This is a genomic window from Gemella haemolysans, from assembly GCF_012273215.1.
Lineage (GTDB): Bacteria > Bacillota > Bacilli > Staphylococcales > Gemellaceae > Gemella > Gemella haemolysans_A.
On the sequence record NZ_CP050965.1, the window covers coordinates 1,610,907 to 1,772,500 of the forward strand.

The following is a 161,594-nucleotide window of genomic DNA, read 5'->3' on the forward strand; positions in this document are numbered from 1 at the left end:
AAGTAACAGCATCAACTTTTACAGATTGAATGAATAAGAATGCTTCGATTAATACTGGAATAGTGTGACCGATATTTAACGTCCCTGGTAATAATCTGTCATTTTTAATAAATCCTGTTACTTTTGCTAATAATGTTGTTGGTGCAAAACTACCAATACCTAATGTATCCATGAAGTCTGTAACGAAACCAATTACAAATCCAACGATTGGATTAGAATCTTCGCCTACTTCACCTTTATTTTTAATAATATCTAACGCCCACATCACTACGAAATATAGTGCTGACAGCCCTAGTAATGTTAATAATATCGTTACTAAGTTCATATAATTTTCTCTCCTATCCTAATAAGAATCCGTATGTAAGTGAATCATCTGGATCATAAACATAGTTACTGAATCCTAAGATGTAACCAGAACCTGTAATTTCTGGGATAATAGCATCGAAGTCTGCTAATTTACGTTCTTCAACAATTCTACCTTTGAATAATGTACCTAAAATACTTTCGTAAACAAAAGGTTCACCTGGTTTTAATTCACCTTTTGCATATAATGTAGCTAATTTAGCTGAAGTACCAGTTCCACAAGGTGAACGGTCAATATTTCCATCACCAAATACTACAACATTTTTGAATGTAGCTTCTGGGTGAGATGGTTTATCATAAATTTCAACTAAGTCTACAGTTTTAATGTGAGCTAATGTTGGGTGTTGAATTTCAATATTCGCATTAATTGCATCACGAATTTTTAATCCAGCATCTTTTAGTTTAGAAGCATTTTCTGGTTTAACTTCTAAACCAAGTTGGTCTGCAGAAATAATACAGAAGAAACTTCCACCAAATGAGATATCAAATTTAACGTGTCCTACTCCTTCTACATCAAGTTCTACATCACGTTTGTATAAGAATGACTCAACGTTTCTAAATGAAACTTCTTTTACTTTAGTTCCATTGTCTTTTAATTTAGCAGTTGCATAAATTAATCCAGCAGGTGTTTCTACAACAACTTCTTTTTCAGTAGCACCTTCTTCAACATCTACCATACCTGTTTCTACAGCTGCTGTAACAGCTGCGATAGTGTTGTGTCCACACATGTTTAAGTAACCACCAGTATCCATGAATACTAGTCCAAAATCAGCTTCTTCTTTTGTTGGTGGTAATAAGAATGCCCCAAACATATCTTGGTGTCCACGCGGTTCAAACATTACTGATTTTCTTACGTCATCAAGATGTTCGATGAAATATTGTTTTTTCTCAACCATATCTTTACCAGGAATTTTTGGAATTCCTGCTGTAACTAAACGAGCAGCTTCTCCTGCTGTATGTGTATCGATAACTGAAATCATTTTATTTAGTTTCATAATAATTCACTCCTTAATTATTGCCTTTTGTTATTTGTTATTTGCATCTTGTCTCATTTTAAGTTTTAATAATGCCAATGCCTTTCTAGCATCAGTATAATCAATATTATTTTGACAAACTATTTCTGTTTCTACACCTTCTTCAGATTTATTAAAATCTAAAACGAACTTCGTGTATTGATTTTCAACTACAAATTTATGTTTACCCATAAATTTTAGTCCTACGATAGAAATTCCACGCTCTCCTATTTCAAACATAGTATTAGCATAGTCAACATCACTATTTCCCCAACCATCCGCTGAGATAATAGCTCCATCAGTTCTCATTGCTTCTAACCATGTTGCAGCTCGCCATCCAACTAAATGTTTTAATCGATTATCCTGCGGCGTTCCTACTACAATTACCCCTTGAAAGTCGATATCAGGATCTTCCGCTAGTACATCTAATAATGGATCTCTAAAGTGGTGTAAGCTTGTTTCTTTTGTAGATGGTCCAATACCCATAATAACACCTCTTTCTATACCATTGCTCTTATAGCGCCATCACGATATTCGTTAGCTGTTAGTAGCACTGGCATATTGTTCATATCTATAATAGAAATACCTTTATCTATTCCACTAGGTTCTATTGGGAATAACTGATTATCATACATCATCCCTTGTCCTGCAACTTCCTTAACTAAAGCTACTTTAGGTTTTCCAGGATTTTTTGGATTATAAAATTCGTGAACTTCATCAGCATCACGTCCGCTAAGAACTTTCATCACTTCTCGTATATTTTGTAAATATACATCTGATAATTCAAAAATAGAAAATGCTAAAGCTCTATCAAAATCCACGTCTGATTTAATAATAACATCAATATGTATTAAATAATCACTGTCAGCTGGTGATCCCGCTTTATTTAGCACAAGTTGTTCTTTAAGAATACCTTCTGAAGAACCAAATTCATGCATTTGTTCACCTTTAGTATTCGCACCTGTTAACAACATATATACCCCTGTTAAAGTATGCGTAATCCCTTCACCAAGTCTTCCTAAAACCTTTGTAGATATAGGAACTATATCCATTATAGTATTCACATAAAAATCATGTTCACGAGGTTTAATTATTTTCACCTCTACACTTTCAAAAATATTTTTATCATATTCAATCTCTGTTGGAATAATAAGTTCATTGTTTTCAATTTTCACTTTTTTCCCTAAAACAACATTTTTCATATGAAATGCTTTTATTTGCAATCTCTCTTTTGACATAACTATCAATCCCTTACTATTTTATTTTCTGTATTAATACAGTATGTAAGTTGTTTACTAGTACAGATATTTCATCAAAAAAGAAGAGGGACACCCGTCCCTCTTCTGATATTTCTCCTACACGTGAGCAATATACTCAAATGGAAGAGGAACTATTTTACCTGAACTTGGTATTTTAATTAGTTGCTCTAATGTTGCTTTTAGAATTTGTGTTTGTTGCTCAACGTTTCCTGGTTCCCCAGCGTTAGCACCCATTGGTACAAGTGGTGCAACGGCTCTAGGAGTACCGTTTTGACGCACTACTGGAGGTAGTGCTGCTATTAAGATTGTTGGAATACCTGCTTCCTCAATTGCTCTCTGCACGATCACGGCAGTTCTGTGACAAGTACCTCAACCAGCAGTTAAAATAACTGCATCAACATTTTCTTCTTTTAATTTTTTAGCAATCGCTGGTCCTGTAGAGTTTGTGAAAGCCTCTTGGTCTCCACCACCACCCATGAAACCATAGTGGAATTCTGCTACACTACCGATGAATCCTTCTTTTGCAAGTTCGTGTAATCTATCGATTGGGAACATACAGTTGATGTCTTTGTTAGCATCAGCGTTATCATATCCACCGTGTGATACCATAAGATCTGTACTGTGAGCAGTATCTGGGATTTCACGGAATGTAGTATCCCCTGCTAAGTTAAATCTTTTATCTGTTTTTAAGTGAACTCCTGCTGCTGTAGCTAATGCTACTTTCATATCTTTTAACTCTTTAGTTACTGGAGCCCAAACTGGTTTTGGTGTAATAGGTACAAAAATTTCTGATTGTAGACCTTCAAATATCGTTAATGACATTCTAATTTCTCCTTCCTACTATTCTTCATTTAGTCTGTTTTTTACTTCTTCTTGTAATTTTTTTGTGTTTAATATTGCATTTACATAATGTTCGTCAGGTTCTTCGTTTATAACTTCTGGATAACTTAGTAAAAATGCTACCTCTTGGCCAATTTTTACTGGATAATCAGAAATTAACATTCTCATAGGAATTTTAAATTGCCCTAAGCGTCCTTTAATGTCTATCGTAACGCTGGCGTCGTTATGATCAACTATAATCCCTTCGAACACTCTTTCTGTAGATGCATATTTTAATTTTTCAATCATAACTTATTTCCTATCCTCTTTAAAAATTAATCTTCTTTTTCGTAGATTTCTTGACGTTTTTTAGATTTTGGTAATACTTGTTCGTTATCAAGTAATTCTACTTTTTGTCCTGTAGTTTTTTCAATAACTTCTATGTTATTTAATTTAACGTTAGGATTCCATTTTCTTTCAGCTTTTTTAATTGTTCCGCCACCCATTTGTGTTTTAAGCATTGCTAAAGCACGGATAGCATCTTCTTTACATAATGTATTGTTTGAAAGAATTTCGTTTTCAATACCTTGTTTAGATTTGTTGTTATCAACCATAGCTTTCATGTATTCGTTACCTACTACAAGGGCACCTTGTACTGCTGAGTAAGTCATACCAACTACTGATACTCCACGTTTACCGATTTCTTCAATGTGAGAAGCGAAGTCGATGTGGTTGTTACCAAATCCTTCAGTTGTTACGATAGCACCATCGATGTCCATTGCTTCGATAGTCATACCTACACGTTTAGATACATAGAATTTTTCTGAGTTAGCTTGAGGTGATCCAACTAATAATACCCCTACTAAGTCGATTTCTTCATCAGCCATTGCTTCAAGTACTAATGGTTCACGGTAATAGTGACGAGAAGTTTCTTTAGAAGCTGGTCCAATACAAGTTAATGCGTGGATACCACCGTCTAAGATTTCTGTTGGTGCAAGCATTACTGGTAGGTTACCAAGGTCTACGTTTGGTTTAGCACCAAGTGTTCCAACTGGTTCTACCGGTAAAATTAAGTTATCGTGCATAGCACCTTGTCCCATGATTTCTTTAACGATTAATACTTTTTTGTTTCCTGGATGACGATATTGTTCAATATTGATGTTTCCAACTACTAGGCTTTCATCGTCTAATTCTTTAAGAGCTTTACGAATTTCTTCTGTAATGTGGTCGAATGCTTTGTGAGCTGCTAATGGTCCTGGACGTTCCATGTTAGCTCCTGCTTTAATTGTAACTTGACCTTTAATGAAGATTTCACCTTTATCTGGAGCTCCTGGACGACCCCACATAATGTTACGTTCTAATTCACCTTCAGAAGAACCGAATTCCCCGATTTGAACTCCGTTAGCATCAGTTCCTGTAAGAACCATTACTACACCTTTTAGTTCACGAGTAACCCCGTGTCCGATTTCTCCTTCTTCTTTAACAGCGATTGGTTGAACGTCCATGATTGTTTCACTGTAAGTGTCATATTGTTCAGGAGTGATAATTTCTAATTTAACACTTTCTACTAAAGCTTCTGATTCAGCAGCTTCTTTACATAAATCTTCTGCTGTTCTTAAAACTAAAGTAGTTCCTTTAATTTCTGTTTTTTCACCAAATTCTACTTTATCAATTTTGTAGTGTTTAGTGTGTAGAGAACGAATAAATTTAGGTTCTCCTTCGTGTTTTTCTTCCACTTTTGCTGCTACTGCTTCTGCTTTTGCTGCTTCAACAGCTTTAGCTTCCACTGCTTGAACTGGAGCTTGTGCTACTGGAGCTGCTTGTCCACCGATAGCTGCTAATGGAATTTCAAGGTTAATGTTTTCACCTTTTCCGATTTGTAGTTTTAATACTCCTGCTGGAGCTTGTACTTGAGCTACCGGCGTAACCGGAGCAACAGGCGCAACTGGTGCGCTAACTTCAGCTACTGGAGCCTCTACTACTTCTTCTTTTTCTTCTGCTTTTTCTTCTCCACCTTGTACGGCATCAATGATACCTGGTGTAATAGGTATTAGAGCGTCTGTTGTTTTTAATAATTTAGCTCCTAATACTTGTCCGATTGTTAATGCATCATCTGGGAATGATAATAATCCTGAATCTACTAGATCATCGAATAATCCTGGATCTTCTAAGTTTTCTGGACTAATTACGATACCTTCCTCAGCTCTGCAACAAAATACCGCTTTATCATTTAAGTGCTCTTTTGCAGTTTCTACTGTAATTGACATTACTTCTAACCTCCAACTAATTATTTATTATTATGTAATTCTAAGCTTTTATAGCTTCTGTATAAATGATGGTCAGTGGCACGAAGCACATGATCGGTACTATGATAAACTTTTACTCCTAACCTAGGAGCTACACCTGTCACGGTGTTAGTTCAATCTTGACAAGTACCAGTGATAACTGCTTTCGCACCATCTTTTTTCATTTTCAATACTTTTTCCGCTTGTCCTGGACAAATACCAGGTAATTCGCAACGTAGTCTTCCATTTTTATCAGGTTTCATACGTTTACACATTTGAACAGATACTACTTCTGCACCCATGCCATCAGCTATTTGTCTCAAGCGTTCTTCTTGTGCTCCACATTCACAAATAAGTATTCCTACTTTTTCTTTTTCTTGTGGATATGGCATTGCTACAAGTAACCCACCTGTTGTTTTGTTGATTGGGTCTGTTTCTAATGCAGGACGTCCTGTGAATGGACCACCGCGCACTATTTCTCCGTGTGGATTAATATAACCACCAGCTTTTTCTATAAATACGCTTATTGGTAATCCAATTGGTACATCTAAGAAAATACCAGGATTTTGAACACGACCACCAACAGTAATATCTTTATCAATAAGTGGTTTGTCTTCTTCAATCGCTTCTACTATACGTTTGATAGTTTCTACATTTGAAATGATTGCATTTGCTTCTAGTGGCAATTGACCTGGTTTTAAGATTACACCAAGAGTTTCTCTTACGATAACTCTTTCGTCACCAGCAGGATACATATTAGGCAAAATTTTAATACTAATATTAGGCTCATTTTTACATACTTTACCTAATGCTAGTAGTGCTTTACGATATTTTGTTTTAATAGCAATGTATCCTTCTTTCGCACCAGTTAATTCAACTATGTATTTTAAACCTCTAACTAAAACTTCTGGATGATCTTCCATGAATTTTACGTTGTGACCTAAAATTGGTTCACATTCTGCTGCATTGGCAATAACATATCCTCCAGGGATTTGTGCAGATAACTTAATTCCAGTTGGGAATCCAGCTCCACCAACTCCAACGATACCAGCATCTTTAATTTTTTGAAGTTTATCATCAGTTTTCTCTAATCTAACATAGTCATCAGTTTGTTCTTTATCTAATTTAACAACAATTTCCATGTCATTAACTTCTTCTACTACACCTGATAAACTAGTGTGAATATTTGCCCCTAGCCCATTGGGAGTTGCAACTAGTTGACCACGTTTAACATGATCACCAACATTTACAATTGGTTGACAAGGGCCACCAACGTGTTGTTTAAGGGGGATATTGATTTTTTCAACATTAAACTCTAACATTCCATTTTTCCTCCTTTCTTTAAAATTTGTTTACAAGCAGTAGTTCCAAACTTCTACTACATTTATTGTATAACAGTATACAACTTTTTGTAAAGATTTATTTTATTAAAAAAACAATATATATTTAAATTTTTTTATATAAATACTACGTTTTTCATACAGAATGTTAGTAAAAAAGGATTTTCATTCTAATTTTTTTTAGACTTTTTATTTATTCAAATTATGTACAATTGAAAATAGTTATCAATTTACATAATCTCATAAACTATAACAATGTATACATTTACACATATAACAACATTTTATTAATTATATAAAAAATATCTATTAAGTATAGATGTTTCTGTCATACTTATGTACTAAAATCGTATAAAACAAGTATTTAAAACACTTTTTTATATACTTTAAATAATTACATGTTATACTACCAATACCAAATTTCTCTATATATCTGTATTATAGAAGATGTATAGAGAAGTTTATTTTTTAATTACAAAAATACCGACCCCGTAATAGTTAGATTTTTTCTCTAACTTTCAAAGTCGGTATAACATTTTATAATATTTTCCAAGATTTATATTCTATTTTTTCTAATATATTACTATCATTCAGTATTTCCTGTTTTAATTTTAGAAGAAGCGGTGAAGCATTATCAATATTTATTTTATTAATCTCCAACCAACATATTCCATCTGAATCATTTATTTCATCATCTAAAATTGTTTGTATCTCTTCCAACTGATGACTTTCTATTTCTACATCATAAAAGACCATCATATGATGGGAGTGGCTCAAAAATCGTGATTTCGAAGAAATGATATGTACCCCTTTTACTGGACAAACCAGTGAAAGGGGTATTTTTATGCGTTATAGTTTTGAATTTAAAGTAAAATGTGTTGAGATGTATGAAAGAGGGGAATATCCAGATACACCTAACGGAATAACCACTAGAAAATTTAAAGATACTATTAGAAAATGGAAAAGAATGGTTGATTCGTTAGAAGTAAGTGTCTTGCGACATAAAACAAAAAATAAGAAGTGGAATCCAGAAGAAAAACTAGTATTAGTTTCTAAAATTTTAGCTGGTTATTCATATAATTCCGTTGCACTAGACAATGGAATTAACTATAGGACACTGTATAAATGGGTTCAAAAATATAAGGAAAAAGGTTATAATGGACTTGTAGATGAGAAGAAAGAAAGACCAAGAAAGGTACCTATCATGAAAGAAAACAGTAGTCCTAAACCATTAAAAGAATCAGAAAGAGAAGAATTAATTAGATTACGTGCAGAAAATAAATTTATAAAAACGGAAATCGAAAATATTAAAGCGGAAAAAGAAATAATAAAAAAATTAATAGCCTTGAGGCGAGAAAAATGGGCTGCGCAACTCAAGGCGAAAAAGCAGCAATCATCAAAGAACTTAGAAAAAAAGGATATCAATTAAAATGCCTTTTACAAGAAATAGGAATGGCAAAATCAACGTATTATTATTTAGTAAATAAGGAAGAAGTAGATGTTGAGGCTATTCGTAATGAACCAGTGTTAAAAGAAATTAAAATTATTTTTACCGAAAATAAAGGACTATATGGTGTCCGTAGAGTTCACAATGAACTAATTAATAGAGGTTTTAAAGTAAATCATAAACGAGTACAAAGTCTTATGCATAAAGAAGGATTGAAAGGGAAAACTCCTAAAGAAAGATACCATTCATATAAGGGAACAGTAGGAAAAGTCGCTAATAATATAATAAATCGAGATTTTAGTACGACTGCTCCTTTACAGAAATGGACTACAGATGTATCACAATTCAATTTTTCATGGGGAAAGTGCTATTTTTCAGCGATTCTAGATATGCATACAAATGAAATAATATCATATGATTTATCTTTACATCCAAATTTAGATCAGATAAAAAGGATGTTAGAACAAGCATTTAATAAATTTCCAAATACAGAAGGATTAATTATGCATTCTGATCAAGGGTGGCAGTATCAACATTCACACTATAGAAGTGAGTTAAAAAAACATGGAATCATTCAATCGATGTCTAGAAAGGGAAATTGTTATGATAATAGTATCATGGAATCACTTTTTGGAAGAATGAAGACGGAGATATATTATGGTTATGAAAAGGTTTATATGTCATTTGAAGAGTTTAGTAAAGCTGTATCTGAATATATAAATTATTACAACAACAAGAGAATTCAATCAAAAACAAAATGGATGCCTCCTGTACAATACAGGATAACATCCACTTGTCTAAATTAAATATATATGTGTCCAGAATTTTGGGTACACATCAAAATCGATTTTGTCGAGTCACCCCCGCAAAGTTTATTAGATATCTAAAAAGCTTTCACAAAGCGAATTTAGATATCAATAAACCACTGCGTCTATGAGTTCTCATATGAACTTTGTTAAGTTTTAGGTCTTTTGGGTAAGCTTCTTCCTCTTCTACAAATACATCATAAGCTCTACAATTATCGTAGGAGATTACTTTATACCCTGTTTCTTCTAGAAATTCTCTAACTAAAGTTTCCGTAAATCCCTCACTAGTTTTTTGACTACCTCCTGGTAAATCATATCTATTCTTATAAGGTCCCCTTGCCTTTTTTATACACAATACTTTATTTTCTTTTATACACATACCATAGATACCTAAATAATCAATAATCATATTACCTCCTGAAATATAATAAAAATGATGCAAACCTTGTTTAAATCTGCATCATTTCTTGTTTATTATTCTAATTCTGCTAATTTTTGTTTTAGATACGGTACTAACTCATCTTTAAGATCACTCTTAAGGGCAAAGTCAATTGTTGTCTTAACAAATCCAATAGTTTCACCTACATCGTAACGTTTACCTTGGAAATCATACGCATAAACATTTTCTTCTTCATTTAACATTTGAATAGCATCAGTTAATTGAACTTCTCCACCAACACCTACTTGCTTCTTAGCTAAGTGTTTGAAAATCCCTGGGTTAAGAACGTATCTTCCCATGATGGCTTGGTTAGACGGTGCAGTTCCTGGTGCTGGTTTTTCTACGAATGTTTCAACTTCGTACAAGTGACCATCTTGTCCTTTAGGTGCAATTACACCATATCTATGAGTTTGATCTTCTGGAACAGTTTGAACCCCGATTACAGAACATCCAGTTTCCTCAGCTTTATCAATAAGTTGTTTAATTGCTGGATACTCGTCGTTAATTACTACGTCATCTCCTAGTAATACCGCAAATGGTTCGTCTCCAATGAAACTACGTGCTGTTAAGATCGCATCTCCTAGACCAGCCATTTCTTTTTGACGTACGTAGTGAATATTAGCAAGTTGAGTTGGGTATTTCACCTTTTCCAACATCGCTAACTTACCTTTATTCTCTAATTCTACTTCTAGTTCAACATTTCTATCAAAGTGGTCCTCGATAGCTCTTTTTTGTTTTCCTGTAACAATAATTATATCTTCAATTCCAGCTTTTACCGCTTCTTCCACTATATATTGAATAGTAGGAGTATCGATAATAGGTAGCATTTCTTTTGGTAATGCTTTAGTTGCAGGTAGGAATCGTGTACCGTATCCCGCAGCTGGAATAATCGCTTTTCTTACTTTTTTCATGTATTCACCTATATTCTTTTCTTTTAATTTTACAAACTAATAATAACATATTTTCATTATTTTAGCAAATTTTTCTTCACTTTTCAAACTATATACATAACATTTTTTATTTCAGCATCCCTATATATCTCTAATTCAAAACACTGATATTATGTTATTTTAAAACTTCCATAATAAAAATAACGTTATCTTTCGAACATTTTACAAACAAGTATTTAATAGAACTTGAAACAGAGAATTCTATTCCAAGTTCTAATTATTTTATCTTGTATTTAACGCTTGAACTACAACACTTGTTGTATTTTCTTTACCATTTCTATAGTAAGTTACTTTAACAGTATCACCTATTTTTGTTTTTTCAAATAGATATTTTCTGACTGCAGCAACATCCTTAACATCTTCACCATTTAATTTTGTGATGATATCATATTTTTCTATCCCTGCTTGTGCAGCTGGTGTACCATTCTCAACAAATCTAACTACGACACCTTGCTTACCTTCGAAGTTCAATTGTGATTTCAACGTATCGCTATCAACTGTATTTACAGATACTAATTGAACACCTAGAGCTGGACGAATTACTTTACCCGCTTGTTCTAATTGTTCAGTTATTATTTTAACCTCATTAGATGGTATTCCAAAACCTATTCCTTCGGCACTTACATTCTCTGTTGCTTTTGCTATTTTCGATTCATTAATTCCGATAAGTTTACCTTCATTATTAATCAGCGCTCCACCAGAGTTACCTGGGTTAATAGCCGCATCAGTCTGAATTACAGTTTGATTCCAGTCATTTTTACCATCACCGTCAACATCCATAGGAATTTGTCTATTTACGGCAGATACTATACCTTTTGTAACAGTATTAGATAAGTTAACATCAAGAGGAGATCCGATAGCAAACGCTGTTTCTCCTACTGCAATTTTATCACTATCAGCAAAATCCATTGTAGTTGTCACATTATCACCTTTAATTTTTAGTACAGCTAAGTCTGTCCATACATCAGTTCCAACAACTTCTGCATTCACATTAGTTCCATCACTTAAAATTACCGATAATTTTTTAGCTCCGTTTACCACGTGATTGTTAGTTACAACATAAGCAGTATTCCCTGATTTTTTATAAATAACACCACTTCCACTAGAAGCTGGTTTTAGTTCACTAGAATTACTAGAATCACTTCCTGATTTCCTTGAATTTCCACCTAAGATTGACTCAAGATTATTGTTAGAGTTACTTTGGTAGTTTACGATTGAAACTACAGCATCTTTAGCTTTTGAAATCGCATTTACCGTAATTTGTTGATTATCTTTATCTTCTTTCGTAGCAGTCACTGAAGAATTCAACGCTTTTCCAGTTCCCATTACAGCTTGCGCTCCAAAAACACTAGTAGCTCCAAGAGCAAACGCAGCAAAAACAGTTAAGAATAATTTTCCATAATTATTCTTTTGCGGTGCAGCTACCTGCTCATTATTCATTCCCTGTAAATTTTCAAAATTATTATATTGAGAATTATCAACATTATCATAATTTTGATAACCTTGATAATTGTTTTGTTCGTTATAATTTTCTTGATTATTAAAATCCTGTAAATTTCTATTATTTTGATTGTTATTTCTATTTTGCATAAAAATCCTCCTTTTTGATTTTTATTTTCCGTTGTGTTTCACAACTTATTATATAAAAAATCTTTAATTTACGTTTCTCATAGTTTTATCTTACCAACATCAACTTAAACAAAGTTTAAAGAAAAGTTTAAATGTACTTAATATTTTTTTACACCTATAATTATCTCGATTCTATTTCTCTACTCTATGATTTAATGTTAAAAATTGTAAAAATCTTATTAAATTAAATAGCCCAAAAAACATAACTAGATAATAATAGATAAAAACTTTATCAGAATTATTATTTAAAATAAAATATATCGATAAACCAATAAATAGTGTATTTAAAATAAAGCTAAATAAATATTTTCGCGTGCGAATTAACAGTAGCAATTGAATTATTAAAAATACTACAAAAATTGCTATCAACAACTTTACATTTGTATCTGTAAAATACTTCGGAAACTTATATACATTTCTAAACAGTATATGCCTTATCATCCCCATCTTTCTTTCCGAAAAATAATACCAACCAGAAATCATCACTAATAATATGATTTCTAAAAATGCAAATAAACAATATAATTTTTTACACTTTATACTCTTCATTATTTATCTCCTTGTTTATAATTTATCTTAATGTTATAATTCTATATATAAATTATATGAAAAAAATAAAAAGGATGCAACATTTGTTGCTTGGTAAGAGAGATATATGAAAACTAAAAGATATATTACATTAGCTTGCATACTTGCTCTAATTTTCACTTTTCTATACACATTTAATATTAACTTTGATCTCAATAAACAGTTAAACCTCGCTAATTTAGCAATTATACTAGTTGTTTTAATTTTATGGGGATTATCCGGTTATATGTTGTTAATTAAAGATATTTTTAAAATCACAGAAAATGAACGAAATGGAATCACCTTAGTCTTGGTATTATTAGCAATTATATTTTTCTACTATAATCCATTTCCAAATCCAGAAAGTTTTTACATTACTTTACCAAGAATAATATATTTTATTCTAACAATAATAATATTTTTCCTACTTATTATTGCATTTTGGAAAGAAAATCTTACTCCTCTAATATCAGCAATCTTTATTCCATTCGGTGTTCAAAGCTACTTAGTAAATATTAGAGGAATTACACAATACACAAGCTACACTCTTTATGTAATAATTTTCTTTATTGCTATAGCTTACACATTAAATTATTTTAGAGGAAAATAAAATTAGAGTTATAAATTTTGTGCATGAAATAGATTCATTAACATGAAATAGATTCATTAAATAGAAAACAAAAATCTTCAAACATACAGTTCAAAATATGTTTGAAGATCTTTTTTATACTAATACTATATATTTTTTACAAATATCCGCAAAGAAACTCTGAACATCACCTGCTTTTAACATAGCTTCTTGTTCTTCATCTACAATATAATTTTCACTAGCTTCCATAACCGCAAGAAGTCGTTTGAATGTATCAGCGAATAACGCTTCATCCTCATTTAATAGATAATTAAAATTCTGCTCAGCAAAAAATGGAACGAACACTTCTCTAAACGCACCTTGACGTATTCTACCAATAAGTTTTTCTCCACTAGCAGTAACGAATAAATCACCTTGTTTCTCCACGAATTCTTTCGCCTTTATATGACTAGAAAAAATTTGGAATCCTTCAGCTTCTTTATACTCTCTAAAAACTGGAATTTTTAATCCTTGTTCTTCATAAAGAACTTTATCTATTATTACGAAAACCTCTTCTAAATCCCAAAATTCTTTCGCTATATAATAAAATGCTACACGCCATCTACTATCACTCTTCGGCAATCTCTTAAATGTAGCTACTTGTTCAACTAATTTAATATCTTTTTCCAATATTATTTCCTCTATTCTATATGAATTTAATCTATTTGAATTATCGTTCCAATACGTTTTGGAGTAGCATTATCTAATCTATATGAGAAGAATTTATCATTATCTCTAACCGTACAGAAATCAACAATTTTGATGTTATCTTCTAGTATACCACATTTTTTCAACAATTCTTTATTCAATTGCCATAAATTTAAATAATATTTATCATCTTTTTCTTTATAATAATTCGGCACTTCTAAAGCAGCGAATTTCTCTATAAGATCATAAGAAACTTCATAGTTATCAACACTAACCGACGGTCCTATAATAGTCTTAATATTTTCTACTTTACAACCATATTTACCTGTCATAATATTCACCATTTTCCCGGCAATATTACCATATGTTCCTCGCCATCCTGCATGAGCTAAAGCAGCAACACTTTGCTTTTTATCATAGAAAACGACAGGTACACAATCAGCAGTAAAAATCAATAACGGTGTCGCAACCAAATTAGTAATTAACCCATCAGCTTCCTTCCCATTTTCATTAATATCAGAATCCGATTCGACAATACGCACATTCGCACCGTGAACTTGTGTGTTAAAGACTATATTTTTATGATTAAAACCATATTCATCAGAGAATCTTTTCATATCCTCACTATTTTTCGCATCAACCTTTCTATTGGTAAATGCTATTTTTATATTGTCATCATTAATTAAATATCCATCAACTATCTCTATCATAATAACCTCCTAAATTAACGCTAATATTATTATACACAAAATATAAGTCTATGTCCCATTTCTCTACTCTATAAAACGGTTATTATCTGTACCTTCTCCATGTCCTTAATTCAAAATTCAACTAAAAAATAGGAATCTGAAAGATATCTATCTTTCAGACTCCTACTTAACATTTATCTTATTCTTCTACTAAATCTAAGTAAACTTTTTTACTAAATGTTGTTGAATTTAATACAGTACGAATTGCGTTAATCACTGTACCTTTTTTCCCTATTATACGCCCACAATCTTCTGGGTGAACTGTTAAAATGTAGTGTTCGCGTGCATTTTTAACAAATTTTTCGATTTTGATTTCATCTTTATGCTCAACGATTTCACTAACAATACTATAAATTAATTCTTCCATGTGTCTCTCCTTATTTAGCTACGATATTAACTAATCTTCCAGGAACAACGATTACTTTCATAACTTGTTTTCCTTCGATTAATTCTTTTACTTCTTCATTAGCTAGAACGATTTGCTCTAATTCAGCTGGTGTTAAATCTTTCTTAACGTCTAATTTTGCCTTAACTTTACCCATAAGTTGAACTACGATTTCTACAGTATCACTTACAAGTTTACTTTCATCAAATGTTGGCCATGGTACGTATGAGATTGATTCAGTGTTACCATAAACTTCCCACATTTCTTCAGCAAGGTGAGGTGCAAATGGAGCAAGAAGTTGGATAAATCCTAACGCATATTTACGAGGAATATATTCAGCTTTGTAACAGTCATTTACAAATACCATAAGTTGAGAAATAGCTGTATTAAATCCTAGAATTTCGATATCTTCAGATACTTTCTTAACAGTGTAGTTATAGCTTACTTCTAATTCTGCATTATCTTTATCTTGAACTTTGTCATTTACTTTACCAGTTTCTTCATCTACGAATAGACGGTATACTCTATCTAGGAAACGACGAGATCCATCTAGACCATTTTCACTCCATGCGATCGAAGCATCTAATGGCCCCATGAACATTTCATACACACGTAATGTATCAGCACCGTGAGATACGATAATATCATCAGGGTTAACTACATTACCTTTAGATTTAGACATTTTTTCTGGACGACCATCTTTACCTTCAGCAAGAATCATACCTTGGTTAAATAGTTTTTGGAATGGCTCACGACTTGGTACTAAACCTAGATCGTAAAGTACTTTGTGCCAGAAACGAGCATATAGTAAGTGAAGTACCGCATGCTCTGCTCCGCCGATATAAACATCTACAGGTAACCAGTATTTTAATTTCTCTGGATCAGCAAACATTTCATCATTGTGTGGATCAATGTAACGTAAGTAGTACCAACAAGAACCAGCCCATTGAGGCATTGTGTTAGTTTCACGTTTACCTTTTTTACCAGTTTCAGGATCTACTACATTTAACCACTCTTCGATATTCGCAAGTGGAGATTCCCCAGTTCCTGATGGTTTAATGTTGTCAGTTTCTGGAAGTAATAATGGAAGTTCACTATCAGGTACAGTAGTCATAGTACCATCTTCCCAGTGGATGATTGGAATTGGTTCTCCCCAGTAACGTTGTCTTGAGAATAACCAGTCACGTAGTTTGTAGGTAACTTTACTACGTCCAACTTTATTTCCTTCTAAGAATTCAATAACTTTTGCGATAGCTTCTTCGTTATTTAATCCATTGATAAAATCAGAGTTGATGTGTTTACCATCACCGTAGAATGGTACAACAACTTCTCCATTATCTTCGATAACAGCTTTGATCGGTAGGTTGAACTTAGTCGCAAACTCATAATCACGCTCATCATGCGCAGGAACAGCCATAACAGCTCCAGTTCCGTAGCTTGCTAGGACGTAGTCCGCAATCCAAAGTTCTACTTTTTCACCATTTACAGGGTTAATCGCATAAGCTCCTGTGAATACTCCTGTTTTATCTTTGTTAAGGTCTGTTCTTTCAAGGTCAGACTTACGTTTAACGATATCAAGGTACTCCTCAACAGCAGCTCTTTGTCCTTCTGTAACGATTTCTTCAACAAGTTTGTGTTCAGGTGCAAGTACACAGTAAGATACACCGAATACAGTATCAGCACGTGTAGTGAATACTGTGAATGCTTTGTCAGTTCCTTCAATTTTGAAATCAATCTCAGCACCAACAGATTTACCAATCCAATTACGTTGCATAGCTTTAAGACTTTCTGGCCAATCAAGAATATCTAAATCAGCAAGAAGTTTTTCAGCGTAATCAGTAATTTTAAGTACCCACTGACGCATAGGACGACGCTCTACAGGGTGTCCTCCACGCTCAGATTTACCATCAATAACCTCTTCATTAGAAAGAACTGTTCCTAATGCTGGACACCAGTTTACAGGTACTTCATCAACATAAGCAAGTCCTTTTTCATAAAGTTTTTTGAAGATCCATTGAGTCCATTTGTAATACTTAGGATCTGTTGTATTTACTTCACGATCCCAATCATAAGAAAATCCTAATTCTTTTATTTGGCGACGGAACGTGTCGATATTAGTTTTTGTAAAGTCTCTTGGGTCATTACCAGTATCTAATGCATATTGCTCAGCTGGTAATCCGAATGCATCCCATCCCATTGGATGTAGTACATTGTATCCATTAGCTCTTTTATATCTACTTAAGATATCAGTAGCCGTATATCCTTCTGGGTGACCTACGTGAAGTCCAGCTCCTGATGGATAAGGGAACATATCTAATGCATAAAATTTCTCTTTTGTATGATCATCTAATGTTTTGAATGTTTTATTTTCATCCCAATATTTTTGCCATTTTTTTTCTATAACTCGGTGGTTATATACCATAATTTAAGCACACTCCTTCGCTTTCAAGTTCTCTAAGTTATAGTATACCAATTTTAAAGACTTTTAGCAACAACTGAAAGAATTTAATATGAAATTATTGGTATTATTTAATACATAAAAATAAGGATACCTCATAGAAAATGATTTTTACAAATCAAAATTTTTGAGATACCCTTTTTATAATTATTTACACCTTACTAACCAATCTGTACAAATGCTCCACCAATGCTAGTATCATATGGGTCTGTACTTCTTTGATTCCAAATAGTATTAACATCATACCATCTTCCAGTAGTGTTAACATTATCTGGATCCATCGCTTTTGTTTTACCATTACTATATCCACTTAAAACAATAGCATGAGTCAATCCACCTCTTGCAAAAATTCCATTTCCTACAGCAGCGAATACAGGTTTTCCACTTTGAAGTGCAGCTATAAGTTGTTCTTTACTAGTAATAACTGAATAACTATATCCATAAGCATTGATAGCATATACTACCCCTTTACCTGATGTTCCTAACTCTCTAACGTTCATTTCATTTGTGTGATTATAAATCGTTTCAGCAACTGAAGTTGGTAGTACTTTTTGCCCTAATCCACTAAATACCATTGCTAATGATGTAGGTGCACATCCACTTTGTGCCATCGTTCCAATACCAAATCTTTTATTACGCCAACGGTAGTCTCCTTGATAGTATTGCGGCATATTTAAAGCTGCCGTAGTTTTATTGTCACCTTTAGAATAATTAGGAATCCATGCTCCATTACTTCCTACATAATAACGACCATTATCTACCCAGCTGTTTGTCGCCATTTTTCCATCAGCTCCTAGCCAGTAGTTTCCTGCCCATTTATTTCGTGCTAGTGTTCCATCTGTGTTGTAGTAGTACCATACGTTGGATTCTTTTACCCAACCTGTTTTCTTCTCTTCTTGGCGTTTAGCATCTTTTACCCATGCTCCATCATTTCCTACATAGTAACGATTGTTATCTACCCATCTGTTTGTTGCCATTCTTCCATCGGCTCCTAGCCAGTAGTTTCCTGCCCATTTGTTTCTCGCTAATGTTCCATCTGTGTTGTAGTAGTACCATGTGTTCGCTTCTTTTACCCAACCTTGTTTCTTCTCTTCTGGGCGCTTAGCATCTTTTACCCATGCTCCATTTGCTCCTACGTAGTAACGACCATTATCTACCCAAGCATTTGTCACCATTCTTCCATCGGCTCCTAGCCAGTAGTTTCCTACCCATTTATTTACTACTAGACTTCGGTTATTGTAGTAATACCAAGCATTTCCTGACTGCACCCATCCTTGTTTTGTTGCTTTCGATGTCACTTGGTTTTGAGTTGCTGTAGCTTGATTTTGAGATCCTTTTACCCACGCTCCGTTTGCTCCTACGTAGTAACGACCATTGTCTACCCACGCATTTGTCGCCATTTTTCCATCAGCACCTAGCCAGTAACTTCCTGCCCATGAATTTCTTACCAGTGCTCCTTTTTGGTTATAGAAATACCATGCATTTCCAGTTTTCACCCAACCTTGTGCAGCTTGAGCGTCATTGCTAACTACTGCATTGACAGCAATTGGTGTAGCTAATACAGTCAATAAACTTAATCCTAATTTCATTTTATTTTTCGTCATAATACACTCTTCCTTAGCTATTTATTTTAAAAATTTCATTACTAATTTTACAATAAATTAATAAGTTACTCAAGTAAAATCTTAACATTTTATAAGAAATAAAGACTTTCTGAAATCAAATATAATTTCAAAAAGTCAATTTTAACAATGTTATTTTCCTATAGCAGTAAACAAACCACCTAGCATTGTATCACTAGCAGCATCGCTTCTTTGGTTCCAAATCTCATTTATATCATACCATTTTCCAGTTGCATTCGTATTATATGGATCCATAGCTTTTACTTTCCCATTATCATATCCTGATAAGACAATAGCATGCGTAGCATATGCACTTCTTATTCTACCTTTACTTGTAGTATTCTACGATTCCATCTACAATTCCATCAGCTAGTTTTTCTTGATATTCATTAGTTTTGATTTTGCTTACTTCCTCTTGATTGTCAATAAATCCTAATTCAACTAAGATAGAAGGAATAGATGTTTCACGAAGGACAGCAAATGTTTCTCTTTTTACACCTCTATCGTATGCTCCTGTTTTACTTACTAGACTTTGTTGTATTTTTTGCGCTAATTTTCTACTCTTTTCTAATCTTTCCGGATCATTATGTTTATCCTTATTTATAGCAGGAGTATACTCTGGACGATCCTTATAATAATATGTTTCTATACCATAAGAAGCTCCTCTACCTCCAGCATTAAAATGAATACTTAAAAACATGTCCGCATTAGATTTATTAGCTTGATCAGCACGACTTACTAAACCTACATCTTTATCAGTATTTCTACTTGTTAATACTGAATAACCTAAAGAGGCAAGACGGCTACTCACTTTATTATATACACTAAGGGTTAAATCTTTTTCTCTTACACCATTAGCGACTGCACCTGAATCACTTCCACCATGCCCAGGATCTAAGAAAATAGCACGTTTAGTGTTTTTATCTCTTGATGCATCTTTTACCCATGCTCCATTTGATCCAACATAATAACGACCATTATCTACCCAGCTGTTTGTTGCCATTTTTCCATCAACTCCTAGCCAGTAGTTTCCTGCCCATTTATTTCGTGCTAATGTTCCATCAGTATTGTAGTAGTACCATGTGTTTGCTTCTTTTACCCAACCTGTTTTCTTCTCTTCTTGGCGTTTAGCATCTTTTACCCATGCTCCATCATTTCCTACATAGTAACGATTATTATCTACCCAACTGTTTGTTGCCATTCTTCCATCGGCTCCTAGCCAGTAGTTTCCTGCCCATTTGTTTCTCGCTAATGTTCCATCTATGTTGTAGTAGAACCATGTGTTCGCTTCTTTTACCCAACCTTGTTTCTTCTCTTCTGGGCGCTTAGCATCTTTTACCCATGCTCCGTCAGTCCCTACATAGTAACGATTGTTATCTACCCAGCTGTTTGTTGCCATTCTTCCATCAGCTCCTAGCCAGTAGTTTCCTACCCATTTATTTACTACTAGACTTCCGTTATTGTAGTAATACCAAGCATTTCCTGATTGTACCCAACCTTGTTTTGTTGCGTTCGATGTCACTTGGTTTTGAGTTACTGTAGCTTGATTTTGAGCTCCTTTTACCCACGCTCCGTTTGCTCCTACGTAGTAACGACCATTATCTACCCACGCATTTGTCGCCATTTTTCCATCAGCTCCTAGCCAGTAACTTCCTGCCCATGCATTTCTTACAAGTGTTCCTTTTTGATTATAAAAATACCATGCATTTCCAGTTTTCACCCAACCTTGTGCAGCTTGAGCGTCACTACTAGCTACAGCATTAACCGCAATTGGTGTAGCTAATACTGTTAATAAACTTAATCCTAATTTAACCTTATTTTTTCTCATAAAATATTCCTTTAACTCCTACTCTAAAAATAAATATATTCCATATATTGTATTATATTTTCAACTATTTTTCAAAGAAATATAATAAATGTAACAGATTCTTAATATTACTCTCATTTTTATTGACACTTACTCTTACTTTTTATAAAATTAATATATAAAATTATAGGAAGGACTCGCTTTGCGAGAGAATTATACTATGACTAAAAAAATACTTGTTACAGGTGGAGCAGGATTTATCGGATCACACACTTGTATAGAATTATTAAACAATGGAAATGAAGTAGTTGTCGTTGATAACTTATATAACGCAAATAAAAAAAGCTTAGAAGTTGTAGAAAGAGTAACTGGTAAAAAAGTAACTTTCTATGAAGTTGATATTCGTGATGAAGCTAAATTAGATGAAGTATTTGAAAAAGAAGGAAATATCTACGGAGTTATTCACTTCGCTGGATTAAAAGCAGTTGGTGAATCTTGCCAACTACCTTTAAAATACTATGATAACAATGTTGCTGGAACTACAACTTTATGTCGTGTTATGGAAAAACATAACTGTAAGAATATAATCTTCAGTTCATCAGCTACAGTATACGGAGATCCTCATGCATTACCAATTAAAGAAGATTTCCCATTATCTGTAACTAATCCATATGGACGTACTAAACTAATCTTAGAAGAAATCTTAGGAGATGTTTACGCAGCCGATAACGAATGGAACGTAGTACTACTTCGTTACTTCAATCCTATCGGGGCACATGAATGTGGGGATATTGGAGAAGATCCAACAGGAATTCCAAACAACCTACTTCCATACGTTATGCAAGTAGCTGTAGGAAAATTAGAAAAAGTTAATGTCTTCGGTAACGACTTCGATACACATGATGGTACTGGAGTACGTGACTATATCCACGTAGTAGACCTAGCTCGTGGTCACGTGGCAGCCCTTAAAAAATTAGAGAAAGGTAACGGACTATCTAAATATAACCTAGGAACAGGAATCGGATATTCTGTACTAGATATCATTAAGAGTGCTTCAGCAGCTGTTGGACGCGACTTACCTTACGTTATCGCACCACGTCGTGCTGGTGATATCGCAGCATGTTACGCTGATGCTACAAAAGCAAAAGAAGAACTTGGATGGGAAGCTCAGTACGATGTAAAACGTATGTGTGAGGACTCTTGGAGATGGCAAAGTAAACATCCAAACGGTTTTGCTGAATAATATAATTTAATAAATGAATTAATATAAAATGAGTGTCTAATTAATACTTAGACACTCATTTCTTTTATTTAGATATCACCATAAATGGTCCACCTACAGAATTGTCTTCTGGTGCCATACTACGCTGACTCCAAATATCATCAATATTGTACCACTTATTAGTTTTTTCTGGATTATCTGGATCTACCGCATGAGTCTTACCATTTTGATACCCACTTAGAATAATTGCATGCGTAGAATATCCTTTTACAAAAATACCATGACCAACAGAACCAAACACAATATTTCCATTTTTTAACGCTGCTTTTAAATCATCTTTAGAATTAATCACACGATAATTACATCCCCAGTGCTCAATTGCTGCAGCTGCTCCATCACTAGAAGTTCCTACAAACATAGTATTCATTTCTGTAGACGTATTATAAATATAATCAGCAACCTGCACAGGTGTAACCTCTTCTTTCAATACTGATAACACCATAGATAAAGATGTAGGAACACATCCTGATATTTTCATATTAGATATACCATATCTCTTAGATCCCCACCTAGCATCCGCTTGATAATATTGAGGAAGTTTCACAGGTTTCACAGATTCTTTACCTGTAGCATCATTCATTATGCTATCTTCTGAAGTAAAAGACTCCACTTTGTCCCTTTGTTCTTTTAGTAAATCTGCTTTAACATCACTAAAACTAGTCAACAATAAACTACCTACAAGAATCATACTTATTCTTCTCTTCATAAACCTGTCACCTCCTACATTTCGTCTAAATTTATTTACAATTATACTATTTTTAACTAACAAAAACAAATAGGAGTACCTCAAAACTGATAATTTTTTGAACTTAATCAGCTCGAAGCACTCCTATATATTTTATTCCATATTATTTAGACATCAACTTCCTATAAAACTCCTCTATTGACTCTTACTATGATAATCTTTCTTCCAACTAAATCCTTTTACTAGCCCTACTAAAGTTCCCCATCCATAGCTAAAATGAACTAAGAATAGTAAAAACGGAATTAATAATAAAGTTGCATTAAACTTGTTATTAATTATAGTCATAATTGTAACAAGAACTGTAAATAATCCATAGGAAACTCCAAGAAGTATTGCGAATATCTTCGTTAATGGTAACATCAACAAACTAAAGATTATACCTAAAACAAAGACTAAAGGTACAAAGTGGAAAATTGAGAAAGCCTTAGGGTATACATGACTCACTTTACCAATCCAATACCCATTAGAATACTTTTGTTTTAACATTCTTTTTACAGTAGGTCTAGTGTATTGATATGATAATATATCATTACTATATCGAATTTTATAACCATTTTTTCTAATTCTGTAATGCAATTCATTATCTTCTACACGTCCAACTTGTTCGTCTAATAAACCTATCTTATCAAAAATTTCTTTTCGATACATTCCTTGGAATACAGAACTTACATATTTTTTAGAAGTTTCTTTTCGATAATTAGCTATACCACTACCAAACATATTTTCTTCAACTAGCAACAGCGTTTTACTTAAAGCATCCTCATTTTCTATAATATTAGGTCGTGGTCCACCACAAACATCTTCTCCACTTTCTATAACTTTAACATTATTTTCTATAAAATTCTCCGTTATATGTGAGTGACAATCTACCTTAAGTATACATTCTCCCCTCGCAGCTCGAATCCCAACATTCATACCCGCTGACAAAATAACCTTAGGATTTTTCAGTAAAACTACATTAAAGAAATCATGATTACTCTCTTTAAATTCTTGTAAAATAGCCCAGCTATTATCCTTCGACATTCCATCAATAAAGATAAGTTCGATATTCTCATGATTATATGTTTGATTTTTAAAATCTTCAATTAATCTTGGTAAAAATTTTTCTTCATTTAAAAGTCCGATTACAACCGAAACTAACATAATTTTCTCCTTACCAAAAAGGAAGCTAGATTAAAATAACCTAGCCACATCCTTTTTTTATCTATCTTTTCTTCCTAATTTTTCATTAGCACTGAACATTATACTTGCAATAGATTCTCCCCAATACGGAGCTGTTGCATAGTTAACATTCATTCCTCGTGCTTTATTTCCTAAGTATGCACCATTTGCTGGATATCCTGTGTTACTTAAGTAGTTACGGTCAATCCAACGTGCTGCACCTAGAATACCGCTATCTACATCATCAAATTTTGTCGCAGAAGTATAAGGTGTGCTATCGTAAGCAGCAATTCCAAAGAAATTATTTTTATCTTTAGCTATTTTACTTCTTCCCCATGCACTCTCAAGGGCACTATGAGCAACTAAATAAAGTGCATTAACTCCATATCTTTGTTCAGCAGCCTTAAATGTAGCACCTTTTCCAGCAAGCTTACTATCATTAGCTCCCATCAAACTATACAATCTGTTGATATCAGCAGCAGTATAGTTAGATCTTGATTTTAAATTAGAAAATTGGAAAGGATGATCTAATTTAAATGATCCAAAGTTAATTCCATCAGCAGAATAATAAGATTTTCCTACTTGCATATTTGGATTGTGGTAAGCTACCATTACCCTGTTGTACGCTGAATATCTGTGATATACATATTTACCATCACTTACATAGTCAGGGATGAATGTTGTACTAGAGTTAACAGCTGCAACTTGTCCTGAATTTACATAACCTGTAATTCCAGCTACTTGTACAGGGATTCTTCCATTCGCAGTAGCTCTGTTATCTCTAAATAAGATTGTATCTTTTGAAACGTGAGATAAGATTCTACCATTAGCATCATATACAGGAATATATAGTGAAGTTACTTTGTAGTATCCAGAATAAGAAGTGTTAGTCGCATTCTCAGATTTAGAAGCTGTTCTGTCTTCTCCTTTTACCCATGCTCCATTGTTTCCTACATAATAGCGATTGTTATCCACCCAACTATTTGTTGCCATTCTTCCATCGGCTCCTAACCAGTAGTTTCCTGCCCATGCATTTCTCACTACTGATCCATTTTTATAGTAGTACCAAGAACCACTCTCTTTTTGCCATCCTGACTTGTTTGAATAGTTTTTAATCCATACTCCATCAGTTCCTACATAGTAACGATTGTTATCTACCCAGCTGTTTGTTGCCATTCTTCCATCGGCTCCTAGCCAGTAGTTTCCTGCCCATGCATTTCTCACTACTGATCCATTTTTATAGTAATACCAAGAACCACTCTCTTTTTGCCATCCTGACTTGTTTGAATAGTATTTAATCCATGCTCCATCATTTCCTACATAGTAACGATTATTGTCTACCCAGCTATTTGTTGCCATTCTTCCATCGGCTCCTAGCCAGTAGTTTCCTGCCCATGCATTTCTCACTACTGATCCATTTTTATAGTAGTACCATGTATAGCCTTCTTTCACCCAACCACTTTTCACTGTTGTAGTATGTTGAGCTCCTTTCACCCATGCTCCGTCAGTTCCTACATAGTAACGACCTCCATCTACCCAAGCATTTGTCGCCATTCTTCCATCGGCTCCTAGCCAGTAGTTTCCTATCCAAGCATTCGCTACGACCTTCCCATGGTTATAGAAGTACCAAGCATTACCAACTTTTGTCCAACCTTGTTTAGTTTCACTCGCTGTTGTTTGGTGTTGAGCTCCTTTTACCCACACTCCGTTACTTCCTACATAGTAACGACCTCCGTCTACCCAAGCGTTTGTCGCCATTCTTCCGTCGGCTCCTAGCCAGTAGTTTCCTGCCCATGCGTTTCTTACTAATGTTCCATTTTGATTATAAAGATACCAGGCATTACCACTTCTTACCCAGCCTTGTGCTGCTTGAGCGTCATTACTTGCTACTGTATTAACTGCGATCGGTGTAGCTAGTACTGTTAACACTCCTAATCCTAATTTAAGTTTATTTCTTCTCATTCTTAATATTCCTCTGTACTCATATTTATGCACTAATAATTATACCATATTCCCAGTATATTTAAGGTTACAAATCGGTTATTTTTTATTACATATATATTACAAAATAGCAAGAAATATTATTACTTAATCTCCATAATAAAAAAGAATGGAGATTATTTCTCACATTCTTCTTTTAGTATTTCTTCTAATTTTTTATAGTCTTTAACACTATCAATTTCATAGATACTATTAGGTTCTAATTCTTCTACATAAACATCTAATTTTTCGATATTATCTTTAACCATGTTATCCCAGTATAAGTTCATAAATTCATTACTCTCATAAGCTTTATCAATAAAACTTACAATCTTCTCTGCAGTTTTCTCATCCCAGAAAGATACTCCACTTAAGATTCTTCCAGCTTTGCTATCTACGATAATATCTTGAACTTTATAATCATCTCCATAGATTAAGAACCACTCGTTTTCACAATCTTCACGATACACGCTGAAATATGTTGAACGATCGATATCCGCTCTAAACATATTTTTAAACAAATAGTTATCCGCATCGATTACATAACTATCTGCCAAGTACTCTTTTACTAAATATAGCGAATAAAAATTATTGTACTCAGAATATTTTTCATTGAATACAAGATTAACATTGTACTTCTCTTTTAAATAATCGAATTGCTCATGTAGATAACCGACAACTACGATTATGTCATCTATTCCTTTTTCTTTTAAAAATTCTATTTGATACTCCACAAGAGGCTTATCTTTAACTTTTATCAAAGCCTTTGGAGTATTATCCGTCATAGGTCTAAGACGCGTGCCTAACCCTGCGGCTAATATAATTGCTCTCACTATTTTGTTACTCCTCTCTCACAATAACATACACCCCTAATATTATAATAAGTGATGTTACTACTAATTGCACATTTACTGCTAATCCTACAAAAATCATAGAAAAGATTATTGTCCAAACAACATAACTAACATTTAGCCCAGTTGCTTTCGCTGGTTCTAATCTATTAATAGCCATGTAATATAAAATATAAGATACCATATTACTCACAACGAAGAAAACAATAAGTCCTCCGAACTTAACATCAAGACTAGTTTCAATTCCTAATCCGTTAAATAAAATTATTACTAAATATGCTAAAAATGATGTCACCTGACGAATTAATAACGTCTCAAGCTCATTTAAATTATTTTTCATCGCATATGAACTTAGAACACTCTCACTACCCCATGCAATAGCACAGATTAACGCAAACATGAATCCAAGGTAGAATGATTCAACCTGTTCACTCTTATAACTTTGGATAAAAATACCAACAATAATTAGTGCTATACCAATAATAGTTTTTGATGAAACTTTATTTTTTAAAAATATCACAGCTAGTATTACCGACACCGCTGGATAGATAGCTGTTATCGAAGAAGTAAGACCACTTCCTATATACTTCACCGCATATAAGTTACACTGCATTCCAATAGGCCCGGCAAGAAGCGCACCTATAATAACACTAATGCTTTTTATATTCGTAAAAATTTTAAAATTGATTCGTTTATACTTAACTAATATAATCGCCAAAAGGACAAAAATACTAATAAAATCATGGATTACCGCGACTGCAAAAGGCGAAACATTATACAATGAAAATATATACGCACTTATTGCAAGACCTAATCCCCAAAACAACCCTGATAATAAACCTGCTGATACACCTATTTTATTTTTCATAACTTTCTACATACTCTTTCAAATTTTTTAATGCTCTTAAATATCTGTCTTTTCCATAAGTTCCAAAGTCTGCACCTTGTTCTTCTTTATAAATCGTCCACAGACTCCATAAGAAGTCTTGAAGTATTTTATAAACCATAATCTTCGCTACGCTAACAGGAGTATTTTCACTAAAATAATATTTGAAAAACTCACCTTCTTCAGCCTTTCTGAAATTAGATTCTAAAAATAACGCAGCTAAATCCCACATTGGATCATTCATTGAAGAATACTCCCAATCAATAAGATACACTCGACCATTTTCATCTTCGATAAAATTCTCAGGAACAAGATCAATATGACATGATTTCTTGTCCACACCAATTTCTTCTAGGTGTTTCTGTAAAGAGAATATTTTCTCCCTTATCTTGTCATAATAAGGATAATTAATATTACCTTCTATCAAGTCCTCATATTTTCTAATCTCATCAAAAATTTTAAATTCACCTTCAAGAATTTTTCCAGAACTGTGCACTTTTTTAAGAATATTAGCAACATCCTCTTTTTTTGATTTTAAATAATGCGCATCAAAAGTAGTCGCATTTTCAATATATTCATTTACTTTGATTCCAGATTCAATATCAAAAATATAATTTTTAACATCTAGTTCTAAATCCGCAAGATTTGCAAGATTATTTTTCTCCGCAATCCTGTTGATTAACTTATCCGTCCCTTTACCAAAGAATTTAACTATATATTTATTATTTGTTGTTTCTACTAGGTAATTACTATTAGTCATACCTCCTAGTTGCTCTACTTTTACTATTTCTTCTGATTCAGTAAGTAATTTTTTTATCTTACTTTTTATTAATTGTTTCAATGTAAAACCTCTTTTCAACATTACAATATTACTTATCATTATAACATAAAATATGATAACTCATAGTCTTTTTACTATATTTTTTCAATATAATAAAATTAGGATAAAATAAACATTCTATCCTAAACTCAATTTCTAAAATATATTAAACAGCTTTTATAAGCTTCTTTTCAATAACAATTATTAATTGTTTTATAAGATACGCAAAAATAATGCTAACTAATAATACAACAACCGTATAGATTACATCATTAACTGGCGATGAAATAAAAAACTTACCAAGATAATGCATAACTAAACCATGTAACATATATATTTCAAATGATATATTTCCTAAAAAATCCAGATATTTATTCGAAAAGTTAAATTTATTTGTTAACAATAAAAAATACACTACGAAAACCATTGTACACAGATTCCCAACTATTCCGTAATAAACATACTTATTTGTAATTCCAATATTTTTCATAATAGCTTCATAATGATGAAATGCGTACATCAGTATACTAAATGTAACTAGAAAAACAAATTAATTTTTCTCAATAAATTTATCTATAGAAACCCTATTTTTCATCCAAAATACACCTAATAAGAACGCCATATACTAACATATTCCCAATCCCCATGATTCTGATACGCTTTCCAAAAAATATAAAGTAATGTCAAAACTGTTGGCATATAAAACGAACTTTTTGAATCTTTCATTTTAAAAGAAACATAGAAAATAACATATAGAACTATTATACTATTGACAAACCAACCATTATAAATTATATTGCTGTGGTCTTTCCAAAAAGATAAGAAAAAAATCTACATTAACAACTTCTCCTAATGTCGCTCTATAAAATACATAAATAACTATAAAAACAGTAAACGGTATAAATATTCTAGCCAATCTTTTTCTTAAAAAGTTTTCCTTATAATTTACATTGTTACTATACTGAAAATACAGTCCATAACCAGATAGAAAGAAAAACAAAGCAACAATATATCTTCCCATATATTCAAAATTCGAAAAATTTTCACCAGTAGTAATTTTTTGAGAGAGATGATGAAAAATTATAAATAAAGCTAAAAGACCTTTTAGGGATTTCGTTGATTTATTACTTAAATAATCAACATCTGTTTTCGGTATAAGATAAACAAATAATGAAATTAATAATAATATAAAAATATCCACTATGTTCTCCTTTTTAAAATCTTAAAAATATCATTTGAATTAAAATTTATATGGGAGTGACTCAAAAATCGTGATTTCGTAGAAATGATGTGTACCCAGAATTCTGGACACATATATATTTAGTTTAGACAAGTGGATGTTATCCTGTATTGTACAGGAGGCATCCATTTTGTTTTTGATTGAATTCTCTTGTTGTTGTAATAATTTATATATTCAGATACAGCTTTACTAAACTCTTCAAATGACATATAAACCTTTTCATAACCATAATATATCTCCGTCTTCATTCTTCCAAAAAGTGATTCCATGATACTATTATCATAACAATTTCCCTTTCTAGACATCGATTGAATGATTCCATGTTTTTTTAACTCACTTCTATAGTGTGAATGTTGATACTGCCACCCTTGATCAGAATGCATAATTAATCCTTCTGTATTTGGAAATTTATTAAATGCTTGTTCTAACATCCTTTTTATCTGATCTAAATTTGGATGTAAAGATAAATCATATGATATTATTTCATTTGTATGCATATCTAGAATCGCTGAAAAATAGCACTTTCCCCATGAAAAATTGAATTGTGATACATCTGTAGTCCATTTCTGTAAAGGAGCAGTCGTACTAAAATCTCGATTTATTATATTATTAGCGACTTTTCCTACTGTTCCCTTATATGAATGGTATCTTTCTTTAGGAGTTTTCCCTTTCAATCCTTCTTTATGCATAAGACTTTGTACTCGTTTATGATTTACTTTAAAACCTCTATTAATTAGTTCATTGTGAACTCTACGGACACCATATAGTCCTTTATTTTCGGTAAAAATAATTTTAATTTCTTTTAACACTGGTTCATTACGAATAGCCTCAACATCTACTTCTTCCTTATTTACTAAATAATAATACGTTGATTTTGCCATTCCTATTTCTTGTAAAAGACATTTTAATTGATATCCTTTTTTTCTAAGTTCTTTGATGATTGCTGCTTTTTCGCCTTGAGTTGCGCAGCCCATTTTTCTCGCCTCAAGGCTATTAATTTTTTTATTATTTCTTTTTCCGCTTTAATATTTTCGATTTCCGTTTTTATAAATTTATTTTCTGCACGTAATCTAATTAATTCTTCTCTTTCTGATTCTTTTAATGGTTTAGGACTACTGTTTTCTTTCATGATAGGTACCTTTCTTGGTCTTTCTTTCTTTTCATCTACAAGTCCATTATAACCTTTTTCCTTATATTTTTGAACCCATTTATACAGTGTCCTATAGTTAATTCCATTGTCTAGTGCAACGGAATTATATGAATAACCAGCTAAAATTTTAGAAACTAATACTAGTTTTTCTTCTGGATTCCACTTCTTATTTTTTGTTTTATGTCGCAAGACACTTACTCCTAACGAATCAACCATTCTTTTCCATTTTCTAATAGTATCTTTAAATTTTCTAGTGGTTATTCCGTTCGGTGTTTCTGGATATTCCCCTCTTTCATACATCTCAACACATTTTACTTTAAATTCAAAACTATAACGCATAAAAATACCCCTTTCACTGGTTTGTCCAGTAAAAGGGGTATATATCAAAATCGATTTTTTTAGAGTCACCCCCGCACAGTTTATTAGATATCTAAAAAGCTTTTATAAAGCGATTTTAGATATCAATAAACCACTGCGTCTATGAGTTTTCATGTAAACTTTTTTTAAAAATCTAGTCTTTTGGGTCATTCCCAATATTTTTCAATTCTTCAGCACTTACCATTGTGACATAAAATTCAATAATTCAAAGTAATAATATCACTTAATCTAAACATCACAATATTTAAAGGTGACTGATAAATCTTTCTTAGTAGTTTTCATGAATCACCCTATTAATTTTATTCTATTATTTTAGTTGATTGATAGCAGAAATAGTCTTTTCTATATCTCCCACTTAAACACCGTTTTAAAGGCTGTATTCAAATCCGTTGCGAACACCCTATGAATGTCTTTAATATTTCTCACAGGTTGTTCAAGTTCAATAATATTCTTGAATCTTCTTTCAAATTTCTTGTTACTAAGCATCTCGATAGCTTTCTCAAAGTCGATTCTACCTGAACGTGATGAACCTATTAGTGTTAGTCCTTTTTCTAAGATGTCACGTGTGTTGATATTTACTTTGTATTCACTAACTCCCATTAGTACTAAGCTTCCTTGTGGTTTGATGTATTTGATTATGTCGTTTATCGCATAACCACTACCATCTCCACCGCAGCATTCTACACCATGATCGAAAGTCAAGTCTTCAGGAATATCATCTGTAATGTATCTTTCTTTTGCGAAACTGAATAGTTCTAATTTCTCCCAGTGTCGACCTATTACGATTATCTCACACTCTGGAAGAGTGTAGTTTATTATGTTCGCCATAACATAAGCTAGACTTCCATCACCAATTATCGCTATTCTATCTTTTTTACTATGTGAATTCTTTAAGAATCTATCCATAGCGTGCATACCTACACTTATGAACTCTGTAATAGCCGCAACAGAATCTTCCACATCGTTATAAGCTACTACTCTATCTTTAGGTAAAGCTACAAATTCTCTCATAAATCCATCAAATCCACTTGATAGGAAGTGTGTTCCTGGCATGTAGTTTTCATAAAACTCTTCATCACTTTGTCTTGGTGGTTGGTTAGGTATCATTACTACCTTTTGTCCCACTTTATACGTTCCTGTTGGATCTGCGATTACTATCCCTGCGCATTCGTGAATAAGTGCCATAGGTAGTTTTTTAGCTAGTACCTTAGGATCTCTTTTCCCTTGGTAGTATCTTTGGTCTGCGTGACATAGTGCCATATAGTTTGGACGGATGATGATTTTATCACCATCGTTTATATTCTCTTCGTTGTACTTTACATTAATAAACTTCGGTTTAATTAATTGATATATTTGATTTATCATATTACTCGTCCTCTATCATACTCTTAGCTATCTTAAGGTCAGTTACTGTAGTTATTTTAATATTAGAGTATTCTCCCTTAGCTAGTGCTACTTTTTTCCCTTTTATAACGAATATCTTACATGCATCGGTAAGTATTTGTTTTTCTTCTTTATCTAATGAGTTATATAGGTTTAGGAAATCTAAACATTTGAAACTTTGAGGTGTTTGACCTTGGTAGTAGTGAGCTCTATTAGGAATACTAGAGATATATTCTCCATTTGTACTTTCAACGATTGTGTCTACTGCCTCTACTACTGTATCTACCGCATCACTTTCTTTAGCTAGGCGTATGTTGTCTTTAATAATTCTTAGTGTGATGAATGGGCGAACTGAATCATGAGTGACGATAATATCCTCATCAGTTAAAGGTTTATATTCATTAATTCTATTTATAATGTTTTCAATAGTTGTATTTCTATCAACACCACCAGGTGTAATAATGATTCTATCAGCAAACGCTGAAACATATTGTTCTACTAAGTCTTCAGCATGAGATACCCAATCTTCATGAACACCGACTACGATTCTTTCGATTTCAGGTTCTAATAAGAACTTCTCAATTGTGTGAATAAGTATTGGTTTTTTACCTAATTCTAGGAATTGTTTTGGCATATTGCTTATTCCCATTCTAGTTCCTGTTCCACCAGCTAATATTCCTGCGTATATCATTTTATTCTCCTTTAAAATCTATTTTTTAATATTCTATCTATTTTATTATATCATAGAAAAACTATAAACATCAAAAATCTTCTATCTAGTCTGATTATTATAAGCCAATAAATTGAAAATATGTTATAATGTTAAATAGAATTTTAGAAAGGATTTCTTTTTATGAAAAACATAAAAGTTAATGCATTAGCAAGCTTAATGGTTAATGTACTAAACATAGTATTTCCATTAATCACTAATCCTTACTTAACTAGAATACTTAGCAAATCAAACTATAGCTATTTCAACACAGCAAATACCTGGGCTAGTTTTGTAATACCTCTTGCAGCCTTCGGTATATATAACTATGGTATTAGATCGATAAGTAAAGTTAAAGATGATAAAAACAAAATTAACTACGTATTTTCAAAATTATTCTATATATCGGTAATTACTTCGATAACTATAACAGCCTTATATTTCATATTTATTAGTGTAGGAACTCATGAAACTGAAAATCTAAAAATATTATATTATATACTTGGAATTCAAGCACTATTTCAATTTTTAAATATTGAATGGATGAATGAAGCGTACGAAAACTACACATTTATTCTATATAAAACACTATTTATTAGAATAGCTATGTTAGTATCAATATTCGCATTTGTAAAAACAGAAGATGATATTATACCGTATGCAATTATAATGAGTGCTACTACTATCTTAAACTATCTACTAAGTTTCTTATGGATAAAAAGAGAAGTTTCATTTGTAAAAATCAAAATAAAAGACTTATTAACATCTACAAAAGCACTAACTACCATGCTATTATTAGCAAATGCTAATATGCTTTATACATTGCTTGATAGGATGTTTATTACAAAAGCTCCGAATGAAAACTATATTTCATACTACACTATAGCATCAAGTATAGTGATGCTTATAGCAGGGGTACTTAGCGGCGCATTAAATGTCAGCCTTCCTAGATTAGGTTATTACTTAGGAAAAAAAGACCACGACTCGTATGAATATCTAATTAGGCAAGGATCTTCCCTATTCTTCTTCCTAATGATACCTACAAGTATTGGTATAATGATTCTAGGAACATATGCAACTGTTATTTATTCATCAGACAAATACTTAGAAGCAGGAATCGTAACGAGTATCTTCGCCATTAGAACTATTATTTGGGCTATTGAGATGATACTAGGAAAACAAATTATATTTATCAATGACTTCGAAAGTAAACTAACTTCATTTTACTTCATCGGTGGTGGGTTGAACGTAATATTAAATTCTACATTATATTTCTGCAACATTTTCAAACCTGAATATTATATCGGAACAACAATTTTCGCTGAAGGACTAGTAGTATTATTAGAAATACAGTTTATTAAAAAACATAAGTTGATCAACTTATCTTCAGTATTTTCTTCGCTGTATAAATACCTTGTAGTATCACTTGGATTTATTCCAATTTACTTCATTTCTAAATTTACTTTCCGTGTTCATTCTTATGAAATAACACTAAGCATGCTGCTTATGGTTTGTACGGTTATAGCAATCTGTGGAATTTATTATTTAGTTGCTCTAATAATATTAAAAGATTCGACAATAAACTATGCCATAAATATGGTTAAAGGGAAAATTAAAAAGAATTAATAAAGGAGTATTTATGAAACTTTTAAAAACACTAATTATAACAACACTATTATTTATAACTTTTCTACCATCATCATATGCTAAAGCTAATGATAAATTACATATTATTACCGTAGCTGAATGGTCAGATGCTATGATACTAGAAAGTAATGGTCATTACGCTATGATTGATACAGGGGAGGATTTCTCGTATCCAGATGGTTCAGACCCTAGATACCCTGACAGAGAAGGAATAACAAAAGATAAAAAGAAAATTACCCAAGATAGGTTATTCGCTCATATAAAACAGTTGGGAATTAAAAAGTTTGATTTCATTATTATAACCCACTCACATTCAGATCATGTTGGTTCGGCACATGACGTACTAAAATCTATCCCAACAGAAAAACTATATATTAAAAAATATAGTGATGATAGAATTTCCGATAAAACTAGACTTTGGGATAATTTATACGGATACGAAAGAGCATTAAAGGCAGCAAAAGAAACTAATACTGAAATCATTCAAGATATCTCAGAAAAAGATTCACATCTAACTCTTGGAGATATTAAAATCGATCTACTGAATTATGAAAATGAATACGAAAGTGATGGTTCTTTAAAAAAAGTATATGATGACAATTTGAATTCTATCTTGGCAATAGTAAACATTAATAATACTAGAATTTTCCTAGGTGGAGATTTAGAAAATACTGAAAGACACCTTGAAGAAAAATATGGACCATTAATCGGTCAAGTAGATGTTATGAAATTTAATCATCATGTAGAAACAACAAAATCAAATACAAAAGAATTTGTGGATAAACTTAATCCTAAAAAAATTATTAAAACAGGTATTAGACCTGTAGAAGAAAAATATGCTGAATATCTAAAACAAAAAAATATCAGCATTATAAATGCTGGTCAACTAGATAGAGCAGCAATTTCTTTAGAGTTTAATAATGGAGACGTAAAAGATATTTCTAATGATTATCCTCACTATGGATTTTATAATGAAAATAATATATTAAAATTTAAAAATTGGAAAAATGAAGCCCCTGAAGATGGCTGGACACAGCACAACGACAATTGGTACTATTTCTTCGATTCAGGTACTGTTGCTGTAGGTTGGAAATATCTTGATAACAAGTGGTTCTACTTTAACAATGATGGCTCTATAAAAACAGGAATAGTTAAAGATAACAATAACTTCTACTACATAGATAAAAATAACGGAATGTTAACAGATTCTTGGAAAGAAATTGATTCAACTTCAAAATATTATTTCAAAAAAGATGGAAGTGCAGCAAAAAATGAATGGGAAAACTTCTATCATTTTGAAGCTGATGGAACTTTAAGTAAAAATAAATGGATTGGTTTCCTTCATGTGAATAACGAAGGAAAAATAAGTTTCTCTGATTATAAAAACTATCCATTATTCATAATATCATTATTAATAATTTGTTATTTAGGATATAGCATTAAAAACAAAAAGCATCGTGATTCTTAAAATCACGATGCTTTTTTACTTGAAAATACTTGATTTCTTATTTGTTTTATCGGGAAATTAAATATATTTTGGGATAATATTATACTTAAAATAACCGCAATTACAAGAAAAGCTATTTTACCTTTTACACCATAATGGAATATATTAGAAATTCCAAATAACTTATTCAACGTATAATATATGTGCATATGCCAAAAATACACATTTATAGAATTTTTTCCCATATCTGTGATCAAGCCAAGTCTTTTATTAGGCATAAGCATAATAAGAGAGAAACCTATACTAAAAGATATGATATAGCTCGCTAGTCTCACTAATGGAGCGTAACTCATTATCTTTGGGAAAAATGGATTTCTCCCTGTAAACAGATATCTTAACCCATATATTCTATCTACTTCATAAATACATAATCCTAACCAAACTAAAACTATAACTCCTGCTAAGAATTTATATTTAGAATTTTTATCTTTAAAACTTACTATATCGAAGTTTTGTAATAATACCCCACTCAAAAAGAATGGGAAAAATATTATTATCCTTGATAAGTATAAGAAATCTCCTATTCCTGGATCATACCCTACAAAACAAGCCAATACGATCGAAAACACTAAAATATATTCCTTGTTCTGTTTCTCAATTATTTTTAAAATTACCATATATGCCGCCAAGGCAAACATAAACCATGAAAGCCCACCATCCCATAACAGGAAAAATTCAACTTTCACCGTACCTAGTAATCTTTCCACTATTGCTGAAACTATTTTATACGCAAAACCAATACTTATAAAAAATATAGCTTTGGCTGTAATATTCTTATTCTTGAACATCAATCCAGCTATAAAAATAAACAGCGGAATATGAAACGAATAAATAAATAAAAATATACTATCATAAATATTAGATAAACCAGTAAATTGATCTACAAAATGGCCTATCACAACACATGTTACAAGGAAAAACTTCAGATTATCCCATAATGCTATTCTATTTCCCATAAAATTATCCTCTAACTTACTTTCCTTTATGTAAAATAACCTCAGCTAACTCTGCAGCTCCCAGCTTATAAATTGGATTCTCTTTCCAATTATAATTAGTATTTGGTGTTTCAAAATCTTCTCCATATAAAGTTCTTAGATACTCCTGTGTATTATCAGGAACCTTTACTTTCATACCTTTGAAATCACATTCTTTTAGACCTAAAAATGGAATTTCATAGTGATACACCTCATAACGAGTAGGATTTCCTAATGCATTTGTCATGAAAAATATTGTATCAGAAGATACTTTATCATTTTCCTTCTTATAGATGATGAAATCTACATTGAGTCCTTTATAACTATAAGATAATTCAACTAAATTTTTATTAAAATAGAATTCTTTTGTTCTGTTAAAACCATTATTAATAAGATGTTTTTCTATCACTTCAAATTCTTCAAAACTTGAAACTTGAACTCCAAAATCCATATCTAAATCATGACTTATAAAATCATTTTCTCGGTAGTAACCTAATAATGTTCCAAAGTCTAACCAAATATTATAATCCTTCAAATCAGAACCATAAACTACATTCAGAATTTCCTCAAAGTTTTCTTTTAACAAATTACTTCTTTTAGAATCTAATTCAATATTAGCTTTCTCATTTAATTTTTTTATTAAAGGGAGATTTTTAACCACATCTTTTTTATCACCTAAAAAACTGGCTAAACTTCTCTTGAGCCATTGCAACATATTACTTCTCCTTTTTTATATACGCTACAAAATCATCATGTTGTATTCTTTTTTCTACTGGTGGTATTTCCATATAATCATCACCGTAAATTGTAGTAAGAATATGATCATATTCTTTTGGAATATTATACATTCTATCTTCAAATTTACATTCAACTACTTCATCTAAAGCCTTAGCATCTATCTTTGTGCTGTATTTTTTAGATTCCATCAGGTAATCGATAAATTCACTTTTACTATCAATTGTAGAATAAGCGTTAAGTTTTCTATTCCAACTTTTTACACTAGTTAATCTAAATACTACTAATAATACATAGCGAATGATATTCTTAATACCCACTTCTTTGTTTCTTATACCATACAAAGTATATACAGAAAGTCGGCGATACATATCTAATTTAGTAACTTCTTTGTTTATATCTTTATAGTTATCAAAAGGAAATACATCCACACAGATTCCTAATTCTATATCATTTTGTATATAATTATTCTCATAGACAGTTCTACTATCATATACTCTATAAAACGGATAAGGATATCTAGAATCATTTTCCCATGAAACAACTTTATAAACACTATCATTATCCTCTAATATTGCTTGGTATAAACTATCATACTCATCTCTCTTTAATGCAATATCAACATCGTCGTCCCAAGGAATAAACCCTTTGTGTCTTACTGCACCTAGTAAACTTCCATAAGCTAAAGAATAATTGATCCCTTTTTTCTGACAGATATTATGAATATAGTCCATAACACCTAATTCTACCTCTTTAATTTCATTCGCATCTAATTTTTTGAAATTACTCCTGTCAGTACTCACTATAGAATAGTTATATCCTGCCATTAAGAATAGAATAATACCTAATAATGAAATACCATAAAATGTAGAACTTAAGAATAAATTAGATACTAAAATTACCACCAATATCATAATCATTGATAATAAATCTTTATTAACTAAGTCTTCTTTTTTATCTTTAATTAGTCGTTTTACCATTGATGTGAAAAATGATAATACAAATATTCCCATCGAGATAAATCCTGCAATTCCATTGTAAAATAAAATTTCTAAATATCCATTATGAGTAAGATAGTGTTCTCTTATTATATACTCATCTGGATTAGTCTTTTTACCTATTTCATACCAGTTCCCACCTGAGTAACCAAAAATAGGTTTTTTAGGTACGAAAGATGCTGTAGATTTCCAAATTGCGAACCTGTTATTAGAAATATTCTCTTCGCTTGTATCAGTTCTTTCTAAAGAAAGATTGTTATCTTTATTTACTAACTTTTTATCTTGGGCTTCTAACCTTTCTTTGTTGTATTTTAAATATTGCTCACTAGTGAAATTAACAGCTTTATAACTGAATAATACAACTACAATTGCCATAACTACTTTTAACAGTGATTTAGCATTTCCTTTTCGATAAAACATTACTATTGAATAAATAACTGATGCTAAGAACATGCAGATAAATGCTGTTCTTGAACCAGATAAAACAATATAAATAAAATTCAATACAATAGTTGATGAAGCTATATATCTATAACTTTTCTTGAAATCACATATTTTTGACACTAAAAATATAATTACAATTAAAGAAACTAATGATAAAAAGTTTGGACTTGCTAAAATACCAAATAATCTAGACTCTACAAATCCTTGTCTAATATACAACCCTTTGTAGTCATGTACTCTGTAACCTTTCAATAATACAAATTGAATTAATGAAACTAATACTCCAAAAGTATTAAGTACAGTAACTGTATAGAAAAAGTAATTATATAATTTTTTACTCTCTTCTCTAGTGATTCCTGTAAATATAGGGAATACTGTTAAGAAATAAATATAAAATATTAACGTATTTTTAATATTTGTAGAATATCCATACGATATCACTAGAATGCTAGTAATTATATTAAAAGCAAAAAATAGTAATAAGTATTCTATTGTTTTTATTTTCAGATACACTTTTTTTATGAATAAATTATACGTCGCTAAAAGAATTCCAAGTAACGTCATTCCTCCCGCAACAATTTTATTTGCTGATATAAATTGTAATGGTACTATTAGACCACACATACAATAAACAGCAACTATTAAAATAAATGCCAGATTTATTTTAAAATAATTTTTTTCTATTAGTTTTAACATACTCTAATTAATATCCTCTCTTCTCTATTATTTTTCTATATAGATTCCTATTCAATAATAAGGCAACAAATCCAATTTTTCTACCTTTTGTAAATAATGAATTTTTTAGTATATCCCTACTATGATTTTTTAAATACGATATTAACTTGTTTTCTAATTTTTTATCGTTGTATTCCTTATCTAACAATAATCTATCCAACACATAGAAATATGCCCAATTCATTCTCATCTGAGCCACATCTTGTAATTCTGGATACTTTTCTAAAATAATCTTTCTATTTTGTTCATAAGCTTCTATTACATTTAAAAACTTAGTTGAAAATTTCTGAGTAGTAATACTATTTTCTCTATGAACATAGTAATATTTTTTCTCATTTGTTGCTACTACTACATTACATTTATCAAGAAGTTTTATCATAATAAATGCATCTTCAGCAATTTTACCAATTTCAAATTTCAAATCTGAAAATAAACTCTTTTTATATAATTTATTAACAGCTGTAACTGATAATATCTTTGCTTCCATAACCATTTTAATGGCATCTTTAGAACTAAGTTCCCATATTTTCTTATCAGCAACTTGTGCTTCAGGAACATTATTATAAACATCGTAGTGTCCACACATAGATAAATCAGCGTTTGCATCTTTTAGATTATTCATCAATACTTCATACATATCTTCATCTATGTAATCATCACTATCTATAAAACCGATTAAATCAGATTTTGCTTCATTTATACCGACATTCCTCGCGTCAGATAAACCACCATTTTCCTTATGAATTACCCTTATTCTAGAATCTTTCTTAGCAAGTTCATCACAAAGTTGTCCACTGTTATCAGTAGATCCATCATTGACTAAAATAATTTCTAAGTTTTTATATGTTTGATTGATTATTGAGTCAACACAGCGCTCTAAGTATTGTTCTACATTGTATACCGGTACTATTACACTAATTCTTTCGTCCATAATATTCCCCTTTATACTTAAGATAACTATTTTCCATATCCGCTATTACCGAATCATGATGTGGAACTTGCTTTTCTTTCGGTGGCGGTGTCATATAATCACCAAATGCTGTTTTCAGATAAATATCATATCCCACAGGTATTGGCATTTTAGTATTCTCAAAATCTATAAAAATATTATCTTCAAATGCTTCAATCGGATATTTTTTCTTCATATATCCAGGACCTGTACAAAGTTCTGTTATTCCATCACTCTCTTCTAGAGTGTATTTCGTCATTTCTTTTTCAGCTTTTTTCCAAATTTTATAACGTAATTTTCCAGGTGTTAAACCTAACAGTATAGTACTACCCCATTTCATAATTGCTCCATGTTTTTCCGGGATAGTTTGAGCACAGAATAGTGAATAAATCAATGCCCAACGAACTTGTTTTTTTCTATCCGCTTCATTTTTAGGATAATAATCCAAAGGAATAACATCTAACGCTAAACCATGTGGCATATCTAAATCTTGCTGATATGGTTTTATACATGTTGTTTCTCTATCACGAATCGTAATAAATAAATTTCTATCGACAAAGTTACTATCACTTTTTGATAAGAAATATTGTTCTTTGGCATACTTTCTCCAAAGTTCTGGAAGTTTTTCATAATCTTTTCTAGGCATGAAAAAATCTAAATCATCATCCCAAGGGATAAATCCTTTATTCCTTAGACCACCGATAGCTCCACCACCACAAAGATAACAAAGTAAGTTATGTTCTTTACAAAATTCTACAAAATATTCAGCCATCTCTAAGCTTTTATTCTGTATTTCTTTTAAACTACTCACCTACTACCTCCTCGACTATTTCTTTGAAGTTTTCAATAATAACAGCTACATCTTCATCACTAAGTCTAGTGTGTAGAGGTAATGTTATTTCTTTTACATAGTAATTATACGCATTAGGATAGTTTTCAATATCAAATCCTAAGTTTTTATACGCAGTTAATAACGGTAGTGGTTTATAGTGAACATTACAACTAATTCCTCGCTCTGCCATTTTTACAATTATTTCACCACGTTGTTCAAATGTAGCACCTTCAACATGAGTTATATACAGGTGTCCACAAGATTTATAATCTTCTGAATTGTGACTTAGAGCTGTAATTCTTGTCCCTTCGAATCCTTTATTGTACTGACTAATAATATTCTCACGACGTTCTAAAAGTTTAGGATAACGATCTAATTGAACTACTCCAATAGATGCCGCAATATCAGTTAAGTTACATTTATATCCAGGGATAACAATATCATATTCCCATGACCCTGCTTTGGTTTTAGCTAACGCGTCTTTAGTTTGCCCATGAAGAGAATATATTTGATATTCTCTATATAATTCTTCATTATCAAAGTTTTCATTTTCTTTCCAAGTCACGCTTCCACCTTCAGCAGTAGTGAAGTTTTTCACAGCGTGGAATGAAAATGTAGTAAAGTCAGCTACAGAACCAATTTTCTTACCTTTATAAGTACTTCCTAAAGCATGCGCTCCATCGGCTACAACAGCTACTCTACCAAGTTTTTCTTGATATTCGCTATTAGCTTTGAATAAGTGTTTCTTGCTTTCAACAACTTCGAAAATTTTGTCATAATCACATGGAATACCTGCTAAATCAACAGGAATAATAGCTTTAGTATTCTCAGTAATAGCATCAGCTAAAACATCATAATCCATTTCGTGACTATCTTCAGCGATATCAACAATAACAGCCTTCGCTCCAACGTGATAAATCACACTACAAGAAGCTGTGTAAGTCATCGCAGGAACGATAACCTCATCACCTTCACCAATACCCAGAACACGTAATGTTAATTCTAACGCTGCAGTTGCAGAATTTAGACAAACAGTTTTCGGTGTATCCGTAAATTCTGATAGTCTTCTTTCTAATTCTTTTGTCTTAGGTCCTGTTGTAATCCAACCTGATTTTAAAGTATCTATTACTTCATTTATTTCTTCTTCACTAATATCTGGTGGAGAAAATGGTATATTATATTTTTTCATCTCAAACTCCTAATTATTTTTAATTACTCTCAATTAATACTTCAATTCTATTTAATTACCGCTAAAGCAGTTCTTATCATTATTTTAATATCATTTATAACACTGAATTCTTCAATATACTTTAAGTTATATTTCATCTTATCCGGAAGAATTTCCTCCACATAGATTTCATCTACACTTCGTCCGCTTCCTTTGAATTTCTCGATAACTTCATCTTCGTCTTTGTATTCAATACTCGCTGGAGAAGTTATACCTGCAGGAAGTAGCAATGTTGCATTCATTTCATCAGTGTATTTATTTACATATTTCGCAACTTCAGGTCTTACTCCAACAAAACTCATATCACCTACAAGTACGTTGATAAGTTGCGGAAGTTCGTCAAGACGCAGTTTACGAAGCTTGTGTCCTACCTTACTTATACGAGGATCATTTTGCTGAGTAACAGCTGTCCCAAGCTTATCAGCATCTTTAACCATAGTTCTGAACTTAAAGATTCTAAAAGTTCTGCCATATGTAGTTATACGTTCCTGTCTATAAAATACAGGCCCTTCACTATCAAGTTTTATCCAGATAGCTATTCCTAAAATTATCGGTGATAAAGGAATAAGCAAAATTAATGCCAGCACCTTATCAAAAAGTAATTTTAGAAACAAAGATATCTTCTTCTTTTCTATCGAAGCTCTATACTTTTTTACCGCTTCCGTTTCAAATCTATTATCAATGTTCATCTTTCACCTTACTTATTTAACTGAATATTTATAAACAGTTTTCAAATTTATTTCATCCCTTTATTATAACATATTTCTAGATATAACAGAAGAAAACCCAGTAAAAAAAGACAACCAAATTAGGTTGTCTTAAATGATTTTCCAATAAGAAACGGAAAATTTTTATTAATTATACGTGCTATTAATTCACATAGTATTATAGCTAAGAGTAATTCGACAATAGCTATAATATAGTTACTGAAAAATATTCCTGTATATTTACTAGATACTTGCTCCATAATTATATCAAGAATAAATAATACTATCGGAGAATGGTATGCGTAATAAATTAATGTATTCCCTCCAATTTTCTCTAGAATATATAAACTAGGTATATTTACAAAAAATATTAAACTTGCCCATATACCAAAGAAAGCAGCAACAAAATACAAGAAAGTTGAATTAATCTGTTGATAATATAAATCTACTCTTGTATTATACACACCACACACTACGCTAACTGCTAGCACCGGTATGAAATATAGTTTCTTAAAATAGTTCTGTACACTAGACAGATTTTTTCTCAATATATAACCAGATAAAATAAATATTGATGCATACGGTACAAGATCAAAACTCCAGATTAACCAAAATTCCATCGCGTATAATTTCTGTCCTAAACTACCACACAGAATAAGAACAATAAATACAATTGCATATTTATACAATTTATCACTATATTTTATCGCAAAATAACAAATTAGTTCCGCTAAAAATAACACATTTAAAAACCATAGTTGATAATACATATGCATTCTATCAGCTAAAATTAATGCTTTTATGAAATATAAGATATCTATCTTTAATATAAGTTGCGGTTGTAAAATAACGGATTTAATAAAAAATATAGAAATATTCATTAGAAAACACGGAATAACTATCGCCTTAAATTTTTTAGAAAAAAATTGAACGATAGAATCATACTTTTCAACATTTAATGTCATTCCAGATAAAAAGAAGAATAAAGGTATATGAAAAACATACAATAATAATTTTACTTTTGCAGGAGTGTATCCCATATGTCCTGCAATTACTAATATTATACAGAACGCCTTCAACATATCTATATATTTGATTCTCTTATTACTCACTATTTATCACTCCTTAATAAATATATATTCATATCATTTGTAATATCACTTTCTTTTACAAAGTAAACATCTCTATTATAATTTTCCTTAAACAATACTCTGATTTTATCAAAAACACTAGAATCACTAGATAAAATAAATTTAATATTATTGCTATTAACCGCACTAGAAAGTATATTATTCGTATCTTTTACACCGAATCTATTTAGTTTATTATGATATCCTGGCGAAAAAGTTTGCCATGTTCCAAAAGTAATTATATTATTCGTTAACTTATTTTTTTCAATAAAAACCTTACTAACATTCGGTTGTGAGCTAACTAAGTTTCCATACCCTGAAATAATATACAAATTGTCTTTATTATTAATTAGTACATCATTATAATCCTTATTAAAATCGTATGAATTATAATTAAACCAATATAATTCATTCTTCCCATAAGTTCCTATAGTATTCATCAATAATATGCATGAAATTGTAAAAATAACATTTTCTAAACCACTTAATAATTTATTGCTTCTTTTTATAAATAAATCATTACCATATACAATAAAAATAAATATGGACAGAATAATAATAGGTATATAAACTCGCTCTACTATCCTCTGCCTTACTATTAGTGCTATTAATAAAGCTATAGGACTTAAAAATAACAAATATCCATAAAAACTTTTTGACTTATAAAATATAAAAACAAGAAGTGCAAAGAATGTAAACAACTTATAAAACTCATTAGAGAAATACTTAATTATTATCTTTTTAATCGAAAAATTATATTTTTCTGATACTGATCTTACTTTATCAAGATTATCTAACAACTCATTACTAAAGACTCGCTTTTCTGAGAGTATCCAAGAATTATGACTTGCTAATGTGTTTTCAGTAACACCCATTCTATCAAGACTTTCTTTTTTTGCAGAATAATCAATAGCAGGATAGTCTCTAATCAATGTACTTTTTTCGTTCCATTCTATATACGATTTCTCAATATCATTACTTTGTATGAATAACCAATTCGTTAAGCTTACAATAAAAATTATACCAATTAGTATACCAGTTTGTTTTACCTTTTTATTTTTTATTAATTCAAATATAATTACAGCTAGGCATAATATCAAAAGACTAGATATTATTTGAACTCTTAGAGAAATTCCTATAAATATAAGTATAGTTGGAACAACAATATTATTTTCTTTATATAATAAAAATATTCCAGATATAGCTAACAAGTAGGCAACCATAGAATATGTAAAATATTTTATCAAAGCAAATTCAATAACTAAAACAATTATCCATAGTACTATTTTATATTTTTTATCTCTAAGCAGATAAAGTAAACCTGAGAAACTTATACTATACATTAATACTAAGAATACAAAAAATATATTAATACTAGGAAATATACTTTGTAATATTGTTAGTGACTTTGTTAATATTATCCCCAAATATGGTAGTAAAGTATATTCCTTATTTAATATTGAATAATTAATTGTAACATCATCGACAGCGTGATAAATATAGCCATATAAATATCTATATAAAAATACTATTAATAATGTGATAACAAATAAAATTATTAGAGATATACCCTTCTTTACCACTTACTTTACCTCCTTTCACCTTAGATAGAGTATTTGAATTTAATATCACTAGTATAATACTATAATTAGGTATTTATTTCAACTGCGACTGGCAACCACAAAAAGCTTTAGCTCACCTAACCTGTGAACTAAAGCTTTTATTGTTATATTAATTCTTTTTATAATATTTGACTATTCATCTTTCAAATCGCTTATAGGTGGAAGCGATGGAACCCATGCTCCATCATTTCCTACATAATAACGGCCACCATCCACATATCTATTAGTTACCATTCTTCCATCTGATCCTAGCCAGTAATTTCCTGCCCATGCATTTCTTACTGCTGATCCATTTTTATAGAAATACCAAGATCCGCCTTCTTTTTGCCATCCTGATTTATTTCCGTAACCTTTTATCCATGCTCCGTCATTTCCTACGTAGTAACGATTGTTATCTACCCAGCTATTTGTTACCATTCTTCCGTCTGATCCTAACCAGTAGTTTCCTGCCCATGCGTTTCTTACTGCTGAGTTATTTTTATAGAAATACCAAGATCCTCCTTCTTTTTGCCATCCTGATTTATTTCCGTAGCCTTTTATCCATGCTCCGTCATTTCCTACGTAGTAACGATTGTTATCTACCCAGCTATTTGTTACCATTCTTCCGTCTGATCCCAGCCAGTAGTTTCCTGCCCACGCATTTCTTACTGCCGAGTTATTTTTATAGAAATACCAAGATCCTCCTTCTTTTTGCCATCCTGATTTATTTCCGTAGCCTTTTATCCATGCTCCGTCACTTCCTACGTAGTAACGATTGTTGTCAACCCAGCTGTTTGTTACCATTCTTCCGTCTAATCCTAACCAGTAGTTCCCTGCCCATGCGTTTCTTACTGCTGATCCATTTTTATAGTAGTACCAAGCACCACCGCTTTTTACCCAACCATTTTGAGCATGTTGAGCGTGTTGAGCACGTGGTTTATATTGTCCATTTGATTTACTGATTTCACATGCTATTCCATCACCATCTCTATCTAGATGTCTTGAATAACCATCTTCTCCTACTCGAATATCTCCATATCCTTGATTCCACGCTTCTTTACAACTATGGAATGTAACTGCTTGTGCTTGCGGGCTTGCTACTTCTCCTATACCTGCTACTAATGACGCAACCGCCACAATACTTAATAATCTTCTTTTTTTATTCATTAATATGCTCTCCTTTATTATATTATACTGATATAATACTATATATTGTATCCATTTTCAAATATAATCATAAAGGAAATCTCAAGTAAGAAATATCTATTCCCCAAAACCTACGTTATCTATATAATAGAACTCGAATCCAGGTTCCCCAGACTCGAGTTTTATTGGCTCTTTGTCAAATTCGGGGCATGGAGAAAAATAGGAAATGAAATCTAGGCAGCATTTTGCTGCTTAGATTTTTTCTTGTTTTCTTTAAGTTTGACATTATTTTTATACTCAGAAACAAATAATCTAGACATAATTAAAATGCGTAATCTGAAATTACTAAAGCTAGAATATCCATAAGATACTCTCTTTAGTAGTTTTATTTTATTATTAAATCCTTCTAATGGACCATTAGAATACTTATATTTAACAGCATTAAGCATATACTCTTTGTGCTTTTTCATAGTATTTATAGCTTTAGATACACCTTTAGATAATCCTCTAGTATCCATATCTATATACTTCTCTAATTCTACAGAATCTTTAGCCTTAATAGCTTCTCTTATCTCATGCACTCTCTCATAGCTAGGTGTAAATTCATCATCTATAGCTAATATATAATCTAATACTTCTTTTCTAGTTACATAGCGTTTAAAGCTTCTAGAATAGAATGTTTTTGTTGAATTTACTTTATCTCTATCTTCTAATATTACTTTCCAGAAGTTCTTTAAAATAGTGTAAGTAGAACTTTTTTTATTCTTATATTGGTTCATTAGTTTTATTCTAGCTTTATTTAATTCTCTATTAATATTTTGTACCATATGGAATCTATCTATAATTATTTTAGCGTTAGGAAACATCTCTCTAATCATATTCATATAAGGAGGGTAAATATCTATACAGATTGTTTTTACTTTCTTTCTTACTTTCCTTGGATATCTCATAAAGTACTGTTTTAATATATGTTGAGTTCTTCCATCTACAATATCTATAAAATCATGTGTTTTAGCATCTAAGAATACGAAGCTCATTCCATTTTTACTGTCTTTAGTTGACTTTATCTCATCAAAACATAGGTGTTCTGGTAGGTTTGAATGAGTCTTAATTTCTACGGCTTCTCTACATGATTTCATTACTCTTACTACTGTAGATACTGATACATTACTTAATTCAGCTATATCTTTAAATGATATTGTCTTAGAAAGATTCTTCATAATGTGAAATATAAGATTTTTAGATATACTGCAGTGTTTTTGTACAAATAATGTTTCAGCACAAAACTTAGAATTACATTCTTTACATTTAAAGCGTTGTTTCTTTAATCGTAGATATGTAGGGCATTCTGATATCTTTAATAAAGCTACTTTTAATGGATCTGTGAATCCATTTTTAACTATATTATTTCCTTCTTTTATACAACCACAGTTTGTACAACACTTTGGATTGTATGATAAAGTCCCATGAAATACGAATGTATCTTGACCGTCTACATTAATTAAATCAAGTTTATCATCCATAGTTATATTTTGGTCTTTTATTAATAGTAAATTTGTGATAAAATTAGACATGACAAATATCCTTTCTTAGTTAATTATTTTTCTACACTTTAATTATATTGGGTATTTGTCTTTTTGTATATAAAAATTGAAATCCGGGGCTGGAATTTTTCCATGCCCCGGATTTAGTATACAACCGTTTTATTGTTATTTAGTTTACATATTCAAAAGAGCTGACCTAAAAGTTCTAAATATTAACAAAGTATATATGATAAAACATAGACGCAGTGGTTTATTGATATCTAAATACGCTTTATAAAAGCTTTTTAGATATCTAATAAACTTTGCGGGGGTGACTCAACAAAATCAATTTTTACGAAATCACGATTTTTGAGTCACTCCCATCATAATCAACTCAGCATCTTTTGACCTGCTCTACTTAATATTAAAGTTTTTCAGTACAATACTAAATGTAGTTAAATTATGCAGTAATGCTAGTAAGTTAGATGGCAATACGTTTATTAGTCCTAGGAATATTAGTGAACTATTGATCGATACCGTACTTTTAACGTTATTACTCATTTGCGCACGTAATTTTTTAGAAACATCCGATAATAGTAATAACGAATTAAGTGAATCTGATTTTAGAACGACATCACTGATTTGTTTCGAAAGATCAGCACTTTCGCTCATAACGATACTTACATCACTTTCTGATAATGCTGCCGAATCATTTAGACCGTCTCCTATCATAAGTACACGACGTCCTTTTTCTTTTTCACTCTTAATGTACTCAAATTTCGTAACTGGAGTCATACTTGTATATACTTCGTCAAAAGTAACATCATTTAAGATTTTCTTCGTTCTTACTTCGTTATCCCCTGTTAATAAGACAACTTTTTTACCGTTATTTCTAAGTTCAGTTAATACCTCATTCGCTTCATCTCTTAGCGGTATATCTACACAGAAAATTGAAATCAATTGTCCTTTATACCCTAAGAATAATAAGTTATACTGTTCTTGTTTTTCAGCAATTATTTGTTTTTGTTCGTCTGTAACAACTACATTTTCATCTTTTAGTAATTGTCTACTTCCAATAACAACTTTTTCTCCATCAATATGAGAAACTATACCTTTTGATGCGATGTGATATAACTCTGTATGCATTTCTTCATGCTCAATTCCATCTTCTTCAGCCTTACTCACAACAGCACTAGCAATCGGATGATAGATATGTTCTTCTAAGCACGCTCCGATTTTTAATACTTCTTCATAAGAATATCCATAAAATGGTAGCACTTCTTGAATATATGGTTTAGACACCGTTATAGTTCCTGTTTTATCAAAAACAAATGTATCGATATCCTCATATTTATCAAGAGTTACAGAGTTCTTAACTACAATTTTTTTATCGATTAAGTTCTTAATAGTAGTTAGATACGCCACAGGTGTTGATAGTTTCAATGCACATGAATAATCAACTAATAGGAATGAAATTGCCTTAGCAAATGATCTAGTAAATAAATACGTTAGTCCCATCGCTAAGAAGTTATATTTTACAATACTATCCGCTAATTTTATATATTTGTAGTGATATGTATCTTCTCTACTTTCAGAATCTTTCATCAATTGGATAAGGTGATGAATACGACCATTAACCTGTGGGTTTTCGACTCTAATCTTAACTTCACCGTTAACAACTATCGTATTAGAATAAACTTTATCACCGATATTTTTGACAATTGGGAAACTTTCTCCTGTTAATGAACTTTCATCAACACTAGCGCCCTCAGTCATCACAATACCATCGAATAGAATCTCATTTCCTTCTGAAACTAGTATTACATCATCTTTCCTAACTTCTGAACAAGTTACTTTTCTATTTCCTTCTTCTTCAACAAGCCATACTTCTTTATCCATAGAAGTCAAACTTTGTTCAAGAACTTTTACAGATTTTTTCTCAGACCAATTGTTAAGTGATTCTCCTAGTTCTAAAATAAACATAATAGAACTTGCCGTTTCACGAGCCCCCGTCGCTAATGATACAAGAATTGCCGCGGAGTCAAGTGTTTCCATAGTAACTTGCTTACGTGCTAGTAGTTTTAATGTGTCTTTCAAATATCCTGAAGCTTTCCACCATGTATGAATCGCTCTTAGTGGAAGTGGTACGAATAATTTCGACATTGCACGCCAAAACATAGCATCCATTATTATCGAATAAGGACTTTCCTCAGCTTTAGCTACTGGATTCTCATAACAGTTTTTTACTTTTTCTTTATCAATTAATTTAAAGAATTCTTGTAAACAACTGTTACTTCCTTCTTTAAAAATAACAACAAAAGTGTACTCGTCTTGATAAAAGTCCACTTTTTGTATGTTTTCGATTTTGGCTGCTCGTTTTTTTAAATATACTTTCACATCTGGTGTTAAGCGAAAATCAGCTCTAACCCTAGCTCTGACACTTGATAGATGTAGTATTTTAAAATCCATCTTATTTTGCCTCTAATTCTTGAAGATTGCTTTCTCTTTTTTCTTTTTCGTATAAGTCTTTAGCATCTGCCACTACATCATCAGCATGTTGCTTGATGTTTGAAACAGTTCCTTCTACTCCATCTTTTGCTTTATATAATTTTGATAAAACAACTGAGTAACCTTTCTTAGCATCTTTGCTTGATAAAAGTTTAAGACCGAAAGTTCCGAATGCTACTCCTCCTGCAAATACCCCTGGTGTTTTAAGTGCTGCTTTAGCAACTTTTAACGCTTTTATTGACATATTCAATTCCTCCTTATAAATATATTATTATAATTCAATTATATCACTTTGCTAATTATATGTAAATCTAAACATATCAAGCTTTCACCTCTTATTTTTAATATTTTAAAAATCTTTTAACTCGAAAATATTTTCACTTTCCCTTATTCTTGTATAGTCAAAAATTTAATGTTTTATTTTCTCGCTGATAATTTTATAACCCTTGTTTTTACAGTATTTAGATACATATTAATCTTTTTCTTTATAACAATTTAACTCTAAAATTATCTATTTTCTAACATTTCCTCAAGCAACTTTGCTCACCACGGGAATTTTTCTTCTCTATACTGTAGTAAACATAGTTGTTTATCAATGTAAAACATATAATTAATATTTATATTTTCTATCTTTTTTCAACATTAAAAGTTCAGTTCTCTCTTCTTATTTTATGTTAGAAATGTTTTTAATCAATCGATAGGCTATTTATGTTATAATAACTATGTTAAAGAATGAGGGTAATTAGGCAAAATCAATCTCTCAGAAATCACGATTTTCTAACCACACCCTCTTTAAGATTAGAAAAATAGACTATACCTATAATAAGGAGAAATTTATGATTTATATTATTGGACTTGGACCGAATGATAGTTCAAATATTAAAGAAAATATTAAACAACTTTTACTAAATAACACGAATGCGAAGGTTATCGCACGTACTAAAGAGCATCCTGCGATTTCTTTCTTAGATGAAAACAACATCACATTTGAAACATGCGATAGATTTTATACAGAAAGTGAAAATTTCGAGAATACTTATAACGGTATTGCAAACTACATTCTTGAAGCTGCTGAAAATAATGATGTGATGTATCTTGTTCCAGGGCATCCAATGGTTGCCGAGTTAACTACTCAACTTCTAATAAATAGCGGAAAAGATGTTAAAATTGTTGGTGGAGAGAGCTTTCTAGATTCTTGCTTCAATGCAGCACAATTCGATCCTGTAGAAGGATTTTCTCTTGTAGATGCTACTGCATTAGAAACATTAAAACAGGTTAATCCTCTACAACATCTACTTATAACACAATGTTATGATGATTTGACTGCAGCGAATGTATCGGATGAGCTTATGTCTTTCTATCCTTACGACCATGAAGTTAAAGTTATCGAGCAAGCTGGTGCTGTAGATGAAAAAATTTATACTGCACCTCTACATGAACTTTCAGCTGCGGTTGGAGAAGAAGTGAATAACTTACGTGCTTTATACATTTCACCATTAAAAGATGGTCTTAGCTTTAATATTAAAGACTACACTAAAGATTTCGATGAATATGATGATATTACAGAGGCTGATTTAGTAGATAAATTAGAAAAACTTGTGGCTGGTCTTAAAGCAAACTTAGACAGAGAAGAAGACTATACAAGTGATAATTCAAAACTATTAGCCGGGATTATCCATACATCACTAGATTTTACAATCGCAAGCGACAACTACTACGAACTTAGCGACATCCTTTCAGAAATGAAGGCAGATAGAGAAAAATAATTTTATAATAAGGATAATAATATGGATAAAGTATTAGCTTTTAGCAAAAAATTATTAAAAGAAGTTATAGATAAAAATTCAATCGTTGTTGACGCTACTGCTGGAAATGGAAATGATACATTGTTTCTCGCGAAAACTTCAGCGAAAAAAGTTTATGCATTTGATATCCAACAATTGGCAATAGAAAATACAACAAACCTTATTAAAGAAGCAGAACTAGCTGATAAATGTGAGATTATTCTTGATTCTCATTTTGAATTTGACAAATACATAAACGAAAAAATCCGTGCTGTTGTCTTTAATCTAGGATACCTACCCAATGCTGATCACGAGATTACAACATTAGCTGAGACAACACTTGCGACTATTAAGAAATTTTTACTACATCTAGAAGTTGGTGGTAGAATCATCATCGTCGTCTACTGGGGGCATGAGAATGGTAAGGTTGAAAAAGAAGCATTGTTAACCGAACTTCAAAACCTCGACCAAAAAGAAGCTGAAGTGCTAATTTATCAATTCATAAATCAGAAAAACAATGCGCCATTTATTATTGCGATTGAAAAAAGAAAGGAAATCTCATGCGAGAAATAGAAATAGAATTTAAAAACTTACTGACAAAAGATCAATACTACGTACTATACGAAAATTACGACCTGAATAATTCTGAAGAAATAATTAACAAAAATTTCTACTATGATGATGCAGACGAAAGTTTCAAAAAAATTGGAGCTGCACTAAGAATCCGATATACTAACAAAAAAACGGAGATGACTCTGAAGATAAAAGGTGAAACTCAAAATGTTGAAATAAATGTACCGCTTGATGAAAGATATCCAAAAGAACCAACGGTACTACCGATTTTACCAAATGAGATTATCGTAGAACTAGAGCGAATGAACGTGAAGATTAAAACTCCGATGCTAATACAAAAAATAGAAACATTAAGACATGAAGTAACTTTAGAAGAGGGCTTACTAGTTCTTGACAAAACAACATTTATTAACGATATTGTCGATTATGAACTAGAATTCGAGACTAAAGATTACGAATCAGGACTAGCTGCATTTGAGAAACTATTAGAAGAAAATAATATAGATAAAAATCCAGCAAAACCAAAAATAGCAAGAGCTGTTGAGTATTCGAAACGTTAATAAAAAAATTAATAGAATCAATCATAATTTAAGTTATAATCAAAGCACTATGAATATTTTTATCTTACTATACTATTAAATTAAAGAATTATAATATTCAACACAACCTCCATTACGAAAATTATTCAAAATAACATCTTTTGAGTAAATTCATACGGGAGGTTTTTATTATAACTTATTTTGGGAGTGAGGGGGGGACTTACACCTTGATTTCAAAATAGAAATTTTGACCATTTTTTCCATTTTGGATTGATTTTATGACCTCAAAATGGAAATTTTGACTGTTTTTTCCATTTTGGATTGATTTTATGACCTCAAAATGGAAATTTTGACTGTTTTTTCCATTTTGAATTACTTTTCTGATCTCAAAATGGAAATTTTTACTATTTTTTCCATTTTGAATTACTTTTCTGGTCTCAAAATAGAAATTTTGACTGTTTTTTCCATTTTGAATTGGATTTTTGACCTCAAAATGGAAATTTTACCTGTTTTTTCCATTTTGAATATGTTATAATTATTAAAAATATATTAAAGTAGGTGATTTATATGAATAAGTATTATCCTCTAGAGAAATTATTTCATATGAATTTAGATATAGAAAATGAATATAACAATAGAATCCATTCTCCTTCTAGTTCTGTTACTTCGCTTAAAATCAATCCCTTTATTAAGGGGATAAGAAAACCAGAAGAGTATCCATTATTTATATATAACTCTGCAGAATTGATCTTAATTCTAGAGAAAATTCATACAAATAGTGCTGAGATTATTGCGAAACAAAGTATGCTTCCAGAAGCTGCACAAGAAAAGTTCTTTAATTTGTTGCTTATCAACGAACTTCAAAGCACTAATGAAATCGAAAGTATTCATAGTTCTAAAAAAGAGATTAGCGAAGCACTTTCTAAAAAAGATAGCACTTCTCCTAACTTTAGACGTTTTGCTGGTATGGCTTCATTATATTCTTACCTCGACAAAGAAGTACAAATACTTGAACCTAAAGATTTCAGAAAAATTTATGATGTTCTCGTTGGGGATGAGGTTTCAACAGAAAATATTTTAGATGGAGAAGTTTTTAGAAAAGGAAGCGTAAGTATCTATGCTGGGAATGATATCATTCACCATGGTTTAGCAACTGAAGATGATATCAACAACGGACTGGCTGATTTAATTAGGTTTATGAATTATGACAACTTACCAAAACTATATAAAATTTTTATTGGACACTATTATTTTGAATACATTCATCCATTTTATGATGGAAATGGTCGTGTAGGTAGATACTTACTCGCCAAATCTCTTACGAGTGTAGTAGATATATTTACGGCAATTACTCTTTCATACAGTATTAATAGAAATAAAAATAAATACTATAAGAGTTTTGAGAAAACATCACACCCTTTAAACAAAGGTGATATGACTCTATTTGTTAAAGAGAACTTAGAGCTTTTAGTTTCAGGTCAAGAACATATATTATCTTTCCTAACCGAAAATATCGAAAAAATGTTCACAGCAAGAAACTATATTAATGATAATATCGCTGACGATACACTTAAAAATATACTATTCTTACTTCTACAAAGTCATTTATTTAGTGCTAAAGATGCTTTAATAAGTCATACAGAAGTTTCTAATATTTTAGAAATTTCTACAAAAACTCTAAATAAATATTTAGAAGATAATGAAGACAAGATTACAGTAATTAAGAAGAAACCAAAAATATATACGCTTAGTGATGACTTTTTAGCTAAGATATTTGAATAACAAAAAAATCTGGGAAACTACGAATCACTTTAGATTCACTTCCCAGATTTTTTATTTTTATATGTACAAGTACCCCTGCACTGAATTTTTGTTTTTGTATAACGATCCAGCCAACGAGTTATTGTTTAGCGTGTATATACATGATATCGAAGACAAGTTATTTTTCTTCCTACAAAAACCTCTAGTCTTTTTTAAACTTAACTCCGTTATTTTTTAGATTTTGGATAACTGTAGCACCTATACCACCTAGCTTTTTCAGTTCTTTTTCTGTATAAGATTCAATAATTTCTTTATTATACAATTCAGCACCAATAAACTTGTTTAATTGTCTTTCCATACCAGCGAAAATTGGATCTTCTTTCATCATTTCCTTGGAAATATTCAGACGACCTTCCACTATCAGAATTACTCTTTTTTCAATTTCTTCTTTATAGAATTTTTCTAACAATTCATAATGGTATTTACTAATAAGGTAATCTTTAGCTATATTAGCTACGAAATGCATTTCGAATACTTCGGGTTTTTGCAAATCTTTTTCATCTTGCAGAGTTCCCTCTATAAAGCTTTCAACTTTCTCAAAACCACCTTTAAAGATTATACCAACATATTTATTAAGTTCTTTAAGCTTCGTCATATAATAATGAGCTTCATCAAATTTACCTTGATTTATACTAAAGATACTTAAAAGCAACAACGTAGGTTCTGATTCTAGATAATCGAAACGTTTAATATGATTTCTCATCAAGTCATCTCTATTTAGGCGAACATAAACATGTGTCAGTTCATCTGTAACCTCAGAAAAATCAGACGGACTAGCCTTTAATAAAAGTTCATACAATTTCGCAGCTTCTTCGTACATACCTGCTTTGACATAATACCCTGCAAGAGCATCCGCTAATATCATCTCTTCAGTATCTTCATCACTTTCTGAATATAAAATATCCTCTCCAAGCTCAATAGCCATCTCTATACCACTGTGATTTTCCTCATGTAGTTCTAGTAAAGCATTAACCTTGTCAAAAACACTCATATCACTATCATCAATAGCATCGACAATATCACCAAGAGGACCATCTACATCATAACCATCTTTTACCATATTATAAATATGTTCAAAAACCTCGATAGCATCTTCTCTATTAGGAAAATTCTTCCCTTCAGTTTCTAAAAATTCTTTAAGCAATAATTCAAATTTTTTATCACGTTTTACCATAAGTCATCCTCCATTAGCTCCATCTGGATATCAAACTCACTATCATCAGCAAACATTACACCATTCATATGTAAGTTCCTGATTGTTCCCTTACCTAAACCTTTTATTTTCAAAAACTCAGCCTTAGTAATTTCTAAGAAATCTTCTTTTGTTAGTAAAAAGTTCTCGTGCATAATTTTTAATTCAGTATCTCGGATAGCCATAAACGATCTATCTCGTTTCATATCAGCAACTGTTATTTCCTTACGATCCGCATATTTATCCAAATCATCGCCAATAACATATTCACTTTCCCTAACATGCATAAGAAAGTCAAAATAGTACTCTTTACTTAAGAAATAATCGAACTTCATAACAGTATTAAGAGCCTCTAAATACTTACAATCATCATCCGTACTAAACTTAATTAACTTAGGATTAGTTATTCTATCTAAAACATCAGAAATATATTTATTAACTTTAATCAATTTACTGAAAAATGCAACAGCTTCTTTCTCTTCTCCTTGCATCAAATGGTAAAAAACTTTCGATAACAAAATAACCTCATCATCATTTTTGCCATGTTTATTCGCTAGTTTATAGTAACGATTAACCTCTGTAAAATCATTCAATATAAGACTAGCAACAACAAAATTGTGATACATCGGCATTATAACCTCATTGTCCATATCTAAAGCGAAATAAAACGGCTGATATGCATTCTGAACTTTATTATATAACTTATTTCCTAAATAAAATTCCGCAAGGTGATGACAGACTCTCAAATGAAGATAGTTAATCGGAAGTAGTTTACCATCAACAAAACCGTCTTCGAAAGTGTATACTTCTTCTTTTAGTCGTATTAATTCTTGTTCAATTTCATATTCCGTACAATCTTTACTAACTATTTCCCAAACCCTAGCATCTACGTTGTACTTAGATAAATCTATAGAATTTTTTACATTAGATGCATATTTAGGATCTTCGAAATTCTCAATAAATTCCGCAAAAAGTTTCATCGATTCATTAAAATCAGACTCAATCTCTTTAGAAGAGAACTGTATTTCACCATAACCTTGATTGAGATTAAAATCTCTATATTTACGACTTCTTATTCCTGTGTATCCTTTTCTATCAACAGGAAATTTTATAATTTTTTTACTATTCATGCCTGTTCCCTCCCTTTGCTGTTTTGAGTAATTCTATAAAGTTTACAGCGATTTCAACAATCGTCTTTTGTAAGAAAATCTTTATAAAATTCACTACCTCTCCAACTTTATTCTACATCAAAACACAATATAATACAAACATAACAGTTAAGAAATAATTAAATTAATAAATATAAAATAATTTATTACAATTAACATAAAAAGAATCTCATCTCATATTTAACAAGATAAAATTCTTTATGACTTTACGTAATAACCTAAAAATAGATACAACCCTTAGGATACCACGCACACTCTTTACTCTATTTCGTTCAACAATACACCTTTTCTTGTTATGAATTAATTCGAAGAGATATTCCTCTAATTCTCTATCCATTTACATAATCTTAAAAATGCAATTTTAATCTCAACATAAATAAGAAAACCTTTTCTAAGATGATTTATGGTGATATAATAAAAGTAGGCTACTAGCTCCAAAAGGAGGTGGTTGCATGTACGATATAATCGTCCAAATTCTTGTTGGACTATTTGTGGGAATTGTTCTCCTATTTATAGAATATTTTTATTTCCTAAATGATAAAAACAACAAGAGGAGGTAGCCCTATTTAGGCACGACGTACATGTTATTCACTCATGTATGAATATTTATTCTCATACAAAGTGGTATGTTAATACATATAAAAAAGCAACTGAACGGCATTTCAGTTGCTTTTCGTGGTCTCATGTGAATATAATCGTCCAATTCACTTATTTATATTCTAACATACACCTTTTCTAGTTGTCAATTAATCCGAAAAGATATTCCTCTAATTCTCTATCCATTTACATAATCTTAAAAAGATAATTTTCCTTATAATTATAAATAGAGATCCTTTTCTGATATGACTTCTAGTGCTATAATAATAAAGATAGGCTACTAGCTCATAAAGTAGCCTTTTACAAAGTAAACAAAATTAAATTTAGACGCAGTGGCTTATTGATATCTAAATTCGCTTTGCAAAAGCTCTTTAGACATCTAATAACCTGTGCGGGGGCAACTCGACAAAATCGATTTCTTCGAAATCACGATTTTTGAGTTGCTCCCAAGAAAAAGTAGCCCTATTTAGGCACGATGTACATGTTATTCACTCATGTATAAATATTTATTCTCATACAAAGTGGTATGTTAATACATATAAAAAAGCAACTGAATCGCCTTTCAGTTGCTTTTCGTGGTTGCATGTGAATATAATCGTCCAATTCACTTTCCTATATTTTACCACATACCTTTTCTTATTGTCAATTAATTCAAAGGTCAGATATAGTGATATATTTCATAAAGGATAAATTCCTCTAAACTATGAATCGCTACACTCATAGGAAGGAATTACTTATATAAACATTACAACTTAAATTTTTTCAAAAAACGAGAGACTCATAAATCGTGATTTTGATTATCGAATCATCACCACAAAATTCATCATATATCTAGAAATCTCTTATGAAGAAAATTTAGTTATCAATAAACCACTTCACCTACGCATTTTCATAAACGTCTAGGATTTTTTGAATACACCTAAAAACATATTACAATTAGACTTCCCCATACTTAAAATCATTGTCCTTTTCAAATTCCTTGAATGTAGGAAGTTTTTTATCTTTTTCTGAAATAATAGCTTTTGATAAATCGATCTGCCAATCAATTCCTAGCACTTCATCATCGAATGCAATTCCTGCATCTGCTTCTACATTATAATAATTATCACACTTATACATGAAGTTAACATTTGGTGTTAATGTCGCAAAACCATGAGCAAATCCTCTAGGAACTAAAAGTTGCCTTTTGTTATGACCTGAGAGAATAAAACTCTCCCACTGTCCATATGTTGGACTACCTTTTCTCTACTTAAAACATTATCACTTTTCATTCACAAAAGTCATAAACTATAGTTATAATACTTGACATCTAAGAATTAAAGATATACAATTTGATTATAAGATTAGGTCAGGAAGCATACGGTGTCCTGACCATTTTTTTTGGAGAATAAATTATGAAAGATTATAAAACACTTAACCAACAATTAAAAATACTAAAAAAAAGGGGGGCTCGTTGTCCCCACAAATGGACAACCAAAGAAATTTTTAGAACAAGAAGACTATTATAATGTATTAAACGATTACAAAGGTCTGTTTCTAGAAAAAGGTGCAGATGATACTCCTCAAATTCCAAAAAAATATTTACCTAATACTCATTTTAATGAATTGCAATCATTATTTTTATTTGATAGAGAACTAAGAATACTGTTCTTAAAATATATTCTAATTTTTGAAAATTCATTTAAGACTGTACTATCACATGAGTTTTCAAAAAATATCCAAAACCAAATTCATATTTAGAAATACAAAATTACAACATTAATAGTCCAAAAAAAGTATTACAACAAATATCAATCCTAACAAAAACAATTCATGATAAGGTTGATAAGAACGGCACAGTAAAACATTATATAGAAGATTATGGTTATGTTCCTTTATTCTTTATTACATTTATTTTTAAAAAAATCTGTCGTGGATAAGTTGTTAATAATTTCTATTTATTCGACTGCCTACGGAAAAATAAATTGACTCTACAGCTTTATTATAAACTTTTATTCGACCACCCATTCGAACGCATTGTAGCTCTTTATTACTTTTTCTTTTAAAACTTTTAACAATCAGCTATTTATTTCAATCAATTATCTAACCCTGTAAACAACTATAATTATTAAATAGTCAACTTTATTTAAAACACTAGATTATGTTTACACAAAAATCTCGATACTGCAAAAAGCTATACTACTTAATATAGCATAGCTTCCTCCTAATTTTCAAAATCAATCGAATTTGATACAGAGCCTAAAAAATTAGTCTCAAGTTAAATTCAAGTTTTCTATTTGAATCGGAATTACTTTAGGAATTTACGGATAAATAAAATATACATCTTTATTTTGAATTTTTTTTAACATATTTCGATTGACTTTTACATTTCGAATATGAACTAGCTTATTATAATAAATTCTATACTATTATTTATCATTCACCATTGAGAAATTTATTTTCTTTAATTTTTTTCAATAAATTAGGAATTTCTGAAAAATTATCTATCCAAATAATATTTAACCCTAATTCTGCAAAAAAAGATTCTTGCAGTACTTCATATATTCTTTCAAATTTAACTATTTTATCATCTCTTACAAAATTTTTATCATCATTAAACTCAGTTCTTTTTAGTATAACATAATGTTTCAATCTTTCTTCTATATCTAAACTCTTTTGAGCTGCGATTTCCAATAATCTTCTTAAGTTTGGATCTGTCATTGATAGTCCTATAAATATACATGTATTATTAATCAAATAATTAAGTTGAATCATATTGGCCCAATTATAGGGTTCTAAAAATAATTTATGATACCCTTCCTCAGAAAATACTAATAAAGACTTCTCCAAATCCTTATAGTTTTGTTTATCCTTAGGTAAAAATCCATGTACATGATAAATTCCAACCTCTTCATTATCAGGAATCATTCCTTCTGCATAAATTGAACGATACTTAACCCTTAACTCTTCTAAATTCCTCTCAATTAAATCATCAAAATTATAGTTAATAACTGCTTGAACTCCAACTTTTCCACGTTTTGAAATGCACAATTGACAGATTTCATTTATTAAACTAGAGGTAGAATGAGAATTTTCATATAAAATATCACTGACTGTATCAGTAAACCTATTTCCAAATCCACTTCTTATCAATCTTGTCTGAAATAATTGTGAACTACTATTCTTCTCCATTAGTTTCTCTACTATTTTGTCTTTCTTATCAGAAGGAATATCAACATTATTTTCTCTGAGTTTCCTTTCAATTAATGTCACAAATAATTCAGAAATAAGGTTATTCCATTTAGGCATACCGGCATCATCTGATACTCCTGCCCCAAGAAATAACACAATATTATCCCTACTGTATTCTTGACTAAGTTGATTAACATATTCATCTCTCTTTTGCTTATTATTAGCACTATCCCTATACAATCCAGTTTTTACAGTATCATTAAGTAACAAATTATTTATATTAGTATATGTTTCAAAAAAGAAGTCTTCATTTTTTCCGCACATATCAACAACATCATCAATGTCCCAAATTATTATTCTAAAATTTAAATGTTCTGTTTGGCTATAGATTTTTTGTTTGATTTTATCGGGAATTTCATTAACCATCACCAATAATAACGTGCTTATATTATCTTCATTTACTACTATCCGTCCTATAATATTGTATAATTCTCTAATTATCAGACCTGTATTTCTATGTATTTTTAATTCCACATCTACTTTTCCACTGACAGTATCAAATCCCTCCGGCAGTACTGCATCAAAAGTTATTCTTTGATAACTGTCTCTTGAGAGTATCATTTCTTTATTCTGTCTTTTTAAGTAGTGTTGAAATACTGTAAGTATTAACTTCTCTATTGCCATATTCGAATATCTAATATTATATTCAGGTTTTAATAATTCTAATATACTTTTCTTTATATCCATACTTTAATCTCCATAATAAATTATTAATATTTTAACTTTAAATCGAAACCGCTTTCTATATTTCTTTTATAAATTTTCTTTTTTTACATGTAATCATATAACTATATTTTTACGTTTTTTAATCTATAATATATTTACTTTATTATACTACTTATCAATTTATTTCATAATCTCCAACATTTAACATATTTCACAAAATACCCTGATCTAATAGCAAATTCAATCACTATCCTTCCTGAAAATTAACTAGAATTATTATTAGAACACTAGAATAAACATAAGTTATCGACAAAAAATTAAATCATTTATCTATCCTTAGAAAAAAGTAATTAGAAATTATTTCATTGTCATTACTAGAAGTGGGAGTCCCCCTTCAAATATCATTTGCCAGAACAATCTTCAGTATTTAGCGATGAAGCAACCTATTCAATATCTGATAGGGTGTTTCATCACATCTATATCCTTATTTTGAGGTAATTCTTATTATAGGTTTTTAATAAACTATTCATTTTTATATTAATATTTGACATTAAATTTTTAGTATTTTTTCTTACAGCAACTTTTCTAATTCTTCATTTATTTCTTTTGCCAAATAGTACACCTTCTCATCCATAATCATATCTTGACCATGAACTAAATAATTCCTATATCTTCTAAGAACATTTATTTTTTCAAACAATTTTGCATCTATTTTCCCTTCGTATCGTAATATTTTTAAGTTTTGATACATATTTGCATATTTGCCATCTATTTTTACTGAAGAACTTACAAGGTTCGATATACTACTTTCTATACTATTATAAGTTTTCAAAAAATCTTCTAGACTTACTTTGTCACTATTATTTTGTTCAGAAAAACTATCCGTTTTCTCTTCTAGTTTTTCCTCTAACTGTCTCTTCCCAATATAACTTTCTTTTTGAATTTTTTCAGGATCAATAATTTTTTTTACAAACAAAATTATCTCCACTATTGAAAAGAAAGTAATAACGAGACTGTTGTCAAAAACAAAAATTGAAATAAAGTTATTTGCACTCAAACACATATTTATTATGCATAGGAAGATACTCACACAGGTTAAACTCCCAGTAAAAAGAATTTTTAATTTATAGTTAGCTTTCAAATCAGCTACTATATCAATTAATGATTCGTCTTCTTCAACATCATTTTTTAATTTTCCATCAAGAAAAATATATCCAGTAATAGATAAGCCAAATAAAGTAGCTACCACTTGAGATAAAGTAGAGGAAACATATAATACTCTGTTTTCATTAAGTATTATTAACGAATTAACACTAAAACAACTAATAAGACCTTCGATAATTACAAAAAATATAATGAATATACGAATATTTTTATTCTTTAATATTGAAAATAAATTACTTCTACTCAAAATATCACCACTCATATTATTCCCCCAAAACAAAACTATAATCGACATTAGTTATATTATCTTTTATTATCATAATAATTTTATTTTTTATCATATATTAATCGCCCCTTCATTGCAGTTACTTTATTTACCTATATTTAATAATTATAGCAAAATAGTTTTTAATCTACAATAAATTCATTAAATAATTATGATCTATTAAGGTTAAATTCAAATTATTAGGTTGTATACTAAATTCAGGGCATGGAAAAAATTCCAGTCCCGGATTTAGTATACAACCTTTAATTATGTCTAGATTATTTGTTTCTGAATATAAAAATAATATCAAACTTGAAGAAAGTAAGAAAAAATCTAAGCAACAAAATGCTACCTAGATTTCTAGAGTGATTTTTTCCTATGACCCGAACTTGACAAAGAGCCAGAAAAGATAACCTTTCTATAACTCTTTCTACATTAAAACCTCTATTCTTCACTTTTATTAGATTTATCTTCTTTAATTTGCTTACTATTTGCCCAAGCTTTTTGTTACGAAATAACACTTGAAAAAAATGGTATATTATCAGACACTTTTTTGGATTTAATTATTATCTTAATTAATAGATAGATAATAATTACTACTATAAACGTTAATAGTAAAGTAGCTATGGTTATATTAATTTTATCATACGATAAAATTTTATAAATACAACTTTTAATATATGTAGAAATATTTTCTCGTATTGCTACGGTAATATTAATTGCTATTACTATAAATAAAACTTCAGATTTTTTATTTTCCCAAAATAATTCCATTTCAGGATCAACATCAAATTTTACCGGTTCGTCTTCCTCCAGAGGCTTTGACATTTTATAAAAATAATACAAACTTTTCTTTGATGCCAACCAATCTATAAGCTTGTATCCAAGATACGAAATAATCACCGACCATAGTTTCAAATAACTAAAACTAAAGATAATTAAATAGAGAATCATTGTTTCTATCAATCCGATATTTCTTTTAAAAGCAAAACTTAGAAGACATTTTACTAATAATACTAGCACAGCTAATATCAAGACTATTTTCAATTCATTCCAAGAAGCATTTAACCAAATTTTGCATATTAAAAACATTACAGGACTAACTTTCATTAATCCCCATAAAAAAACAAGTATGCCTTTAATTAACGAATAACATTCTTCTCTATTATGAAATTTACTACTTTCTTTATTAACTTGGATTAAAACAATATTTAAAAGTAAAAAAATAAAACCTACCCAAATTTTTTCGATATATATACGCATATATAGTACTTCTGTAAATGATGTGAAACAAAAAAGTTAAAAATAAATACCTGATATGATAGAGACACAGAGAAGCTAGCTTCTCTGTATCTCTTACCTTTCCTCAACAGGGGTTATCCATCCTAAGGTCCGCATAGGAAGTCGATTAGAATGATATAGGTATTTCTTAATTTGATTAATAAGATCTGATATAGCCAAACTCTACTACCTACTTCAGCATTGCCTTCATCTCTTTGATGTTAACTGTTTTCAGTAAGAATAACATACCTAAGTAACTAATTCCACCGACTGCAAGGTAAATTACAAGACCTACAATTCCATCAAATCCTAGTGTCATTTTACAGAACATTACAGCTCCGAACATTACAAGGGATGACAATATGATTTTTGCTAAATCTTTGTTGAACAATAAGTTCTTGTTAATAATATTACGGCTATAATACCATTGGATGGCGAATACTAAAATTTCAACAAGTACAGATGTTATACTCGCTCCGATATATCCGAAAAATGGAATAACAGCAATATTAACAGCCACACTGACAAAGGCAGGAATCGTTGTCGATAGCATAAATTCCTTGTTTTTATTTCTTACTACTAGTACTTGATATCCAAGGATATTCGTCCAACCTATAAACATAAGATTAAATACAATAATATACAATACATACTTAACATCCTGAAAGTTTTTTCCTAAGAATAATTTAACAAATACTTCATTCACCGCAATAAGTCCAAAAATCATCGGGAAAATTATAAGGTTGTACAGAATGAATGAGAATTTCACCATATTTTGCGCTTCTTCTTCTCTTCTTTCAGAAAGAAGATTCGCAACCCTCGGCAACATTACAACTCCTAATGAAGTAACCACTGTAATAAGAATACTTGTTAACTTTTGTCCTTGTTCATAAATCCCAACATCTGAATATGATCCTAGTAGTCCAAGTAAAGTTCGATCTAATACAACATAAAGTGACATTGCGACCTGTGGTAAAAACAGAAGTACAATAGGATGTAGGTTTTTCTTCATTATTTTCGTATTAAATGAAGGGCGTTTTATGAATTTTTTCGCCGGAACCCACATTACAAGTTGCCCAAAAAAATTGATAGTGACGATTAAAAAAATATAAAGATATAGACCATCACTACTTTTAATAAAGGTAAAAATACATATTACTCCAACTAACCTTACTACTGTATTTCGTAAAGTTATTTTCTTAAAGTTTTCTTTTCCTGAAAATAACCACGAGATATCAAACATTCTTTCAAACAATACAACACCTACCATTAATGGTATTACTCCTCCCATCTGTGGGATACTGAATATCGCAATTAAATATACAGAAATTGCTAATGCACTTGAGATAAGCTGAATCACATAAATATTTCAAAACGTACTACTCACGTCATTTGCAGCGGCTATTTGCTTAGTACCATATATTCCAATCCCTAACATTGAAAATAAAGCAAAATAACTTACTATAGAATTATAAAATACATAATTTCCTAAAGCTTCACTCGTAAAAATTCTCGTAACATACGGAACTGTTATTATCGGTAATATTATCGTTAATATTTGATACGAAAGATTATATAAATAATTTTTTATTACTTTCATTATATTTCCTCATCACATATGAGAAACTCCTAAAAATAGGAGATTTCTAAATTTTTATTACTAGTATAAGTATACGTAATTTATAGCTATATTCAACTATTTTTGTATTAATATTAGTTATCGATATTTTTTGAAATTCTAATCTTTCATGCTATAATTATTAATGATTAGTAACAAATTTTACAATATTTTAAAGGAGAAGAAAATGATATACGCAGGAATATTAGCTGGTGGTACAGGAACTAGAATGGGAATAAGCAATATGCCAAAACAATTCTTGGAATTAGGTAAAAAACCAATACTTATTCACACAATTGAGAAGTTCTTATTAGAACCTGAAATCGAAAAAATCGTAGTCGGTGTTCATGAAGATTGGGTATCTCATGCTGAAGACTTAGTTGAACAATATGTTTCAGCGTTTGCTGATAAAATCATTATTACACCTGGTGGTGTTGATAGAAATACAACGATTGAAAATATCATAAATAGAATTAATGAATACAAACCGTTAACTGATGAAGATATTATCGTAACTCATGATTCAGTTCGCCCATTCATTACACTTAGAATTATTAAAGACAACATACGTCTAGCTAAAGAAAGTGATGCAGTAGACACAGTAGTAGAAGCAGTAGATACAATCGTAGAAAGCACTAACGGAGAATATATTTCAAACATTCCAAACAGAGCTCACTACTACCAAGGTCAAACACCTCAAAGTTTCAAATGTTTAGATTTCCTAAACCTATATAACTCATTAGACAAAGAAGAAAAACAAATACTTACAGACGCATGTAAGATATTCGTTATAAAAGGGAAAAAAGTAGCACTAGCTAAGGGAGAATACTCTAATATTAAAATAACTACAGTAACTGACCTTAAGATAGCTAAGAGTATGCTAGAGGACGAGTAATATGATAAATCAAATATATCAATTAATTAAACCGAAATTCATTAATGTAAAATACAACGAAGAGAATATAAATGATGGTGATAAAATCATCATCCGTCCAAACTATATGGCACTTTGTCACGCAGACCAAAGATACTATCAAGGGAAAAGAGATCCAAAGGTACTGGCTAAAAAACTACCAATGGCACTTATCCATGAATGTGCAGGGATAGTAATCGCAGATCCTACAGGAATGTATAAAGTAGGACAAAAGGTAGTAATGATACCTAACCAACCACCAAGACAAAGTGACGAAGAATACTATGAAAACTACATGCCAGGAACACACTTTCTTTCAAGTGGATTTGATGGATTCATGAGAGAGTTCGTAGCTTTACCTAAAGATAGAGTGGTAGCTTATGATGGTGTGGAAGATTCTGTTGCGGCTATTACAGAGTTCATAAGCGTAGGTATGCACGCAATGGATAGATTCTTGAAAAACTCACATAGTAAAAAAGAAAGAATAGCGATAATCGGTGATGGTAGTCTTGCTTATGTTATGGCGAACATAATAAACTACACTCTACCAGAGTGCGAGATAATCGTAATAGGTCGCCACTGGGAGAAGTTAGAACTATTCAGTTTCGCAAAAGAAAAATATATTACTGATGATATTCCTAAAGACTTAACTTTCGACCACGGTGTAGAATGCTGTGGTGGAGATGGTAGTGGATATGCGATAAATGACATAATCAAATACATCAAACCACAAGGAAGCCTAGTATTAATGGGAGTTAGTGAATACAAAGTAAATATCAATACACGTGATATATTAGAAAAAGGACTAACACTAATAGGGTCATCGCGTTCAGGTAGAATCGATTTTGAGAAAGCTATCGAGATGCTGAGTAATAAGAAATTCGAAAGAAGATTCAAGAATATTATTGAACTTGAGCAACCTGTGAGAAATATTAAAGACATTCATAGGGTGTTTATGACTGATTTAAATACTGCATTTAAGACTGTTTTCAAATGGGAAATATAATAAAAACTGCAATACTTGTTTAAATTCAAGTATTACAGTTTTTTATTATTTACCTAATTCTTCTCTTACTACATTAAGAGCTCTTTCGATTACTACGTGCATATCATAATATTTATAGTCTGCAAGACGTCCACAGAAGATAACATCTTTACCTTTTGCTTCTTCTAAATATTTTTGATACATTTCATTATTTTTAGAATCATTAATTGGGTAGTATGGTTCATCCCCACGTTTCCAATCTACTGAGTACTCACGTGTAATAACTGTTTTTTCTTGAGTACCTTTTTCGAAATGTTTGTGCTCGATAATACGAGTATAAGGAACTTCACGTTCTGTATAGTTCACTACAGCGTTACCTTGGTAATTCTCTTCATCTAGTACTTCATGTTCAAAGCGAAGACTTCTATATTCTAATTCTCCATGTTTATAATCGAAGTATTGATCGATCATTCCTGTAAATACTACTTTTTTCGCACTTGCTTCTAACTCTTCACGCTTCTCAAAGAAGTCTACATTTAGCTCTACTTCGATTCCTTTTAACATGTTTTCAATAATAACATTATATCCACCGATTGGAATACCTTGGTATCGATCGTTGAAGTAGTTGTTATCGAATGTGAAACGTACTGGAAGACGTTTAATAATAAATGGTGGTAGTTCTGTAGCACTACGTCCCCATTGTTTTTCTGTATAACCTTTAATTAAAGTTTCGTATACATCAGTACCAATAAGCTTAATAGCCTGTTCTTCTAGGTTTTTAGGTTCACTATCTTGCAGATGAGCTGTTTGTTCAGCGATTTTAGCTTTTACTTCTGCAGGAGTTTTTGTTCCCCATAATCCATAGAAAGTATTCATATTGAAAGGTAGATTGTATAATTTACCTTTGTAGTTTGCTACTGGTGAATTAATATAGTTGTTAAACTCAGCAAATTGATTAACATAATCCCAAACTTCTTTATTAGAAGTATGAAAAATATGCGCACCATATTTGTGAACGTTGATTCCTTCAACGTTCTCACAATAGATGTTCCCACCAATGTGGTTACGTTTATCTATTACTTTTACTTTTTTTCCTTGTTTTGTTGCTTCATGAGCAAAGATTGCACCTGACAATCCAGCTCCTACTATTAAATAATCGTACATATGTTCCTCCTAATTTTGTTTTCTAAACTTATTAGCAAACTTAGCTAACATTCTGCTTAAAAGCCCTCTTACAAAAATCAATTCTTTTGTTTTCCAAAATACTGATATCGTTAATACAAATAATGAAATATAAAATATTATATAATATATTATTTGTATCAAGATTGACTCTACTACTAAAAATTTAGTAATCAATAAGTATGTTAGAATTAGAACAGTAAGTGCATAACAATAATGCATTACAATCACTTTAAAAACACTTTTCGAACTTCGTTTTAATCCAAACTTATAAACAGAATATGGTTCATACCACACTACTGTAAAAATTGATGATAATATCGTTCCAATTAATATTGCCATGATTCCTAAATCACTATATATCAGTAATCCTAATGAAAATACCATATTAAGAATAGCCTCAACTATATTCTTTGTTTTTTGTTCCCAAAACAATCCATAACTATTAATAAATGTTAGAAAAGGCATTCGGTAAACCGTTATAAAGAAATTCAAGGTAATGATAAATATAATATTAACAGAAAATAAATATTCTTTACCTAACCAAATCGTAATAAAAATATTACTGAATAAAAGTATTCCTAACGATGAAAATAATGTAATCAAGAAAGTAATAAACTGATATTTTCTTAATATATTTTCTACTTTTTCATTACCCTCTTCCGAATGAATTAAATTTCCTAAACTTCCACTTATCGACGAAATTAATTGACCTATAATCGACTGTATATTAGCTAATATAACATTATAGTTTGAATACATACCCACTGTACTGACACCTATAAAAATTGACATTAGTATATTATCCGTACTCATAACGATAGTTTCTGCTATTTTAGAAATAAAAGTTCCTTTTACATGTTTAGAAAAACTATTTCTTTCTATTTTAGTAACTTCACCAATAATATCAGAACTTAAAAAATCGTAAATCTTATTTACTTTTACAGAGATTATAATATTTGAAATTATCGTCATTAATATCATTATTACTAAAAATAAAATATAACTTTTAGTAATAAATAAAGCTCCCCATTGAACTATCGATCCTAAAACAAAAATAGAAAAATCAGTAGTAACATTAATATATCTTTTTTGATCAGCATCTAAAAGTACTCGTTTATAAGTGAAAAGATAGCTAATAACTGAATTCGCTAAAAATAGAAAATATATATAATATATTTCTGACGTCATTTGTATATCACTAGCCAAATAAGGTAAAAAGAATGAAATTACTATTCCTAGTATTAAGACTATACTTGCAATTTTTGTATATATCCTTTTATACATTTGCATATATGCATTTATTTTTGCAATATTGTTTTCTACTAATGGTTTATACAAACTTACAGCAATTGCTGTACCTATACCGAGTTCAGCAAGTGATAACACTGACAAGATACTCGAAAATAAGCCATTTAATCCTAAATATACTATCCCCAAATAATAGATAAAAATAGATCTATTAGCAAATGCAAGTATAATTTTTAATATTTGAACTAGGATAGATATAATTGAATTGAAAATTGCATTTTGTGTTCTTGTTTTCTTCATTATTTTCCCTTTCATTTTTTAAAAATATTTTTTCTATGTTTTAACATACTAATACTAAAAAACTATATAGGTTATTAAAACAAGATATTTCTACCTATATCTTACTAAGTATTTTCAATTTTACTTTTATTTTAAAAATATTATATAAATATAATGGTGATAAATAATGTTTCTCAGGAACAAATGTTCTATAATGCCATTTAAAGTGATCTAAACGTATTTTTTCTACAAGTATTTTTTCTTCGTTATTTCTATTTTTAAAACTTTCTCTAAATGAATTTAATACCGGAAAAATATCTAGATTTCTCTTAGAGAACTTAGCATTTGTTATCGATCCTTTCCTTATCCTGTAACCATATATTTCCCTAGGCAGCTTTTTCCATTTTTTTGATTCCTTGATTAAAATAGGCATCACAGCTAAATCTTCAAAAATTTTTCCCTCGGGAAAAAATTTTGTTGATAAAACTCTCTTATGTATCAATCTAGGAAAAATTGACACTCTTATAGCCTTAGTCAACTGATTTATTAGTTTATCTTTAACAGATTCTATAATAAATTCACTTTTTTTCTCATCATTTGAAAATACAGGTATATCATCATCAAAAAATGTATGTATATTAGCTTCTATAATATCTACATTGGGCTCAATATTCGCAACAAAATAATCTAAATAATCAGGTGATATTACATCATCACTATCAATAAAAGAAACATAATTACCTATCTGTTGTTCTACCGATTTTTCAAAAAAATAATCTAGACCTGTATTTCTTGCACCACTTAATCCTTTATTTTCTTGATTTATTAAGATAAATCTTTTATCCGATAGAAATTTTTCAGCAATCTCTTTTGAATTATCTGTTGAACCATCATTCACCATAATACACATAAAATTTTTATAAGTTTGATTCTGTATACTATCTAGGCATTGCCCTAAGTAATCCTCAACATTATAAATCGGCACTATTAAGGTTATCTTTTCCACATTAATATTCCTTTCTTTAATTTCTTTGCAAGCTGTTTGCATAATTGTTCTAAATTTTTTACATAGTAAAATTTTTTGGGATAAATTTTGTAAGTTTTTAAATAATGATTATTAGGATATGCATTCTTAGAATATTTAGTTAACCATTGATTAAACTTTTCATCATATACATTTGTATATTTTTTTATTTCTAAATATCTTTGTGCTATGTTATGAAAAATAACCGTATTTATATAGTGTTTTAGATTCGGTTTATTAGCATAGTATTCTTCTAATAATTCACAAATTTTAAAAATATCTAATTGCTTCTGGATATTACTCCCCTTCATAGTACCATTGGGATTAGGTCGGTAATAATATCCAATAATATTAATCTTTATCGCTCTTCTTATTTCTTTTAATACCGCAATCCCAGTATACAAATCCTCATAAATTAAGCCCTCAGGAAATAAATTTGATTCAATTAATGATTTTCTATATAGTTTGGCTACAGGTTGATGTGTAATCGCCCATGTATCTATACATGCTTTTAACACTTCTTCTCCTTCTCCTTTAAACATAATACTTACATTCTCACAATTCTCATTATCAAATCTTTCCCTATTAGTCGTAAAGTCAGCTTCTATAATATCATAGTCGTCCTTTTCATAAGCTAGCAATATTTCTAATAATTTTATATTGATAATATCATCACTATCTACAAAGCAAAGAAATTCTCCCCTGGACATCTTTATCCCTTTGTTTCTTGCTACACTCTGTCCTGAATTACTCTGGTTAACCAGAATAAATCGTTTATCATTCAAATAACTTTCTGCAATCTCTCTTGATTTATCTACAGAACCATCATTTATCATTATACACTCAAAATCTGTGTACGTTTGACTTTGAATACTATCTAAACATTCTCTCAAGTATTTTTCCACATTGTATATTGGAACAATAACTGATACTTTAGGATTCGAACCCATTGTTATTCCCCTTCTATTTTTAAATTAATAATCTCTAATACTATTTCTTTCATTTTTGGATATTTATCTATATCAAATTTCCTTGAAAATAAGTGTCCTTGTTTTTTACCATATTTAAGTTGTTCAACATCTTCATCAGAATCTGTCCAAGTATATGGGCTTCCATCCCACCAATTAATATAACGTAGATTGCCCTGGAAATCTGTTGGTTCATCATTTGTCGGTTTTAGTGAATATACGCTATTTAATAAATCATTTTTTTCTAATATTGTTGGAATAAACAATTCATCATTAACTCTTGTTTTTTTAAAAACTCTTTTTATAAACTCTTGTTCTCTCACTAATACTTGAACTGCTTTATGATTTAATGAGCACCAGTTTGAAGCATATTTTAAATCAATATTATATTTTTTAAAACTATCAATTTTTAGCATTCTTTGTAATTCTATTTCAAATCTTCTGTAAATATTCAATCCTTTTTTTAAGATTTTATTATTAATACTTCTACTAGATAAGTGTGGAGCTAAGTATTTAAAAGATACTCTTTCATATATTTTATTTTTTTCAAATAAATCATCTGATACCATCGTTAAAAAATTATAATCTTTTCTCTCATCAAAAAAATTATAGATATTTTCTGCTGTATCCAAGGGTAAATCTACTCCGGACAACAAATGATACATACTATAATCATTATTTTTCAGAGCAGTTGTAAATAATTCTAACTCCGCTTCTACTAGGGAATAATCTCCCCAATAGATTGGTATCTCTTTTGTGAAATATAATGTAGACTTCTTCACAACACTCTCTATTTGTTCCTTCAGCTCTCTATCAATCTGTGCTTTCTTATCAAACAAAATATAAATATCATTTTTTTCATAGTCTAATAAAGAAACTAAGAATTTTAATTGTTCTATTTTATTATGCGCAATAATCAAATATGCTTGTTTCATGAAGTCACTCTTCCTTTTTATATAATCATTAATTTTTTATATAACATTGTCTTACATATCATATATTTATCGTCTCACTACTTCACTTAATGAGAATTGGTGTAAATCACTAAAATATTCATAGACATTTTTTGTTAATATTTCAATAAAGTTATAATCAAGCAAACGAAGAAATTCTAAGAAATTTCTATTCCAAATTATAGTCCCTACAAAACATAATATTAACATGAAATAAGATATAAAATATTTATTTCCTTTAATTTTAGATGTTCCTTCTGTATCACTAGCAATAAACAATAGAACCGAAATAATTACTAATGGATATACAAACCAAACAAATCTATCTAACAATGTTAAGAACGGTGATACTGATAAAGTCAGTAAACAAACGTACATTACTAGTTTGTAAAAATTTTTCAACTTTTCATTTTTTTGAAATCTAAGAGTTATATGATAATAAACAATAAAAATAACACTGATAAGTGCTCCTACGTAAACATATACTAAGTCAGACCACTTAAATAGTACTATATAATTCTCTGTAATCTGGTACGAATCAAATTTTTCAACTAAAAACGAAAAATATCCATTATTAATATTAAATACAGGTAATACAATAGATAATACTGGAAAAGTAAATAATACCAATATTTTTTTGTATATTCTATCATTTTTTAACAGAGGGAATAGGATCCTTAGTAAAACAAATATAAGACTACTTGCGTGGATTAATATTGGAATTAAATAGTAGAATAACGATTTATTTATACTAAATCCTCCTCTAATTTCCTTATAAAATAGCGAAACAGTGATAGAAACTGCTAACGCATACCTCATTCCACTAGCTGTATATCTAATATTTACAAATGTTAAAATAATTATGAATCCAACTAAAAACAACCATTTTGAAATATTACTTTTTTGAAAAATATCTAATATAATAGAACTATATAGATAATAGACTGTAAAGCACACAACAAAACTAATTAACGAATATGTTCCTGTATTACTAAAAATATATAATAATAATCCAAATAGTGGATAATTATAATACCCATATTCTGTTGGTATATCTTTTGACATCAAATAAGAAAACCATTCAAAAATACTATCATATGATTGATATAAATATGCTGCTTTATAATGATACGCCCCATCATCTGTTGGAAACGGGATATATCTCAATGTAATCAAAGAAATCCCTAAAACAAACAAAATAAGAAAAATTTTACTATATTTAAAACGATATGTCAAAGGTATCATTATAAGAGGTGTAGTTATTATTGGATATAGAAAAAATAATCCTATATAAACCGATAAAATTAAAAACATGTAATTTCCTCCTTGTCAAAATTCAGTGAATAAATAGTTTCCTTGTCTTTTTAGGTATTAAGCACGTTGAAAATTAAATGAATAATTTAAAATATTCTTGATTCACTTTTTTATTTAATCTTTAATTTTTATTATCCTATTTCTTAACTATCAACCTCTTTATAACATTAAACAGTTTAGGTGATAATATAAATAAAATATATTTGATTTTAAAAAAGAAACTTATCTTGCTATTAGACAATATATTAGTATAATTTCTTTTTATCATTTTTCTTATTTTATAAACATCAGTTATACTTGTTTTATACGCTGATCCTATAATTTTAAAAGAACCAATAGCTTCTTTAGCAATAACTGCACTTTCTAAACTCTTTTTATCATTATATTTATCTTTAATAACATCTCTATTATGACTTATCGCATCAAAAAAATCATACTGTTTAGATGTAAATTTTGAATTCACAATGCTTCCTTGACGCTTGTAATAGTTATATATTTGTATTGGTGTGTGAACTATTTTATTCGCTTTCTCAACATGCTCACTAATTATATATAAATCTTCGTATATTCTTCCCTTCGGGAAAGGAATTTCTAAAATACTTTTTCTATATAACTTTCCACAAGCTGATACCGTTGCTACTTTATCATAAAATGCCTCTTCAAGAAAAATATCATGATCCATAACAATCACATTCTTAAAATCCTCTTCAGTTAAAGAATGATTAGAATAAACATTATATAATTCTGTTGCCTTAACTCGGGTAGAAACAATATCACAATTATGTTTTTCTTGAATATCCGCTAATAATTCCAAGGAATATGCTTCTAAATAATCATCTGGGTCTAAAAATGTTATAAATTCTCCTTTAGCTTTTTGAACACCAAAATTTCTCGCATCAGATAGTCCACCATTCTCTTTATGAAACACTCTTACATTAGAATATTTCTCAGAATACTCATCACATAATTTTCCTGAATCATCTGTAGAACCATCATTCACAAGAATTATTTCAAAATTTTTATAAGTTTGTTTTTCTAAACTTTCAATTGCATAATGAAGATAATCCTCTACATTATAAACAGGAATAATAACACTAATAAGCATCTATCTCACTCCATTCTTTTTGTTTCTTCTTAACTAATGAGTTAACAAAACAATCAAAAATTCTTTTCATTCTATAATTCAAACTTATTAAAGATGTAACTTTTTTTTCTTTATCGTATCTCCATGTAAAACCACATTTATTAGCGTAGTTAAATAATTCATACATTTCTTCTAAATTATTATTCAATATTGCTAATTGGCATTGTTTATTTATTAAATAAATTAATGCTTCTCTAACAATATTTTCTTGAATCTTATCAGTATGGATTTCCTGATATAATTCTAATATTCTTTTAGTTACTCTATAGTGATGATCCGATTTTTGTTTCATAATATTAATATGCATACTTTGATCTGGTCTACCTAAAAAGTATTGATAAATATCTAAATTATAATATACATAATTCTTCACATATTTTATAGGCAACAATGTGTATTCCGTATCTACATAGAATGTCTTTTCACTCAATCTTATATCATTATTTTTTAAAATAGATGTCTTATACGTTAGCGCATGCATAGGAGTTCTTCTATCAGGTAATCCCTCTACGATACCATCTGGTACAATTCTTTCTACAAAATCAATAGTCTTTTTACTATTATTATACACATGTTGCTCTGTATAATTTGAAATTACCATATCTACATCTATTGTTTTTAATTTTTCTAATAACGTTTCAAAACTACTGATGTCTATCCAGTCATCACCATCAATAACTTTAAAATATTTCCCTTTAGCTTCATTTATTCCTACATTTATAGTTGAACCATGCCCACCGTTTTCTTTAGAGATTATTCTTAAGTCCAAATCAGATTCTATAATTAAATTTTCGACTACTCGAACAGAATTATCTGTACTACCATCATTAACAACGATTACTTCAAAATCTTTATAATATTTCTCATTAACTGCTAAAAATGAATGTATACATTTCTCTATATATCCAGAAATATTATATGTCGGTACAACTATTGTAAGCAATTTATCTTGCATGTTCTCCTCCTATCATCTCTTCAATCAAATTAATCCATTGCTGTAGAATTTTTTCTTTACTAAATTTCTCTGTATCATTCATGGAATTCCCAGAAAAAATTTCTCTTAACTCCTCATTTCCAATAAGTTCACAAATTTTATTACTCATTTCTTCAGTATCAAAGTTATCAATTAAATATCCATTTTCTCCATCTAGAACTATTTCTGATGGTCCCGTTGGACAATCAAAACTAATAATCGGTAATCCATATTGTTTTGCTTCTAATAGTACTAAAGGTAATCCTTCATATCGAGAAGTCATTACATATATCCCATGATTAGGATAAATATTCTCTATCCCTCTTACATTCCCCATAAAATTAACCTGAGCTATTACTCCGCCTTCTTTTAGTTCCTCAACTAACTTTTCTTTAATACTATCATCACCTGAACCATATATATCCCATTGCCAATCAGGATATTTTGATAATACATTAACAGCTACTTTGGATAAATAATCATATCCTTTTTGCTTATCAAAACGACCTACCGTAATTAATTTTTTAGAATTAACATTATATCTTTCTATACTATCAATAGAGTTTATCCAATTATAAATACACTCCACTTTATTAGAATCAATCTTATACTGTCTTATATAATTATCTCTATCTTCAGTAGTTAGTGTAATTATTTTATCAGCTGCTTTAGCCCCAAAATATCGTTGGAATTTTTTTACCTTAGTATCAATATCAACTATAGAATTAGTATGATCACACGAAATAAATACTGTATCTAAACCTAATGTACTAGCTATACCTACACTATTCATACTCATTCCTATACCAAAAACAATCTGGATATCATGTTTCTTTAAATATTCTCTTAATAATAAAACAGATTTAAAAAAATGTTTTTGCATCGATAACTTTTTACTTGATAAATTTTCGTATCTAACATTAAATTTCAAATCAAAAAAACACTCTTCAGTTGCCAATACAGATACTAAATGCACTTCATATTTATCGGATAATTCATTTGCTAAATTAACAGCCACCTTTAATCCACCATCAACTCTATCAATAATCCATTTTACAAAACATATTTTTTTCATAGATTTATTCCTTACTTTTCATCTCTTCAAAATGCGCTATTCTATTTTTTTTATCAGGTAGTTTCATGTAATCTCCATAAATATGTTTTAAATACCCATCATAGTCTTCAGGACTTCTTATTTCAATGTCTTCAAACTTCAATAATTTTGAATTCCCAAATATTTTCTTTGAAACAATTTCTTTTTCTCTATATCTACCTAAAATATTTCCTCCAAAGTCACTATTATCAAAACTATAAGTGGCTGCAATTTTATGTAATTTTTCAACTAATCTCTCTGATGAAAGTATTTTATATATTTTAGATTTCTTCATAAGACCAACTACTAAATTCCCAACAAATCCACGGTCTACAATATTTAACTTATCTATAATCGAAAACTTATATAGTACTCTATATAATAAAAACTTCGTTAAAAATACCTTTCTAGCTATTTTACCATTTGGAGCCCCATCTAATGGAAATAAATCAATATATACAGAATATGATTCTGATCCTATTTGTATATTTTCTTTTTTCTTATATTGCAATACATTCAAATTAATTATGTTTTTCTCTAAAACTACTTCTTCGTTATCACTCAATAATTCAATCAATTTATCATAATATTTTCTAGGTATTCCTAAATCTATATCATCATCCCAAGGTATGAACCCTTGATGTCTTACTGCTCCTAAAAGAGTACCTCCTAAAGCAAAATACTCTATACTGTTATTCTCACATAATTTTATGCATTCTTTTAATAATAATAATTCTTGTTCTTGAATTTTCTTCAGTACTACTTCTTTATCCATAGTTCACCTTTTATTGTAATATTTTATATAACTTCGGTCTTATTTTTGATTGAATAAAACCTATAATTCGTATAGCTAATTTTTTAGGAAGAATATTATATATCTTTAAAATCTTAGGATCTTTAACACTTTTGAATTCCCCTTTATAATATTTCTCAAACTCTCTCACATGAGCTACCTTACTTCCCTGTTGCCATGGTCTTCTTGACAAAAAGCATGTTGTATAATGACGAATCACAATATTATTTCTAGCGTCTTCTAATTTCTTTTTAGAATAGTAATCTACTGGTTTTTTAAATACAAGAATATCCTCATAAGACATATCTTCAAAAATTGTCATATAATTAAATTTAGGATTTATCTCCTTATATGAATCATATAAAACTGCATTTAATATTCCAACATCACCTTGAATAACATTTCCTTTAAATTTACAGATCACATCAAACAACTTACTTTCTATTTGTTCTATTCTCCACTTTTCTAAATCTATCAATAAAACCCCTGTATTAAAAACAGCTCTATCCTCTGGAATGTTCAAGATTTTCTTATACTCTGCATTTATAACATCTGAAACACCTATAACTATTTTGTCATCAAAACAAACATTAAATAACTCTATTAAATTTGATAAAATAATTGTGTCTGCATCTAAGTATAATGCTTTTTTTATACTATCTGGCAGAGCAGATCCAATCATGAGTCTACTATATTGGCTAGCTGAGCCCCTATCTAACTTCACTTGATAAGGTACTTCACAATTTTCAATCCAATTAACTTCTTTCTGATTGTATTCTTTTGATAAATTATTTATTTTCTCTTTATTTAAATCAGATATTTTTTCCCCTATTATCCAAATATCTAAGTTTAAATCTCCATTGGTATCATACAATGAAGCTATCGAAGCATAAAGCACATCGATAAAATTATTATCTGTAGCGTATACTATATCCAATCTTTTCACTTCCATTTTATCAAATTTTATGTTAATATAAACCATATTCACTTATATTAGTCTGTGTTTTAGTTTGGCGACGAAACACAGTCTTTTTTATTTTAACAAGGAGTGGTTGTATATATTTATAGCCACTCCCTATTTTTTACTTTTCCCCGTATTATTTACTTCCTTCTCTTTTTAGGACAACCATTATAGTTTTAATTATAATTTTTATGTCCAGTCTTAGCGACCAATTTTCGATATATTTCATATCTAGTTTAACTACTTCTTCAAAATCAAGTATGTTACTTCTTCCACTAACCTGCCACATTCCTGTAATACCAGGTTTTACCTGCATACGTTTGAAATGATGAAGATCATACTGTGTATATTCATCAACTGTCGGAGGACGTGTTCCTACAACGCTCATATCCCCTTTAAGAACATTGATAAATTGTGGAAGTTCATCCAATGACCAATCCCTTAGTTTTTGTCCAAATGGGAAGACCCTAGGATCATTATTCATTTTAAACATCAACGTTGTCTCTAGCTCATTTTGGCTTAAAAGTTTTGCTTTTCTTTCTTCAGCATCCATATACATACTTCTAAACTTGTATATTTTAAACTTTTTACCATTTTGTCCTATTCTTGTTTGAGTGAAAATAAGTGGGCCTGGCGCTTGCATTTTCACTATTGGCAGTATAATTATACCTACAATAATCGTTAATAGTATTCCCACTACTGAGATTGCTATATCCATCACTCTCTTCAGAATTACCTGACGTAGTGTTGCTATTTTTATTGCAGATGTTAAATAAATATTATCTCCTTGGAACGTTACTGCAGTATTAGCTCCTACTTCTTTAATTATTGGTGTTATATTAATCTTCGTCGGAATACCTAACACTTCAAAAATCTTAAATATTTCAACCAAGTCTGTTTGAGACGATAAATTGGCATATATTTCATCAACTCTATGATGAGATAAGAAATCTCTAATTTCAGAAATATTGTGGACAACCGGTTTAGCGTTATATATATATTCATCTGAATTGTTCGCATATGCTAATACTTGATAATTACTTGGAAGCTCTCCAATAGTGTTTAAATCACAAAAATCAGATAGTATTATAATATTTCGACTGTCATCACGATAACGATTATTTATTCTTTTAGAAATAATTCTTACACAATAGATCAAGACAAATGCTAGAACTAAATAAATAATCAATTCCATACTTTTTACTATATCAAAGAAATCATTGCGATTAAATATTACTAAAAACAATGTAAACAATGAGACAACTTTTAATACATAGATAAATGTTGCCTTAAGTTCTTTAAGATACCCTCTCTCTGATATTGTCCAATATTCTTCTGACATAAGTGCGACAAGAATACCGATAACATTCATAACAATAAAGAAGTACAAGTTATCTTTTGATTTTGATTGGAAATCAAAACTAAAAATGTAAGCTAAAGATAAGGCTATTAAATCAGTCACCAAGAACAGAAACTTATTAGTTCTTCTAATATAATACATCTCGTTCTCCTCTTATCTTCTGACTTATTTTTTATCTTTGTTTCCATTTAGTCCATAACTACCATAGTGACCGTAGTAACCACCATAACCTAGCTCATTTGAGTTAACTTTATTTAAGATTACTCCTAGGAACTCAGCTCCACCTTTTTCAAGTTGTTCCTTGGCTTTTTCTATACTCTTCTTCTTAACACGATTTGCTTCTACAAGGAGAATTACTCCATCTGTCTTAGGAGCTACGATAGCCGCATCGATTACCTGTCCAATCGGTGGTGTATCGATGATAACATAGTCATAATATTCTCTAAATACTTCAATCATAATGTTAAAGTTTTTGTTTTGTAATAATCCTGTTGGGTTCGGTGGTACTTGACCTACTGGAATAACATTAAGGTGTTCCACATCAGTTTCATAAATAACATCTTCGATTGGAGATACTCCAGAAAGATAGTTAGTTAGACCACTAATTTTGTGCTTAAATTTGAAACGACCTGCCATTACAGACTTACGTGTATCAGCGTCCACTAGAATAGTTTTAAGACCTAATTTTGCTAATGAAATAGCTAAATTAGTCGATACAGTACTCTTCCCTTCGTTTTCTGAAGTTGATGTAATTACGATTACTTTTTTATCTTTTCCTAAAAATTGGATATTTGTACGTATGGCGTTGTAATATTCATCATTTTTAGGATCTACTATTTTTTGGTTTGTTAGTAAATTAATTTGTGCCATGTATTTTCACCTTATCTCTTTCCTGTTTTTGTATCTGGAACTACACCTAAAAGCACAAGCCCCATTGCTTCTTCAATATCTTCTGCTCTCTTAACTCTATCATCTAGTAGTTCAAATAATACTACTCCAGCTACAGCTAAGATAAATCCTAATGCTGTCGCTAATACCGCATTTCTAGGAATGTTTGGAGAACTTGGTGATGTAGCTGCTTTTGCTTCTTCTAATGTCGTTACATCATCGATTTTTGTTACGTCTTTAATCTGATCAGCTGATACTGATTTTACAGTATTCGCTAAGTCACTAGCTACTTGTGGATCTTTATCTCGAACAGTGATTGAGATAATACGTGTATCTTTTGGTGCATCGACACTAACTTTTCCTGCTAATTGTTTTGCTGTAAGTCCTAATCCACTCTTTTCTGCTGAATCTTCCATAACTTTGTTCGAAAGAATAATCTCTTTATAGTCTTTTACTAATAGTGATCCTAGTTGAACGTCTTGTGTTGTGATTGCTTTATCATCTTTCTTTTGGTTAACCACATATACTTTCGTAGTAGAAGAGTATTGTGGCGTTACTAAGAAAATACTATAAGCAAGTGATACCGCAGTAAATAGTAGTGTTACTAATACTATTAATATCTTCTTCTCCCAAATTCTTCTTAACAGTAGCATAATGTCTAACTGTATTAAATCTTTTTCCTGATTATCCATTGTGTTGTTTTTCCTCTCTTTATATTATTTTATTCATTAATAATTTTTCTTGATTTTTTTCAAATAGTTCGTAAGCTATTGTTGGACCGTATTTTTTCTCGATAATGTCATATGCTTCTTTCATAAATGTTCTTCGAGAATCCATATTGTGCATATCACTTGCGATAAAGTGAACTAGCTCTTGGTCTAGGTACTTCTTAGCTCGTTTTTTGTAATGTTTGTGTTTATCACCGATAAGCTTTGGTTTGAGAACACTTGCTGCATTAACCTGGATATAAGCACCCATGTTAATCAATTCTTGAACACCTTTTTCATCTACATCGTTGTATCTTTCAACGTGAGCTACTACTGGTGTTAATCCTAGTAATATAACTTTATTTATCGCTCTGTGGATTTCTTTATAGCGCATCTCATAAGGAAATTCGACTAATACATAGTCTGTATCAGCTAATTTTGGGTATACACCACTTTCGATTTTCTCAATTTCACCTTCTTTGTAGTAGACTTCGCTTCCTAAATAAACCCTTAGGTCGCTAGCTACTTCAGCAGCAATTTCTTCTACTCGTTTGAAGTTTTCTCTAATTATTTCAATATCTGTTTCGAACATTCCGCGTCTTCTGTGAGGTGTTGCGATAATCGTTCTAACACCTTGTCTGTAGCTTTCTTCTAGCAAATCACGAGTATCTTTTTCAGTTTTTGCACCGTCATCTACTCCGAAGACTACATGGGAATGTATATCTATCATTCTAATTCCGTCTCTCATCTACTTACCTTCCAATACATCTTTAATATTCGCTGTTACTTCCGCTAGACTCTTATCATCGATTTGCATCATGTATAGTTGTGCTCCAGGCATCGCATATGATGGTAATCCCATACTTCCAGTACCAGTTAACGCTTGAGAAGTTACATTGTAATCTTTTCCTGAGTTAAGTTGTTCATTCGCAAGACCCATAGCTGTTTCTATCGGCATGTTTGTCTGAATTGATTCACTTAAATCTTTAATAACACTTTGATAATTCGCTAATCCTTCTTTCGAAGTAAGTTTTTTAATTATCGCTGTAATAACTTTTTCCTGATTTTTACCACGATCGTGGTCTCCACCAGTAAGCCCGTATCTTTCTCGAACAAACATTAAAGCATCTTCAGAATTCATATGTAATAATCCTGGTTGGAAACTTTTCTTTCCACCATACGATACAAACGCTTGATCATTATACACATCTACCCCACCAACTGTATCGATTAGTTTTAGGAATGATGTGAAGTTAAGTCTTGCATAATAATCAATTTTAATACCGTAGACATTCTCTAATGTATGAATTGATGATTCTACACCGTATAGTCCTGCGTGTGTAAGTTTGTCATATTGATTATTACCACCATCAGCGATTTTCACATATGAGTCACGTGGTGTTGTAGTTAATAAGATTTTTCCAGTTTTTTTGTTTACTGTCATAATAATATTAACATCTGAACGACTTACACTTGATACAGGTCCATATGTATCAATACCACTTACATAAACGTTAAACACGTCTCCAGCATTTTGTTTTGCTTTAGCATTTACAGTTTTTGTTATTTTGTATGAATATATTACTTTTGTTTTATCTTTAAAGTCTTGGTGTTGACTTGTAATTAAGTCTTCAAATGAGCTGTTTAACACCATTGCTCTAGCTGTTCCTGCTGTTAGTTCTTCATAAGCTGAGAAGTAGTTTTTTGATTCTGAAAGATTTAGACTTTGTTTTTCTTTATCGCGAATCTCTTTCATCAATTTATTGATGTTTTCTCCATCTGAAGAAACCGGCGCTGATACCGTAACATCTTTTAGGTCAGCCAATTTTTCAGCTTTGTCATTTTTCAAGACTACGACATTCATTGTATACTCGCTTACCGTTGCATTGTTATTTAAATTATCGAATAAACCAATCGCTGTTCTAAATTGCATGTACGAGAATATCAAGGCAATATTCATAACAACTAACATTATTACATTAAATATTTTTGCTTTTTTCTTAATAACTAGGAATACCGACAGTACTATCGCTACGATTATTACTCCGATTATCGCATAGTTGATTCCTCTAAAGTTTAGGAAGTCGTATTTTAACATCGTCCAACTTACCAGTCCACCGAGTATGATCAGTAAGGCAGCTAATATACCATTAACTATATCAAAAGCTCCTATACCTGATTCACTTCTAGCATTACGGCTACTTGAATTTCTTCTCATTATTTTTTATCCTCTTTAATTTATAAAATTTACTAAGACAACTCAGATTTAAATGTTCCTCGCTGTTTATTAATTCTCCATCAATCTGAAAATATTTCTGATTTGTCGTTACTGTTAATGTGTCCGTAGTTATATGTATAACTCTTTTTAGTTTATTATGTTTTTTCAGAAGTAAGCAAAGATAATTATAAACAAACGTTATTAAATTCATGTTCTCCATTACCATAATGTGGAGTTTGCCATCTTGACCTGTAGCAGTTTGCGAAAATTTTATTCCGCCTCCTTCATATGGTTGAATCATAATATTTAACAAATATAGGCTATCGGTATCTATTTCACCGGAGTCCCACGATATTTTCGCCCTATATTTTTTCAGCATGAAAATACCTATTACTCCTTGAAGAAGATAGATATACTTTCCTACATATTTTTTTAACCTTGAGCCATTTGCTCTTTTAATTATGTCAGCATTAAAACCGATATCGAATCCCGAACAGAATTTTCTATCGTTAACAACACCTACATCATATTCTATAAATTTCTTTGAGTCTAATAATCTACTTATTTCAACAGTTTTATCGAACCTTATTGATCTTGCAAGATCATTTCCAGATCCATACGCGAGATAGATGAATTCTTTACCATGATAGTTATTTACCACTTCGTTAATAGTACCATCTCCGCCGATGACGATTAGTTCATCTTCGTGGATTTCACTCATCAAGTCACTCGCGTTCTTATTTTTAGAGGTTTTTAGCACTTTGTAAGGTGACTTTTCCCTCTTTAAAACACGCTCTATTTTTTCAAGTTCAATAAGACTTTTTTTACTCCTAGAATTAACAATTATTTTAATCATATTACGAACCTATTCAAAAATACTTCATCCTAACAATTATACTACAAAAACAAGCATTTATCAAAGATTTATCTATTTTAAAACGCTTTAAATAATAGATTATTTTACTTACTTTAACACTATTTCTATCATTACGATTTACGAGTAAAATTCTCCCTAAATAAATTATTTTATGTTTTAGATAGTTTGAAAATTAATTTTAATTTTCTAATAAAAGAACTCTTTGAAATCCCTTATTTATGAAGTTATTTAGAAATTTTTAGTAAATAAGTGATTTTTAGATTTAGATCAGGAAGTTCCACTAGGGAGCAAATAGTTTGCACGTTATCTTGCAATCAGTTTTTGTATATACAATTCTTAATCATAGTTACAAATATCTAGGTTTTGAAGTTAACTCCCCTACAAAAAACGATACTCCCCCCCTTTTTTATTAAACAAATAAAAAACTACCCTATTAATATTCCGCCGAATTCACTGAATCTGCGACAACTTTCAAATTAATAGAATAGTTTATTATTTTTATCAAATATTCACAAACACGCTACTCTTATAAGTACTCTAATCTGTCAATCTCTGGTTTTTCAGGTGTTTGTGTAAAATCTGTATCGATTGGATCTTTAGGTGCTTTTCTTGCGAATAACATAATCGCCACAATAAAGTATAGTAAGTATACAGGAAGTAGTATCCCAACTGTCATTACACCGATTACTATTGCTGAAAGTAGGAATAAGATTCCTGAAACAATTCTCGCTTTCATAGTAAATGATGCTATTAGCGCTAATAATAAAGCAACAATCGCAACTATTGTATAAACTTTTACCAATAATACAAGTAACGATACGATGTCTAAACCTGAACTTTTTAACAATGATTCAACTCCTGGATCTTGTAATAAGTTATAAAGAATCGGTTCAAATTCTTTTTGTTTAAAAGCAGTAGCTAACTGACTAGAAAATGCTCCAAGAGATAGTAATACTGTAACAAGTATCATAATAACATTCGCGATCCACGCTAAGATTTTTTCAACTTTTCTGCTAAATGGTTTCATAAAGTGCTCCTTTTTAATATATTGATTAAATTATACCACAAAATGTATTAGATTAGTAATGTTTAACCTTTTCTAATAAATAACATAATGGCGACAATGAAATACAATAAGTACACGTGAACCGCAACTTCTGTCGCCATTCCAGCAAGCATAATAGCCAAGAATAAAAATAGTACCCCTGAAAAGATTCTATGTTTCATCGTAAAAGTCGCTAATAATGCTATAAGTGATGTCAGTAAGACTGAAAATTTAATAAATTTTATAAGAAATTCAACCATTTCATTAATATCTATTCCTGTATAAAGAAAAAAAGCTTCTCCGGATTTAGATAACGTTAAACTAATAAATTCAGGAGTTAAAAATATTGCTTCCATCTGTCTTTGAAAAAATCCCGTATACATTAAGACTACCACTGAAATCATCATAATATTCGCAATCCACGCTAGTGTTTTTTCTATTTTTCTGCTCCTTTGTTTCATAAACTTCTCCTTTATTTCAATTAACAACTAAATTATATCATAAATAATTATGGTTTATATAGATTTTTTCAGATATTCTAATTCTTTTCAAAGTTAATTCTAGAACCATCAACATCGCCTTTCTCCATACCACGAATTTAACAAAAAACCTAAGTAGCAAAATACTACTTAGGTTTCTTATTAATTTTTTCGTTTCTACCCCGGAATTAGCTGTGACTTGATTCGGTTGCAATTTAATTCGACTGTAAATCCATTTGACTATAAGTCTATTTGTCTGCGAACCAATTCATCTATAAAATAATTTGTCTGCAACCCTAATTGAGTTACAAACCTATTCGGCTGAGAGTCTTATTAAATGCAAGCTATTTAAATACGAGCTAGCTTATCTCTATCTAATTGACTACGAGCCTATAATTTAAAACCCTTAAATACTATCTTCCACGACGTTTTGCTTGTGGAGCAGCTTTTCTTGCAGGTTTGTGATTTTGTTGAACAACAGGTCTGTGTGCTGCTGGTTTTTGAGCTACTGCTGTTGGTCTTTGAACAGCTGGTTTTTGAGCTACTGATTTGTGCGCTACTACAGTAGGTCTTTGAGCTGGTTTGTGTGTAGTTACTACTGTATGTTTGTGATTTGTCACTACTGTGTGGTTTGTAGTTGAAGAATGACTTACAGACCCTGAAGCAACTAGTTGTTTGTGAACTTGAGTTGTAGCTACTACATGAGCTTGAGCTTGAGTAGTTACATATGCGTATGTTTGAGTGTACGGTTTGCTAATTTGCCTAGCTGGTTTTTTAGTGAAGTACACTTGGTATACTAATTCTTGATCGTAGATTTTGTTGGCTGCGATTTGATTTTTACTTTCATTAGAAAAATCACGTTTTGAAATATTATATTCATTAGCTAAGTTTTGAGGAAGAGAAATTGTTGCAAATACATTCTCATCTCCTGATAATTTTGCACTTTCTGCTAATCTTTTGTTAGTTCCTTCTTCAAGGTAATCAACTCTTACATTGATTTTTTTGTTTGCAGCTTCTACTTTTGCATCATTTACATTAGCAAATGAGAAAACTAGTAATGCTGGTAATACTGCTTTTAAAAGTTTTTTAAACATAGTTTCACCTTAATTTGTTTTTTTCGGAATTGATATCTAATATAAATACGTATCTTTACCGGAATTAATAATATTATAAATAGAAATTTACGTCAATCATTTTTCGAAGAAATTTTATTATTTTACAAAGTTTTATACGTATTAAAAATCTCTATTCAACTTCAATTTAAATCTAACTTAAAATACAGTTAAAATAGCGTTAGATTTGAGTAAGTATATATTTAGTTTTCGATTGAAATAAATAAAATATCCCACTATTAACCATCTCCAAAATAAGATAATAGCAATTTATTTAATAAATATATGTTAATTAGTTTTCACTGATGTTTTTATAGTATACAAGCAAATTTTTCCATGCCCCGGATTTAGTATACAACCCCAAAAAATCGAGGTAGAGATTGCTCTCATACCTCGATTCATTTTTAATAGTAGTAAAGTTATCTTACTTTAATACTATTTGTTTTTACGTTTTCTGATTGCTGCTGCAATTCCTGCAAGTAATACACCGAATCCTGCTGCTGCGCTAGATGTTTCGCTACCTGTGTTAGCTAGACGTTTAACTTGTGCTTTAGGAGTAGCTGCAGTTACTTTTCTGAAGATGTGACGTACATTTCCATTTTCGTCAACTACAGTTCTTACGAACTCGTATCCTTCAACTATTCCCATACCTTTAGCTCCATTTTCAGATGGTTTTAATGGGTTTCCATTTTCATCTGTCCATGTTGTAATGATGTTTGTAGCTGGGATACGTGTTGATTTCTTGAAGATGTGACGTACATTTCCGTCTTCGTCAACTACAGTTCTTACAAACTCGTATCCTTCAAATGTTCCTTTACCTTTAGCTCCATTTTCAGATGGTTTTAATGGGTTTCCATTTTCATCTGTCCATGTTGTAATTACTGCTGCTGGAGTTGGAGTTGGAGTTGTTACTTTTTCGTATACGTGCTCTGTGTCTCCATTTGGAAGAGTCTTAGTTTCTACGAATCTGTATCCTGGAATATCTTTCTTAGGTGTTGTTCCTTCTTCTGTTGGATTTCCTGGAATTTCTTTTCCTTCTTTATCCTTGAATGAAGTTGTTACTTTTTCGTATACATGTTCTGTGTCTCCATTTGGAAGTTTCTTAGTCTCTACGAATTTGTATCCTGGAATATCTTTCTTAGGTGTTGTTCCTTCTTCTGTTGGATTTCCTGGAATTTCTTTTCCTTCTTTATCCTTGAATGAAGTTGTTACTTTTTCGTATACGTGTTCTGTATCTCCGTTTGGAAGAGTCTTAGTCTCTACGAATTTGTATCCTGGAATATCTTTCTTAGGTGTTGTTCCTTCTTCTGTTGGATTTCCTGGAATTTCTTTTCCTTCTTTATCCTTGAATGAAGTTGTTACTTTTTCGTATACATGTTCTGTGTCTCCATTTGGAAGCTTCTTAGTCTCTACGAATTTGTATCCTGGGATATCTTTCTTAGGTGTTGTTCCTTCTTCTGTTGGATTTCCTGGAATTTCTTTTCCTTCTTTATCCTTGAATGAAGTCTTAACTTTTTCATAGACGTGTTCTGTATCTCCGTTTGGAAGAGTCTTAGTTTCTACGAATCTGTATCCTGGGATATCTTTCTTAGGTGTTGTTCCTTCCTCAGTTGTTGTTCCTTCGATTACGTGTCCGTTAGTATCTACGAATGATGTAGTTACTTTTTCGTATACATATTCTGTATCTCCATTTGGAAGTTTCTTAGTTTCTACTACTTTGTATCCTGGAATGTTCTTAGGATCTTTTGTTCCTTCTTCTGTTGTTGTTCCTGGGATTGGGTTACCTTTTCTATCTACGTGCTTAGTTGTTACTGGTTCGTAGATATGTTTAGTGTTACCTTTTTCATCAGTTTCAGTCTTAACTAATTTGTATCCTGGAATAGTTTCTGATGGGTTTTTACCATCTTTAGATGGAAGTAATTCAGTTTCTTTACCGTCTTTTCCTACTACTACAAATTTAGTGTCAGGACGAACTGTTGGTGTGTAAGAAGCTTTGATTGTCTTACCGTTCTTATCTTTACGTACAACTTCTACTGGAGTAGCTGTTCCTACGAAGTTTGGTTCTGGAGTGAATGTCACTTTACCATCTTTGTCGATTGTGTAAGTTCCTTCTCCTGGTACTTTCTTCTCAGTTGTTCCATCAGAGAATGTTGGAGCTACTGTAGTGTCTACATCACCTTTGAATACTGGAGTATTAGATTGAGGTTGTCCTTTAGCACCTTCAGAAACTACGTTTTCTGTAGTTGTTTTACCTAATACTGTTGGTGTGTATTTAGCTGTTACTGGTGTTCCGTTTTCGTCAACACGTTTAACTGTTACACCTTTAGCTTCTCCTACGAAGTCTGGTTCTGGAGTGAATGTTACTTTACCGTTCTTATCGATTGTGTAAGTTCCTTCTCCTGGTACTTCTTTCGTAGTTGAACCATCTTCAAATGTTGGAGCTACTGTTTCATCGATTGGTACTGTTACAGTCTTACCGTTTACTTTAGTAGTTCCAGCTGTGAATACTGGAGTTTCTGATTGAGGTTGTCCTTTTTCACCGATTGATGTTACGTCTTTACCTGTTGGTGTTACTGGTAATACTACTGGTGTGTATTTAGCTGTTACTGGTGTTCCGTTTTTATCAACACGTTTAACTGTTACACCTTTACCTTGACCTGTGAAGTCTTTTTCTGGAGTGAATGTTACAGTTCCGTCTGGAGCTACTGTGTAAGTTCCTTCTCCTGGTACTTCTTTCGTAGTTGATCCATCTTCGAATGTAGCTGGTTTAGTATCATCAAGTTCTACAGTTTTTTCTACACCGTTAACTGTTGTTTTACCTGCTTCAAAGGCTGGTTTACCTTTTTGAGTTGCACCTTGTACATCAGTTGTAGTTACACCTTCTGCAGTTGGTGTTACCGGTTTAACTGTTGGTGTGTATTTAGCAGTTACTTCTGTACCATTTTTGTCAGTACGTTTAACTGTTACACCGCTAGCTTTACCTGTGAATTGTGGTTCTGGAGTGAATGTTACTACACCATTTTCAATTGTATAAGTTCCTTCTCCTGGTACTGTTACTGAATCTACTGATTCTCCTGTTTTCGGATCTACTAATTTAGCTGGTTCATCAGATAATTCTACAGTTACATCTTTACCGTTAACTGTTGTTTTACCTGGTGTAAATACTGGAGTTCCAGTTTGTTTAGCACCTTGTACGTCTTCAGATACTACGTCATCTGATGTTGGAGTAACTGGTTTAACTGTTGGTGTATATTTAGCTGTAGCTGGAGTTCCATTTGTATCTTTACGTTGAACTTCAACACCTTGTGCTTTACCTGTGAAGTTTGCTTCTGGTTTGAATGTTACTTCACCAGTTTCTGGGTTGATTGTGTAAGTTCCTTCTCCTGGTACTGTTACTGATTTTTCATCAGTCGGTTCACCAGTTTCTGGATCGATTAATTTAGCTGGTACTGTTGGGTCGATTGGAGCTTTTTCGTGACCTTCTGTGAATGTTGGAGTTCCACTTTGCTCTTGACCTTGCGCACCTTCAGAAGTTGTTCCTTTAGCAGTTGGTTTAACAGGCGTGATATTTGGAGTGTAAGTTGTTGTTACAGCTGTTCCGTTTGTATCTTTCGCTTGAACTGTTACTGGTTTAACTTCTCCTGTGTAAGTTTTGTCTGTTGGAGTGAATACTGCAACTGGATCTTTACCATCTTCTTTAACAAGAGTGTATTCACCGATTACATTACCTTTAGGATCTTTAGCTGGTACTTTTTCAGCTGGTTGTCCATTTTCATCTAATAATGTGTAAGTTGTTGGATCGATTGCTACTACTTCTTCAGTTTTAGCTTTTGTCATTGGGTCTTCAACTTCAACTACCCCACCTTTGAATTTAACTGGTTGGCTTTGAGTTTGACCTTGAATGTCTGAAGTTACTGATGGTTCTGCAGTTGGTTTAACACCGATTACTACCACTGAGTATTTACCAAGTGCTGGAGTACCGTTTTTATCAACACGTTTAACTGTTAATTCAGTACCTTTTCCTGTGAATCCTTTTTCTGGAGTGAATGTTACAGTTCCATCTTCTTTAACTGTGTAAGTTCCTTCTCCTGGAATTGTTACAGTTGTTGTCTCTTGACCTGTGGTTGGGTCAATTAGTTTTGCTGGTACATTATTGTCGATTTCAACAGTTTTTTCAACACCGTCAATTGTTACTTTACCACCAACGAAGTTTGGTTTACCACTCTGTTCTTTTCCTTGGACACCTGCAGTTACAACTTCAGTTCCTTCTGGAGTTGCTGGGTGTACTACAGCTGTGTATTCTGCAGTTACTGGAGTTCCGTTTTGGTCTTTACGAACAACTGTCATTGTTGTTCCTTTACCTTTGAATTGTGGGTCTGGAGTGAAGTGTACTGTTCCATCTGAATCAACTGTGTACGTTCCTTCTCCTGGAATTGTCTTAGTAGTTGTTCCATCTTCGAATGTTGCTGGTACTTTATCATCCATTGGTACTTCTACTTCTTCACCGTTGATTGTAGTTTTACCAGGTTTGAATTCTGGTTTACCACTTTGTGGTGCACCTTGAATATCTTCAGTGAATGTATTAACACCTACTGGAGTAACTGGTTTAACTGTTGGAGTGTAAGTAGCCGTTGTTGGCGTTCCATTCGCATCTTTCGCTTGAACTGTTGCTGGCACTGGAGTACCTACGAAGTCTTTGTTTGGTGTGAATGTTACTTTACCTGTTGTTGGATCGATTGTGTATGTTCCAACTTCTTTTCCGTTAGCGTCTTTCGCTGGAATTGTTGTTGCATCAGTTGGTTGTCCAGTAGCTGGATCGATTAATTTAGCTGGTTGTTCAGCATCGATCTTCATAGGAACTTTAGCATCACCTTGAGTGAATGTTGGAGTTCCTTCTTGAGGTTGTCCTTGAGCACCTTCAGATGTTACAGGTTTTCCTGTTGGTTCTACTGGAGTAATTTCTGGAGTGTATTTTGTAGTTACTGGAGTTCCATTTGTATCTTTAGCTTGGATAGTAACTGGTTGTACTTCACCTGCATATGTTTTATCGGTTGGTGTAAATACCGCAGTTGGTTTACCGTCTACAACTTTAAGTGTGTAAGTACCGATAACATCTCCTGCTGGGTTTTTAGCTGGTACTGATGCAGCTGGTTGTCCATTTTCATCTAATAGTGTGAATGAATTAGTATCAAGTGGCACTTCTTTTTCAACACCGTTAACTGTTGCTTTACCAGGTTTGAATGTTACTTCTTTAGATTGTTCAACACCTTGTACGTCTGTTGTTTCAACTGGTGAAGCAGTTGGTGTTACACCTACGATAGTTGGAGTATAAGTTGTTTTAACTTTAGTTCCATTTTCGTCTTCTGCTTGAACGTTAGCTGGTTGTACTTTACCTTTGTATTCTTTGTTAGTTGGTATGAATGTTACTTTGTTAGTAGCTGGGTCAATTGTGTATTCCCCTACTTTGTTTCCTTCTGGATCTAAAGCGTTTACTGGAGTACCTGCCGCTACTGGGTTACCTGAAGCGTCAAGTAGAACCGCTGAGTTAGCTTTAATTGGCACTGATTTTTTAACACCTTCGATTGTTGTATCACCAGGTGCAAATGACACAGTTCCATCTTGTACTTCACCTTGGATACCTGAAGATTCCGCTGGTGTCGCTGTTGGTGTTACACCTACGATGTGTGGTGTGTAAGTAGTATTTACTTTAGTTCCGTTTTTATCTTCTGCTTGAACTTTAGCTGGTGTTACTTTACCAGTATAAGATTTGTCAGTTGGTGTGAATGTTACTTCTCCTGTTGCTGGATCGATTGAGTAAGTACCTACTTGAGTTACTCCATCTTCAGCGTATGCTGGAGTTGTTTGTCCTGGTTGAACTTCATTTCCTTCTTTGTCTAGAAGTTTGTGAGAGTTTTCTTTAATTGGCACTTCTGCATTTCCTGCTGTGAATGTAGGAGTTCCTTTTTGAGTTTCACCTTGCACTCCTGCTGAATCTGTTGGTTTAGCTGTTGGTTCTACAGCTGTTACTGTTGGAGTGTATTTTGTAGTAGCCGTAGCTGTTACATCTTGTCCATCTTTATTTTGACCTACTGGTGCTGTTAATGTTACATCAACACCTGTTGCAGTTCCTTTGAATGTTGGAAGTGGTTGGAATGTTACTTCACCTGTTGTTGGGTTGATTGTGTAAGTTCCTTCTCCATCAACCGTTACAGAATCTACTTTAGCTCCAGTTTTTGGATCTACTAATTTAGCTGGGTACTGTGCACTTGGCGTTACAGTTGCAGCATTATCTGTTCCAGCATCAGTTTTGAATGTTGGAGTTTTCTTCTGTTCTTTTCCTTGAACATCTGTTGATGTTTCTGGGTCAGCTGTGATTTCTTTTGGAGTTACTGTTGGAATGTATACAGCATCCATAGTTTTTGTAGTCGTTGAATGTGTACCATCATTGATGTTTTCAAGACCATTTTGAGCTGTTAATGCAGTCCATCCCGTAGATTCACCATTTGAGTCCACTGCTCGTAGTGTAATACCATCAGCTTTACCTACGAAGTTAGCTTCTGGAGTGAAAGTAATCTTGTCATCTGTTACTGTATAAGTACCTTGACCTGCTTTAGTGTAAGTTTTTGTTAATGATCCATCTGGGTTAACGATCATTACACCTTCAGATTGAACTTTCTTAGTAGTTTCAGCACTGATTACATTACTTTGTTCAGTATACTGAATTTTACCGTATGAGTTGAATGTAGTTTTACCGTTGTTAGAACCTAGGTCAGATGCATCGTCACCTAATGGACGTGTTCTGAATTCGATACCTACAGATTGAGTTTCACCTTGTTTACCAGTAGTTTCTTCTTTATCTCCACGTGGTGGGTGAATTACTTGGATTTGGTTATCTTCTACTTCCCCTGAGTATGCAATTCCATTTGGTTTTTCTACTTGAGCTTCATCTTTTGCGATACGAACACGGAAGTTTACAACATCTTTACTAGTATCAACTACTTGAGTATTTGTAAATGTTAATTCTACTATTTGATCATTTCCTGTTACTGTAGCAATATTAGATTCTTCACCTTTATCGAATTTACCATTACCATTGAAGTCAATAAATCCACGAACATAAGCTGGTGCAACTGTATCTGTATAGTTGTCATTACCATTAGCTGAAGCTCGAACTTTAACTTTATAAGTGTTCTCCGGACCTCTAACTAATTGTACTTCTGGACGACCCGTATCTTTGTTAATATGTACATTTTCTGGAGCAATAAGTTGATCTACACCTTCATCGGCATTGTCTTTCTCGTCATCTGAATCAACTCCGATTACACGAGTACCTGGAGCTGAGTCGATATCAGCTTTTACTTTACCTAAGTATGGTTGTTGAATTTGTTTAATTGTTTTTGTATCATAATCAATAGATTGAGTTCTTAAGTAGTGTTCAGCCATTCCATAAGATTCTGGAAGATCTCCAAAGTCAGAGAACTTAATACCAATCATAGAAGATTGTTGTCCAGAAGACATGATATAAAATCCTACTTCAGTTACGTTTGCCGTAGATAATACTGGCGTTCCAGATCCATTTTGATTTATGTAACCCCCAAACACTTGTGAACCTAGACCTGCAGTAGCTGCATCAGGAGTCGCAAATTTTTTACCACTTAGAGCATTATAGAATTTTTCATCTTGCCATTTAAGGACAGCAGTTTTACCACCATTCATATCTTTAAATTGATCAAGAGGCTTATAGGCATTTTTATTTGTTTTATATCCAACAATCGCTGCAAGATCCCATGGAGTACCGTTAGTTGTGTAAATTTCAGACTCAAGAGGTCCGATATCTTCCCCAGAAGTCATAACGATACCAGGTTTTACAGGTTTACCATTATAAGTCGCTGTTATATCGAATTTAACCCCAGCTGCTTGACCATTTTTAGGCTGTCCTGCAGGGTTTGTTCCTGCGATTGTTGTTTTAGCTCTACCAGTTGTTATACCAGAATTAGCAACGTGAGTATATCTATTTTGAGGATTAGCTCCAAGTCCTGTTGCACCATTTTCCGGATTAAATTTATTTTCTTTATCCGGTTGATAAGAACTTTCTAAATCAGTTCCAGCTACACGGTTTTTGAATATTTCAGTTGATTCGAACGGTTTCAGTTCTTTAACTTTCATAGTAACGATATAACCAGGAATCAATTCTTTTGTATATGTAGAACCAATTTGAAGTTGGTTAGAGGCTGTTAAATTTGTCCATGCACTCGTATCTCCAAAGTCTAACCATTGGATTTGGTCATTTAAGTCTTTAATTTCTTTTAAGTTATCTTCGTTTGTTTTAACTTTGATATCTGATAATGAAGAATATCCATGATCTTCTAACCATTTTTTACCTGTTTCAGTCGAAGCATCTTTAAGCGCTGTAGTAGTCGCTTCCGCTAATACTACATCGAATTTACCATTACGTTTAGCTCCAGCATTCTCTAACTCTGTGTAAACTGCTTTGATAGAGTTGCTTAATTCTGCTAAACTTTTAGCGATTTGTTCTGTAGTCGCTTTGTCGTTTCCTAATAATTCTTTAGCTACTTTTAATGCTTCTTCGTTTTTCACTACTGCAGCTTGTACTGCTGGTTTTGCTTCTACTTTTAAGTCTTTTTTGCTTAATTCAGTTTTAGCAAGTGTGTTAGTTACTTCTGCTTCTGAAGCTACTTGTGTTAATTCTTTTTTAGCTGCTGCTTCTTCTTTTTCTTCTTTAGTAGCTGTTGCTTCTTTAGCTTTTTGTTCAGCTTCTTTTTTCTCTTCTAATTTTTTGTCGAAAGCTTGAGCTTTAACTTCTGTTACTACTTGGCTTAAAGCTTGAATTGCTTGAGCTTGTGCATCTACTTCTGCTTGTGTAGCTGCTTCGTTAGCTAATACTGCTTTAGCTGCTGCTAATGCCTCTTTCGCTGCTGCTACAGCTGCTTTGTCAGCGTCTTGAGCTGATTTTAATTTTTCTTCTAATGTTGCAATACTTGCTTTTAAGATTTCTTTTTTAGCAGTTGCTGCTTTTGGAGTTTCTTCTTTTGCAACTTCTGCTTTCGGTGTAGCTTCAGTTTTTGGTGCTTCTGCTCCTACTTTTTCTGCTACTGCTGCTGCAACATTTTCTTTTGTAGTTTCTACAACAGGTTTTGCTTCTGCTTTTGGTGCAGCTTCTGCTTTTCCAGCTCCGTTTGTTGTATTATCTACAGCTGTGTTGTTTGGTACTTCTTCAGCAGCTTGTACTGCTCCAGCACCAAAAAAGATACTCGCACCGATTACTACTGATGCAGTACCGACTTTAAACTTCTTGATAGAATAAGATTCTACTTTTGTACCTTGTTTGGTATCTTTTAAATGTTGATTATTTTTACCTACCATTATATTCCTCCTTGAAATTCTTTTAATACTTTACCTTGAATAGCCGATTATTGAATAACTTATCTTAAATCTCCATAGAAATAAAATTTTCCATATATATCTTCTCGGTTGTGTTGTTATTAAGATAAACAACTCCCTCACCTTATATTATGTTCTTTGATTAATATATTCAATTTTCTGCTATTGTGTACCTTTTTGTTAATATTAGTAAACTAATGATGAGATTCACACATTGAAGCTCATAAATTATTTTACCTAATTTTTATTTTTTTGTCCATAAAAAACCTCATAAATTCTCAAAATATTTTATAATATTTCGCTTTGTTAATTTTTAATTTATTTTTATATAATCTTTTTTATAACTCACCTTGAAAAACACTGTTGTAATAGGGTTTAATATCCTATTTTCATTATTTACGAAATTTACAGACTTTTACAAACGTGTTATACATTATAACTAAAATAATTCTTTTTGTAAAACAATACATTCTGTATTGTTCGTCTACTTTTGTAGGTGTTTATCAAGTTCTTAAATTAAGGGATATTTTACTATATTATGACTATAATAAATCTTCTTTAATCTTATTAATTAATCATATATTTTATTTTAGGGATTATAAACATCTTTAATAAAATTTAACATGATTCATCTTATTATTTACTATTTTTATATAAATCTGTTATAATCATTATCCCCGCCAACCCCCTTACATTAAATTACTTAATTTAAAGGAGTTAAAATTATGAAAAGATATAAAATAGATAATAATCATGTAGTAGATGTACCAGATGAGGTATTCTCAGTAATTAGATATTATAGTTATAAAGAAAGATATCTAAAAATGAAAGATGCCAAGCACAACATCATACATTTCTATGAATTCGATACTGAAGATAGCGACGGGGAAAATCTCGTAAGAGACCCTTCTCCATTGCCTGATGTATTAATTATTACTAATGAAACTTATAATGAATTGTATAATGCACTAGCTACATTATCGATAGAAGATCAACTTCTATTGTACAATTTATTCGTAAAAGGGAAATCTTTAAGGAGTATTGCACTTAGGGAAAACAGCAGTGCTATGGCAATTAGTCGCCGTCGTGACAAGTTGCTCAAGAAGTTGGCTATAATTCTTATTCAGTATAAGATTAAGAATTAGTACAGTGTGAACTTTGTGTGAACTTTTACAAAAAACCTGTTACAAAGTTCAAAAAAATCCACTATTAATAGTGAAGAGGATTTTTCGTAAGGGGGTATATTTATTTATATTTTATAATACTGAAAATCCAACCCATCTTTTCTTTCATTTCATAATTTACTTTCTATTACCGTCTTCATAGAGATATTTATGTAGGGAGTGGCTATTAAGGAGGGAAGTAATTATGAGACAGTACTATTTGACTGATAGGGAGACTGAATCATTTTATGAATTATTAGAAATTAAAAAGAACTTAATAACTATGGCTCTTTATAAAGTGAAGATACCAAGAAAACTTCACCATGAATTTTACAGTTATGGTTTAGAAGGTTTATTAGTCAGTTTTTTGATTCTTAATGAAGGGAAAATTGAGGAAAAGGATTTTGATCGTTTCGCCTTCGTTACTATTAAAAGAAAATTAATCGATGAGATTCGCTATAGAAATAAAGAGAAAAGCATACCTCTAGATATTTTCGATAACAACAAATTGGATGCGACAGATGACAACTACTCATATGTGTACATTCAGCTGTTCGAGTATTTGAAGAACACCTTAGATGAACAGGAACTTAAGTTTTTCTGCGAGTTTATAAAGTCTCTAAATATGAAGCAAACCGCAGAAGCTATGAACATTTCGTTACGAACAGCATATAGAATCCACAAACGAATTAAGGGAGTTTGTGAAAATTTTTTATTAAGTTAATATTATAAATATCCGCCACTCTCTACATGAATATCAACGTCTTTTTATATAATTTACAGCAAACACAAAGACACCCTCGAAAATTATCAGGGGTGCCTTTTTTTGTTAGAGTTTAGTTTAGTAGGTTTTTTGTTTAGATTTCAAATTAGTTTTTGTCGTTTTTACGACGAGCTACCGCTAGTAATCCACCTAGGATCGCTAACCCTAATCCTGCTAAGCCAGTATTAGTTTCAGTTGTACCTGTGTTTGCTAGACGTTGTCCTAGTTTTTCGTTAGTTACTTTTCCGAAGATGTGACGTACATTTCCGCCTTCTCCAACAACTGTTCTCACAAACTCATATCTACCATTACTTCCGTAAGTCTCCGTTCTAATACCTGTACCTGTTGGACGTATTTTATCTTTCCACATTGCTGCTTCTTTTGATAATTTTCTAGCTTTTTCAGTTGATAATGGAATATCCGTACGTCCACCTGTATCAGCAACTTCATTGTTTGCTGATTTTATCTCTGTATTTTCAGATTGGTATCCATGAACTTAGACACGGTATGCATCATTATTGTCTAACACTATATAAGACTTACCTGTCGCAGTTGGAAATTCACCGTTTTGTTTTCTTAATTCAGTAGTATCGGCTGTGTATCCTTCATTAGTTGTTACTTTTGCATTAACTTCATCTTGAGTTGCATCAGCTTTTGCGAATACTTCTTTTGCTTTTGCTAATTCTTCACGAGCTGTTTTTACTGTAACTTCCTCAGCTGCTTGAGACACTGCCCCAGCACCTAAAAAGATATTAGCACCGATTACTACTGATGCTGTACCGACTTTGGATTTTTTGATAAAATACGATTCTACTTTAGTACCTTCTTTTGTGGTTTTTAAGTACTTATTATTTTTTCCTACCATCAAATTTCCTCTTATGATATATTTTCTTCTAAACTAAACCTTTTTCAAATTCTTTATCTTTGATTTTTTTGATTACGATATTTAACTTAAACTCATACTACTAATTTGAAATCCATTTTTTGAACTTCATTATTAATAATACCAAATATAATCCTTTTGGTTCTCTGACTAGACTTCATTCTTAAATCTATAATTTTTAAATAGCTCTGATTCATAAATACTAAGCTCATAAGTTTTGTTTTTCAAGGATAATTAACTCTCTAAAACAATGTTAATGTCAGTATTTTTTTTACTAATTCAGACTGGAACCTAGAACTATTACTCTCGGATAATACCATCCTTTTTACCAAAAAACGGATATTAGCATCATTATTCCTTAACTAAAGACAATTATTAAAATACATAGAGATAATAAAAATAAATCACAAACATTGAAAATAATCATCATGATTTTCATTGAACAATAAGCTATTTAAATATATTACAGATGTAATAAACACTTACTCTATTGACCTACTTCATGACCTATGATAGAATGAAAACGTGGAATATTATACATTTAATTATTTTTTATGTGTAATATGAAGGTAATTTTTAAAAATTTAATTAACGACAATCAAGCAAGCACTTTTAATCAAATTCGATAAAATTTCACCATAAAAAATACTTAAAAAAATATTGTACATTGGTTATACATTCGAGAATGCATAACCAAATTTTAACAAAAAACTAAAATACACGTATACCGGAGGGTTATATGATTACAATTGAAGATATTAACAAAGTTATAGAAAAAATTAAAAATGAACACACAAAAGAATATATCGGAATTTCTATCAACGGAGATAGAGGGCTAAACATTAGTACAAGTAAATTCGGAGGCGTTCCTTATATTGCACAGGATGCAGAAGCACCAGTAGATACAGAGGGTAATCAACTTGCACTACTAGCTCAAATTAACTGCACAGAACTACCAGAAAATGATATTTACCCTAAAGAAGGATTGCTACAATTCTGGATTTCACGCGATGATTCTTTCGGACTAGATTCTAAAGGAACTAATGTCGTAAAATATATTAAAGATATAGATAAAAACATAACAAACGGGGATGTATTGAACAAGTACCACCTTCCTAGCGAAGATAACGATGAGGAATATTCTCCATTCCAAGAAAAAGATGCATCATTTGCATTAACATTCAACAAAGGAACTTCAACGATTACTGCTACGGACTTCTTATTTGAAGGCATCGCAAAAGACGCTATCCGCGAACTATTCCCAGATGAGCAGGTAGAAGATCTATATGAAAATCTTGATAGAGAAGTCTACGAAACTCTATTTAAGGCTTTCGAGGGAGTTAAACACGCAATAGGTGGTTACCCAACATTCACTCAATGGGATCCACGTGACCCTGAAAATAAAGAAGCGTACGACACATTACTTCTTCAAGTAGAAAGCGAATGGGATGCGAACACGAAAGATAACCTAATTATGTGGGGAGATTCAGGAGTTGCAAACTTCTTTATCAATAAAGAAAAATTAGCAAACTTAGATTTTGAAGATACATTATTCAACTGGGATTGCTTTTAATTAAGACTCTCTGTTAAATTCGGAACATAGAGAAAAAAATAATGACCACCCCTGAAAAGGAGTGGTTTTCTCTTCGGGTATAACCCTTTGTTACTAACACGCACCTCAAGGCGCTGGCTTTCACATTCGTTCAAGCCCTATTGTATTTTGACGCCCGCTACCCGTTAAACGGATTTATCTACTTTTTCTTATTTCCAAATGGATTTGTATATTCTTTTGTTGTCAATTTATCTATTGTAATATCATGCATTTCTTGTTCTCTGATATATTTTCTTATTGTACTTTCATTCAAACCTACAGTACTTACATAGTATCCTTCTGCCCAAAATTTTCTATTCCCATACTTATATTTCAAGTTTGCATGCATATCAAATATCATCAGTGAACTTTTTCCTTTCAAATACCCCATAAAACTTGATACACTATATTTCGGTAGTATTGATAACTGCAAATGTATATGATCTGGCATTATATGTCCTTCTATTATTTCCACTCCTTTATACTTACATAACCTTTTTATTATATCTACTATATCTCGTTTGTATTGATTAAATTCTATTTTTCGTCTATACTTAGGGGTAAATACAATATGGTATTTACATAACCACTTTGTATGCGATAAACTATTATGTTTATTTGCCATAATTAAAATCATCCTTTCTTTATTTTAGAGCTTGAACTACTCTTATTTTATCAAGAAAGGATGATTTTTCAATTGTTTAACTTTTATATCGCACCCGCATAGCGGGTGGTTTTTTGTTTCGGAGACTTTGCCTCCTCAACTGGCTAAAGCCATTAATATAAAAATATCTTCCTGGATTTTTACCAAGAAGATATTAACTTAACATATATTTATTTATCTTTTAGATACAACAAATTTATATTTATTAAACTTTCAATACTTTCTTATAATACTCTGCTACTTTACTCTTCACATGTTCTTTTGCAAAAGTTGAAGATTTATATTCGCCTTCCTGTTGATATTTCACAAGAAGTTCTAACAATTCATCGAAAGAACTGAAGGTTTTCGTGTTTTCGCAGATACTCGCGTAATATCTATGCCCTAAATCAACATTAGAAAGCAGACAGACTAATCCTTTCGAAGATGCTTCTACAGCTGAATTGGCGAAGCATTCACTTAACGAACAAGATATACACACTTCATGTTTTTCATAAGGTACTTGTTTTACAAAACCAGCAAATTTAACATTATCTGGTAAGTTATTCCTAGTATATCCTTCAGGTAAATTACCATAGATCGTAAGTGTGCTATCAGGTGTACGTCTAAATGCTTCAATCGTGATTTCACATTTTTTTATAAAGGTCATATTGCCGACTATGCACCAATTTTTTATAGTTGTATATATTTCTTCTTCAACCTCTTCTACATAGACAGGTGGTAGGAATCTCACCTTATCACTTCCTAGTCTTTCTTCTAAGACAGGGCTTGTGACAACATTAGTGCACCAACTTTGCAAGACAAACTTCATAAATGGCGCAAGAATATTGTAATGCGTATAGGCAAAAAGCTCTCTTCCAGTATTTTGGAAAAACTTTCGAAGTTGCAGAGGATATTCATTAATCATATCTATAATGAATTTATCATCAACGGTTGAATTTTCCACAAGGTATTCACTCACCAATTGCCATTGCATCAGAGTTTCATCAGTTTCTTTTATGTGATACTTATGATAATTTTCAGAAACATCACCTTCTAATACTACTCCATCTTTGTTGTAAAGGATAAATTTATCTTCTTTAGGGATATATTTATATAATAGTTGCGAAGTATAACACTCTACAGCTCCATCTTTGTAGTGAACTAATCCTACATAACCGTCTTTAGTATATTCCACCTCTAAAACATCCTCTAGATTTTCTATAAAACTTTTATCTACGCTAGGTTTATCCCTGGCTATATCTGATTTTTCAAAAATTACATGATAAAAGTTTTTGAACCCTAGACTTTCAAGAGTTTCTACAAAATTCGGAACAAAATTAGTTAGATTCGTTATAACTAATCTTTGTTCGACACCTATTTCGTCAAAGACAGCTTGTCTAGCTAGTTGACTACTCTCAAAACCATAGATCGTGTAAGGAACTCCTTCTTTTATCGTAAATACTTTAACCATTTTCTACTCCAATACATCTTCTAATCTTAAACCGCGACTCTTCGCAAGTCTACTTCTAAATATCATACCTTTATTATCTTCTTCAGGAAGACCATAATATGCAGTCAGCGTATTCATCACGAGCGCATTATCTTTAGTTACCATACACGCCCACAGGTGCCAATCTTCAAAACCATCGCACTCTGGATCATAACCACCAGCTTCCTCAACCGCAGATTTCTTATAAATCACAGTAGAGTGATTAAACATATTTTTATAGGCTAACTTAAACCATAACTCCTCACCTGAAAGGTTATTGAAATTATTTCTTTTAATTCCACCTTGTAGTTTATTTCTATCCGCATCGACCTTTGAACCAATGATATCTAACTTATCATTTTGTTCTAATTCATTAAGAAGAAAGTCCAAGTGCCACGGCATCCATTCATCATCAGAGTCCTGCCTTGCGATATACTCCGCAGTCACTAGCGAAATCCCTGCATTAAGGGCTCTCGATATTCCACCATGAAGAACTTTATGATAAATAACTCTCTCATCATTTAAATATTTTTCTACATACTTCTTCAGTTCCATCACGAGATCCGTCATCAACGATAATAAGTCTAAAGTTTTCGTGAGTTTGATTTAACACCGATTCAATCGCCTTACCGACAGTTTTTTCACGGTTATAAACAGGCATAACAATATCTATCACCGTCTCCGATAAAGGTAAATCTATCGATTCAATGCCATAATTACCTAGAATTTCTACTTCATTAGTCGTTAAGAACGTTCTGAAACAACGAACACTCACTCCAGGAATGTTTTTTACAAGAAGTAGTGAAGTCGAATAAAAACCATAGACTTCCACATTCTCATAGTTAGACAATAGGTCGTAAATCTCTTCTTCGAAACATTTATCTGATCGAATAGTCTCAGCATTTTCTACATTTACTGTAACTCGAAGGTGAGCATAGTATAATGCTTCTCCCATCTTTTCTAATGCCTTCTGCGTCAATTTTTCTGTAATTCTTATATCTTTTTCGTCTATGTAGCTGCCAAGTGCTTATCCTAAAAAGACCTTGACTGTTTTTCCGTTAGTCGCTCTAGCAAAGTCTTTCGGTTTAGTATCGAAAGGTATTTTTATCAACTTTTCAGTTGGGAATACGGTATTAGTATCGAATATTGTATAGTGAGCTTGAGATAGGTTTATGACCCTCTCCAACGTTATTTCTTTTGGTCCGACTACTCTATCAGTATAGCGAGTATACATATTAGGTGCAATAATCGAAGTACTACCATCATCAAATGTGAATAATCTCATAAAACTAGGATTAAAAATGCTGTGAGCTATCGGATTATCTAAACTTGCTAGATAAAACTTATCAATTTTGATATTTTCTAGTTTTTCCCTAAGTTCATTAGGCCATTTTTTAATTATCAATAAATAGAGTATCTTCACAAAACTCTTTCATTTTATCAGCGTATATTTTCTGCCTATTATCATTAGACATTTTCAAATATATTCCAAAAAACTTCTCACCTGTAACCTTAGCAACCTCTCGCGCAACTAAGACTTGAAATGGTGAAGTACAAAAAATAATATTCATACACTATACCTCTCTGTTAACCTCTCTATTAGACTCTCTATTAGGCACGAAAAATTACGCCAAAAGCCTTTTCCTTTAATAATTATAAATATTTTATCACGCGGGAAAATTCTAGTCAAATGCAGGTGATGAAGAGTACCAAGAGTGGGGTTTTGAAAAGTTAGACATTACTAACGAACGAGATTATGTAAACAGCATGCGCGCCTCCGCTCCGGTTGTAATAGTTATCGGGATTGTGTAAACGAAGAGAACATCTTTATAGAGTGTATCTTAGTTGTTGAGATTATATAAATAAATATAAACATCTAATTCGAAATTAATCACTTTTTTAAATCTTATAAACCTAAAAAGAAAGCACCCTCGAAAATTATCAAGGGTGCTTTCAAGCCATTTATTTTATTATTTACTATTTTGTCTTTATGATTTTATTATTTTATTCTTATTTTTCTTTACGACGTCTTGATGCTGCAAGCATTCCAGCAAGTGTCGCTAATCCTAATCCTGCTAAGCCAGTGTTAGTTTCTGTTGTTCCAGTGTTAGCTAATCTCTTAACTTGAGCATTTGCTTTTGGTTGAACTGGAGCATTGTTTTGACCTGGGTTTTTAGGTGTTTCTTTTTTATCTTGTTTTGGATCTTTGTTTTGATCTTCTTTTGGTTTATTGTTTTCTGGTTTTGTTGGATCTTGATTTGGTTGTGGTTGAGGGTTTGCCACATAGTTGATCGGTGTATCTTGACCTGGGTTTGTTGGGATATCTGGTACGATGTATCCTTTAATTGGGTCTTGTGGATCAACTGGTTTAAGTGGGTTTCCATTTCCATCAACTGGAGTGTATCCTGGCACGTATGGTAATACCGGTCTATCACTTCCTGGTTTTGTTGGATCTTGTGGATCGTTTGGATATTTGATTGGACTTGTTGGTTGTCCTGGGATGTTTGTCACCCATGATCCTAGTGGTTGGTAAACATATGTTACTGTTGAACCATCTTTTCCAATCTTACCTTTAGCTTCACCTTCTACTCGTACTAATACGTATCCTTTAATTACTTTTCCAGTTGTTGTGTACTCATCTCCAATCTTAACTTTTGTAGTTTCAACTGGGATTAAGTCTTTTCCATTTTCATCTACATATTTAACTACTAAGTTAGCTTCAGTAGCAACATAGTTAATTACTGTATCTTGACTTGGATCCGTTGGAATGTTTGGTACTACATACCCTTTTGATGGATCTGTTGGATCAACTGGTTTAAGTGGATTTCCATCTTTATCTTCTGGAGTGAATCCTGGTACATATGGTAATACTTCTGTTGGTTGCCCTGGTTTTGTTGGGTCTGTTGGATGGTTTGGATATTTGATTGGACTTGTTGGTTGTCCTGGAATATTTGGAATCCATGAACCTAGTTCTTTGTAAACGTATGTTGCTGTTGAACCTTCTGTTCCAATCTTACCTTTAGCATCACCTTCTACTCGTACTAATACGTATCCTTCGATGACTTTCCCTTCTGTTGTGTAGTCATCTCCTACTTTTCCTTTTGTTGTTTCTGCAGGAACTAAGTCTTTTCCTTTTTCATCTACATATTTAACTACTAGATTAGCGTCATTTGCTTCATAGTTAATTACTGTATCTTTTCCTGGATCTGTTGGAATATCTGGTACGATATATCCTTTAGTTGGATCTTGTGGATCTACTGGTTTAAGTGGTTGACCATTGCCGTCTTTTGGAGTATATCCCGGTACGTATGGTAATGTTTCTGTTGGTTTACCTGGTTTTGTTGGATCTTGTGGATTGTTTGGATATTTAATTGGGTTTGTTGGTTGTCCTGGAATGTTTGGAATCCATGAACCTAATGGTTTGTAAACATATGTTACTGTTGAACCTTCTGTTCCAATCTTACCTTTAGCATCACCTTCTACACGCACTAATACGTATCCGTCAATTACTTTTCCAGTTGTTGTGTACTCATCTCCTACTTTACCTTTTGTTGTTTCTGCTGGAGCTAAGTCTTTTCCATTTTCATCTACATATTTAACTACTAGGTTAGCTTTGTTTGCTACGTAGCTGATTGGTGTATCTTCACCTGGATTTGTCGGAATATCTGGTACCATGTATCCTTTTGATGGATCTTTCGGATCTACTGGTTTAAGTGGATTTCCATCTTTATCTTCTGGAGTATATCCTGGTACATATGGTAATGTTTCTGTTGGTTTACCTGGTTTTGTTGGATCTGTTGGATCGTTTGGATATTTGATTGGACTTGTTGGTTGTCCTGGGATATTTGGAATCCATGATCCGATTGGTTTGTATGTTACTACTTCTGTAGTGTTTTCTGAGTTTGCAGTCACTTTTGTAGCTGGTACTGTTACTTTATCAGCTAAGAATCCTTTAACTACTGGTGATTTAACTTCAGCTAAATCTTGTTCTGGTGTCCAGTCTCCGTATGTAACTTCTCCTGTAACTAAGTTTACTTTTGCTTCACGTGTGAATTTAGCTTCTTGTGTTACTGTTTTTGGAGTTCCGTCTTCATTTAATACTGGAGTTCCATCTGCGTATACGTATGTAATTGTACGTGTTACTGTTTTGTTTAGATCTTTTTCTTCTAATCCAGCTGGATATTTAGGTCCTTCTGGGTTATTTGGATCTACTGGAGTTCCTGGTGTTTTCGGTTGATCTGGTGTTACTGTAACTTCTTTAGCTTTAAGTGTTACTTTGAACTCTTGATCAGTGTCTTTATCTTTATCGAATTTTCCACCTTCTGGGTATGTATTAGATACTAATTCATATCCTTTGTTTTCAAGTTCTTTGATCTTAGCTTTTACTTCAGCTTCTTTTGTTAATGGTGCATCTGAATCACCTTCTTCTGTAATTCCTTCTACTCCTGGAATTGGGTTTCCTTTTTCATCTACGAATGTTGTTTTAGCTTTTTGAGTATCTTTTACGTAGTTGATTGGAGTGTCTTGACTTGGATCATTTGGAATATCTGGAATGATATATCCTTTTGTTGGATCTTGCGGATCTACTGGTTTAAGTGGTTGTTCATTTCCATCTTTTGGAGTCATACCTGGTACGTATGGTAATACTGGTTTATCAGTTCCTGGTTTTGTTGGGTTATCTTTATCGTTTGGATATTTAATTGGATTTGTTGGTTGTCCTGGGATATTTGGCACCCATGATCCTAGTGGTGTGTATGTTACTACTTCTTTGATGTCTTCTGAATTACCTGTTACGTTCACTGCTGCAACACTTGCTTTATCAGCTAAGAATCCTTTAACTACTGGTGATTTAACTTCAGCTAAGTCTTGTGCTTCTGACCAATCTCCGTATGTAACTTCTTTAGTTACTAAGTTAACTTTAGCAGTACGAGTGAATTTAACTTCTTGTGTTACTACTTTTGGAGTTTTGTCTTCATTTAATACTGGAGTTCCATCTGCGTAAACATATGTAATTGTACGTGTTACTGTTTTATTTAGATCTTTTTCTTCTAATCCAGCTGGATATTTAGGTCCTTCTGGGTTATTTGGATCTACTGGAGTTCCTGGTGTTTTTGGTTGATCTGGTGTTACTGTAACTTCTTTTTCTTTCAATGTTACTTTGAACTCTTGATCAGTATTCGTATCGTTATCGAATTTACCGTTTTCTGGGTAAGTGTTTGATACTAACTCATATCCTTTATCCTCAAGTTCTGCAATTTTAGCTTTAACGTCAGCTTCTTTTGTTAATGGAGCTTCTGATCCACCTTGTTCAGTGATCGCATCTACTCCTGGAATTGCATGTCCTTTTTCATCTACGAAAGTTGTTTTCGCTCTTTGGATAGCTGTGTAAGTTACTACGTATTCGTAATCTTTATCAGTTGCTGTTGTTGCTTGTACTGGTACTTTTTCAACACTTGCTACAAATCCTTCTTTTTGAGGTACTGCTAATTCTGGAAGATTTGTATCTCCAATACCTTTCCAGTTGATATAGATTGGTTTATCATTCGAATCTATTTCTGCTTTACCTTCGGCATTTGTTTTAACAGTTCCTTTATAACTTACAGTTTGAGTTTGTGATGGGAATACATCAGTACCAGCAAGATTAGCAACATTATCAGCGTACACAAATTTAATTGTACGGTTTACTTCTTCCACTCTTGTTTTCTTAACATAATTGTATTCTACTGGAGTAACATAAGCTGAAGCATTAAGCCCATTCTTTTTCAATTCTTCAGTTGAATAAATATCACGTACTCTTGTATTCGTTACACTTAGTGTACCTTCAATTCCAGTTGTAGGAATGTTAGCAAGGACGTACTCTTCTCCGTCCACTTCTTTTATTATCTCAGGAATAAACCCAGATACATCATATTTCTTACCTAATACGTTTGTATTATCTTTTGTTCCATCTTCATTTAAAGGACGATTTCCATCGTATTTAGTTGTCGCATGTCCAATAATTTTCCCAGTCTCAAGTTCCTTAAGACCTATTACAACAGCTCCTGTTGGTGGTTCTCCTAAAGGTGATCCAGATGCGTTGATTTCCCAACCATTTGCAACTGTTGTAGTAACTTCTTCTTTTTCACCGTTAATAGATGTTCCACCTGAGACTGTTAATGTAGCAGCAGTTTTATTATTACCTGCTGTACCACCTGTAATAATCCCAAATTCGTTATACGTAACGTTAGAAAATTCACTTGTTAAAGTTTTATTTTTAATTACTTTCTCTACTCCTAAAGATTGAAGAGATAACGAGATATTAGAACCTTCTTGAATGTATCCTTCTGTTACCGTCACTTCTAACTCTGTTGGAGAAATTAGTTTTGGAGTTAATGTAAATCCTCCTTCACGACCATCTTGTAAAATCCAAACATTGTTTTCATTTGCTTTAACGTTAGCCCAACGGTTGGCAAGACGATAAGTAATACTGTCTCCTTTGTTAGGATTAATAGTCGATGCTGTATTTAATCCATTTACAAAGTTAGTACTTCCTGCAAGTTCTTTGAATTCTGTAAATTCAGAATTAGGTAATTTAATAGTAAACTTAGAACCTACTCCATATCGAATATCTGAGTCTGTATTAATTTCTAAAGTGTCACTCTTACCTTTTAATTCATTAGAAACATATCCTAAACCATTATTTGATCTTAATGAAGCTGATGTTGCTTGTTTTGAAAAACTTGCTTGTTGACCTTTACGTGTATATGTATGTTCAACAACTGTTCTACCATCGATCTTAATAGTAGCTTTATATGGCGTGTCTTTCGAAATTTGTGGAGCTAAGTATCCACCACCTGATAAGTTTTCAGCACCAAATGAAACGATAGGATAATCTTTCACTTTCTCATTCCACTCAATGTTGTAAGTGTATGTACCAGTTTCATTAGCAACAGCTGGTTGTTCAGCAACACGCTGATCATAAGTCATACCACGTTGTGTACGTTGCGCCCAATATGGAACAGATTTGTTATTGTTGTTTCCTGTTGATGTTCTATAGTCGATAGACTTAACTTTACCAATTACAGTACGATCTGCTGCTGTAATTTTTTTCCCTGCAGGGAAGGCAGCACCAAACTCAGCTAAGTTTGTAACTTCGATTTTTGTAATTGTACCTGCTTGTAAATCTGCAGTATCAATTGTTGAATCAAATCCCCATGCTTTAGGAGTTGTATTATCAGCATTCATCGTAATATAACCGTTTGTTAAAGATTTAACTTTTGTTCCATCTTTAACAGTATCTTTACCTACGATTTTTTGATCTTGAGTTGCTGCATCCGCTAAGATAGATTCTACTTTACCACGGTGTCCAGCACGTTGCATTGTTACGTAAACTGCTTCAATTGCTTTTTCTAATTCTTTACGTTGTTGATCAGCTTCTTTTGTTGAAGAGTCTGAGTTGAAGATGTCTAGAGCTTTTGCGATTTCTTTTTCTGATGTTGCTACTGCTGCTTTGATTTCTACTTTTTTAGCTTCTTCTTTTACTTGTTTTGTTTCGAATGTTGTTGCAGCTCGGTTTACTGCTTTAGCTTCTGAAACTGCTTTTTCTAAGTTTTCTTTAGCTACTTTAGTTTCAGATTTTTCTTCTTTTTTAGCTTCTTCTTTTTTGTCTGCAGTTTTTTCAACTTTGCTTAAGTTGTTGATAACTGCTTCTAATGCTGCTACTTGAGCATTTACTTGTTCTTGTGTAGCTGATGCTTGCGCTACTAAGTCTTTAGCTTTGTTTAATTCTACTGCAGCACTTACTGTTTGTGCTTGTTTTGTTTCTGATAATTCTTGTCCTGCTAATGACACGAATAAGTTATCTAATTGGTTAATTTTAGCTTGAAGAGCTGTTTTATTTACTTCTTTAGCTGTTGCTTTCTCAGCTTTTGCTTCTTCTGTTTTTTCTTCTTTAACTTCAGCTTTTGGAGCTACAGCTGGTGTTTCAACTTTAGCTGTTTCTACTTTTTCTTCAGTTGCAGTTATTTTTTCTGTAGCTGCTACTGTAGCTTCTTGTTTGTTAGTATCAGCTGCTTGCGCTGCACCACCTAAGAACATAAAAGCAGATGCAATAAGAACAGATGCTGTTCCTGCGTTGAACTTTTTGATACCGTAGTGGTTAACTTTTTCATATTGTTTTTTATTATTCATCGTTGTGTTGTTTTTACTAAACATTATCGTCTCCTTTTTCTTTTAAATATAATATTGAATAAAATATAAATCATACTGACTACAAGAGATATTCTACATAACTTAACTTAAACTTACCTAAAATTTCAATCATATTTTATATATTTTTAAATTTCATGTTTTCATTTCAAAACACAAAGAAAATGCTATTATACCAATAACTTTAAAATAATAAAACACTGCAAAACTTTTCTTTACCAGTGAATTTTAAGTTTGTTTTAAGTTGTGATTTGAATTGTATTATATTGAAAATTATGGAAATAAAACTGTAAAACTATAACTTCCTTTTTATTTAATGATAAATATTTTTTTATTTTTTCTTTAAATATAATTTAAATTTTAAAAGAAAACGTTTTTTATTTTATTTTATCTGTAATTTTCTTCTATAAATACACATTCTCTAAAAATATTTTTTATAATTTATTACAGTTTTTAAAAAACACCACCTCAGTTTGCACCGAAGTAGTGTTTTCTACTATATTATATTTAATTTAAAATCTTATTTTACTATCTTTTTCCCAAAACTTAATGATGCGATTAATAGTAATGCACCTAATACTGCTCCGATTACTAAAGCTAATAGATACATAAGTGGGTTACTTACAGCACCTGCAGCGATAGCAAAGATTCCTCCGTGAGGGGCTTTTGATACAGCACCAAAAGTCATACTTAAAGCTCCAGCGATACCACTTGAGATGAATAATGGTGGAATAACACGCGCTGGATTACTTGCTGCGAATGGAATAGCTCCTTCTGTTATAAATGATAACCCCATTACGTAGTTCACTATCGCTCCACTACGTTGAGCTTTTGGCCAGATGTTTTTGTTGATTGTTGCTGATACAGCGATTGCTAATGGAGGTACCATACCACCGATCATAACCGCAGCCATTACATCACTTCCTGCTGAACCTGCAGATGTTAGTAGAGCTGTACCTGTTACGTAAGCAGCTTTGTTAATTGGACCACCCATGTCTATAGCCATCATCGCAGCTACTACGAATCCAAGTATGAACTTACCGCTTCCGTTAAGACTTTCGATAAAGTGTTTTAATCCTTCCATAACACTTGCCATCGGCGCATTGATTAGGAAGATCATTAATAGTCCCATAATTAGTGAACCTAAGATAGGGAATAAGAAGATTGGTTTAATACCATCTAATGAACGAGGCATCCAGCTGAATGCAATTTTTAATGCGTGGATAATTCCACCAGCTAAGAACCCTGCTACTAACGCTCCTAAGAACCCTGAAGGAGTGTATGCTAATAAATCACTTTTCAGACTTAAAATACTTGGGTCTGCTAAAATACCACCGATCATACCAACGATAAATCCTGGACGGTCAGCGATAGAACGACCGATGAATCCGGCTAGGATTGGTAACATCATACTAAATGAGATTTTACCGAAGTAGAATAATACTTCTGCAACTTTATTGTAAGATGGGTCTTTCGGATCAAATGAGTTAATACCCCAGATGAATGATAACGCGATAAGAATACCACCAGCTACTACGAATGGTAGCATGTTACTTACACCTTCCATTAGGTGTTTGTAAGCACGACGTCCGATACTTTCATTTGCTGAAGAATCTTCTGAAGCTTCTGCTGCTCCGTCGTGTTTGTAAATAGGAGCTTTCCCATCTAAGATTGTTTGGATAAGTTCTTCTGGTTTGTTAATTCCGTCAGCTACTTTTGTCATAATTGTTGGACGTCCATCAAAACGCGCAACTTCTACTTTTTTATCCGCTGCAACGATAATTCCCACTGCTCTTTCGATATCTTCTTTTGTGAGTTTATTTTCTACACCAATTTGACCGTTTGTTTCTACTTTAACATCTAGCCCCATCGCTTTAGCTGTTTCTTTGATTTTCTCAGCAGCCATGAATGTGTGGGCAATACCTGTTGGACAAGCTGTTACCGCAATGATATATGGTTTTTCTCCACTTGGAACAGCTGGTTTTTCTTCTTCTTTTGGAGCTTCTGTTTTCGCTACGAAGTCAGCGAATACTTTTTCTACGTCTGCTTTAGTTGTAGCTGCATCTAATCCTGCTTTTACATCTGTATCCATAAGAGCTTGTGATAATGAAGCTAGAGCTTTAAGGTGTTCGTCTGCTCCTCCGTCTGGTGCACAGATCATAAAGATATGTTTTGCAGGTTGTCCGTCAAAACTTTCCCACTCAACACCTTCGTTACTTTTTGCATAAACGATCATCGCTCTGTCGAAGTCTGCACTTTTAGCGTGAGGGATAGCTACGTTTTCTCCTACTCCTGTAGTTGATTGAGCTTCACGAGCTAGTAATGCGTTTAAAAAATTATCTTTACTTGCAATAATATTTTTTTCCACTAACATGCTTGTTAGTTTGTCCAGAGCTTCTTTTTTATCAGCAGCTCTGAATCCGAACTGAACTAAGTCATAATTTAGAACATCTGTTAATTTCATTTCTTTCTCCTTTGTTAATTTCATATTTCCGAGGAAATATTTTATTTTTCTTCAAATAATTTGTTTTTATTTCGTTCGAGGGATCGATTTCTAATTTTCCCGGTATTGCCTATTGAAATTTTATTTTAATTTTTTAACATCAATCTGTGGTAGTAATTCTTCTATTAATCGTTTACTTCCTACTCCTACTGAGAATGATGTTGCACCACCTGCAGCTGATGCATAACGCAGAGCTTCTTGGTAATCTTTTGTTTCGTTGTATTTCGCAACGAACATCGCAAGCATACTATCTCCTGCCGCAACAGTAGACACTATCTTACCTTTAGCTACGTTAACTTCGAATACTTCTTTGTTCTCAGTTAGTAATAAAGCTCCGTCTGCTCCACGTGAAACAAGTACGTTTTTCGCTCCACGTTCCTGTAATTTTTCAGCATATTGTAAGATTTCTTCGATACTATTTAAAGTTACACCGAACATTTCTCCAAGTTCAAATTCATTCGGTTTAACTACAAATGGTCTGTACTCTAGTGTGTCTAACACTAATTCTTTATTACTATCTACTACTAACGTAGCACCTGACTCCGATACTTTCTTCGCAATAGCTTTGAAGTCTTCTACACCCATTCCCGCGATAACATTACCAGATAAAAATACTACATCTTCTTCAGTTAATACTTCTAACTTCGCAAAGAAGTCACTCACGTTATCTAGGTTTACACTACTACTTTGACCGTTAATTTCAGTCTCAGTTTCTGTAGTTAACTTCATGTTGATTCTAGTAGCTCCACTTGTTTCTACAAAATCATGTTTTACACCTAGTTTATCTAGTTCTGATTTTATAAAATACCCTGTAAATCCAGCAACGAATCCCCAAGCTTTACTATCAACACCAACATTATTCAGTAATATTGAGATGTTAATTCCTTTTCCACCTACCACGTACTTCGCTTCTTGTGTTCTATTTAATTTTCCAAGTGCGAAATTGTTCGCCGTCGTCAGCATATCAACAGCTGGGTTTAAAGTAATTGTATAATACACTATTAGTCCTCCTTTAGATTTTTTACTTCTATTATGTTTTTATACCTCTTATACTCTTTTGGAACTTCATACGATACGATAGTTACATCATCTAACTCAGCAAATTTTTGGAATTTTCTATGTCCGAATTTCGACTTATCAGCAAGGATGTATTTTCTCTTACTATTTTTTATCGCCGTAGCTTTTATAAAAGCTTCATTTTCTTCAGCAGTCGTAACACCAAAAGTTTCATCTATTCCATTACAACCGACAAAACATATATCAAAGCTATATTTTTTCAGTTGCTCGATAGCGACCGAACCTATGACAGCTTGAGTAGAATGTTTTATCGTTCCACCTAGTATAATAGTATGGATTTTGTTATTAATAAGTTTCGGCAGATGATACGTTGAATTTGTAACGACCGTTATCCTCCTATCACGAAGATAATCAATCATTTCATATGTTGACGTCCCCGCATCGAGATAAATCGTCTGACCAGATTCTAAGATATTTTCACAAATATACTTTGCTACTTCTCTTTTTTCTTGTAGAAATTCTGCGCGCTTTACTTGAACACTTTCTTCACTACCACGAGCTGCAGAACGTTTCATCGCACCACCATGAGTTCTATATAATAAATTCTGTTCTTCTAAATTTGTAAGATCTCGTCTAATAGTTGCTTCCGATACACTACAGTGTTCCATAAGTTCTCTTATATTCGAAGATCCTTTTTTATCCAACAAATCTAAAATTTTATTCCATCTTTCATTTACCAATTTCTTCTCTCCTAACTCACAAGATTATTATATACAATATAATATAGCTATTCAATCAATTTCAAGCAAAAACACTCATAAATAATCAAAATAATCGATTAAAATGAGTGCTTGTATTTTTTTATTTGATTGTTTTTCTAAATGATGAGCGTTTTGTTTTTCAAAGTTGTTTCCAAAATTTTTTCATAATCACTGCTAATAAAAGATTTTCATCATCTCAATTCTTTATTTCAAAAAAATCAATAATGAACGTTTTAATAATATTATTCTACTTGATCGATAAATAGTTCTCAAAATTCTATTCATTTGAACTTTTACTACTCGTGAGTATTATACTCTAAAGTAGTAAAACTATAAAATGAAGACTTTTCTTCAGTTACAATTCAGGACATAGCTATATAATTAAAATCACCCCAAATACAAAAAGAGATTCAAGTATTTCTACCTAAACCTCTTAATTTCGATCTATTAGATCATTTCTTATCTTCTTTTTTTAAAGGCAACTTCTTCTTCAGCTCTATTCAACTTTTGAAGTCTTCTACTTCTTGCTCCACCAGCAACTGCTACAGTTTCTACTTGGTGAGTTTCTTCAACTTGAGGAGTTGGAGTTTCTACTACTGGCGCAGTTTCCACTTGTGGCGCTACCTCTACGTGTTGTTCTGGTGCAACATTCACTTCTTGAGAAGCTTGCACTTGTTGTTCTTCTTGAACTTCATTCACAACAGCTTGTTCTTGTACTCCTTGTTGTGCATTTGGATTGAACCCTTGTGGTTGTCCTCCGTGTTGCGCATTTGGATTGAACCCTTGTGGTTGTCCTCCATGTTGCGCATTTGGATTGAATCCTTGTGGTTGTCCTCCATGTTGCGCGTTTGGATTGAACCCTTGTGGTTGTCCTCCGTATTGCGCGTTTGGATTGAACCCTTGTGGTTGTCCTCCGTGTTGCGCGTTTGGATTGAATCCTTGTGGCGCTTGCCCTTGGAATCCTTGTTGTGGACGTCCTTGTGGTGCATTCGGATTAAATCCTTGTGGTACTTGTCCTTGGAAGCCTTGTTGTGGGTGTCCTTGTGGTGCATTTGGATTGAATCCTTGTGGTGTTTGTCCTTGGAAGCCTTGTTGCGGGCGTCCTTGTGGTGCGTTTGGATTGAATCCTTGTGGTGCTTGTCCTTGGAATCCTTGATTCATACCATTATTAAATTGTGGTTGATTCGGAATTGGATTACCGAATTGATCATATTGAACTGGTTGTCCAAATGGATTTGCAAATTGGCTATAGTATTGTTGAGCTTGCGGTGTTTGTCTTAAGAAAAATCTAGCAAACTCATTGTTTGAGTTAGTTTCTACCGCATTTGACGGTAGTGACATTAACACAAAGAAGAATACAATAGCATAAACCGGAGTTAATAAATACACTGAGAAATAACTTAAAATGTAATATAAAGCTATTAAAATAACAATTCCCCATGTTGCAAAACCTACATCACGTAGCCTTCTTGTAAAACTTGCAGTTAGAGGTAAAATTAAAATAAGTCCAGCTATAATAATAAATATTCCGAATGCTAATCCTGTTTGAAGAGTAGATACTCCATCACTTAACGCTCCTCCACTAAGTAGGTAATCTGAGCTGCGGCTTGATTTTCTACCAATACTAGTAAGTGAAGAAAACATACCTTGGAATACTATAACTGTTAGTAAGATAAGTCCTCCTAAAATACTCCCTACAGGAAACCAGTGTCCAGATACAGATGTATAACCTGTGAAGTCCACGAAACCTTTAAAGAAGTCTTTAAAAGAAGAACCATAAGTAACATGTTTACGTCTTTGGTCTATCATAAAACCCTCCTATTGTAATAAAGATAAATTATATAACTATAATATAATAAAGAGTAACTATAGTCAATTGAAATATGGTTATTCTCTGTAATTTTACAACCTTTAGGAATTCAAATAAATGTTAATTCTACACTATATTTTACATTACGCTTCCTTTTCAGCTACACTGCCTTTCACCAAAATAAACCTTAGATTTTTTATTACCTAAGGTTTAAGTTATATTCTATATTTCTGTTTTTCTCAAAACTTCTCTTGCTTCTTCTACAGTTTCTTCTATTATAGTTTTAACTGGTCGAAGTTCACTTACTAACCCTGCGATTTGCCCTGCCATAACAGAACCATTTTCAACATCTCCATCATAAACCGCTCTTCTTAATGAACCTAGTGTCAATTCTTCTAATTCCATAAGTGTTGAAGATTTTCCTTCCAATTCATGATATCTTTTCGTAAGTTCATTTTTAATACCTCGGACAGGTGCTCTGAATTTTTCTCCTGTTAGCGTAGTTGATGTGTCAACCGCTTCTAAGATTATGTTTTTATACTCTGTAGAGATTGGACACTCTTCAGAAGCTAAGAATACAGTTCCCATCTGGACTCCACTTGCTCCTAAACAATATGCAGCTGCCATTCCACGACCATCCGCAATCCCTCCAGCTGCAATAACCGGAATATTTACAGCACTTGTCACCTGTGGCAACAGTGCCATCGTAGTACTAGTTCCCACGTGTCCTCCTGCTTCCATACCTTCTACAACAACCGCGTCACAACCTAATTCTTCCATTTTCACCGCAGCTTTTACCGAAGGAATTACAGGAATTACTTTTATTCCTGCTTCTTTTAAACGTGGCATGTATTTTCTCGGAGTACCCGCTCCTGTTGTGACAATTTTTACACCTTCTTCGATAACAACATCTATTATTTCATCAATATTGTGCATCATAAGCATAAGGTTAACACCGAAAGGTTTATCTGTAAGTATTTTACATTGCTGAATTTCTTTACGAAGTTCTTCTGGACTTACTCCTCCTGAAGCTAAAATACCTAACGCCCCTGCATTCGATACCGCTGAAACAAGTTCATATCTAGCTATTTGAGCCATAGCCCCTTGAAATACCGGATACTTTATCCCTAATAATTTTGTAATCGTCATAATTTTTCTCCTCTATATATTTTTATTATTTCTTAAACCTTCTTTAATCTACTACTAAAAGATAAATCTAGCTACAAAGTAACAAACTACCATTAAAATAACAGACGATAATAAACACGCTGTAAATACTCTTACACCACGTTCTTTAATAACTTTGAAGTTAACACTCATCCCTAAAGCTGCCATCGCCATACCTAAAAATACATATGCAGCATCTACAAAAAATGGAGCTAACGGTTTTAAGAAAGTAACATAACTTCCTAAAATACTCATAAAGATAAAACCTAGAATAAAGTACGGCATTGGAACTTTTCCTTTTGTTTCATCTTGAGTTTTTTTGTTAACTACAATCAGTATACCTACAACAACAATAAGCATAAGAACACGTGATAATTTAGTAAGAATTGCAGCATCAAGCGCCACTTGTCCACCTGCTCCTCCAGCCGCAACTGCGTGAGCTATTTCATGAAGGCTCCCTCCTGTAAATACTCCGTAGTTGTAAGTATCAAGCCCCAGGTATGGTTGTAAGGTTACTTCTATTAAAGTAAATACTGTACCTAGTATCGCAACAACCGCAACCGCAAGAACGCTGTTATCTGTTTTCGCTCGAAGTTGTCCACTTACCCCCATAACTGCCGCAGCACCACAAATACCGCAACCACATGAAGAAAGCAATGAAAGTTCATGATCCACTTTAAAAGCTCGACACATAAAGTAAGTTAAAGTTACCATGAATAACACGATAAAGAACGCTACAATCAACGTCTTTTTACCTTCTGATAGAAGTCTATCTAACGCTAACTTGAATCCTAATAAAATTATTCCAAGCCGTAAAAATTTATTACTTATAAACGGAATATCTGCCTTAACCTGCTCTTTTAATCCTTTTGACGCTTGCAATGACATACCGATAACAAGTGCTATTACCAAATGTCCAAACAATTTTAATGCAGGTACTTGAGCAAGATATTTTGCTACTAACGAAATAATCAACATTATACCTAAGGTATAATAAAAATTAACACTCTTGAATCTTTCCATAAGAGATTTCCCCTTTTGTATATTTATCTAAATAAAAACTATTTATAGTTTAATTATACTCTACTAAAAGAAGATGTTCAATAAATAATCAAATTCTCATAAACAATACTTTATAACCTCAGAATAAAGATAAAATATTAAGAAATTCACTTAAACATACACTTATTTTTTAAATAACAAATTAGCCAAGAAGATAAATTTTAAATCCACCTTCCTGGCTATTTTCTTTAATTTTTATAAATAGACTCTGTAAAGTCTTGTGATTGTTTTAAGTATGCTTTGTATATTTCTTTTTTAAGTTTTTGTACTGGAGTTTCTATATACGAAAGTTTCGCCGCTGTTGTGTTTCCTGCTTTTATTTGAGCTACTTCATCACGAACAGCCTGCTCCATAAGCTGTTTTAGTTTCGCTGGGCTGTTTATTACTTCTTCTCTTCCGTTGTAATTTATCGTAATAGATTTCAACCTATCTAATTTTGCAACACGTTCATTAATTTGATCTTTTTTGAAGGCTACATATGATTTTCCTAAGATTTTTTCGAAAATATATTTATCAGATAACGGTTTACCTGCTGCTTCAGCTTGGTTTTTATATTGATTCGATACATAAGGTACAAATCCTTCATAATAGCCTAAGGCTCCCATAAGTTCAAAGGCTTGTTTTCTGAATGTAATATCCCCACTCATACCTTTATCATTTTCACTAACTCCGAAAATCGTATCAAACATATCTACAAAATAATATCCATTAGCTTTTACATCACCTTTGCCATTAAATCCATTTATAATATAACGATTCACAAGAATGTTATTGTCAATTAGACTATTGATATCCGATAGCTTTCTTGCTTCATCTAAAGTGATTTCTGAGATTCTTTCACTATTATGCGTAGCTTGAACTGCTGGATTTGCATATGTTACAGGTGTTCTCACCCCTGTTGTTTTTATCGGCGTTATTTTTTTGAAGTATTTAGTTTTATCTTCTACTGAAAGCTTACTTGTCGCTTCCGCTTCTAGATAATCTAAACTATATAGTACATCAAAACTTCCATGCATATAAGATTTCAAATCTGCATCCGTCTTAAATCTATCTGGTTTTTTATTATAAAATCCATTCTTATTACTTTCATCATAAACGAAGTTTAAGTTGAAATATGTATCTTTTTCTGGTGTATACGAATTTTCGAAGATTCCTCGAGCATAAAATTCCGCAGCTGTACCATCTCGACGACCATGATTATTGAATAATACCGTTCTATCTAACAAATGCGTCATTTCATGAGAATAAGTCGCTGATCCCCTATCATCTAGAACTCTATCTATGAAGTAACGTACACCCACACCGTTTGCTTCTGCACCTACAATTTGTGATGGTGAGTACAGCCCTAGAGGAGTCATGAAATCTTTAACCCCTTTATCTGCTGTTGGTCCTGATTCTTTAGACCATGTTGTCGCTATTCCAGCAAACTCATTAGGCGTATATTTTTTCATCGTATCTACAATCACTCTATTGGTAATTAGTTTCGAGCGATTTTCTGCTTTTGTTATTCTATATAAAGTATCAACATAATTAGCTTGTCTTGTCGCTGTTAGTTCTATCAATTCTTTAACCTTATTAAGATCTTCGGTGTACTTAGCTTTATTTGTTTTCTCTAAAGAAGTATCCATATATGTTCCGATGTTTCCGTAGGTTACCGTCGCTATATTAGTTATAGCATACACGCTTGGTTCTTTAATGTTCACCAAACCTAACAATGTAGCAATATTTTGTTGTTTTCTATTATTTATTTGAAGTCCTTCAGCTCCATACTTTTCAGGATCAGTAGTTAATTTAGTATATAACCCGACCTTTTCATCAGATTTTTGTTTCGAAGTTTTTTCAACTACAATAGCTCGACTAGCTTTCTTCAACCACGTGTCCCCATCCATATTAGTAAATGTAGTTCTATTGTAATCTAAGAATTCTAATAATGTTGGTTTGTCTGTGATTTTCTCGAAATATTTCTCAAATGTTTTTGGACTATTAGTAAGTTTCAGTTCATCATAGCTCATAGATCCAAGATGTTTTAACCATTCTAGAGAAGTAACATTTTTCTTACCAAACGAACTTGGGTTATACGCTAATATATCACGAATATTAGTATCACCAAAATCAATATTATAAAATCTATTTATATATGATAATCCTAATAGTATTTTCTCTTTATTATCTTCAATATCACGTTTTACTTTTTCTCTATTTTGTGGAGTGTCTCCAATAATGCTCAACGTGTGCGCCGCAACTTTTTTCAACCTAGCATCTAAATCTGTTTTAGTCTCTTCTAACGTTTCTTTAATTGATAATTTTTCTAGATACTCTTTTCGTAAAACTTCTTTTACTTCTGCATCAGTTATAGCTGGATTAGTTTTTTGTAGTTCTTTTCGTTTCAAGTATAAATCTCGATTTATTTCTGTATCTGATGGCGTTAGTTGTGATTTTAATTTTTCATCCGTTAATAAATTTATAGTTTTCATTCTAGAACTAGCTTCTGTTACATTCACTGCATTTTCTAATTCGCTATTAACTGGTAGTAAATGCGGTTTGTTTTCTTTAGTTCCAACTAAGATTACTTTTTGTCGCATAGCTCTAGTTGTTTCAGTTTTTTCTGTTGAATTAGTTAATTTTCCAGTTTCAGGATTAACTTCATAAGTTTTAGTCGTTGTTATTTCACCTTCTTCTCCTACTTCTTTAATAACTTCTTTTCCTTTCGGAAGCTCAGAATCGTCTTTTTTCAATTCAGTGATTTCTATAGGTCTTACTATTTTCTCAACATTCCCAACTTTAACAACTCTATTTACTGGTTGTTTTTCTATTTTTGTAGAAATATTTTCTACTATTTTTCCAGTAGATTTATCAAGAGTATATGAAGTAGTAGTCACTTCCTTACCTTTTTCCCCTGGTGTTTCTTCTTGTTGCCCAGTATAATTTAGATCTGACGATGCTTTATAAATTGTTTTATAGTCCAGTTCTTTTTCGGTAGTTATTGGATTTGGTATAGTCGGCTTTACGTCTACTTTATCCTCTTCCTCCGGTACTGGTTTTTCGTCTGGAATTGGTTTTTCATCTGGCAGTGGCTTTACATCTGGTATCGGTTGTTCCGGAGTTGGTTTTACCTCTAACTCTGGATTCTCAGGTTGCACTAAAGATTCTCCTTTCTCACTTACTACTGCTTCTGGATTCTCAGGTTGTACTAAAGGTTTGCCTTTCTCACTTACTACACCTATCGGACTCTCAGGCTGTACTAATGGTTCGCCTTTCTCGCTTACTACACCTATCGGATTCTCAGGCTGTACTAATGGTTCGCCTTTCTCGCTTACTACACCTATCGGATTCTCTGGTTGTACTAAGGGTTCGCCTTTCTCGCTTACTACACCTATCGGATTCTCAGGCTGTACTAATGGTTCTCCTTTCTCACTTACTACAACTTTCTCCTCTACACCGATTTTTTCCTCTACTACTCCAGGAGTAAACTCTCCTTGTTTTCCTATCTTGATAGAACTACTTTTGTTTGTATATGTTTTCCCTATTTCAAAATAGTAACCCGTAAAACTATAACCAGGTATTTCCTCTGGACTTGGCAACATTCCACCTATTGAAGTTTTTATCATCACTGGTTGGATTTCTTTAAAATCTTCAAAAGCCATCACTTGACTTAAATTACCACTGACAGTTAACATACTAACTAAAAAGATCAATTTCCCTTTTTTCTTTTTAATCAACGTTAAACACACCAATAACAATGCTCCACCTAGAGCTAACGTTCCTGTTGGAATATGACCAGTATTCGGTAATAAATTATTTTTTCTATAAACAAAATAATATTCTTTGCCTTCTTCTACTTCTATTTTATTTTCTTCAAAAACTTTCAATTGATTTTTTATTTGTTCTGATAAACTATCCTTATCTACCGCGTGAGTGGTAACCTCTTGCACTTCTGCCGCTTTTACTTCATCAGTATAGTTTAAAGATAAAAACAAACTTGTTCCTAATAACACTGAACAAGCTCCCATCTTATACTTCCTTATTGAGAAATTCTGTCTTTTTTTAAAATTCTCTTTCTTCATTATTTTTCTCCATAAATTCTTAATTTTATAATCAACTATACTATAGCAAACTTAGTATATTTTCGCAACTATAATCATAAACTTAACCGCTAAATATACTCCTTAAGTCACATAATTTATTTTAGATATAAAAAAGACGCAACCAAAAATGTTACGCCTTCTTAATTCAATCTGTTATTTTTTATTTACTACCCTAACAATACGAATAAGTAGTGAGCTATAACTCCCGCTGCTAGACCACCTATTGTATGTGATACAATCGCTTTTGAAGATAATTTACGCACTCCAAGAGCATCCATCATACCGATGTGAGTACTTAAGTATCCACTCCAACACATACCCATCGCTGTGAATACCGCAATATCATTCGCTCCAATTAATCCATTCTTCAAGAATTCTGGTACTAATGAGATTGCTCCTCCTACTGCTCCTAAGGCTGTAATTGGGAAGGCAATTGCTTCTGCAGAATGGAATCCAAATAGCGGTTCTAGAATGAATGTTAGTTTCTCTCCTAACCAAGGTAAGAATCCAACACCTTCATATGCCGCACCTGTATATCCTCCAGCTGGCATTTTGAATGTTAACATCATTACGAAAGTACATACTATAAGCACCCCTGGAATGATTGCTAGACCCATTTCAACCCCTGTTTTACCACCTTCTAAAACAGTATCTAGCACTCGCTGGAACATATTTCCATCACGTACTATTCTTACTTTATCCGGTCTATCATCACCTTCAGCTAATTCAATCGCTGGCTCTTCTGCTTCTTCACCATAGTATTTTCTAGTCTCTATTAACATTAAACGAACACTTATAATACTACCTAGGATTGCTCCAACATTACCGATGATCGCTGCTTTGATGAATCCTTCTCCTTGTCCCATCATAAACATCGTTACGATAAGTCCCATACCAAAAGCTGTTCCTAAGTTACATAGGGCTGGCACTTGATATTTTTTAAAGAAAGAGGTAAATCTTTTATCTTTCGCAAATGGAATAATAGCTGGGTTATCTGATAGATATGTAGCTACCGCACCTGTAACACTCGCTCCAGGCATTCCCCAAAGTGGTTTCATAAGAGGTGCAAAAATCTTGTTAATTAATGCTATTGCACCAAATTCTGATAGAAGCGCACTAATAGCACCTGCGATAACGGCCATTGCCATAATGAAAAATACTGTATTAAGCAGTAAATCATGGGCTGTTGCCATCATCGTTTTAAACATAAGTGGTGTTCCCATTTTTCTAGCCATTAGACCAAATATTAGGAAAAATATAGCTAGGAAGACAAATGTCTCTAGGCTTATTGCTTTTTTTACCACTGAATTTTGTTTGATTTTCTTTTTCTTGGTTGTATCCTTACCCATAAAAATCGTCCTTTCTGATTTTATTTTAAAAATTTATTCAAAAGTTTACATATTTTAAACTGTACTAATACAACTTATGTAAATATTATATCATAGATTCTTTATCCTTGCAACTATTTCAACAATCCTGAAACTAATTAAACTAAATTACTATTATAAAATTTCCAACGTAAAACAAACTTACTTCAACCCAACCTTTCCATAACAACATCTACAAAAGATATCTTTCCTAAATAATTTCTTAAAAAATAAAATTAATTATATTTATATTTTACTAGTTATTGTTCCGCAGTACTAGTACAGTTGTTTTTTGGTGTTATATTTGTTTTATTATCATGTGAGAATCTAATATTTTTATACTGAAATTGTTATAGAAATATAAAATTAATGCACTTTACACACTATTTTTCAAGCTCTATTAATTGCTTTAAACTTGGTTTTTTGATAAAATTAAGAGGTAACTAAAAAATATATAGGAGAAAATAATTTCATGCGATTGAAAAATAAAAATAATAATAAAATTTTAAAGTTTTCAATTAGAAAATTATCTCTTGGTGCAGCACCGGTCGTTATCGGGGCTTTATTTTTTGGAAGTCATGCACCAAGCGAAGCACTTGCCAACGAAAACAACACAAGTGTTAAATATACTTATCTAGCTGAAAATGAATTGACCGAAGCTGAGAAAACTTTAATTAAAAGAAGTATTCCGAACGATATAAAAAACAACGAAACATACTACATGGTTTATAAAAAAGAAGCACAAACTTCTACTAAACCTACAGAATTAAAATCATTACCAAATACTGGACAAAGTTCACTTCCTGTAGCAGGACTTGGAATCGGTACTGCAATATTAGTAGTTCTTTTAATGTCGAAAAAACACAGAAACAAAGTTCTTAGCGTTGTGTTAATCGGGGCTATGGGACAAAGCATCGTTATGCCTTACCAATCATTCGCCTTCGAAAACAAAGAATTAGTGCAATACAACACACAAACAACAGTAGCTAATTCTGCAGAGCTTGCGAACGGTGTAATCAACATCGATGGCTATCGCTATGTTGGATACTTTACTCTTAGCGATTTAGGTGCTTTACCTCAAGCTGAACAAAAAGTTCTTCCAAAACCAACACAACCAACTCCAACACCTACAGTAGATCACAAGACACCTACCGAGGAAACACCTAAAGTTACAGTTGAAAACAAACCTGAACTTAAATCTACTACTGAAGTTGTTCCTTTCCAAACTATCAAGCAACCTGATGCTACTTTACCTAAAGGACAAACTAAAGTTGTTCAAGAAGGAGTTAGCGGTGAACAAATCGTATTCAGCGAAGTAACTACTGTTAATGGTAAACAATCTAGAAAAGTTATCAAAACTTCAATTACAAAACAACCTGTAAACAAGGTTATCGCCATTGGAACTAAGGAAGAAGTCACTCCTCAACCGGAAACTCCAAAACCTGTGGAAACTAAACCTACTCCTCAGCCGGAAACTCCAAAACCTGTGGAAACTAAACCTACTCCTCAACCGGAAACTCCAAAACCTGTGGAAATTAAACCCACTCCTCAGCCGGAAACTCCAAAACCCGAGGAAAAAGTTGACAAAACAGCACTAAAAGCTCAAATCGATAGAGCTCTTGCATTTGTTCCTGCTGATTATTCAGCTGCAAGCTACAACGCTCTTAAACCAATTTTAGAAGCTGCACAAAACGTCTACTCTTCTGATAGTGTTAAACAACCTGAAGTAGACAGTGAAACAGCGAAACTTAAAGCTGCTATCGATGCTCTTAATGTCGACAAAACAGACTTAAACAAAACTATCGCTGATGCAAAATCAAAAACTAAAGAACACTACAGTGATGCATCTTGGACAAACCTTCAATCTGTATTAGCTGAAGCTGAAAAAGTTACAAACAACCCTGCAGCAAAACAAAGCGAAGTTGATCACATTAACGAAAAACTTAAAGCCGCTATCGCAGGATTAAACACAAATAAGACTGAACTTGAAAAACAACTAGCAGATGCTAACTCTAAAGTCTCTACAGACTTCAGCCCTGCAACTTGGTCTGCATTAGAAGAAGCGAAAAAAGCTGCTCAAGCAGTAGAAGACAATGCTACTGCTACTCAAGCTCAAATCGATGAGGCAGCTAAAAAACTTAAAGCCGCTATCGACGCTCTTAATGTTGACAAAACAAAATTACAATCACAAATAAAAGATGCAGCCACTAAACAAGAAGCTAACTATAGCCCTACAACTTGGAATGAATTCAAAAATGCTGAAATTAAAGCTAAAGAAATCAACAACCAAACTACTCCACTTCCTAAACAAAGTGAAATAGATACCGCTACTAAAGCTCTTCAAGATGCTATTAAAGCTCTTGCTGTAGATAAAACTGCATTACAAACTGCTATTAACACAGCTAAAAACAAACGTAAAGAAGAATACACTACTCAAACATTGAAAGCTTTAGAGGAAGCACTTGCAGCAGCAAACCTTATAAATGCAGTTGAAGCTACTACTCAAAGCAAAGTAAATGCAGCTACTGAAAAATTAGAAGAAGCTATCAAAAACTTAGTTCCATTAACTGAGAAACCAATACTAAAATTCGTAGATACTGACAAAAAAGTATTAGATAAAGAAGTAGTTGCTAAGTATTCTCTGGAAAATCCAACTAAGACAAAAATCAAATCAATCACAGCTACTCTGAAAAAAGATGGACAAGTTGTTAAGGCTGTAAATCTAACAGAAGATAATCTAAATGCTTTATTAGATAATCTGAAATACTATCAAGAATACACTCTATCTACTACTATGGTTTACGATAGAGGTAATGGTGAAGAAACTGAAACATTAGCTGATCAACCAATTCAATTAGATCTTAAAAAAGTTGAAATTAAAAATATTAAAGAAACAAGTTTAATAAGTGTTGATGATGCGGGGGCTGAAACGGACATCAGTCTACTTTCAGAAAAACCAGCAAATGTTGCTCCACTTTACCTACGAGTTACAACTCACGATAATAAAGTAACAAGACTTTCTGTTGATAAGATTGAAGAAGTAGTTAAAGATGGAAAAACTTTATACAAAGTTACTGCAACAGCTCCTGATTTAGTTCAACACACAGATTCTTCTAAATTAGCAAATGAGTACGTTCATTACTTCGAAAAACAAAAATTAAAAGAAGGTAATGTTTACTATAACTTCAACGAACTTGTAAAAGACATACAAGCTAACCCTACTGGAGAGTTTAAACTTGGTGCAGATCTTAATGCAGCAAACGTAAAACCTAACGGAAAATCTTATGTAACTACAACATTCAAAGGTAAACTACTAAGTAATGATGGTGGTAGATTTACTATCCACAACTTAGCACGCCCTCTATTTGGTAGAGTCGAAAATGCCCATGTTCATGATATTAACTTAGGTAATGTAGATATTAATTTACCTGGAGAAAATAAAGTTGCACCTCTTGGTGAAATGTTCAAAAACTCAAATATCGAAAATATTAAGGTAACAGGTAATGTTGTAGGTAACAACGATGTTACCGGTATGGTTAACAAACTTGATGAATCAAATATGCGTAACGTTGCATTTATCGGGAAGATTAACAGCCTTGGGGATAAATCTTGGTGGTCTGGAGGACTTGTAAGTGAAAGCTGGAGAAGTAATACAGATAGCGTCTATTTCGATGGTGATATTGTAGGTAACAACTCTAAATTCGGTGGACTTGTCGCTAAAGTTAACCACGGTGGAAACCCTAACGATTTCAAACAACGTGGTAGATTAACAAATTCATTTGTTAAAGGTACTATGACACTTAAAAACCACGGTCAAAGTGGTGGTTTAATCCACGAAAACTATGACTGGGGATGGGTTGAAAACAACGTTAGTATGATGAAAGTTACAAACGGAGAAATCATGTATGGAGCAAGTTCAGTTGACACTGGAGATTCATACTTCGGATTCGATAACTTCAAGAATAACTTTTATGTAACTGATGTAGCTACAGGATTATCTTCATACAACAAATCTAAACAAATTAAAGGTATTACAGAAGCTCAAGCATTAGAAAAATTCGCTAAAATGGGAATCACTGCTCATGAATATGCAATTAACGAACCAGTAGTTAATACTCTTAACAACATTAAACCAAAAGCTGACACTTATAAAGATACAGAAGACTACAACGCTGAGCGCGAACTTGCTTACCGTAACATTGAAAAACTTCAACCATTCTACAATAAAGAGTGGATTGTTAACCAAGGTAACAAGATTCCAGCTGGTTCTAAATTATTAACTACAGCGGTATTATCTGTTACTGCAATGAAAGATAATGAATTCGTAACTGAACTTGGTGATGCCAACCGCATCATCGTCCACTACGCTGATAAGACAAAAGAAATCTTTAACATCTCACCTAAAGAATCTCAAGTGAAACAAGTTAAAGAATATAGCATCGCTGAACTTGGAGAAATAGTTTACACTCCTAACATCGTTGATAAAGAGCGTAGCGATTTAATCAGTGCTATTGAAAGCAAATTAAGTCCAATAGAATTACAATCTGACCCTATTTATCAACACTTAGGAAGAACAGGTGGTAACAAAGTAAATGCAATTAAGGATCTTTACTTAGAAGAAAGCTTCAAGTACGTTAAAGATAACCTTAACAAATTCGTTACTAAGTTAGTTCAAAATGAAGATCATCAACTTAACACTGATAAAGCTGCTAAACGTGCATTAATTAAGAAAATTGATGACAATAAGGCTGCAGTTCTTCTTGGATTAGCTTACCTAAACCGTTACTACGGTGTTAAATTCGATGACTTTAACATTAAAGAGTTAATGTTATTCAAACCTGACTTCTACGGTAAGAACGTTAACGTCTTAGACTTCTTGATTAAAGTTGGTTCTAAAGAAAGTAACATTAAAGGTGATAGAACTTTAGAAGCTTATCGCGAAACTATCGGTGGAACTATTGGTATAGGTGAGTTAAACAGTTTCTTAGACTATAACATGCGTCTATTCACAAGTGATACTGACTTAAACGATTGGTTCATAAAAGCAACTAAAGATAATGTATATGTTGTCGAACCGAAAACAACAACACCTGAATTCGCAGATAAGAAACACAGAGCTTATGAAGGATTAAATAATGATGTTCACGGTAAGATGATCCTTCCACTATTAAACTTAAAAGATGCTCATATGTTCTTAATCTCAACGTATAATACTATGGCTTACAGTTCATTTGAAAAATATGGTAAGAATACTGAAGCAGAACGTGAAGCATTCAAGAAAGAAATCGATAAAGTAGCAAAAGCTCAACAAAATTACCTAGACTTCTGGTCTCGTCTATCATTAGATAAAGTTCGTAATCAACTACTTAAGAGCAATAACATGGTACCAACACCAGTACTAGATAACCAAAACTATCCAGAAGGTACTGACAAATACGGTCACACTAACAGCGGTAAAGACATTGCTCCAGTTCGCGAACTATATGGACCAACAGGTCGTTATCACGCAACTGACTGGCGTATGGGAGCAGTAGCTCGTGTTTACGGTAACCCTTACAAAGATGATTCAGTATTCTTCATGGTTACTAGTATGATTAGTGACTTCGGTATCTCTGCATTCACTCACGAAACTACTCACGTAAATGACCGTATGGTTTACTTAGGTGGTTCAAGACACCGTGAAGGAACTGACTTAGAAGCATTCGCACAAGGTATGTTACAATCTCCTGCTGAAACAAGTCCAAACGGTGACTTTAAAGCACTTGGATTAAACATGGCATACGAACGTCCAAACGACGGAAACCAATGGTATAACACTAATCCAAACGATCTTGCATCTCGTGCAGAAATCGATCATTACATGAAAGGTTTCAACGATACTCTAATGCTTCTTGATTACCTTGAAGGAGAAGCCGTACTTGGTAAAGGAAGCAAAGAATTAAACAACGCTTGGTTCAAGAAAGTTGCTAAGAAATTACGTGGAGCTAATACAAAGAACCAATACGATGAAGTTAGAAATCTTAACGAAGAAGAAAAAGGTTATGCATTAAACTCTGTTGACGACTTAGTAGATCACAACTTCATGACTAAACACGGTCCAGGTAATAATACATACGATCCAACTGGATTTGGAACTGCCTACGTAACTGTACCTATAACTGCAGGTATCTACGGAGGTAACACAAGTGAAGGTGCTCCAGGAGCAATGTCATTCAAACATAACACATTCAGAATTTGGGGTTACTATGGATACGAAAAAGGATTCCTAAACTACGCTTCAAATATGTTAAAAGCTGAATCTAAAAAAGCTGGTAACGCTACTTTAGGTGATGACTTCATCATCAAGAAAATTTCTGATGGTAAATTCACTTCTCTAGAAGCTTGGAAGAAAGCATACTTCAAAGAAGTTGTGGATAAAGCTAAATCAGGATTTAACCCTGTTACAATCGACGGTACTACATACAGTAGTTATGAAGACTTGAAGAATGCATTTGCTGCAGCTGTTGAAAAAGATAAAGCTACTCTTAAAAATGGATCAGTTAAATCTGACAACACTGTTGCACTTAAAGAAAAACTATACAAAAAACTTCTTCAACAAACAAATAGCTTTAAAACTTCTATTTTTAAATAAAATAGAATCTATATTTTAAATATATTAAACTCCCGAAAACTCAATATACAAGTTTTCGGGAGTTTTTTATAATCTTTACTTCAGACCTCTGAAACTGTCTGTTTTTATTTTTTTCTTATTTATTCCGTTATTTTCTAAAAAATTTTCCATAGTTTTAACATCATCAGGTTGACCTGATAATAAATATATAGCATTGTTCCCGTATATACCCACTGCTTTTTTTAGTTTTTCTTGACTTTGTTCTATACTCTCACTAGTTTCATAAATAAAGTCTTTTCCTTTACTTGATAACTCTATCAGTTCGTTATTAAAAATATTTACCCCTTTATCTAGATGGTTAAGTATAATTGTACGTTTAGAGTTCCATTCTTTAACAATCGGTCTCATTGCTGCAACGCCAACATCAGATGCAAAACAAATAATAGGTTCTTGATTATCTGCAATCTCTAAGTTTCCACCTAACCAACTCACCTCAACTTTCGCTCCCACCTGCAAGCTAGTCAAGTTTTTCTTATAAACACTTCCTCTATTATGTGTTAAAATCATAATCTCTTTTTCTTCAGGATTAGATGCAATAGTAAGCCATCTGTTATTTTGCTTGCTATCCTTTACTTCAGGTATGGTGATTTTCACATAAGAACCTGGTTCCCAAGTCATATTATCTGGTTTTTCCAATCGAACAACATATAGATCATCACTATCATTTTCTATTGATTTGACCGATAAAGTTTGACTGCGGCCAAGAAACGCAAATACTCCCCACGTTGTTAGCCCTAGAGCCACTGTTGTAATAAGAATAATAGTTAACATTTTTTTACCTCTTTTCATTTTCTTCCTCTTTCAAAAATTTTATAGTTAATAATATATGCGTTTATCTTTTTTTAAAAAATTATAAAGCTAAATCAAGAACAGTTTTATAGTTAATAAAATACTTTTATATAGTTGTAAATATATTATTTTTATAAATATGAATGAATATTATTTGTTATTCATTCATATATGTTTAAAAAATAAAGAATTGTCATTCTTTATTTAAATAATCCTTTTACAAAATAAGTTGCTAGTGTTTCTATTGTCTGATTAACGTTGGGTATATCTTTTTCTGTAATATTCATATCTATATAGTAAAAAAGATGATAAACTTCTAAAACCTCTTGGATTTTTTCTTGAGAGTACCCCTCCATCATCATACGTTTAGTAAAGGTTTCTATTAAAAACTGATGGAATGGATTTGAAGCTTTACCTTCTTCTGAAGAATAATAGCTATGCAACTCATTAGAAATAGCAGGATTATACCATTCTGCTAAAATTTTATTAGATGAAATCAAACTTCTTGATTGTCCAAAAAGTTGACCTATAAGTTCAACCACATCCCCTTCCCAATCAATATCATTCATTATAACTTGTCGAATACGATTATTTTCCTCTATATAAACATCTAGAAAAATTTCTTCTTTACTTTCATAGTAATTATAGAAAGAACCTACTGCCATACCAGCTTGTTTGGCAACTTCTGAAATTACTGTTGCTTTATAGCCTTTATTAGAAAAAACATTATAAGCAGCTTGCTTTAATAATTGTTTTTTATCCAATTTCTTCCCCCCTTTCTTTTTTTGAATGAATTTATTTTTATGTTCATTCATATTTTATCAAATTTTTTACTTCAAGTCAATAATAAATCATTTTTATAGGTTTAGCCTCTATATTTTTATTTAACCTAAAAAAAGAGAGAACTTTTATTCTCTCTTTTTTGTTTATTAGTTATTATTTTTAGCACGGTATAAGAATGAAGATACTGCCATAAGTGCAAATCCTAAAAGACCTGGTAATACTGGTGAATCAGTAGCTCCTGTATTTGGTAATGGTTTCTTAGGTTTTAGATCTTTTGGATCTTTTGGATCTTTTGGATCTACAGGTTTTTCTGGGGTTGGTTTATTATATTTATTTATAAACGTCACATTATCTCCATCTCCTGTTACTTTCGCTTCAAGTTGTCCTTGTCCATTGTCAGTAACTTTTACTTTTACTGTATAAGATTTTGAATCATATGTAACTCCTGCTTCATTTCCTGCTTTTTCTGTTACAGTATATTCATGTTCTCCTACTTCTGTATATGTAATATCTTCGAAAGTAACTGTTCCATCTGCTTTGTTTTTAGCTGTTCCTACTACTTTAGTTCCTTCTTTTAGCTCAAACTCATATTTGTCTGCTTCTAAAACTTTACCTTCTAATACTTTTTTAGCTGTAATAGTTGCTTTTGTTTCAGCTGCTTTATATGTATTTGTAATAGTTGGATTATTATCAGTTACTGTTGCTTCAAGTTGTCCTTGTCCATTGTCAGTAACTTTTACTTTTACTGTATAAGATTTTGAATCATATGTAACTCCTGCTTCATTTCCTGCTTTTTCTGTTACAGTATATTCATGTTCTCCTACTTCTGTATATGTAATATCTTCGAAAGTAACTGTTCCGTCTGCTTTGTTTTTAGCTGTTCCTACTACTTTAGTTCCTTCTTTTAGCTCAAACTCATATTTGTCTGCTTCTAAAACTTTACCTTCTAATACTTTTTTAGCTGTAATAGTTGCTTTTGTTTCAGCTGCTTTATATGTATTTGTAATAGTTGGATTATTATCAGTTACTGTTGCTTCAAGTTGTCCTTGTCCATTGTCAGTAACTTTTACTTTTACTGTATAAGATTTTGAATCATATGTAACTCCTGCTTCATTTCCTGCTTTTTCTGTTACAGTATATTCATGTTCTCCTACTTCTGTATATGTAATATCTTCGAAAGTAACTGTTCCGTCTGCTTTGTTTTTAGCTGTTCCTACTACTTTAGCACCCTCTTTTAGTTCAAATTCAAATTGATCATCTTTTAATGTGCTTCCGTTTAGTGCTTTTGTCGCCGTAATAGTTGCTTTTGTTTCAGCTGCTTTATAGGTATTTGTGAATGCTGGGTTATTTCCTGTTACTGCCACTACTAATTTACCTTGTCCATTGTCAGTAACTTCTACTTTTACTTCGTGAGAAGTTTTATCGTACGTAACCCCACCTTCTGTTCCTTCTTTCTCTGTTAGAGTATATGTATGCACTCCTGCTTCTGTATATGTAATATCTTCGAAAGTAATTGTTCCGTCTGCTTTGTTTTTAGCTGTTCCTACTACTTTAGCACCCTCTTTTAGTTCAAATTCAAATTGATCATCTTTTAGTGTGCTTCCGTTTAGTGCTTTTGTTGCTGTAATAGTTGCTTTTGTTTCAGCTGCTTTATAGGTATTTGTGAATGCTGGGTTATTTCCTGTTACTGCCACTACTAATTTACCTTGTCCATTGTCAGTAACTTCTACTTTTACTTCGTGAGAAGTTTTATCGTACGTAACCCCACCTTCTGTTCCTTCTTTCTCTGTTAGAGTATATGTATGCACTCCTGCTTCTGTATATGTAATATCTTCGAAAGTAACTGTTCCGTCTGCTTTGTTTTTAGCTGTTCCTACTACTTTAGCACCCTCTTTTAGTTCAAATTCAAATTGATCATCTTTTAGTGTGCTTCCGTTTAGTGCTTTTGTTGCTGTAATAGTTGCTTTTGTTTCAGCTGCTTTATATGTATTTGTAATAGTTGGATTATTATCAGTTACTGTTGCTTCAAGTTGTCCTTGTCCATTGTCAGTAACTTTTACTTTTACTGTATAAGATTTTGAATCATATGTAACTCCTGCTTCATTTCCTGCTTTTTCTGTTACAGTATATTCATGTTCTCCTACTTCTGTATATGTAATATCTTCGAAAGTAACTGTTCCGTCTGCTTTGTTTTTAGCTGTTCCTACTACTTTAGCACCCTCTTTTAGTTCAAATTCAAATTGATCATCTTTTAATGTGCTTCCGTTTAGTGCTTTTGTTGCTGTAATAGTTGCTTTTGTTTCAGCTGCTTTATAGGTATTTGTGAATGCTGGGTTATTTCCTGTTACTGCCACTACTAATTTACCTTGTCCATTGTCAGTAACTTCTACTTTTACTTCGTGAGAAGTTTTATCGTACGTAACCCCACCTTCTGTTCCTTCTTTCTCTGTTAGAGTATATGTATGCACTCCTGCTTCTGTATATGTAATATCTTCGAAAGTAATTGTTCCGTCTGCTTTGTTTTTAGCTGTTCCTACTACTTTAGCACCCTCTTTTAGTTCAAATTCAAATTGATCATCTTTTAGTGTGCTTCCGTTTAGTGCTTTTGTTGCTGTAATAGTTGCTTTTGTTTCAGCTGCTTTATAGGTATTTGTGAATGCTGGGTTATTTCCTGTTACTGCCACTACTAATTTACCTTGTCCATTGTCAGTAACTTCTACTTTTACTTCGTGAGAAGTTTTATCGTACGTAACCCCACCTTCTGTTCCTTCTTTCTCTGTTAGAGTATATGTATGCACTCCTGCTTCTGTATATGTAATATCTTCGAAAGTAACTGTTCCGTCTGCTTTGTTTTTAGCTGTTCCTACTACTTTAGCACCCTCTTTTAGTTCAAATTCAAATTGATCATCTTTTAGTGTGCTTCCGTTTAGTGCTTTTGTTGCTGTAATAGTTGCTTTTGTTTCAGCTGCTTTATATGTATTTGTAAAAGTTTGTTCAGGTGAAGTCACAGAAGCCTTCAGAGTAGTACCTTGGAATTCAGCTTTTACTGTAACCTCTTTAGCTGTTTCATCAAAGGTCACTCCTGGAACTGCATTAGTAGTATCTTCTTTGATAACATAATTGTAAACTCCTACACCTTTCACTTCTATATTTTCAAATGTAATAGATCCATCAGCTTTTGTTTTAGCTGTTGCGATAGGTGTAGTTAAATTATTTGCTGAGTATAGGTTGAATGTGAATTCATCTGCTTTAGGTAGCTCTCCTTCACGTCCAGAAACAACTTTTTTAGCTGTTATATTAACAGGTGCTGGAATTGGTTTATCTTTAAGGTTTATTGTAGAACCTGCCGCTCCTAATGTAAGAGTATATTCTTTTTCATCTAGTGTATATCCAGCTGGAGCTGTTTTTTCTTTTATCTTGAAAGTTTTACCTTCCCATTTCTGATCATAAGTTTTAGTTAATGCAAAACCTTTTTCGTTAGTTGTTACCTCTGTAGTCTCCGTTGGATCATCTACAGCAGTAACAGTATAAACAGCGCCTGAAACAGGAGCTAGCGTGAAAGCATCTGTTTTATTAATTTTAATTTGATAAGCTGTAGATGCTACAATTGTACCAGAAATTAATGAAGTTGCCTCAGCTTTCATACTAAGAGCTCCTGGACGACTAGTATTTTGAGCAAGTTTTGTTCCATCTGCTTTAGATAAAGCAACTGTATTTGCCACTTTCGTACCATCATTCGGAGCAGTAGTGTTATATGTAATAAAATAAGAAGATTTTCCATCTTTAATAATTACATCGAAAGAAGTATAGTTTTCATTCCAAGCAACCGTATAGTCTTTACCTTCAACCATAAGTTCTGCATCTGCTGGAACAGCAGACGTTCCACCTGTGATATCTGCCTTATAAATCTTTAAAGATTCTGGGATATACTGTGCTGGAGTATATGAAGGATCGTCGTTAGGGATTATATCATGAAGAATAATATTCTCTCCAAAATCTTCTTTTTCAGTATTTACACGTACTCTCCAATTAGAAACTACATCTCCTTTACTAGTTGAACCAATCGCTGCTAATTTTGGAGAATCCCATTCTGTACGTGAACTTTGCCCTCCGGCTTTTGCATAGTTTTCAGTACCAATTTTTGGACCTGTAGTTGTCTTAGTATTATAGGTATGCCTAACTTCTTGTTGCATCGCTGTAGAATTAAAAATAATTGGAGTTTTATTTTGATCTTCAGTGAAACGGAAAGAAGCTGAAAAATTACCTGAGACATCTTTTACTTTATCTCCACCAGTTTTTTCTAAATATTTATCCAAATTTTTCAAAGTAACCGTTACTTTTCCGCCTTTATTGATTCCATTTGAAGTAACAACAGCTGTTCCAATTTCAATATTTGTATTTGGATCAACTAATGGTTGTGTATCAGAGTAAACTGTCATTGGTTCAGGAATATCAAAAGTAAAATAATCCCCGTTATTTAAATTTTCGTTATACTTTTTTAAATCAAACGGTACACGAAGTTTATATGCGGTACCTGTACGTAGATTATAATCCCCCTCAGAATCAACATTTTGTTTCGTGTCAGAAGCATCAAGAAGCTCAACATTTGAAATAACTTGTGTTAATTCTTTTGGTGTTGTATCATTGGCTTTTACTGTACCTAGAGAAATAGATACAGATGATAAAAGTAATATCACTGCTGCTGAAATTTTTGAAAATAATTTCAGTATTATTTTGCTTTTTTGCATATATTGCCCTCTCTTCCATATATATTTATTAAATTTTCAAAGTTCTCGATTCTCTCTTTGATAAAATTATAGAGAAAATCAGCGTGATTTTCATGATATCTAACAATTAGCACTCTCCAAAATTACTGAAATATGAGTTAAAATTACTAAAATATGAATAATCAATAAAATTTTAGCATCCCTCTCTTTTTTTGTCAAGAGAAATTAATTACACTACTAACTTTTGGGAGGTCGGTACATCCTTTTTGGAATTGTCTTTTTATAAAAGTTTTTATTTAGAAAATACTTTATTTAAAAATATTAATTATAATATCTCCACTTCTTTTTTATACTGCTCTTTTATATTTTCATCAAGGACATCATCACTGATAATTGCTGTAAGGTCTTTTAGTTGGAAAAATGTGTAAAATGCATGTGTTGAAAATTTGCTATGGTCCGCAAGAACATAACGTTCAGTCGCATTATTAAGAATCGTTTCATTACAACGTCCTTCTTCTTCATCAGAGATAGTAACCTTCTCTAAATCTATTCCATTTACCCCAACAAACGCCTTATTTACACTAATTTTACTAAGTGCATCTTGCGTGAAGTACCCGATAAATCCTTTTGTTTTTTGACGATATCTTCCTCCGATAAAAATAAGATCGCAAGATGGATTGTCTTTAAACTGTTCGAATACTGTTAATGAATTCGTCACAATATTGATATCTCTATCTTGAAGATACTCTGCTAAATAACTCGTAGTACTTCCTGGTCCTATAAAAATAGTCTCATTATCTTTTATAAGCTCTGATACTTTTCTAGCAATTTGTTTTTTCTCTTCAACATTTACAGAAATTTTCTTATTATAATTATCCTCTTGATAGAAGTTTTTCGGTTTTAACTTCGCTCCACCGTGTATTCTAGTAAGATGCCCATAATCTTCTAATTCTTGCAAATCACGGCGAATCGTCATCTCTGTAACATTCATGTCATGAGCAAGATTGCTAACGCGTACCAAATGTTTATTTTTCAATTCATTTAAGATATAACTATGTCTGTCTATTTTTAACATTTTTTCTCCACTCTAAAATAATAAATTTAACATTTATATTTTAACACTTTTTTCGAAAATATAAAACAGAAAACATAAAACAACTATCAAAACGAACGTTAAATCTAACATAAAAACAAAAAACTAGCTGCTTTTAGACTATAGCAGCCCTCAAACAACTAGTTCTTATTCATTATTTTTCTTTATCTTCTTTTACTTTTTCTACTTTTGGTTGTTCTGTAGCCGCGACAACTCGCATATTCAGAAGCTTATCGTATAGCATTATTGGGTTCTTACGTTTAAGTACATATTTCTCATATAACCAGAATATTGCAGAGATTGGCACTGCTCCCCAACCAATAGTAACTTTAATTAAAAATTCTCTAATTAAATATCTAGAAAATTCAATTTTTTTGTTATCTGTAGGTACTATTCGTACTTTAAGAAGTTTTTTCCCAATAGTTTGTCCTTGCCATTTATGTGGAAGGTATCCATATAACAGAACTGCGAAAATAACTATTGAAAGTGTCATATATAATGCGTTTCTTTCATTTTCTGCTCCACCTTGTGCACGTAAGTTCACAGTAGAATATTGGAAAATAATCGCTATTGGCAAGTAGATTGCTAAGTCGATTAAATAAGCAATTAGACGTTTTACAGGTGAAGCTTCTTCTCCATAAACATCCAATAATGGTGTTTCAACCGGCGCTGAAGCATCGCTTAGTGTTGGTTTTATATTTCTATCATTATAGCTGTATGAACTATTTTTTTTTATTTTCTTAACCATAGTTCACCTAGGCTTCTAAGTCAACGTTGTGGTAAACTTGTTGAACATCTTCACAATCGTCAAGCATTTCTAACATTCTTTCAAATTTAGCTTTATCTTCTTCGCTTAATGTTACTTCGTTTTGAGGAATCATTGAAATTTCTGCAACTTCAAATTCTTCGATTCCAGCTGCTTTAAGAGCTTCTTGGATTTCGTGGAAGTTTTCTGGTTCACCATATACTAATGTTAACTCATCTTCTTCGATAATATCACGAGCATCGATATCAGCTTCCATAAGAATTTCTAATAATTCATCTGCACTTTTACCTTCAACACCGATAACTGCAGTGTTGTCGAACATGTAGTTAACAGAACCAGTAACACCTAAGTTACCTCCGTTTTTACCTAATGCTGTACGTACTTCAGCTGCTGTACGGTTAACGTTATTTGTAAGTGTATCGATAATAACCATTGTTCCACTTACACCGAAACCTTCATAACGTAGTTCATCGTAGTTTTCTTCACTTCCACCTTTTGCTTTTTCAATAGCACGGTCAATAATGTTTTTAGGAACACGGTAAGTTTTCGCTCTTTCTAAAACTACTTTTAGATTTCTGTTACTTTCTGGATCTGGTTCTCCAGTTTTTGCCGCTTGGTAAATTTCACGTCCAAACTTAGCATAAATCTTACTAGTGTTAGCGTCTTTTGCCGCTTTTTTTTCTTTAATATTATTCCATTTACGACCCATAGTCTTTTAATCTCTCTTTCTTTTTATAAATATTTTCCATTTTAGTAAAACTTCCTCGCTACAATATAGCCAGAAAGTTATTACATACCACTCTATATTACTATATTTAGCTTATTTTTTCAAGCTCTGACTAAGCTTTTTCACCTATCTTCTTATTAACTCATTTTCTAAAATATAATTTCTAATACGTACTATCTAATAGCTATTTCAAAAGGTTATATTGGGGCTCAGCCTTGCCGAAACAAAAAATTCGAAGTATAAGGAAATCCTCATACTTCGAATCTATTGTATAACCAAAGTTATTATTTGTATTCTACAAATTTGTTAAATTCAGCTTCATCAACGTTTGTTAATTTAACAATCCAAGATTCTTTTGGATCAGCTGAGTTTAAAACTGTTGGCTCTTCTTCAGCTTTTTTGTTGTATTCTATAACGTCCCCTGCTAATGGAGTGTTGATGTCCAATACAGTTTTTGATGCTTCTAAACGTAAGATAACATCATCTTTTTCTAATTTTTCTTTTCTTGAGAATTCTACGAATCCTACAGTACCAACATCATCTTGTAATTCTGCAGTTGGTCCAATAATGTATACACCTTCGCTTTTTTCAATCCATAAAGCTTTTGCTAATTTTTTCATTTTACAACCTCTTTCTATATTTTATAATTTTTTCTAAGTATCGATGACCTTATTTCGTCACCGATTTTTACCCAAGGGTATATTATACATTTTACAAGATTAAAAATCAACTAAAATAATAATAAAAGTGATATTAACTTTCAATTAGTTTAATAAAAACTAATTAATACTATCCTTTACTTTCAAAACTGATAGTACTAGACTACTTGTACCAAGTACAGACTTTTACAAAGTATTTAATTTCATAGTTAGACGCAGTGGTTTATTGATTTCAAAAATCGCTTTACACAAGCTCATTTGAAATCTAATAAACTGTGCGGGGGTGACTCGACAAAATCGATTTATTTCTTCGAAATCTCGATTTTTGAGTCACTCCCAAGAACAAGTAGTCTTATTTAGGCACGACATATGTAGTTCACTTTACGTATGAATATTTATTATCCTACTAAAACAAGTACGCTAATACATATAAAAAAGCAACTGAAGGGCAATTCAGTTGCTTTTCGTGTTTATATGTGAATATACTCATCCAATTCACTTATCTATATTTTAATATTATAATTCTTCTAATGTCAAGAAATTACCTAAGCTAATCCTCACTTGACCTTTTTAATTAGCTATTATTTCTTAACTCAATATCAACTCAACTAATTCTTGTGCTTCTACTTTTCCGAAATAATGACCTAAGTCAATACTTTCTAATACTTCTAGTAAGTCTTCTTCTTTTACCCTTACCCCGATTAATCTCTCCTCGACATCACCGACATTACCTTTTCCAAAAAAGTCTCCGTAAATTTTAGCTTTTATAATTCGTCCCGCTTCTACTTCCAAATTGAATTCAACAGTCCCAATCCCAAGACGAGCATCTCTATTGTAATTATAGCGTGGTGATTTCCCGTAGTTCCAGTCCCAGTTTTGATATTTCTTAACGAGCAACTCGTCAATCTCTCGCCAATCGTCTTCTGTCAATTCATAACGTTTTATATCTTCTAGTTTCTCGTAGTTGAACAGGCGGCATAGGTATAAATCTTTAAAATCTACTACAGATAAGTTTCTATATTCCTCATCTAAATGCTCTCTAAGACCTGTAACTCTACTTCTTACCGAATCTATTCCTTTTGACTCAATTTTCTTACGATTAGGTCTTAGTACATTGACCATCGCATCATAATCGACATCTAGAAGTAGCGTATATCCCCCGTAAATTTTTCCATTAACAAGAGTCATCGCAGCTCCACTTACTTTCTTTCCATCGACAACAAGGTCATTTCGTCCTGTTTGTTCAACCTCACCCACACCTAGATCACGGAGGATATTTACCGCTGGTTCATAGAACTTTTTAAAATTACCATAGACATTACTATCACCACTCATAATAAGGCAGATATTTACAGCTCCTTCGTCTAAAAATACCGTTCCCCCGCCTGTATCACGTCTAACAAGGGTTATGCCATGAGATTTCATATACTCATGATTAATCTCTTTTTCGGCATTTTGGAAAAGACCAATCTGTACTTTTGGTTTACAACAATAAGGAAATATTATATCCTCATCTAAGTTTAATTTATTCAAAACATGTACTTGTATCGCTAAAGCTACCGCCCCATCGTAAATATATTGTCCGTTTCTTATCGGCTCTATTAAATACATAAGCACTCCTCATTTTCTAAAGCATCATAATACAAACGACTACTATTATACAAGTTAACCCTTAGATAATAGTAGCCGCTTCATCTTAATAGTCTTTTATTCTTTAATTACTACTTCATCCCTACATCGCGGCGATCTTCTTAGTAATTTTCTTCTAATTTCCTAAATTCATCTCTCGTGTGTTCTGGCAGACTCTTACCGTAGTCCATCATAAGCACGATATCTTTAAATGCAGCTTTCGGAATCGCTAATCTTTCGATATCTTCCACCCCTACATCCAGATTAATGTCTTCTTCACGATTTTCTTGGAATTTAGCTACAAAATCCGGTTCAGCTACAAAGACGCTAGATAAACCTACCATCTCAGCGTGCATAATAGCTTCACGGCTTTTTTCTATACTATTAATTCCACCAGTCGCCATCAAAGGAACACGCCCTGCAAGATGTTCATGAACTACTTCATTTATCAAACGACCTTCGTTAGGTCCTTCAGCACGAACTTTATTTTGATAAATATTTTGCCCCCAACTCGCTATCGCAATGTAAGACAACGGCACTCTTTCTAGTATCCAATCTGTAAGTTGGTTAAATTCTTCCACAGTATAACCTATTATCGCACCACGTGTTTCTTCTGGGGTTGCTCTATATCCTAGAATAAAATCCTCAGGTGCTTCATCTTTTATAACTTCATACACTGCTTCAAACACTTCAAGAATGAACCTAGCTCTATTTTCCAATGAATCTACACCATATTCATCATGACGTTTATTCGATACCGTTGAGAAAAAGGTCTGTAGCATTAGCTTTTGTGCGGTTGATATTTCTATCCCTGCAAAGCCTGCGCGTATCGCTCTTCTCGTCGCATCTTTGTATTTTTGTTTAATCACATTGATCATTTCATGAGACAACTCTTCTACCTCATGTTCAAACGGAAGATGCAACTTCAACTTACTCGGTCCATAAACCTTATGGTGTACCCCGTAGTAATTAGCACCCGCTCCTGAATAAGTCAGTTGCAAAATAGCCTTTGCTCCTGCATCTTGCATAGCATCTGCCATTTTAGTAAGTCCTGGTATGCAACTATCATCATGTGCACCGAAGCCAAACTCGAACAACTGCCCATCAACATCGACATAAGCCGCACCCGTTACCTGTAGTGGTGCTGACTTAGCACGTCTTAATGCATAATCCAAGTCTTCTTTTGTGATAATTCCATCTTTTGTAGAAGAATTAGTCGTCATCGGCGACAGCACGAACCTATTTTCTAACTGAACACCGTTTACTAGTTTTATGGGAGTTAATAATTTTTCCACAAACTCACACCTCTTTTACATAGTTTGTAAAACTAACTTAAGATTAAGTCTACTAATTCTTTCGCTTCTACATTTCCGAAGTAGTGAGTTAAATCAATGCTTCCTAATGCTTCTAGTAAATCTTCTTCTTTAACTCTTACTCCGATTAATTTCTCTTCTACATCAACTACATTTCCTTTTCCGAAGAAATCTCCGTAGATTTTCGCTTTTGTAATACGTCCTTCTTCAACCTCTAAGCTGAAATCAACAGTTCCGATTGCAAGGTGAGCATCACGGTTGTAATTATAACGTGGTGATTTCCCATAGTTCCAATCCCAGTTACGATATTTTTCATCCGCTAATTTTTCAATTGCAGCCCAGTCTTCATCAGTAAGTTCATATCTTTTCGCATCTTTAATATCTTCGATTCCCATTAATCCACAGATGATTAAGTTTTTGAACTCATCGATTGTTACATTTTGATATTCAGGTTTTAATAATTCACGCATACCCATTACACGCGCTCTTACTGATTCAATACCTTTTGATTCAATTTTTTTACGGTTTGGAGTTAAGGCATTAACCATCGCTTCGTAGTTTACATCAAGAAGTAATGAATATCCTCCGTAAATTTTACCACGTACTAGTGTCATCGCAGCTCCACTTACTTTTTTACCACGAGCAGTTAAGTCGTTACGTCCTCTTTGTTCAACTTCTGTAGCTCCTAAGCTGTGAAGTACGTCTACTGCTGGTTGGTAGAATTTTTTGTAGTTTCCATATACATCTGTATCCCCAGGCATTAAGAAACATACGTTAACAGCTCCGTTATCAACGTATACAGCACCACCACCTGTATCACGACGTACTAAGATAATATCTTTTTCTTTCATGTAGTCATGATTTACTTCAGTTTCAGCATTTTGGAATAATCCGATTTCTACTTTTGGTTCGCAGTAATATGGGAAGATTACAGTCTCATCGATATCGATGTTGTTAAGCACGTAAACTTGCATCGCCATTACTAAAGCCCCATCTGGTAAATATTTTCCGTTTCTAATCGGTTCTATTAAATACATAATTTATTCTCCTTTATTTGTTAATTTTTGTTAATGTATTTTTTAGCTAATAATATATTTTATTGTAGTTTTCATATAATTTGGTCCGCAATATCACAAAATCTCATAGTGAATTTTCTTCACAGCCTATGTTATACACTTGATGCGCACTACCCGAAAATTTATTACGGGGCTGACCCAAAATACCTAAATTTTAACAAAGTGTATATGGAAACTCATAGACGCAGTGGTTTATTGATATCTAAAATCGCTTTAGAAAAGCTTTTTAGATATGTAATAAACTGTACGGAGGTGACTCGACAAAATCTTGTTTCTTGAAATCACGATTTTTTAGTCACCTCCTTTTTTCCAACAACTCTTCCACTTCTAACGTTAAATCTTTACTATTTTGATTAAACCACAATACCCTAGAAGCTATTCTTTCAGGGAATTGGTATTTCTTCTGATTCATAGTAATCATCAACGCCTGTGGATTTTTATCAAGTTCTCTATAAAATGGATATTTTATAAACTGAGGCGTCGTAAATCCTACTCCTATTTCGATAAATAATGTTTTCTTATCACGATTTTTTTCTAAAAATTCATTATACTTATCTAGATGTTCAAAAAAGATTGGATCCTCTACCATTCCCTTTTCAGCATTACGCTTATTAACCTCAAGTGGTGCTCCACATTCTGGACATAATGGAATAGACCTATAGTCAACTTCCATATTTTCTTGTTCCACAGCAAGTCTACGCATTAATGCTTCATCTTGATATGTCTTCGCATGACAGTGTTTACTGCACTGCATAAGCCCGTACTTCCCTTGAATGTGGAAAACTTTATCCATATCATACCCCGCAACATCGAACGCATTATCCGCATTAGTCGTAATAATGTGATAGTTTTTATCCTTTAGAATATTTTTTAAGGCAGTGTAACTTGCCCCAACAGGTTGATCAAAGTAATTTAATAAGACAAAACGACTTTGAAAAGCCCAATATTCTTGTGAACTAGGGAAATCAAATAGGCTCGCCTGTAACATATCTAAAAATTTATATTTTTCTACAAAATCTTTAAAGTTACTCGTGAATCTTTCTCCAATATAAGTAAATCCATCGGCAGCTGACATTCCAGCTCCTATTCCTATGACTATCGCCTCAGCTTCTTCTATTAACTGTGCTAATTTTTCGGCATTGTTTTCTTCTAACTCTATCGCCTTCCAAGTCATTAATTTTTCTCCTCTTTTTCCATTAGCTCTTTTGCTAAAATCTCTATAATATTTTTTCTTCTTTCTATAGTTGGTACTAAAGGTATACACATAAGTTCTTCCAACTCTAATTCTGTAGCTAAATCTCTAAGTTTTTCTACTACAACATCCTTCGTACCCCAAACTAAACGTGTTCTATTCTTTTCTACTTTTTCTTTATCAATTTCAGCAATTTCATACTCTTTTGCTGTTTCTATACTAGGAAATCTGTCGAATTCTGTAAATTCTTTCTTACCAAGAAGCCATACATCTAAACAACGTACCAAGTCTTTCGCCTCTTGTTCATCTTCTCCAATCGCTATAAATACCGCGACAATATCTTGTGGTGTTTTTTGTTGATCAATCATCTTAGTACGATAAGTTTGTAAACATCTTTTTGCTGTTTCTATATAATCTACAGCTTGATTAAAGAATAGACCATAAACATAGTTTTGCCCTAATTCTGCGGCTAGATTCGCACTTTTCTCACTAGTTGATAGTAACCACATTAGACCAACCTTTGCTTCTGGTGGTTGCACTAATATTTCATTTCCCGTAAGAAGCTCCAGTAATTCTGTACAACTTTCATTGTATTCATCTCGTGTTATAGGCATCGTATTCATCAGTTTTTGAACTACTTTAGTTCCAGGATTATTACCTATTCCTAGATTCACCCTATTTGGATATAGTGCACTAAGAAGTTTAATCCATTCGCTAATTTTATATGGTGTATAATGAGGAATCATTATTCCACCTGTACCTATTTGTATTTTTTCTGTATTTTGTAAAAGGTGCAACATAAGTAGTTCTGGGCTACTGCTCGCAAGTGCTGGTACCTGATGATGTTCAGCCATCCAAAAACGACTATAACCTAGTTTTTCAGCTAAACGGGCTAATTCTGTACTCTCTTCTATAGCTTCTAATGCAGTTTTCCCTTCATCCACAATAGCATAATCTAAAATACTAAGTTTCATAGTATTATCCTCTTATATTTTATCTTATTTTATATAACTTCAAATATCTATTTTCTTCTTTTTAGTATTTTATTTCACACTCTTCAATTTATTTTTACCTTTTTATATACTTAATAATCTGATATAATAAATTATAAGAAAACCTTTTCTGAAATTACGAACTTATTATATCATATTTTCAGAAAAAGTACACATACCTAGCACCACTACTTTAAATTTTTTATAAAAAAATTATGGTAACTTAATCTACTGAATCTACCTTTAATTTACATAATTTTAGATAATATCAGCAGTTTATTTTCTATATTATTTTTTCTTGTTGTATATTTTTTGGTATAGTTGTATGTTATTTACATTACTTAAAGAGGTATTTTTTATGGAATCAAAATTATTAACACCTGTTAAACTGGCTAATGGAATAGAACTTGAGAATCGTTTTGTTCTTTCTCCGATGACTACAAACTCATCTACCGCAGAAGGCTTCATTACAGAAGAAGATCTTCTTTACGCTAAAAGACGAAAAAATACAGCCCCCTTACAAATTACCGGCGCTGCTTATATAAATCTAGAAGGACAACTTTTTGAATATGGTTTTAGTGTACATGATGATGCATGTATTCCAGGTTTAACTGAAATGGCGAAGGCTATGCAGTCTGGTGGAGCAAAAGCTATCTTGCAACTTACTCATGCAGGTCGTTTCGCTAATCACTATGTTACTACTAACAAACGCGCCGTCGGTCCAAGTTATATGGAATTAAACTCGCCTGTAGAACACATCGTTTATCCTCTTTCTATAGAAGATATACAAAAAATAAAAGAAGACTATAAGCGTGCAGCAAGTCGTGCAATCGCAGCTGGTTTCGATGGTATTGAGATATCTAGTGCTCAACGTCTTTTACTACAAACATTCTTTTCTACCTTCTCAAATGAACGCCACGATGAATACGGAGTAGATACACTAGAAAATCGCTCACGTTTCATCCTTGAAGTTTTTGAAGAAGTATATGAAGTAATTAAAAAAGAAGCTCCAGCAGACTTTATCTTCGGTTATCGTGCAACACCTGAAGAAACTCGCGGTGAAGAAGTTGGTTATACTGTAGAAGAATTTAATCAGCTTACCGACTGGTTATTAGAAAGAGTACCACTATCATACATGGCAATCGCAAGCTGGGGACAAAATATTTATCTAAATACAGTACGAGCAGAAGGTCCACATCAAGGAAGACTTATTAACGAAATAGTCTATAAACACTTAAATGGAAGAATACCATTAATCGCTTCAGGTGGAATCAACACTGTGGAAAAATGTGAAGTTGCAATTTTACATGCTGATATGATTGGTTTATCTTCTCCATTTGTTGCAGAACCAGATTTCGTTGAAAAACTAAAAGCAAATCATATAGAAGATATAAATCTGGATGTTGGTGTTGAAGATATAGAGCGCTTAGCTATTCCAAAAGCGGCATTTAAAGACATCGTCCTTATGATGGACTATGGTAAAAGTTTACCCCAACATACTAGAGACGAGTTTAGGAAATTAGAAGAAAATTATTAACAATATTCCTTTTTCGAGGCTAACACAAAAGTAAAACAAAAAATCAGACTTTTCATAAGTAATGTAATTCTTTTTTTACATTTACTTACTCTAAGTCTGTTTTTTATTATTGAATTCTTGTTAATCTTTTCACCTTAGTCTGCACTACATTTAACGGTACCGCTTCTTTCGTTATAACACTAGTATCTAATCCAAACCATTTTTCCGGGGTTACCGTTATTTTTTTCAGTTTTAATCTTAGTCCCATAATGAAGTTATCGAATGATGATAAACCGTTACTATTACCTAGTACCTCTTCAATCAGTACGAATCTAAAGTCTCCGACCGTCTCAGCTTTACCTCTTAAGTTGTACTTAGTAGGTTGTAGTTCTAATTCTTTATTCATCAACAAATCATCTATTACTTGATGCATAAACATATTTACTCTTTGGTGTTCTCTAAATCCTAAGTTAAAAGTGATTTTAAGTATTTTTTTGTCGCTAAATTTAGTAACTTTATACTCTCTTTTATATGGTTTATCTATAACGTTAATATGTACGAAAAAGTAGACATTCGCCCTTTTCGGTTGTTTGTTTAATATAGAGTACAATACTGCATAATCCACATCTTCTTCTCTTTTCGCACCTGTTAAGTATACTAAGTTTGTTGCATATTTCGGTACACTTTTATCCATACTTAACTGAAGTAATTGTTTTGTATAATTTTTCACAGTTAAATATTGACTTTCTCTCTCTTTTATCTCTGTTCCTCTATACCAGATAAACATAATTATAAATATTAGTAACGCTATGAATACCGTAATGTATCCACCATTTACAAATTTTAAACTATTCGCATATAAGAAGAATAATTCTTCTATTCCAAAAAACATTAAGAAGATTACAGCAAATATTTTTTTAGCTTTAACTTTGTACAAGTAAATACTTAATAATAATGTAGTTACAAACATTGTTATACTAATACTTAAACCGTACGCTGCTTCCATATTACTACTTGTTCTAAAGAATATTACGACACAGCTACTGCAGATAAATAGTATTATATTAACCGCAGATACATAAACCTGTCCTTTTAATTCTGTCGGATATTTTATTATTAATTTTGGGAATAGGTTTAGTTTTATCGCCTCTGAGATTAATGTGAAAGATCCTGTTATTAAACTTTGACTCGCTATTATCGCAGCTAATGTTGCTAGTATTACTTGAAATACTACAAAACTCTCTGGAACTATCGCAAAGAATGGATTTTTTTCTGAACTGTAATTTGTCGATAATAAATACGCTGCTTGACCGAAATAATTCGCAAGTAAACATACTTTAACCGCAAACCAAGCCATTCTAACATTTTTTCGTCCACAGTGACCTAAGTCCACATATAAATCCTCTGCACCTGATACACATAAAAATACCGCCCCTAATAAGACGAATACTCCTGGGTATGTAATTAATAAATTAAATGCGTATTTTGGATTAATAGCTTTTAATATTTCTGGTCTAGTACCTATTGATTTTATTCCCCAGAAAAATAGAGATAAAAACCATAAACTCATTATAGGACCAAATAGCGATCCTATCTTTTTCGTTCCAAATCTTTGAAATGAAAAGATAAAGATAAAAATTATCAATACTAGAATTATCACATCATTTGTGTTTATAGCTGGGATTATATCATGTAATCCCTCAACAGCTGATGTCACTGTAATTGCTGGTGTTATTATTCCGTCCGCAAGAAGTGTTGCTCCGCCTATCATCGCTAAGAGAACAACTCCTCGTTTAGTTTTATTTTTTATTAAAGCAAATAATGAGAATACTCCACCTTCACCATGGTTATCCGCCTTTAATGCGATTAATACATATTTAGTCGTCGTCTGTAAGGTCATTACCCAAAATATTAAACTAACGAATCCTAATACGAGATTTTCACTCATCATAGCATCACTACTACGGACGAATGATTTCATTACATAAAGTACCGAGGTCCCTATGTCTCCAAATATTATTCCAATAGTTATTATTACACCAAGAAAAGTCAATCTTGATTTATCCATTTTTATACCCTCTTATAAATAATTGAAATTATATCACTTCTATAAAATCAGTAATATAATTCTCACATATTATTATATTCCTCTTGTGAAGAAAGTCAATAGTAAGTATCTTATATAATTTATTTTAATATAATGCAGAAATCATGTATACAATACCTTTTTCTTCTTTCACTTCAATATAACACCTTAAATTATTTAATTTAAACGACACACACTCATCATTCTATAAAAAATATCAAAAACACCTTTAAATTAATTTTGAAAACTTTTACTTTAACACTTTACAAACCTATTTAAAAAGTGTTAAAATTAAGTTAACGAAATTTAACACATTAAATTTAAAGGATAGATTTTTATGAATAAAGGGGTGCTATTATGTTAATAAAAAGTAAAAAAGTTTGGTCGAGCGGACAATTTCTTCCTCTTATTTTAGAAATAGAAGATAAAAAAATAACTGCCGTTTATGACTACAATGCATTCGAAAAAGTAGATTATGATTTTGGAACTAACCGTGTTTTACCTGGATTTATAGATGTTCATACACATGGTGCTTACGGTTATGATACTAATGATGTTAATGAAGAGGGACTTCGTAATTGGACAAAAAATGTCGTTTCTGAAGGTGTAACATCATTCTTACCTACTACAATTACACAAACTGAAGAAGTTCTTCTAAAAGCTGTCGCTAATGTTGCTAAAGTATACGAAGAAGGATATGAAGGAGCTGAAATCTTAGGTATTCACTTCGAAGGACCTTATCTTGATGTAGAAAAACGTGGTGCTCAACCGTTAAGTTGTATTCAAACACCAAGTGTTGAACAATTTAAAAAATTCCAAGCAGCTAGTAAAAACTTAATTAAACTTATTACTATCGCTTGTGAAAAAGATGTTGATTATAAGCTTACTAAATATTTAGTAAACCAAGGTATTCGTGTAAGTTTAGGTCACTCAGCTTGTAATTATAAAGAAAGTTATCTTGCATTCGCCAATGGTGCGTCATCTCAGACTCACGTTTATAACGGTATGGTTGGTTTCCATCACCGCGATGGTGGTCAAGTAGGATTTGCTCTACGTGCGCGTGATGCATATGGAGAAATTATTTGCGACGGTATCCACTCTACTACAGATGCTCTTAACACATATTTCACAGCAAAAGGGCGTGATCATGGAATTATGATTACTGACTCTCTTTGTGCAAAAGGTTGTGGCCGTGGCTCTTACATCTTCGGTGGAGAAAATATGGAAATATATGAAGATGGTAGTGCTCACCGTGACGATGGTCGTCTTGCAGGTTCTACACTTAGAGTTATCGATGGTCTACGCGTCTTAATAGAAGATGCTTTAGTACCAGTTGATGCAGCAATTAACTCTTGTACAAAAAACCCTGCTGAAATGTTAGGTTTTGCCGATCGTAAAGGTAAACTTAAAGTAGGTTACGATGCTGATGTTGTTGTTATTAGTCCTGAATACGAAGTACTAACAACATTCGCGCGTGGTAAAGAAGTTTATAAAAAAGAAGATTAATAAATAAGGAGTAACAATATGAAATATTTAGTTTTTAATTCTAAAAAAGAAGCTTCACAAGAAGCATATAAAATTATTAAAAGTTTAATAGATGAAAATTCAACATTAGGACTTGCGACTGGATCAACTCCAACAGATTTATACGAAGAGATGATCGCTGATTATAAAGCTGGAAACTTTAGCTATAAAAATATTAAATCTTATAACTTAGATGAGTATGTTGGAATTAGCTATGATCACCCTGAAAGTTATCATAAATTCATGGATACTAATTTATTCGATCATGTTGATATAAATAAAGAAAATACACACGTTCCTGATGCTAGTGCTGAAGACTTAGAAAAAGCTCTTAAATCATATCAAGAAGAGCTAAATAACACACAAATCGATGTCCAGATCCTTGGTGTTGGATCTAATGGACACATTGGTTTTAATGAACCAGGAACATCATTTGAAGCTGGAGTACACGTTGTTGATTTAAAACAAGAAACAATCGAAGCAAACTCTAGATTCTTTAATAACGATATTAACCTAGTACCAAAACAAGCTGTAACAATGGGAATTAAAGACATTATGCGCGCAAAACATATTATCTTATTAGCGTTTGGAAAAGCAAAACAACAAGCGATAAAAAGTTTAATAGAAGGTGAGGAAATAACTGAAAATATTCCTTGTACCGTTCTAAAAAATCACCCTAGTGTTTATGTACTAGTAGATAAAGAAGCAGACTTTAAATAATTAATAAAGTGGGAGTGGCTGTCGACTAAACTATCATCTCTAGTCGAACCCTCCCACTAAAATAAACACATCGATGTAAGCGTTTGATTTTAAAATTTAAAATAGGGAGGTACAAAATATGTGTACACAATTAAATTGGACAAATATAGCTACTGTAGCGGCTCAAAAAGGCTACGAAAATAATATAGGTACAGCAGGATTAGTTAAAGGAGTATTAGGTAATAAACTAATCTTCGGTGGTGGAGCTAACTTCCCAGGTGGACTACCTGTAGATGGAGGAGTCAAAGTAAATCATAAAGATGTATATCTATATGAAGAAACGTCTGAAGGAGTAACACTATTAGATCAAATTCAATTCGACTATCCTTTAGCATATGGACCAAGTGCAGTACATAACGACACTTTATACTACATCGCGAATAAAACTGAAACATCATCAGAAATTTTAGCATTCACTGTTGTTTATAACAAATTAAAAGTTGAAGTAGTCGACACTCTTCCACTTACTGTAGAAAATGTTATCGCAAAAGTTTACAATAATAAACTATACTTTGGTATTGGATCTATTAACGGATCAAATAATAATGAACTTTATGCATATGATTTAGCAACTAAGAAATTTGAAGTAATTTCAGAATTTCCTGGGAAATTACGTAATCAAGCTGTAAGCTACGTATACAATAATGAACTTTATGTATACGGTGGCGGTGCTGGTGAAACTTATAACGATGGCTTTAAACTTAACTTAGAAACAAAAGAATGGACTCAGCTAGCTGATGTATTAATCGATAATGAAGAAGTATCTCTATTAGGTGCTGATTGGGCTCCATTAAACGACCATGAACTTCTAGCAATCGGTGGTTTCAATAAAGATGTTTGGAAAGACGCAGTATTTAACTTAACAACATTACAAGGTGAAGATCACGCAAAATATCGCGATGCATACTTCAGACGTCCTGTAAGTGATTATAAGTGGAATAAAAAAGAATTAGTATATAACTTGAAAGAAAATCGCTGGTATCAATTAGGAGAAATTCCTTTCGAAGCACCTTGTGGACATGCATTGCTAGCCACTAATAACAATATTTACTCAATCATGGGTGAGATTAAACCAGCTGAACGAAAACCATATATCCATAGAACAAAAAAATAATAAAATAAAAGAACTACTTAACAAACACATGTTAGGTAGTTCTTCTTTTTATCAATTAAATTTATATACTATTTTATTCATATTAATAAAAATCAAATAAAAAAAAGAACCTTCCAAAAGGAAAGCTCTCACTGTTGCCTGGCAACGTTCTAGTCTCACAGGGCGTAAGCCCAACTACATTCGACGCTAAAGAGCTTAACTTCTGTGTTCGGTATGGGTACAGGTGTGTCCTCTTCGCTATCGCCACCAGACGAAAACTTCATATACATATTATATCATCTTTTTTCTTTTTGTCAACAGTTACTTTCAAAGAACTTTCACTTGATTAAGTCCTCGACCTATTAGTATTAGTCAGCTGAACACGTTACCGTGCTTACACTCCTAACCTATTCTCCTTGTCGTCTTCAAGGGGTCTTAATATCCGTGGGAAATCTCATCTCGAGGGGGGCTTCATGCTTAGATGCTTTCAGCTCTTATCCCTTCCGTATTTAGCTACCCAGCTATGCCACTGGCGTGACAACTGGTACACCATTGATACGTCCATCCCGGTCCTCTCGTACTAAGGACAGCTCCTCTCAAATTTCCTACGCCCACGACGGATAGGGACCGAACTGTCTCACGACGTTCTGAACCCAGCTCGCGTACCGCTTTAATGGGCGAACAGCCCAACCCTTGGGACCGACTACAGCCCCAGGATGCGATGAGCCGACATCGAGGTGCCAAACCTCCCCGTCGATGTGGACTCTTGGGGGAGATAAGCCTGTTATCCCCAGGGTAGCTTTTATCCGTTGAGCGATGGCCCTTCCATGCGGAACCACCGGATCACTAAGTCCTGCTTTCGCACCTGCTCGACTTGTAAGTCTCACAGTCAAGCTCCCTTGTGCCTTTACACTCTGCAAATGATTTCCAACCATTCTGAGGGAACCTTTGAACGCCTCCGTTACTCTTTGGGAGGCGACCGCCCCAGTCAAACTGCCCACCTGACACTGTCTCCCGGTTTTCTATGCCGAGGGTTAGAATTTCAATACAGCAAGGGTAGTATCCCAACAACGCCTCCTCATACACTGGCGTGCATGATTCTTAGGCTCCTACCTATCCTGTACATACTGCATCAAAATTCAATATCAAGCTACAGTAAAGCTCCATGGGGTCTTTCCGTCCTGTCGCGGGTAACCTGCATCTTCACAGGTACTATGATTTCACCGAGTCCATCGTTGAGACAGTGCCCAAATCGTTACGCCTTTCGTGCGGGTCGGAACTTACCCGACAAGGAATTTCGCTACCTTAGGACCGTTATAGTTACGGCCGCCGTTTACTGGGGCTTCAATTCATACCTTCGCTTACGCTAAGCACTCCTCTTAACCTTCCAGCACCGGGCAGGCGTCAGCCCCTATACTTCACCTTACGGTTTTGCAGAGACCTGTGTTTTTGTTAAACAGTCGCTTGGGCCTATTCACTGCGGCCTACTCTCGTAGGCACCCCTTCTCCCGAAGTTACGGGGTCATTTTGCCGAGTTCCTTAACGATGGTTCTCTCGCTCACCTTAGAATTCTCTTCCCAACTACCTGTGTCGGTTTGCGGTACGGGCACCTCTTATCTCGATAGCGGCTTTTCTTGAGAGTTTGGCTTCATTGACTTCGCTACTATATTTCGCTCCCCATCACACTTCAGTCTTATGAGCAGCGGATTTGCCTACTACTCAACCTTTGTGCTTAGACGTCCTATTCCATCAGGACGATCAATTAGCCTCCTCTGTCCCCACTTCTCTCAAACGATATTTGGTGGTACAGGAATTTCTACCTGTTGTCCATCGGCTTCACCATTCGGCTTCACCTTAGGTCCCGACTTACCCAGAGCGGACGAGCCTTCCTCTGGAAACCTTAGTCATTCGGTGGATAGGATTCTCACCTATCTTTCGCTACTCACACCGGCATTCTCACTTCTAACCTCTCCACCTCGCCTTACAGCTCAGCTTCTATGATGTTAGAACGCTCTCCTACCATATAACATTAGTTATATCCGCAGCTTCGGTTGTATGTTTAGCCCCGGTACATTTTCGGCGCGATGTCACTCGACCAGTGAGCTATTACGCACTCTTTAAATGGTGGCTGCTTCTAAGCCAACATCCTGGTTGTCTGTGCATCATCACATCCTTTTCCACTTAACATACAATTTGGGACCTTAGCTGGCGGTCTGGGCTGTTTCCCTTTCGACTACGAACCTTATCACCCGCAGTCTGACTCCCGTTGATATTTATCTGGCATTCGGAGTTTGTCTGAATTCGGTAACCCGGGATGGGCCCCTAGTCCAAACAGTGCTCTACCTCCAGTAAACTCACAACGAGGCTAGCCCTAAAGCTATTTCGGAGAGAACCAGCTATTTCCAAGTTCGATTGGAATTTCTCCGCTACCCACAGCTCATCCAAACACTTTTCAACGTGTCCTGGTTCGGTCCTCCATTCAGTGTTACCTAAACTTCAACCTGGCCATGGGTAGATCACTTGGTTTCGGGTCTACTCCATCATACTATCTCGCCCTATTAAGACTCGCTTTCGCTTCGGCTCCATGTCTTCCACTTAACCTCGCATGATAAAGTAACTCGCCGGTTCATTCTACAAAAGGCACGCCATCACCCCCGAAAGGGCTCTGACTACTTGTAAGCACACGGTTTCAGGTTCTCTTTCACTCCCCTCCCGGGGTTCTTTTCACCTTTCCCTCACGGTACTGGTTCACTATCGGTCACTAGGTAGTATTTAGCCTTACCAGATGGTCCTGGTAGATTCCGACGGAATTCCTCGTGTTCCGCCGTACTCAGGTGCTCTCTCTCGCCAACTTAGCATTTCGTATACAGGACTTTTACCTTCTACGGTCTAACTTTCCAGCTTGTTCTACTATACTTCGTCATACGATTTATTGAGAGTCCTACAACCCCAATATGCAAGCACATTGGTTTGGGCTCCTTCCTTTTCGCTCGCCGCTACTAAGGAAATCGATTTTTCTTTCTCTTCCTACAGGTACTTAGATGTTTCAGTTCCCTGCGTTACCTCGCTTTCGCGTACCGCCCTTTTAAAAGCGGTGGGTTCCCCCATTCGGATATCTACGGCTCTTTGCTTACTTACAGCTCCCCGTAGCATTTCGTCGTTTGTCACGTCCTTCATCGGCTCCTAGTGCCAAGGCATCCTCCGTGCGCCCTTTACTACTTAATCGTGTGTAGCTTTTACGCTTCGTTCTTTTCCTTGAACTCTTTGTGAATAAGTTTTACAACTTACTTACTTTTCTCGGTTTTGTAAATCTGTTTTTAATTTATAGAAAATTATTTTTGATCTAATATATATATTCAGTTTTCATTGTTCAAAAATGGTGGAGCCTAGCGGGATCGAACCGCTGACCTCCTGCGTGCAAAGCA

General features: G+C 32.4%; 119 protein-coding genes, 1 tRNA gene, 2 rRNA genes and 4 pseudogenes (2 of these 126 cut by a window edge). 21 read left to right on the plus strand and 105 right to left on the minus strand.

Translation table 11 applies throughout. The features are described from left to right. The 9 genes from FOC48_RS07740 to FOC48_RS07780 all read right to left on the minus strand — a co-directional run. Window positions 1-325, minus strand: the 5' portion of a protein-coding gene (locus tag FOC48_RS07740; protein ID WP_003147789.1) for a sulfite exporter TauE/SafE family protein. It extends 557 nt beyond the left edge of the window; the window shows 325 of its 882 coding nt (coding positions 1-325); its start codon is at window positions 323-325; its stop codon lies beyond the left edge, outside the window. Window positions 326-338: 13 nt separating this feature from the next. Beyond that, complete coding sequence (locus FOC48_RS07745; RefSeq protein WP_003147788.1) at window positions 339-1,358, minus strand: proline racemase family protein; 1,020 nt, start codon at window positions 1,356-1,358, stop codon at window positions 339-341. A 30-nt stretch (window positions 1,359-1,388) separates the two neighbouring features. Next, a complete protein-coding gene (locus tag FOC48_RS07750; RefSeq protein ID WP_003147787.1) occupies window positions 1,389-1,862 on the minus strand; it encodes a glycine/sarcosine/betaine reductase component B subunit in 474 nt (157 codons plus the stop codon). Between the two features lie 14 nt (window positions 1,863-1,876). Further along, entirely contained in the window at window positions 1,877-2,614 is a 738-nt protein-coding gene (gene prdD / locus FOC48_RS07755; RefSeq protein WP_003147786.1) for a proline reductase cluster protein PrdD, read from the minus strand. Window positions 2,615-2,731: 117 nt separating this feature from the next. Continuing rightward, window positions 2,732-3,457 (minus strand): D-proline reductase (dithiol) protein PrdB, encoded by a 726-nt coding sequence (gene prdB, locus FOC48_RS10015; RefSeq protein ID WP_081459798.1) that lies wholly within the window; start codon window positions 3,455-3,457, stop codon window positions 2,732-2,734. 18 nt (window positions 3,458-3,475) lie between these two features. Then, window positions 3,476-3,763, minus strand: coding sequence for a CBO2463/CBO2479 domain-containing protein (locus FOC48_RS07765; protein WP_003147783.1), 288 nt, complete (start codon window positions 3,761-3,763; stop codon window positions 3,476-3,478). Window positions 3,764-3,789: 26 nt separating this feature from the next. Then, complete coding sequence (gene prdA, locus FOC48_RS07770; protein ID WP_003147782.1) at window positions 3,790-5,721, minus strand: D-proline reductase (dithiol) proprotein PrdA; 1,932 nt, start codon at window positions 5,719-5,721, stop codon at window positions 3,790-3,792. 20 nt (window positions 5,722-5,741) lie between these two features. Next, window positions 5,742-7,061, minus strand: a complete 1,320-nt coding sequence (gene prdC / locus FOC48_RS07775) for a proline reductase-associated electron transfer protein PrdC (RefSeq protein ID WP_172497919.1) — start codon at window positions 7,059-7,061, stop codon at window positions 5,742-5,744. Between the two features lie 555 nt (window positions 7,062-7,616). Beyond that, the gene (locus tag FOC48_RS07780) at window positions 7,617-7,838 is read right to left on the minus strand and encodes an NUDIX hydrolase (RefSeq protein WP_003147780.1); all 222 of its coding nucleotides are present in this window, start codon (window positions 7,836-7,838) and stop codon (window positions 7,617-7,619) included. Window positions 7,839-7,923: 85 nt separating this feature from the next. On the opposite strand from FOC48_RS07780, the gene FOC48_RS07785 reads away from it, so the two are divergent. After that, entirely contained in the window at window positions 7,924-8,508 is a 585-nt protein-coding gene (locus FOC48_RS07785; RefSeq protein WP_003147779.1) for a transposase, read from the plus strand. Next, window positions 8,439-9,332 (plus strand): IS3 family transposase, encoded by an 894-nt coding sequence (locus FOC48_RS07790; protein ID WP_081459805.1) that lies wholly within the window; start codon window positions 8,439-8,441, stop codon window positions 9,330-9,332. Before FOC48_RS07785 ends, FOC48_RS07790 begins: the two co-directional genes overlap by 70 nt. Window positions 9,333-9,420: 88 nt before the next feature. Here FOC48_RS07790 and FOC48_RS10020 read toward each other — a convergent pair whose 3' ends face one another. From FOC48_RS10020 to FOC48_RS07805, 3 genes are all read right to left on the minus strand, one after another. Next, window positions 9,421-9,741, minus strand: a complete 321-nt coding sequence (locus FOC48_RS10020) for an NUDIX domain-containing protein (protein WP_003147777.1) — start codon at window positions 9,739-9,741, stop codon at window positions 9,421-9,423. 65 nt (window positions 9,742-9,806) lie between these two features. Beyond that, on the minus strand, window positions 9,807-10,682 hold the full coding sequence (gene galU, locus FOC48_RS07800; RefSeq protein ID WP_003147776.1) for a UTP--glucose-1-phosphate uridylyltransferase GalU: 876 nt from the start codon (window positions 10,680-10,682) through the stop codon (window positions 9,807-9,809). A 261-nt stretch (window positions 10,683-10,943) separates the two neighbouring features. After that, window positions 10,944-12,311, minus strand: a complete 1,368-nt coding sequence (locus tag FOC48_RS07805) for a S1C family serine protease (RefSeq protein ID WP_003147775.1) — start codon at window positions 12,309-12,311, stop codon at window positions 10,944-10,946. An 853-nt stretch (window positions 12,312-13,164) separates the two neighbouring features. On the opposite strand from FOC48_RS07805, the gene FOC48_RS07810 reads away from it, so the two are divergent. Beyond that, window positions 13,165-13,527, plus strand: coding sequence for a hypothetical protein (locus FOC48_RS07810; protein WP_254263175.1), 363 nt, complete (start codon window positions 13,165-13,167; stop codon window positions 13,525-13,527). 114 nt (window positions 13,528-13,641) lie between these two features. Here FOC48_RS07810 and FOC48_RS07815 read toward each other — a convergent pair whose 3' ends face one another. The 7 genes from FOC48_RS07815 to FOC48_RS07840 all read right to left on the minus strand — a co-directional run bounded on the left by FOC48_RS07815 (window position 13,642) and on the right by FOC48_RS07840 (window position 21,235). After that, window positions 13,642-14,175, minus strand: a complete 534-nt coding sequence (locus FOC48_RS07815; RefSeq protein ID WP_003147772.1) for a hypothetical protein — start codon at window positions 14,173-14,175, stop codon at window positions 13,642-13,644. Window positions 14,176-14,201: 26 nt separating this feature from the next. After that, window positions 14,202-14,903 (minus strand): peptidoglycan editing factor PgeF, encoded by a 702-nt coding sequence (pgeF, locus tag FOC48_RS07820; protein WP_003147771.1) that lies wholly within the window; start codon window positions 14,901-14,903, stop codon window positions 14,202-14,204. Window positions 14,904-15,081: 178 nt separating this feature from the next. Beyond that, a complete protein-coding gene (locus FOC48_RS07825; protein ID WP_003147770.1) occupies window positions 15,082-15,309 on the minus strand; it encodes a KH domain-containing protein in 228 nt (75 codons plus the stop codon). A gap of 10 nt (window positions 15,310-15,319) precedes the next feature. Then, window positions 15,320-17,749, minus strand: a complete 2,430-nt coding sequence (gene leuS, locus FOC48_RS07830) for a leucine--tRNA ligase (RefSeq protein ID WP_003147768.1) — start codon at window positions 17,747-17,749, stop codon at window positions 15,320-15,322. Window positions 17,750-17,946: 197 nt separating this feature from the next. Continuing rightward, complete coding sequence (locus FOC48_RS07835) at window positions 17,947-19,389, minus strand: C39 family peptidase (RefSeq protein WP_172497921.1); 1,443 nt, start codon at window positions 19,387-19,389, stop codon at window positions 17,947-17,949. A gap of 150 nt (window positions 19,390-19,539) precedes the next feature. Then, window positions 19,540-19,662, minus strand: coding sequence for a hypothetical protein (locus tag FOC48_RS10155; RefSeq protein WP_003147766.1), 123 nt, complete (start codon window positions 19,660-19,662; stop codon window positions 19,540-19,542). A 73-nt stretch (window positions 19,663-19,735) separates the two neighbouring features. Then, window positions 19,736-21,235, minus strand: coding sequence for an N-acetylmuramoyl-L-alanine amidase (locus FOC48_RS07840; protein WP_003147765.1), 1,500 nt, complete (start codon window positions 21,233-21,235; stop codon window positions 19,736-19,738). A gap of 199 nt (window positions 21,236-21,434) precedes the next feature. On the opposite strand from FOC48_RS07840, the gene galE reads away from it, so the two are divergent. Next, entirely contained in the window at window positions 21,435-22,457 is a 1,023-nt protein-coding gene (gene galE / locus FOC48_RS07845; protein WP_035467183.1) for a UDP-glucose 4-epimerase GalE, read from the plus strand. A 64-nt stretch (window positions 22,458-22,521) separates the two neighbouring features. On the opposite strand, the gene FOC48_RS07850 is transcribed toward galE, so the two are convergent. The 12 genes and pseudogenes from FOC48_RS07850 to FOC48_RS07905 form a co-directional block, all read right to left on the minus strand. After that, window positions 22,522-23,202, minus strand: coding sequence for a C39 family peptidase (locus FOC48_RS07850; protein WP_003147762.1), 681 nt, complete (start codon window positions 23,200-23,202; stop codon window positions 22,522-22,524). Window positions 23,203-23,376: 174 nt separating this feature from the next. After that, the gene (locus FOC48_RS07855) at window positions 23,377-24,384 is read right to left on the minus strand and encodes a glycosyltransferase family 2 protein (RefSeq protein WP_003147761.1); all 1,008 of its coding nucleotides are present in this window, start codon (window positions 24,382-24,384) and stop codon (window positions 23,377-23,379) included. A 57-nt stretch (window positions 24,385-24,441) separates the two neighbouring features. Beyond that, a complete protein-coding gene (locus FOC48_RS07860) occupies window positions 24,442-26,364 on the minus strand; it encodes a glucosaminidase domain-containing protein (protein ID WP_003147760.1) in 1,923 nt (640 codons plus the stop codon). 155 nt (window positions 26,365-26,519) lie between these two features. Beyond that, window positions 26,520-27,215, minus strand: coding sequence for a sugar phosphate nucleotidyltransferase (locus FOC48_RS07865; protein ID WP_003147759.1), 696 nt, complete (start codon window positions 27,213-27,215; stop codon window positions 26,520-26,522). Window positions 27,216-27,222: 7 nt separating this feature from the next. Next, on the minus strand, window positions 27,223-28,101 hold the full coding sequence (locus tag FOC48_RS07870) for a DMT family transporter (protein ID WP_003147758.1): 879 nt from the start codon (window positions 28,099-28,101) through the stop codon (window positions 27,223-27,225). Next, the gene (locus FOC48_RS07875; protein WP_003147757.1) at window positions 28,091-28,960 is read right to left on the minus strand and encodes a phosphotransferase family protein; all 870 of its coding nucleotides are present in this window, start codon (window positions 28,958-28,960) and stop codon (window positions 28,091-28,093) included. The genes FOC48_RS07870 and FOC48_RS07875 overlap by 11 nt, the downstream gene beginning before the upstream one ends. Before the next feature lie 145 nt (window positions 28,961-29,105). Beyond that, a pseudogene (locus FOC48_RS07880) lies at window positions 29,106-29,471 on the minus strand (acyltransferase family protein); the annotation flags it as partial. A 252-nt stretch (window positions 29,472-29,723) separates the two neighbouring features. Continuing rightward, on the minus strand, window positions 29,724-30,140 hold the full coding sequence (locus tag FOC48_RS07885; RefSeq protein ID WP_003147755.1) for an acyltransferase family protein: 417 nt from the start codon (window positions 30,138-30,140) through the stop codon (window positions 29,724-29,726). A gap of 119 nt (window positions 30,141-30,259) precedes the next feature. Then, window positions 30,260-31,153 (minus strand): IS3 family transposase, encoded by an 894-nt coding sequence (locus tag FOC48_RS07890; RefSeq protein ID WP_081459805.1) that lies wholly within the window; start codon window positions 31,151-31,153, stop codon window positions 30,260-30,262. Then, entirely contained in the window at window positions 31,084-31,668 is a 585-nt protein-coding gene (locus FOC48_RS07895) for a transposase (protein WP_172497837.1), read from the minus strand. Before FOC48_RS07895 ends, FOC48_RS07890 begins: the two co-directional genes overlap by 70 nt. 381 nt (window positions 31,669-32,049) lie before the next feature. After that, window positions 32,050-33,072, minus strand: a complete 1,023-nt coding sequence (locus FOC48_RS07900; RefSeq protein WP_003147752.1) for a ribitol-5-phosphate dehydrogenase — start codon at window positions 33,070-33,072, stop codon at window positions 32,050-32,052. 1 nt (window position 33,073) lies between these two features. Beyond that, window positions 33,074-33,781, minus strand: coding sequence for an IspD/TarI family cytidylyltransferase (locus FOC48_RS07905; protein WP_003147751.1), 708 nt, complete (start codon window positions 33,779-33,781; stop codon window positions 33,074-33,076). A gap of 162 nt (window positions 33,782-33,943) precedes the next feature. On the opposite strand from FOC48_RS07905, the gene FOC48_RS07910 reads away from it, so the two are divergent. Both FOC48_RS07910 and FOC48_RS07915 read left to right on the plus strand, forming a co-directional pair. After that, window positions 33,944-35,425 (plus strand): oligosaccharide flippase family protein, encoded by a 1,482-nt coding sequence (locus FOC48_RS07910; RefSeq protein ID WP_003147750.1) that lies wholly within the window; start codon window positions 33,944-33,946, stop codon window positions 35,423-35,425. A 13-nt stretch (window positions 35,426-35,438) separates the two neighbouring features. Then, the gene (locus FOC48_RS07915) at window positions 35,439-36,914 is read left to right on the plus strand and encodes an MBL fold metallo-hydrolase (RefSeq protein ID WP_003147748.1); all 1,476 of its coding nucleotides are present in this window, start codon (window positions 35,439-35,441) and stop codon (window positions 36,912-36,914) included. 2 nt (window positions 36,915-36,916) lie between these two features. On the opposite strand, the gene FOC48_RS07920 is transcribed toward FOC48_RS07915, so the two are convergent. The 13 genes from FOC48_RS07920 to FOC48_RS07980 form a co-directional block, all read right to left on the minus strand. Beyond that, complete coding sequence (locus FOC48_RS07920; protein ID WP_003147747.1) at window positions 36,917-37,909, minus strand: acyltransferase family protein; 993 nt, start codon at window positions 37,907-37,909, stop codon at window positions 36,917-36,919. Window positions 37,910-37,925: 16 nt separating this feature from the next. Continuing rightward, window positions 37,926-38,642, minus strand: coding sequence for a LicD family protein (locus tag FOC48_RS07925; RefSeq protein WP_003147746.1), 717 nt, complete (start codon window positions 38,640-38,642; stop codon window positions 37,926-37,928). Between the two features lies 1 nt (window position 38,643). Next, window positions 38,644-40,800: a LicD family protein gene (locus tag FOC48_RS07930; protein WP_003147745.1), complete on the minus strand. Its 2,157-nt coding sequence runs from the start codon at window positions 40,798-40,800 to the stop codon at window positions 38,644-38,646. Between the two features lie 7 nt (window positions 40,801-40,807). Continuing rightward, window positions 40,808-41,770 carry a glycosyltransferase family 2 protein gene (locus FOC48_RS07935; protein ID WP_003147744.1) on the minus strand — a complete coding sequence of 321 codons (963 nt, stop codon included), beginning with the start codon at window positions 41,768-41,770 and terminating at the stop codon, window positions 40,808-40,810. Next, window positions 41,754-42,599, minus strand: a complete 846-nt coding sequence (locus FOC48_RS07940) for a LicD family protein (protein WP_003147743.1) — start codon at window positions 42,597-42,599, stop codon at window positions 41,754-41,756. Before FOC48_RS07940 ends, FOC48_RS07935 begins: the two co-directional genes overlap by 17 nt. After that, window positions 42,592-43,809: a DegT/DnrJ/EryC1/StrS family aminotransferase gene (locus FOC48_RS07945; RefSeq protein ID WP_003147742.1), complete on the minus strand. Its 1,218-nt coding sequence runs from the start codon at window positions 43,807-43,809 to the stop codon at window positions 42,592-42,594. Before FOC48_RS07945 ends, FOC48_RS07940 begins: the two co-directional genes overlap by 8 nt. 47 nt (window positions 43,810-43,856) lie before the next feature. Beyond that, complete coding sequence (locus tag FOC48_RS07950; RefSeq protein WP_003147741.1) at window positions 43,857-44,537, minus strand: sugar transferase; 681 nt, start codon at window positions 44,535-44,537, stop codon at window positions 43,857-43,859. A gap of 119 nt (window positions 44,538-44,656) precedes the next feature. Beyond that, window positions 44,657-45,667 (minus strand): acyltransferase family protein, encoded by a 1,011-nt coding sequence (locus tag FOC48_RS07955; RefSeq protein ID WP_003147739.1) that lies wholly within the window; start codon window positions 45,665-45,667, stop codon window positions 44,657-44,659. Beyond that, on the minus strand, window positions 45,667-47,268 hold the full coding sequence (locus FOC48_RS07960) for a hypothetical protein (RefSeq protein ID WP_003147738.1): 1,602 nt from the start codon (window positions 47,266-47,268) through the stop codon (window positions 45,667-45,669). The genes FOC48_RS07955 and FOC48_RS07960 overlap by 1 nt, the downstream gene beginning before the upstream one ends. Window positions 47,269-47,439: 171 nt before the next feature. Then, the gene (locus tag FOC48_RS07965; RefSeq protein WP_172497923.1) at window positions 47,440-48,453 is read right to left on the minus strand and encodes an excalibur calcium-binding domain-containing protein; all 1,014 of its coding nucleotides are present in this window, start codon (window positions 48,451-48,453) and stop codon (window positions 47,440-47,442) included. A 212-nt stretch (window positions 48,454-48,665) separates the two neighbouring features. Continuing rightward, window positions 48,666-50,006: an ISL3 family transposase gene (locus tag FOC48_RS07970; protein ID WP_003148113.1), complete on the minus strand. Its 1,341-nt coding sequence runs from the start codon at window positions 50,004-50,006 to the stop codon at window positions 48,666-48,668. Between the two features lie 363 nt (window positions 50,007-50,369). Next, entirely contained in the window at window positions 50,370-52,424 is a 2,055-nt protein-coding gene (locus FOC48_RS07975; protein WP_003147735.1) for a heavy metal translocating P-type ATPase, read from the minus strand. 1 nt (window position 52,425) lies between these two features. Next, window positions 52,426-52,707 (minus strand): DUF6110 family protein, encoded by a 282-nt coding sequence (locus FOC48_RS07980; protein ID WP_003147734.1) that lies wholly within the window; start codon window positions 52,705-52,707, stop codon window positions 52,426-52,428. A 592-nt stretch (window positions 52,708-53,299) separates the two neighbouring features. Between FOC48_RS07980 and FOC48_RS07985 the strand changes: the two genes are divergently transcribed. From FOC48_RS07985 to FOC48_RS08000, 4 genes are all read left to right on the plus strand, one after another. Further along, on the plus strand, window positions 53,300-54,229 hold the full coding sequence (locus tag FOC48_RS07985) for an SAM-dependent methyltransferase (protein ID WP_003147733.1): 930 nt from the start codon (window positions 53,300-53,302) through the stop codon (window positions 54,227-54,229). A 21-nt stretch (window positions 54,230-54,250) separates the two neighbouring features. Then, window positions 54,251-54,820, plus strand: coding sequence for a tRNA 5-(aminomethyl)-2-thiouridylate-methyltransferase MnmM (locus tag FOC48_RS07990; protein ID WP_003147732.1), 570 nt, complete (start codon window positions 54,251-54,253; stop codon window positions 54,818-54,820). Further along, complete coding sequence (locus FOC48_RS07995) at window positions 54,808-55,380, plus strand: CYTH domain-containing protein (protein ID WP_003147731.1); 573 nt, start codon at window positions 54,808-54,810, stop codon at window positions 55,378-55,380. Before FOC48_RS07990 ends, FOC48_RS07995 begins: the two co-directional genes overlap by 13 nt. A gap of 546 nt (window positions 55,381-55,926) precedes the next feature. Next, complete coding sequence (locus FOC48_RS08000; RefSeq protein ID WP_003147730.1) at window positions 55,927-57,141, plus strand: Fic family protein; 1,215 nt, start codon at window positions 55,927-55,929, stop codon at window positions 57,139-57,141. 181 nt (window positions 57,142-57,322) lie between these two features. On the opposite strand, the gene FOC48_RS08005 is transcribed toward FOC48_RS08000, so the two are convergent. The 3 genes and pseudogenes from FOC48_RS08005 to FOC48_RS08015 all read right to left on the minus strand — a co-directional run. Then, window positions 57,323-58,354: a tetratricopeptide repeat protein gene (locus tag FOC48_RS08005; RefSeq protein WP_003147728.1), complete on the minus strand. Its 1,032-nt coding sequence runs from the start codon at window positions 58,352-58,354 to the stop codon at window positions 57,323-57,325. Further along, window positions 58,348-59,502 carry a hypothetical protein gene (locus FOC48_RS08010; RefSeq protein WP_003147727.1) on the minus strand — a complete coding sequence of 385 codons (1,155 nt, stop codon included), beginning with the start codon at window positions 59,500-59,502 and terminating at the stop codon, window positions 58,348-58,350. Before FOC48_RS08010 ends, FOC48_RS08005 begins: the two co-directional genes overlap by 7 nt. 1,572 nt (window positions 59,503-61,074) lie before the next feature. Continuing rightward, window positions 61,075-61,383 (minus strand): annotated as a pseudogene (locus FOC48_RS08015) (dTDP-4-dehydrorhamnose 3,5-epimerase family protein); the annotation flags it as partial. A gap of 246 nt (window positions 61,384-61,629) precedes the next feature. On the opposite strand from FOC48_RS08015, the pseudogene FOC48_RS10180 reads away from it, so the two are divergent. Then, window positions 61,630-61,878 (plus strand): annotated as a pseudogene (locus FOC48_RS10180) (Abi family protein); the annotation flags it as partial. A 675-nt stretch (window positions 61,879-62,553) separates the two neighbouring features. Here FOC48_RS10180 and FOC48_RS08025 read toward each other — a convergent pair. From FOC48_RS08025 to FOC48_RS08040, 4 genes and pseudogenes are all read right to left on the minus strand, one after another. Next, a complete protein-coding gene (locus FOC48_RS08025; protein ID WP_003147725.1) occupies window positions 62,554-64,056 on the minus strand; it encodes an SIR2 family protein in 1,503 nt (500 codons plus the stop codon). Window positions 64,057-64,606: 550 nt separating this feature from the next. After that, window positions 64,607-65,461 (minus strand): hypothetical protein, encoded by an 855-nt coding sequence (locus FOC48_RS08030; RefSeq protein WP_003147724.1) that lies wholly within the window; start codon window positions 65,459-65,461, stop codon window positions 64,607-64,609. A gap of 510 nt (window positions 65,462-65,971) precedes the next feature. Beyond that, window positions 65,972-66,727, minus strand: coding sequence for a hypothetical protein (locus FOC48_RS08035; protein WP_003147723.1), 756 nt, complete (start codon window positions 66,725-66,727; stop codon window positions 65,972-65,974). 208 nt (window positions 66,728-66,935) lie between these two features. After that, window positions 66,936-68,345: pseudogene (locus FOC48_RS08040) on the minus strand (oligosaccharide flippase family protein). A 205-nt stretch (window positions 68,346-68,550) separates the two neighbouring features. On the opposite strand from FOC48_RS08040, the gene FOC48_RS08045 reads away from it, so the two are divergent. Continuing rightward, window positions 68,551-69,258 (plus strand): IspD/TarI family cytidylyltransferase, encoded by a 708-nt coding sequence (locus FOC48_RS08045; RefSeq protein WP_003147719.1) that lies wholly within the window; start codon window positions 68,551-68,553, stop codon window positions 69,256-69,258. A gap of 1 nt (window position 69,259) precedes the next feature. Next, window positions 69,260-70,282: a ribitol-5-phosphate dehydrogenase gene (locus tag FOC48_RS08050; RefSeq protein ID WP_003147717.1), complete on the plus strand. Its 1,023-nt coding sequence runs from the start codon at window positions 69,260-69,262 to the stop codon at window positions 70,280-70,282. Between the two features lie 45 nt (window positions 70,283-70,327). Here FOC48_RS08050 and glf read toward each other — a convergent pair whose 3' ends face one another. The 21 genes from glf to FOC48_RS08155 form a co-directional block, all read right to left on the minus strand. Continuing rightward, window positions 70,328-71,425, minus strand: a complete 1,098-nt coding sequence (gene glf / locus FOC48_RS08055; RefSeq protein ID WP_003147716.1) for a UDP-galactopyranose mutase — start codon at window positions 71,423-71,425, stop codon at window positions 70,328-70,330. Between the two features lie 9 nt (window positions 71,426-71,434). Next, window positions 71,435-72,994: a lipopolysaccharide biosynthesis protein gene (locus tag FOC48_RS08060; protein WP_003147715.1), complete on the minus strand. Its 1,560-nt coding sequence runs from the start codon at window positions 72,992-72,994 to the stop codon at window positions 71,435-71,437. A 94-nt stretch (window positions 72,995-73,088) separates the two neighbouring features. Then, complete coding sequence (locus FOC48_RS08065; protein WP_003147714.1) at window positions 73,089-73,979, minus strand: glycosyltransferase family 2 protein; 891 nt, start codon at window positions 73,977-73,979, stop codon at window positions 73,089-73,091. After that, window positions 73,967-74,947 carry a glycosyltransferase family 2 protein gene (locus tag FOC48_RS08070; RefSeq protein ID WP_003147713.1) on the minus strand — a complete coding sequence of 327 codons (981 nt, stop codon included), beginning with the start codon at window positions 74,945-74,947 and terminating at the stop codon, window positions 73,967-73,969. Before FOC48_RS08070 ends, FOC48_RS08065 begins: the two co-directional genes overlap by 13 nt. 2 nt (window positions 74,948-74,949) lie before the next feature. Continuing rightward, entirely contained in the window at window positions 74,950-75,900 is a 951-nt protein-coding gene (locus tag FOC48_RS08075; protein ID WP_003147712.1) for a beta-1,6-N-acetylglucosaminyltransferase, read from the minus strand. Between the two features lie 66 nt (window positions 75,901-75,966). Beyond that, window positions 75,967-77,232: an EpsG family protein gene (locus tag FOC48_RS08080; protein ID WP_003147711.1), complete on the minus strand. Its 1,266-nt coding sequence runs from the start codon at window positions 77,230-77,232 to the stop codon at window positions 75,967-75,969. 136 nt (window positions 77,233-77,368) lie between these two features. Next, a complete protein-coding gene (locus tag FOC48_RS08085; protein WP_003147710.1) occupies window positions 77,369-78,337 on the minus strand; it encodes a glycosyltransferase family 2 protein in 969 nt (322 codons plus the stop codon). After that, the gene (locus FOC48_RS08090) at window positions 78,327-79,331 is read right to left on the minus strand and encodes a glycosyltransferase (protein ID WP_003147709.1); all 1,005 of its coding nucleotides are present in this window, start codon (window positions 79,329-79,331) and stop codon (window positions 78,327-78,329) included. The genes FOC48_RS08085 and FOC48_RS08090 overlap by 11 nt, the downstream gene beginning before the upstream one ends. After that, window positions 79,321-80,424 (minus strand): glycosyltransferase family 4 protein, encoded by a 1,104-nt coding sequence (locus tag FOC48_RS08095; RefSeq protein ID WP_003147707.1) that lies wholly within the window; start codon window positions 80,422-80,424, stop codon window positions 79,321-79,323. The genes FOC48_RS08090 and FOC48_RS08095 overlap by 11 nt, the downstream gene beginning before the upstream one ends. A 4-nt stretch (window positions 80,425-80,428) precedes the next feature. Then, entirely contained in the window at window positions 80,429-81,217 is a 789-nt protein-coding gene (locus tag FOC48_RS08100) for a LicD family protein (RefSeq protein WP_003147706.1), read from the minus strand. A gap of 10 nt (window positions 81,218-81,227) precedes the next feature. Further along, window positions 81,228-82,187: a glycosyltransferase family 8 protein gene (locus tag FOC48_RS08105; protein ID WP_216842915.1), complete on the minus strand. Its 960-nt coding sequence runs from the start codon at window positions 82,185-82,187 to the stop codon at window positions 81,228-81,230. A 145-nt stretch (window positions 82,188-82,332) separates the two neighbouring features. Further along, window positions 82,333-83,697, minus strand: a complete 1,365-nt coding sequence (locus FOC48_RS08110; protein ID WP_003147704.1) for a sugar transferase — start codon at window positions 83,695-83,697, stop codon at window positions 82,333-82,335. A gap of 24 nt (window positions 83,698-83,721) precedes the next feature. Then, window positions 83,722-84,426 carry a polysaccharide biosynthesis tyrosine autokinase gene (locus FOC48_RS08115; protein ID WP_003147703.1) on the minus strand — a complete coding sequence of 235 codons (705 nt, stop codon included), beginning with the start codon at window positions 84,424-84,426 and terminating at the stop codon, window positions 83,722-83,724. A gap of 11 nt (window positions 84,427-84,437) precedes the next feature. Beyond that, window positions 84,438-85,136: a YveK family protein gene (locus tag FOC48_RS08120; protein WP_003147702.1), complete on the minus strand. Its 699-nt coding sequence runs from the start codon at window positions 85,134-85,136 to the stop codon at window positions 84,438-84,440. 19 nt (window positions 85,137-85,155) lie between these two features. Beyond that, the gene (locus tag FOC48_RS08125) at window positions 85,156-85,881 is read right to left on the minus strand and encodes a CpsB/CapC family capsule biosynthesis tyrosine phosphatase (RefSeq protein WP_035467199.1); all 726 of its coding nucleotides are present in this window, start codon (window positions 85,879-85,881) and stop codon (window positions 85,156-85,158) included. Between the two features lie 18 nt (window positions 85,882-85,899). Further along, complete coding sequence (gene cpsA, locus FOC48_RS08130) at window positions 85,900-87,369, minus strand: LCP family glycopolymer transferase CpsA (RefSeq protein WP_003147700.1); 1,470 nt, start codon at window positions 87,367-87,369, stop codon at window positions 85,900-85,902. Continuing rightward, window positions 87,350-88,225, minus strand: coding sequence for a diacylglycerol/lipid kinase family protein (locus FOC48_RS08135; protein WP_003147699.1), 876 nt, complete (start codon window positions 88,223-88,225; stop codon window positions 87,350-87,352). The genes cpsA and FOC48_RS08135 overlap by 20 nt, the downstream gene beginning before the upstream one ends. Window positions 88,226-88,772: 547 nt before the next feature. Beyond that, window positions 88,773-89,273 (minus strand): DUF4064 domain-containing protein, encoded by a 501-nt coding sequence (locus FOC48_RS08140; protein ID WP_003147698.1) that lies wholly within the window; start codon window positions 89,271-89,273, stop codon window positions 88,773-88,775. 62 nt (window positions 89,274-89,335) lie between these two features. Then, window positions 89,336-89,752, minus strand: a complete 417-nt coding sequence (locus tag FOC48_RS08145; RefSeq protein ID WP_003147697.1) for a hypothetical protein — start codon at window positions 89,750-89,752, stop codon at window positions 89,336-89,338. Between the two features lie 431 nt (window positions 89,753-90,183). Then, complete coding sequence (locus tag FOC48_RS08150) at window positions 90,184-90,864, minus strand: hypothetical protein (RefSeq protein WP_003147695.1); 681 nt, start codon at window positions 90,862-90,864, stop codon at window positions 90,184-90,186. 453 nt (window positions 90,865-91,317) lie between these two features. Continuing rightward, complete coding sequence (locus FOC48_RS08155) at window positions 91,318-100,266, minus strand: YSIRK-type signal peptide-containing protein (RefSeq protein WP_003147694.1); 8,949 nt, start codon at window positions 100,264-100,266, stop codon at window positions 91,318-91,320. Window positions 100,267-101,009: 743 nt separating this feature from the next. Here FOC48_RS08155 and FOC48_RS08160 point away from each other — a divergent pair. Together FOC48_RS08160 and FOC48_RS08165 are read left to right on the plus strand one after the other, a co-directional pair. Continuing rightward, a complete protein-coding gene (locus FOC48_RS08160) occupies window positions 101,010-101,429 on the plus strand; it encodes a sigma-70 family RNA polymerase sigma factor (protein WP_003147693.1) in 420 nt (139 codons plus the stop codon). 223 nt (window positions 101,430-101,652) lie between these two features. Continuing rightward, a complete protein-coding gene (locus FOC48_RS08165; RefSeq protein WP_003147692.1) occupies window positions 101,653-102,171 on the plus strand; it encodes a sigma-70 RNA polymerase sigma factor region 4 domain-containing protein in 519 nt (172 codons plus the stop codon). A gap of 145 nt (window positions 102,172-102,316) precedes the next feature. Here FOC48_RS08165 and FOC48_RS08170 read toward each other — a convergent pair whose 3' ends face one another. Further along, window positions 102,317-102,580, minus strand: coding sequence for an LPXTG cell wall anchor domain-containing protein (locus FOC48_RS08170; protein WP_003147691.1), 264 nt, complete (start codon window positions 102,578-102,580; stop codon window positions 102,317-102,319). 126 nt (window positions 102,581-102,706) lie between these two features. Further along, a complete protein-coding gene (locus tag FOC48_RS08175) occupies window positions 102,707-103,075 on the minus strand; it encodes a YSIRK-type signal peptide-containing protein (RefSeq protein ID WP_003147690.1) in 369 nt (122 codons plus the stop codon). Window positions 103,076-103,832: 757 nt separating this feature from the next. On the opposite strand from FOC48_RS08175, the gene FOC48_RS08180 reads away from it, so the two are divergent. After that, the gene (locus tag FOC48_RS08180; RefSeq protein ID WP_003147688.1) at window positions 103,833-104,666 is read left to right on the plus strand and encodes a YwqG family protein; all 834 of its coding nucleotides are present in this window, start codon (window positions 103,833-103,835) and stop codon (window positions 104,664-104,666) included. A gap of 178 nt (window positions 104,667-104,844) precedes the next feature. Here FOC48_RS08180 and tnpA read toward each other — a convergent pair whose 3' ends face one another. The 15 genes from tnpA to FOC48_RS08240 all read right to left on the minus strand — a co-directional run bounded on the left by tnpA (window position 104,845) and on the right by FOC48_RS08240 (window position 128,757). Continuing rightward, the gene (gene tnpA / locus FOC48_RS08185) at window positions 104,845-105,309 is read right to left on the minus strand and encodes an IS200/IS605 family transposase (protein WP_003147687.1); all 465 of its coding nucleotides are present in this window, start codon (window positions 105,307-105,309) and stop codon (window positions 104,845-104,847) included. Window positions 105,310-105,553: 244 nt separating this feature from the next. After that, the gene (locus tag FOC48_RS08190) at window positions 105,554-106,798 is read right to left on the minus strand and encodes a glycosyltransferase family 4 protein (RefSeq protein ID WP_003147686.1); all 1,245 of its coding nucleotides are present in this window, start codon (window positions 106,796-106,798) and stop codon (window positions 105,554-105,556) included. 3 nt (window positions 106,799-106,801) lie between these two features. Further along, a complete protein-coding gene (locus tag FOC48_RS09845) occupies window positions 106,802-107,371 on the minus strand; it encodes a glycosyltransferase (protein ID WP_003147685.1) in 570 nt (189 codons plus the stop codon). Then, the gene (locus FOC48_RS09850) at window positions 107,334-107,771 is read right to left on the minus strand and encodes a glycosyltransferase family 2 protein (RefSeq protein ID WP_003147684.1); all 438 of its coding nucleotides are present in this window, start codon (window positions 107,769-107,771) and stop codon (window positions 107,334-107,336) included. Before FOC48_RS09850 ends, FOC48_RS09845 begins: the two co-directional genes overlap by 38 nt. A gap of 72 nt (window positions 107,772-107,843) precedes the next feature. Then, window positions 107,844-108,221: a hypothetical protein gene (locus FOC48_RS09855; RefSeq protein ID WP_003147683.1), complete on the minus strand. Its 378-nt coding sequence runs from the start codon at window positions 108,219-108,221 to the stop codon at window positions 107,844-107,846. Continuing rightward, on the minus strand, window positions 108,211-108,387 hold the full coding sequence (locus tag FOC48_RS09860; protein ID WP_003147682.1) for a hypothetical protein: 177 nt from the start codon (window positions 108,385-108,387) through the stop codon (window positions 108,211-108,213). Before FOC48_RS09860 ends, FOC48_RS09855 begins: the two co-directional genes overlap by 11 nt. Window positions 108,388-108,826: 439 nt before the next feature. Continuing rightward, entirely contained in the window at window positions 108,827-115,009 is a 6,183-nt protein-coding gene (locus tag FOC48_RS08200) for a mucin-binding protein (protein WP_003147681.1), read from the minus strand. Window positions 115,010-115,523: 514 nt separating this feature from the next. Further along, window positions 115,524-117,467, minus strand: a complete 1,944-nt coding sequence (locus FOC48_RS08205; RefSeq protein ID WP_003147680.1) for a PTS fructose transporter subunit IIABC — start codon at window positions 117,465-117,467, stop codon at window positions 115,524-115,526. Between the two features lie 120 nt (window positions 117,468-117,587). Then, the gene (locus FOC48_RS08210; protein ID WP_003147679.1) at window positions 117,588-118,505 is read right to left on the minus strand and encodes a 1-phosphofructokinase family hexose kinase; all 918 of its coding nucleotides are present in this window, start codon (window positions 118,503-118,505) and stop codon (window positions 117,588-117,590) included. 2 nt (window positions 118,506-118,507) lie between these two features. Next, complete coding sequence (locus tag FOC48_RS08215; protein ID WP_003147677.1) at window positions 118,508-119,263, minus strand: DeoR/GlpR family DNA-binding transcription regulator; 756 nt, start codon at window positions 119,261-119,263, stop codon at window positions 118,508-118,510. A 480-nt stretch (window positions 119,264-119,743) separates the two neighbouring features. Then, window positions 119,744-121,093 carry a polyadenylate binding domain-containing protein gene (locus FOC48_RS08220; protein ID WP_172497926.1) on the minus strand — a complete coding sequence of 450 codons (1,350 nt, stop codon included), beginning with the start codon at window positions 121,091-121,093 and terminating at the stop codon, window positions 119,744-119,746. Between the two features lie 223 nt (window positions 121,094-121,316). After that, window positions 121,317-122,243, minus strand: a complete 927-nt coding sequence (locus FOC48_RS08225; protein WP_003147674.1) for a nitronate monooxygenase — start codon at window positions 122,241-122,243, stop codon at window positions 121,317-121,319. A 54-nt stretch (window positions 122,244-122,297) separates the two neighbouring features. Continuing rightward, window positions 122,298-123,284 (minus strand): YeiH family protein, encoded by a 987-nt coding sequence (locus FOC48_RS08230; RefSeq protein ID WP_003147673.1) that lies wholly within the window; start codon window positions 123,282-123,284, stop codon window positions 122,298-122,300. 227 nt (window positions 123,285-123,511) lie between these two features. Beyond that, entirely contained in the window at window positions 123,512-127,387 is a 3,876-nt protein-coding gene (locus tag FOC48_RS08235; protein ID WP_003147672.1) for a ZmpA/ZmpB/ZmpC family metallo-endopeptidase, read from the minus strand. 188 nt (window positions 127,388-127,575) lie between these two features. Further along, window positions 127,576-128,757 (minus strand): CD0519/CD1768 family membrane protein, encoded by a 1,182-nt coding sequence (locus FOC48_RS08240; protein WP_003147671.1) that lies wholly within the window; start codon window positions 128,755-128,757, stop codon window positions 127,576-127,578. A 490-nt stretch (window positions 128,758-129,247) separates the two neighbouring features. On the opposite strand from FOC48_RS08240, the gene FOC48_RS08245 reads away from it, so the two are divergent. After that, window positions 129,248-135,406 (plus strand): ZmpA/ZmpB/ZmpC family metallo-endopeptidase, encoded by a 6,159-nt coding sequence (locus tag FOC48_RS08245; RefSeq protein WP_003147670.1) that lies wholly within the window; start codon window positions 129,248-129,250, stop codon window positions 135,404-135,406. A gap of 75 nt (window positions 135,407-135,481) precedes the next feature. Here FOC48_RS08245 and FOC48_RS08250 read toward each other — a convergent pair whose 3' ends face one another. From FOC48_RS08250 to FOC48_RS08305, 12 genes are all read right to left on the minus strand, one after another. Next, window positions 135,482-136,234: an FAD-dependent oxidoreductase gene (locus FOC48_RS08250; RefSeq protein WP_003147669.1), complete on the minus strand. Its 753-nt coding sequence runs from the start codon at window positions 136,232-136,234 to the stop codon at window positions 135,482-135,484. Window positions 136,235-136,434: 200 nt separating this feature from the next. Beyond that, window positions 136,435-136,998, minus strand: a complete 564-nt coding sequence (locus tag FOC48_RS08255) for a TetR/AcrR family transcriptional regulator (protein WP_035467178.1) — start codon at window positions 136,996-136,998, stop codon at window positions 136,435-136,437. 165 nt (window positions 136,999-137,163) lie between these two features. Then, on the minus strand, window positions 137,164-141,765 hold the full coding sequence (locus FOC48_RS10035; protein WP_172497927.1) for a Spy0128 family protein: 4,602 nt from the start codon (window positions 141,763-141,765) through the stop codon (window positions 137,164-137,166). A 304-nt stretch (window positions 141,766-142,069) separates the two neighbouring features. Beyond that, the gene (locus tag FOC48_RS08265; RefSeq protein ID WP_003147665.1) at window positions 142,070-142,819 is read right to left on the minus strand and encodes a DeoR/GlpR family DNA-binding transcription regulator; all 750 of its coding nucleotides are present in this window, start codon (window positions 142,817-142,819) and stop codon (window positions 142,070-142,072) included. A 172-nt stretch (window positions 142,820-142,991) separates the two neighbouring features. Then, window positions 142,992-143,585 (minus strand): RDD family protein, encoded by a 594-nt coding sequence (locus FOC48_RS08270; RefSeq protein WP_003147663.1) that lies wholly within the window; start codon window positions 143,583-143,585, stop codon window positions 142,992-142,994. Between the two features lie 7 nt (window positions 143,586-143,592). Then, window positions 143,593-144,312 carry a YebC/PmpR family DNA-binding transcriptional regulator gene (locus FOC48_RS08275; RefSeq protein ID WP_003144482.1) on the minus strand — a complete coding sequence of 240 codons (720 nt, stop codon included), beginning with the start codon at window positions 144,310-144,312 and terminating at the stop codon, window positions 143,593-143,595. A 302-nt stretch (window positions 144,313-144,614) separates the two neighbouring features. Beyond that, a complete protein-coding gene (locus tag FOC48_RS08280) occupies window positions 144,615-144,950 on the minus strand; it encodes a glycine cleavage system H family protein (RefSeq protein ID WP_003147662.1) in 336 nt (111 codons plus the stop codon). 627 nt (window positions 144,951-145,577) lie between these two features. Continuing rightward, the gene (locus FOC48_RS08285; protein WP_003147661.1) at window positions 145,578-146,600 is read right to left on the minus strand and encodes a lipoate--protein ligase; all 1,023 of its coding nucleotides are present in this window, start codon (window positions 146,598-146,600) and stop codon (window positions 145,578-145,580) included. 140 nt (window positions 146,601-146,740) lie between these two features. Further along, entirely contained in the window at window positions 146,741-147,913 is a 1,173-nt protein-coding gene (locus FOC48_RS08290; RefSeq protein WP_003147660.1) for an NADH-dependent flavin oxidoreductase, read from the minus strand. A 32-nt stretch (window positions 147,914-147,945) separates the two neighbouring features. Continuing rightward, entirely contained in the window at window positions 147,946-148,968 is a 1,023-nt protein-coding gene (locus FOC48_RS08295) for a lipoate--protein ligase (protein WP_003147659.1), read from the minus strand. Window positions 148,969-149,302: 334 nt separating this feature from the next. Next, on the minus strand, window positions 149,303-150,181 hold the full coding sequence (locus FOC48_RS08300) for an SIR2 family NAD-dependent protein deacylase (protein WP_003147658.1): 879 nt from the start codon (window positions 150,179-150,181) through the stop codon (window positions 149,303-149,305). Beyond that, entirely contained in the window at window positions 150,181-151,173 is a 993-nt protein-coding gene (locus FOC48_RS08305) for an MsnO8 family LLM class oxidoreductase (RefSeq protein WP_003147657.1), read from the minus strand. Before FOC48_RS08305 ends, FOC48_RS08300 begins: the two co-directional genes overlap by 1 nt. A 376-nt stretch (window positions 151,174-151,549) precedes the next feature. Here FOC48_RS08305 and FOC48_RS08310 point away from each other — a divergent pair, with 376 nt between their 5' ends. Beyond that, a complete protein-coding gene (locus FOC48_RS08310) occupies window positions 151,550-152,728 on the plus strand; it encodes an NADH-dependent flavin oxidoreductase (protein WP_003147656.1) in 1,179 nt (392 codons plus the stop codon). 106 nt (window positions 152,729-152,834) lie between these two features. Here the strand turns inward: FOC48_RS08310 and FOC48_RS08315 are convergent, their stop codons facing one another. After that, a complete protein-coding gene (locus FOC48_RS08315) occupies window positions 152,835-154,775 on the minus strand; it encodes a KUP/HAK/KT family potassium transporter (RefSeq protein ID WP_003147655.1) in 1,941 nt (646 codons plus the stop codon). 375 nt (window positions 154,776-155,150) lie between these two features. On the opposite strand from FOC48_RS08315, the gene nagA reads away from it, so the two are divergent. The 3 genes from nagA (at window position 155,151) to FOC48_RS08330 (ending at window position 158,190) form a co-directional block, all read left to right on the plus strand. Then, window positions 155,151-156,299 carry an N-acetylglucosamine-6-phosphate deacetylase gene (gene nagA / locus FOC48_RS08320; protein ID WP_003147654.1) on the plus strand — a complete coding sequence of 383 codons (1,149 nt, stop codon included), beginning with the start codon at window positions 155,151-155,153 and terminating at the stop codon, window positions 156,297-156,299. Window positions 156,300-156,317: 18 nt separating this feature from the next. Further along, window positions 156,318-157,037: a glucosamine-6-phosphate deaminase gene (gene nagB, locus FOC48_RS08325; protein WP_003147653.1), complete on the plus strand. Its 720-nt coding sequence runs from the start codon at window positions 156,318-156,320 to the stop codon at window positions 157,035-157,037. A gap of 118 nt (window positions 157,038-157,155) precedes the next feature. Next, complete coding sequence (locus FOC48_RS08330; protein ID WP_003147652.1) at window positions 157,156-158,190, plus strand: cyclically-permuted mutarotase family protein; 1,035 nt, start codon at window positions 157,156-157,158, stop codon at window positions 158,188-158,190. A gap of 136 nt (window positions 158,191-158,326) precedes the next feature. Here the strand turns inward: FOC48_RS08330 and rrf are convergent. From rrf to FOC48_RS08345, 3 genes are all read right to left on the minus strand, one after another. Continuing rightward, window positions 158,327-158,441, minus strand: a 5S ribosomal RNA gene (gene rrf / locus FOC48_RS08335). A 70-nt stretch (window positions 158,442-158,511) separates the two neighbouring features. Continuing rightward, window positions 158,512-161,394, minus strand: a 23S ribosomal RNA gene (locus FOC48_RS08340). A 152-nt stretch (window positions 161,395-161,546) separates the two neighbouring features. Then, window positions 161,547-161,594 (minus strand) — tRNA-Ala (locus FOC48_RS08345) (it continues 28 nt past the right edge of the window).

Excerpts from the sequence above, each read along its gene's own strand:
- FOC48_RS08110 (WP_003147704.1), bottom strand. The coding sequence starts at position 83,697 with ATGTATTATATTAGAAGAACTAATAAGTTTCTGTTCTTGGTGACTGAT.
- FOC48_RS08165 (WP_003147692.1), top strand. The coding sequence starts at position 101,653 with ATGAGACAGTACTATTTGACTGATAGGGAGACTGAATCATTTTATGAA.
- prdA (WP_003147782.1), bottom strand. The coding sequence starts at position 5,721 with ATGTCAATTACAGTAGAAACTGCAAAAGAGCACTTAAATGATAAAGCG.
- FOC48_RS08150 (WP_003147695.1), bottom strand. The coding sequence starts at position 90,864 with ATGTTTAAAAAACTTTTAAAAGCAGTATTACCAGCATTACTAGTTTTC.
- FOC48_RS08075 (WP_003147712.1), bottom strand. The coding sequence starts at position 75,900 with ATGAAACAAGCATATTTGATTATTGCGCATAATAAAATAGAACAATTA.
- FOC48_RS08170 (WP_003147691.1), bottom strand. The coding sequence starts at position 102,580 with ATGTGGAAAGATAAAATACGTCCAACAGGTACAGGTATTAGAACGGAG.
- FOC48_RS07910 (WP_003147750.1), top strand. The coding sequence starts at position 33,944 with ATGAAAAACATAAAAGTTAATGCATTAGCAAGCTTAATGGTTAATGTA.
- FOC48_RS08280 (WP_003147662.1), bottom strand. The coding sequence starts at position 144,950 with ATGAAAAAATTAGCAAAAGCTTTATGGATTGAAAAAAGCGAAGGTGTA.
- FOC48_RS08265 (WP_003147665.1), bottom strand. The coding sequence starts at position 142,819 with ATGTTAAAAATAGACAGACATAGTTATATCTTAAATGAATTGAAAAAT.
- FOC48_RS07780 (WP_003147780.1), bottom strand. The coding sequence starts at position 7,838 with ATGATGGTCTTTTATGATGTAGAAATAGAAAGTCATCAGTTGGAAGAG.
- FOC48_RS08120 (WP_003147702.1), bottom strand. The coding sequence starts at position 85,136 with ATGGATAATCAGGAAAAAGATTTAATACAGTTAGACATTATGCTACTG.
- FOC48_RS08235 (WP_003147672.1), bottom strand. The coding sequence starts at position 127,387 with ATGAAGAAAGAGAATTTTAAAAAAAGACAGAATTTCTCAATAAGGAAG.
- FOC48_RS09860 (WP_003147682.1), bottom strand. The coding sequence starts at position 108,387 with ATGAATATTATTTTTTGTACTTCACCATTTCAAGTCTTAGTTGCGCGA.
- FOC48_RS08010 (WP_003147727.1), bottom strand. The coding sequence starts at position 59,502 with ATGAATAGTAAAAAAATTATAAAATTTCCTGTTGATAGAAAAGGATAC.
- FOC48_RS08135 (WP_003147699.1), bottom strand. The coding sequence starts at position 88,225 with ATGATTAAAATAATTGTTAATTCTAGGAGTAAAAAAAGTCTTATTGAA.
- FOC48_RS08305 (WP_003147657.1), bottom strand. The coding sequence starts at position 151,173 with ATGAAACTTAGTATTTTAGATTATGCTATTGTGGATGAAGGGAAAACT.
- FOC48_RS07805 (WP_003147775.1), bottom strand. The coding sequence starts at position 12,311 with ATGCAAAATAGAAATAACAATCAAAATAATAGAAATTTACAGGATTTT.
- galE (WP_035467183.1), top strand. The coding sequence starts at position 21,435 with ATGACTAAAAAAATACTTGTTACAGGTGGAGCAGGATTTATCGGATCA.
- FOC48_RS07920 (WP_003147747.1), bottom strand. The coding sequence starts at position 37,909 with ATGGGAAATAGAATAGCATTATGGGATAATCTGAAGTTTTTCCTTGTA.
- FOC48_RS10020 (WP_003147777.1), bottom strand. The coding sequence starts at position 9,741 with ATGATTATTGATTATTTAGGTATCTATGGTATGTGTATAAAAGAAAAT.
- FOC48_RS07745 (WP_003147788.1), bottom strand. The coding sequence starts at position 1,358 with ATGAAACTAAATAAAATGATTTCAGTTATCGATACACATACAGCAGGA.
- FOC48_RS08240 (WP_003147671.1), bottom strand. The coding sequence starts at position 128,757 with ATGGGTAAGGATACAACCAAGAAAAAGAAAATCAAACAAAATTCAGTG.
- FOC48_RS07790 (WP_081459805.1), top strand. The coding sequence starts at position 8,439 with ATGGGCTGCGCAACTCAAGGCGAAAAAGCAGCAATCATCAAAGAACTT.
- leuS (WP_003147768.1), bottom strand. The coding sequence starts at position 17,749 with ATGGTATATAACCACCGAGTTATAGAAAAAAAATGGCAAAAATATTGG.
- FOC48_RS08330 (WP_003147652.1), top strand. The coding sequence starts at position 157,156 with ATGTGTACACAATTAAATTGGACAAATATAGCTACTGTAGCGGCTCAA.
- FOC48_RS08095 (WP_003147707.1), bottom strand. The coding sequence starts at position 80,424 with ATGAAAAAAATATGTTTTGTAAAATGGATTATTGATAGAGTTGATGGT.
- FOC48_RS08275 (WP_003144482.1), bottom strand. The coding sequence starts at position 144,312 with ATGGGTCGTAAATGGAATAATATTAAAGAAAAAAAAGCGGCAAAAGAC.
- FOC48_RS08190 (WP_003147686.1), bottom strand. The coding sequence starts at position 106,798 with ATGGTTAAAGTATTTACGATAAAAGAAGGAGTTCCTTACACGATCTAT.
- prdD (WP_003147786.1), bottom strand. The coding sequence starts at position 2,614 with ATGTCAAAAGAGAGATTGCAAATAAAAGCATTTCATATGAAAAATGTT.
- FOC48_RS08225 (WP_003147674.1), bottom strand. The coding sequence starts at position 122,243 with ATGACGATTACAAAATTATTAGGGATAAAGTATCCGGTATTTCAAGGG.
- FOC48_RS07785 (WP_003147779.1), top strand. The coding sequence starts at position 7,924 with ATGCGTTATAGTTTTGAATTTAAAGTAAAATGTGTTGAGATGTATGAA.
- FOC48_RS08160 (WP_003147693.1), top strand. The coding sequence starts at position 101,010 with ATGAAAAGATATAAAATAGATAATAATCATGTAGTAGATGTACCAGAT.
- FOC48_RS07850 (WP_003147762.1), bottom strand. The coding sequence starts at position 23,202 with ATGAAGAGAAGAATAAGTATGATTCTTGTAGGTAGTTTATTGTTGACT.
- FOC48_RS08060 (WP_003147715.1), bottom strand. The coding sequence starts at position 72,994 with ATGAAGAAAACAAGAACACAAAATGCAATTTTCAATTCAATTATATCT.
- FOC48_RS08115 (WP_003147703.1), bottom strand. The coding sequence starts at position 84,426 with ATGGCACAAATTAATTTACTAACAAACCAAAAAATAGTAGATCCTAAA.
- FOC48_RS07900 (WP_003147752.1), bottom strand. The coding sequence starts at position 33,072 with ATGATAAATCAAATATATCAATTAATTAAACCGAAGTTTATTAATGTA.
- FOC48_RS10155 (WP_003147766.1), bottom strand. The coding sequence starts at position 19,662 with ATGGATCCATATAATACGAATGCAACTGGAAAATGGTATGATATAAAT.
- FOC48_RS08310 (WP_003147656.1), top strand. The coding sequence starts at position 151,550 with ATGGAATCAAAATTATTAACACCTGTTAAACTGGCTAATGGAATAGAA.
- FOC48_RS10035 (WP_172497927.1), bottom strand. The coding sequence starts at position 141,765 with ATGCAAAAAAGCAAAATAATACTGAAATTATTTTCAAAAATTTCAGCA.
- FOC48_RS08205 (WP_003147680.1), bottom strand. The coding sequence starts at position 117,467 with ATGAAATTAACAGATGTTCTAAATTATGACTTAGTTCAGTTCGGATTC.
- FOC48_RS08035 (WP_003147723.1), bottom strand. The coding sequence starts at position 66,727 with ATGCGTATATATATCGAAAAAATTTGGGTAGGTTTTATTTTTTTACTT.
- FOC48_RS08230 (WP_003147673.1), bottom strand. The coding sequence starts at position 123,284 with ATGGAAAGATTCAAGAGTGTTAATTTTTATTATACCTTAGGTATAATG.
- FOC48_RS08315 (WP_003147655.1), bottom strand. The coding sequence starts at position 154,775 with ATGGATAAATCAAGATTGACTTTTCTTGGTGTAATAATAACTATTGGA.
- FOC48_RS08125 (WP_035467199.1), bottom strand. The coding sequence starts at position 85,881 with ATGATAGATATACATTCCCATGTAGTCTTCGGAGTAGATGACGGTGCA.
- glf (WP_003147716.1), bottom strand. The coding sequence starts at position 71,425 with ATGTACGATTATTTAATAGTAGGAGCTGGATTGTCAGGTGCAATCTTT.
- FOC48_RS08025 (WP_003147725.1), bottom strand. The coding sequence starts at position 64,056 with ATGGATATAAAGAAAAGTATATTAGAATTATTAAAACCTGAATATAAT.
- FOC48_RS08140 (WP_003147698.1), bottom strand. The coding sequence starts at position 89,273 with ATGAAACCATTTAGCAGAAAAGTTGAAAAAATCTTAGCGTGGATCGCG.
- FOC48_RS08250 (WP_003147669.1), bottom strand. The coding sequence starts at position 136,234 with ATGAAAAGAGGTAAAAAAATGTTAACTATTATTCTTATTACAACAGTG.
- FOC48_RS07765 (WP_003147783.1), bottom strand. The coding sequence starts at position 3,763 with ATGATTGAAAAATTAAAATATGCATCTACAGAAAGAGTGTTCGAAGGG.
- FOC48_RS07750 (WP_003147787.1), bottom strand. The coding sequence starts at position 1,862 with ATGGGTATTGGACCATCTACAAAAGAAACAAGCTTACACCACTTTAGA.
- FOC48_RS08175 (WP_003147690.1), bottom strand. The coding sequence starts at position 103,075 with ATGGTAGGAAAAAATAATAAGTACTTAAAAACCACAAAAGAAGGTACT.
- pgeF (WP_003147771.1), bottom strand. The coding sequence starts at position 14,903 with ATGATAGAGATAGTTGATGGATATTTAATTAATGATGACAATATAAAA.
- FOC48_RS07990 (WP_003147732.1), top strand. The coding sequence starts at position 54,251 with ATGGATAAAGTATTAGCTTTTAGCAAAAAATTATTAAAAGAAGTTATA.
- FOC48_RS07985 (WP_003147733.1), top strand. The coding sequence starts at position 53,300 with ATGATTTATATTATTGGACTTGGACCGAATGATAGTTCAAATATTAAA.
- FOC48_RS07825 (WP_003147770.1), bottom strand. The coding sequence starts at position 15,309 with ATGGAAGAATTAATTTATAGTATTGTTAGTGAAATCGTTGAGCATAAA.
- FOC48_RS07915 (WP_003147748.1), top strand. The coding sequence starts at position 35,439 with ATGAAACTTTTAAAAACACTAATTATAACAACACTATTATTTATAACT.
- FOC48_RS07950 (WP_003147741.1), bottom strand. The coding sequence starts at position 44,537 with ATGAACATTGATAATAGATTTGAAACGGAAGCGGTAAAAAAGTATAGA.
- FOC48_RS08045 (WP_003147719.1), top strand. The coding sequence starts at position 68,551 with ATGATATACGCAGGAATATTAGCTGGTGGTACAGGAACTAGAATGGGA.
- tnpA (WP_003147687.1), bottom strand. The coding sequence starts at position 105,309 with ATGGCAAATAAACATAATAGTTTATCGCATACAAAGTGGTTATGTAAA.
- FOC48_RS08030 (WP_003147724.1), bottom strand. The coding sequence starts at position 65,461 with ATGAGTGGTGATATTTTGAGTAGAAGTAATTTATTTTCAATATTAAAG.
- FOC48_RS09845 (WP_003147685.1), bottom strand. The coding sequence starts at position 107,371 with ATGGAACTGAAGAAGTATGTAGAAAAATATTTAAATGATGAGAGAGTT.
- FOC48_RS09850 (WP_003147684.1), bottom strand. The coding sequence starts at position 107,771 with ATGGGAGAAGCATTATACTATGCTCACCTTCGAGTTACAGTAAATGTA.
- FOC48_RS07995 (WP_003147731.1), top strand. The coding sequence starts at position 54,808 with ATGCGAGAAATAGAAATAGAATTTAAAAACTTACTGACAAAAGATCAA.
- FOC48_RS07895 (WP_172497837.1), bottom strand. The coding sequence starts at position 31,668 with ATGCGTTATAGTTTTGAATTTAAAGTAAAATGTGTTGAGATGTATGAA.
- FOC48_RS08070 (WP_003147713.1), bottom strand. The coding sequence starts at position 74,947 with ATGGGTTCGAATCCTAAAGTATCAGTTATTGTTCCAATATACAATGTG.
- FOC48_RS08295 (WP_003147659.1), bottom strand. The coding sequence starts at position 148,968 with ATGTATTTAATAGAACCGATTAGAAACGGAAAATATTTACCAGATGGG.
- FOC48_RS08050 (WP_003147717.1), top strand. The coding sequence starts at position 69,260 with ATGATAAATCAAATATATCAATTAATTAAACCGAAATTCATTAATGTA.
- FOC48_RS08145 (WP_003147697.1), bottom strand. The coding sequence starts at position 89,752 with ATGAAACAAAGGAGCAGAAAAATAGAAAAAACACTAGCGTGGATTGCG.
- FOC48_RS08005 (WP_003147728.1), bottom strand. The coding sequence starts at position 58,354 with ATGGTAAAACGTGATAAAAAATTTGAATTATTGCTTAAAGAATTTTTA.
- FOC48_RS07935 (WP_003147744.1), bottom strand. The coding sequence starts at position 41,770 with ATGGACGAAAGAATTAGTGTAATAGTACCGGTATACAATGTAGAACAA.
- FOC48_RS07840 (WP_003147765.1), bottom strand. The coding sequence starts at position 21,235 with ATGAGAAAAAATAAGGTTAAATTAGGATTAAGTTTATTAACAGTATTA.
- FOC48_RS07810 (WP_254263175.1), top strand. The coding sequence starts at position 13,165 with ATGTTGTTAATTAAAGATATTTTTAAAATCACAGAAAATGAACGAAAT.
- cpsA (WP_003147700.1), bottom strand. The coding sequence starts at position 87,369 with ATGAGAAGAAATTCAAGTAGCCGTAATGCTAGAAGTGAATCAGGTATA.
- FOC48_RS08100 (WP_003147706.1), bottom strand. The coding sequence starts at position 81,217 with ATGGATAAAGAAGTAGTACTGAAGAAAATTCAAGAACAAGAATTATTA.
- FOC48_RS08245 (WP_003147670.1), top strand. The coding sequence starts at position 129,248 with ATGCGATTGAAAAATAAAAATAATAATAAAATTTTAAAGTTTTCAATT.
- FOC48_RS08220 (WP_172497926.1), bottom strand. The coding sequence starts at position 121,093 with ATGATAGACCAAAGACGTAAACATGTTACTTATGGTTCTTCTTTTAAA.
- FOC48_RS08300 (WP_003147658.1), bottom strand. The coding sequence starts at position 150,181 with ATGACTTGGAAGGCGATAGAGTTAGAAGAAAACAATGCCGAAAAATTA.
- FOC48_RS07860 (WP_003147760.1), bottom strand. The coding sequence starts at position 26,364 with ATGAGAAGAAATAAACTTAAATTAGGATTAGGAGTGTTAACAGTACTA.
- FOC48_RS07835 (WP_172497921.1), bottom strand. The coding sequence starts at position 19,389 with ATGACGAAAAATAAAATGAAATTAGGATTAAGTTTATTGACTGTATTA.
- FOC48_RS07925 (WP_003147746.1), bottom strand. The coding sequence starts at position 38,642 with ATGTTGCAATGGCTCAAGAGAAGTTTAGCCAGTTTTTTAGGTGATAAA.
- FOC48_RS08085 (WP_003147710.1), bottom strand. The coding sequence starts at position 78,337 with ATGCTTATTAGTGTTATTATTCCTGTTTATAATGTAGAGGATTATCTT.
- FOC48_RS07890 (WP_081459805.1), bottom strand. The coding sequence starts at position 31,153 with ATGGGCTGCGCAACTCAAGGCGAAAAAGCAGCAATCATCAAAGAACTT.
- FOC48_RS07930 (WP_003147745.1), bottom strand. The coding sequence starts at position 40,800 with ATGTTAAAACTAATAGAAAAAAATTATTTTAAAATAAATCTGGCATTT.
- FOC48_RS08200 (WP_003147681.1), bottom strand. The coding sequence starts at position 115,009 with ATGTTTAGTAAAAACAACACAACGATGAATAATAAAAAACAATATGAA.
- FOC48_RS08180 (WP_003147688.1), top strand. The coding sequence starts at position 103,833 with ATGATTACAATTGAAGATATTAACAAAGTTATAGAAAAAATTAAAAAT.
- FOC48_RS08155 (WP_003147694.1), bottom strand. The coding sequence starts at position 100,266 with ATGGTAGGTAAAAATAATCAACATTTAAAAGATACCAAACAAGGTACA.
- FOC48_RS07855 (WP_003147761.1), bottom strand. The coding sequence starts at position 24,384 with ATGTTAGTTTCGGTTGTAATCGGACTTTTAAATGAAGAAAAATTTTTA.
- FOC48_RS07965 (WP_172497923.1), bottom strand. The coding sequence starts at position 48,453 with ATGAATAAAAAAAGAAGATTATTAAGTATTGTGGCGGTTGCGTCATTA.
- FOC48_RS08285 (WP_003147661.1), bottom strand. The coding sequence starts at position 146,600 with ATGTATTTAATAGAGCCGATAAGAAACGGACAATATATTTACGATGGG.
- FOC48_RS07870 (WP_003147758.1), bottom strand. The coding sequence starts at position 28,101 with ATGAAAAATAAAATAGGTGTATCAGCAGGTTTATTATCAGGGTTGTTT.
- FOC48_RS08000 (WP_003147730.1), top strand. The coding sequence starts at position 55,927 with ATGAATAAGTATTATCCTCTAGAGAAATTATTTCATATGAATTTAGAT.
- FOC48_RS07980 (WP_003147734.1), bottom strand. The coding sequence starts at position 52,707 with ATGTCAATAAAAGCGTTAAAAGTTGCTAAAGCAGCACTTAAAACACCA.
- FOC48_RS08090 (WP_003147709.1), bottom strand. The coding sequence starts at position 79,331 with ATGCAAGATAAATTGCTTACAATAGTTGTACCGACATATAATATTTCT.
- FOC48_RS07970 (WP_003148113.1), bottom strand. The coding sequence starts at position 50,006 with ATGTCTAATTTTATCACAAATTTACTATTAATAAAAGACCAAAATATA.
- nagB (WP_003147653.1), top strand. The coding sequence starts at position 156,318 with ATGAAATATTTAGTTTTTAATTCTAAAAAAGAAGCTTCACAAGAAGCA.
- galU (WP_003147776.1), bottom strand. The coding sequence starts at position 10,682 with ATGAAAAAAGTAAGAAAAGCGATTATTCCAGCTGCGGGATACGGTACA.
- FOC48_RS08270 (WP_003147663.1), bottom strand. The coding sequence starts at position 143,585 with ATGGTTAAGAAAATAAAAAAAAATAGTTCATACAGCTATAATGATAGA.
- FOC48_RS08080 (WP_003147711.1), bottom strand. The coding sequence starts at position 77,232 with ATGTTTTTAATTTTATCGGTTTATATAGGATTATTTTTTCTATATCCA.
- nagA (WP_003147654.1), top strand. The coding sequence starts at position 155,151 with ATGTTAATAAAAAGTAAAAAAGTTTGGTCGAGCGGACAATTTCTTCCT.
- FOC48_RS08105 (WP_216842915.1), bottom strand. The coding sequence starts at position 82,187 with ATGGAAGTGAAAAGATTGGATATAGTATACGCTACAGATAATAATTTT.
- FOC48_RS07945 (WP_003147742.1), bottom strand. The coding sequence starts at position 43,809 with ATGAAAAAATATAATATACCATTTTCTCCACCAGATATTAGTGAAGAA.
- FOC48_RS07905 (WP_003147751.1), bottom strand. The coding sequence starts at position 33,781 with ATGATATACGCAGGAATATTAGCTGGTGGAACAGGAACTAGAATGGGA.
- FOC48_RS07975 (WP_003147735.1), bottom strand. The coding sequence starts at position 52,424 with ATGGATTTTAAAATACTACATCTATCAAGTGTCAGAGCTAGGGTTAGA.